A 230,686-nucleotide genomic window follows, 5' to 3' on the forward strand; every position below is an offset into this window, starting at 1 on the left:
TCCGGCGAACCTGGGTCAATTTTAACCCGGCGGTGACAGGAGAAAGTATCCTTATTTAGCGAAGTAGAGTTACATGAAACAGGTCAATTATAGTTATTAAATCACTACTTAAGGAGCATCAAATGACCCCATTTACCCAAAAAGTAATCCAAATCATCCAGCAAATCCCTCCAGGGAAGGTCATGACCTATGGCCAAGTCGCCGCGACAGCAGGCAGTCCACGGGGAGCGCGGCAAGTCGTCCGGATTCTTCATTCGCTGAGCAAAAAACATCAGCTGCCTTGGTACCGCATCATCAATGCAAAAGGCCAGATCAGCATCCAAGACGACGAGAGCGCCGCGCTTCAGAAGCTCTACCTGGAGAGTGAGGGAGTGGAGGTCGGTGATAACGGCTTCGTCTCATTGGAGCGATTTCAGTTTCACCCCCTTATAGAGGAAGTGGGTCCTGAAGCGTTTTAATACGGCCATGATTACAATCTATGTTCGTTTCGTCGTTGTTGCCTCCGCTTCCTCTTGCTCCGCTTGGTAGGCGCGAAGCCCCCGAATGAACATATCCAGGATCACATCATGCTGGGTCTTCTTTTTCACGTGGGAACGAATCTGCTCCAGCTCGGTTACCAGCTCGGAATCGAGAAACAGGTTGATTGTTTTCCCTTTTTCGCGGGGATGGATCTCATAGTGTCCGTCCATCTTTTTGACCGTACCTTGGATCTTGGCCTCTTTCCCCAATGCACGTTTATCGGGAATGTATAAACATGGTGCTTCCAGCTGAATATGAGTCAGCCCTTCACTGAACTGGATGGTGAGGGGCTGATTTCTTTTTTTGTGCAGATCGCGAATCTCCCGGCATACCATCTGATATTTCGCTGTATTCGGCAGGATTAGCACGACCACACTCATAGCGGGTGACCTTCCTGGCGCATCAAGTCCTCCTGCTTCACCGCCATCGTTTTTTGACTCCCTTCTAATTGAATCGTATAAAGAAAGCTGGCTTCCAAGCGATTGACTTCCACTACCATTCCCCGACAGGTTGGATCTTCGCGCAAACAGACAAGATCTAAGACTTCAAAGCGGGGGCGCAGTAAGCCTTTTTTTGCCAAAAAGGAGTAAACGGTGTCTTTCCGATACAAAAAACGCTTGTTCCCCTGCTTGTGTACCAAGGTTGGAAACCTCTCGCGTTCATTGAGTATTTCGCCCAGAAAGCCATGATCGGCCCAACGCTTGATCGTGGCGAGACTCGTCTGTCTCCCGCATGATTGGAAGATCAGGTCGATGATTTCCTGAGAGGATACATATTGGGAGCGCTCCTGCATTAATTGCAGGGCGGTTTCGCGTTCCTTTTCGAGTTCGATCAACGCAAGGGTGGCTTCTACGATTATCGCCCGCACTTGCGCGATTTTTTCATCAATCTCTTTCATGGCAGATCCCTCTTTGCCGACTTCTTGCTAAGAGCGTATGAAGGTATGAAATCAAACATGTGTCTTTTTGGCGGAATGATTTCAACATTTTCTACGGAATCCATGAAATCATATACATAAATGGGTGGCTGCTTTCATTGATTAATAGCAAAAGGATCAAGGAGGGTAGCGCCATGAGTGTGCACACGGATGAAAGAAGACACTTGTTTGAGGAAGCGACACCGCCCCTTAAGCCAAAAGAAGCGCTGGATGAAGCAAATCGCTGTCTTTACTGCTATGATGCCCCCTGTATCAAGGCTTGCCCCACCTCAATTGACATTCCTTCCTTTATTAAAAAAATCGCCACTGGAAACCTTTTTGGATCCGCGAGAACAATCATGGAAGCCAATCCGGTGGGGGCGAGCTGCGCGCGTGTCTGTCCGACAGAAGAGCTGTGTGAAGGTGCCTGTGTACTGAATCATGCCTCGAAGCCGATCATGATCGGGCTTTTGCAGCGTCATGCGACGGATTGGGCGATCCGGAATCAGGCTGCGTTGTTCCAGCCGGGTGAGAAAAACGGCAAAACAGTCGCGATTGTCGGAGCGGGACCGGCGGGCATCTCTGCTGCAAGGGAGCTGGCGAGGCTTGGCTATGACGTGACAGTCTACGAAGCCAAGGAGAAGGCAGGGGGACTCAACACATACGGCATCGTTTCCTTCCGCTTGCCGCAGGAGGTGTCCCTCTGGGAAGTCGAGCAGGTCGCCTCGCTTGGCGTGCGCTTTCTGACGAACACACGCGTGGGAGTAGATGTGCAGCCTGAAGAACTCCTGCAAAACTACGATGCCGTCCTGCTTGCCGTAGGCATGGGCAATGTGCCGCAGCTGGGCATCGAAGGCGAGGAGTTGGAAGGTGTTCTGGATGCCATCACTTTGGTGGAAGAGACGAAGAACGGACCGCTCCGCGAAGATTTCATCGGGAAAAAGGTAGCCGTTATTGGGGCGGGAAACACTGCGATTGACGCCGCTACCTGTTCCAAGCGTCTCGGGGCGGATCAAGTGCAGATCCTGTATCGACGGACGGAAAAGGAGATGACGGCATATCCGTTTGAATATGAATTCGCGAAACAGGATGGCGTGGAATTCCGCTGGCTGGTGGCACCCAAGCGGATCATCGGTACGGATGGCCGTGTGACGGGGATAGAACTGACGCGCATGAAGCTTGGCGAGGCGGATGAAAAAGGGCGCCGACGACCTGAACCGATTTCTGGTAGCGAATATGTCGTGGAAGTAGATTTTGTCGTCAAGGCGATCGGTCAGGAACGGCTGCTCCCGCTGATCGAATCGTTTGGAATCGGTCATTCGAAAGGCGTGATCTCGATCGATCCGACTACTTATCGCACCACTCATCCGCGAATTTACGCAGCGGGCGATGTTATCTTCGGAGGCGGTGGCGTAGATGCGATGGTGGTGGATGCGGCGAATCACGGGAAAAGAGCGGCGCATGCCATTCACGCGGCATTAGTAGAAAAAACCGCGCGGGAAAGTGACTGAAAATTACGAAAAACAAAATGAGCGGGGAGGGTAAGAATCATGGCTGACTTACGCATCAATCTGGCCGGCATCGAGTCACCGAATCCATTTTGGCTGGCATCGGCTCCACCCACCAACTCGGGCTATCAGGTGCAGCGGGCCTTCGATGCAGGATGGGGCGGCGCAGTCTGGAAGACACTCGGCGAGCCGATCATCAATGTCACCTCGCGCTTTGCGGCCTTGCATTACGGCGGACAGCGGGTGCTTGGCTTCAATAATATCGAGCTTATTACGGATCGACCGCTTGATGTCAATCTGAAGGAAATGGCGGAGACGAAAAAGCTGTTTCCCAAGCATACGTTGATCGCTTCGCTGATGGTCGAGCACAAGCGAGAGGCTTGGCATGAAATCGTCAAACAGGTGGAAGCAATCGGGGTGGACGGACTCGAGTTGAATTTTGGCTGTCCGCATGGGATGGCGGAGCGCGGGATGGGATCTGCCGTGGGACAGCATCCCGACCTGATCCGCCAGCAGGTGGAATGGGTCAAGGAGGTGGCGCAGACACCTGTGATCGTCAAGCTGACGCCAAACATTACGGATATACGCTTCACTGCAAGGGCGGCGTCCCAAGGAGGAGCAGATGCAATCAGCATGATCAATACGATCAACAGCCTGATCGGGGTGGATCTAGACCGTTGGCTGCCGATTCCCCATGTGGATGGAAAAGGCGCGCATGGCGGGTATTGCGGACCCGCCGTAAAGCCGATCGCACTCAACATGGTCGCCGAGTGTGCCCGCGATCCTTTGGTGGGCATCCCGATCTCCGGTATCGGAGGGATCTCTACTTGGCGCGACGCGGTCGAGTTTTTGCTGATGGGAGCCACAGGGGTCCAGGTATGTACAGCAGCGATGCACCATGGCTTCCGCATTGTGGAGGATATGATCGACGGGCTGAATCAGTACTTGGAGCAAAAAGGGATCGCGTCGGTCATGGACATCGTCGGCAAAGCCGTGCATACCTATTCCGATTGGGGCAATCTCAATCTGAATTACAAGGTGGTCGCCCGCATCCATGAAGAAACCTGTATCAACTGCAACAAATGCCATATCGCCTGTGAGGATACGTCCCATCAATGCATCGATATCATCAAGGATCAAGCAACTGGGAAAGAACGTCTGGTTGTACGCGAGGAGGACTGTGTCGGCTGCAATCTTTGCTCGATCGTCTGCCCGGTGGAGGGAACGATTGAGATGGTAGAGATTCCGACCGGTGAGCCACCGCTTACCTGGAACCAACGGCAGGCAGCGCTGGCATCCGGCGGAGCGACGGAGTAATGTTTGCGAATGGGCTTGCATAGCTTGTACTAGCGGGATGTCGGCAGTTTTCACTGTGAAGGACATCCGTAATCCGGGCGAGGTGAGGGAAGAGCATGAAAAAATGGATTCGCGGCGGTACCGTGGTGACGGCATCGGATACGTATCAAGCGGATGTGCTGATTGATGGGGAAACCATCGTTGCCATCGGTCAGGGCTTGGATGGGCAGGATGCGGAAGTCATTGACGCTTCTGGCTTGTACGTTTTTCCAGGGGGCATTGATCCGCATACCCATCTCGATATGCCATTTGGCGGTACGGTATCCTCCGATGATTTTGAGACGGGGACGAGAGCGGCTGCGTTCGGCGGTACGACGAGCATCATCGATTTCTGCCTGACGCAAAAAGGCAAGACCCTCCAGGAGGCGATTGCTACTTGGCATGAAAAAGCGCGGGGAAAAGCACTCATCGATTACGGTTTTCACCTTATGATCGGCGAAGCCAATGATCAAGTGCTGGAAGAGCTGGAATCGGTCGTGAAAAATGAAGGCATCACCTCTCTGAAAGTGTTCATGGCTTATAAAAATACGCTGCAAGCGGATGACGAAACCTTGTTCAAGACCTTGACCCGGGCCAAGGAACTGGGCGCGTTGGTGCAGGTTCACGCTGAAAACGGGGACGTGATCGACTACCTGACCCGACGTGCACTTGCCAATGGACAAACGGAGCCAATCTACCACGCGCTGACCAGACCACCCGAAGCGGAAGGGGAAGCGACAGGCCGTGCAGCGGCACTGACTGCTTTGGCAGGCTCCCAGCTGTATGTCGTCCATGTTTCCTGCGCGGATGCGGTGCGCCGTATTGCCGAGGCGCGGGAAAAAGGCTGGGATGTGTACGGGGAAACTTGTCCGCAATATTTGGTACTCGATATTACGGCACTGGAAAAGCCGGACTTTGAAGGAGCCAAATACGTATGGTCCCCGCCTTTGCGTGAAGCATGGAACCAGGATGTGCTCTGGCATGCGTTGAAGAGCGGCATCCTGCAAACGGTCGGCTCCGATCATTGTCCGTTCAATTTCGCAGGACAAAAGGAATTGGGGAGAGGAAACTTCACCAAAATTCCGAATGGCGGCCCGATCATAGAGGATCGCTTTGGCTTGCTGTACTCAGAGGGGGTACACAAGGGACGCATCAGCCTCAATCAATTTGTGGATGTGATCTCCACCAAAGTTGCCAAGCTTTTTGGCCTGTATCCGAGAAAAGGAACGATCGCGGTTGGCGCAGACGCGGATATCGTACTTTTTGACCCACAAGGGAAGCGAACCATATCGGCAGCTACGCATCATATGAAGGTGGATTACAACCCCTTTGAGGGAATGGAGCTGCACGGGGAAGTCGTGTCCGTCTTATCGCGAGGTGCCTTTGTCGTACGGGATAAACAGGATGTAGGACAGCCGGGCAGCGGGCAATTTTTACACCGACGCACATTTGCAAGACCATAAAACAGAAGGGGGTTGCACGGATGCCAAACAAAGTATCCATCGGGCTCATCCAAGCCATTCACGAGGTGCATGGGGATGAGCCGGTACAGGTGCATAAAGAAAAGGCAATCGAGAAACATGTACGTCTGGTAAGGGAAGCAGCAGAAAAAGGGGCAAAAATCATTTGTCTCCAAGAAATCTTCTATGGTCCTTATTTTTGCGCAGAGCAAAACACCAAATGGTATGAATCCGCCGAAGAGGTGCCGAATGGGCCGACAACTCAGCTGTTTCAGGAACTTGCCAAAGAGCTGGGTACGGTCATCATCTTACCTGTCTATGAAAAGGCAGGCATCGGCATTTACTACAATACGGCGGCCGTCATCGACGCAGATGGTACCTATCTCGGCAAATACCGGAAAAATCACATTCCGCACGTCGCGGCTGGCGGCAATGGCTGCGGTTTCTGGGAAAAATACTACTTCAAGCCGGGGAATCTGGGATATCCCGTGTTTGACACGGCATATGCCAAAGTAGGCGTGTACATTTGCTATGATCGCCATTTCCCTGAAGGAGCCCGTCTGCTCGGATTGAACGGTGCAGAGATCGTGTTCAACCCATCCGCCACGGTGGCGGGCTTGTCCGAATATTTATGGAAGCTGGAACAGCCTGCCCACGCGGTGGCAAACGGGTATTATCTGGCCGCCATCAATCGCGTCGGGGTGGAAGCTCCCTGGAACATGGGAGAATTTTACGGTCAATCGTACCTGGTCGATCCACGCGGTCGTTTCGTAGCGGTTGGCAGCAGAGATCAAGACGAAGTGATCGTGGCGGAAATGGACAAAAACCTGATACACGAAGTTCGTGATTTATGGCAGTTTTATCGGGATCGTCGTCCGGAAACTTACGAAGACATGGCCCGGCTGCTTCCATAAGCGTTTCTCGACAGTACAAGATTTTCATCCCACTCGGCGTTTCGCACCTCTTGCCGAGTGGGTATTTTCACGTTCTTGGCAAGCCCATTTGTTTACGAGCGAAAAGGGGAATCCAAAATGGCTGTGATCGTTTACCGAGGGGTGAAGTACGAAGAAGCGCTCCAAGTGATTGCGAGACAGAGCTATGAGCAGCAGGAAAGGCGAACATTTTTACAAGGGATCCGGGCGAAAGCGGTGTTTGGACAAGGAGTCTATCTGGTCAGCAATCCGCAGGTCGCGGCAGAATATGCATACTGCCACGCGGAAGCAGGATGGGATAAGGGCGCGATATTGAGGCAGACGCTAGACACGCAAGAGATGATGTTCCTCACTTCCGCTTATGGGGAAAATGAACTGCGGCAAGAGGCGCTTCTCTGGGAATATACGGATAGTGAGCTGCTTCGCATTCATTCGATCATGACTTCCCACGAGTGGCAAGCCTGGACAGGGGAACGGATTCGAGCCTATTTGCAGGATCGCGACTATCACGGAATTGTGTATCCATTATCTGAGGAATTGACTTATTATGTATCCTATCAACCGGAGATGCAGATTGCAGACATTTCTTTGTATGGCTACTTTGAACAAAAAGAGAGCGAGAAGGATTCAGAGAATATTCAGATTTAGACTTTTGGCATCATTACGAGAACGGCAGGATCGCGGCGGAGGCCACATACCCTGTTTCATCAGTTTGAATGGAATGAGGAACCTGGTGGAGCTGTGTGGACAACGGGAAGGTTATAAAGATCACTGGGTTAATCATGACTTCCTTATTGACAATTACTTAAAACGGAAGGGTTTCATTGAGGAGAAAGGATTCAGCTAACAACTTCGATAGATAAAACAGCGGTCGTCTAAGACTATATTTTCAGGTCTTAGGTAGCCGCTGTTTTATGTAATGTGGGCAGTCAAAAAGTTAATTTTCATAGGATGTAGTTTTTCTTTTCCGAGAACTGCGTAGGACAACAAATCCACTCTAGAATTTTATTTTCAACGAACAATATTATTTTCTTCATCAATTCAGCTTTCGCAATGGGTGCTTTCTCTCGTTCGTTCAAACATTCGGTAAAACAGACAGCGAAGATCCTAAAGACTGTCTATGATTCCGGCGCAGCTTTGCGGCCATCTCTTTTAACAGCAAAATCAACAATATTGCCATACAAATCCGCTTCAATATGGCAGCACCCCGTTAATTTTCGTCTTATTCGCTCACGCCCTCTCTGAATCCTCGATTTCGTAGCAGATAGTGAGATTCCCAGTCTCTCACTTACCTGTTTATGAGTGAGTCCTCCCAAATAAAGTGTCAGTGCATCCCGATAGGCTGCTGGCAGTCCCGGAATTGCTTCTTTCATACAAATAAGCACTTCTTGAGAGAAATCTGCTCCTGCAGAATCCCCCGATACACTCGTTTCCACATCATCCAGTAATACGGTTTTGCTCATCCTGGTCCGGTAATAATCCACAATACTGTTGCGCGCTATCTGAAAAATCCAGGGTTTGATTTTGGTTGGATCGGCTAAACGCGCAAGATTGGCATAGGCCTTAAGAAACACAATTTGTACGATATCGTCCACAGCGGTCGTACATTTTACTTTTTTTGCAACAAATCTTTTCACTTCGCTGTATAGGTCAACCCACCGCTCGTCATGCTGATTGTGCATGATGGATACTCCCTTCCCCAAAATTTTTGCGTCCTAATCAAAAAGGCACCGTCATATTAAGTGTAGTCAAACTGGTGAGGAGTGGGAAGACAATGAGGGCACTTTGAGAACGATGTCATGTTTACCGATGAAAGCATTCTATCAAATGAGAACCAACCGAACAGGAGGTAATGATGAAATGGAGTACACTTTTTTAGGAAGAACAGGCTTGAGAGTCAGCCGCCTTTGCCTGGGAACAATGAATTTTGGTGTGGATACGGATGAGCAAACGGCATTTCGGATCATGGATGAAGCTTTGGATGCCGGAATTACTTTTTTCGATACAGCGAATGTATATGGTTGGGGAGAGAATGCTGGGCTTACCGAGAGCATTATTGGCCGTTGGTTCGCACAAGGGGGACAGCGGAGGGAAAAGGTCGTCCTGGCAACGAAAGTGTATGAACCGCTATCCGACCCGCTCGATGGACCAAATGACACAAGAGGATTGTCGCTCCATAAAATAAGACGGCATCTCGAGGGATCGCTTCGGCGGCTGCAAACCGAGCATGTGGAATTGTACCAAATGCATCATATCGATAGGCGGACACCATGGGAGGAACTATGGGAGGCTTTCGAAATACAGGTTCGTACAGGAAAAGTGAGCTACATCGGTTCCAGCAACTTCGCAGGTTGGCATCTGGTAAAAGCGCAGTCAGCGGCCAAGGAACGACGTTTCATGGGTCTTGTCAGCGAACAGCACAAGTACAACCTGCTGGAAAGGCTTCCCGAGTTGGAAGTGCTGCCGGCTGCACAAGATTTGGGACTGGGTGTGATACCGTGGAGTCCGCTGGCCGGAGGACTTCTTGGAGGTCGCGCACTCTCCGCGGAAAAGGGAGCCCGGACGTCAGCGATTTCGGAACGAGCCGAACGGCATCGGGTGCAGCTTGAAAAATTTTCCGCACTTTGCAGGGAGATCGGAGAATCAGAAGCGAACGTCGCACTTGCCTGGACGCTTGCCAACCCCGCAGTAACGGCACCAATTATTGGACCGAGAACGGTAGAACAGCTGAGGGACACATTGCGTGCCGTGGAGCTTCAGCTGGGGAAGGAAGTAATGCGCGAGCTTGAAGCCATCTTTCCAGGGCCAGGCGGAGAGACCCCTGAGGCTTATGCCTGGTAGGTTGACGCGCTCACTCGTTGAATAAAAAGGTATTAGCAGCAGCTTTCCGACTCATTGGATTGATTCCATTGATCCATATTATTTTAGCGTGTGTATTTTTTGGAATAAAAAACGAATCCAATAAAAGTAAGAATGCAAAGGCTGAGGATTACTAGGATGTAAAGAAACAGACATCTTTTAATATTTTCCTTAAAACTGAACCATTTGCCTTCAGCTCTAAATGAATATTATTGAGAAAACGGAGAACGTTAGTTCAGCGCTCCAGGAGCAGTTTGCCACCGCGGCAGCTGCTCCTTCTGTCGTTAAGCTAAAGGGCAGGATACTAGAAAAAAAGTAGCCTCAATAGGCTACAGTTGAAAAGAAACCTGGTGTAATTATGAGTAGTACAAACTAAGCGATTCAATGAAGTTTTGAATCGTTCCGACTTTACCAAAAAAAACGAAGCGATAAAACCCGCTAGATCAAGGATCCTCCGAACGGACGGTTCCTTTTTCTATGAAGAATTCCGGGCTTTCTTTAAGCATTTCCATAAATTTCGCCAATGCGCTGGTTACCATGCAGTCTTTATGGCGAATTAGGTATGTCTGTATCAAGCCGAATTCTTGTGGAATGGCAAATGCTCGCAATTGTCCCGCTTCCACGAGCTTCTCGACGGCGGAACGGGGAACGAGCGACGCCCCCAGACCGGCCATGACTCCCCTGATGATTGCCTCCAAATGATTGAATTCCATGTACAGTACGGAGATAATTCCGTTTAGCTTCAGCCATGTCTCGAGCCTCTCCCGATGCAGACAACCTTTGGTATTCATCAAAAATGGCTGCCGATATACGTCGTCGATGATGTTGTTTCCAGGGCTTGCAATCAGCAGTAGTTCATCCTCTCGAACCAGCTCCTCCACGATATGGTCGTCATGAAGCGGCGACATGACGAACGCGCAATCGAGCTGATAATGAAGAACCTTCTCGGCAAGCGCAGCTGAGCTCTCCGTCAAAAGTGAAAGCTCTACGCGGGGATAAGCGACATGATACCGCGTCAGGAGCTCTGGAAGATGCAAGTACGAAACCGTATGATAAGCGCCGAGCGACAGCCTGCCCTCTGGCTCCGGAGTGTCATTCAGCGCTTTGTTTGCTTCGTCCAGCAAATGCAGGATGCGTTCCGAGTAATCCAGCAGCTTCTTGCCCGCGGGAGTCAGAACCATCCCTCGCTGTCGGTAGAATAGTTGCTTATTTAGCTCTGCCTCCAGCTGTTGCACCCGGGCCGTCACATTCGATTGGACGTAACCCAACACCTGCGCCGCCCGGGTAATGCTGCCTTCCTGAGCGACCGCACGGAAAATGCGCAGTTCATTGATTTCCATTCGTCCTCCGCCCTCCCGTCAGAAGATTCACTAAAAGCGAATCATAAATTCGTTTTTAATCATTTTACATGAAAATATTTCCTGTGTACATTTGAAAGCATACCGATTCCAAGTTTCAAGGAGGATGCTACATGACCGTTGCCCAGCTTAACAAATGGGGCGTTTTATCCGTCATCACACTCGTCTCGTTCATGTCCAACGTCGACGCTACGATCGTCGTCATCGGCTTGCCGGCGCTGATGGAGGATTTAGGCATCACATTCGAAACGGGCATATGGACAATCACGGCCTACTTCATCTCAAGCACCATATTTTTGCTTCCGGCAGGACGTTGGTCGGACATGCTCGGGACCAAGCGCATTTTTCTGTGGGGTCTGGCCGTGTTCACCGCCGCCACCATGCTTTGCGGATTGGCTAGCTCCGGCGCGACGATGATTGCTGCGCGGTTCGTACAGGGCGCAGGCGCGGCGATGACGATGGCGACCGGTACCCCGATTCTGATGCGCACATTCCCGCCGAATCAGTTCGGGCTTGCGTTAGGCGTCAACTCCACCTCCTGGGTAGTCGGCTCGCTTATCGGCCCGGTGCTCGGCGGGGCGTTGATCGGCGAATTCGGTTGGCGCTCGATTTTTTTCGTGGTCGTCCCATTTGGTATCGTCGGTCTGATCGCCGGATTTTTGATCCTTAAGGACACCAACTTCGCTGGGGAGCGCACAAAAACCGACTGGCCCGGCATCGCTACCTTCGGCTCGGGTTTGCTCGCCTTCCTAGTCGCACTATCCGAAGGGCAGGCGTGGGGGTGGGTGTCCGGACCGACGCTCGCACTGTTCGCTGCCGCCTTGATTTTAGGATTCACGTTCTTAAGGATCGAGCGACGCGTCCGGCACCCGTTGTTTCATCTGGGGTTGTTCAGCAATCGTCGCTATACGTTCGGACTAGGGCTCACGATAAGCTACTGCGTCGGCTATTTCTCGATCATCACACTCATGACCCTGTATTTGCAAGGCGCGCAAGGCTTAAGTCCGATGGAAGCGAGCCTGCTCCTGATCCCGTTATCGGCTCCCCAGCTCATCACGGCCCCTATCGGCGGCAAATTGGCCGACCGCTATGGACCAGTACGCATGATTTTGCTGGGGTCGTTCGCGTTGGGCATCGCATTCCTGATGCTCGGTCAGCTCGGCCCACAGCTATCTCACTGGGCCGTAATCGCTCCGCTGTTGATCGTCTCCACCGCCACCGGACTGTCCTGGCCTTCGCTCGCGAAAGCAGTGCTGTCGGTCGTGCCTCGAGAGCAGGCTGGGGCCGGATCCGGCATGTTCTGGACGGTGTTCAACATGAGCCGGGCATTAAGTCAGACACTGGTGCTAGCGATCGTCCAGCTCAGTTCCTCAGCCACTGTCGCCTCGCAGCTGTTTTCCGTTACGGAAACGGCCCCGGACGCAAAGGCTCAAAGCGCGATGGTTCATGCGACGGATATCGGTTTCCGTTTTTTTGCCGCCTTTTTCTTGATAGCCATCGTGATCGGATTCATTCTGCAGCTGTCGGCAGGGAAAACAAAAAGATAGGCCGATTGACCGTCCCACAAACGCCGAATCCTAATTGGGTTCATTCATTAGAGCAAGAGAACGTGATTTCCGGTCATGGATTGCTCCGCTTCATTTCCGTCGGCATCATGCCGGTTTTCTGCTGGAACGATTGGATAAAACACTCCGTACTAATGGATGGGCTCGAAGCACCTACTTAAAACGACCACCCTCCCAGCCGCAGTATTAATTTTCATCATCTTTTGTGCAGCAGCGCTGTATGGGGGGCTAACGGGCAGGATTGTTTCAAAGGTAAACAGTTTAAAATTGGGGATGTATTTCGGTTCACTACTGAAAATGCTCTGGTTTTGTCATACCGTACCTTAGGCTCGGCGAAAGTTGGAGTTCCTGATATTGGTTAATGGGCGTGGAAGCAAACGAAGGGGTTATTGAATTTGTGCCGGCCAAAACCACGTGAAAACATATTACGTCGTTTTGGTCGGTTTTTTTGAGCTGCGATAGCCGTCATATTTTTCGTTTTCGAGGTAGAAACAAAGCGATTATCGCACCAAATAAGATGCCTATTGCCGCTAGATAAATGGCTGTTCGATTACCTGCAGCCAATGCTTCACGCAGAGGTTCGCCCGTCATTCCCTGAATGCCAGAGTTGGCGATGGCAATCAAGATGGCAAGCCCGATGGCATTACCGATGTTTAATGTGGTCGAAGCTATTCCGGATGCTACGCCTTGATCTTCTGGGGCTACACCGTTTGATGCAGCGATCCACATGCCGGTCCATGTGATGCCCTGGCCGATGCCGGAAATAATGATCCCCGGAACGATCATGAGATAGCTGCTGTCGGTGTACGCCCCTAACGGAATCAGTATTGTTCCGACAATTCCGATACTCATGCCGATAAGCAGCGTGCTTCGTGCCTCCAAACGGGAAGCCAGCCGTTCGCCGAGCTGAGTGCCCGCGGCAATCGCTAATGATGGAATGATGAAGGCAAGCCCGGTTTGCAGAGCAGTGTATCCGTGCACGTTCTGAAATAAAGTAGTCAGGAAGTATGGCAGAGCACCGAACGTTCCCATGTATATGAATGTTAAGACCATGCTGGCAACCAAGCTGCGGTTACGGAAAAGATGTATCGACATTAAAGGAGCAGTACTGCGAACTTCGATAAGGGCAAAGATCGACAAGAGGATTAGGGAAAGCACTGCACTAATGATAATATTCTGGGAATCCCATCCAATTTCGGGTCCCTGTACAAGAACATATACCAGAAGCGTAGCTCCTGTGGTTACAGAGGCAGCGCCGGGTATATCAAAATGACGCTTTTGATTCCGCTGCTCGTCACGGGGGATAACGAACAGTGCAGCTAGTGCAACAATACCCGCTAATGGAACATTAACCAAAAAGACAGCTTCCCAGCCGAACGCATTGGTCAGAACCCCGCCCAAGATAGAGCCGATTGTCAGTCCGCTGGCGCCGGCGCCGCCCCATACGGCAAGAGCGCGGTTCCGACGCGGCCCTTCCTCAAACAACCGGTTGATCAGCGATAACGTGGCCGGAAATAGGAAAGCCGCTCCTATACCTTGAATGGCACGGGCGATAACGATGACGAGCGGATTCCAGGCCAAACCTCCCAATAGTGACGAAAGCGCGTAAAGGACCAACGCGAAAATAAACATTCGCTTTTGTCCGAGCAAATCAGCAGCACGCCCTCCAAGAAGCAGGAAGCCCCCGCAGAAAACAGTGTAGGCGCTGACCACCCATTGCAGCGACTGTTCCGAGAAGCCAAGGCCATGGCCGATCTCAGGCAGAGCTACGAAAACGATATTGATATCGAGCCCGTAGATAAGCTGGGCCAAAGCGAGCAAAGCCAGACTCCATCCCAAGGCTCGTTGCTTCATGGTAGCCATTTTCGGTGCTTCGCCGTTAAGCCGAGTTTGTTGATCGGTAGACATTAATCGATCACTCCTACATTTCAATTTTTTTTGAATTGTTTCGAGGTGATTATATTTCAAATAAAATTGAAATGTCAAGAATATGATGGTATAATTTTTCCATGAGACAAAATGATGAATTTTCAGTAGCTCAAGCGGCTAAAGTACTCAGCGATCCGATACGGCTAAAAATATTGATGCTTCTTAAAGAGGGAAGACAGGAGGTTTATCAGTCGCCAGTCTGTTCGGCTTATGCTCATGCCATCTGTCCGGAGGATCTGAAGCTCGGTTTGGGTGACATTTCGTCGTCGAAGCTGTCGTATCATTTGAAGGAATTGAAGGACGCAGGCTTCATTCAGGAGTGCAGGGAGGGGAAACGGATTTATTATCTCTTAAAGACTGACCGTTTCAAGAGCTTAATTGAATCGCTCCACGGGTTTTGCTAGACCTGAAGTAAAATAAGGCAGTACCTATTTGGATACCGCCCGTTATGTCAACTCACTTCTTGTAATTTCACACGATCATGTTGTCTGCTCTAAAAAAGCCATGCAGGGTATTCGATCGACAAGCGGCTGACCTTGTCCAGCCTAGTAATTAGTCTTTATCTAAAACGTTGCCGCTTGTCGTCAGATTTATAACGTATCTTCTCGCTGAACTAACGAGGAACGTTAGCTGGATCTTTACGAAACGGCAGCTAGCCATACGTCCATGATTATGGCTCAATTCATTATGACATTGGTGTTATGGAGGACTGTTATAATGAAAAATGCTGTATTTGAGAAAATCGAAGAAGTAATAGGTCAAGTGAAGGCTGTCGTGATATTGGACGAGCAAGGTTGCACATCAGAAGTAAGTCGTATTGTAACGGAAGAAAAATCCTACATACTTAAAAGCGCTGATAAGGAAAAGTATCGGTTGTGGTTGAAGGATGAGGCTCAAATATTAGAAATGCTCCAAGATGAATGGATACCGATCCCTAGGTACTATGGATTCTTTGATGAATTAGATAGCAGTCATTTACTTATGTCATTAGAGGATGGCATCACTTTAACTACTGCTCTTAAAAAAGGTACATCATTGGAAAAGAAACAGTTGCTTCGGAGCTTCGGTCGATTTCTAAATCGATTTCATGAAGGAAGTCCATTAAAACCACTTAAGCGCGTGGATAATTGGCTAGATCGCCAACTGGCAAAGGCGAAAAGCTATGTTGATAGTGGACAAAGCGAGGGTGATTTGACACTGTTGGAATCTCTAATACTGAATAGACCCTTACCTGTTAATGAAACAATGATTCACGGTGACTGCACAACAGATAATGTCCTTGTAATAGATGGAGAGATAAGTATGTTCATCGATGTTGCTGGTATGACAGTAGGAGACCCACGATATGATGAATCCTTGGCGATTAGGGGAATTATCAATGAGCCGGATTTATTAGAAGCCTTTTATGAGGGGTATACTCGTTATAGAGTAACAATGGAAGAGTTCAAGTATTTCGATGAAGGATTGTATGAGTTTTTTTAATCGGGCGTTACGCTCCCTCGAAGTGATTCAGTTTCCTCTCTCAATCTCATGAATTCGCAGGATTTTACCCTAATATAAGTGTGTTAGAAGTTGCAATGGAGGCGCTCGGTTTTGTTCAAACGCCAAAAATTTTCATTTTTCTGGGATTTGAGCGGGCAGTTAAGTGATAATGATCTGGGATATTGAAAACAAAGGCAGGTTTTTCCAAGTTGGAATAGTTTACTTTTAGAATCGAGGTCTGAAAATGAGGGTAAAACGAATTGTCGCCAATATTAATACGCAGAATGTTTCGGCAGCCAAAAGCTTTTACCAGGACGTGCTCGAACTTGATTTATTGATGGATCATGGTTGGATTGAAACATACGGCTTACCCGGGGAGGAGAACGTTCAAATAAGTTTCGCCTCACAGGGCGGCTCCAATACGCCTACGCCTGATCTATCGATTGAAGTTGATGATGTCGATGCGGTGTTTGAACGCATGAAGAGTGCTGGATATACGATAGAATATGGACTTGCTGATGAGCCTTGGGGAGTTCGGCGATTCTATGTCCGAGACCCATTTGGCAAGCTTATCAACATCCTTGCTCATGGACATTAGACCAGCGGTCAGGGCGTGCAGAAAAAAAGGAAAAAAGCAACAATCAAGTAAGCCCTGCCAAAAAAAATTTAAAAAAGCTGTGCCTCTTGCTTATTAAATAAACGACAACATAACAGACCTCAAAAATAAAATAGGCAGGCTGGTGCAGCAACAAAAAAGATTAATCTCCTATACGTGCTACCTATAAAGGGTGCGACAATCTATGATGCACTGTGATCGCGGAGTCAGACTAACGATTGGACTCTAGGCACCATGTTAAACAACCTTCTTCGCCGGCCTATAAAATCTGAAATGCCCACCTTTCTTAAGATGGGCGAGATCGGAGATCTTTTTATTCAAGAACCGGGCGTAGGAAACTTCTTTCATAACTGATAATGCATTTCGTTTGCTCAGCAAGGGTAAATGCTTTCTTGCACTCTTCATCTACAAGTATTTTCTTTCGGTAATCTTCATATTTAGCCAAACTTGGGAAGCTGAAAAGGGCATAGGCGATGTTATTGGCCCCTTCATGAGGTAGAAAATAACCATGATGGTGTCCGCCAAACTTATTGACGAGAGGAATCCACATTTTTGCATACTCTTCAAAAACATCAACCTGGTATGGATCGATGACATATTTCAAATAACAAGTAACCATTTTTCCACTCCCAACACTGCTATTTTGCTTAATCTTACCGTATTTCAGGGAATTAGTGGAGAAATGATTGTGGGAGATCGGAAATTAACAAAATGTGTAATAAAAAAAGACTGTTAAAAGTCTCTTGGATTTGAATCACATCTGATTTTTAAAGTCTTAAACCAACCTGTCATGAATGTTCGTGTATCTAAGACTGTTTTAGTAACATCGCCTTTTTGGACATCCATGTATAAGCAATAGCCTCTATCACATTTAGATTCGATTGGAATCAATTCAATGAATTCGTTATAAACGGTTACTGCTTCGATGGCTCTATCCATTTGTGGTTTTGTTACATCACTTACAATCATCAAAAACTGTCTCTTCAATACAACACCCCATAATTTTTACTTTTATTATATCACAGTAATGAAAACCAGGTGGGAATCAACAAGTTGGCAACTTATCGATCTTAGCTGAGATCAAATAGATTTGTGTCGGTGGAGTTAGCAAACTAGTTATTGAGGAAAATGAACAAAAAACTTGCGACACGAAACAACCCCAAGGAATAAAAGGAATAAAAGGAATGAAAGTGCTATAAAGTGTTACATTGCCAATCATGCGATTTCATCATGTTGATATATTATTCGACATGTTGGTGATCGGATGAATGAATAACGAAGGGTTTAATCCACACATGGCAGGTGTTCCGAGCGCGGTGTACAAAACGTTTCGTGCTTCGGTAATGTCACTCTTAGGGATAGCATCGCCTCACCAAAGTAAAAAAGAGCCGCAGCTTACACGGCACCAATGATTATATTCTTATGGACCACCTACACCTATTTCTGAAGCCCATACAGGACACCAACCTTTATTCAAGTCCGTTGTGTTATACAGAACTAAATTTCAAAGAACAAGAAGCAGTAAGGTTTTAGTTTGCAGGAAGGAAAATCCAACCTACCCATAGACAAGGATCCCTGGCATTCATATATACTTACTACAGATAGAGAGAGTGGGAAGGGGGCCGGTGAATTCATGTTAACGTTGAGACAGCAAAAAATATTGCAGCTGCTGATGCAAATGGATCGTCAAATCTCTGGGCAAGAGATGGCGAATCATTATGACATTACCCCACGCACCGTACGAACCGATATCCGTGAGCTGTCGGATACACTAAGCAAGCACGGTGCCCATATTCACGCTGATCGGAGAAAGGGATATTCGTTGCATCTCACCGATCCCCCTGCATTTCGCCATTTCTTACAGATCATCACCGCACATAACAGCGCTCGCCACGATATTCCCGATGATCCCAAACTCCGTGTCGGCTATTTAATGAAACGTCTCCTGCTCGCAGAATCCTATGTCAAATTGAAAACCCTTTCCGATGAGCTGTTTATCAGTGAATCTACGATCAAAAATGATTTAAAGGAAGTGCGGGCCGTACTCTCGAAATACGAGCTGCGACTGGAAAAGAGACCGAATTACGGATTGAAAATCGCAGGAGAAGAGCATAAGCTGCGTTACTGTATGGCCGAGTATGTATTTGCTCGGAACGAAGATCATTCCTCGATGTGGAATGAGGAGCAGTTGGCGATGATTCGCGGAACGATCCAGCAGCATGCCAAAGCGGCAGCAATCCCTTTGTCCGAAATCGGTTTGAATAATCTGGTGATCCATCTGGCCATTGCCTGCAAACGCATCTTGGACAAAAATGTAGTGTCCATGACCACGGAGGATTTACAGCATATCCGCAAGCAGGCTGAATATTCGGCAGCGGCGAACATCGTAGAGGCACTTCAACAGGGCCTGCAGCTGAACTTTCCGGAAGAGGAGATCGCCTATGTCACGATTCATTTGATGGGAAGCAAAAAGGTTGCCTACCAGCATGCCAATGGGGGCCAGCTGACGACGGTGATCGATCCGAATATCATGGAGCTGACCCAAAAACTGTTAGCCGATGTGGAAAACCAGCTGCATCTGGGCATCCAGCACGATCGAGAATTGATAATGGGACTGAGTCTGCATTTAAAACCAGCGCTGAATCGGTATCACTATGGAATGAATATTCGCAATCCGTTGCTGCCAGAGATCAAGCAGCGTTATCCGATCGCATTCGAAGCGGGTATTCTCATGGGGAAAAGCATGTACGATAGCTTGAATATTCAGATGGACGAAGATGAAATTGGTCATCTGGCCCTGCATGTAGGAGCCGCGATCGAGCGCGCGCAAACGAGAACCCATGCGAAACGATGCCTGATCGTATGCGCGACGGGAGTAGCAAGCGCTCAGCTCATTTACTATAAGCTTCAGGCGACCTTTGGCACTCGTTTGGAGATAGTAGGGACAACCAGTCTGCTCGAATTGCATGAATATCCACTGGAAGCACTAGATTTTATCATCAGCACGATCCCCATCCAGAATGCGCTGCCGGTTCCCGTTGTGGACGTGAATACGATTTTAGGGGATCAGGATATTAGCAAGATTCGGATGGTGTTGAACGAGGGGCGAGAGAAAACGCTCCAATTCATTCAACCGGAGCTGGCATTCTTTAAACAAGACTGCAGGTCACAGGAGGAAGTCATCGATTTTCTGGTGGAGAAGATACAGCCGCTGGGCATGATTCCGGATGATTTCAAAGAACTATTGTTGGAGAGAGAAGCCGTTTCGCCGACGAGCTTTGGCAACTTGGTCGCGATTCCGCATCCCATCCGCCCGGTAACCGACCACACCTTTTGGTCCATTTGCACGTTAAATAAGCCGATACTGTGGGGACACGATCGTGTACAGCTCATCTGTTTATTAAGTGTTCAGAGGAAAAAGAAGAATGAACTGCAAGCCCTGTACAACTTCCTAGTCAAGATGGTAGACGATGCAGCCTTGGTCAACCAATTGCTTCGATTAGAATCTTATGAAGAATTGACCCACGTATTGCAACATCACGGATGAAAAAGTGATTCAAGAAATAATCAAAAACAAAGAAACGAAGCTGCACGGCGATGGCTTACAGACATCGGACATAAGGCAGCTTTTTTGCTTTCTTCGGACAATTTTTTCCGCTTCAGAAGGAAAAAGGATGCGTGTAGTTGAAAGCGCTTTTCTCGTATCCTTGATTTATGAAAGCGGTCTCAAAGGGATGAAGAGAGGGTGGCGACTGCATGAACTTGTTTCGTGTTTTGCAAGGGAACCTGTTGCGAGGCGGGAAAAAACGAAGGGGGGAACATCCATGAGTGCAAAAGAGAAAGCGGTAGAGGTCCTTGGCAACGTTGCCAACAAGATCACCAATCAGAAGTATATCATGGCGATCAAAAAAGCGTTCGTCACACTGATGCCCGTGATTATCGCCGGTGCGTTCGCGACATTGGTATCCAACATGATCATGGGGACGGAAAGCGGCTTGGCGCATTTTGAAGCGTTTCGTTTTTTAGCTGACTACAAGCCGATCATGTCGGCCATCAGCTACGCGACATTGAACTTCCTCACCATAGGCGCGGTCTTTTTGATCGGGATCGAGCTGGGGAGAATCAATGGGGAAAAATCGCTGTTTCCCGGGTTGATGGCGCTAATTGCTTTTATTTCTGTGATTCCTACCACACTGGAGCTTGATGTGAATGGCACGGCGACGATGGTCAAAGATGTCTTGGCCAGGCAGTTCTCCGATCCAAAAAGCTTGTTTTTGGGAATGATCATGGCGATTCTCTCGGTGGAGATCTATTGCAAGCTCGGGAGAATTGACAGGCTGAAAATCAAGATGCCGGACAGCGTCCCTTCCAATGTAGTCAGTTCGTTCTCCTCTCTGATTCCAGCCATTATTACCGTATTACTCACCGCGACCTTGGGCTTTGTTTTCCACAATGTGACCGATTTGTATCTGCATGAAGCAGTGTATAAAATCATCCAGCAGCCGCTGGAAAGCGTGGTGCAGGGGCTGCCTGGCATCCTCACGTTGATGTTCGTCGCCCAAATTTTCTGGGTGATCGGCATCCATGGCAACCAGATGATCAAACCGATTCGCGAGCCGCTATTGCTGGGAGCCATTGCGGTGAACATGACGGCCTTTCAAGAAGGGAAAGAGGCTCCCAATATTATCACCATGCCTTTCTGGGATGTGTACATGACGATCGGCGGCTCCGGTTTGACACTCGGATTATTGATTGCGATCTTCATCGCCAGCAAACGTACCGATATGCGCAGCATTGCCAAGCTGTCGATTGGCCCCGGCATTTTTAATATCAATGAGCCCGTCATTTTTGGACTGCCGATCATGCTGAATCCGCTCATGGCCATTCCGTTCATTTTGACACCGCTTGTGACCGGGACGATTGGCTATATCGCTACGGCGACAGGCTTTGCCGGAAAAGCAGTGGTGATGGTCCCGTGGACGACGCCGGTCATCCTGAGCGCATGGTTATCGACGGCTGGCAGCTGGGGTGCGGTGATCACGCAAATCATATGCCTCGCCGTAGCCACCTTGATTTATCTACCCTTTGTCATGATCGCCAACAAAAAAGACATGGATCAACAAACGGAGCTGACACACAGCGCATAAACGATGGAGAGAAGGAGTATCTCGGATGGAAACCAATACGTTGAAAATTCCCGCTGATTTTATCATCGGGGCAGCTTCATCGGCATGGCAGACCGAGGGCTGGTCAGGCAAAAAAGAAAATCAAGATTCCTATATGGATCTATGGTATAAGAACAATAAGCATGTCTGGCACAACGGCTACGGGCCGGGGATTGCCACGGATTTTCGCAATCGCTACAAGGAAGATATCGCCCTGATGAAGGAAATCGGGCTTACCCATTTCCGGACCTCGATCAACTGGTCACGTTTTTTGACCGATTACGAGCGAGCCGTTGTCGATGACGAGTATGCCAGCTATGTAGACGATGTGATTAATGAATTGCTGAAAAATGGCGTAGAGCCGATGATATGTCTGGAGCATTACGAGCTGCCAGCTGCCTTGTTTGAGAAATATGGAGGCTGGGGTTCCAAGCAAGTAGTCGAATGGTTTGTTGCGTATGCCGAAAAGGTATTTGAACGTTATGCCGATCGAGTGAAGTTTTGGTTTACGTTTAACGAGCCGATCGTCGTGCAGACCCGGGTATATCTTGACGCGATCCGCTATCCGTTTGAGCAAAATACGAGAAAATGGATGCAGTGGAATTTTAACAAAGCGCTCGCCACGGCGAAAGTGGTGCAGCTGTTCAAGGAAAAAGGATATCGGGAACGCAACGGAGCCAAGATCGGGGTCATCGTAAATCCAGAAGTCACCTATCCGCGTTCATCCGCTCCCCATGATCAGGAAGCGGCCAGAATCTATGATTTGTTTTTCAATCGAGTCTTTCTGGATCCTGCCGTGAAAGGGGAGTACCCGCAAGAATTGCTTGAGCTGCTGGAAAAGCATGATATCGCTTTTGAATCGACTCCAGAGGAATTGCAGACAATCCAAGTCAACACGGTCGACTTTTTGGGAATCAATCTGTACTACCCCCATCGGGTCAAGGCTCGGAGTACCGCGTGGAATGAGCGCACCCCGTTTCATCCGTCGTACTATTACGAAATGTTTGATTTGCCCGGACGAAAAATGAATCCGTTCCGCGGCTGGGAGATTTATCCGCCGATCATGTACGATATGGCAATCCGCTTAAAGGAAGAGTACGGCAATATCGAATGGTTCATCGCTGAAAATGGCATGGGTGTGGAAAATGAGGCCACCTATAAAAACGAAGAACAGATCATACAGGATGATTACCGGATCGCTTTCATCACGGATCACTTGAAGGAGCTGTTAAAGGCGGTGGACGAAGGTGCCAACTGCAAAGGCTACATGCTCTGGGCCTTCACGGATAATGTCTCTCCGATGAATGCGTTTAAAAACCGCTATGGTCTTGTTGAAATCGACCTGGAGGACAATCGCAATCGTCATTTGAAAAAGTCAGCGTACTGGTACCGTGAACTCATCCGTACCAGAGAGCTGATTGTGAAGAACGAAGCCGCATGTAAATAGAAGGAGGGATACGGATGAAACGGATCATCTTGGCTTGCTCAGCAGGCATGTCGACATCGATTGTCGTGTCAAAAATGAAAGAGGAAGCAAAAAAACGCGGGGAAGCATACGAGATATACGCCATTCCTGGCGAAACCATCGAGGAGGAGCTGCAACTGTACGGCAATGACGTCGTAGCCATCCTGCTTGGCCCACAGGTACGGTTCATGAAGGCCGAAGCGGAAAGCCAGGCGAAGCCATACGGCATCCCGGTCGAAGTGATGGATACTCTCCTGTATGGCACCGCCAATGGAGCGAAGATTCTCGATCGCGCTCTGCAGATCGCCAAAAAATAGCGTGTAAAGGAGGAGGAGTGGATGGAGAGCTTGGAGCAAATGCAAGCAGCCGCTTTTGAAATTATTGCGTACGCAGGGGAGGCGCGCAGTGATTTTGTAGAAGCCATACGTGAAGCCAGACACGAAAACTTTGAGCATGCCTGGAAGCTGATTCAATCCGGCCAGGAAAAATACGCAAAAATCCATCTGGTACACGCTTCGCTGATACAGAGAGAAGCAGGCGGGGAACAATTGCCGTTTTCCTTGCTGCTCATGCACGCGGAAGATCAGATGCTCACCACAGAGACCATCAAAATCATGGCCATCGAAATGCTCGAAATGTATAAAAAGATGAGCACAATGGGAGCTGGCAGAGAAGCGTCGGTTTGAGTTAGTCAGGCATTATGGTAACGAATTGCAAAAGAAAAGGTGCTTGAGCCGTTTGATCGGCCAAGCACCTTTTCTTTTGTGAAAAGCGTCTCGATTTCTTTCGAATAGCTTAGGAAACGCTGCGGGCATTGCCAAATTGGGTAATTTGTTTGTATTCAGTCTCGCTGACAAGGCTGCTGTCGCTGCGCATCAGCCATGTGTAGGCAAACATCGACAGGAAAAGCCCAAATGTCCAGGCATTGTCCCACACAAAGGAGAGACCAGGGATAAAGCGGCAAATAATCGGGATAGCAATCCCGAAAAGCATCGCGTAAATCGCAGCATAGTTAAAGCCGCCTTTGTAGCTGTATCGTCCGTTTGTCTGATACAGCTCGGCCAGATGAATCCGCTTCTTCCTCACAAGCCAGTAATCGGCAATGGCGATACCATCCAGGGGGCCAAGAAGCGCCCCATACGTACCCAACCAGAGGAAAATATAGTTGCCAAAGTTATCCAGCAAATACCATGGCTGCATCAACAAAGAAAAGATTCCGGTGATAATCGCACCCATGCCAAAGGTAAGTTTGCGCGGGGAGAGGTTCTCCACCGCACGTGCGGGTGCCACGATATTTGCCGCGACGTTGGTCGTGAGTGTCGCCAGTATGATCCCCAGCGTGCCAATGAAAATGACGAACGGAGAAAACTTGGCAAGCAGGGCAGCGGGATCCCAGATGGCTTCCCCATAAATCACGACCGTAGCTGAAGCAACAGCTACCCCGATAAAGGAGAACAGCCCCATCGTGGTGGGGAGGGATGTTGTTTGGCCGATAATCTGTGCGCGCTGGCTTTTCGCATAGCGGCAGAAGTCTGGGATATTCAAGGCGAGCGTCGCCCAAAACGCAATGGCACCTGTCAAAGAAGGGAAGAAGATCTTAAAAAATTCTCCCGTCGAGCTGATGGTAGAAGGGGCGGACAGCATGGGCCCCCAGCCGCCTGCAGAGGTAACCGCCCAGACCAACAGGGCTAGCCCCATGACGACAAGCGTAGGTGCTGCCCAAAACTCCATTTTGCGAATCGCTTCCGGACCACGATAGGCAATCCATACGTTGAACGCCCAGAATACGAGGAACGCGATAGGCAGATGAGCCGGCACATGCTCCCACGGCGTGCTGGCCACCAGAAGCGTATCGATTGCGGCCCCGCCAAACCAGCAGTTGATCCCAAACCATCCAGCCCCGACGATCGCACGGGCCATCGATGGAATGTGGGTACCCTTTGAACCAAACCAGAGACGGGCATAAACGGGATACGGAATGCCGAATTTCGTGCCGGCATGGGAATTAAGTAAGATAGGAATAAGAACAATGAGATTCCCCAAAATAATCGTCCCGATCGCCTGCCACCAGTTCATTCCCAAAGAGATCAGTCCCGCGGCCATCGAAAAGGTTGGCAAACAGATGGACATCCCGATCCAGAGACTGGCAAAGTTGTAGGAAGTCCAGTGATGCTCGGCCAGGGTGGTCGGCCTCAGACCCTCATTGTATAAAGGGCTGTCTTTGATCAGTTTCTCGCCTTCCGGAGTAAGCGTGACAATGCCATCCACCTCGACTTGTGATTTCATAGCATGTTCCCTCCTTTTTCATGGATTGGCTAGCAGACAGCGTTGTACGGTGTTGTCTGTCAGCCAAGATGCTTAAGTATATTGGACAGAAAAAGGAGTAATGACAGAATGTTCTTGCAATATTTTCGCATACGAAAACCCCCGGAGAACGAAAATCGCTCCGGGGGTCAAGGTCATTTATTTATGAGGAAAATATTCGCGCCAGCGTTCCGATACCAGACGATCGATGTCTGGATGGGTCTCGACTTCATCTGGATAAAACGGCTTCATCCGCGCATCGATCAGCAGAGGTCCTTCGTAGCGAATCTTGTTGCGCACAATGGACGACTTGGCATACAGATCATGGGCTGGGTCGAACCGGGTAAAGACCGTCCAGAGGAAACTGCTTTGCGATTGCGCGATGGATGCATCATCGACCAGGCAGATCATCGGCCATTCCTGGAGATGTTCATTCACGTAAGAAACCAGCGTTTCCGCAAATTCGGGATGCTCTTCGTATGACGGACCGCTGATGACCAGACAACCGCCGCAATAGGCTTTTGCATCCTTGATGCCAGGAATCGTCCCGCCGCGATATTCACGAGGAAGTTCTCTGACAGGTTCGCCAATTCCGAGCATGATACCCTTGCTGCCGTGATTCAGCTTGCGTCCGGTATAGTCGAGCGTATCATTGGAAGTATCATTGACGATCAGCAAATCACGTTCAGGCTGGAAGCGAGCTAATACCGTCTCCAGCAGCTGCGAAAATTGCGACAGGTCGGTCGGCACATCGGTCAGCATCAGGAATTTCGTCAAGGTAAGCTGTCCCTCGCCCATGATCCGGAAAGCATGGGCCATCGCTTCCCGATAGTAGCTTTCCCGCACTACCGCGCCAGCAAGTGCATGGAATCCGGTTTCCCCATACGTCCACAGCGATTTCAAACCAGGCATGACGACAGGGAAGAGCGGGGACAGGAGGCTCTGCATGTAATCGCCGATATAAAAATCTTCCTGCCGTGGTTTTCCGACGACTGTCGCCGGATAGATCGCGTCTTTTCGGTGCCACATCTGCTTGATATGAAAAACAGGGAAATCGTGAGCCCAGGAATAATAGCCGAAATGGTCGCCAAAGGGACCTTCAGGGCGGCGTTCATGAGGAGGCACGATGCCGCCAAACACAAATTCAGCTTCAGCCACGATCTTATGCGGGTGATTCGCGACCTCTGTCATGGCCAGTTTATCGCCCATGAGCAGAGAAGCGAAGACGAGCTCTGGTACCATTTCCGGAAGCGGAGCAATGGCAGAGACGATCAGAGCCGGTGGGCCGCCGATCGTAAGTGTGACAGGCAGCGCCTGATTGCGCCGTTCTGCTTCATAATAATGGAACCCGCCGCCTTTTTGGATTTGCCAATGGATCCCGGTGGTTTGTTTATCGTACAGTTGAATCCGGTACATGCCCAGATTATGCTCTTTTGTATCCGGATGCTCGGTGTAGACCAGCGGTAATGTCACAAAAGGACCGCCATCCAGATGCCAGCTGGTCAGCGCAGGCAATTGGGTGATGTCCACATCCGTGGTAGAGATTTGGGTGACCGGGGCGCGTGAGCCAGGTACGGTTTTCGTTCCGGTACGCGCTACATTCAGTAACGGCTCGCGCATCTCCCACAGAGCGGAGAGCTTGGGTGGCATCAGCTTGTCCAAGCCATGCACCAGTTGACGAACAGTCTCCTCCGGCTTTGGACCAAACGCCATATTTACGCGTTCCACGGTCCCGAATAAATTGGTCACGACGGGAAAGGATTTCCCCTTCACATTGGTAAACAACAGGGCCGGGCCTTCTTCGGCAATCACGCGGCGGTGGATTTCCGCCAGCTCGAGGTGTGGATCGACCGGTGCTTCTATCACAGTAAGCTGTCCTTCACGACGCAGCTGCTCGATGAAGGAACGTAAATTAGTATGCATACGAAAAAGTCACCTCTGTCATACATTTCATCCCTTCTACTCTACACGAACACTCTCACTACTTCTAGTTTTTCTTTTCTTATGGGCATTCGATGAGCTAGTATGTAACTATTATGTATGCGCTTTATCGATGGAAGGGAGGGTCTGAGGGAATGAGGCATAAACGTTTGACACTGCAAAGCAGAATGATTCTGCTCTTAACCTTTCTCATAGTCGGGATTATTGGGGCCATTGGCATGATTTTTTATACCATCATAGCGAATTCGATTGAAGAACAGGTAGGAAAGAGGGCGCTCCAAGTCGCCAAAATCGTGGCAACCATGCCGCAGGTGAAGGGAGCCATGTATACGAACAATCCATCTGCGATCCTGCAGCCGATCGCGGAGACGGTACGCATACAAACGGAAGCCGAATATGTCGTGATCGGCGATAAAAACGGGATCCGATACGCTCATCCGGTGCCAAGCCGCATCGGGAAGTCCATGGTGGGGGGCGATAACGATCTCGCCCTTCTCCATGGGAAATCCTACGTCTCCAAGGCCGTCGGCAGTCTGGGGCCATCTCTGCGCGGGAAGGTTCCCATTTTTGACGATACGGGCAAAGTCATTGGAATCGTGTCTGTCGGGTTCCTGCTCGAGGACATCTCTTCAGCCATCGCGGAATACCGGGAAAAGGTCATCTTTGTCGTCATCGTGTCGGTTCTGTTCGGCATTCTCGGAGCCATTTGGTTGAGCAGACGGCTGAAACGCGCCATCTTTGGCTTGGAGCCGGAAGAAATCGGGGCGTTATTTGTGGAGCGCAATGCAATCCTGGAATCCGTCCGCGAGGGAATCATTGCGATCAACCGTCATGGGCGGATCACGATGGCGAATAAGGCCGCGACCAACATTTTGGGGCTGCCTTCAAAAGATGCCATTCTCAATCATCCGATTGTCGAGTGGATTCCGGATACGAAAATGGAGGAAGTGCTCAAGACAGGCGAACAGCAGCTGGATCGTGAATCGACCATCGCAGGAAAAGAAATCCTGGCCAACCGAGTCCCGATCAAAGTCGATGGACAAGTGATCGGGGTCGTGAGCAGCTTCCGGACCAAGTCCGAGCTGGATCGATTGACGGAAGAGCTGTCACAAGCAAAGCGGTATGGAGAAGCACTGCGAGCGCAAACGCATGAGTTTCACAACCTGCTTTATACCATCTCGGGCTTGCTGCAGCTGGGATCGATCCAGGAAGCGATTGAACTGATTACGACCGAGACATCGTCCCAGCAAGAATTTATCGGATTCCTGGCCAAGCAGATCCCGGATCCGCTGATTGGGGCTATGCTTATCGGGATGCATAACCGGGCAAGGGAACTGAAAATCGACTTTGCCGTGCAGTCAGACAGCCAATTGGGCCAATTACCCCTGGCGATTGACCGGCAGCAGATTCTCATCATAATGGGAAATCTCATACAGAATGCATTTGAAGCGGTCGGGGCCGCCAAATCGGAGGAAAAGCGGGTAGAGTGCTACTTGTCCGATCGGGGAGAAGACGTGCTGATCGAAGTAGAGGACTCCGGAAATGGCGTGCAGGAAGCGTTGAAGGAACAGATTTTTCAGTACGGATTTTCCACAAAATCGGGGGACGACCGGGGTATCGGTTTGGCAAAGGTAAAGACGATGGTCGAGGAAATGGGCGGATACATTCTTGTCGGGGAAAGTGAACTCGGAGGAGCTTTGTTTACCATTTCCATTCCAAAGGGAGGAAAAGGGACGAAATGAGAAAAATCGAGGTTTTTATCGTTGAGGATGATCTGCGGATTATCGATATCAACCGCAAGTTTTTGGAACGAATCGAAGGCTTCTCGGTCATTGCCACGGCTACAAATGGCGCAGAAGCGAAAGAGCTGCTCAGCGTCAGTCAGCCGGATCTCATCCTGCTTGACGTCTATTTGCCGGACATGCAGGGGATCGATCTGGTATGGCATATCCGCCAGCATTATCGGGATGTGGACATCGTCATGATCACCGCTGCCAAAGAAATCGAGATGGTCTATGAAGCGATGCGCGGCGGCGTGTATGACTATATCGTCAAACCGTTGATCTTCGAGAGATTCCGTGAACGCATGGAAAGCTATCGGTCATATTTTTGGCAAAAAGCAAAAACAGGCACCGTCGAGCAGGAAGAGATCGACCGCTTGATGGGACGGGGATTTCAGCCGGCGAAGCAAAAAGAAGCAGCTATGTATATGCCGAAGGGGATTGACCAATTAACGTTGGACAAGGTAACCGCAGCGTTGGATCAGTATGACGAACAGGGGATTACCGCCGAAGAATTAGGAAAAATGATTGGCGCCAGCAGAACGACAGCCCGGCGTTATCTGGAATATTTGGTGGAGATCGGTCACGTCCGCGCAGATTTGGTCTATGGCACAGTGGGACGGCCAGAGCGGAAATACAAAAGCTTGCCGAAAGTGTGACGAACATGTGAACTTTATGAACAAAATGTGCGAAATGTCACTAATAAGGCTTATGTGCAAAAACTATATTTCCTCAAAGCAACATGATACCTTTATCTCACAAAGATGAATGCGCTTTCAAAAAAGGGGGAAATCGAGATGAAAAAGAAAAGTTTGCTCATGGCCTTATCGACTTTCGTACTGCTTAGCCTGACTGCCTGTGGCGGCGGCGGCGGAAATGCTGGCGGCAGCCAATCGCAAACCGCAAGCACTTCCGGCGGCTCCACTTACCCGGAAAAACCATTGATCATGGTAGCTCCGTCCGGTGCAGGCGGCGGCTGGGATAAAACCGCACGCTCTGTCAGCAAAGTATTGATGGAAGCGAAGCTGGTGGATCAGACCATCACGGTAGAGAACAAACCCGGCGGCGGCGGTGTCGTTTTCCTTTCCGAATATGCGACCAAGGATAAGGGAAATGCCTACAAGCTGTTTGTAAGCTCTCCTCCGATTTTGATCAACAATAACAAAAAAGAAGGAAACAGCCCGTTTGGCTACCGTGAAGTAACGCCTTTGGCGCAATTGACGAAAGATTTCGGCGCTTTGGTTGTGAAAGCGGATTCACCCTATAAAGATCTGAAAGGTTTGCTGGATGCGATCAAAGCGGATCCAAGCTCCATTACCGTAGCGGGCGGTTCGGCGCCAGGTTCCATGGACCACTTGATCGCAGTGCTTCCTGCAGCGAAATATGGCATCGATCCGAAAAGCGTGAAGTACGTATCTTATGATGGCGGCGGCGAGGCGATCGCTGCACTGCTTGGCGGCAACGCAGACATGATTGCGACCGATGCTTCCAGCGTGGGCGAATACTTGAAAGCTGGAAAAGTCCGCGTACTGGGCGTGACTTCGGCAGAAAGACTTGGCGGCGATTTGAAAGATGTGCCAACAGTAAAAGAGCAAGGAATCGATGCAGATTTCACGATTTGGCGCGGTATCTTTGGTCCAGCAGATATGCCAGCTGATGCCAAAAAATATTGGGACGAAAAATTAAAAGCGCTTTCCGAGTCGGAAGCATGGAAAAAGGAACTGGCTGCGAATGCATGGGAAAGTGAATACAAAGACTCAGCTGCCTTCACCGCCTTCCTCGATGAACAAGACAAATTGGTGAAAGAGCTTCTGGCATCTCTCGGGATGGCCAAGTAAGGAACGAGGAGAGGGCTTCCCTCTCCTTCCTTGTTTCCAAACACTTCTATTGTAGGAGGGGAGAGAAAGATGAACAAGACGTTTGACCGTTATGCGAGTGTTGTCTTCGCAGCGATTGGCGCTTTTTTTGTAGTCAGCAGCAGAACCATCGCGGAAAGCGCGTATGGTAGTCAGGTGGGGCCGAATCTGTTTCCGCTCATTTTGGGGATCATCTTAATTCTTCTCAGCGCCAGATTGATGTTTGAGACGCGCAGTTATCAGCAAAAGGAAAAAGAGGAGGCCCCTCATAATCTCAAGCGTTTCTTGATCATGGTGTTTGCGACATTATTGTACGCCTTCTTCCTGGAGGATATCGGCTATATCATCAGCACTTCTATCTTCTTATTTGTAGGTTTTCAGGTGATGGGGAACAAAACATGGTGGAAATCGGCTCTCGTTGCCGTACTTTTCACGGGTGCGGTATACGGCCTGTACGTAGAAATTTTAGAGGGCTCGCTGCCAGGTTGGCCAACCTGGTTTGGCCTGTAAGGGAGGGTACAACATGTCAGCATTACAATATTTGAGCGATGGCTTTCTGTTAGCCCTCCAATGGCATAATCTCCTGTATGCGTTTATCGGTGTATTGATCGGTACGGCTGTAGGTGTCCTTCCGGGGATTGGACCAATGAGTGGAGTGGCCTTGTTGCTTCCTGTTACTTCTTCTTTGACGAGCGGGTCCTCCCCTGAGGAAGCGGCAGCGAGTGCCATCATCCTGTTGGCAGGTGTTTATTACGGTGCCATGTACGGTGGATCGACCACGTCCATTTTGTTGAATACACCGGGAGAATCCTCCTCGGTGGTAACCACGTTGGACGGTTATCAGATGGCGAAACAAGGACGGGCTGGGTCGGCCTTGTCCATCGCGGCGATCGGTTCTTTCTTTGCGGGTCTGGTCGCATTGATCGCGCTTGTCTTTTTGGCACAGCCTTTGGCGGAAGTTGCACTTTCCTTTGGGCCAGCCGAGTATTTTTCTCTGATGGTGTTAGGGCTGTGCGCCGTGAGTGGTCTTGGCGGCAAGTCTATGACAAAAGCACTCATTATGACCATCTTCGGTCTGCTGTTGGCCACGATCGGGATCGACAGTGTCTCTGGGGTCTCGCGGTTTACCTTTGACATCCCGGATTTGTACCAAGGACTTGAATTTTTAACGATAGCTGTAGGTCTTTTCGCACTGGGAGAAGTATTTAAGACGATCATGGAAGACAACGGGGGGGCACAGGATATCATCCGCGTGGGACGTGTCCTGCCGACGCGTCAAGATTTGAAGGACAGTGCGGCTCCAATCGCTCGCGGCTCCGTGCTTGGCTTCTTCATCGGGGTGCTTCCCGGTGCTGGGGCAACACTAGCATCTTTCTTTTCCTACATCATGGAGAAAAAGCTGAGCAAACATCCAGAACGTTTCGGAAAGGGCGCGATCGAAGGCGTTGCCGGTCCAGAGTCCGCAAATAACGGTGCTTCCGGCGGCGCGATGGTTCCGCTTTTGACGCTGGGGATCCCTGGCTCCGGTACGACCGCGATCCTGATGGGTGCCCTGCTGATGTACAACGTCCAACCAGGTCCGCTGCTCTTTTCCGATCACCCGCAAGTGGCTTGGGGCTTGATTGCCAGCATGTTTATCGGCAACGTGATGCTCTTGCTGTTGAACATGCCGCTGGTGAAAGTGTTTGCAAAAATTATTGATACGCCAAGCCAATACCTGCTGCCTATGATTATCGCCATCTCCGTGTTCGGCGTATACGCTGTTCAGGTAAGCACCTTCGATTTGATTCTGCTGTTGATCTGCGGGATTGCCGGTTATTACCTGGCGAAAAACGATTTTCCATTGGCACCGCTTGTACTGGGCCTCGTGCTCGGGCCGATGATCGAGAATAACATGAGACGGGCATTGACCACTTCGAATGGAGACTTCATGGTCTTTATCAATAAGCCGATCTCGGCGACGTTCCTCGTGATCGCGGTGCTCTGGCTGGTCATTCCGATGCTGTTAAAAATGCGCGGCAAAAAAGTAATCATTAATGAAGAAGGATAATGCTTGACAGGTTTCTGCCCACTCTTTATGATTTGGTAAATATTTGCCAAGTGAAGAGAGGGTGGAAACCATGTTGTCAGTGGAAGAGGTAATCTTGGAAGGAAAGATCGTACGCTTGATTCCGGTTGATCGCTCGCATGTCGAGGGGATCTGGGAGGCGGGCCGCTTTGAGGAAATTTGGCGGTTTACTTCGGATTTCATTCAGACAAAAGAGGACGCAATCCGCTATGTCGATAAGCTGTTGCAATTACGGGATGCAGGCAAGGATCTGCCTTTCACCATTATCACGAAAAAAGATAACAAAATCGTCGGCAATACACGCTTTTTGAACATTTCGCGAGATGATCAAGGCTTGGAAATTGGCGGCACATGGCTGACTCCGAGCGTCTGGAAAACAGCGGTCAATACGGAATGCAAATGGCTGCTTTTGCGTCATTGCTTTGAGCAGCTGGGCTGTTTGCGGGTGCAAATCAAGACGGATGCCCGCAATGAGAACTCGCAGCGTGCGATCGCGCGGATTGGTGCCCAAAAAGAAGGCGTTTTGCGCAAACACATGCACGTGCGGGATGGATATATCCGGGATACCGTCATGTTTAGCATTATTGATGAAGAGTGGCCAAGTGTTGACCGCAAGTTGAGGGAAATGCTCGACAACGCGTAATGGTTGAAAGTGAAAAGCCTGGATACACTACCTACTGGACAAGGAGGTGGGAGTATGGGCAAAAACAACAACAGCAAGGATATGGCCAAAAACCGCGGAAAAACAGTGGATAAGAATGACCAAAACACCAATATCCGCGACTATAACAGTGCGAATAACGATCGCTAGTTGATTCCAACGTGCGTTCGCGAAGAACCGTTGCTTATGGCAGCGGTTTTTTCGTATGGGCAACATCACGTAAAAGATGAAAACCATGATATAATAGCGAAAGCTCACCAGGGAATGGAGGACAAGATAAATGACAAAACCGACACAACCTTTACATAGTTCAACCGTTACGCTATCGACACAAGCCTTCCTCATCCTTTGCCGATTGTTTGACGGATGCTACGATGAGTTGAAGCAGCAAGCGGAATTACAAGCGGTCACAGAGGAAACGGCGCAGGTATTGCTGGCCAGTGTCGAACGGCTGCAAGCAGAAACGGTTCCACCCAAGCAAGTGGAACTTTCTGTCACGACGGCACAAAGCTTCTTTTTGCGCAAGCTGCTGCGTGAGATGTTTTCACGCTTGCCTCAAGAGGAGCAAGAAAGCAAAAATGGACAATGGCTGCAAGAAGGCCTGCAAGCCCTGGGAGGATAAGAATGATGGAGTTGAGGCAGACCCTCCATCTGGTCACAAGCGGCAAGCAATCGCTTGAACAAGTGGTTGAGATTGTCCGTGCCGCATTCAAAGGTGGCGCCGATTTTGTGCATATTCGGGAGAAGCAGCGGACAGCCCGTGAGATCCTCCAATGGGTAGAAACGCTTGCGGAATACATACCAAGGTCACGAATCATTGTCAATGACCGTGTAGATGTTGCCGTCGTGACACATAGCAAGGGAGTGCATCTGGCTTATCACAGCTTGCCGCCTGCGCAGGCAAAGCAGCTATTGCATAATGACCAATTGATGGGGTGTTCCATTCATTCCTTATCGGAAGCGAAAAGCTTGGCGCAAAGCGGTGCAGGCTACTTGCTGTACGGACACATCTACCCCAGCGCTTCAAAGCCGGGTTTGACGGCACGGGGTACTGATGAATTGTCCCGGATTGTCAAGCAGGTGGACATTCCCGTGATTGCGATCGGTGGGATTACACCGGAACGAACGGGTGAAGTGATGCGGACGGGCTGCGCAGGGATTGCCGTATTATCGGGGATAACGGGAGCTACGGATCCCGAAGAAGCTGCCAGAGCGTACCGCAGGGAACTCGATGCAAAGGGGAAGGAAAAATGAAACGTGGAGACAATTTAGCGGAACAGCTGCGTGTCTATTTTGTAGTCGGCAGCCAGGATTGTGATTTTTCTGCCGCAAAAACGGTTGAGATCGCGCGGGAAGCGCTGGCCGGAGGAGCAGGCGTCCTGCAGTTTCGCGATAAAAAAAGCAAGCTGAACGATCGTGAACGCGAGCAATTGGCGGGTGATCTGCAAGCATTATGCAAGGAGTATGGCGCCCTCTTTTTTATCAATGACGATGTGGAGATGGCCATTCGCCTGCAAGCAGACGGAATTCATGTCGGGCAGGAAGACATGGCATTGACACAGGTTCGTACGTTAGTGTCGACCGATATGCTGATCGGCGTGTCCGCCGGGACGGTAGCAGAAGCATTGCTTGCACGGGATCAAGGGGCTGATTATATTGGCGTTGGGGCCATGTTCGCCACCGCATCCAAAGCAGATGCGGGTGAGCCGATCGGTCCAGCTGGATTGAAAGAGATCAGAGCGGCGGTCGGTCCTACGCTTCCGATCGTCGGCATCGGCGGCATCACCATCGACAATGCTCCGTCGGTACTGGAAGCTGGAGCTGACGGTGTTGCCATCATTTCGGCGATCACCAAGGCGGAATCGCCACGGGAGGCTGCAGGGCGTTTTCAGGCGCTTTTCTAAGGAAATGAATACGTTAGCTCCTGCCAATTCGGGTGTTTGGAGTGTCCAGCCTTGCACCATACTAGAGACTGAGAGGAGGCAGCTGATGAAAAACCGCATCTTTCGGATTGGCTATGAACAAGTGAATAAACGTGAATTGTTGCAACGGTTGCAATTGTCCGATTGCTTGCTGGTTGAACATAAAAGGATTCCTCCGACAGATGGGGAACTCCCTCCCGAAGCGGAGCGCCATGCGATCCTGATCCGTTTCCAAGGCCGTCCGAGCGAATGGGTCACTTTTACGGGTACATATGAAATCTTGTCGCGAGAACCTATTCCCTGGATCGATTCGCCGCTCGAATACCATCAATTCGGGGAAGAGCTGATACCAGGGAATATCCGTCGGGAAAAAGCGCCGCAAGCGCGTATTCCGGCTCGGACCAAGCTGCAAATCGCTGCGATCCGTGGCCAAACCGTGTTTGTAACGGTTCCTGGACATCCTTCGAGAAGGTACGAAATGGCGCTTTCGCATGCCCGTTTTGCGAAAGATCATCCAACCGAACTGGAGCTGACGCTGCAGGTGTTTGCTTTTCCGCCGCGAGAAGATATTCTGGTGGATTGGCTGCTGAAGGAAGGGAGAAAAAGCGGGATTATTACAGGGGCTGACGGAGAACGCTTGGAACGATCCGCTTTCCAAGTGTGGGACAATTTGCGGCAAGAATTCAAAATCAGCGTCAGTGCTGCTCTCATTGCGATCAAGCAAGCGCTGATCGTCTTGGATCGAGCTGGCGTTGAAAGCGACTTTCCTTATCCGATCCAGGATATTTCCGACCTGTCCCCGTCGAATCAGGATGAACGCGACTCGTTTTATTCGTATCATACGGTGCGCTCCGCGATCGCTGCAGTGGGGGCATTGCTATCGACTGATCCACAAGATCCCCTCCAGGACCATTTGTTAATGAATGTGATGCTGGAAAGCCAGCTGAATCGAAAAAAGGAATAGATGAGTGGGAAGGCATCTGATCAAGGTCGGGTGCCTTTGCTGTAACCATGGAAATCGAAACAATTGTGCGCACATTTTCAGTATTTGGAAGCTATGATATGATGAAAAAGAAAGCGCTTCCATCAAAGGATATAGGGGGAATTGAGGCATGCATCATAACCAATCCGATGTGCCGTTGGTCACCGTTCCTGTTCACTTGAAGGAGTTCGTCGTCGAGCAGGATTATGAACGCTACACACCCATTGATCATGCCGTCTGGAGATATGTCATGCGTCAGAACAGCCATTTTTTAGGCACCAGAGCTCACGGTGCTTATCTGGAAGGACTGCGCACCTCGGGGATCAGTATCGATCGCATTCCCAATATTCGTGAAATGAATCAATCCTTGTCTTCGATCGGCTGGGGAGCGGTCACGGTAAATGGCTTTATTCCCGGAACGGCTTTTTTTGATTTTCAAGCGCACAATATCCTGCCAATCGCCTGCGATATCCGCCAGTATGAGCATATCGCTTACACGCCTGCCCCCGATATTATCCACGAAGCGGCGGGGCATGCGCCGATCATCAAGGATGAAACGTATCGCACCTACTTGCAAATCTTCGGTGAAATTGGGGCGAAAGCGCTGTCAACTTGGGAGGATTACGAAGTATACGAAGCAATCCGGCATTTATCGATTGTCAAAGAAGATCCGGATGCGACGGAAGAAGAAATCCGGTCAGCCGAAGAAACGTTGCAGCAAAAGCTCGCCTTGGCCACAGAAATTTCAGAAGCAACCCACTTGTCCAGGCTGTATTGGTGGACAGTGGAGTATGGCCTCATTGGCGATCTGGAGCAACCGCAAATTTATGGGGCGGGTCTTCTGTCATCGGTGGGAGAAAGCATGAATTGCTTGAAACCGGAGGTGAAGAAGCTGCCTTTTTCCTTGGAAGCTTGCATCCACACCGATTTTGACATCACAAAGCCGCAGCCTCAGCTTTTTGTCTGCCGAGATTTTATGGATCTGATCGAAGCGGTGAAAGCGTATGCGCAAACGATGGCCGTGAACCGCGGTGGCACGGAAAGCCTGCAGAAGGCGCTGCGGATGAAGCAGACTACGACCAGTGTTTACGGCTCCGGCCTGCAAGTCAGCGGAACGTTGGCGCAGATTCTGCTTGATGACGGCGGCAATGCGATTTATTTGAAAACAACGGGTCCTACGGCACTCGCGGTCGACAATCAGGAGCTGGAAGGACATGGCAAGGACTATCATCGGGACGGCTTTGGATCACCGATCGGACGTCTGGCAGTTGAGGAAACACCGCTTGAGGCCTTTACCGATGAACAGCTGGAGGAAGCGGGACTCGTGGTTGATCGATCTGCCCGTCTTGTGTTTGCAAGCGGGGTGACGGTGAAAGGAAACGTCCAATACATCCAACGAGTAAACGGACGTATCGTGCTGATCGGCTTTTCCGACTGTACGGTCACCTACCGTGATCAAGTGCTGTTTCAGCCGGAGTGGGGCATGTACGATATGGCTGTGGGTGAGAGCATTGTTTCCGTTTTTGCAGGCGCTGCTGACCGTCATCGCTTTGCGACCGGTACGCACAAGCCATCTGCGCATGTTGCCAAGCGGCCTACTTATACCAAACAGCAAATCGAACTGCAATCGCTCTACCAACGGGTGCGTAACCTGCGTGATCAGAATATTTCCGGACAGGAGCTCGTCCAACAAATCAATGAGATAGGTGCCCGCATTGACCAGCTGGCGCCGGAGGATTGGCTGTTGCGTTTGGAGCTTTTCGAATTGTTGCACACGCAGCAAGATGGGGAACAACGGGCAAGGTTGCTAAGCCAACTGCATGAGATTGCAGAGAAGTATCCTGAGACAGGTGACTTGATTCGTAATGGGCTTTCCCTTTTGCAGGAGTAATTGTTTCATCGCGAGAAGCGGCGTACTGAATTTCGATACGCCGCTTTTTCACGTACAGAAGAGAGGTCAAATGTTGTGACATATGCTACTATTTAGAGAAAGGTTCCTTTACTACCATTTAAAGGATGTTGTGAATGAAATATGAAGATGCAGAATCGAATCTTCCATTAAAAATCGTCGGATATTTTTTATTAGGAGCGTTCACTTTTCAGATAAACGAATTTGCAGTCCCTTTAGGTTTTTTGGTTTTTCGAATGTTTGTAAGACCTGCAAAAAATTCAAGAGTCAAACAGCGTGCGGTATACTTTGGATTCGCCATTTTTGTTCTGCAGTTGATGATTCCGGCAGTTATCGAGTACATATATGAATACCCACGCAAGGTAACAGCGACAAGTGCGGATGTGTATAAGCTAAGTTTCACACACGATTGGAGTGCGATTAAAGACAGCATGCAGATCGATCCAGACGCCCATCTTGAAGATTTTCGGTCGGAGTATCTAAAAAATGGCCAGTTGAGAAGACTCTCCTATAACTTAGTCAGCCATTCGGAAGACGGTTACATCCATTATCGCATCAGGTTTTCGCCCGAGAAGAAGGAGTACTCCATTCGACGAAACAAGGTGGGGGATCGATGGGCGCAATATGATCGAACTGTGAAGGCGGAGAGATTCTTCGAGGTGTTAGATCAAGCTCAGGTTCGAACGTTGTTGCAAAATCAAGCGTACGTAGAATACAGCCTGATCAGTGATGGAGAAATGACCTCTTATGGAATCAAAGAAACCAGTAAATTTTTGGTCAAAGACAAAGAAATCAGACAGATTTCGAATAACGAACTGCCGGTAACGGGATATTATATCGTTTCTTGTGGAAAAGACTACAAGTGGGTTTCCGGAATCGAAACGTCAGGGTGTGACGCTGTAGTGGATTTCTTATTTGAATGAATTGGTACTCCTTTAACTGCAATCCACGTACAATAGCAACCATTTAAAGTAGTAGGAAACAAAAAAAGGGCATCGGGTGTGCCCTTTTTGACAAACATTTCTCTTGGCGGGTGCGGTGTCAGGTCCCGCAATAGGTGCGGTAAGGCAGCCCAGATGGATCAGGAAGGGAACAATACGCGGCATGTTCAGGCAAATGCGCGAATGGTCTCGAAAGGACATCAAGCAAGCGCTCCATCACGCTGTAGTCTCCGTGTTCCACCGCTGCATCCAAGGCTTCTTCCACTCGGTAGTTGCGAGGGATGACGGCGGGATTGTTGCTGCGCATCAGCTCGTGAACGGATTCCTTTGATTCCGGCTGTCTTTCTAGTCTGGCTTGCCAATTCGTATGCCACTGGGCAAATTCATCGGTTCCAAACAGGGCGGTTTCCTCGGGCTTGCCAAACGTCAATGCGCGGAACGTATTGGTGTAATCCGCACGATATTTTTGCATCATCGTAAGCAGGTCTTTAATCAGAGACTCATCCTGTTCTTCTTCATTAACGATACCCAGTTTTGCCTTCATCCCTGTGATCCAGTGCCGGTACAGCATTTTGTTGAACTGCGCTAACGCATCCTCGGCCAATGCGACTGCCTGATCCTCATCATCATGGAGCAACGGCAGCAGGGCTTCCGCGAATCTTGTGAGATTCCACAATCCAATCACAGGCTGATTGCCATAGGCATAGCGGCCTTGAACATCAATGGAACTGAATACAGTTGCCGGATCATAGGTATCCATGAAAGCGCATGGGCCGTAGTCGATGGTCTCACCGCTGATCGCCATGTTGTCCGTGTTCATGACCCCGTGAATAAAGCCCACGAGCTGCCATTTGGCGATCAGTGAGGCTTGGCGCTTGATGACTTCCCGCAGCAGGGAAAGGTAGCGGCTGTCATCCGCGTCCACTTCTGGAAAATGCCGATGCAAGGTGTAGTCCGCAAGCGCACGCAGATCTTCGATAGTGCCCCATCTGGCGGCGAATTGAAAGGTACCGACACGCAAATGACTCGCTGCCACACGAGTCAGTACGGCACCTGGCAGGTCGGTCTCACGCATGATGGTCTCACCGGTTGTCACCACTGCAAGGCTGCGGGTGGTGGGAATTCCCAGAGCATGCATAGCTTCGCTGATGATGTATTCACGCAGCATCGGCCCCAGTGCCGCTCGACCGTCCCCTCGGCGCGAGTAGGGTGTTCTGCCTGAACCTTTCAGCTGAATATCCACTCGCTCACCGGCGGGAGTAATCTGTTCGCCAAGCAGCACTGCCCGGCCATCCCCCAGCATGGTAAAATGACCGAATTGATGCCCTGCATAGGCTTGGGCGAGAGGAAAAGCGCCTTCGGGAATTTGGTTGCCCGCGAGCACAGCCACGCCGTTTTCGTCTTGCAGCGTCTCGGGGTTCAAGCCCAGGGAGGCCGCCAAGGGAGCATTTACAATGCTCAGCTTTGGTGCCTGTACAGGGGTGGGATTTTGTTTGGAAAAAAAGAGCTCTGGCAGACGTGAATAACTATTGTCAAAGTTCCATCCGATTTTTTGTATTGTGCTGTTCTCGGTCATCGGTTCTCCTTTATCTTTGGCTTTTTCGGTTTTAGTTTTTTCTTTCCCTACATTCTAATACAACAAAGCGAAACATGAAAATAAATCCAGCATGATTGTCCTTCGGGAAGAGAAAGGGGCCCTATGAAAAACTTGATGCTATGGGAATACCTCTTATTCCCGCCGACATTATTGAACCAAAAGAAGCTTTGGCTTGAATTAGAAAAGAAGACAATCCTCATAACCGGTGCCAGTTCCGGAATTGGGGAACAGCTTGCTTATTTACTGGCAGAGCTGCCCGTTCATTTGATTCTGGTAGCGAGACGACGGGAAAAGCTTTTGGCCATGAAGCAAGAAATCGAAAGGAAAAACGCCAAAGTAAGTATATTCGGGGCTGACCTGCGAGAGGAGAATGATCTGAAGGTGTTAACGGACAGGCTTCATCAGCTTCCAAGCGGAGTGGACATAATTGTCTGCAATGCTGGTCACTCCATCAAACGCTCGATTACGGAATCCCTGGATCGCTATCATGATTTCACTCGCACAATGGCGATCAATTATTGTGCACCGGTCCAGTTGTTGCTTTCTATGATACCACTCCTTGAAAAAAAGCAAGGACACATCGTCAATGTCTCGACGGTCAATGCGCTGCTGCTCCCTGTCCCGCATTGGGCAGCTTATCAGGCATCAAAGGCTGCGTTTGACGCATGGTTTCGATCCGCCGCTCCTGAACTTAACAGGATGGGGATTTCCACCACCTCGATCTATTTCCCATTAGTGCGTACGCCGATGATTTTGCCGACCGCCGCTTATGCAAAATGGCCCGCCATGTCTCCGCAGCAGGCGGCAAAATGGATAGCCAAATCCATCTACACCAAACGGAAAACCTATCAGCCATGGTGGCTCGTTTTCGGGCAATTGGCCTCCATTCTGTTTCGAGGGGTTTGGGATCATGCACTGCCGTATATGATACGCAAAAAAGGGGATCTCCCATGAAGCTGTTTCGATTATTCCATGTTTTATGCCAGATTGGACTGTTTTCGCCTGTTGCCTGTTTTCGGTTGCTTTATTCGATTTGTACATACGGTATCAATCTCATGGCGCTGCTTGCATTTTCCGCAAAAATGTATAGGGACAATATCGGGCTGAAAGATGAGCGGGAAAGCTTGACCTACCATCAATTATTTGTACAATCCGAAAAGCTCGGTGTCCTTTTGGGCGAACAATTCCAACTGGGGAGCGGCAAAAAGGTGGGCGTCATCTGCAAAAATCATGCTTCCTTGGTGAAGGCCATTTTTGCGGTTTCATGGACGGGGGCCGATCTGTATCTCCTGAACGTAGACATGGGCCAGATACAACTGAATAACATCCTTGCACGCCATGCATTTGACCTCTTGATCCATGACGAGGAGCGAAGCGAAATGGTGCAGCACTCTTCCTTTTCGGGAGCCACTGTGTACAGTTATCACCATACATTACCGGCAATCAACAACTTCCTTTTCTCGTCAATGCGAGTGATACAGCGCAGGCGCATGACTTCCTCAGGCAGACTAGTGCTTCTCACGGGCGGCACCACAGGAAACGTAAAAGAAGCAGCTCATTATCCTTCGCTGTTCCATTATTTGGATCCTTTTTGCGCGTTTGTTACCCGATTGAACGTGTTACATAGACACACGGCCTACATCGCGACGCCAATTTATCACGGGTATGGAGTGGCGGTACTGCTCTTGTTTTGCGCGTTAGGCAAGAAAATCGTGATTCAGTCCGGATTTGACGCCCAAAAAGCATGCCGATTGATTCGAGAGCAACAGGTTGATGTCGTCACCGTTGTTCCTCTGATGCTGCAGCGGATGTTACAAACAAGCCCCTTCGATTTGAAATCGCTGAAATGCATAGCTTCAGGAGGCGCTGAAATAAATTCCAAATTGGTAAAAGAGACTGTGAACCAATTGGGAGGGGTGTTGTACAATCTGTATGGCACATCGGAAGCAGGATTGATTACCATCGCCACGCCGGACGATTTGAATTGCGCGCTGCATACAATCGGCAGAAAAATAAAGGGCGTTCGCTTACAAATCCTGGACGAAAATAAACAGGAAGTTGAATGCGGGAGGATCGGTCAGCTTTGCATAAAAAACAGGTGGTCATGGCGGAAACGGGCTGCAGACTGGATCGAAACGGGTGATTTGGGCTATCGAGATCGGCAAGGGTATTACTTTTTGTGCGGAAGGGCGGACAGCATGATCGTTTCGGGAGGCGAAAATGTGTACCCGTTCGAAGTGGAACAAATCTTGCTCACGCATCCACAAGTGGACGATGTGGGGGTGATTGGGGTTCCAGACGAGCATTATGGTCAACGGTTAAAAGCGTTTGTCGTCCTGGTTCCTGATACCGATACGACACGTGGAGAGCTTGTGCAATGGCTGCACGCTCAATTGGCACGTTATCAGATGCCGAAAGAAATCATCTTCGTCGACCGGCTGCCCTATACTTCCTTGGGGAAAAAGGATAAAAAGCTGCTTTCCCGAAGCGCTTACTCCAGTTCTTCTTTTTGGCGCAGATGATGTTGAAAATGCATGGTTACGAGATCATACCACTCTTGGGCATTCAACCACCCAAAGCCGTTATGCTTCGCTTTCCCGTTTGGATGTACCGTAGCCACCTTATCGGACCATTCCGCCATCATTTGCTGAACTTGTTTTAGTCCCGCGTCGAGTGACGCTATCGCTTCCGTATTGCTGGGAGTGTTTTCGGGCAGGGCAGGCAGTTTTATTTTAATGGGCGGAAAGGCTCCGAGTGAGAATACCAGCTCTCCGGCTTGTGTCTTACCGAGTGGTTGCTCCGTATCGCCTTTTGCACAAGCTTCCATTTTTTCGAGATATTCCAAAGACACGTCAATCAAGTGGCAGTACAGTTGACAGAGAGACCAGCTGTCATCGGCGGGTTTGTACCGCAGTTGTTCTTCTGTGTAGTGTTGTAAGTGATCCTTGAATGTTTGGATGATTTGCAGATCGGCCATGGGTTAAACACTCCTTTTGCTTCAATCTTGAAAATAGGCAACATGAACAGTAGGGTGAAATTTGATCATGATCAGTGGAAGGGATGATAGATCCATCATAACAAGCAATCATTCAACGGGTTTCTTCTCGATTGCGATCCAGGATAGTTTTATACAAGACGGATGCGGATGCCGAGAAGTTACCATAATAAATTTTATGTCAAATTCATTCGTTAATGGGAGTTTGTCTTTCTCGTGAACAAATGCAGTCAAGTGTTCGATTTCCTTGGTGCATGGAGAGTGCAAGCTTTTTATTTGCTGTGATTTTCGTTACAATTGAAGACGATTGTGATCGTTAGGAGGGTATTATGCAGACCAATGTTTCTCTCTTTTTAGCTTTTGGCGCAGGGCTGCTTTCGTTCATCTCTCCTTGTTGTTTGCCGCTTTATCCGTCTTTCCTCACTTATATTACGGGTGTATCCATGGATGAAGTGAAAAAAGGGAGAGCCGTTTTCCGCAAGCAAGCCTTGCTGCATACGCTCTTTTTTATTCTCGGCTTTTCGATCGTCTTTATCGCGCTGGGCTTCTCTACTTCCTGGCTGGGGAGTCTCTTTAATGATCAAAACGACTTAATCCAGCAAATTGGGGGTATCCTATTAGTAGTCTTCGGTTTGGTCATGCTCGGTGTGTTTAAGATGGACTGGATGATGCGCACGTGGAAAGTCGATTTGCGCTCGCGGCCGCTTGGGTATGCCGGTTCCGTACTGGTGGGGATTACATACGCTGCAGGATGGACACCCTGTGTGGGTCCGATTCTTTCAGGGATTCTCGTATTAGGTGTCTCGGATCCTAATTCGGCGCTCGCTTACACAATTGCTTATGCGATCGGCTTTGCGATTCCTTTCTTTGTCATGACGTTCTTCATCAGCAAAATTAAGGCGATCATGAAATACTCGGAACGCATGATGAAGGCGGGAGGGGCACTGATGATTCTCTTCGGCGTATTGCTCTATACCGATCGAATGACTGACATCACCCGGTACCTCATCAGCTTATTTGGAGGCTTTACCGGTTTTTAACTGGAGATGATTCGTTATGAGACGCCCTATATTGATCTTACTCGTGATTGTTTTTTTGACAGGTCTGACTGTCTATGAATGGGATCAGCAAACAGCCGCGGTAACAACCAGTGAACAGAAGCCCAAGATTGGCTTTCCAGCACCAGCGTTTTCTCTGACAGGACTTGATAAAAAGACGTATCAGGTCAACGGCCCCCGAGAGCGGCCAGTCCTCATTAACTTCTGGGCATCCTGGTGCGGACCATGCAAGCTGGAAGCGCCAGATTTGCAGAAGCTATCGCAGAAATACCAAGGAAAAGTTGATTTTTATGCGATCAATTCGACGAGCAATGACAATCTCGATGACGCTCTTGCCTTTGTTGAATCGTTCAAGCTCACGTTTCCGATACCGCTTGATCCCACAGGAGAGGTAACGGATCTATACCAGGTGAATGCTTTTCCTACGACGTATCTAATCGATCGGCAAGGTGTGATCCGGCAAAAAATAATCGGAACGATTGATCCTAAGGAGCTTGACGAAGAATTAACGGAGCTGTTAAGTAAATAAAATAAACGGACAAAATGAAAGAAAAAGACTGATGGAGTAAAGAGCCATCAGTTTTTTTATTGGCAAAGTAAGTGCCTTGGTGAAATCAAGGAATCAAGGAGTCTTCGTGAGATCCGGATCATAGTGTGTTTAACCCTATTAAACATATGGATGTCACTTGTGCGTACAACTAACAGGAGAAAAGCGATCAATCTGGTTAAGTACACTATAATGGATCTTGTCGACAAGTTTGGTATTGGGTTGAATCCACTATAGTGAACAACATGAAGCAAAGCAGTCATTAGGGCTGTACAGCAAAAAAAGAAGGAGGGTATAATACCGGATGGAAAAGATACGACTTCGTGCATGTGCTCTAATCATAAAAGACGGGGCGATTTTGCTGATCGAGTTTGCCAATGATCATGGCGATGGGGTGCATTATAACCTTCCTGCAGGTGGTCTTTAACCTGGGGAAACCTTCGTGGAAGCCGTGAAGAGGGAAGCGAGGGAAGAGGCATGCGTCGATATCGAAGTAGGCCCCGTCGCATTTGTTTATGAGTACCAACCGACGAAAAGCAACTACTTGTATGGGGATATCCACTCGGTAGGAATTACTTTCGCATGTACATTATTGGATGGATCGGAACCAAGGCTCCCGGAAAGGCCAGATCCGAAACAAACGGGTGTAAAATGGATACCTATCTCTGGATTGCCTACGATTCAATTGTACCCGGAAATCAATCAAGACATTGTGGATTACTATCTGGGGAACAACTATCGTAATGATGTGGAGGAACAAGAAATACAACGTGGTAAGCTGAGTCAAAAAAAGAGAAAAACATGATTGGGGATTTAAGAAGTGAATGTAGATGACTATTTACAGACCACATTTCCGAATGTGATCGTAAAACCAAGTCTTTTTCATCAATGGGACACAGGTATTCATTTTGCTTTGGCACAAGGATTAAATCCATTTAAGGATGACGGCAAGTTAAACGCGGATATGTTTGAACAAGTTTATCGTCAAGCTACAGCCATCTTTCACGATCTTTTCGGGAACGAAGACAATATCTATCTTGTCACAAATGTTTATCAGCGTAAGGGTTGTCAAAATCGGAAAAAAACAATGAAGCTGTATGATCGCTATCTGAAACGAAATGAGGTGAAGTATCATGTAAGGCAAGATATCTTGCAGTATGTATTCCATGATGAGGAGGAGGCCGATCAATTCTACACATCCCGCTTCTCGGTAAAGTGTCGGAAACCAGACATGAAATACACGCATATGATCAAAGCCGCTTGCAATGAGGATTTTCCACCCCTGAAGCCTAGACTGAATCAATCTTGCTGTTCCTATTATCCTGATCTCTTTTTCATTAACGCCACGAAAAATGTCATCTTTTTCATTTACGATGATCGTGGATGTGAAGTGATCGCAGCGGACAAAGAGGTCATCCGTCCATTATGCGAAAATATACCGATTTGATTGTTGCGTGTAAGAACGTATGAACCGATTTAGCAGAGAGCCTTCCGATTGGCCAGAGGGGATCATCATGGATGGATGGATGGCATGAAATCCTTGAATAGGAATTTTAACAAGTGAAGTATTTAAAGCTACAGCTATTGACAGTAAAAGATTGTTATAACTATAATGGTTACAACGGTGGTGATTCAATTGAAGCAAATAAGCACACGCTTTTCGATCGCTGTCCATATCCTTTCTTTGGTTGCCGTCATTCCGCATGAATGCACGGGCGATTTCATTGCGGGTAGCGTAAATACAAATCCCGTGATCATCCGAAGAATCATGGGAATGTTAAAAAAAGCAGGGCTCGTGGAGGTTCGTCCTGGAGTGGGAGGGGCTTCTCTACGAAAAAGACCCGAGGACATTACGCTGCTTGATGTTTACCGGGCCGTAAATGTGACGGACGAAAACCAATTATTCCGTTTCCACGAAGACCCGAATGTTCAATGCCCGGTTGGGCGGAACATTGAATTGGTCCTACGTTCCGAATTGATGGAGGCACAAGCCGCCATGGAACAAAGGTTGGCACAAACAACGTTAAGCCAACTCACTGCAAAGTTTCAATAATGAGAGCTCCTTACCAGAGCTTTTATTTTATAAAATAGTTGTAACCAAAAGTGTTATAACAATATGAATTACAACACAAATGATTGGGAGGAATAGGAAGATGAAAATGTTAGTGACAGGCGCGACTGGGAAATTGGGTTCCAAAATTGTTCAAACGCTGTTGAAAACTGTACCAGCAAGCAATCTGGCTGTCAGTGTCCGCAATCCTGAAAAAGCGGAAGAACTGCGTGCCCGGGGAGTGGAAGTTCGACAGGGTGATTTTGATCAACCTGATACATTGGATGCTGCCTTTGCCGGTATCGATCGGTTATTACTCATTTCCGCCGATGGTGACAATGATACGAGAATTCGCCAGCATACAAATGCGGTTGCAGCTGCAGAGCGCGCACAAGTTAAATTTATCGCCTATACCAGCTTGGCCAATGCAAAGGATAGCGAGCTCTTCCTTGCTCCCGTACACCGCGCCACTGAAGAAGCGATTCGCAAAACGGGGATTCCGTATTCTTTTTTGCGAAACAACTGGTACCTGGAAAATGAACTTTCAAGCATGCAAGGGGTAATGGCAGGAGCGCCATGGGTGACGTCTGCTGGATCCGGAAAAGTAGGCTGGGCACTGCAGCAGGATTACGCGGACGCCGCGGCAGCCGTATTGGCCGGAAACGGACACGACAATACGATCTATGAGCTTTCAGGTAAGCTGTTGACCCAAGAAGAACTGGCGTCTGCTCTTGGCAAGGTATTAGGCAAGGAAGTGTCTGTACAACAGGTGGATGACACCACATATGCAGAGATCATGAAAAGCGTGGGAGTACCCGACTTCGTGATCCCTATGCTCGTAGCTATCCAGCAAGACATTCGCAAAGGCACTCTGGAGATCGAAAGTAACGATTTCGAAAAGCTGCTCGGTCGCCCGGTAACGCCCATCCACGAAGCACTGGAACAAATCGTGAACGGTATCACAAATTAAATAATGGAACGTATTGGAACCGGCCTTTCGAAATGAAGGTCGGTTTTCGTATTTCCGGAGGTGGTTGGAGGCAGATGATGAAGCAGCGGTAAATGCAGTGCCCCGTAATTATGCGGTAATCACGGGGCATATACTTTTCGTCAAAGTCTTTGCGATGTTTTAATTTTTGGGAAGTAGTTGTTCGTTCGTGGCAGGGGATATTTTAGTGCTCTGAGAGTAGTTTCAATTGATTGACGATTTCTTGAGGTTCCATCCGATTCATGAAGTCTGGGTCGACGTAGGAGCTACGTACAATCCCGTCCTTGTCGATCAAGTACGTCGCTGGTACCGGAAGCACCCAGCGGTTGGTTTGATGGAACACGGTGAGATCGAATCCAAAAAAGTGTGTGAAGGTATGTTGGAGGTAATCAGGCAATGCAAACAAGAGGTTGTAGCGCTCAGCTACGAAGCCGTCCGGATCGCTCAGCACTTGGAAGGTCAAGCTTTCTTTTTCCTTTTGTGTTAACGAGTTGTCTGGACTTTGCGGACTCAGCGCAATCAGCTGCCCACCGTACTTTTGAATGTCCGCCAGTATTTGCTGGTAGGCTCTGAGTTGGATATTGCAGTACGGGCACCAGCTGCCACGATAAAAGGTCAATACCACCGGGCCTTTGGATAGCTCATCAAATAGGGTAACTTGCTCACCGAGAGGATTGGCCAATGTAAAATTGGGCGCTTGATCTCCTGGCTTCAAACCAAACGTCATTCCGGATTGCAGCTGCTCCTTGATATGGCGAAAAACCGTCTCCTGTGCCTCTGCGGGCACTCTCTCCATAAAACTCGCTTTTGCTTGCTCCAATTGTTCTTTCAGTGACATGCTATTCCTCTCCTTTTCGCATAAAAGATACCGGTCGGTCGCTTTTATGATAGCACAAGGACGCTTCTTTACGATAGCGAATTTTCATTTGTTATAATGAAAAGTATCTGAATCCAAGCGCAAATGAAGGAGAATTCACATGCTAAAGGGAGAGAACACCCGCAAGCGTATCATCGCGAAGTCCGCTGAGCTTTTTAACCAAAGGGGGTATGCCAGCTCCTCCTTGTCTGACATCACCGCGTTAACGGGCATCAAAAAGGGCGGAATTTATCGCCACTTTGCGAGCAAAGACGAAATTGCCGTCGAGGCTTATCAATATGCAGGCAGCATCGTAAATCAAAAAATGAAAGAAGTGCTGGAGCGGGAAGCGACGGCGATGGGGAAGCTGCTCGTCTTTTTGAAGGTGTATGCAAACGTGGTTGACAACCCGCCTTTTGTAGGGGGATGCCCGCTGCTGAACCTGGCTACCGAATCCGATGACGGCCATCCGCTTCTACGCGCGATCGCCCAAAAAGGGCTGGAACGAACATTGGACATCATGAAAGGGATCATCTCGGAGGGAATTCAATCCGGAGAATTCAAACCGGACCTGAATATTGATTCATTAGCCACCTTCACACTATCAGTCATGGAAGGCGGCATCATGATGAGCAAGCTGGAAGGTGACAACCGGCATGTGCGCATGAATATCGAGAGTTTTTCCGCGTACTTAAAAGAGATGTGCTTGCGCGAAGAGAATTAGGCTAGCACGTAACGATTTGCCTTTTTATACGTATTAGAAAGAAACGAGTCATATAACCTTGCCTCCGATACAATTTTGGTATTCGCCATATAATAACAGCGAGGTGATTGCGGTGAATAACTTTTCCTTTTATTATCTTGTGCCAGATCAGGTGGAAGGGTACGTACGCAGTAAACTACGCCAGTGGGGTGTTCCTCATCATGTCGTACCCGGTCTTGACGGTAACATGCGTTTCAGATTCCCGGATTTGCCTGTAAAAAAATACTCGCAGGTACGTGCGCTGTTCGGTCGTGATTTTGACGGAACGATTACAGGCATATAATCCTTCGATGCAAACACAGTAAGCAGCCACATTTCGAAACATGGCTGTAAATTGTGGTGAAAGATTCATGTTTACACCTACTTTTTCAAATAGAAAGGGACTGCTATATGCGGCCCCTTTATTTGTACTTACACATGTACCGCGTGACTGTGCTCAACATATTCCATTACCGTTGCATCGGGGTGTTGAATAAGCATGTTGAAGCCTGTGGGTACAGATGTAATATCTTGACGAAGCAAAGCCCCTTTTTCCAAAAGCCATGCTTTATAAGCGTGGATATCATCCACTAAGAGGGACAGAGAAATATCACGAACAGCGTCGAGCGTTTCATTCGTTCCGCTAATCAACAATAGTTGGCCTATCACTGCAATATCAAGTTGCTTCTCGGCATAATAAAACCTTGTTCCCACTTTGGTTTGTAAGAGTTCCTCGTGGTCACCTATAACATTATTCGCAACCATCAAGGTCATGTTTCTGTCCAAAGTGCTGTTAATGAGGGAACGACGTTTACGATCACATTGCCGCTCGTTGACAAGGAAACAGGAGCTGTGAAGGAAACGAACAATTTCCCGTTCCGGTATTGATTTCAGCAAAAGTAAGCGCTTGCAATTCCGGCTATTCACACCTCTCACCAGATGATAAAATGGAAAAAAAGCAGAGGTGATGATGATGGAACAGCAACTTTCCTTCATGGAGCGGTACAAACGCGATCATCAACATCCGGTGAATAAAGTAACCCACGCCTTTGGCATCCCGATGATTGTCATCTCGCTGCCGCTGTTCTTCTGGGATTGGAAGTGGGCACTCGGATTGTTCATTGTCGGCTGGATTTTGCAATTTATCGGTCATTATTTTGAAGGCAACCCGCCATCATTCTTGAAAAATCCTGTCTTTCTGTTGGTCGGACCGTGGTGGATCATAAAGCGCTTTTGGGGGTTCCTCACGGGAAAACCGCTACAATAAGACGGGCTGAAGAATAGTCATCCAACTAGGGACTCCTGTCGTGTCATCTCATATGATACATGGCAAACGTCAGATGGGAGGACGGTCGGATGGCAAAAGGGAAAAAGGTCAAGGCGAAAACTTCAGCGGCCACACAGCAGCCGCAAATGAAGATCGTAACCGCATCGACGTGCCAGGTGTGCAAGCAGCCTTGTCAGCGTGGCATGCGTTACTTGGAACGGATGAATCAGCCTGGTACGATTGGGTTTGGCGTCCCCTGCATTTTGACATTGGGGAAACCGTAAAAAAGGAGCGCAGACACTTTGCTGCGCTTCTTTTCTTTTCCAAGCATGGCTGAAGACTTGGCGTTGGCCGATTTTTCCACTATGATGAGGAAGAAAGGAGTTGAGATGGTGCGACCGCTCCCGATATCTGCAGAGACTGCACTCATGCTGTCAAAAAAACTGAATGTGCCGCTAGAACAAATTATGCATATGCCCCAGCATATCTTGTTGAAAAAAATGATGGAGCTGACTGAAAAGGAAGCAAATGAACAAGGAGGTCAAGATGATGGCGATCAATCTGGCGAATAAACTGGGCAAAGGTGTAAAACCGCAGGATTTCATGGCGAACATGACCAAAAACAAAGAAACGTTTCAGGATTGGTACGATCGTTTTTCCTGGGCAGACGAAGATGACAAGCAATTTTTCGCTTCGCTTGGCAATCGGGATGACTTGCGCTGCTTGATTCTTGCCGCCGATTGGTGCGGTGATGTCGTACGCAATGTGCCTGTTCTCATCAACGCGCTGGCGGAAGCGCAAATCCCGACGGAAATTTTGATCATGGAAGAAAATCTGGATGTCATGGACGAATTCCTCACTATGGGTGGTCGTTCCATTCCCGTAGCGATCTTTACGGATACAGGCGGACATGTGTTGGCAAAATGGGGACCACGTCCACAGCATGTGCAGGAAGTGATGGTTGCCTTCAAGCAGGCGAATCCGGATCGGGAAGCGGCTGATTATCAAGACAAGATCAAGGTGGCGCGTGAAGAGATGCTTCGCCGCTATGGTGAAACCACCGAATACCAGACCGTCATTGTAAAAGAATTGCGCGAAGTCTTGTCTGCTGTCTAAATACATACAAGCAGCGAGGGATCGGCCGCGGCCGGTCCTTTCTTTCAGTCGATCAGAATTGATATGATTCCCATCGACATTCGTACAACTAAGCTCCGCCAAAGACCTGGCGCAGCCAATCTTTTCAGACAAACACAGCGGAAAAGGGGTTGGAATCAATGGAAAAGGCAACGTTTGCAGGCGGTTGCTTTTGGTGCATGGTCAAGCCATTTGATGAGCAGCCGGGGATCATACAGGTCGTTTCCGGTTATACGGGCGGCCACGTAGAAAACCCTACGTATGAACAGGTGTGCTCGGAGGAGACCGGCCATTATGAAGCGGTCCAAATCACATTTGATCCGAGCATCTTTCCGTACACAAAGCTGCTGGACATTTTCTGGCAGCAAATTGACCCGACGGATGCGGGCGGGCAATTTCATGATCGCGGCGGATCGTATCGTACAGCGATCTTCACTCATACGGAGGAGCAGCGATCCCAAGCGGAAGCGTCCAAGCGCGTGCTGGAAGAAAGCGGTCGTTTTGACAAGCCGATCGCGACAGAAATCCTGCCGGCCGGTCCTTTCTATCCAGCGGAAGACTATCATCAGGATTATTACAAGAAAAACCCCGTACGCTATGAACTGTACCGGAAAGGCTCCGGCCGGGACGCTTTCATCAAAAAGCATTGGAGAGACGAGAAACGGTTGAATGAGCTGCGCCAGCGTCTGACACCTATGCAATATGAGGTCACCCAAAATGATGCGACGGAGCCGCCTTTCCGCAATGAGTATTGGGACAATCAGCGGGAAGGAATTTACGTGGACATTGTGTCGGGTGAGCCACTCTTCAGCTCCTTCGACAAATTTGACTCGCACTGCGGATGGCCTAGCTTTACACGTCCGCTGCATGAGCAAAGCGTCAAGGAATCCCTGGACATTTCCCATCAAATGATCCGCACAGAGGTGCGCAGCGCACAGGCGGATTCCCATCTGGGACATGTCTTTGACGATGGTCCGGGTCCATCGGGCTTGCGTTACTGCATTAATTCTGCGGCCCTTCGTTTCATCCCAAAAGAGGACCTGGAGAAAGAAGGATACGGTTCCTATCTGGAGCTTTTCCGTGATTAGTGGATAAAAAGCATATGTGTAATGACAGCAATCCCTCGGAAGGAGGGATTGCTTTTTTTTTGCTTAGAATTTTCAATAAAGTCTAAACTTACCTCGTTATTTGAAATCGTGTTAAACTTATTCACGCTTTTAACCGTTATATCAAATAGAAATAGGTAACAGGAGAGGATCATCCATGAGAAAAATCTTGACGTACTTGCTTCTTCTCTCCATGTGTGTGATGGCGGCCGCGTGCTCCAGTCAATCGGTCGAGGAAGAAGAAACACCTGCAGTAAAAATCGGTATGATGATGTCTGACGTTGGACTCGGCGACCAATCCTTCTCTGATGTAGGCTTTGCTGGATTGGAAAGGGCTCGCGATGAGATGGGCATCGTCTTTGACTATCGCGAAATCCAGGAAACAAAAACCTATGAGCAAGGGCTGGAGGAGCTGGTCAAGCAAGGCAACCAGCTTGTGATCGGCTTGGGGTTTGCGATGCAAGAAGCGTTGGAAACCGTTGCGAAAAAATATCCGGATCAGCAGTTTTTGATTATCGATGCCGTATCCGAGCTGCCGAACGTTCACTCGGTGACGTTCAAGGAAGAAGAAGGCTCCTTTCTGATCGGTGTGCTCGCCGGCATGAAAACAAAAACGAATAAAATCGGCTTCATCGGCGGGATGGATGTACCCGTGATCCGTAAGTTTGAAAAAGGCTTTGTGGAGGGCGTCAAGCAGGTAAATCCCCAGGCCGTGATCTTGTCTGTTTATGCCAATGATTTCGGCAATGATCAATTGGGGAAACAAATGGGCAAGCAGATGATCGATCAAGGCGTGGATATGATTTACCCTGCGGCTGGTTTTACCGGCGTGGGTGTTTTGTTGGAAGCCCAAAGCAGAGGGAAGTACGCATTTGGCGTAGACACGGATCAGTATTTCTTGGCGGAAAAAGCAGTGCTGTCCTCCATGCTGAAAAAGATTGACGTAGCTGTCTACGATGTCGCCAAGCAGCTGGTACAAAACGGGAAGCTGGCCCAAAAGGACATGGTGTTGGGAATCGCCGAAAATGGTGTCGGTGTCGCTCCTGTTCGAGTGCTGCCATTGACCTCGCAGGAAAAGGAAACATTCGAGAAGCTGCAAGAAAAGCTGAAAAGTGGTTCTATACAGATCAAACCATAAACATGCGCGAAAGGGGTGAACCTCATTGAAGCTGAAAAGTAAAATCCTGCTCATTTCCATTCTCCCGCTTCTGTTGTCCGTCTGTATCATCGGGGTAACGATCATGGAAATGAGATCCTTGAAATCCTCTACGGAAGAAATCGTTCAGCTGCTTGTCGATGTAGAAGCGTTGAATGGACATATCAACAGCACGCAAAAATCGCTCAGCGCGTATTCCCTGAATATGACAGGAAGCAACGCAAATGATGCGATGCAGGATTTGCATGCTACGAAAAAATCGTTCGAACGGGTGACTGGCTTCTTAGTGTTGGACGAGCAAAAGCAAATCCAAGAGCGAATTGTGAAAAAGCTCGATGAATTGCAAGCCCAGGCTGCGATGGCGATCGAGAAGATGAATGCGGCTGAGGCAAAACGGCAGTCACTTCGTACCAAGGGAATCATCAATGACGTGCACCAGTTAAAAAGCTCGGTGCATAAGCAGTATCAGCGTATGCAAGTCGAACTGGAAAACAAAATCAACGGGATCATCACGTTTTCGATCATCGCGGCTGTTGTTCTGGTCGCGGGCAGCAGTGCCTTTTCCCTCATTTTTACCAATCGGATTGTCACTCCGATCAGACGTATTACCGCGCAGTCCGAGCGGATCGCGAATGGGGATTTAACCTCTGAAGTGATTGAAGTGAAATCACGCGACGAAGTATTTGCATTGAATGCCTCCTTCGGCAAAATGACAGAAAATCTGCGTGACATCATCGATCACCTTAGCAACAGCTCTAGCCAGCTCGCAGCTTCTTCCGAGGAGCTTTTGGCCAGCGCAGAGGAAACAATGCGTGGCAGCGAACGAATTACGCAATCCATTCAGCAGGTACGCATAGGCGCAGAGCAGCAATCGCTGATGGCGGCAGAATCCACCCGCGCCGTAGAAGAAAGCGCGATCGGCATTACCCGCATTGCCGAAAATGCTTCAGTCGTCTCGGAATTGACCTACACGACTACCGAAAAAGCGAAACAAGGCGCTACGCTTGTCAATTCTACGCTTACTCAGATGGCGGAGATCGTCGATGCGGTGCAAACGACGAGCGGCATCGTAACGAATCTAGACCAACGTTCCAAGGAAATTAACGAGATCGTCAGCCTGATTACACAGATTGCCGATCAGACCAACCTGCTTGCTTTAAATGCCGCCATCGAAGCAGCGCGTGCGGGACAAGCCGGGCGAGGGTTTGCCATTGTAGCCGACGAAGTCCGAAAGCTGGCCGAGCAAACGAGAGCATCCGCGTCGCACATCTCCGAGATTATCCACGAAGTCCAGGCGGATACGGTCGCGACGGTAGAATCGATTCAGGCGGTAAAGGAAAAGGTGGACTTAGGTCTCCAGGGCGCAAATCACACAGCAGCCGCGTTCAAAGATATTTTGGTGTCCGTGGAACAGGTGGGCGATCAGATTCAGGACATCTCCGCGGTTTCCCAGCAAATCAGCGCGGGTTCGCAGCAGGTCGCTTCGAGTGTGAACGAAGTCGCCAATGTTGCCGATCATACCTCGAAAAATTCCGAGGACGTGGCGAAAGCATCCGAAGAACAGCTCGCTTCCATGGAGGATGTCAGCCAAGCTGCGGTTTCCCTTTCCCGTTTGGCGGAGGATCTGCAGCATACTGTGTCCCGGTTCAAAAGATAGCCTCATTTTCAAGGGGAAAAGGACGTCTGTATCCGTACAGGCGTCCTTTTTTGGTCATTCACCACCCCAAATGATCGCCCATATACTGATGCTAGCTGAAAATGGGGTGATGAGGTGAAAATCTGCTTCTCTTGCAATCTTGAAAAATATAAACCAAAGGGTAACGTCCTGCAATTTCTTACCATGCTCCAGGCGCTGGATCACAAGCTGGGCAAGCTTTCTTCACAGGAAAGGAAGAAAATGAAATTCGATTGCGTTCTTCCGTTCGAATGGAAAAATGGGACGGATAAATTTCATTTCAAACATATCAAGTTTTACCAGGCTACCAATTTGAATGAACGAATCGTTTCGCTGAATCAATTGAATGAGTATGATTTGATTTTTATCCGCGGCAGAAAACAGGCGATCCGGCTCCTCGAGAAGGATGCGAGCATTGGGAAAAAATTGTTGTTCCTGAACATCAACTACAACCTGAATGATCCGCGCATCATGAAGGAAGTCAATTACTTATGGAAAAACAGCCGGGTGATGTTTTTTCAATCCACTCCGCTGGCGGATCGCTTCAAAGCCTACATGCGGCATAAAAAGGTCGATTCCGACACCCTTGAGAAAAAAATAAAAGTGCTGCCTCAGTATGTGCAACCTTTAAGCAAAGAGGAGCGGGAGCAGATCAAGCAGGTGAGACCCTTGCATTTGTTAAAGGCCGGGGTAATCCGGCCGCGGTATGGATTACCGGTTGCGGTGCGAGCGATACAGCTGATCCGCAAAGAATATCCAAAAGCACGGCTCCATCTTTTGTATCCGTCCATCGTCAACAAATATAGACTCGAGAGTGAACCTTTCCTCAAGTCGCCGGGAGTGGTGAGTCATGGGGAAGCATCAGCGATTGATACGAAAAAAATGATTGTAAAAGCGGGGATCGGCCTTGCCCTCCTCTATGACAACACACCGGATAAAACGCCTTCTCATGCGTATTTGTCACGCGTACTGGAGTATGCTTCATTGGGAGCTCCTGTACTTACCACAAGAACACCAGGGAATGTGGATCTGTTCGGCCAGGAGTACCCCTTGTTTGTGGAGAATGAATACGATATCCTGAACTGCTACAAACGATTGCAAGACCCTGAATTTTATGAAAGCATGAGCACCTTTGTTTCCCAAGTTGGAAAAGCGTTTGTGGGGAAAAATGCCGTTGAAAAACTGTGGACTACCATGAAAGAAGTTCATCAAGAGAAGAAGAGCAAAGGGAGATAAACCGACCTTTGCTCTTTTTTTTCACCCATTTTCAGAAGAAAGTATTCCCCTTTTGGCAGGATGCGAATATGTTAGCTTTGCATTGCCAAAAGGAGGTAGAAATATCAAATCATAAAAGATTATAAATTTTACTCTTATAGCTTGTATGTGTTCTTAAACTGATTTCGACAAAATACATTAACGAATGTCACTAGCACGAGATGCTTGGAACAAGAAGAAAGAGAAGGTGGAAGGTTTGGTACGCGATTTGTTCCTTCGTATGGGTACAGAAAGAAACTATGAGGTTTTGCCAGAAGTATCCCTGCTCCGTGAAAACGAGGATACGTATTATGTCGGTTCGGCTGTGATGGCACACATGCATTTGTTTGAAGAGAGCAATCTCTCACGTGCGACCTACATCACGGCACAGCGAATCTTCTCCAGCAAAAGACTGCACGACATCGGGAAATATCCCTTGGCGACTTCCTTTGAAGTCATGCTGTCGATTTTCCGTTTTGGAGATGAGGATGGTCGGGACGCCTTGCAGTTCGCGCTAGATTTTATCTGTGAAGCGATCCATGGAGATCCGAAAAAAATGATCTACCTTGCCCCCTATGAGTTAGGCTTGCGGGATGATGTGCTGTCCCTCGGGATTCCGTCCCAGCACGTGATCAGCTGGAGCCAAAGCTTGGAGACCAATCTGGGAAGCGGACGTCCTACCGGCTATTACGTAAAAATGTTTTATCCATATCGTCATGGGATCATTCCGGTAGGTTCCATTGGCTTTATCGAGACAGACGGCAAGCTTTCCGTGGACAGCGCGTTTTTTTTGGAAAGACTTTCTTTCGTTCGAGAAAAGCTGCCCAGTTTCTATCAAGATCAGTATTTTTATCCGTTAACGAAAATCGTGAATCATCATGAATTTTTTGGCAAACTGACGTTTTGTGAGAAAAATTTATGGATCAATCATATACGTTCGATCGTCGCGCTCTTGGCAGATGGCGCCACTTTTACGACCAAAGGTGCAGGTCATGCCTTGAAAAAGATCATCCGACAGCTGGCAGGGACCATTCTCGGGCAAAAGCTGCCGGAAGCGCTGGGGCAAACCCTCGTGGAAGCCGCCGGTCAATGCTTATCCAGTCTCGGGTATCATCAGCCTCTTGATGCACAGCAGCTTGCTGGCTCTATCGTCTTGCAAATCGAGAGTGCCTCCAGGCAAATCATGCGGGAGAAGAATGCCTTTGTGAAAGCATTGCGGAAGAAAAAGGACAGCATGACGATGGAAGAATTGCTGCAATGGAATTCCGAAAGGGGACTCCAACTGGATTGGTTGGAGAGATTTGCTATGCAGGAAGAGGTTTTTTTGTCGTGGCCAAAAAAGGAAACAAATTACAAGTTTAGAAACGTATGCTATTCCTTTTCGGAGACAGATCGGATCAAGGACCCGGTTCAATTCATGATAGATGCAGAGGATAAGAGAATGAAGGGGGCATTGGTAAGGCATGGATAAGCATATTTTGGTGGTCGGCGGTTTTAGCTTATTGCATAAACGCTTAAAAAAATGGGGTGCGAGAATCACTCTGCTCCATTCAGCAAACGAGATAAAAGCCAATGATCAGGCAATCTACCATCGGGTAATCGGCATTCCGAAAGATACTGATCTGCAAGGATGGATCGATACGGCTGCTTTTTTCCATCAACGGGATCGCTTTGACGGGATCGCTTGCTTTCAAGAGATGGATCAGGAAAAAGCAGCATATATCGCGCAGGAGCTGGGGCTCTTTTATTTGGAGCCGTTGGTGATCCAGCGGTCTCGCAATAAGCAGGTGATGAGAGAGGTCTTGCGCGAACAAGGCGTAGACCGGACCATGAACGCGGTTGTATCCACCCCGGAGGAGATTACGAATTTCGCCGAAGCGCACGGCTATCCGATCATCATCAAACCGATCGATGGCTGGGGAAGCATGGGGGTATCGCGCATTCGAAATGCAGCGGAATGGGAGCAGGCGCTTGTATGGTATCAGTCTGCTGGATTTGGTTCCGGGCTGATCGTAGAAGAATACCTGGAAGGAAAAGAATTTAGCGTAGAAGCCTTTACAGAAAACGGCATTCACAAAATCATCTGCATGACGGAAAAATTCAAGGAAGAGCAGCATTTCGTCGAGATCGGTCATTGTCTCCCGTACAAAGGACTGGATCCAGTAACGGAAAAGCAAGTTCATCTATTTGTACAGCAGGCACTGACGGCTTTGGGGATCACACACGGTCCCTCCCATTCCGAGATCATGCTGACAGCTTCCGGTCCCAAAATGATCGAAACGCATACCCGACTGGGAGGCGATTATATTCCTGAGCTAATCAGCATGGTCAGCGGTGTGGATCTGCTCGATTTATGGGCGAGGCAAGCAATGGGAGAATCGATTCTGGAAGAGGTGCCGCAAAAGGCCGACATGGCCAAATCCGCAGCAATCTGGTATGGAACGCCTTCGATTACCGGCAAAGTGGAGCAGATTCGCGGAGAGGAAGAAGCCAAAGCATCGGCAGGGGTAGCACGGATAGAAATCCTCCAAAAGCCGGGTGATGTGATCAAGGGGATGAAAGACTCGTTTTCCCGTTCGGCATGCGTATTGGTGACCGGGGCTAGCAGGGGAGAAGCGCTGTCGCGTGCAAAGTCAGCGCTGGGAAAATTGGAGTTTGTCATCACCGATCATAGTGACAAAGGAGCTTTTGTATGCTCCAGCTTCTGAGACAACGACCATTCTTCCTTTATATGATCAGCCATATCCTTTCCAATGTCGGATTGGGCATCCACCTTTTTACGATGTCCTGGCTCGTGCTAGATTTGACAGAATCCGTTTCCTCCCTGGGTTGGCTGCTCTCTTTATCTACCTTGCCTGTCATTTTATTGTCTCCTTTTATGGGTGTGTTCATCGATAATGGGGATCGACGGTTGATCGTGACTACCATTCAGATCGCAAAAGGCGTTCTGTTACTGGTGATACCGCTGTTCTTTCTTTCCGGTGAGATCCCCATTGCGATGCTGTATGTGACTTCCTTTCTGATGGCCATCGCGGATCGGATCTATTTCCCGGCATCGAAGGGGTTCATGAGAGAAATGCTAGCGAAAGAAGCGCTGCTCTCTGCAAATTCGCTGGCTAGCGTTGCCATGCAGCTGGGGATGATGGGAGGCAGCATATTGGCTGGCTTTCTCCTTCATGTGTATGGAGGGCCCCATACCATCCTGATCAATTCGATTCTTGCTTTTGCTTCGGGGGTAAGTATCTTTTTCGCTCGCAAAGGAATCGTGCTGCCAAAAGCCAGGGTAGGGAAAAGCTATGAATCTTTTACCACGGAGCTTCGTGATGGGATCTGCTATGTGAAAGAGAACCCATCCATCTTGAAAATCGCCGGACTCGTTGCCCTGACTGAATTTACGATTCAATTCTATAATATCCTGAGTGTTCCGTTCGTTCGTAACGAGCTGCAGATGGGGCCAGACGTACTGGGCGTGCTGGAGACGTTTTTTGCGTGGGGTGCCATTCTGGGCGGGCTCACGTTAGCCAGAATGGTGAAGTGGTTTGGCAGAAAGCATTTTATGTCAATCGGGCTGCTGCTCATGGGCATCTTTTTCGCCGCGATCCCGTTCATTCAAGGAGTCTTTTCCGGAGCGATTCTCCTGCTGCTGTTCGGGACGTCGCTGCTGCAGGCGCGAACCTTGTACAGCACGATGATCCATGAACAGGTGGAGACGTACTATCAGGGAAGAGTAAACAGTCTGATTTATACGTTAACGTCCGTCATTGGCTTCGGCATGTATGCTTTTATTGGATATCTGGGTGAACTGGTTACAGCGAGCTTTTTGTTCCGCGTTATCGGGCTTGTCATCATCATCGGAGCGGGCGTTCTTTTTCTGATTTCCGATCGGCTGATGCCAGGGAATAAACAAGGGGCGAATGTAGTGACGGTGATCAAATAAAGGAAAGCGAGACGTATAAGGAAGTACAAAGGCTGCTGGCGCTATGGACGGCAGTTTTTGTGTTGCGCAGTGACCCGTGTGTCCGTGTATTTGTATTCTTATCGGTCCATTTGTTCGCAGGTCTTTATGGCGGATCCATCAAGGTTCTAGTGATTGCTTCGGCTTCCATGGCGGTTTGCGCGTGATGTTTGGCAGAATGATCGAACTGGTCGATGCGGTATGTTTTGCGGCGTTTCTGGTCCACCATATAGGCGGCTGCCAGCATGAGAACGACTGGGGAAAACAGAAAAAACCAGAACATTCGCTTCACCCCCGCGTATAAAGACATGAAAAGAGTACCCCTTATTCTTGATGACTGTTGTTTTTGGGCAAGAAGAGGTCAATGATGCTTACAAAGAATTCAAACACGAATACGATTACTTGCTCCATGGTCCATGTCCCCCCAAGGCATGTTGAAATCGATCCCATGTTTCGATCAAGAAAACGGTTCCTTTACCATTTGTTATACCTCAATCCATAGTGATTTTCCTCAGCCAAAGGACTGATTTTACCAACTACTTCCATATAATGATTCGCCTTTCATGTGCTTGCAGCAGGGGGGACAGACCTGGCCATTTATGATAAGTTTTCATTAGAAGCATGGCGAAGGAGAGAAACGCTTGAAAGAGTCTGATATGTATGACCCGATAAAAAGCTGGCTGGAGGAGCGTGGCTTCACGGTCTATCCCGAGGTGGAGTGTCGTCCGGCTGGTGGAAGAGCGGATATCGTGGTGACAAACGGTGCCGTTGTAGGGGTAGTAGAAATGAAGCAATCGTTGACGCTGGATTTGATCGATCAGGCCCTACGCTGGCGTGGGTACGCCAACTATATTTGGATCGCAATCCCGTACAAAAAAAACACGACGAAAAAGTTTGTCAACATGGTGTTACATGACTATGGCATTGGGGTCTTGACAGTCAGCAAGCACGGAAACGTATGGACAGACAAGCTCCCGAGGTTTGCCCGCAAAAAGCTTCCTCATCTGAAAGAAGCCCTTACCGAACACCATCTGGCTTCCGGGGTAAAAGGCGGGCATCATGGGGGCGGATATGTGACCCCGTATCGAATCACGATCAACAATGTGCGCCGTTTTTTGCAAAAAAAAGGGACGTGGTGTGACATGAAGACGATTCTCGATTATTGCGAGACGCATTATGCACAGCCCCGTTCGTCTCTGGGCAAAGCCCTGCAAACCTATGAAGCCGAATGGTGCGAGATGAAAAAGGAGAAGGGGACACTGTACTTCCGAAGTCGCCCGGTACCAAAAGAGGAGGCAGCCCCAGCGATCCAATTGACGGAAAAGCAGGCCAACCTGCTGCAAGCACTCACTGAAAATTGGCAACCGCCGACGCTGCTTGCGCGAAAGATGCCCAATGTGAATCCAGCGCGGATTGAATCATCTGGCTCCTTATACGTGAATCCGATTCTGAAAGCATTCATCAATAAGGGGTTGGTTGAAAAGAAGACGGAAGGACGCGCACAATACCGGCTGACGGAAATGGGGCAAGCCGTGCGAAAAGAAATGTATCCGGATTCATAAGGGAGAAAGCATTCCACAAAGGGAGAACAGAGATGCGTGTATGGACAAGACTTTCCCCCTTCCAGAAATTGATCTGGTTATTTCCTGTGCTCTTTTTCATTCATGACCTTGAGGAAATTGGGTCGCTTTTGGCGTAAGGGACAGCGGTTCGCTGAAAACAAAGGTATAGACGGAGTAGTCACCTCGAAATGGTGGCTTTTTTACATAGGTGTGTGTAAAGCCGATACGAACATAAGAGAAACGTCTCAGCTTTGAAAGCACGCAAGGAAGAAGCGTTTCTTAGGTTATATCAAGGTGCACCTTTGAAATTATCGTTCCAGTCATTCCGCCATTTAGGAAATGACTGCTGTGTAACTTCTTCCAAAGTTTTCCCGTCTAACGAGTATGGAATGCCCATTAACAACTCTTTTGTAACGGGAAGGGACGTTCCGCCAATAATGTGTCCGTCGCATACGTACAGAGAAATGCTCGTGCTTCCCAGTGAATTTGGAAATTGATCGAGCGGATGGCCCGTGACGGTCAGACGGTGAATGGAGATCGTTTTTCCGATATATGGCATTGGGTCCACATTCAATAGCCCCCATGTGGCCATATCAGGCAGTTTCGTCAGCATTTCTCGCTGTAGGAGGTACGTATGTACGGTTTTCTCATGGGAAACGACGTGGTAACCCTTTTCCGTTACATACCGGGTGAGCATTTTTTCCACTTCCGTAGCTCCGTTAGCGGGTACTTTCAAAAAGCTGTAGAACACAAACAAACAAATGGCTGCCAAGAGAATGCTCAAACTTTTATTCATAATTCCTCCCCCTCAGCTCTTTCCTTTTATGACGATTGGCAAGGAAAACTGTTACATAATCTGGAAAGGAAGATCCAGCATGAACAAGTCAAAGTATGCCGCACTCGTTACGGCATTCAGCATCACCTTGACAGGGGTACTCCCCTCCCTGCCGGCGACGACCCCAATTGCAGCGGCCGCTGCCGACCGTTATACCTACAAACTTCCAGCAAATCTGGAAAAGTATTTATATGTACACAGAGGCATGGTCAAGATCATCAATCCCCAGCAGGAGCAGGTGCTGAAAAAGAACCAGTGGAATGCGTACCTGTATGACATGGATCCGTATCGCAGCGAAAAGACGTACTACATGGATTCCTACAACTTCAATACATCACGAAAAGGATTTCTCCTTGCCCTGTATAATTGGATCGGGTTATTACCGCCTGTGTACCCACAAAATGTCGATCTAGAGGGGTTGAACAAGAAAATTGCAGCGGCGGAACCAAGTGACTACAACGGATCGGAGGAATGGAGGAAGCTGCTGCAGCAACGAGGGGAAATCCAATTGCAAGCACGGTTGCAAGCAATGGTTCAAGCCGGATATGTAAAACCGGAGGAAATCACGGAAGAGAAAGCGACCAAAAAATTTGTTGCCAATGTGCTGTATCGAATGTTCAAAGATGTACGCCCCTACAAGGGAAGCGTCAAGCTGAACGATACGCAAGATCTGGCTTTGCATTGGGCGGTGGAGCTGGGAGTGCCCGGCTTTGAGATAGACAGTCAGGGAAAAGTGTACCCGGAAAATCTATTGTCGCTGGACCCCGGACCGCAAGCACCCGGTGGCGAATTTGCCTATGAGCGGTGCATGGATTTCCTCACGCTCATTCTTCCGGGGAAAAAGACGGCGACTGGTTGGGAGTATTATCAGGTGCAGCTGCTTCCCGGGATGGTGCCAGTCCGGCCGCAAGACTTGATGCTCGTCAATGGAAAACCGCTGGAGTCGTGGCGGGTGCATGAAGGAGCCAGCTATTATGCAGCAAACAAAGCGATCGCCGGATATGCTGTCCCTCGTTTTGCCCAAATGCTCCAGAGGGTGCGTCAAGACACCATGAAGCCGCGCGTGTGGGACTGGCGGCGGGATCTGATCCAAAATCCGCTGTTTAGCAAGCAGATTGCCACCTATAAGCGAACCAAGAGCAGCAAGGATTTGAATGTGCTCTATCAAGCCGTGCGAAACCACTATCATCTCTATTTGCGACAGGATTCTGCAGACATCATCAAGCATGTGGTGCAAAACGTAAAATAGGCTGTAAAAAAAGAAGGGGCCGTCTGCAATCTCAGACGACCCAAAATGAACTTGAAAAAACAATTTGCTCCTTAAGCTTACCATAATTTTGCATAAATATCAATCTGGAGGAAATATTCAAAAAAGCCCGCATCACGCACATTTTTCTTTTATGACAGAAAACCTGTGTTATGATAATGGTTATCCAAACGCTCTGACACAGGAGTTGAAGAAGCAGCCATGAAAATTGCGATCTATCAAATTGCCCATCGTTTGGGGCTTCATCCCAAGGATGTGGCGAAGATGGTGTATGATGGCGACGTAACGGGAGAGGTACCTGGCGGGGATGCGCAGTCCAAGGACGCTTGGGTGGATCTGCTCTCCTTGCGCAATTACATAGATTGGTTGAAGGACCAGGGTAGAATTGAAGCGCTCCGCTATCAGAAATCGATCCGACATATTGACACACATATCAATCAGATCAAACGAAGATAGGGACAGAAAGAGAGGAATTGCATCATGGAAATCATTTATTGCTTGGTTCCGGCCTATTACTGGGATGGGTATAAGGAAAAGGCGGACTATTATCCGCGCGACTATGAGCAGGAAGGATTCATTCACGCGACAAAAGGAGATGACTTGCTGATCAAGGTGGCGAATCGGGTCTACCCTGAATTCGAGGAGGAGCTGCTGCTCTTGGTCATCGACGAGGCGAAGATCAAATCCGAAGTCAAATATGAAGAAGCCAAGGACGGAAAGCTATACCCGCATATCTACGGGCCATTGAATACCGATGCGATTGTGTCCATCAAACGAATGGTGAAATTGGACGGTAGCTGGCAGATCGGATCTGCCATTCGTTAGATTTTTCTTGAAGCTTGTCCCGTACATCTGTAAAATATGGTAAGGACAAAGCGCATATGATCATTTGGTGATGGCACATGCCATTGAAAAGGGAAAGTGGTGCAAATCCACTGCAGTCCCCGCTACTGTAAGTATGGACGGTACTCGCTAGAATGCCACTGGTGGTTCACGCTGGGAAGGCTTAGAGAAGACCGGATGAAATACAAGCCAGGAGACCTGCCAAATGAACAAACACTCTTTTGCGGGTAAAGACGGAAGAGGGACATGGTCGTTGAATGAACAATTCGGTTGATGCGCTCGCATACCGGTATACCTTCATCCTTCCCCTTTTCCCGATGCCGGAAAGGGGGTTTTTGATGTGCGCCTCACCTATATACCAACATAGAAGGGATGAGGAGAATGAACTTGACCGCACGTTCTGGTAAACGGGTGATGACCTGGGCATTGACGGTTAGCTTGTCGCTCACCGCGTTCTTGGGGAGCCAACCAGCATCAGCAGCATCGTCCAAGACATTGACCAGCAGAGTGTACACAGCATTAAAGGATTCGGTGAAATATTATTATCAGGATGACCAAGACTATTCATTCAAGACGTTTGATTGGGAATTGATTGGTCTTGTCAATGCTGGTGAAGATCTGACCGGCGCCAAATGGCAGGATAAAAATGAGCTGACTGCTTTTGACTATTGGGCGACAGCCATTAAAGAGGAAAAAGAACCTGGCCAACTCGCCAAATTAGCCATTGCGCTCATGAAAAACGGCTACGATCCGACCAATTTCAACGGGATAAACCTGCTGGAGAAAATTGCGGATAGCCAAGAGAGCGACGGACATATGGGCGATGATCAGTGGACGATTTTCAACCACGTACTCTCGATCGTAGCGCTGGAAATGTACGATTACGATTATGACCGTGAAGAAGCGGCAGAGTTTTTATTGGAACATTATGACGATTACTCGAAAGATTATTATACCGACGACGAAGCGTTCACACTCCACGCGCTGAGCTTCTTGGGAGATCTCGATGGTGTAGAAGAAGAACAAACCGAAATCATTGATTATTTAAAAGAAAAGCAAGAAAGTGACGGATCTTTTGCAGACAGTCCTGATTCCACCATTGAAGCGATTACAGCGTTAGTCGGTGCGGGTGAGAATGTGCTCGCTGAACCATGGAGCAAGAGTGTGGAGTACGTGCTGGACAAACAGCTTGATGACGGCAGCTTCCCAAGCGCATGGTCGGATGGGAAAACAAGCGAGATGACGACAGAAAAAGGACTCATCGCCCTTTCTGTTGCGAAAAAAGGAACAGCACTTTTCGATCGCTTGACTACGAAAGAGAAAAAAGAGCTGGATGTCTACTTGCCACAAGGTGATCATGCAGAAGGCGTGACGATTTACGACGGTCTCAGCAATTTGTTAAAAGGGAATGAAGCGACCGCTTCGAAAAATACGTACACCATCAAGAACAAACAGCTGTTCGTTCGTGCGGATGTTGCAGACCTAGCCGCACAAGACAAGGATGTCGCCGTATTGGTAAAAGTCATGAAAGGCAAAACACTGGTCGATACGGGCATTGTAGAAGCAACTTCATCTGATGTCACCAACCTGACCACCGGATTTACGTTGACAAAAGGCACCTATACCGTTGAAGTGAACTTCTGGGAAGGATTAGATGACAAGCCGACGGTTTTGAAAGATCCGATCATCTTTTCCGTTACCGTGAAATAAGTTGGGGATGCATATGTGTAAACGCATAGGACGTTGGCTTGCCGCCCTTTTGCTTGTGGCAATATGTTTTACATCAGCTCTCCCTGCAAGCCTTGCTGCGACGGATGCGGTGATTGAGGCGAAGCAAACCGATGAACTGGTCACCATCACCGGGCATACGGCGGAGGATGATCCGGTGCGGGTACCGCTCATCGTCTTTGATGAAGGCGGGCAAGCGATCTTTTTCACGGATGTGATCGGGGGAGGCAGCACCTTTCAGGTCGAGTTCGTTCCGCCGGAAACGGCCAGTGATGGCGACGCCACCGCGATTCTCTACTCGGGCATGTCTGTCAGTACGACTTTCAATCTGAAAGTAGACAATGAGCCTGTCCAGCAAAAGATCAGCATCACGTTTAGCATCACTGGTTACCAGGGCGACGAAATTGCCGAGAAGCAAAAATGGAGCGTGAAAAGAGGCGCTACCGTCCTGTCGATGCTCGAATATGTGGCTGATGAGTTGAATATCGACTACGAGATCGTGGATGAAGATGGAGACGGGGAAGATGTCTACATCAAAAGCATCGATGGGCTGGCCGAATTTGACAAGGGAGCGGGAAGTGGATGGATTTACCGCGTCAACGGAGAAGGGCCGCAAGCACCTGTCGATCGGTATGAGCTGGAAAATGGCGATACAGTCGAGCTGCTCTACACCTCCGACTATGGGAATTCAGAGATCGGGGACAAAACCGGAACACGAGCCACACGAGTCTCGCAAAGCGATTTGCTGAGCGTAGACAGTGCTTTTGGTCGGCTCGTGTACGCGGATACCAATGAAAAAATCGAGAAAGTGGTCCGAGACCTCCTATTTGATTTGGCCAATGAGAGTGTAGAAGAACAGAAACAGTATGTGGCTGATGTCGGCAGATTCTTGCAGGCGGCCTACGAACGGGCTGCTACGGTGTCGGTGAACACGGATGAAGGCGCCAGTCACATGGCATATGTCGAAATTGGCGAGCGTGACGTAAAAGAGCTGCTTGCTGAGCAAGTAGAATTTCGCCATGTGATGGAAGAAATTTTGGAATCATCCACCTTGTACAAACCGTTTCTCGCACAATTAAGACCTGCCTTCGCAGTGGCTTTGCCGGATCGTGGGGCAAGCGATTCCTATCAGGTGACGATCACCCAAGAGGCCTGGAATGCATTGAAGCAAGCGAATGTCCCAGCGACGATTACGCGCGGTGATTTTCGGATGGAGCTGTTGTCGGATGAACCACTGGGTGACACTCGTACATCCCTCTGGTTTTACAGTGACGAAGAACAGACCGCGATGGTTGAGAGCATTCAAAATCAGACTAACACGGGGCTTCATCCGCTCACACCGGCTTATCGGATTGTAAATGATTCTGCTAATCAATTGTCTTACCGATTGCAATTTCCTTTGACGGGTGTGCTGGAAGAAGGCGAGTGGCCGACGCTCTACACGAAGGAAAATGAACAAACAGCCTGGAGTCCGGCACCTTCGCTGGTCAAATGGGACACCAAACTGGCAAATGTGCGGACGGGTCAAGCGGGACAGATGATGATTGTGGCATCTCCGCCGATTTCCTTCCAGGATGTATTGGATGCTCCGCCGCAATTGGCGTGGGCCAAGGAACCGATTCATGCCTTGTCTTCGGTTGGCATCGTGGCAGGCGAGACACCTTTGCAGTACGGTTTGCAAAAGAAAGTCCGTACAGCGGAATTCACAGGTATGCTGTCACGCATGGTAGGCAAACCGATCTCTGCGGAGCAAAGGGCGGATCTTTCTGAGCTTAGCCGAATGGAGGCAGCTGTTTTCCTAGCCAAGGCTTCCGGCATGAAGGCGGACGATATGACCCTCACCTTTACGGATTTACAATCGCTGAACCCGGAAACGATGGAAGCCATTGCGCTGAGCACGAAAAAGGGTTGGCTCAACGGTAGAGCAGATGGCCGTTTTGATCCTCAAGCAAGGATCACCAAAGCGGAGGCTGCTGTGATCTTGTACCGATTCTGGCTTGAACTTCAGAAATAAGCGAAAGTAGGCGGATTTATTCTGCCTACTTTTCCCTTTTGAAGATGGAAGGAGGCATCAGCATGACGACAATGAAAAGATGGCTAACCGTATTTGCTGCTTTCCTGGTTATGTGGGCAACAGTTTCCTCACATACGTACGCTGCCTCTTCAGCCCAAATCAATCAGACAGTGGAGCGTACGATTCAATACCTGCAACAACGCTATACCGACAAAGGAATGGCGGCGATCGATGACTGGAGCCTGATCGGATTGGCTTTGACCGGCGAACAGATCCCTTCGAAAAAGTGGGGAGAGCGAGCGGCCTGGCAAGCGGAATGGAAGAAGCGGCTGAATGCGTTGGATGCGCGAAAAACGACGGATTATGCCCGCTTCATCCTTACGCTCATTGCGGCGGGAGAAGACCCTGCCCAGTTTTCCGGACGCAATTTGGCCGATGAGATTAAGAAAGCACAGTTAACCAATGGGAAATTTGCCGATCAGCTGAATGGACAGGGACAAGAGCTGATCAATGCCCATGTGTGGAGCATCATAGCGCTGTACACGGCAGGTGAACAGATTCCACGGGCAAAATTGGCAAAGTCCTGGCTGGTTTCCAAGCAGCTTCCTGACGGGGGATACCAATACGCGACGGGAGCCAAAACGGGCGGTGTCGACATGACAGCGATGACCTTGCTCGCCTTTCGCGCCTTGGGCATGAAAAAAGAAGAGGCACCCGTGCAAAAGGCCCTTGGCTTTCTGCGACGCTCCCAGGACAGTAATGGCGGGTATAAAGAAGGCGGCGTCAGCAACGCGGAATCTGCAGCGAATGTGATATCGGCGTTGGTGGCATGGGGAGAACCCCTCGATCATTGGAAAAAAGGCGCTGCCAATCCAGCGGATGCCTTGCTCTCTTTCCAGCATGCGACAGGTGGGTTTCGTCACACAAAAACGGGCATGAGCAATCAGATCGCGACCGCACAGTCCTTGCTCGCCTTGTCCGATCTCAAGAGAGGCGCGTCATACCTCACGTATTTGCGTGACCTTAGCGGGAAGCGGAAAACAGCACGATTGCAAGATCTTTCCCCTTCTCACTGGGCTTATGCCGAAATGAATTACATGGTGAAAGAAGGCTACCTGCAGGGGGTAACCTCCACCTATATTCAACCCGAAGCCCGCGTGACACGCGCGCAATTTGCTGCCTTGTTGCTGCGTGTGGTCGGAGAAGAAGCACAGGGCAAAGGGCAGGGAATGTTCCGCGATGTCGGTCGCACAGATTGGACCGCACCCGTCGTGGAAAAGGCTGCAGCACTCGGTCTCATGCAAGGAAGCGCCGGTCTGTTCCGACCGCATCAAGGAATCACCCAAGAAGAGATGGCCGTCATCGTCTCACGGGTCGCGAAAAAAATGAACTGGAATCGCTCATTTTCCGGTGCGGACACCACAGTAGACTATAAGCAGGTGAGCAGCTGGGCAAAAGCCGGCGTGCAAGATCTGCAAGCCCGTAAATTGTTGGGCGGAACCGCCACCAAAGCGTTCCATCCAAAAGAAGAAGTAACACGGGCGCAGGCAGCCGTGATCCTGTATCGTTTGGTACATACACGATAAGAGGTGACGTGACAATGAAACGGAAAGAATGGCTGCTGCTCATCGTTGCCTTGCTTGTCTTGACAGGGGCTGTGTTTGGCCTGATCACCTATCGGGGGCAGCAGGAATCCGCAAAGCAGTCCGAGCAAATGGCACAAGGTTCTCAACCCCAGGCAATGCCGGAAGGTCCTTATGCGCATTTGTGGATCACCCGTGATTTTGGTGCGCAAGTATTGCAGCAGCAGACCGTGCCTCTGCAAAACGAAGATACCGTCATGGATGTGCTGAAGCGAAATGGAAAAAACGTGGAGACGGCTTATGGCGGAGGTTTTGTGACTACCATCAACGGACTCGCCTCCGAGTATAAGCCAGGGGATGGCAATAGCAAGCAAATCGATTGGTTCTACTCGGTTAATGGTGTTTTAGCGGATATAGGTGCCGCTGAATATCCCGTAAATACAGGAGATATCATCTGGTGGGATTATCACGATTGGAGCTATGCGGTTTCTACTCCCGCACAGATCGGTGGCTATCCGCAGCTGTTCACGGCAGCGCCTGCTGATAGCGGGCAGGATCTGGTCATCATGGCGGCCCAAGGGTATGAGGACCAAGCCAATCAGCTCGCTGCAGCACTTTCCAAACAGATGAAAACACCGCCAACCGTAGCGGCTTGGGATGAGCAAAAGCTTCAGGAAGCACACGGATTTCTTCTGATCGGGGACAAATCCACACTCGGCACGTCCGCTTTTCTCCAATCGCTCTGGAAGGAAAAAGCGACGATGGGACTTTTCGCTGAGATGAATCAGGAAGGGATTCATCTGTACGACACCCGTGGGAAGATGACGAGAAGTGTTACGGAAGATGACGCCGGTTTGCTGCTGGCAACTGTTCATCCGCAGCATCGTCTCCCGATCGTGGTGGTCGCCGGCAATGGGACAAAAGGGGTCACGCTAGGTGTCGAAAAGCTGTTCACCCAACATGATGATCCCACAGTGCTGAAAGGATACTTTGGCGTGCTGCTGCAAGGAGACAAGACAATCAGACTGCCGGACCAGCCGGCGGGCGGAGAGCAGCAATGAATGCGGCGCTTATTCTCGTTGTAGCGCTCCTGATTGTTTTTGTCGTATTGTTTTTCCTATTTGAAAAAAGCAAAATCGATGAAAAGGCCATCGCGATTATCGCTACCTTAGGTGCTTTGGCTGCAGTGGGGAGAATTCTCTTTGCGGCTTTGCCCAATGTAAAGCCGACGACCTTTCTGGTCATGGCCAGCGGGTATGTATTCGGCATGCGCGCCGGATTTTTTGTCGGTGTCCTCGCCGCCTTTTTTTCCAATTTCTATTTGGGACAGGGGCCGTGGACGCTGTGGCAAATGATTGCCTGGGGGTTGTCGGGCGTGTTCGCGGCGTTACTGCGCAGAATGATGGAGAAAAACGACAGTGATCAACCGATGCTTGCGGGCAGGAAGAAGCGGTGGATCTTTATCGGCAGCTGCACTGTATGGGGGTTTTTCTACGGATGGATCATGAATCTTTGGCATTTTCTCGCGTATGGGACCTATATGACCTGGGGCGGATTTCTCGCGGTCTATGCCGCTAGCTTTAGCTTTGATCTGGCCCATGCGCTCGGCAACTTTGCCTTTGCCTCACTGTTTGCCACCATCACGGTGAAGACGCTGCAGCGCTATCATCGGAAGCTGCGTGTTTCGCGCTGGACACCGAAGGAGGAGTCTTCCTGATTGCACATAAGCCTTCGAGGTTGTTCCATATACATCCTGGTGTCGTCGTGCTTCATCTGTTGATGCATGGCGCCCTCGTTTTTTTGTGGGAAAATCCGTTGCTGCTCATCGGGCAGATCTTCTTTCTGCTCCTGTGGGCCCGCCAATTGAAGCTGCTTGATCCGTTCCCTGCCATTTTGCGGTACGGCTGGTGGATCAGCATTGCCTTTTTGTTGGTCAATCCGCTGATGGGCCAAAATGGCGTGACGTTTTTGTGGAAAGGTCCCATCATTCCGGTAATAGGCAGGATGGATCTGACACTGGAGGAGCTTGGATACGCCGTGATGGCGATGCTGCGCTTGATCTGCTTGCTGCTTCTGTCCGTCATGTACCAAAGGGGCGTGGATCATGACCGATTCATGCTGCTATTTACGAAGGTAGCACCGAAATTCGTGCTTACCTCCCTGCTGGCCATTCGTATGGTTCCGTTTCTGAGCAAAGAGCTGCAGCGGATACAGGAAATCAATCAGCTGCGTGGATTGCGCCCTGCCGCACAGTCGATCCGAGCAAAGCTGATCTATCAGATGAATGTATTTCGGCCTTTGCTGCTGTCGGCAATGGAGGGCTCCTGGCAGACGGCGGAAGCGTTATACGCCCGTGGTTTTGGCAGTGGGCCGAGGAGCATATACAAGCAGGAGCATATGAATGCACAGGAACGGGTCAGCCTTTTCCTACTGCTCCTTTTCTTTACATTTATCGTCGCCGCACGTGTAAACGGGTTCGGTGATTTTGCCTTTTACCCGAGGGTGACCTGGTCAGACCCGCTGGGGGATGGACTTTTTCTGCTGATCTTATCTGTACTATGGACATTATCCGCCTATGGTTTGACAAGGAGGTCGGAGCATTGACGATGTTTACCTGCCAACAATTGACCTATCAATATCCAGCTACCTCGCATCCGGCAATCCTTGACCTCTCTGTGACGATCCGATCTGGCGAATTTGTGCTGATCATCGGCAAGAGCGGCAGCGGGAAGTCGACATTTTTGCGGGCGCTAAACGGATTGGTGCCCCGCTTTTATGGCGGCAGTATCGCAGGAAACGTCAGCTTTTTCGATCGACCGTTGGAGCAGCTGACCCACCGCGAGCTAGCTGCGAACATCGGCTTTCTACAGCAGGATCCGGAACGGCAGCTGCTGCTTGAACAGGTCGAAAGGGAGCTGGCTTTTCATATGGAAAACCTGGAGATTCCACCGGAGCATATGCGCAGCCGCCTTGCGGAAGTCAGCCATTTGTTGGGGCTCGGCCCTTTGCTGTCCCAAAAAACCTCCCAGCTTAGCGGCGGGGAAAAGCAGAGAGTGGCCCTGGCCAGTGTGCTTGCTACCTATCCACAGGTGCTATTGCTGGATGAACCGACTTCCCAGCTGGATCCGATCCACGCGGAGGAGGTTCTGCAGACGCTTAGGCGGCTCAACGAAGAGTGGGGAATGACCATTCTGCTAAGTGAGCATCGGTTGGATCGCTGCTTTCATCTGGCGGATCGCTTGCTTTTGTTTGAACATGGGAAGATCACTTTTGACGGCACCCCACGGCGTTTTCTGGAAGCTGTTAAAGAGAATTTTGCTTGGCAGATGTATGTGCCGCCCATCTCGCGTCATTTTTTGGCGGAGGAGGATACAATCGGAATCCCCATTACGGTCAAGGAAGCGCGGCAAATGAAGCAATCCTCAGGAAATGAGCAATCCAGCTCCAAAGAAAAGGTACACGACATTCGACCAAGCATCTGGAAGCGTCTGGGCTTTTGGCGCTCCCAAAAAGGGGAGAATGATCGACAATCCCCTTTAATGGATGTTCGTGACGGATGTGCTGGCTACTCGGGGAGTCCGGATGTGCTGCGGCACATACAGTACGCGATCCACGGTGGTGATCGAATCGCGCTTTTCGGTGAAAATGGTGCGGGAAAAAGCACGCTGGCGAAAATGCTTGCGGGTGTCGTAACTCTTCGTAAAGGAGTGCTCCGCTGGCAGGGTGAGCCTCTTCATCAACCCAACACCGGTGGCGGCCGTATGAGAGTTGGGTATTTATCGCAAAATCCGAATGATTATTTTCTCCACGATACTGTTGGGGAAGAGCTTGCGGGGCTGGATCCTGCAGACAGGGAGGAACTGTTAGCGAATCTGGGACTGGCAGAGGTGCTGGATCGTCACCCGCACGATTTGAGCGGCGGGCAGAAGCAGCGTATGGCACTCGCTATCGTACTAGCGGGTCAACCCCAGCTCCTGCTGTTGGATGAGCCTACGCGCGGTTTGGATCAGGCGGAGAAGGAAAGGCTCGTGGAGCTGCTCCATTCGCTCCCGGTTGATGCTACCTTATTAATCACGCATGATGTGGAATTTGCCGCACGCTTTGCCAATCGGATAACGATTTTGTATCGCGGTCAAATTGTGGCGGATGGTCAACCGGATGAGGTATTTTCGCAATCCTTTTCGTACATGCCGCAAGTATACAAATGGAAGAGAAGAGCTGGCGTACCCGAAGCGAACAAATCTTCCCTGTGAACAACAGCTGATTCCCGGTGTATAATAGAGGATGGATAAGATTGGATAAGCCGTCGACCGGCAAATAGAGGAGAGGAATTGTACGATGCAGCAATGGCTCTTTTTTTTCATGAAATTTTTTATTGGGTATTCGCTGATTCGTTCGGTATCTCTGTGTCTAGGCGTTCTTTATTCCCAGCAATCTTTGACCGCTTGGGATGCCCTGCTCTATTTGGGAATCTTCAGCTATCTGTTGTTTTTTGTCTACGCCCAGATGGGCAAAACGGAATCCTGAGCGATACATAAACATGGTGAACCTGGCGCACACTGAAAAGGTATTCTGACATGATAAGGAGTGCGCACAAAATGGCAAAACCTGATGACCGTTCCGACAATGTGGACAAACTGCAGGACATGATCGCAGACACAATGGAAAATATCCGTGAGTCTCGCGATTACCTCAAAGCTCACGGAGATCAGATGTCTGCGGAGCAGAAAGCGGAAATGCAAGCGAAGAACGAGCGCCGCGAAGAAAGCATTGAAGGGTTCCGCTCTGAGATCAAGGACGAAGCTCATTCGTAGCCATTTGCTCGATATGGGAACACACCTGCCAATTACGGGGCAGGTTTTTTTTCGTCCGATATCAGCATCGTTTTGCGCCGATCCGGGAATATCCGTTTTCCTTTTGATGGGTTATGATGGAAAGTAGGACAGAAGGAAAGGATGGGATCACGATGAAATATCGGAAGCTGGGCAAAACGGGATTGGAAGTGTCTGTGATCGGTCTCGGTACATGGCAATTTGGCGGGGAATGGGGAAAGGACTTTACCCAACAGGAAGTCGATCAAATCCTGGGGCGTGGTCAGGAGCTGGGGATCAATCTGATTGATACCGCAGAATGCTACGGGGATCATCTATCGGAGAAACTGATTGGCAATGCGATTCGCGGAAAACGAAGCGAATGGATTCTGGCCACCAAATTCGGCCATCATTATCACGGGTTCCGGGATCGAACCGATGACTATGGGGCGGGAACTGTGCAAAAGCAGCTGGAGGACTCCTTGCGTGCTTTGCAAACCGATTATATCGACCTGTACCAGTTTCATTCGGGGCCAAACGAGGCGTTTGATCAAGACGATTTATGGACGATGCTGCAAAAACAGGTCGAAGCCGGAAAGATTCGGCATCTGGGCATCTCGATTGCGAAAAACGATAATCTTCATCAGACGGATGCGGCGACCCGCGTAGGGGCAGGTGCGATACAGGTCGTGTACAACCGGCTGGATCAAACCCCAGATGAGGGCGTTTTCCCATCCTGCCAGCGTCAAAATCTCGGAGTGCTGGCGAGAGTGCCATTGGCTAGCGGTTATTTGTCCGGAAAGTACAAGCCCGGCGCCGTGTTTGCCGAAAACGATGTACGGAATCGTCATGACCAGGCGCAGACTCTGGAAAAGCTGCAGCGGGTCGCCGAGATCCAGCAAACCGAAGTGCCTGAAGGTGTGAATATGGCGCAATGGGCATTGGCCTGGTGTCTGCAGCATCCTGCGGTGACATGCGTGATCCCAGGTTGCAAGGATGTCGCCCAAGTAGAAGCCAATGCAAAGGCTGCTGATCTCGAGATGGTCCGTGATAATCATCCTTACGCTTTGAACCGTCAATAGGTTCGCTTCTTTGCTTGAAACATGGTAAGCTAAGTGGTGATACACGATTTTTCATATAGAAAAGAGGAACAACAAATGAAACGACCAGAAGAGACGCGGGTAGTAGTCGGGATGTCCGGTGGCGTCGATTCTTCCGTGACCGCCTACCTCCTGAAAGAACAGGGGTATGATGTAGTCGGCATTTTTATGAAGAACTGGGATGACACCGACGAGTTTGGCCATTGCACGGCAGAGGAAGATTACCAGGATGTCAGACGCGTCTGCGACCAGATTGGCATTCCTTACTATACGGTTAATTTTGAAAAAGAATATATGGAGAAAGTCTTTCAATATTTTCTCGACGAATACAGCAAGGGGCGTACGCCGAACCCGGATGTGATGTGCAACCGGGAGATTAAGTTCGGGGAATTCCTCAACAAAGTGATGGACCTTGGCGCGGACTATATTGCGACCGGTCATTACGCACGCGTGGTTTTCGAGGATGGCGAATACAAGCTGCTGCGCGGGGTGGATCACAATAAGGACCAGACCTATTTCCTTAATCAGCTGAACCAGTCGCAGCTGTCCAAAACCATGTTCCCCATTGGTCACCTGCAAAAGCCAGAGGTGCGTGCGATCGCCGAGCGAATTGGTCTCGCCACAGCGAAGAAAAAAGATAGTACGGGCATCTGCTTCATCGGTGAACGCAACTTCCGCGATTTCCTGAAAAATTACTTGCCAGCCAAGCCTGGAAATATCGAAACGGTTGACGGCCAAGTGATTGGAACCCACGATGGACTGATGTATTACACGTTGGGACAACGGCAAGGTTTGGGGATCGGCGGCGGATATGGCAATGGTCAACCTTGGTTTGTCGTAGATAAGGAACTCGACCGCAACGTGCTGGTGGTAGCACAGGGGACTGACCATGAACGCCTGTACTCCACCTCGATGATCGCCACAGATGTAAGCTGGGTCAGCGATCAAAAACCTGCGAGTGAATTCCGCTGCACGGCAAAATTCCGCTATCGCCAGCCGGATCAAGGCGTGCTCGTCCGTTTGCTGGACAACAATTGTGCCGAAGTGATTTTCGATCAGCCGCAAAAAGCGGTAACCCCGGGTCAAGCGGTCGTCTTTTATGATGGGGAAGTATGCCTGGGCGGCGGCACGATTGACAAAGTCGCCACTCTAGTGGCAACAACGTAAAGATAAAAAAGGAAGAGGAATTTCAAGTGGATCCAAAAAAGAAATCAAAGATCCTGGTGCTTGCCACTGTAATCATCCCGATCCTGATTGGTCTTTTGGCCTACTATGGCTCGATCAACAGCAATCAGGCACAAGTGCAAGAAATCAAGGATGCGATTGCAAAAAAAGGCGGTACCGTTACACAATTAATTGTCGTCAATTATGAGGACAGTCCGTTCGAACGCAGCGGAAAAGGAAACACGATCTACAAAATCATCTACGAAAAAGAGGGCAAAACACTGACGGCTTGGTATCGCGCCCTCAATCAGTCCTCCATCATTCGGGAAGAGCCAGCATGGATCTTTGAATAACGGGAGTACACGGAGAAAAGCTGGAGGTGAGAGCTTATGACAGAGACCAAAGATTTGCGTGCGCTCGGGGGTGTGATTCACCGCTTTGAATCGAGTCTGCAAGGAGCGACGCTGACGATCCTCTCCCATGAAAAGCGGGATCTGATTGCCCAAGCCTTAGTGGAAGGGCTGGGGGAAGGGATTACTGTCCAGTCCAGCTCGGGGGAATATGCAAACCAATTGGCGGTACTTCGCGTCAATGGCAACAAATATACCTTTGCCGAGGACTATCGGGAAGCATTTATCAGTGAGATCAATTACTGCCCGTGCCGGATTGTGGCTGATGCGCACGGAGTACTCGTGTATCATCTGGATTACCCGGGCGTGATCTACGATGTATCGCGTATATTGGCGGAAAAGAAGATCAATATCTCGAAAATGAATGTATCGCGGGAGCAAAAAGGAAAGAACGCGCTATTGGTATCCTTGACAGATGAAGTCATCACTCCTGATGTGGTGCAAGAGCTGCAAGCTTTGCCGCAGGTTACGAAAGTTATTTCATTGAAATAAGCGTTAGTATCGAGCAGTGCTCAAGCTGTCCATTCGTTGGGCAGCTTGTTTTTTCGCGGTGCTTACATAGAGAAGGGAGCCGGTAAGCCATGCAGGAGTTGAATGAAAACGAAATCCGGAATCTGCAGCAGCAAAAAGCTACCGTGGCCCTCTTCCTCTACACTCCGCTTTGCGGGACGTGCAAGGTAGCGGAAAGAATGCTGCATATCAGCGAGCAGCTTTTACCCGATTTACGGCTGATCAAGCTGAATGTGAATAGGGCTCCTGCGTTTGCGCAGGAGCATCAAATCACGAGCGTTCCCTGTGTGCTTCGGATGGAAAAGGGTGTATTCACGGATCGGCTGTATGCATTGCGCTCCATTGAACATTTGCTGCAATTTCTAAGAGCCGGGTCGTAGACAGACACCCAATTTTCCCTCGGTGAATACAAGAGTAACAGAGACATAAACCGAGGAGGAGCATCATGCAGATTCATGTTGTCCGAGCTGGACAAAGCTTGTACGGAATATCACAAGCGTATAACGTATCTGTCAGTGATTTGATCCGTGCCAATGCATTGACGGAACCCGGAAGACTTGTCGTAGGGCAAGCACTCGTGATCCCCATTGTAGGACGGTATTATTTTGTGCAGCCAGGAGACACCCTGTTTTCCATCGGACGTAGAGTGGGTGTCAGTGCAGCCGAGTTAGCGCGGATTAACGGTCTTACGCCAGGGCAACAGCTAACGGCTGGACTCAGGCTCTATATTCCGCCAAGACCCAAACGGCGCGCAGAATTCAACGGATATGTGGAACCGCGGGGAACAACCGTATCGCCAGCCTTGCAGCAGGCGGCCCGTGAAGCGGCTCCGTATTTGACGTATCTGGCCCCTTTTAGCTTTCAAATCAACCGAGATGGGACGCTGAGACCGCCGATGCTGGATAATTTTCCGGCCATCGCGCGTCAAAACGGTGTCACAATGATGATGGTCGTGACCAACATAGAAGAAGACCAGTTCAGTACGGATTTGGCGCACCTCTTTTTGAGCAATGAAACGATTCAGGACCGGCTGCTCGATAACATCATGGAAACTGCAAGAAGACTGAATTTCCGAGACATTCATTTTGATATCGAGCGGGTTCGTCCAGCCGATCGGGAGCTTTACAATCAGTTCCTGCGACGAGCGGCAGCGCGGATTCATGCGGCTGGCTACCTGATCTCCACCGCATTGGCTCCCAAGACAAGCGCTGAGCAGCGCGGGGAATGGTATACCGCTCATGATTACCGAGCCCATGGGCAGATCGTGGATTTTGTCGTGATCATGACGTACGAATGGGGATACAGCGGGGGGCCCGCGATGCCGGTATCCCCGATCGGTCCGGTGCGCCGAGTGCTTGAGTACGCCATCACTGAGATGCCCGCGTCGAAAATCATGATGGGGCAAAACCTATACGGCTATGACTGGACACTGCCATTCCGCCCCGGGACGACCGCACGTGCGATTAGCCCGCAAACGGCCATAGACATCGCGAGAAGGGAAAATGAAGCGATCCAATATGACTATACCGCACAGGCACCGTTTTTCCATTATACCGACGATGCGGGAAGAAGGCATACGGTCTGGTTCGAGGATGCACGGTCTATCCAGGCGAAATTCAATCTGGTCAAGGAACTCGGCTTGCGTGGGGTAAGCTATTGGAAGCTCGGGCTGGCCTTCCCGCAAAACTGGCTGCTGATCGAGGACAATTTTAATGTTGTTAAGCGGTAATAGGAAGGTCAAAAGTCTCCCAAACTGTCGGGAGACTTTTTTGCTTTGCCTGTGGATGGTATGATTAGGGATAGTAAAAGTTGGGAGGATTCGTACCGATGGCCGAATGCAAACTGGACCACAGTCAGGAAGACGTGCAAAAAAAATTGGCAGAACAATCGAGCTTTCTGCCAAATGCGTTGGTTGAAGGATTAAAGGACACATTGAATACACAGCTCACCCAGGAAAAGCTCAATGAGCTTTTTCATCTGCTGAAAAAATATGATTTGGCAGCGCCAGAAGAACGTGCCAATCGGGATGAACAGCTTCGCCAGTTTATCCCGCGCTAAGCAGGAGGGGCTATTGCAGTGGCTTGCGCCCGGCAAATCCGTCCTGCTCTCCGTGATAATGCGTAATCTGTTCTTCCCCTTGCTTCCAGCACAACAGCACCTCTTCACCGTTGAGAAGAGCAGGGAAGTCAACAAGGCCGATATCGATGTCCTTGACTTGTATCCCCTTGTCGATCAGATTTTTTAATCGCATTCTTGCTTCTATATCCATAAAATCAAGCTGACATTCTAGGGTAAATACCTCATCCTTGAGAGCTGTATCCGTTTTGGCGACATATGCCAGTCGTTTCTTGACACTTTGCAATTCGTGATATTTTTGATAAAACTGTTTTTTCAGCTCTTGCAAGTAAGTCAATTCACTCTGGACCAGCGGTAGGAGTTGGTTTGCTTCCTCTAGCGAAAAATATTTCCTTTCCATTTCCTAACACCTCCTGTTTGACATTATACGGCAAATTAGGTGATGGGCGTGAGCAAAAAATATAGAGAAAGTGCAGGAACGATTGATGAAAGAGAGACTTTATTACCAAGATCCTTACTTAAAGCAATTTACGGCTGAAGTCTTGGAACGCGGCCATGAGGCGGATGGTACGCCGTACGTCATTCTTGACCAGACTGCTTTTTACCCGACCGGTGGCGGACAACCCTGCGACCTAGGTGTGATCAACGATATTGAGGTGATGGATGTGGAGGAAGTGGACGGTCAGATTCATCACCGCCTGCGTTCTTCCCTGTCCCCGGAGATAAGCCGTGTAGTGGGAACCATAGATTGGGACCGTCGCCTGGATCATATGCAGCAGCATACGGGACAACATTTGCTGACGGCTGCCTTTGAAGAGCTATTTCAAGCGGCTACAGTTAGCTTTCATCTTGGAAAAGAACGAGTCACCATCGATCTGGATATCCAGGAGCTGACAGAAGAGATGGTTCAGGAGGCGGTAGCGCTTGCCAACCGGGTGGCTTACGAGAATCGCCCGATCACCGCCTCATTTATGGAGCCGGAAGAGCTGTCGCGCCTTCCCCTTCGCAAACCGCCAACCGTCACCGACAATATCCGCATCGTCATCATCGAGGATTTTGATTATAACCCATGCGGAGGAACGCATCCGGCTCGTACAGGCGAAGCAGGACCGATTCAAGTCCTGGGATGGGAGCGAAGCAAAGGGCAGATTCGCGTTTCTTTCGTGTGTGGACTGCGTGTAGTCCGCGAGCTCGGTGTCAAGCAAGGCATCATCCAGCAGCTTACCCGTTTGACCAGCCAAACTGAAGCGGAACTGCCTGAATATGTATCACGGATGATTGCGGAGCGCAAGGAACTGGAAAAAAGCTTGCAAGAGCTGCAAAGCAAAATGCTCGAGGTGGAAGCCAAAGAGTGGATCGGCCAGGCTGAAACCATCAACGGACTGCAGCTACTGCTGATTCCGTTGAATGAACGTCCGATGGCGGACATGCAGAAGCTAGCCCAACACATCGTCGTACGCGTCCCGAATGTGGTCGTGATACTGGTTTCCCTTGGTGCCAAGACACAACTCGTATGCGCCCGCGGAGCAGAGGTGAGCTTGGCGATGAATGAGATGCTGAAGGAAGCGCTCCTCCTAATGGATGGCAAGGGAGGCGGTCAGCCTGCGATGGCGCAAGGCGGTGGGACTACCGATATGCCCATGGAAACGTTACTCGCTCGTATTCGTCAAATCGTGACGGTGAAGATGGAAAACAATCCCGCTTGAAAGGAGCAGAACAATCAATGAATCAAGCAGTATTTTCCCCCGGGGATCATGTCGTTGCATCATATAAAACAGGTGAATATATCGCGGAAGTGCTGGAGGTCACACCACCGAAGGCATTGCTGAAAATTCTCGCTGTCGCAAAGCATCCGGACCAAGGAGACCTTCATAATCCAATGCAGACGGACGTTCCACTCTTTCACCAACGACGCGCCCTTTCCTATCAGGAAAAAGTGATGGTGATGCTCACGCATATGAGAGCGTATCGGGGGCAGGTGCCGGAGTATCGGGCTTCTTTGGAGCAAGCTTTGGATCAGGAAGTACGTGCACTGAAGCAGTCGATCAAGTGGGCGGAGCGGGCTCTGCTCGAATATGCCCAATTGGAGAAAGATTATTTTCCTGAACGGAAAGGAAGCTAGCTAGGCTTAGGATAACCCAGCTGCGATGTTGAATTGAGCTGGTTGCTATTGGCCAGTTCATCCTTTTGTCTCCTTGCAGACAATCGTATTCCTGACTGCCATTTCCTTTTGGCTTTCGGAGCAAAATATGTATTTACAAAGCCTATCTGGCGTGTTAGTGTAAGAGGCGAAAGATTTATACATAGTACCAAACGGGAGTCGAGCATAGTCGGCTGAGATTGTAACGAACGCGTTACTAACCGTAGAACCTGAACTGGGTCATGCCAGCGGAGGAAGAGGTATTATCGGAAAGTCGTGAATGTCTGATTTCCCATGGGAAGTCCGGCGTTCCATACGATTGGACGAACGTACAACCATCCGATGGCGGGTGGTTTTTTTATGGGAACCAACCCGTCACACGTGATGGATGCGGCTTCTTTTCTTTGCTGGAGATTCTCCGGGGAAGGAAAGGAGCTTTTTTGCGTTTTTCAATGCTGGAAGGAGGAAGCCCATGCTGCTGCGCGTGAATGGGAAGGAGCTTCATACGAATGAGATTCATACCGTCCAAGAGCTGTTGGCCCATTATCAACTACAGCAAAAGATTGTCGTGGTCGAAAAAAATGGAGACATCGTTGATCGTACATTGTTTGCGTCGACGCCACTTGCTGATGGTGATCGAATTGAAATTGTTCATTTTGTAGGGGGAGGATGATCGTGATGGTAGATCGTTGGAAGATTGGAAATGTTGAGTTTGGCTCGCGATTGCTTTTAGGGACCGGAAAGTTTGCGGACCTGGATGTGCAAAGTCGCGCGGTGGAAGTGTCAGAGACAGAGATCTTGACGTTTGCTGTGCGCCGCTTAGACTTGGACAATCCACATGCGGAAAATTTTCTGGAGCGCTTGGACTTGAAGCGGTTTACGCTGCTGCCGAATACGGCTGGTGCTTACACTGCCGAAGAAGCGGTGCGGATCGCACGCCTTGCCCGCGCCTCCGGACTTTGCGACATGATCAAGGTGGAAGTCATCGGGGATCCGAAGACATTGCTCCCTGACCCGATCGGTACGCTGGAGGCATCCAAGCAGCTGGTGGAAGAAGGTTTCACCGTTCTTGCCTATACGAGTGATGACCCGATTCTGGCAAAACGTCTGCAAGAGGTAGGTGTCCATGCAGTGATGCCAGGGGCATCTCCGATAGGCTCTGGACAAGGCATCATCAATGAGCATTATCTGCGTTTCATCATCGAAGACGCGACAGTGCCTGTCATTATTGACGCAGGTATCGGCTCTCCGGCTGATGCAGCCCGTGCCATGGAGCTTGGCGCAGATGGTGTGCTGCTCAATACGGCGGTTGCTTTGGCGGAAGACCCAGTGAAAATGGCAGAAGCGATGAAGTGGGGAGTCATTGCAGGTCGTCTGGGTTATCTGGCTGGCCGCATTCCGAAAAAACGGTATGCCTCTGCCAGCAGCCCGACGGAAGGCATGATTGAATAAAGGAGCATCATGAAAGGATGAACACAGCAATGGGGCGTTTTACCGATCGTCTTTTTGAGCAGGCAGCACCCATTTGGGAACAATTTTACCGGCATCCTTTTGTTCAAGGATTGGGCGATGGTACGCTGCCTCCGGATACATTTGCATTTTACATGAAGCAGGATTACCTGTTTTTGATTGACTACGCGAAGTTGTTCGCGGTAGCCAGCACCAAGGCATACGATTTGCCGACAAGTGCAAAATTCGCTGCCTTGATGGAAGCGACGCTTCACGAGGAGATGGAGCTTCATCGGCAATATGCAGAGCGGTTTGGCATTACTGCTGCCGAGCTGGAGGAGACCGAGCCTTCCTTCGCGATGCTGGCATACACGAGCTACACCTTGAAAGTCGCGCATACCGGCTCTTTGGCTGAATTGGTGAGTGCCTTGCTCCCCTGCATGTGGAGCTATTGGGAGATTGGAAAAAGGCTGGCCAAGATGGATGGAGCTATTGCGCATCCTTTGTACGGCGACTGGGTGAAGACTTACAGTTCAGCAGAGTTTGGCGCATTGGCACAATGGCTGATCGAGATGATGGACCAGCTCGCCGAAGGAAAAAATGAGCAAGAGCTCGCTCGGATGGAGCAGCATTTCCTGATTACTTCCAAAATGGAGCTGCAGTTTTGGCATATGGCTTATCGGAAGGAACTTTGGCCGTGAGTCCGATGCTTCAGTTTTCACAAGTGAGTTTTTCCTATCAGCAGCGTTCCATCTTGAAAGATTTTTCCCTGCAAATCGATAAAGGAGAATTCGTCAGCGTCATTGGGCCGAGTGGTGTGGGGAAAAGCACCTTGTTCCATCTAGCCAACGGTTTGCTCCAGCCAGATGCAGGACAAATCATGCTGGGGGACAATGGAGAGTCCAACCTGCTAGGGAAAGTCGGGTACATGCCGCAAAAGGATTTGCTCCTGCCTTGGCGCACGGTATTGGAAAATGCGGCATTGCCTTTGGAGATAAAAGGGATGAAACAGGAAGCCGCTTATCGGCAGGTCAGGGAGCAGCTGCCGATCTTCGGGCTGGAAGGGTGGGCAGATGCTTACCCCGAGCAGCTTTCAGGGGGGATGCGGCAGCGGGTGTCTCTGCTTCGCGCAACTTTGACAGGCAGCCAGCTGCTGCTGTTGGACGAGCCTTTTAGTGCGTTGGATGGCATCACAAAGATGGAGATGCAGGAATGGCTGCTGTCTCTCTGGCGTCAGCTCGGGATTACGGTTCTGCTGATCACACACGACATTGAAGAAGCGATTCTGTTGGCAGACCGTGTTCTCGTACTGAAGGCCGCGCCAGTGCAAGAGGCGGTGGAAGTGCCGGTTTCCCTGGGCAGACCACGCGAAGGCAGGCTGCGCTACGATCCCGCGTTTCTAGCGATCAGAGAGCAGATTTGGGACATTCTCACCGATGCGATAAATGCCGCAGGAGAAAGGGGGCGGCGGGCGTGAACCCGAAAAATGCGAAAGGTACGGCACGCTGGTTCCTGAGCTCGATGGCGCTGTTCCTGATCATGTGGGAGGGAATCTGCAGAGGCTTTTCGATCCCTGCATTTATTTTGCCGCCGCCATCCGATGTGTTTCGCTCGCTGTGGGACATCCGTGAACAGCTTTTCGGCATTCATTTATGGGTAACGCTTCGGGAAGCGTTACTGGGTCTGCTGCTTGCGATCCTGTTCGGCATCGGCTTATCGATGGCGATGACTTTCAGCCGCATTGTGGAGCGGCTTGTCTATCCGTATCTGGTCATCTCCCAGACGATCCCGATCATTGCCTTATCGCCGATCTTCATTTTGTGGTTTGGCTATGATCTGTCCGGAAAAATAGCAGTAACTGTGCTGTTTACCTTTTTCCCGATTGTGGTCAGCTTGTACGATGGGCTCCGCCATACCGATCCCGATATGGTGAATCTGTTGCGTACGATGGGAGCCACGCAGAAGCAAATCTTCTGGAAGCTGCAGATTCCTTCAAGCCTCCCGCATTTTTTCAGCGGGTTGAAGGTCGCCGCGACGTATAGCGTGGCAGGGGCGACCATCGGTGAATGGCTGGGTTCCAGTGCCGGGCTCGGCTATTTTGCTCGGCGGGCATCGGGAAACTTCCAGGCACCGGCCTTGTTTGCATCCGTCGTGCTGCTGTCGCTGATGGGGATCCTGCTTTTCTGGTTGGTTAGCTTGCTGGAGAAGCGATACTTCAAGACAAACGATCATATACAAAAATAAAAGGAGTAGGAGACATCATGAAATCTTGGCAAAAACGTATCCAACTTACCATCACCAGCTTGGCACTGCTCGTCGGACTAAGCGCTTGCGGCAGTCAGCCGGAAGCGAATCCCCCATCAACCGGGGAAACGCCAGCAGCTGCAGCACCCGAGGAATTGACGATTGCACTGGACTGGTATCCAAATGCGGTTCACTCGTTCCTGTATGCGGCCGAGGAGCAAGGATACTTTAAAGAAGAAAATCTGAAAGTGAACCTGCAGATGCCCTCGGATACAGGTGATCCGTTAAAGATGGTGGCAGCAGGAAAGGTCGATATCGCCATCAGCTATCAGCCGCAGGTAATTCAGGCCCGTTCCGAAGGGATTCCGGTCGTATCGGTCGGAGCGCTTGTTCGTCATCCATTGAACATCATCATGGCCAGAGAGGACAGCGGGATCAAATCCCCCAAAGACTTGGCTGGAAAACAAATCGGTTATCCCTCCATCCCATTGGATGAATCCATCGTCCGCAATGTGGTGAAGGCGGATGGCGGCGATGACAGCGGACTGTCGTTTACCGATATCGGCTTTGATATTGTGCCTGCATTGACTGCGAAACGTGTAGATGCGGTAGTAGGCGGATACATCAATCATGAAAAGCTCATCTTGGAGAAAAATGGGGTCAACGTTGTCTCCTTTGAGCCTAGCCAGTATGGCGTTCCTGACTACTATGAATTAGTCCTGGCCACAAGTGATGATACGCTCGGCAAAAAGGAAAAAGCGATCGCAGCTTTCCTGCGGGCCATCACCAAAGGCCAGGCGTATGTAAAAGACAACAAGGAAGCGGCATTGAAGCTGCTTTTGGCCAAGCAAGCGCAAGAATTTCCGCTTGAGGATGATATCGAAACAAAGAGCCTGAATATTTTGCTCCCGCTTATGGATGCCGGCAGCGAACCATTTGGCGCTCAAAGCAAAGATTCTTGGCAAACGATGATTGACTGGATGACCAAAGAAAAATTAATCCAAGGGAATGTCTCCGCGGATCAAGTAATGAAAAATGTAGCTCGCTGATTGTACTCCGCAGCCGATCTGATTCATCCAGGTCGGCTTCTTTTTTAGAGCAGGTAAACACAGGAGGCAGAAACCATGAAAATGAACCTGGTCGACATCGTTGCATCCGTCGATGCTCGCAAACACGAATTGCTGGAGCTGGCCTCTGCATTGATTCGATTTCCTACGCCCAGTCCGCCCGCAATACCGAACAGGCGCAAACCTTTATTCAACACTTCTTGGAGAAACACGGATTCGTGACGGATCGTTGGGACGTGTACCCTCATGATCCCAATGTAGTGGGGATTCGAAAAGGAACGGATTCCGATGCGTATCAAAGCTTGCTGATCAACGGGCATATCGATGTTGCTCAGGTGGAAGAAGGGGAAGCCTGGATCTCTAACCCTTTTGAACCGATTCTCACCGAGGATAAGCTGATTGGCAGAGGGGCAGCTGACATGAAAGCCGGCTTGGCCTGTGCGCTCTTTGCGATTCAATTGTTGACAGAAGCCGGGATCCGTTTGCCGGGAGATCTCATTTTTCAATCTGTGATTGGGGAAGAAGTCGGTGAAGCCGGTACGCTGGAATGCTGTGAACGAGGGTATACGGCTGATTTCGCCATTGTCGTGGATACGAGCGATCTGCATATTCAAGGACAAGGCGGGGTGATCACGGGTTGGGTCACGATCAAAAGTCCAACGACTCACCATGATGCGACAAGACGCAATATGATTCACGCGGGCGGCGGATTACGCGGTGCGAGTGCGATCGAAAAGATGATGAAGCTGATCCAAGGACTGCAGGAATTGGAAAGAGAATGGGCGATTACTAAGCTGTATCCGGGGCTCCCACCCGGGTCGAATACGATCAATCCGGCGGTCATCGAAGGAGGAAGGCACCCAGCCTTTATCGCGGATGAGTGCCGTTTATGGATAACCGTTCATTTTTATCCGAATGAAACGCATGAGGCGGTCGTCAGGGAGATCGAGGAGCATCTCCTTGCAGTAGCACAAGGGGACGTCTGGCTTCGCGACCATCCGCCTCAGTTTACGTGGGGCGGACGTTCCATGATTGAAGACAGAGGAGAGATCTTTCCTGCTCTGGAAGTGGATCCATCCCATAGCGGTGTCCGTTTGCTGCAGGAAATGCATACAGGCGTGACCGGGGAATCCGCCATTGTGGATGTTTCTCCTACTGTGACAGATGGCGGTTGGCTCGGTCATTTTGGCATTCCCACCGTTATCTACGGACCTGGCCAGCTTCGTCATGCCCATGCAGTCAATGAGGAAGTCGAGATTGAACAGCTGCTGCGTTTTACGAAAGTCATGATTCACATGATCCATCAATGGTGTCATACGAAAAAAGAGAAGACAGGCTGAGTACTGTGCGCTGAAACAAATTTGTCGGTTTTCCATTTCCCTGCCTTCACGCTATAATACAAAGGTGTGGACAAGGAGAGATGGAACATGGCGATGTATAAACAAAAGAAACCTTATGTGATACACGAGGAGCCAGGGCTGCGTGAATATTGCGGATGCGGACTCAGTCAAGATCCCCCGTATTGCGATGGCTCGCATAATGGAAAAGTGTTTGGCAAACGTCCCTATCTTGTCAAGTATACGGAGGCCAAAACCGTTTCCATCTGTGGCTGCGGAAAATCGTCCAAGCTTCCTTTTTGCGATGGCAGTCACAAGGAGCTGCAAGGGAGTGATAGCAATGAGTGATGATCGAAAAAGCAATAAGCTCGTGATTGCCGCATTTCTGGCAACGATTTTGGCATGTGCGATCGCCATGGGTTTTTTTATCTACAGCAGTATACCCAAATAATCATAGAATGATATGGAGCGACCCCCTCTGACCCGTCAGAAGGGGGTTTTCGCGTTACCCGACCATTTTCCTATCACCGTCTATTTTCCTATTTTCCTAGATTGTCGTCTACTAGGTATGACTTTGTTAGAAAGGATCGTACACGGACAGAGCTGGTCCTCCATGGGCGCAGCTCTTTTTCTTTTGGGTGGCCAGACTTCTCTGTCCCTATGATAAGAGCCGTGTCCAACTAGCGACTCCTGACGTACCCTATGTAAGAATTGTGAATTGAATTGCAAAGAGGGGAGAAGATTGGGAGAAACCATTGTTGCAAGTGAAAATGTGAAAATCTCGGTCATTGTTCCCGCTCGCAATGAAGCCCGAACGATTGCCAGGGTTGTAAGGGAAGCTCGCAAAATCGCTGCGCAGACGGAAGTCATCGTTGTTTGCAACGGATCAACGGATCAGACTGCAGCGCTGGCAGCGAAAGCTGGGGCAAAAGTGATTCAGATATCGGTTTCATTGGGACACGATGTCGGCCGTGCAATCGGTGCAAGTTACGCCCAGGGTGAGATCCTCCTGTTCATCGATGGTGATTTCGTCATACGTGCACATACCTTGCGCCAATACACCAATCTGGTTGCGCAAGGCAATGATCTGGTCTTAAATGCGTACCCCGGTTTTCAAAAAGGATCACGGATTCATTCCACAGCAGTGGCCAAACGCTTTTTGAACAGCGTGCTGGGGTGCCCGCATCTGGAAGGAAGCTCCATGACGACAGTCCCGCATGCCATGAATCGAAAAGCGTTGACCGCGATAGGCATACAGATGCTTGCCGTTCCACCGAAAGCGCAAGCCTCTGCGATCATGCAAGGGCTGCGAGTCGCGCGGGCTGTGAGTATTAACACCGCACGGGTGAACCGGAAAAGACCAAGACGAAAAGAACGGGTAATGGATCTCGTACTGGGTGATCATCTTGAAGCGATTGGCCTGGTGATTGCCCAGCGAGGGAGCCGGGCGGGCAAGACTGACTTTTCCCGTCATCGGGAGCTGTTGGAGCAGGATACGAAAGATCATTTTCGTTGGGTATATCGGATGGAACAAAGGGAAGCAGTGTCCGTCGGAGGTGACTAGGGTTGGCGGCAAAAAAGAAGCGGAAACGCACGATGAAAAAACACAGGTTCAGACAAAGCTCCTCGAGTCGAGCAAAAAGGAAATTAAAAAAACGTCTGCGTCGTCAGCGCCCGGTAAGGCACTCTGCGGCAAGACGTAAAAAAGCAAGAAGCAGAGGCACCAGGAAGCCTAGACAGGGTATGAAAAGTAGCTCGACCTTGCCTGCAAGCATCCTGCAACGAAATAAACAACATCTTTCCGTCATTGTGTCTGTCTACAATGAACAACATTCAATCGGTCCCATCCTCGACCAAGTCCAACTCCTTCAACCCAAAGAAATCATCGTGGTGGAAAATGGATCGACCGATCGAACCCTGGAGATTTGTTTATCGAAGAAAGTCACCTGTTTCTCTTACCCGTTCCCGGTTGGTCATGATGTAGGCAGAGCCATTGGAGCGAAGGAAGCTACGGGAGACGTTCTTTTGTTTCTGGATGGGGATATCGTCTTTTCACCCAAGCAGCTACTGCCATTTGTGAGAGCTTGCTACCGTGGGGTCGACATTGCATTAAACAATGTAAATCCGCTTTATAAAAAAAGCTCCAAGCTTGATGCTGTCAGCATCGCCAAGCTGTTCTTGAATCGAGCGATTGGAAAGAAACATTTGAGATACGCTTCGCTCACCGCCATCCCACATGCAATGACCAGAAATGCCGTAGAGCAAATAGGAGCCCAGCATCTTGCTGTACCACCGAAAGCGCAATGTATTGCCGGATTGGCCGGACTGAAAATGAAAGCTGTGCATACTGTCAATGTGTTTACAACCAATAAAATTCGCCAGAGCAATGCAAACGAGAACAATGTGGTGCAGGATATGATCATCGGCGATCACGTGGAAGCCATTCAATGGTTTCAAGCTGTAAGTGGAGAAAGAGGTACATTTACAGATAACATTCGAAATCGACAAATGATCAATGGTGATCTTGTCTCGCAATCGTTATAAGCAGGTGTGTCTCCTGATTTCGCGTGAATCGTCTTTGGCCGTCAAAATCCTTACCTCTGATAAATTGTCTCGACTTTACTTTCTTGAAGAGGGTGTGAAAATGTCAAATCATCCTACCGTTGCCGTAATCGGCTTGGGTTTTGTCGGATTACCATTGGTACATCTGTTTCTTTCAGGTGGCTATCGGGTGATCGGGATTGATATCGATCCTGCCAAGGTCAACATGATCCAACAGAAAAAAAGCTATATATCTGACATGCAGGACAGTGATCTGGCAGCCATGATGGACAGTGGTCGATTGAGCGTGACAACGGAATATGCAGCTGTCAATCAAGCTGACGCCATCATTATATGCGTGCCTACTCCGTTGCGGAATAAAGAACCCGATCTTTCCTATATATTTCATGCAGTTCAACAAATGAAGCCACATGTAAAAGAAGGCCAGCTGCTAGTGTTGGAGAGCTCGACCTATCCAGGAACGACAGAGGATTATGTCAAACCGCTGATTGAAAGCGAAGGATTGAAGGTGGGAATCAACTTCTTTCTGGGATACTCACCCGAACGGATTGATCCGGGCAACAAGACCATGTCAATTGCCGAAATGCCGAAGATCATCAGCGGTACGACACCAGCATGTTTGGAACGTTTGAAAGAGCTGTATAATTCCGTATTTGTGAAGACAGTTCCGGTTTCTTCTCCGCGTGTTGCAGAATTTGTAAAAATGCTGGAGAACAGCCAACGTTTAATCAACATTTCCTTTATCAACGAAGTCAATCTGCTTGCCAATAAAATGGATGTGAATTTGTGGGAAGTCATCGAGGCGGCGAAAACAAAACCGGTCGGATTTACTCCCTATTATCCGAGTGCAGGAATTGGAGGCCATTGCATCCCGGTCGATCCGTTTTTTCTGGCTTGGATCGGCATGAGAGAAGGTGTACCGCTGACGATGATTCATCAGGCAGGGCTCATCAACGAAATGATGCCGCATTTCATCGTCAACAGAGCGACTCAAGTATTGACGGAAAAACAAATTCCTTTCCCGGAAGCAAAGATCGGTGTCATTGGTTTGACCTATAAAAAAGATGTGAATGACATCCGGGAGTCTGCTTCTTTGAAGGTGATCGAGCTGCTGCAGGATCGTCGCATGAATGTCAGTGTGTATGACCCTATTTTTCATGGCGAATTGCCATTTGAGGAAGTAAAGACCTTTCCTTTGGATCCGGAATCGCTTCAATCCTTTGATTTGACGATGATCCTGGTCGATCACTCCGGCATGGATTGGGAGTATGTGGCGCAGCATAGCCAGTGCATCATTGATACCCGAAATGTGATTCCGCGAATCCCCGGAAAGCAAGTGATTCATCTATAGGGGAGGGTGAGGTGAAAGTGAGAAGATTTACGATCTTTTTTCTGGATCACCGCTCCATATATCTGGACAGTTTGGGCGATACGCTTGCGCAAATGGGCCATCGGATTGTGTACCAAAGCTCATGGAATATGGCAGAGATTGAAGCGGGTATCGCGTACTTCAAACCTGATATACTCATCACGGTAGGCTGTGATATCCCGCTTCGCTCCCCTTCTTTGGACATTCTTCCCAACCTTTGCCGAAAATACAATCTTTACCATATATACTGGGCGACGGAAGATAAGATTCATCATCATTTGTGGTCGCTTCCGTTTATTAACCGGATCAAGCCAGATTGCGTATGGACCATCCATCCGGAATGCATGGCTTCTTATACAGCTAACGGGATTTTCACCCAATATCTCAATTTTGCCTGCAACCCGCGATTTTTCCACGAAAAACCGGCGCATGCGTATGAACCATACGACGTGACCATGATTGCCACTGCCCATCTTGATCAAGTGACGTACCGGTATGAAAGTCTGAAGCATTTGTTTATTCCCTTGGTGCAAAATAATCAGAACGTACACATCTGGGGCTGGGGATGGATAGAAAATCAGTTACTGATCCGCGCTCATTTTGGTGTTGATGTGCCAGTGGGTTGGGTACATGGCTACCTGCCCTATCGAGATACCGTGACGGTGTATCATCAAAGCAAAATCGCCTTAGGGATTCAAAATGCAAGAGACCAAGTGACCCAACGGACGTTTGAAATTTTGGGGGTTGGCGGCTTTATGCTGGCTAGCCGGACAGAAGCGCTCACCAGCCTGTTTACGGAGGGTGTTGAAATCGTCTATAGTGACAGCCCAGAAGAGACGCTGGAAAAAGTAACCTACTATTTGGCCCATCCGGAATTGCGCTATCAAATTGGTCAGGCGGCACGAAGAAAAATATTGGCTCAACATACCTATCAACATCGGTTGGCAGCGATATGGCCGCAAGTCGAACCGATGATCATAGCAAAACGGGGAGGTACGTAAAAGAATGATCCCTCTGGTTGACCTGGGAAGACAATTCGGATCACTGCGTCAGGAAATTCTTGACGCTATCGCTGGTGTAATCGATAGTGGCGCCTATATTTTAGGGCCCAAAGTAGCTGAACTGGAGAAAAAAATGGCCGAACGCTTGGGAGTAAGGCATGCCATTTCCGTTGCCAATGGCACGGATGCCCTGATCTTGGTGCTGCAAGCAAAAGGGATAGGATCCGGCGATGAAGTGATCACCACACCTTTTACCTTTTTTGCCTCAGCTGAATCCGTATCGAGATTAGGAGCCACTCCGGTATTTGTCGATATTGATCCAGAAAGCTACAATCTTGATCCTGAGCTGCTGGAAGCGAGCATTACCGAGAAAACGAAGGCGATCATCCCGGTGCATATTTTCGGCCAGCCCGCTGAGATGGAGCGGATAAATGAAATCGCACGGAAATACAATTTGCTGGTGATTGAGGATGCGTGTCAAGCATTTGGCGCCAGTTATCGCGGGAAACCGGTTGGAAACCTGGCAGATGCGGCCTGCTTCTCCTTTTTCCCAACCAAAAATTTGGGCACATTGGGGGATGGCGGCATCGTAGTGACCAATGATGATGAGATGGCAGCCACAATCCGCCTGTTGCGCCAACATGGAAGCACCAAGAAGTATTTTCATGAGGTGATCGGATATAACAGTCGTTTGGATGAGATCCATGCGGCCATCCTGTTGACTTGTCTGCCTTATATTGATGAATGGAATGAAACAAGAAGAACACTTGCAGCGCGTTACCGCGAAAAGCTGCAGCATCTGAGAGGCTTGCAGATCCAGCCGGAAAAGCCGGATCTGTTCCATATCTACCACTTATTCAGCATAGAGCTGGATCATCGGGATGCGGTCAAAGATGCACTGTCGAAGCAGGGTATCCAAAGTGCGGTGTATTACCCGCAGCCTCTCCATCTGCAAAAGGTGTTTACCACTCTGGGTGGAAAGCAGGGAGATTGCCCTGTAGCTGAGCGACTTTCCGAGCGGATTTTGGCCATTCCGATCAGTCCATTTTTACAGGAAGAAGAACAGGATCAAGTCATTGATGCTATCGAAAAAAGTCTGGAGGTGTAAGTCACGTGCGCTTCGGATTAATTGGCTGCGGTCGCATAGCCCAAAAGCATCTGTCGTCGCTTGCTGCGGTTGCAGACGCTGAACTGGTTGCATTAAGCGATGTTGTGCCGGAAAGCATGGATCGGGCGGAGCAGCACTTTCTCGCTCTAACGGGCAGATCCTTCGCCATGAAAAAATACGCGGATTATGGTTTGCTGCTGGCGGATCCCGAGGTTGAGGTGGCGATTATCGCTGCCTCCTCGGGACTCCATGCGACCATTGCCAAAGCGGCGCTTTATGCAGGAAAGCATATCGTCCTGGAAAAGCCGATGACCTTATCGTTGAAGGAAGCGGATGATATCATCAGCTTGGCTGCAGCGAGGAAGCGTACCGTACTGGTCTGCCATCAGCTACGATATCGTCCGATCATGCAAACGATCAAAAAATATGTGGAAAATCAAGCGCTGGGGCAAATCCACCTTGGTGTGGTATCCATGAGAATTCATCGTCCCGCTGAATACTACCAAGCAGCACCATGGCGAGGAAGCTGGCGGGAAGACGGTGGCATGCTGCTGAACCAAGGCATTCATATGGTTGATTTGCTCCAATGGTTTCTTGGCAATGTTACGACGGTCTATGGGGATATTCGAAAGGGCCCCATCGAAAAGGAAACAGAGGACGTGGCGCTCGGCTTGCTGACATTTTCTTCAGGTGCGAAGGGAATGATCGAGGCCAATACCGTTACCTATCCCTCCAATCTGGAATATTCGCTTTCGTTGTTTGGGGAGCATGGTACCGTCTCGATTGGCGGTCCGCAGATGGATCAGATTTACCGATGGGCGTACAAGGAACAGACAGAAAGCGAAGAACACATTGCCGCGTTGGCTCAACAAAAAAATGAGCATGTAACCATGTATCAAGATCTGATTGATTCAATCCAACAAGAGTCGAAGGAAGTACTGATCCACGGGAGGGAAGGACGCAAAGCACTGGAAACCATTTTTGCCCTGTATCAGTCAGCGGTAACCGGTCGTCCGGTCGTTCTTCCGCTGCCTCATTTTGAAACGGCCCAGCTTAGCGACATCATGAAAACGACAGGGTGGTTGACATGAATTTTGGCAATGTCCTCGTTACCGGTGGTGCCGGCTTTGTCGGATCCCAGCTAGTGCAGAAACTACTGCCCGTTTCCAACCGGATCACCATTATCGATGATCTGTCGACTGGGAATCGCCATGCAATACCAGAGAGTGAAAAAATCGTCTTTTATCACGATACCGTTACCAATGAACAATTATTGCAACAAGTCCTTCCAGACATTGACTATGTGTTCCACCTTTCCTGCCGCAATCTGGTGTTGTCCGCGGACAATCTGGAGGCCGACTTTCAGACCAATTTATACGCCGGATTTTTCCTGCTGCAGCAAGTGCAAAAACATTGCCCTTCCTTGAAGAAGATGGTGTATACCTCGACTGCTTCCGTTTATGGAAATGCCCCGATCATCCCCACCCCCGAATCCTATTATCAGATCACCATGCCATACTCGGCCAGCAAGTTTGCCGTTGAACATTATTGCCAGGTATACATCCATATGTACCAATTGCCGGTTACCATTCTCCGGCTGTCTAATTTGTATGGCCCCGGGCAGCTTGTCTCGAACCCTTACTGTGGTGTTGTGGCGAAATTTTTTGACGCTGCACAAAAGGGGCAGCCTTTGACAATCTATGGCTCGGGTCATCAGACACGGGATTTTACGTATATCAGCGACGGTGTCGAAGCGATTATGCTGGCGGGAAGCAGGACGGATACTGTCGGTAAGGTGTATAACGTTGGGACAGGAATAGAAACCAGCATTAGTGATCTGGCCAAGCTTGTCCTGCAGGTCGTACAGAAAGCGGATCATCCGATTCAGTACGAACCGGATCGAACAGTGGATCGGGTCTATCGGCGGGCACTGGATTCGCGATTATTACAAAATGACCTTGGTTGGCAGCCGCGCCATACGCTGGAAGAAGGACTAACGAATACCTTTTTGTGGTTGAAAAGGGGAGAAAGGCAATGAGGATTCTGCATGGAGTAATCGAAATTGCTGGTCAGATGGGTACGCTGAGCGGCGCCCTAAAACGAAGAGGCCATATCTCTGTAGGTTACAACACTTTTCATACGTACTTGGGTTACAAGGAGCATTTGATTAATACTACCGGTTGGGAAATCGAGAGAGTAAGCCATCACCTGATCAATTTTTTCGATATCTTCCACTTCCACTATGCCAGCTCACTCATGACCAATTATGCTGACCTTCCTCTTATCAAGTCAAAAGGGAAAAAGATGATCATGCATCATTGGGGAAATGATGTTCGTTTTCATGACCAGGCACGAGTGAACAATCCCTTTGTGTATACGGGGGATTCTCTTCCGAATGAGGTCATGCATCAGAAATTGGCCAGTATTTCCCCTTTTATTCGGGAAGCGATCGTTCAGGACCATGAAGTGTTACCGTATGTAGCTCCGTATTATGACAAAGTCCATGTACTGCCCATTGCGATTGAATTGGCTCCGTTTGTTCCGCAGTATCCATCTGTATACAAGACGCAGCCGTTGATCCTGCATGCGCCGACCAACCCTGCATTTAAAGGGACGGAGCATGTGGAAAGGGCTCTGATGCAGTTAAAAAACGAATTCGATTTTCAGTATCGTCGGATTGAAAATATGAATCATGCACAGGCGAGGCAGCTTTATCAGGAAGCAGATATCATCATCGACCAAATCCTTTGCGGGTCGTATGGTCTATTAAGCGTAGAAAGCATGGCTCTGGGAAAACCGGTTGTCGCTTATATTCGGGAAGATTTGGTTTCTCGATTCCCCCCTGAGCTGCCGATCGTCAATGCGAATCCGAATACCATTTATGAGCAAGTAAAGAGGCTCCTGCTGCAGCCTCATTTACGGTACCAGTTGGGCATACAGGGGCGCCAATATGTAGAAAAGTATCATGACAGTAACGTTGTCGCAGGGAAGCTGATCGAAATCTACCAAAATTTACAGCCATAAAGGAGGGGTGAGCGTGGTCTCTTTGGAAAAAAACATGTACTTTATCCCGAATCGGTGCGTTGTAAGGGGCAATGAGATGTTTGCTTCATTCAACATAGGTCCGATTCCCGCAGACAAGACAGTCTTAAGTATGGATTTGCATATACCGGTACCCATTTTCGGCATTTCCATTCCGGTCCTTGTTCAGGAGCTTGCCGGTGGGTGGGACGAAGCGCTAATGGCGACTGGATTTGTGCCTGCACGGGGACCGGTGATTGCTACTGTCTATACAACACCGATGCTCAATGAATGCAGTACTTCTCTATTAGCCTACGAATATAGGTGGCGTTTTTCCAGCCTGGATAATCATGGACTGGTTGTACAGATGCTTGATCCCTATGGATTGATCTTTCCCTACGATCAACCGCCTTACCTCATTGTGACAACTGATTAATTCCAAAAGGCTTCTACTGTGTGTAGAAGCTTTTTTCATGGGAACCAAAATCATGGTCTGCAAAGGCGATCGGTACGTATCAAGAAAGACTTGCCATTTTGTGTTTTCATCCAAGGACAGGTGTCCGAGCAATTCACTGCGATGAACATATTATAAGATTGGGTTTCATGAAGCTGACTGAGATTCAAGGGGCTAATGAAACTTAGATGTCAAAGTAAGGTGGTGAAAATGTGTCCTTTGAAAATCTGATTACAAATGGGAATTTTGAACAAGGTTTGCCTCCTTGGACGGGGGTCAATGCTACCGTGATCGGGAGTAACAGTCATTCAGGTTTCTTCAGTGCACTTTTGCAAGGAGGGGATGTCAACTCTTTCATCCTCCAATTCGTACCAATTACGCCAGGAGAATCATTTGACTTCCGTGTTGCACTCGCCAGACTAGGGGCGGCCCAGAGTCCACCAGTCTCCCTTTCCGTTCAGTATTTTGATGAATCGCTAACATTTATTCAGTATGGGGCGATAATCAACATACCGGCAGGTCGACTTCCTGACGTTAGTACATTTCAGACGTGGAACAAGATCCATGAAGTAACATTAAACGCACCTCTCAATGCAACCACAGCTCTGGTAGTTATTAATAAGCTTCCACTGGCCGGAAGTGCTGACCTTGTTGTAGATAGTGTGTCACTGCTTGCAACTACGGGAGCAGAAGGTCCGCGAGGTGCTACGGGCCCAACTGGTCCTACTGGAGCAACCGGAGCGACTGGAGCGACTGGAGCAACGGGAGCAACCGGAGCAACCGGAGCAACTGGAGCAACCGGAGCAACGGGAGCAACGGGAGCAACCGGGGCAACGGGAGCAACTGGGGCAACTGGAGCGACTGGAGCAACTGGGGCGACTGGGGCAACCGGAGCGACTGGAGCAACCGGAGCAACGGGAGCAACCGGAGCGACTGGCGCGACTGGAGCAACTGGAGCGACTGGAGCAACAGGGGCAACGGGAGCAACAGGAGCGACTGGCGCGACTGGCGCAACTGGCGCGACTGGAGCAACGGGAGCAACTGGCGCGACTGGAGCAACCGGAGCGACTGGAGCAACAGGGGCAACGGGAGCAACGGGAGCAACCGGAGCGACTGGCGCGACTGGCGCAACTGGCGCGACTGGAGCAACTGGAGCAACTGGAGCGACTGGGGCAACCGGAGCGACTGGCGCGACTGGAGCAACGGGAGCAACGGGAGCAACTGGGGCAACCGGAGCGACTGGCGCGACTGGCGCAACTGGCGCGACTGGAGCAACTGGAGCAACTGGAGCGACTGGAGCAACGGGAGCAACTGGCGCGACTGGGGCAACCGGAGCGACTGGCGCGACTGGAGCAACTGGAGCAACCGGAGCAACCGGGGCAACTGGCGCGACTGGCGCAACTGGCGCGACTGGAGCAACGGGAGCAACTGGCGCGACTGGGGCAACCGGAGCGACTGGCGCGACTGGCGCAACTGGCGCGACTGGAGCAACTGGAGCAACTGGAGCGACTGGGGCAACCGGAGCGACTGGCGCGACTGGAGCAACGGGAGCAACAGGGGCAACTGGCGCGACTGGCGCAACAGGGGCAACCGGCGCAACGGGAGCAACCGGGGCAACGGGAGCAACCGGAGCGACTGGCGCTACTGGAGCAACCGGCGCGACTGGAGCAACGGGAGCGACTGGAGCAACCGGGGCAACGGGAGCAACTGGAGCAACTGGAGCAACAGGGGCAACGGGAGCGACTGGAGCAACGGGAGCAACTGGAGCAACTGGCGCTACTGGAGCAACGGGAGCAACTGGCGCAACAGGGGCAACGGGAGCGACTGGAGCAACTGGCGCAACTGGAGCAACTGGCGCAACTGGAGCAACTGGAGCAACTGGCGCAACAGGGACAACGGGAGCGACTGGCGCAACAGGGGCAACTGGAGCAACCGGGGCAACGGGAGCAACCGGAGCGACTGGAGCAACGGGGGCAACTGGAGCAACCGGGGCAACGGGAGCAACCGGAGCGACTGGAGCAACCGGGGCAACTGGAGCGACTGGCGCGACTGGAGCGACTGGCGCGACTGGAGCAACTGGCGCGACTGGAGCAACGGGAGCAACGGGAGCGACTGGAGCAACTGGAGCAACCGGAGCGACTGGAGCAACTGGAGCAACCGGGGCAACCGGCGCGACTGGAGCAACGGGAACAACCGGAGCGACTGGAGCAACAGGGGCGACTGGAGCAACAGGGGCAACGGGAGCGACTGGAGCAACCGGAGCGACTGGGGCGACTGGAGCAACCGGAGCGACTGGAGCAACTGGAGCGACTGGAGCAACCGGGGCAACCGGAGCAACTGGAGCAACTGGGGCAACTGGGGCATCTGGGGCAACCGGAGCGACTGGAGCAACCGGGGCAACTGGAGCAACGGGAGCAACTGGAGCAACTGGAGCAACGGGAGCAACTGGAGCAACTGGAGCAACGGGAGCAACTGGAGCAACCGGGGCAACGGGAGCGACTGGAGCAACGGGAGCAACGGGAGCAACGGGAGCAACTGGGGCAACGGGAGCGACTGGAGCAACTGGAGCAACGGGAGCAACTGGAGCAACTGGAGCAACGGGAGCGACTGGAGCAACGGGAGCGACTGGGGCAACCGGAGCGACTGGAGCGACTGGAGCAACCGGGGAAACTGGAGCGACTGGAGCAACCGGGGCGACTGGAGCAACTGGAGCAACGGGAGCAACGGGAGCAACAGGGGCAACGGGAGCGACTGGAGCAACCGGGGCAACTGGAGCAACCGGCGCGACTGGAGCGACTGGCGCGACTGGAGCAACTGGCGCGACTGGAGCAACTGGCGCGACTGGCGCGACTGGAGCAACTGGCGCGACTGGAGCAACTGGCGCGACTGGCGCGACTGGAGCAACTGGCGCGACTGGAGCAACTGGCGCGACTGGCGCGACTGGAGCAACTGGCGCGACTGGAGCAACTGGCGCGACTGGCGCGACTGGAGCAACTGGCGCGACTGGAGCAACGGGAGCAACCGGAGCGACTGGAGCAACTGGCGCAACGGGAGCAACCGGAGCGACTGGAGCAACCGGGGCAACTGGGGCAACTGGCGCTACCGGAGCAACTGGCGCAACTGGAGCAACCGGGGCAACGGGAGCAACGGGAGCGACTGGAGCAACTGGAGCGACTGGAGCAACCGGGGCAACCGGAGCAACTGGAGCAACTGGCGCTACCGGAGCAACGGGAGCGACTGGAGCAACGGGAGCAACGGGAGCGACTGGAGCAACCGGGGCAACCGGAGCAACGGGAGCAACTGGCGCTACCGGAGCAACGGGAGCAACGGGAGCAATGGGAGCGACTGGAGCAACCGGGGCAACCGGAGCAACTGGAGCAACTGGCGCTACCGGAGCAACGGGAGCGACTGGAGCAACGGGAGCAACGGGAGCGACTGGAGCAACCGGGGCAACCGGAGCAACGGGAGCAACTGGTCCAACCGGCCCAACCGGTCCAACCGGCCCTTAAGGTCGAGCCGTTATCAGATCGTTTACAAAATTGGATGCCTTCTGAAAGAAGGCATCCATTGATACATAAAAAGCTTGACCGGTGGAAAATGTCTGTTTTCTCTCTTCCACCCATGATATACGTCGTGGCAATTGCTGGTGGACGACATAAAGTACAGTAGTTTGGTCAAATGGCGCAAGGGAAGTCGGTGTAGCACAGTCCACGATATTTGTGAAAGGAGGAATGGGGATGTCCGGACTTGACAATGGATCCGAACAAAGCTGGGCGAAAGAATTTTGGCAATTGATTCAGGCAAAACAAGAAGTAGAGGCTGCAGCGCTCCTAAACAAGTTAGGGCCAGCTGGTTTTACAATTCCTTCCTATTACATTGGCCGCGCCGCACTCTCTATATGCGACCGTAATCCAAATAACGCCTGGCTTTGGTTATGGCGCGGACTGGAGTCTTTCCCGCAGCATCCAGCCTTGGTTACCTGCATGAAGCTTTTGCAGCTCATGGGAGGGCATGAAACGGAAAGGTATACTGAATCTCTGAGCCTAGAGAATGAGGAGAATACGATTACGATCCGCAACTGGAAATCCGTACTTCAACATCTTCCCGGAGAGCAGAATATGCAAAAACCAAACGTCCGTGTTCTGCAAGGAACGATGGAAATCGCCAACCAGATGCATACGTTGGCAAAAGGTCTCGAGCTGGCGGGAGCCTACGCAAAAACGCTCAGTTATTATGATTTCTATTTGCGATACCCTGTAGATTATCATTGGGTCCTAAAAGAAGAGCCGGGCAGCCAGACGATTCATGAAAAGTTGCGACATTTAGCAACGGTCTTCCAGCATCAATATGATGTGTTTCATTTTCACTTTGGCACCAGCTTGACGCAGGATCAAACCGACTTGCCTTTGCTGAAAGAAGCAGGCAAGGTGATGGTCATGCATCATTGGGGAAGTGATGTGCGCCGACTCTCTGTATTGAAACAGACCAATCCGTATGCGGTGGCAAAGTCCAGCAACGAAGGAAGTATCCATCAGCGATTAAAACGCTTGTCTGCACATATTCGGCACTGCTTCGTTGCTGACAAAGAACTGTATTTGTATGTAAAAGACTACTATGAACACGTATACTTCATTCCACAAATGATCGATCTGACACTCTATCCTCTTATTCCACAGCCCGCAAAGAAAGCCAAGCCGCTCATCGTACATGCGCCGACCTCACCGTACGTAAAAGGAACGGAGCATATTCTGAAAGCCGTCCAATCCCTGCAAGGCACATATGACTTTGATTTCAAACTGATCCAAAGGATGTCCCATGAAGAGGCAAAAATGTGGTATTCACAGGCAGATCTTATCATCGATCAGCTCTGTCTGGGGAGTCATGGCCTTTTTGCCATTGAGAGTATGGCACTTGGCAAGCCGGTGATTTGTTGGATCAGCGACTATATGAAGGAGCATTATCCGGCAGAGCTGCCGTTGATTGCGGCAAATCCGGATACGATCCAGTCGACATTGGCACATTTGCTGCAAAACCAGGAGCTGCTGCCTGAGATCGGGAAGCAGGGGAGGATGTATGTAGAGAGGTATCACGATATGAAGACGAATAGCCAGACGGTGTTGGACATCTACCAACAAATCATGGCCAACCAATAAGGTATCTCGATATATCGGAACGAAGATAGGGAAAGGATGGATAACATGATTTCGATCAGTCTTTGCATGATCGTGAAAAATGAAGAAGAGGTCCTGGCAAGATGCCTGGATACGATTAAAGACATTGTAGATGAAATCAATATTGTGGATACGGGTTCCACCGACAAAACCGTAGAAATTGCGAAGCAGTATACCGATCGTGTCTTCTTCTTTCCGTGGACGGGTGATTTTGCGGCCGCGCGAAACAAATCGTTCGAGTTTGCAACGAAAGAGTACATTTTGTACCTGGACGCGGACGATGTCATTTTGGAGGCGGACAGAGTGAAATTACAGAATCTGAAGGAAACTCTTGATCCGTCTGTAGATTCGGTGTCGATGTACTATGATGCAGGCACCGATGAATTCGGAAATGTAACCCTCCGTTACAGACGCAATCGCTTGGTAAAACGCTCCCGGAACTACAAATGGAAGGGGGAAGCGCACGTTTATCTGGAGGTGTACGGCAACATTATCAATTCCGATATCTCAATCACTCATAAAAAGATTCGTCACTCTGTCGGCCGCAATCTCAATATCTACCAACAGAAGCTGGAACGTGGGGACGTATTTGGGCCGAGGGATTACTTCTACTATGGCAATGAGCTGAGAGAAAACGGACATTATGAAAAAGCGATTGAAAGCTATCAAAAGAACATCTCCATGCAAGAGGGCTGGGTGGACGATAAAATTCATGCATGTTTGTTCATGGGGGATTGCTACCGGTTTTTGGGCGACTCCGCGAACGAATTGAGTGCCGTGTTGAAATCTTTTGAATTTGGAAAGCCGAGAGTCGAGGCCCTTTGTCGGATCGGGTATCATTTTCATCGGAAAAGAGACTGGAAAACGGCGGCTTACTGGTACGAAATAGCCACCCAATACCCCGAGGATCCGGAGCAATGGAGCTTTAGTTATCCTGCTTACCGCACTTGGTACCCTCACCTGCAGCTATGTGTATGCTATTACAATTTGAATGATTTTGAAAAGGCGTATTATCACAACGAAGAGGCGCGCAAATACCGCCCCGAGGACGAGCGAATCCTGCACAATAAAAGGCTTCTCGAACCTAAAATCTAAGGAAGCTCTACTGTTGAAACGACATAGCTGATCGTACGGACCCTTGATCAAACCAAGAAAGGCGATGAAATAAGCTACGCATTTGAGGTGAATCCATGAATCCCTTAGAGCTGGAAGATCAACACATTTTTATAACAGGGGGAGCAGGCTTTATCGGGTCTGCACTGATCGGTAGACTGATCGAGCGCAACAAAGTGACCGTTTACGATAATTTTTCCCGAAATTCTCTTAAAGAAAAGGTATATGGAAATCATCCCAATCTGACTTTGATCCAGGGGGACGTGCTTGATTATGAACTGCTGCGTGCATCCATAAAAGGAGCGAATTTTGTCATCCATGCGGCTGGTATTGCCGGCATTGATACCGTCATCAAGCAGCCCGTAACGACAATGAAGGTCAATATCGTAGGTTCTGTAAACGTACTAGAAGCCGCGCGAAGCCTTGACCAATGCAAGAGGGTCGTCTTGTTTAGCACGAGTGAAGTATTTGGACAGCACGCTTTTCGCTCGGAAGAAACCAGCCCGACGGTGATGGGCGCGGTTGGTGAAGCCAGATGGACGTACGCTGTGAGTAAATTGGCTGAGGAGCACCTGGCTTATGCCTATTTTAAAGATTATGGGTTACCGACTGTTACCGTTCGCCCATTTAATATATACGGACCTGGACAGGTGGGGGAAGGTGCGGTTCGCACTTTTATCCTTCGCGCACTAAAAAATGAGGATATTTACATTCATGGTGATGGGACGCAAATCCGTGCCTGGTGCTACGTCGATGATATGGTAGATGGCGTGCTCCACTGCATGGGGGTTCCGGAAGCAGTTGGAGAATCATTTAATATCGGAAATGAACGAGCGGTCCTAACCATCTATGGCCTGGCCAACACCATTATTCGTGTACTGGATTCCAAAGCAAACATTATCTTTACCCCCCGTACTTCTGCAGACATTGAGCTCAGAATCCCACAGGTCAATAAAGCGAAAACATTGCTTGGCTTTGAAGCACAAGTGGATTTGGAGGAAGGAATTAAACGGACAGCACAATATTACAAGGAGTTTTGCCATGATTAGAATCTCCCAACCGATCATAAGTGAGGATGAAATCGATGCCTTGGCGGTGGTTCTCCGGAGTGGCATGCTCATCCAGGGCGAACGAGTGAAGCAATTCGAACATGCATTGCAAGCCTACACAGGCGCCAGCCATGTCATGGCGGTTTCCAGTGGGACGGCTGCTCTTCATATCGCGGTGATGGCTGCGGGAATTGGTGCAGGAGATGCCGTATTGGTTCCTGCTTTTACCTTCCCCGCGACTGCGAATGTCGTGGAATTGACAGGAGCACGCACCATCATGGTTGACGTGGAAAGCGGCTCTTACAATATGGATCCGATCAAGCTGGAAGAAACCATTGTAGGTTGGAGTGGGAAGGAAGCGCTGAAGGCCATCATCGTTGTCCATGAATTTGGTGCTCCGGCCAATATGACCGCCATCAACGATCTTGCCAAACGTCATGGTTTATTGGTGATTGAAGATGCCGCCTGCGCCTTAGGCACTCGCCACAAAGGAGAGCATGCGGGTACGTTTGGCGATTTTGGCTGTTTTTCCTGGCATCCGCGCAAAGCCATTACAACGGGAGAAGGCGGTGCAATCACCGTAAAGGACGAGGCATATGCCCGGACGGTTCAACTGCTCCGTAACCACGGCATCGATCGGAATCAGGATGGAAAAATCGATTTTCTTTTGCCGGGTCTTAATTATCGGTTAACCGAATTTCAAGCGGTTTTAGGGGAAAAACAGCTTCGGCATTTTGATGGATGGCTGAAACAGCGAGAATACTGGGTAGGGCAATATCGCAAGCTGTTAAGCCAGATTCCGGGGATCAACCTGCCGGAAAATCTGGAGGGACATACGTGGCAGACCTTCATGATTGTTCTGCCGGATCGAGCAGATCAAGCAAGTGTCATTAAGCGGATGAAATCTGCCAACATTGAGACGAATATCGGGGCCAATGCGCTTCATCTGTTAACCTACTATAAACAGAAATATGGCTTCCAGCCGGAGGATTTCCCTGTCGCAAAACGACTGTATGAAAAAGGATTGGCGATCCCCTTGCATCCGTTGCTGCGAGAAGAAGATATTCGTTTGATTACGGAAGCACTAAGGCAGGCGATTCAAGATGCAGGATAATGGCAATGTCATCATCATCGGGGCTGGTCCGTTAGGCATCGATGTCATCGAGACGATGGATTTGCTGAACCAATCCGCTTCGTCACCGATTTACCGATGCATCGGGTTTGTAGATGACGATTCGAACAAGTGGCTCTCCACTATCAAGGGAAGGCGTGTGCTTGGCCCGCTGCAGATGGTTACCCAATTTGCGGCATTTAGCTCCTTCGTCTTTTGTATTGGAAACCCAGACAGTTTTTACAAGCGGGAAGAAATTTGCCATCGTCTCAATCTTCCTCCTGAAAAGTTCATCAGCATCATCCATCCTTCTGCGTCCGTCTCCCATTCCGCAAAGCTCGGTCAAGGTGTCATTATCCTCCAGCATGTATACATTGGTTCGGATGTAGCGATTGGTAATCATGTGGTGATCAGCCCCAATACTACGATTCATCACGGTGTAAGTATCGCTGATTACAGTATGTTGGCTTCGGGCGTTCATGTAGCGGGTGACGCGAAAATCGGGAAAAGCGCATATATTGGAATGGGTTCTAGCATACGTGGGGGAGTACGCATAGGCGATTTTGCCTGTACTGGTCTTGGCAGCGCGGTGATACGGGATGTTCCTGAGAACCAGGTGTTTGTCGGGAATCCGGCAGCTTTTCTGAAGCATACCAGATCATGAAAAAGAGAGGGAAAGCTCATGCACAATGACCCGACCATACAATGGGGAAATAATGTAGTGGTGGGCGAGCACGTGGTCATTGAATCCAATGTTCAAATTGGAAACGAAGTGACAATCGGTTCCTTTGTGGTGATCAAGGAAGGAACCGTGATCGGGGATCATACATCAATCGGGGATCTTGTCGTATTGGGAAAAGCCCCATCTGCCAATAAAAAAATGGCGCGAAAGCCGGGGATTGCACTACCGCCCCTGGTGCTCGGCAGCGGTGTGAAAATTGGCAGCAATGTGGTGTTGTATCGAGGATCAATACTTGAGGACGATGTTTTGGTTGGTGATCTGGCAAGCATCCGGGAACAAGTGCATATCGGAGAAGCAAGCATCGTAGGGCGAAATGCAATTGTCGAACCGAAGACCACTGTCGGCAAACGGGTGACCATTCAAACAGGCTGCTATATCACCTCCGACATGATTATTGAGGACGAAGTCTTTTTTGGCCCATGTGTATCCACCTCCAATGACAAATACATGGGGATGGGCAACTATCCGCATCAAGGCCCGATCATTCGCAGAGGGGTGAAAATCGGCAATAATGCAACACTGCTGCCGGGCATTACGATTGGAGAGGAAGCCATTATTGGGGCGGGTGCCGTGATTACCAAGGATATCCCCGCAAAAGCAATCTACGTAGGCAATCCCGGTCGAGCGATATCGAGATAAACATGAGAAAAACCGTTTCCGCTGAAGGACTTTCTGTGGAAACGGTTTTCTTTACGTCAAGACGTTTCGTCAAGGACGCTTCATATACGTTTCGAGTTTTTTGCCAAATTGATCAAGGGACAATTGCTCCAACGAAGGATAGCCACTACCGCGCAAAGCGACCGATTTTCCATCGAGGAATGGATAGACTCCTTGCCATATGCCAACTGTCGTGTAGAGATTGGTCCCAGAGACTTTCTTTAGAAAAATGATGTAATCCCCTTCAGCCAATGGTCCAGGATACCGGTTGTTAAGCGGATCTTTTGGATCGGGAAGAGGCTCGATCCCGGTGCTCAACAGCTGAATCAGCTTGGGTGAGGCGCCTTTAAACGCTCGTTTCACATGGAGGGTTTGGACGAAATTGACCAATGCGCCGCTGGGAACTCGTTTTCCAGTGGGATAGGTCTGTTGCTCGGCACTATCTGCCCAGCCATAAACGATCAAGGTAGAACGTTCGATAAGATCCCGTTCATGCTGGGTTGGGGAAGTATCAACCTGAATCGATCCAATATCTACCCTTTCGGCGTAGGCGCATGTCACTGGCATAATCAACAGGAGAGAGGTTAGCATCAACTTCAGCCACATGGTGTTTCCTCCAGGAGTTTGTAGGATGGTTTCTTCAGAGCTAGTATCATCGAACAGAAGGGAATTTATTCCATTTCGTTGGGTCTTTTTATTCGGCACGCTAGCCTCATACCATGGACCAAGAGGAAGGGAGAGCATAAGTTAGTAGTAATGAGAAGGAGAGGGGTGAGTGGATTGTCCCGCAATTACATCGAAAATGGTGACTTTACAAGCGGATCTCTTGCCCCATGGCTACTTCAAGGGGCTGCCCTCACGCAAATCGAAGCGAGGCCGTGTAAGCAAGCCGCAGTCCTAAGCGGGGGCAAGACGAATGCGTATTTGGCTCAAAGCGTCGCGATTCCGTCAGCAACCGAATTCGAACTGGAGCTGAATCTGGCGCAGGCAAGACGACGTGCCTCCAATCAGACGCTGGTTTCCATTTCCATCGCTTATTACACCAAAGAATACTCGTTTCTTGAGTATGGTTTGATCATAAATCTGGCACCGGAGCGACTACCGGATGGGCAGAGGGAGTCGTGGCTGCATATAAAAGAACGGGTGAAGCCTTCTCCGCCAGCGGCGGCAAGGGCCATCCTCCTGATCAATAAGCTGCCAGGATCATCCTGTGAGGACATCTTTGTCAATCAGATTCGATTGCGGAAAATTTCGCCAGTGACCGAGCCCCGAGTGACTGCCTTTGTCGCCAATTCATTTTCAGATCATTTGTCCGTGATCGAAGTGGATAGCATGGATGTTGTCGACCATATTGACGTGGGATATGACCCGATGGGTGTAGTCGTTTCACCAGACGGCAGGCTCGTTTTTGTGTCCAACTTTAGTGGACATACCGTGTCCGTCATCGATACAGGAAGCCATCAGGTAGTAAATACGATTCAGGTTGGACAGGGGCCAAGTGAAATCGTGATCACCCCAAATGGCCGAATTGCCTATGTTGCCAATTTGCATTCATCGACAATCTCGGTTATGGATATGCAGATGTATCGTGTTCTTGAAACCGTTTCTCTTCATGCAGACAGCATGGTCATATCCCCGGATGGCCATCATTTGTATGTCGCGCAGCGTACACAGGATGCGTTGTTCGTCATGAATACGAGCACCCATGAAACAGTCGGGCAGATAGCGGTGAAAGCCCCTCATGGAATCGCCATTACTCCTGACGGCAACCGGTTGTATGTCACCAATTCAGGTGCGAATCAAACCGTTACAGTCATCGATCCGTCAACTTTTGGAATCATCGAGATGATTAAAGTGGGAAATACCCCAACTGGTATTATCATGAGTCCGGACGGAAGCCGGGCGTATGTGGCAGTATCCGGAGACGCTGCGATCGCTGTGCTCCAGCTTCCATCTCATACGCTGGAAGCTACGATCTCGATGGACTCTACCCCTGAAAAACTGGCTATTTCCCCGGATGGGAAGCAGCTTTTTATTACTGAGATGATTTCCAATCAGGTCAGCATCCTAGATACGGATTCCCTTCATGTGAAACGCACGATTACGCTTTGGCATGGACCTGATGGAATTGCTGTAGGGACCGTATATGGAGCGCGTTGATGCAGGAGATAAGAATGACGGAGGCACCATTTTCCATATCAAGTATGCGTCAGTACCATGCTTTTTATTTGAATGATCAAGTGAAAAAAGACAAGAAAAGCTGTCCCCAGGCATGAGCGGAAGGACAGCTTTTTTCTAATAAAGTCGTTTCGTATAACTTTCCTGAAGCAGATCTTGAATCTCTGTGACCGTTAATGAGGCACGCTTGGCATGATCCGCCAACATATGCGGGATCGACGGCAATTCTTCTTTTGCAAGCCATGTTTCAAAGTCCCAAATTCCAGATCGCTTGCAAGATTTCGCACAGTGGACATAGCATTCCTCCACTTCGACACCGATCCCAAGGAGAGGAACCCGTCCGTTTACGGCAAGCGGCTCCAGCAGCTTTTGGTCCCGGGTGATCACCGCTTTCCCATTGATGCGCAAGGTTTCTTCCAAGCCTGGAATGAGAAAAAGGAGTCCGATCCGCGGGTTGGACAGGATGTTTTGGATCGAATCCATCCGGCGATTGCCCGGGCGCTCAGGGATGAGCAGATGGTGTTCATCGAGGACATGGACAAAGCCCGGCGCATCACCGCGAGGCGAGGCATCGCAGGAGCCAGAGTCATTGGCTGTAGCCATAATGAGAAAAGGTGATTTTCCAATGAACGACCGACAATGTTCATCAATGGAAGGAATCACCTTCTGTTCTGCCAGTTTGCTGGGATGGCCGATCACTGACCGGAGTTCCGTCAATTCATCCATAGTTGTAATGCATTCACCAAATACAGGTTTCATGGATTTTCCTCCTTCAAACGGTTCTTTGCATAAGTGTAGCACAAGATTGGAAATATTTTTCACATCATTGTATCTTTCTGCCAGCATGATTCGTCATAGGTAACGACAGAACAAACGAGAGTCGGAGGGTGCCTTTGATGAACATGTATCGATCTATGCAAGTCGTCAGGATCATGCTCGCCTGCTTGTGCCTATTCAGCGGTTTGGAATTGTCCAAGCCGATGAAAGCGGAAGCCCAGGGACTGATCAAGATGGAGGTCCAAGCGGGGATTGGCGGCGATTATAAAGAAGCTGACTTGATCCCGATGCAGATCACCGTTAGCAATCAAGGAGAAGACGTATCGGGTGAGATTGTCATCGCTTCGCCTGATAATGATATATTGACGGCCAGCTATTTTCAGCCATTGGCCATCAGCAAAGGTACGACCAAAAAAGTGTCGATGCTGGTGCCAGGCAGAAACTTGAATACGAATGACGTTGTCCAGTTCATAAAAGATGGGAAAGAGTTGGCTCGGGCTACCATTACGGGACATCGATTTGATCCAGACAGCTTTTTTGTAGGTGTGCTGGCTGCCGATCCGGATACTGCCAACTTTCTCGGTACGTTGCCGCGAAATGCTTTTTCCAGACAAATCCGGATGGTTGCCTTGAATGAAGAGGTGATCCCGACCGAGTCTTTGTCACTTGGGATGTTGGATATGATCGTGATCAACAATTATGCGATGGATCGCATGCAACCAGAACAAATCCGGGCGATCAATGAGTGGGTGCACAGAGGAGGAATATTGGTCCTTGCAGGAGGCAGCCAGTATGACAAAGGAGCTGGTGTGTTTCAGGACATCTCGCCCGTACGTGTCGATGGAGCGGCCACAATCGCGGCCATATCCAGCTTTGCAAAAGGAGAACGCAAACCGATCGTGTTTACACAGCCTTTCACAGTCAGTCGCGGGCAGCTCGTGAATGGACAAGTGCTCTATCAGGAGTCAGGCCTTCCGCTTCTGGCCTATCAGGAAGTGCAGCAGGGGAAAGTCCTATATGTGGCTTATGACTTGATTGAGGAACCGGTGGCAAGCTGGTCAGGCAACAGTTCGCTTTGGAGTGAAGTCCTGCAAAAAGTGCACGGAAAGGCGGATCCGATGGAAACGGTGGATACCGCCCATCAATATTGGCCGTTACTCAATGCGGCTGAACGAATCCCCACCTTGACAGCGCCATCCGTCAGTTGGCTCGCCATCCTGTTTGGCATCTATGCGCTGGTCGCAGGGCCAATCTTGTTTATTGTGCTGCGAGATAAGAAAAAGCGACCGTTTATATGGGGGATCGTGCCGGCCCTGGCAATTGTCATGTGTGCAACGATCTACCTGTTTGGCATTGCACAGCGGGGGACGAACGTATTAATGCACAATGTAAGCTATGTGGAGCTCGATACCTCCGGGAGGGCGGAAGCGGTGACTTCCTCCGCGATGTTCGTGCCGACCGGCGGTGATTATGCGATTACCTCGCCGCAAAGCGAATTGCTCGTTCCTGTTCACCGGCGTTATCGCGGCAATGATGAAAAGCTGATGCAAAACACGTGGGTGAATACATCTGCGGCACAACGCGAGATTCGCTTTTTAGATGTGGAGCATTGGTCGATCCGCAGCCTCCTGACGCAAAAAGTGGTGCCGGATGCAGGCACATTGGGTTCAGATTTGATGTATCAGGACGGAAAATTGGTAGGCACCGTTACTAATCAGACGAAGTATTCGCTGCGTGATGTGAAAATCGCGAATGGTGGTTTGATTCAGGATCTGGGTACGCTGAAGCCCGGTCAAACGGTAAAAGTGAATGTTGGCAGTGATCCAAACAGGCGGTTGAATCGCGATTCGTATCTGTACATGAAAGCCCTGCTGCCCGAACAAGTCAAAAAACAGCAGGATCCGGAAAGCTCGCGCGAATACAGCGCATTGGAAATGCTGGAGCGAAAAAACAGGCTTACCCTGAATCAGCCGGTCCGAATCTTTGGCTGGACGGAAGAGCCGATCGTGCAGCTGGATGTCAAAGAGGAAGAGACGAAAACGTATGATCTTGCCTTGGTCACAACGGCATTGCAAGTCAAACCTTCTCCCAATGGCTATGTGCTATATCCGCAGGGTACCTTTACACCCGTCATGATCTCGAATTCAACATCAACAGAGGATGTAGGCAACGGTTTTATCATGGATGAAGGTGACATTCAGCTGGAACTGGATACGAGAAAAGACAAAAATCAGCCTTTTGCTGTAACCAAAATTCAAATCTACACGTGGTCAGACGACAATACGACCTTTAAAAAGCAAGTGTATAACTGGCAAACGAAGAAGTTTGATGAGTTTGAAAAAGCTTTTGTAAACAACACGATGACAGAGGATAAGGTAAAAACGTATCTGTCGCCTGAAGGAAAATTACGCCTCTCCTTCTCCCATCAATACCAAGAGAGAAGACATCTGGGCTATCCGGAGATCAGTGTGGAAGGAAGGTTGATGCAAAAATGATCCAGATCGATAATCTCCGCAAACGGTACGGAAAAATGGAAGCATTAAAGGGGCTCTCGCTGGAAATTGGGAAGGGGCAGGTGTTTGGCTTCGTCGGACCCAATGGGGCGGGCAAATCTACCACGATGCTGATCCTAGCTACCTTGCTGGAGCCTACGAGCGGCAAGGCATATGTAGGTGGGTTCGATGTGGTGAAGCAACCGCGTGAAGTGCGCAGGTTAATCGGCTACATGCCCGATTTCTTTGGCGTTTACGATAACGTGACGGCCGAAGAATATCTCGATTTTTACGCTTCGAACTATGATATCTCCCCACAGGAGCGAAAAGAGATTATTCCACAGCTGCTGGAGCTAGTCAGTCTGAGCCACAAACGGGATGCGTTTGTCGATTCATTGTCCCGCGGGATGAAACAGCGGCTAGGCTTGGCTCGCAGTCTGGTGCACAATCCAGATGTACTCATTTTGGACGAACCGGCTTCCGGCCTGGATCCACGCGCGCGAATCGAATTGCGGGAAATCCTGAAAGAGCTGCGCAATATGGGCAAAACCATCATTATTTCTTCTCATATTCTCCCGGAGTTGGCTGAGATGTGCGATGTGATCGGGATCATCGAGGGAGGGGAGCTGGTTGCCACAGGCAGCGTCGACGAAATCTACGCCAAGATGCAAGGCTACAAGGTCTTGAAGGTACGGATGCTGGATCAGTGGGAGGAAGCCACTGCTTTGCTAACCCGTCACGATAAGGTCGCCTCCGTCAAAAAAGACGGCAATGTCCTGTTGGCCGATTTTACCGGTACGGACCAGGAGCAAGCCGCGCTCCTGCAGCAGCTGGCAGCGGCAGGTCTCCCGATGGCTTCGTTTGCGGAAGGGGAAGGCAATCTGGAAGAAATATTCCTAGAAATCGTGAAAGGAGCAGGCTCATGAACGTCATACGCAAGCTTCGCAATCCGGTATTAATCAACGAGTGGAAGGTGCGGATGCGTTCCAATCGCGCTGCCTGGGTCACGACACTCTATTTGCTTGTCCTGGGGGGCATTGTCCTTACCTTCATTTTCTTGCGGATCAACTTTGAGAATCGCTACGATCCGGATATCTCAAGAGAAATCTTTATGTTTCTGTCCATTCTGCAATTCGGGATGATCTGCTTATTCACGCCCGGACTTACAGCTGGAGTGATTAGCGGGGAACGAGAGCGGCAAACATTGAGTGTATTATTGACCACCAATCTGACGGCGACAAAGCTCATTTTGGGGAAATGGCTCGCTTCGCTCAGCTTTATGATTTATCTGGTGATGGCTTCCCTCCCTCTCTACGGCATTGTGTTTCTTTATGGAGGGATATCGCCCATCCAGCTGGTGCAGGTGTTTGGGCTCTACCTGGTGACCATGCTAGGGCTTGGGAGCGTAGGCGTTTTATTTTCAACCTTGATGAAGCGGACGGGTGTATCGATCGTCCTGACCTATGCGTTTTTATTCGCTTACACCGCCGGCACTTTTTTTCTGTACGTCGTAGCTCAGGAAATGATCGATTATCAACGGAGAATGGCCAATCTTCATGCGATGCAGCCGAATCCCGTGTGGCCGGAGTGGCTGCTCAGTCTGAATCCGTTGGCAGTCGGCTTGCATGTGTTTGAAGAAGGGGTCTTTAACCGTTTTCACGATCTGAAAGCAGCAGGCAATCTGCCATTTTGGATGATCGATCCGTATTGGCTGTACATCTTGTTCTTCGTTCTTCTCACGATCGGTTCGCTGGAATTGTCGATCTATCTGATCAAACCGGTTCGCAAACGTTTGTGGAAAAGATAAGGGAGGCCCGCATGTTGCCACAACGACACGACCAGCTGCATGTGCTGTTGGAGACGATTCGCAAAAAGTTGTTTGTCCAGCAATGGCTGTGGATATGCGGGCGTTTTCTGCTCGCAGGAGGATGGGTTGCCGCATTTCTTTTATTGCTTGCACGATTTGCACCTGTGACACGATTTCGACTGGAAGTAACGCTTGTGATCCTGGTTCTCTCCCTGTTCGCCAGTCTTGTGTATGCATGGCGAAAAGCTCCTACATTGCGTACGGCAGCTTCCTTTGCCGACCAGCATGGATTGGAGCAGCGCGTATCGACCACCCTTGATCACTTGAACAACGACTCCCCGATTGCGCAGCTGCAGCGAGAGGACACACTTGACAGATTGCAGCGGGCTTTGCCCCATCTTTTAGCGGAAATCAAGATGACTGATCTGCCGCGTAAGCAATGGTGGGGGCTGCTCGGTACTGCGGTGGTATGTCTCACCCTTCTGCTGATCCCGAACCCGATGGATGAAAAGCTGCGGATAGAAGCCTTGCAAACCCAGGAAGCTGAGAAGCTGGAAGAAAAGCTGGAGCAGATGCAAGAAGACCTGAAAAGCAATCAGCAATTGACAGACGAACAGCGCGGGGAACTGAAAGAGCTGGTTCAACAATTGCAAAAAGAGTTGAAAAGCTTGGAAGCTGCGATGGATAAGGCACAGGCGTTAGAAAAGACAAACATGCTGCTCAAACAGCTGCAGGAAAAACAAAACCAATCCTTGCAAGCTCTGCAAGCCATACAGCAAATGCTGGCCAATCAGGTACAGACGCAAGCTTTGGGAAAAGCGTTGGAGCAAAAGGATGCCGCTTCTCTACAAACCGCTCTGCAGGAATGGCAAAAGCAACTGGAGGCACTCCCGCTTGAAAAGCAAAAGGAGCTGGCAGAGGAATGGAAGCGAACAGCGGAGTCCATAGCCAAACAAGCAGGCGTTGACGAACAAGACAACCAGCAAATGAACGAATTGGCAGGAAACCTGAAAAAAACTGCTGAAGCCTTGCAGAACGGTCAGCTCGGGGACAGCACTCAACAAATGGCGGCGGCAATGTCGCAAGCCATGCAGCAATTGCAGAACAACCAAGCCTATTCCGCCAGTCTGGAACAGGCGGTTGCGACCATCCAGCAATCCCAGATGATGATGGCCGCAGCAGCCGGACAGGCTACATCAGGAGCAACGGCGGCTTCCGGGGCAGCACAAGCGGGATCTACGCCATCTGGCGCGCTCAGCCCGGGAGGCGGAAGCCAGTCTGCGCCATCCGGCAACAACGCATCAATACCCGCAGGCGGATCGCAGGCTGGCGGTGGATCGACTGGCCAAGGTGCTGGAACGGGTACTGGTGTGGGTGCAGGCTCCGCAAACCAAGGAGGCGGAAACGGCAGTGGACAAGGCACAGGTGGAAGCGGTGGCAACGGGTCAGGCCCAGGAGGCAGAGGTGCTGGTCTGGGGAGCGGAAACCATGAACTCGTAGCGGTGCCTTCCGAACGCCTTCAGGGAACAGGGGGGCCTATGAAGACTGTTGGTGGACCTCTTGGCCAAGGGGCGAGTGAAATGAGGGACAGCAATCAGACCCAGGTCACCTCCGGAAGCGTCCGGCCGTATGCAGAAGTTTACAAGCAATATGAACAAATGAGTCGGCAAACCATCGAACGCAGCGACATCCCGGATGACTATAAAGAGATGGTCCGTGACTATTTCCAAGGGATCGAGCCTTGAGCCATAGAGAAAGGAAGCGATGAAGGTTGACAGAACAGCAACATCGGGAGGAAGTATTTCAAAGGATAGCACTCGTGCGGGAAGAGATTGCCAAGGCCATGGTAGGGCAGCGGGATGTCATCGAGCAGATGCTTTGGGCGGTATTCAGCGGTGGGCACGCGCTCTTGGAAGGGGTGCCCGGTCTCGGGAAAACACTGCTGGTGCGTACGCTGTCTCAAGCCTTTGAGCTTTCTTTCCAGCGCGTACAGTTTACGCCGGACTTGATGCCTGCCGATATTACGGGGACCAACATCCTTCGTGTAGATGAGACCGGGCAGCAGGCCTTTCAATTTCAGGCCGGACCGATTTTTGCCCATGTCGTGCTTGCGGATGAAATCAACAGGGCCACACCAAAGACGCAAAGCGCTTTGCTGGAAGCCATGCAGGAGCATACCGTCACTGTTGGCGGGGTGACGCGGCCACTGCCCCAGCCGTTTTTTGTGCTGGCTACGCAAAACCCGTTGGAGCAAGAGGGCACCTACCCCCTGCCAGAGGCGCAGATGGACCGTTTTCTTGTGAAAATTGATGTGCCATTCCCGACTGAAGAGGAGCTGCGCGAGATTGTGATGCGAACGACGGGAGCGCCGCCTCTGTCTGTGGAAAAAATCGCGACAGGTGAGCAGATCGCGCAGATTCAGCAAATGGCCAAAGAAACGCTCGTCTCGGAGGATACCTTATCTTTTGCAGTCAAACTGCTGATGGCAACCCACCCTTCCCATACTGCGGTAGATGCCGTGAAAAAGTATGTAAAGGCGGGTGCAGGTCCTCGTGGCGTACAGGCGATGATCGCTCTGGCGAAGGTTCGTGCCTTCATGGCTGGGCGCTATCACGTTTCTTACGAAGATATCGAAGCAGTCGCCATTCCGGCTTTGCGACACCGCGTATTTCTCAATTTTGAAGGAGAGGCCAATTGCATTCGTGCGGATGCGATTATCCACGAGCTTCTGCAAATGGTCAGGAATGGGATCTCATGATGGAACAGCCGGGCTATTTGTTGGAACCATCGTTCTTGCGCCAGCTGGATCGTTTGCAGATTACCAGCAGGCGAATGGCCAGCGGTGCGCGTGCGGGGAAACGAAGATCGCGGCATATGGGGAGCTCCATTGAATTTGCCGATTATCGTGCTTATGCACCGGGGGATGATCTTCGTCAGCTGGATTGGAATGCCTATGCACGCACTGGCAAATTGTTTGTCAAAAGGTTTATGGATGAGACGGACATGCATGTCTCTTTGTACATCGATTGCAGCAAGTCGATGGACTATGGAACGCCGACAAAACTTTCGGTGGCGGTGCGATTGGCGGCTGCTCTCGGCTATCTTTCCTTGCATCAGTTTGATTATGTCTCGGTATTCGCAATTGACGGAGAAGTGCGTTCCGCGCTTCGTTCTTTGCATGGGAAAGGAAAGGTGCAAAGCTTCTTTGACTTTCTCTCGCGGCTGCAGCCGGACGGACGGGGAGATTTGCAGCAAGCCTTGACTTCGGGCAGCGCCATCCATGGCAAGGCAGGCGTCTCTCTCGTGTTTTCCGATTTTTTGTTCGAACGCGGGGTGGAGGAGGGACTCTCCTATTTGCAAGCCGCCCATCAGGAGGTCATCCTCATTCACCTGCTGGCAGCGGAAGAACGAAACCCCAGCTATGAAGGGGAACTGCGCCTGATCGACAGCGAGACGGGGGATTACAGAGAGATCGCCATGTCGCCGCGCTTGGTTGACGAGTATCAGGTGTCCATGCAAGCGTATCAGAAGCAGCTTGCGAGCTATGCTTTTGGACGTGGCATGCATTATGTGACCGTCCATGCGGAAGATTCGCTCGAGACGATCCTATTTCGCGTTTTCCAACAAGCGGGAATCATTCGGTAAAGGGGGGATATGATGCAATGGCTGGCGCTGCAATATGTATGGGTTTCCTTGATCATTCCTGCCATTCTGGTCCTTTACCTATTGAAACGAAAATATGAGGAGCGGACCATTTCGAGCGTTCTGTTATGGCAGCAAGTCCTACAGATTCGGGAGGTCAGCCGCCCGTTTCAACGGTTGCGCAACCATCTGCTCTTGCTGCTGCAGTTGTTGATCGCGCTGCTCTTGCTGCTTGCGTTGATCAAGCCCGCCATCTCTGGCGAAGGCATGATCGCGGAGCATACGGTCGTCGTTATCGATACCTCCGGCAGCATGGGCGCAAAAGAAGGAAATGTGACCCGTTTCCAACTGGCGAAAAAGCAGGCAGCCTCACTCATTGAAAAGCTGGGAAATGGACAGACGATGACCCTGATAGAGGCCGGCAACGTACCGCGTGTCCTCCTTTCGCATAGCGGTGATCAGGATGCTCTTCTGGAGCAATTGAATTCGCTGTCTTTGCGCTATGGAACGACAGATACGCTGGCGGCTCTTTCACTTGCCAGAGCCATCGCCGCCTCGGTACCTGGCAGTGGCGTCATGTGGTTTGGCGATGGGGCTGCAGGAAAGCTTGAAGATCACGCACTGGCTGGCTTTACCCCGGATACGTTTCGTTTTATTCAGACGGGATCAAGCAAGGAAAATGTCTCGATCGGAGCATTTGTCACACAGCCGGGACAATCAGGCTGGATCGGACTGGTGCGGGTGGACAATCATGGCGCCCAAAAACGGCAAGGAACGCTCATGATTTATGACGTCAACCATCAGCTGCTAGCCGCAAAGCCATTTGAGGCGGGAGCCAATGAAAGCCAGTCGCTCACGGTTGCCAACCTGCCTGCGAGTCCTGCCTATGAGGTGGTTCTTGATCTGGCTGCGGATGGTCTCATGGCTGACAATCGTCAATGGAGCATACCGACTGCAAGTGGAACGGCGCGAGTCATTCTCGTATCGCCGGGAGGGAATCGCTTTCTTCACGAGGCGTTAAAACTGAGGCGCATTCAAGTGGAAATAATGACCCAATTACCTTCAAATATCACAAATACGCCAGATCTATGGATCTTTGACGGAGTCGTACCCGAACAGCTGCCACCAGGGAACGTGCTGCTCATCGGTCCGAACAAAGCGGCCAGCTGGTTGCCCTTTCAAGGAAAGACGAAAGAAATCAGGACGTTGAAAACGATGGATCAGACACATCCGGTGATGCGCTATGCAGATTTCCGGCAGCTGCATGTAAATGAAACAGCTCGCGTCGCTCCCATGAAGGATATGAAGAGTTTGCTGCAATCTGGTGAGGTTCCGCTCATTCTTGCGGGGAACATCGAAGGGAGACGAAGCGTGATTCTCGGCTTTGACCTGCACCAATCCGATTTGCCGTTGCGCACGGCATTTCCGATCTTGATGCAAAATGTCTTAACCTGGTTGACACCCGTTCAATCCGCTCCCTTCGAAGCGGGGCAGCCAGGCAGCGTTATGACGATCCCACTGACTCCAGGGGCAAAGGATCGATCAATCGTTCTGCCGGATGGAAACAAGGTCGAGCTGCAGGAAAGCGGTACAAGCTTTCTGTTTCAAGTGCCTGAACAGGTAGGACTTTACCGCTTGGAAGAACGGATGGATGGGAAAATCACGCAGCGACTATTTCAAGTGAGCATGCAGGAGGAAGAAAAGGATATCACGCCATCCAGATTACAGGTAGAGATTGGAGAAGAGGCCCCGACAAAATCAGCATCAGAGAATAGTGTTCGCGGTATCAACAGCTACCAGACGTTTACGGGGTGGCTGATCTTGATCGCCCTCGTCATCTTGTTTACGGAATGGAGGGTGTATCAACGTGGTTATTAATTTTATGCAGCCATATGCCTTGCTGTTGCTCGCGCCAGCCATTTGGATAATCGTGCGATGGTGGCGCAAGCAGCGGCGGATGATTCCTTCGCAGCGATGGCTCATCGGCAGTCTGCGAATGCTTCTCTTTCTTTTGCTGATTCTGGCAATGGCCGGTACTCATTTGCTCTTTCCCGTACAAGCAGAAACCGTGATTTTCGTCGTAGATAGGTCCGCCTCGATGAATCAGGATCAGCGTGCGATTTCCTTTCTACAGGAATCGATCAAGCAGAAAAGAGCGATCGATCAGTATGGTATTGTATCCTTTGGGCAAACAGCCGCCGTTGAACAGCCGATCACCACTAGCCCTGACATGACGGCATTGGGTGTCGAGGTGGGACCGCATGCGACCAACTTGGCGGATGGCATACGTCTGGCATCAGGCTTGATCCCGAGTATGTCCAGAGGGAAAATCGTGCTGCTTACGGATGGATTGGCTACCCATGGTGATGCGACCCAGGAGATCAAGCTGGCTCGTGAACGCGGTATCGCTTTTCAGGCGGTATCCTTACAGCAGCCTTCTGGAGAGGAGGTCGTCTTGTCCGCCATGGAAGTGCCGGATCGCTTGTATGCAGGCGAAGAATTTCAGCTGAAGGTCGCAGTGGAAAGTACGGTTTCGACCAAGGCCACCATCCGTTTGTATGAAGGAAACCGTGAGCTGGGGAGCAAGCAAATCACGGTTGAACAAGGGAGCAACCAGTTTTTGTTCCCGCAATCCGGCGTCAGAGAAGGATTTCACCGTTATCGGGTGGAGATCAGCACAGTCGAGGATACCATCAAGGTAAACAATCAGGCTTATGCTTTTACGCATGTGCAGGGAACACCGCGCGTCTTGATCGTGGAGGGTCACGCACATGCAGCGAAAAATCTGGTGAATGCCCTGCGTGCCGGTACGACTCAAGTGGATGTGATGGAACCCGCGCGTTTGCCAAAACAGATGGAAGACTATCGGCAGTATGCTTCGATTATTTTGGCCGATGTGGATGCGACGCAAATGGGTGTACATGATATGGAACGCATTCGCTCGGCGGTAGCTGACTTTGGCGTTGGCCTTGTCATGACAGGCGGATCCAGCGGCTTTGGCATGGGTGGCTGGTTTAAAACGCCGATCGAAGAAGCACTCCCGGTGCATATGGATTTGCGAGGAAAAGAAAAGCTTCCTTCCCTCGGCCTTGTGTTGGTCATCGATAAATCCGGCAGCATGAGTGCTGATCCCAGCGGCGGAAACAAAATGGAATTGGCCAAGGAAGCTGCCATTCGCGCGACTGAAATGCTGGGTGACAAGGATCATGTGGGGGTAGTTGCCTTCGATGGAGAACCGTGGGTCGTCGTACCGCCGCAGTCGGTGGCGAATCTGCCGCACATCCATCAGCAAATCGGATCGATTTTTCCAAATGGCGGGACGGATATTTTCCCGGCGCTTCAAGTCGCTTATGATCAGATCAAAAGCATGCAAACGCAACGGAAGCATGTCATCCTGCTCACGGATGGTCAATCGGGACGCGATGATGATTATCAAGGACTGCTGCAGATGATGACGGGAGAGAACATCACTGTGTCCACGGTCGCAGTCGGGGATGACGCGGATATCGGTTTGCTCGAGGAGATTGCCCAGGCAGGAAAAGGGCGATTTTATCAAGCGACAGATCCGGGGACGATCCCGCAAATCTTTTCAAAAGAAACCGCGTTGGCGAGTCGCGCTTTTATCGTCGAGAAGCCGCAGGTCCCGATGCAAACGGGCGCGGCCGATTGGCAGTCGCTCTCGCAGGGTCTCCCGCCCATTCATGCCTATGTGACGACGACGGCGAAACAAACGGCGGAAAAGGTGTTGCTTACCGCTGATCAAGACCCGCTCCTATCCCGATGGCAATATGGGCTCGGACGATCCGTTGCCTGGACATCGGATCTGGAAGGGAAATGGTCGGCTCATTGGGTGGTCTGGGGTGGCTTTAGCCGCTTCTGGAATGAAGTCGTAAGCTGGACATTTCCGCAAATTTCCCAAGGTCAATGGAAAACACAGATTCAAGTAGAGGGGAACAAAGGGATCGTAACAGTTACGTTGCCATCTGCTGCAGCTACCCCGCAAACGATGGAGGCGGTGGTGGTCAATGAGCAGATCCATCGAGAAGCCATCACCCTAAAGCCGATTGCTCCGGGAACCCTGCGTGGTGAGTTTGCCGCCGCCGAACCAGGCACGTATCTGCTTCAGGTAAATGAGAAAATTGGAGAAAAGATCACCGCCAGCCAAACTGCTGGATTAACCATCTCCTACTCGCCAGAATACGGGCTGCGTCGTAATGGTGATGCTCGCTTGCAGGAAATGATCCTAGCTGGAGATGGACAGCTAATAACTGAACCAGCACTCGTATTCGCCAATGATCTCCCGCAAAAGTGGGAAAGTCAGCCGATCGCTGATTTGCTGCTGTTACTGGCTGCACTGCTGTTGCCGTTCGATGTCGCAGCAAGGCGTCTTCCATGGCCAAAGCAATGGGGGAAGCGGTTAAAACAGGAAATTCACGCGGATAAACGAATAGACGAGAAGGCGTCTTCACCAGCTGCCAGCTTTTTTGGCGATCTGACAAGCAAAAAAGAAAAACGCTGGGAGCATCTGCATAAAGAGAGATCGGTCCAGACGATTGAGCCAAAAACACCGGAGCGACAAGCCGCGAATCGATCGAGACAACCAAGCGCAGAGGTTGCTCAGCCGAAAACAACCAATGCTGAATCTGGCAATGGGCAAGCACAAATATTCAACCGGCTGCTGGATGCGAAGAAACGAAAGAGCTAGGTTTCACTAGGGGAAAATGGCTGGCAATCGATGCATTCATAAAAAATGTGACAAATGTCACATTTTTTTGTTGTCATGAAAGCGCCTTCTTGCTAGTATAAGAATAGATGTGAACAATTCGTGACATAAAGAAACTTTTGCTAGATAAGGAATAGGATCGCCCTGTCACCTGTTTAGCCTAAGCTTTCGTAACGTTGTGGGTTGTTGGTAAAAAGCAGCGATCCTGTTGTATACCAACCACTGCATGCTTTCTCGTCATGTTTTTTGGTGACTGGAAAATGAGCAGTGGTTTTTTTGTGTGATCGTCAACACTTTCCACAAAAGGTGACAGGCGTTGCGCCAAAGGGAGTAGCGTCCTTATTCTATCAACTGGGAGGAGAACACATTGAGCAACCACAAAAACCGTTGGCTGATCGCCGCTTCGGCAGTGGGCATTCACATTTCCATCGGATCTGTCTATGCCTGGAGTGTCTTCACAAAGCCGATCACCGCACAGCTGGGCTGGAGTTTAAAAGAGGCCCAATTCACGTTTAGTATCGCGATTCTATTTCTGGGTCTGTCTGCTGCCTTTCTCGGACATTTTGTGGAGAAGCATGGCCCACGCAAAGCTGGCATTTTATCTACATTATTCTTTGGCATTGGGATTGCAGGATCCGGATTGGCGATACAGCTGGAGAGTCTGTGGCTTCTTTACTTTTTCTATGGTGTCTTGGGAGGGATTGGCCTCGGGGTAGGTTATATCACGCCGGTATCGACCTTGGTTAAATGGTTCCCAGACCGTCGCGGTTTGGCGACTGGCCTAGCGATCATGGGTTTCGGTTTTGCTTCGTTGATCAGCAGCCCGATCATGCAAGCATTGATTGTCAACGTGGGCATAGCAAATACATTTTACATATTGGGTGCAGCTTATTTCGTGATCATGCTGGCGTCCGCACAGTACCTGGAACCGCCAAAAGAGGGCTGGGTACCGGCAGGCATGAAACAAGGCGGAGCTGCTGTCGTGAAGAAAAGAGCGGATTTGTCTCAATTGACTGCGAATGAAGCGGTGAAAACCCGCCGATTCTACTGGCTCTGGCTCATGCTTTTTATTAACGTGACTTGCGGTATCGCGGTGATCTCTGTCGCGTCGCCAATGGCGCAAGAAATCGTTGGCATGACTGCAGTCCAGGCGGCTACGATGGTAGGGCTGATCGGTCTTTTCAACGGTGCGGGCCGTATTGCCTGGGCGTCGATCTCCGACTACATTGGTCGTCCGAATACGTACACTGCCTTTTTTATCATCCAGATCATTACCTTCTTCATGATGCCTAGCATTACTTCCGCGATTATTTTCCAGCTTGTCGTCTATTTGACCATGACTTGCTATGGCGGTGGCTTCGCTTCGATTCCGGCTTACATCGGCGACTTGTTTGGCACGAAACAGCTGGGGGCGATTCACGGTTACATCCTGACAGCCTGGTCTGCTGCAGGACTGGTGGGTCCGATCTTCGCAGCCTGGGTACGCGAGACGACCGGAAGCTATTTTGGTACGCTTTCTGTATTTGGCGGCATGTTTATTGTGGCTTTGATTATTTCCCTGGTCATTCGCCTCGATATTAAGAAATTAAGGTCACAGGCAGAGATGAAAGCAGCAAGCTGAACAGTTTGAATCTTGTATACATGGAACTTACCATTGAAGTGACGAGGGAAATGATGATAGAATTTACAAGATGATCTACCGATAAAGGATGACTTTCTTATGAATAAATATGAAGCTGAATTTGGTAATCTTGTAAAAGCATTTCGCAAACGCCATATGGGGAAAGGTCCCAGTCTAATTCGGACGACCTTCTGCAAATGCTGGGTGATTTGTGAAATGGAAGGCAATTTATCCCCTGTCGAGAAGTTTATTGCCGGCGCTGATGATGGGAAGCAAATGCTGCGGGCGGCAAGGACGGAAATGGTCAAAGAAATGTATCGCAAAAATCATCCTGTGGAGATGGAAGAGTTTCTAGGCGCAAAGTTTTTGGATCTCTTTGTCGATATTGATATTGAAAAGGACTTTGGCATCTCGATCTTTATTTTCGATCAGGACATTGAAAAAAAGTTTTCCGAACGTTAAAATAAGTGTGAGTTGGCACTAAGTAGCGTACCTGCTGTAGACTAACCACCGGATGCAATCTCTTTTTGATTCAAAAAGGGGCTCCGGTGGTTTTTTGTTAAATACAACCATACAAAAAAGGAAATGGTGAGTTTTCATGGGAAAAACAAAACATACTGGACCGATTCGTCTGCCCAAGACCCCCGATCCTTCCCTGTGGGTAAGTCCACTTCCATTCGGACTTGGGAAAACCAAGCCGCATCATATCATGGATACTTTGAAAGTAGCGTGGGACAACCGCGATAATTTGCCATATGCCTATCGGATTTTGACTCAGGGTGTCTGTGACGGCTGCGCGCTCGGTGTATCTGGTCTCTATGATCAAACGCTTGCCGGACCGCATCTGTGCACGACTAGGCTGAGTGTGCTGCGTCTGAATACCATGCCCGCGATCAAGCCGGAAGTCCTGCATGCCGATATTGACGAATTGCGCAAGTTGGACAGCACGCAGCTGCGCAAGTTGGGCCGGATTCCGTATCCATTGATCCGCAGAAAAGGCGAAAGAACTTTTACACGCATCAGCTGGGATGAAGCGCTGGATCAGGCGGCGGCGAAGTTCAAGCAAGTGTCTCCGAAACAGACCGCTTTTTACTTGACGGCTCGCGGCATCACCAATGAATCGTATTATGTGGCAGCAAAAGTGGCCCGCTTCCTGGGTACAAACAATATCGACAATGCCTCGAGGATTTGCCATTCTCCGTCCAAAACGGCTTTGAAGCGCTCGGTTGGGATTGGTGCCTCGTCATGTAATTACAAGGATTGGATCGGGACCGACGTACTGGTGTTCTGGGGCAGTATCGCGGCCAACAACCAGCCTGTATCGACCAAGTATATGTATGCTGCAAAACGGAAAGGAACCAAAATCATCTGTATCAACCCGTATCATGAGCCGTCGATGGACCAATATTGGATTCCGTCCATCGGTGAGTCGGCGCTCTTCGGTACCAAGCTGACAGACGATTTTTATCAGGTGAACATCGGCGGCGATATCGCCTTTATGAACGGTGTGATGAAACACTGGTTTGAGATGGAGAAAGCTCAACCGGGCAGCGCGATCAACCATGAATTCGTTCAAGCACATACAAACGGCATCGAGGCACTGCGTGAGCATGTGGAAAGCCTGGACTGGGAGATTCTCGAGAAGTCATCCGGAATTACCAAGGATCGCATGAAAGAGCTGGCGCTGCTGCTTGCCAACGCAAAATCAGCTGTTTTCGTATGGAGCATGGGCTTGACCCAACACCGTTTTGGTACGGACAACATTTCGCAAGTGGCCAATCTGGCTCTGCTGCGCGGATTCTTGGGTCGTGAGCACTGCGGTCTCATGCCGATTCGCGGTCACTCTGGTGTACAAGGCTCGGGTGAAATGGGTGCCGATCCATTCAGCCTTCCTGGTGGGGAATGGAATGAAAAAGACATTGCTCGGATTGAAAAGGTATGGGGATTCACTCTGCCTAGATGGCAGGGGGACATCGTAGGTGTGACTTTAGAAAATGCCGTTCTCCCGGAAGACCATGAACGCAAATTAAAGCTCTTCTACACATCGGGGGGCAACTTCCTGGAAACGATGCCGGATCCGGATTTCATCCATCAATGTCTGGAAGCGGTCGAGCTTCGCGTCCATCAAGATATCATCCTGAATACCTCCACGCTTGTCGATGCCAAGGAGACCGTGATCGTCCTGCCAGCAATGACCCGTTATGAGCAACCGGGCGGCGGTACGTCCACTTCGACAGAGCGGATGGTGTACTTCTCCGCGGAAATCGAAGGTCCTCGGATTGAAGAAGCCCGGGCAGAATGGCAAATCTACGTTGATCTGGCTTCCCGCATCGATCCTAAACGAAAATATCTCATCAGCTTCAAGGATGCGGATGCGATCCGACAAGAGATTGCCCAAGCTGCACCGAATTATGATGGCATCCAGCATCTGAAAAAGCGCGGGGATGTGTTCCAGTGGGGCGGCGCATGGCTATGTGAAGATGGTGTCTTCCCAACTCCTGATGGCAAAGGAAATCTGCTGCCGATTCAGCTGCCGGAGCTGCGCAAGCCAGAAGGTCATTTCTATGTAACCACGCGACGCGGCAAGCAGTTTAACTCGATGATTTACCACGAGAAGGATCCATTTAATGATGCGGATCGTTATGATGTGTTGATGAGTCCGGATGATGCAAAAATGCTCAACATCCGTGAAGGTGATGCTATTGTCGTGTATAATCGACATGGAGTCTTCCATGGGCGAGCCAAGCTGGAAAATGTGCGTTCTGGGAACATCCAGGTGTACTGGCCGGAAGGAAATGTGGTCTTGCCGAAGGGTGTGTATGAGCAATACGCAGGTATTCCTGAATACAATACAGCCGTGATCGTGGAGAAGGCCGAAACATATCATGCTCATAAAGATACGAAATATGTAGAGAAGCGTGTGGAAGAGCTGGAGACGGAACTGGCCTAATGAGGGATGAATCATGACGAATCCGATCACATACAAACGAAATATTCAAAAGTACGTGGGGAATACATGTTTTACCGAAGAAGATGAGATCGCAGCGGAGTATCCGCTGACCATTGTCGTGGATGGAGAGGAATTCGCGACAATGGTCTGCTCCCCATCGGATTTGGAGGAGCTGGTCATCGGCTTCCTTGCGTCAGAAGGGGTTATTCGTACCGCGGAGGAAATTGCCTCACTTTCCATTAGTGAGGCACGCGGTTTTGCCTACGTCACCCTGGCGCAGCAAAAGCCGTTGGCAATGGCACAGCACTCCAAGCGTTTTATCGGCTCTTGCTGCGGGAAAAGCAGACAATTTTATTTGCAAAATGACATGAGAACGGCGAAGACGGTGCAAAGCCGCGCGCAAGTAACGGTCGAACAATGCATGAACCTCATGAAATCATTGCAAGAAAGCTCGGTAGATTTTCAAACGACCGGGGGCGTACACAACGCCGCACTCTGCACCAACGAAGGGATGATCATTGCGCGAACCGATATTGGCAGACACAATGCATTGGATAAACTGTTCGGGTATTGCCTCCAGCATCGGCTGCCGTTGGGGGACAAGATCATCGCGTTTAGCGGCAGAATCTCTTCCGAGGTCCTGCTTAAGGCATCGAAGATTGGTGTGGGCATCTTGTTGTCCAAATCAGCGCCAACCGATCTTGCCTTAGCGCTGGCTGATGACCTGGGAATAACGGCCGTTGGCTTTATCCGGGGGAACAGCTTGAATGTGTACACCCATCATCACCGCGTCGTAGGAGAGTAACCTGGTTGCTTGCTGGGTGTGTGGAATGGATGAATGAATGATGAGAGTATGGCAATCTTTTTGACAACATCGATTATATATGTTATAGTGAATTAGCTGTTTGAATGTAATCCTCTTCCAATCATACCTTTTTAAGCTGAATCACACTGGCGCGGTCTTCGGAGCCGCAAGGATGGAAGAGAGGAAGGGCTTTCATTGTTTTAGATCAAAAAGAAGTGACATGACCTGTTCGTAATAAATGAGTGATGAAGAGTATAATTCACATGTTTGCTAAGGATTATCACTTCAGATATGAAAAGGTATTCCTTACAAATATGTGATTTTTCATTTTTAACGAATAGGAAATTGCATATTACCACATTTTTGGAGGTCTTTGTTGATGCAAACTGTAGGAACTGTAAAATGGTTTAATGCAGAAAAAGGATTTGGATTCATTCAAGTAGAAGGCGGAGACGATGTATTCGTACACTTCAGCGCAATCCAAGGAGAAGGTTTCAAATCTCTGGATGAAGGCCAACGCGTACAATTCAACGTTGTACAAGGAAACCGCGGTCCACAAGCTGAGAACGTAGTAAAACTGTAAGAACCGCTAAAGAAAACTGCCTTCATGGAAGGCAGTTTTTTTGTCGTTGGAAAGGAGCAGACCAAGACATGATCGAATTCAGAACTTATCAAGCCATTCCGGAAGATGCGATATGCAACGGTGTGATCCGGCTGCAAGAGAAGGTCTTTCAAAGCAAAGCACACAGCTTCTTTGCCGAATTGAAGAACAAGGATGACATGCTCATTCTTGTCGCCATGGACGGGTCAGAAATCGTCGGTTACAAGATTGGCTATCAGCGTAAACCGCGTCATTTTTACAGCTGGCTGGGCGGCGTTGATCCTGCTTATCGCAGGCACGGGATCGGCAGTACCTTAATGCAGATGCAGCATGAGTGGTGTCAGCAGCGCAATTACCTGACGATTCGCACACATACCAAAAACCAGTGGAGAGACATGATCATTTTAAATTTGCGCCACGGCTTTGATATCATCGGGACCTGGACAGACGACCATGGCGAACCCAAAATTATGCTGGAAAAAAGACTGGTTCCAGCAGAAAATGAGCGTGAATAAGAGAGGTGTCCGATGGTCTTTCAACAGGAAGGTTACCAAGTCCGGTTTGAGTGGGGATATGAAGGTGTTCGCACATTAGCGCCTGTGTCAGACATCGTGGTCATCATCGATGTTCTGTCCTTTACAACCTGTGTAGATGTTGTAGTCGGACGAGGCGGTATCGTGTTTCCGTATCGTCACCGAGATGATACGGCCATCGCATATGCTGATCATGTGAACGCCCTGCTGGCGGGAAAACGTGGGGAAGCCATTTCCTTATCACCTGCTTCGCTGCAAACGATCGAAAAAGGTTCGCGAATCGTTCTGCCTTCACCAAACGGTTCAACCTGCACCGTGCTTGCAAAAGACAGCGGCGCCACAGTCATTGCAGGGTGTTTGCGAAATGCGTCAGCCGTAGCTGGATATATCAGGGAACAAAAGGGAATCGTATCCATGATTGCCTGTGGTGAGCGTTGGGCAGACGGCAGCTTGCGGCCAGCCATCGAGGATATGCTTGCAGCAGGGGCGATCATTTCAGAGCTGCAGGAAATGAGCAAATCACCCGAAGCCTTGTTGGCAGAAGGGGCGTTTAACGCGGCAGGTGGCAATTTGTCAGGGCTGCTGGAGGGCTGCAGCTCCGGTCAGGAACTCATCACAAGCGGATATGGGGAAGATGTGAAGGTTGCTTCTACCATACATACAAGCAAAATGGTCCCGATACTATCACAAGATGGGGCATATCAGGGAGGAATGCCATCATGAATTTTCAAGGAAAAACAGCACTGATCACAGGAGCAGGCAAAGGGATTGGCAAAGCGATCGCCATCGCCTTGGCCAAAGAAGGAGTCAATCTCGGACTCGTCGCAAGGACGTCAGCTGATCTGGAGGCTATGGCAGCATCGATCACACAGGCATACGGAACAAACGTAAGCGTGGCAACCGCTGACGTCTCCAAACGCAGTGAAGTGGAAGCGGCTTATCAGAAGATCGAAGCGGATTTGGGCGCGATTGACATTTTGATCAACAATGCAGGGATTGCGACGTTTGGTGCGGTCACGGAGATGCCGCCTGAGGAATGGGAACGCATTATCCAGGTGAATCTCATGGGGACTTACTATATGACGTATATGGTATTGCCTGGCATGATCGCCCGTAAGAGCGGCAATATCGTTAACATTGCATCGACAGCGGGAGAAAGAGGCTTTGCCACAGGTTCAGCCTATTGCGCGTCAAAATTTGCGGTGCTTGGCTTCACGGAAGCTGTCTTGCAAGAAGTACGCAAGCACAACATACGGGTAACCGCGTTGACACCTAGCACGGTCAATACGGAGCTGGCTGCAAAAGCGGGGCTGAAGATCGGAGACGAGGATCGGATGCTGCAGCCGGAAGATGTGGCAGAGTTAGCATTGGCCACTTTGCAGCTGCCCGAACGTGTCTTTGTAAAAACAGCTGGAATCTGGACCACCAATCCACAATAATCAAATACATAAGGCATTTTACAACGAAAACCTGGTGAGCAAAACTCTCACCAGGTTTTTTCTAGGTTTCAGCAGTCCAATAATCTACGAGAAACTCCCGGAATTTCTGTGCTGCGAGGGAAAGATAACGGTTTTCATGCCAGACCAATTGGAAAGTACGCGAGCTCTCGGTATCGTCAATTTTAAGACGGTGGTACGGCAGATCTTCATCCCCTATACAATTCCCCACAAAAGCCACACCAAGTCCGGCTTGCACCAGATTGGCGATCGAGCCTGGTTCATCGACCTCGCATACCACATTCGGCATAAAACCTTCCCGGATGCAAATTTCTTCGTTCATTTTTCGGATTGGATGCCCTTCTTTGTAGCTGATAAATGGTTCATTTGCGAGCTCGTGCAAGAAAGTGGTTTCCTGATTTGCCAGTCTGTGTCCGAATGGTACCGCGATATACACGTTTTCTTGTAGAACAGGAACGGCGCAAATGCCTGGCTGTTCAACAGGGGTCATACTGAATCCAAAATCAATGTCTCCGTTTTCCGTCAGGAGCTTGCCCATTTCATCCAGAGAAACCTGGGTAATGCGAAAATTGATTTTGGGATACTGGGAAAGAAAGATACCTAACGGCTTCGTGAGGCGATTCAGGGTAGTTGTGGCCAGATGGATCGAGCCGGTCTCCAAGCCGGCCAGATCATTGACTTCTCTTCGCCCCTCTTCGAGCAAGCTCAAGGCCATTTCCGTTTTTCTCAGGAATGCTTTTCCATACGTATTGAGCTTGATTTGCCTGCCTTGACGGTCAAATAATGGTACACCCAGATCGTCTTCAAGGCGTGCGATCGTCTTGCTGAGCGCCGGCTGTGCGATGCGCAATTCATTCGCTGCTTTTGTCATGTGTTCCAACCTTGCCACGGTTCGGAAATAATGCAGCTGAAGCAATTCCATCATGGCTCACCTCGCCATTCATATACTCAGAGTTATCAATGATATAGAACAAGATGTATTTTTCATTATGATCATACAATTATAGAATAAAAGTGCGCAAAAGAAAATGAAGCTTCCCGGGAAGTAAGCCATGGAGAAAGTGGGTTTCGAGAAGTGGGAAAGGAAGAGCACCAACCAACAAGTGAAAAATTATTGCGAATACTGGCATTTACCTTGGCCATTACTCTGATGAGTGCAACGATGTTTAACCTTGTATTGCCCGAAATCACCATGGAGCTGCAATTGTCTCTTTCGCAGGCCAGCTGGATAACTTCTGGATTTTTGCTTGTTTATGCGATTGGCACGGTTATGTATGGAAAACTGGCAGATACTTTTCGACTGAAAAATCTGCTCACATTCGGGTTCACGATGTTTGCGGTCGGTTCCGTGATCGGTCTATTCGCCCATGTTTTTTGGCTGGTGCTTCTCGGAAGGATCCTTCAGGCAGTGGGTGCAGCGGTTGTTCCTGCAGCTGCATCGATCATCCCGATTCGCTATTTTTCACCGGAGAAACGAGGCAGAGCCATGGGAATCGCGATGACTGGCCTTGCGATCGGAAGCGCGATTGGACCGATTGTCGCTTCGCTGGTCGTGAGCATCCTGCATTGGCGCTGGCTGTTTTGCATGCCGCTTCTGATATTGCTGACCCTTCCGAGGAAGGGGGGGAAACTCGCAGATGTAAAAGGAAATGCGTATCTAATCGTCGTGGCTTCGGCTCTGTTAGGGAGTTGCTTTCTTCTCATGTCTTTGTTCACGGGGAATTCGCCTCTGTTGATCGTGCTGTTTTTAATCCTCGGCAATGTAGGGCAAACGTTTATGATGATCGGCTTATCGCATACCCTCTCGCGAACGCTTCCGCAAGATCAAACGGGTGTGGGAATGGGTTTCCTCTCGATGATGAACTTTATTGCTGGGGCCGTTTCCGCGGGAGTATATAGCCGGGTCGTTGATCAAGGAGCGCATACCCAATGGCTTCCTCTGCCTATGAACCCGGAGGCGTATGTATACAGCAATATCTATGTGGTGCTTCTGATGATCCACGTTAGCATCTTGTTCATTCATTATTTTCTGCGGCGAGAAAGGACGATGAAACATGCATACACAGCCAAATAAAATGAAAGCAGCCGGCTTCTATTCGTATGGAACCCCGGAAGTTCTCCAACTCATTGAATTGGACCTCCCGCAGCCTGGTGAGGGGGAAGTGCGAGTACGGGTAAAAGCTGCGGGTGTCCAGCCGGTTGATTGTGCGATTCGTACAGGATGGACGCCACCAGGGGTAAATATTACGTTTCCTCATGTGACGGGCGGAGAATTTGCAGGTGTCATCGATCAAATCGGAGAGGGTGTCACGAGCTTTGCGGTGGGCGATGAAGTGCTTGGCTTTCGAACGCAATTCACATACGCGGAATACTTGGTCGTTTCTGTTGATCAGATCGTCCGTAAGCCGGAAGCCATGCCTTGGGCGGTTGCTGGGGGACTTTCTGGAGCTGGACAGACCGCCCATACCGCACTCGAGGAATTGGGTGTCCGCAGGGGAGATACGCTCCTGATCAACGGTGCGGCTGGCGGTGTGGGGACAGTTGCCGTGCAAATCGCCCGCGAGTGGGGAGCCACAGTAATCGGTACGGCCAGTGAGGCGAATCATGACTATTTGCGGGCTTTAGGCGCCATCCCGGTGATGTATGGGGAAGGACTCTTGGATCGTCTCCGGGCCGTTGCGCCGCATGGTATCGATGTTGCCCTGGATGCTGCCAGTGCAGACGGGCTTCGTGTGGCTGCACAGCTTGTGCCGGATAAAAACCGGGTAGGGACGATTTTTGCCTACGAGCTCGCGGATGAGCTGGGTGTCCGGTGGATCCGCAGTAATCGATCCGCCGCACGACTTGCTAAGCTTGTAGCGCTATACAATGAAGGAAAGCTGCATATCCATATCCGAAAAACGTTTCCTCTCGAACAAGCTGCTGACGCGCATCGGGAAATTGAGACCGGACATGGTCGGGGCAAAATCGTCCTGCAAATGGATTAAAAAGCAAAACCGCCTCCAAAAAGGAGACGGCCGTGTCGGGTTCAGTGCGATGGGGTGCTAACGATCATCATTTGCGGCGCATCTACCTCCAAAAGAGCTAGATCAAACCTACTTGAGATCTTACAACCCTTCTGCGGTGAGACTTATAACATCCATGGCGCATCGCCTCCAAGAGTCGAAAAACCATTGATCAAGCTCACCGAACCCGACAATTGTAGAATAACCGATACCGGCAAATTCTATTCTTCGATGAGCAAAAGTGCATGGCTTTTTGATCTTGACTTCTCCTGATACATTTCCACATCCGCTTTTCTGATGATTTCCTCTACAGACAAATCCATCCCAGAGCGGTAGTGAAACAGGCCGTGGCTAAAGGAGATCTGATAAGGCCTTTGCTGTTGTACGCTTGTTTCAGCAAATGCTTCCCGTATGTTTTCGCAAATTGTCTGTACTTCTATAAGTTGTTTATGGAAAAACAAAATGATAAACTCATCCCCGCCATATCGGAAAAGCACGTCATCCTTCCCGATATGGCTCTGGATGAGATTGCCTGCCGTCTTGATCAAATGATCCCCTTCGGTATGACCATACGTATCGTTTACTGCCTTTAACTTGTTCACATCAATAAAACATACAATAAACTCTAATGGTTCAGTTTTCGCTCGATCGAGTGTCTCTTGCAAACATTCAATTCCACCTCTGCGATTCATGACACCCGTAAGCATATCCAATGAGGCGCGTCGGGTTAATTCCTCCTCCATTTTTTTCATTTCGGTAATATCGGTTAAACCCGTTAAAATACATTTCTCGTTTGCATAGTCAATCAATTCGAAATTGGCCAGTACCCAACGAGTATCATCAGGTGTGAGAGATTGCTCCATGATGAAATTTTTGATGGACTTGCTTTGACTGAGTTCAGCCAAGACGGATTGTTTCTCTTCTTTCGATTGAAAGATGTGCGGTTCATCTAGCGTAGGCTCTATTTTTAGCGTAGACTGAAAATACTCTCTGGCACTTTGATTCACTAGCAAAATTTTCCCATCCTGTGCGCTCGACAGAAGCAGGGGAAATGGATTCATATCAAAGAGCCTCAGCAGGTTTTCCTGATTTTCCGTTAGCTTTTTCTGATCCAGGAAACGATGCTGCCTGAGCGAATAGGAGCTGAATGAAATAAGCAAGGCACATCCTACAGCGATTGTCGTATTAATCTGACTGGACAAATTGGTGTAAAGATTCAAACGAATCATATTGAGACCAATCAGAAACACTGCATGGTTCAATAAAAGGATCATCAAGAACCGCTTCGGTGGAATGGGAAATACCGCCGCAACCGTAATGATGATGAGGATGTAGGCATCGATGTTGCCCGCTAATCGTTGGCTGTTGAGGGAACCGAGTGCTCCCATGAAAATATAGGAGAACAGATATACATCAATCAAGATAGCAGCATAGGGGGAACCAATAAAACTATGTGAAAGGCTTTTCATTTTGCGATAGAAAATGAAATAACAAACAGATAGCAGCAAACCTGCGAGGTGGACACCCACTAGTGAATAACGAAAGACGAGATCAGGTACATGTCGATAGAGAAAGAAATCGGCATAAAAATAATACAGATAAAGGAGCATAAGCGTAACGGAGCTCAACTTCAATCTGTAAAACAACAATTCGTGATTTTCTGCTTGAAAATCTTTTCGTTCCTCGAATGAATTTGACTGGTAAAATTTACGCAATAGTGAAAACAACCGTATCCTATCCTTTGTTAGGTATTATGGATTATTGTACCATAATAACATGAGGGAAACGGTTAATTTTGTATGACTTCATTAATAGGTCATTCGTACCAATTGTTGCTGCATTGTGGTAATCATGGTAATGGAAATTCGAAAGGAGATGGATGGAGTGGACAACGTTACCAAAGTGTTCATAGAGAAGCCAGCAAGTGACGTGTTTGAAGCATTTGTAGACCCGGCGAAGATCGGCAACTTTTGGTTTTCATCCAGTTCGGATAGATGGGAACAGGGAAAAACGATTACCTTGACATACGTGGAGTACAATGCTGAATTAGCAATTGAAATCCTGGAAGTAGAACCCAACGAAAAAATCGTATTCCGGTGGGGAGCGAATGGCGAAGGGCATATTGTCACGATTTTGCTGAGAAAAATGGGGAATTCAAATACCTTGATTGAGGTGACAGAAGCAGGTTTTCAGGAAAATGACGAGAATGTTGTCGTTCAGTTATTGGACAATAAAGAAGGCTGGGTATTTATGTTAACCTGCCTAAAAGCCTATCTTGAATTCGGCGTCACCCGCTTGCGTACTGGACTGGCCAAATGAGGGGTTAGAGAGCAAACCAAAACGATGAGACGATAAGGTCTCTGAATTGATGAGCAAATAACGATATATCGGCCGAAGTGACTCATTCTGATTCGAATGGTCATTTCGGCCATTTTTTATGGGGAAAAGGAGAAGCCAGGTGTCAGGTCAACCGTATAAGTCAATGCCGTTAGGAAAAAATACCTGTATTGATTGATGGAGGAGGTCACTCACTGGGTGAACAATCAGGTATTAGCCGCTCACGAATCGTTGGAAATCCATGAGGTGCTCAATTTCAAAACACTGTGTCTGGCAAAGTCAAAACTCATGCAAGGTCTGGTATTCGACCAAGAATTAAGAGCTTTGATGCAAAAAGATGTGCAGCAATCGACACAAGCCATCGCAGAACTTCAAGCTGTCTATGCAAAAGCACCTTTTCAAGCGCCAGTTCCGCAAAACCGTCCGACTCCGATTATCGAGTGAAGGGATGAAGCATATGAACCATGACTACTTAGATCCGATAAACTCCTTGCATGTGCCTGAGCTGGCAGATACGACGTTTGCCATGGATTTTCTCATTCGCGCCAAGGAAGGCGTCCGAAATCTCGCTTTCGCCTTGACGGAAACGGCTTCTCCGGACGCGCGTGCGGTGCTGCGCAATCAACTCCGGCAAGCGATTGCGATGCATCAGGAGATCACGGAGCTGATGCTCAGAAAAAAGTGGTTTCATCCTTATGAGTTACAAGAGCAGTATCAGTTGGACATGCTTTCTGCGAACAATACCGTACTCATTGGGCAAATGAATTTATTCCCGGATGATACCTCAAGAATAGGGATGTTTGATCGAACACCCGATGACGCGAATCATGGAGGAGCACTTACATGAAGGCTGTTACGTATCAAGGCATTAAAAATGTTGTGGTCAAAGACGTGCCGGACCCAAGGATCGAGAAGCCGGATGACATGATCGTCAAAATCACTTCTACCGCCATTTGCGGGTCAGACCTTCACCTGATTCATGGCATGATTCCCAATCTTCAGGAGGATTATGTGATCGGTCATGAACCGATGGGCATCGTGGAAGAGGTAGGGCCAGGGGTAACAAAGCTGAAAAAAGGGGATCGCGTCATTATCCCTTTTACGATTGCGTGCGGCGAATGTTTTTATTGCAAGAATCAGCTGGAGAGCCAGTGCGATCAATCCAACGAAAATGGCGAGATGGGTGCCTATTTTGGCTATTCAGGTTCGACGGGCGGATATGCAGGCGGTCAGGCGGAGTATCTGCGTGTCCCTTTCGCAAACTTTACGCATTTCAAAATACCGGAAAACTGCGAAGTACCGGATGAACAGCTGTGCCTGATATCGGACGCCATGTCCACCGCTTTTTGGACAGTGGATAACGCTGGCGTAAAGAGTGGCGATACCGTAATCGTGCTTGGCTGCGGTCCGGTTGGATTGCTCACACAGAAATTCTGCTGGTTAAAAGGCGCAAAGCGTGTCATCGCGGTAGACTATGTGGACTACCGTTTGCAGCACGCCAAAAAGACAAACCTCGTGGAAATTGTGAACTTTGAACAAGAGCCCAACATCGGCAACCACCTGAAAGAAATCACCAATGGGGGAGCCGATGTAGTGATTGATGCGGTGGGAATGGATGGCAAGATGAGTGATCTGGAGTTTCTTGCGAGTGGAATGAAGCTGCAGGGAGGCACAATCAGTGCACTGGTCATCGCGACGCAAGCCGTGCGCAAGGGGGGAACGATCCAGATCACGGGGGCATACGGGGGGAGATATCACGCGTTCCCGCTGGGCGACATCATGCAGCGCAATATTACCATTCGCTCCGGACAGGCCCCCGTCATTCATTACATGCCCCATATGTATGAGTTAGTCACATCCGGGAAAGTCGACCCAAGCGATGTGATCACGCATGTCCTGCCGCTTGACCAAGCCAAGCACGGGTATGAAGTTTTCGATACGAAGATGGACAACTGCATTAAAGTGGTACTGAAGCCATAAGCAAAAATGAAAAGAAGGGACGATGCGATATGGCGTATGCCCTGCATGAAACGCTGGAAGTGCATGAAATAGCAGCCTTCAAAGCATTATGCCTGACGAAATCAAAGACCATGCGCGCACTGGTAAGTGACCCGGAGCTAAAACAACTTATGGCCATGGACGCCGAAATCTCAACCCGTCAGATTCAAGAGCTTTCCGCAATTTTATCCAAGGCCAGTCATTAGGAGGAAGCGATGAATTCATTGGTGGAATATTTAACCGGGATGGATACGTTAACCGATCAGGTGGTCGCGATGGATTTGCTGATCTCAGCAAAAAGTGCGGTACGGAACTATGCGTTGGCCGTCACGGAAGCTGTCACCCCGGAGATCAAGGATACGCTCATCAAACATCTGGAAGAGGCGATCGACATGCATGAGCGAGTCATTTCGTACATGATGGAGCGCGGACTCTATAAGCCGTGGGAAGTAAGCGAACAGAGTCAAATGGATTTGCAAAACATGAATACGGCAGCAAATGCCCCACTGTTGTAAATCGATAGCATTACATTCGCGGCAGCCTGGGCAAGGGGAACTTGAGCGAGACGCGAAGGATGGTCGCCAAACCAAGATATCCAAACAGCGGGTAAAAGAACAACAGCAGCTGGGAATAGCCGATCAGGCAGAAGAGGAAACTGACCAGAAACAACACGAGGTACAAGGTGTGTTCCTGAACCGTAAAGATTTCTCGCAGTTGCTGAGTGATCCCGAAAATGTTGGAGATCAGCGTCGTGAAAATTTCTGCGTACAAGACGAGAACAAAAAACAGCTGAAGCATTTGGCTCCAGTCTTCTGTCAGATAGACCATGGGAACATCCAGCATCCTGACATCATCCCAGTGCGAGAGCATGGCGCCATGGGCAACAATCAGCATAAAGCCGAGACCCGCTCCACCCAAGATTGCTGCTCGTTTTAAAATGCTTACATCCCGTACATGGGAGCCAATGGGAACCAAGACGGATTGAGCCATCGCCAGATTGAACGAGACATACAGAATGGCTTTCCACACAAAGGAAAAATCATGAGGACGGTCTTCCGGTACCGGATTGCTCACGTCCCCAGTTGCCAGAATCAGAAAGGAAAAAAGCAGCATCATGGGAACGACGATGGAGTTAACCGCCAAAAGCTGATTTAACCCCTTCGACAGAACCAGCAGGGACAATACAATTGTCAGGATGACCCCCAGTAAATAGGGAACACCAAATTTTTCATCAAGTACAGAACCAGAGCCCGCCAGCATGACCGTCGTCACACCCAACAGCGTAATGAATACGAGCAGGTTCACCACTCTGCCAATGATCGGACCAAACATGGCGTTGTTAAACGATTCATAGGATCTTGCCCCGATTTTGTGCGCATAGAGCATCATTTTGTAACCCAGCCAAACGAATAAGCAGGTGGCCAGAAAGATCCCGATAGTGCCCCAATGTCCGTAGGAAGTAAAAAACGCAAGAATTTCCTGTCCGCTGGCAAAGCCTGCCCCTACGACCGTCCCGATGTAAGTAGCAGCGATTTGAATGCTTTTTCCCCATTTGCGCATTCTCGACAATCCTTTCCAAAACAAGCTGGTACATATGTATGAGACAACCCGCACAAAAAAGAACGGACGGCTCGAGAAAGCCGTCCATTTTTTTCCTTTTGAATGGAGTTTATATGAGTAACATAGCCACGACGGTGGTGACAAGAAGGCCGATCATGACGGGATACAGGTTGCGCCTCGCCAATTCAAAAGGGTCGACTCCGCAGATCGCGGCGGCGGGAATCAAGGCCCAGGGAATGAGCGTGCCGCCTCCCACCCATATGGCCGCTACCTGACCTAAAGCGGTAAGCGTATCGATCCCTGTACCAAGGGATGTAGCGAATAACTGGGCAACCGATCCTGCCAGCGTGATGCCGGAGAAACCGGATCCGTCCAAGCCGGTGATGACGCCTACAAGCGTGAGGGTAACGGCAGCAATCTCTTTATTCAAAGGAATGGTATGAGCCAAAGCGATGCCCAGATCATTTACAATCCCTTGTGAACCAGGAGGCAATACCTCCCCAAACACCTTCACAAAGCCACTGTCGCCCATATAAAAGAAAGCAGCGATGGGAATGACAGGCCCAAACACTTTAAACCCGAATTGAAACCCTTGAATCAAGTAATCCGTCACTTTTTCCAAGCCACCCGTTTGATGCGCGAAGAGACTGACGAGTATGAGGATCAGCAAAGAAGTGCCGCCGACGAGTGCCGTGGCATCCCCTCCCCGTAAATCAAAAGCAAACATGGCGATCACGTCTGCTGCAAACAGCAAGGGCACCAAGACTGCAAACGTTCGACGAATCAAGCGGGGAATTTCCACGTGAACAGATTGTTTTTCCGCTTCAATCCGCGCAATCCGCTCTTGCGACATTGCCAGGGTGCCTTTCCTAAGATCGCGGCGGAGCAGCCAAAACGCGCTGAGGGTCGTCACCAAGCCCATCACTGCAACAAGCGGGACACTGGCAGCGAGGACATCTCCCACGGGAATACCCGCTGCTTTTGCTGTTAAGGTCGGTGCTCCTTGGATAATATAATCACCAGATAGCGCAATTCCGTGTCCAAATAGGTTCATTGCCACAGCCACACCCAAGGCAGGCAAACCGACGCGAATGGCGACTGGGAGCATTACCGCGCCTACCAATGCGACAGCGGGAGAGGGCCAGAAAAACCAAGAGATGGTCATCATGACAATGCCAATGATCCAATACGCCATCGAAGCATTCCGGATCAGGAATGTCATGGGCCGAATCATCGTTTCGTTGATCCCTGTTTCCGTCAAGACATGACTCATCGCGACGATTATACAGATGACCAGAATGGTGGGCAAGAGCTCGGTGATTGCAAAAATAAAGCTGCCAAAAATGCCGCCGACCGATTGGGTGATCGAACCGGTAGCTGTCAATCCGAGTAGGGCAACCCCGACGATACAGACCAAACTCGTATCTCGACGAAAGAGCATCATGAGGATGATGAATAATACAAAAAGTACATAAACACCGTGCAGCAAGATGAGATCAACACCCATGCCTTCACCCTCCTTTTTACGTAAGCAGGACTAAAGCCCTTTGCCAGCAGAATATGCATGTGTCTGGGCTTAGGTGAAAGCGGATAGATACCCCATTAGAGCAAGAGGAAAAGTGGAGAAAGCTGGTATTCTCACAGCGATTATGTCACTATACATATGTATGAAATGTTGAGAGGAGGGGGGCGTCTTTGCGATAAGCAACACGCGAAACGCCGATTCAGCGATGAAGCTACAAACCATTCCACTGCAGCGAAAAATGGAGCAAGCGATTACCCTTCTGGAACGACGGTTTCTGGAACGAAACGAATTGATCCGCCTGCTTTTGCTGGGAATCATGAGCGGTGAAAATGTCTTATTGATCGGACCACCAGGGACTGCCAAATCACAGCTGGCCAGAGCGATCGGACAACTTTTTGGCACCGAGCATTGGTTTGATTACTTGCTGACCCGCTTCACGACTCCCGATGAGATATTCGGACCGGTCTCGTTGCAGCAGCTCAAGCAGGACCAGTATGTTCGAAAAACATCCGGCTACTTGCCGACCGCACAGTTTGCTTTTCTGGATGAGATTTTTAAAGCAAACAGCGCTATTTTGAACGCGCTGCTTTCCATATTGAATGAACGCATCTATTTTAATGGGAGGGAAAAGGAACCCGTCCCCCTGTTGTTCCTGATCGCCGCGTCCAATGAGCTGCCGGATGAACAGGATCAATTGGCAGCTTTGTATGATCGATTTTTGATCCGCTATGAGGTCGGGTATTTGAAACATGCTTCCAGCTACGAGGCGATGTTCAACCTGCCCAAGGAATCCTTGCCTGTTGTCTTTTCGCTGTATGATGCAAAAGATGTGCAACAAGCAGCCAAAGAAGTCGAGCTGCCTGAGAAGCTGGTCTATTTTTTATACCGATTAAAGCAAGACCTGGAAGAAAAGGAATACGAGATTTCCGACAGACGCTTGAGCAAGATCGCACATGTCTGGAAAACGTCTGCCGCGATGCATGGTCGCGAACAGGTTTCCATTTGGGATACCGTATTTACCCCGCATATGTTGTGGGATGTACCGGAGGATTTGCCTGTGCTGAAAGAAACGTTTGAGCAGCGCTTTATGGAAGCCCTAAAAGAGGACATCAACAGTGAATTGCCTCTGCGTAAGTACAATCAGATTGCACAGCGCTGGCTGGAGAAAGAATCCGACTTGCATGCTTTTCAATTCAAAAAAGAGATCGGTGCCAAGATGGGAAAGGAAGCTGCCGAAAATCTTCGCGTCTTGCTGGAGGAGGCACGTCTTGAGATCGAAGAAACCGCACGCGATCTGCGGGCTAGACTGCTGGCGTGGCTACAGAAGGAAAAGGACTTGGCCGCTTTTATCCGAGAAAAGAATTACTTGATCGCCGATGCCGAAAAGTATGCGGTCAAATATGCCCATCTGCGCATTGAGGGAGAGCGGACGCTGCAAGTGCTGCAAGGTTTGTATCGGACGATTTTTGACCGGGAAATACCGGGCTGCGAATACGACTACACCTTGTAGGTAGATAGGAGGAACGCTTGTGATCATCCGCTGCCAAAGGGTGGACCGTTATGTTTTTGATGCGTATTACCATTCATCGCGTGTGGCCCAGGAATGGGTGGCGGAAGCGAGAGCAAAGGCTTCCTGGTTCGATATCGAGCTTTTGGCTGATTTTTTCCTATGCTTTTATTTGCCGCATCCCGAGGTGGATCAGATGCAGGAAGCAACTCCTTTTCACCGCTGGATGATCCGCACCTTGCTGCGCCAATATTTTTATCGGTCGATTCATCCGCGGACGACCGGACAGGAAAGCGCCTCTTTCAAAACAGCCATCAAAGCGCTGATGTGGCTCACCCAGACCTTCAGCGAGGAAGTGAAAAAACGCGAAAAGGAGCAGTCAGCGCCTTTGCAGGGCATGCAGCGAAAGCAGGGCCAGCAAGGGGAAGAGCAAGCTTCTGTAATGGATCGGCTATCCGATAAGCAAATCAAGCAGCTTCAGCTGGTCGGCTATACCCTCCAGCAAGGAAAACGGATCGTGGAAGACAAGCAGGAGGCCAGTGATACGCGGCCGCTCGTCGAAGCCGAAATCCGTTCCTTGCGTGGCCGGATTGAAGAATTGCAGGAAGAGATGAAGACCAACTTTCAAAAAAGAAGCAAGCTTCAGCAAAAAGTGAAAAAGCTGGAGGAAGAACTCAGCCAGCGGGCAAAGCAGCAGGATCGACTGATCAGGCAGGAAAAGGAGGCCATTGCGGCCATTGAAGAAGAGCTGGGCCAATGGCTGGATCGCTCACTAAAAGAAACGCTTTCGGACGAGGAAGAAGACAGTCAATTTCTCCATGATCTGCTGCAGGCGAGTCAGCGCTTTGCCAACCGACGCTGGGGCAGCGAGCTGGGCAAGCTGCGGCGTCAAACCTTCGAGCACTACTTGAAATGGGTGGAAAAATTGAAACGCCATCCGGACCTGCTGGCCTATCTGGAGGAAGTCGGGCGAAACGTCCACCACTTCCGAATCAAGCGCAAAGAAATTCGCTCCCAGCAAATGCCGGAAGAATACTATGATCTGCGTCAATCCGGCGATATTTCGCACTTGCTTCCGAGCGAAGCGGTCCTGCTGGCTGATCCTGAGCTGGAGAACCTGTTTTTGCTCAACTGGATCGAACAAAAGCTGCTCACCTATGATACGGTTGGTTGGATCGAGCAGCCGCCTAAAGGCCCTGTGATTTGCATGCTGGATACGTCCCATTCGATGCGGGGCGGCAAGCTGCGACTCGCGCAAATCTTTGTCATGACTTTTGCAGCGCTCAGCCTATTGGAAAAACGCGACTTTTCGCTCCTGCTTTTTGGGACAAGGGGCGAGATCAAGGAGCAGCCGCTCTTTTGGCGAAAACCGGACTGGGCAGCTTTTTATAACGTAGCGCAGCTCGCGTTTGGGGGCGGCACTCATTTTGATGCGCCAATCAAGCGTTCGATAGAAATCATCGAAGAGCAGCATGCTTTCCGTGGGGCCGATCTGGTCATGGTCACGGACGGGATCGGCAGTATCTCACCACCTGTACAGCAAATGCTCGGTGAAGCGGGAAGAAAGAAGCAGGTGAAGCTTCATTCGCTCATTATTGGGTCCGCCCGACAGCATCTTGTGCAGAAGTATGACATCATGGGAGTGTCTCACTCGGTCCGTTTTGCAACATCATGGGAGACGAAAGAAGAAGAAAATACGGGATTGTTATTGGACGTTATTGAAAAGTAAGGCTTGGGATCCGTGTGAAGATCGGAATACCCAGGTCTTTTTTTGTATCCAGGATGATGCCTGTCCAATTTTGATCAGTTCGGGATGAATTCGCCCATCTAGTTTCCTGCAAAAAGAACAAAATCAGTCTATAAGAACTGGTAAAAAAGAACTAATCGAAAAAATAACGCAGAAAAATTCAATATCATTAAAAAATAAAGAAAAATAAACAGTTTGCTACCTTTGTACTATTTTGAATTTTCCTACAATTAGGCCTTGCAGCGTATCCATTTCCGCTTGCTTCCAATACTGGAGGCAATTATTTCTACCTTCGGACAGGGAGTGAAATCCTTCCTTCAGCATGTGCAGATGTCGAATGATGTCGGTAAGATAAAGGTGCAAGCAACATACAGAGGCAAACCTGCTGAAAAGCAGGGACGCAAAGCCACGGGTCTACGTTCGGAGAAGTACCTGAGTAGCCGAATACGACAGCCGGGTTGCCCTCCCACATTCGCTTGCAACTGATACCCATTTTAAGGAGGAAAAAGTATGGAAATCATGAAAAGACTGTTTGTGGAAGAAGAAGGACAAGGCATGGTGGAGTACGGATTGATCATCGGGCTGATCGCAATTGTGCTGATCGGCGCTTTGACCGCATTGAATGGTGGACTCACTACCATCTTTACTCGGATCACCACTGCATTGAATGGCACCAACAGCGGACAATCGGGAACAACCGGGCAATAACATACGCGAGGTGGACAAGCCTATGCACCCTTTAATGTCACGTTTTCTCCGGGATGAAGAAGGACAAGGGATGGTGGAATACGGTTTGATCGTCGGGTTGATCGCCCTCGTATGCATAGCAGGTCTCACCGCGATGAATGGTGGCCTGTCCGGAATCTTTACCCGATTGGCAACAACTTTAAATGGCACGAATTCAGGCGTATCTGGCACACCTACGAACTAATTCCCATTATTGTACCCTGATTGAGCGAAGAGTCCTACTCCGGCAAGGGGTAGGACTTTTTAGTCGATAACAAGTGATAAATTTCTCATCGATTAAAGAGCAACTAAGCTTGGCCAAATACAAGGCGATGCCAAGTTTTTCGAATCAAGAATTAACCAACGAACGGAGGAAGGTATCATGATCGCTCCGACCATTACAGGGAGCTTGCTCATCATGACGAGCGTCGCGATGTGGATGGACATTCGCTATCGCAAAATCCCCAATTGGCTTACTTTTACAGGAATCATCAGCGGGTTTGCCTACCATGGCCTCACCACGGGTCTATCCGGGCTGCAGCTTGCTGGCCTCGGATTCGCGCTGGGAGTTGCCATTCTCTTCATTCCCTTTGCAAAGGGCGGGATCGGTGCGGGTGATGTAAAATTGCTCGCCGCTCTGGGCACATGGATGGGGGCCGAGATGCTGCTGCCGGCTTGTCTGTGGATGGGCGTAATCGGAGCGGGTCTATCGTTATATGCCATTTGGAAACAACGGATATGGAAGCTTGCCTTGTATGGCTTAACAGTAAAAGGAGTTGCGACAGAGTGCAGAATCCCTTATGGCATTGCGATCGGACTGGGGATCTGGCTTGAAGTGGGTCGACTTTTCTGGCTCGGCGCAGGAGGAGGTCTGTGATGATCAGGGATGAACGCGGCTCGGCGATGGTCGAAATGGCGCTGGTACTGCCCATGCTGCTCATCCTGCTATGCGGGATGGTGGAGCTCGGGCGCATTTTCCACAGTTATATCGTGATCCAGCAGGCTGCGCGTGATGCCGTACGCTATGTGAGTATCGGAGAAAGTGATGCTAAGGTATCGAGTGTCATCCTGCAAAGCATTCCTTCCCTGGATGCGAAGCGAGTCACTTACTCGATTCAGCCAAAGGATGGTTACCGTAAGACAGGTGATGCTGTATCCGTCGAAATCACATACGCACATGCGATGCTCATCCCCTTTTTGAAAGGCCTTCTTCCCGATCCGTTTCCGTTACACGCGAAGTTAACCATGCGGATGGAATAGGAGGTATGCGCATGACTCGCTTTTTTAGAAAAGTGCGGGCAAACATCTCACAAGAGGCAGGGAACGTAAGCCTGATCGTAGCGGGAGGGATGGTTACTTTTTTGATGCTCGCAGCCCTCGTCGCAGATGTCGGCTATCTGTTTACCCGTCAGCAAAAATTGCAAAACGCACTCGATGCAGGAGCGCTAGGCGGCATCCAGCACATTCTCTTGGGCGAACAGGCTGCAAAGGCAACCGCCAGCTCCTATGTATCCGTTAATGAAGGGGTCGTGACCCAGATCACCGCTGACCGTTCTTCCCTTACCCTTCAAATCACAGGGGAAGAGAAAGTCCCACTCTGGTTTGCGAGAATCATGGGGATCAACGAATCAACGGTACAGGCCACGGCGAAAGCAAAGGCGGGAACCGTGACCGCCATGAAAGGGATCGTACCAATCGCAGTCCCCGATCAAACGTTTTGGTATGGCGCCCTTTATGAATTAACGGAAGAAGCGGGCGATGGAGACAAGGGCAACTATGGATTCCTTGATTTTTCAGGCGGCGGTGCCAATAAACTCGCCGATTATATCGAGAATGGCTACAACGGTCAACTCCGGGTGGGAGAAGAAGTAGATACGTTGACCGGGATCAACCATGGACCGGTTGAAAGAGCCATCGATTCGCGCCTCGAACAGGATGATCTCATACAATCCTGTCAATCTTATCGCACCGCCACGAGGAGCTGTGAACGCGTCGTCTTCCTGCCCGTCATTGATACTTTTGAGGTGGAAGGAAAAAAGCCAGTGACCGTGGTTGGCTTCGCTGCTTTCTACTTAGTCGGAACGACTAGAAAAGGCGGACACATGATTCTCGAAGGTCGATTTTTGCAAATGATGACCCCGGGTGAAATGGGGCAAGGGCCAAATTACGGCGTGTATACGTCAAAACTAACGCAATCATAGAGGTGAGTCCATGAAAAAGCGAGGCAGTCTTCTTATCATATCGATCTTGTGCGCATTGGCCACCACCTATTTAATCTACTTGACCCTGCAGCAAAAAGTGAAAGAGGAAAGCCCTGCCGATGCGACGCAAACGATCGTGGTGGCTGCGACCAAGATCCCCCCGTATACAAAAATAACCCCTTCCATGGTGAAAACGATGGAAGTCGCGAAGAATATGGTCCACACCGACATGGTAACGGACCCTAATCAAGCGATCGGCATGGTGAGCTTGGAAACCATGATTCCCGAACAAATGATCTTAACTCCGTTTCTCGCAAAACCGGAAGCCTCTAATCTATTCGCCATGCAGGTACCCGAAGGTCTGCGGGCGATGAGTGTATCTTATTCACAAGTCAAAGGAGCCGGCGGTCACATTTTCCCTGGAGACAGGGTCGACGTGCTGGTTGCTTACACCAAGGACGCATTGAAAAGTCCTGCCGACATCGTCAAAATTTCAGAGCAAAATCTGCTGGTGCTAGCCGTGGGACAAGATCGTGAAAAGCCGATTGAAGAAAGCGTGGACGAAGCGAAGCCTGGAGAACAGCCTCAGCAGCCGGTTGAAGGCGAACAGCAATCACGGTCCACGATCACGCTCGCGGTTACTCCTCAACAGGCCGAATCGCTCGGTTTTGCTGAATCGTTTGGCGAGGTCCGCTTGCTGCTGCGTGCTCCACAGGACAAAAAGCGGGTGCAAACACCTGGTGTCCAGACCCATACAGTACTTACCAGATAGGAGGTGCCTGAAATGCCTGCAATCCGAGTATTGATCGTGGATGATTCCTTGGAGACGAGAACCAATATGATCAAACTGCTCTCTTTTGAAGAGGAAATGGAAGTGGTGGGAGAAGCTGAAAATGGGGCGGATGCTTTGGAAAAAGTGCTGAAGCTGTATCCGGATGTCGTATTGATGGATGTCAATATGCCTGTCATGGATGGGTTGAAAGCGACAGAGAAAATCTCCCTGATCTCTCCAAAGACCGCGGTGATCATCATTTCGGTGCAAGAAGATCCGGACTATTTACGCAAAGCGATGATGGCCGGAGCAAAGGATTATTTGGTGAAGCCGGTGTCTACCGAGCAGCTGGTGGCGACGATTCAGGATGTTTATCAGCTGGAAGCGAAGCGCCGCTCCCGTATGGAAACCTCCTATCTGGAGGATCATTTTGTCAATCGGCCACGGGCACTCTGCCTGATCAGCGCCAAAGGTGGTATCGGCAAGACAACGCTCGCGGTGAATATCGCGACGGCTCTCGCTTTGCAGGGAAGGAAAACCGTGCTGCTCGATTTTGATTTGCAATATGGGGATACCGCCTTGCTCTTATCGGCAAAAGCAAGCGGCAAGAATCTGCATGATCTGGTGAAAGACGCATCCGAGATCGATAGCGATGTCTTGATGAACTATCTGGAAAAAATGGAGAGCGGGCTGTTCCTGCTGCGTGCCCCATTGAAGCCGGAGCATGGCGAAGCCGTCGCCACGAAGCACATCCATCAGATCCTGACGATTTGCAAGGAGATGTTTGAATGGATCATTGTCGATACCGCGCCACAGTTGAATGATACGTTTTTTGCCATTATCGACCAATGCGATGAGCATATGATGGTCAGTACACCCAATTTGGCCGTAGCGAAAAACAACAAGCATCTGCTCGATCTCATGCAATCCCTGTCCTATCCGCTGCAGGATTGGAGCTTTATGCTCAACCGCGCGCATGCACGGACTGGTTTGCGCATGAAAGATGTGGAAGATATTTTGGGACGGAAGATGGATTTTGAGGTAGGAAATGATTTTGCCTTTGTGGATCGTGCATCAAACGAAGGCATTCCCTTTGTGGTGAAAAATCCGAAGCATCGGTTGTCCAAACAAATCAGCCACGTGATCAGCAAATGGATGGAGGAAGATTCGCGCAGGCAAATCAAAGGACGGAAGAGATTTTTCCCGTTCTTGAAGATGTTGGGCTTCTCCAAGTAATCGATCGGTAAGGGGGCATAATGCATGTCATTGATGCGACGTCTGGAAAAACATCGTGGAAAAACAGATCAGCAAGAAACGGTACAGACTCCCGTACCTTCCACAGCCTCTTCAGCTCCTGCGACGGTGTATGAACCCATCCCTGATCCTTATGCGAGCTTGAAGACGAAGCTGCACAACCGCTTAGTATCGGAAGTGTTCAGCAAGAAAGGGGAAATCGATACCCTTTCGCTGGAGGCAGAAATCTCGTTGCTGTTAGCGGAAGAAGCAGTGCCTATGACTCGTACGGAAAAGCAGCGATTCATCGAGGGGATGATGGCAGAAATTCAAGGGTTTGGACCAATCGATCCGCTCTTGAAGGATCCTAGCATTTCGGAGGTCATGGTCAATTCGCCCCAACTCATTTACGTGGAGCGCAATGGGAAGTTGGAGCGCAGCCATGTGCAGTTTCGCGACAATGACCATGTGCTGCGGATCATTGATAAAATCGTAGCGCCGCTGGGGAGAAGGATCGATGAAAGCTCCCCGATGGTGGATGCCCGACTGCCAGATGGATCACGCGTGAATGCGATCATTCCACCGCTCGCATTGAAAGGTCCTTGCATCACCATCCGGAAATTTTCCAAGGATCCTTTTACGATTGACGACCTGGTCCGGTTTGGCACACTTACGGAGGAAATGGCGCTTTTCTTGCGTGCATGCGTGGAAGCACGGCTGAATGTCGTCGTCTCCGGGGGGACCGGTTCTGGGAAAACGACAACTTTGAACGTGCTCTCTTCTTTTATCCCTTCCGATGAGCGGATCGTTACGATTGAGGACGCTGCCGAACTGCAACTGAGACAGGATCATGTCATAACGCTGGAGACACGGGCTGCCAATCTGGAAGGCAAAGGGGCCATCACGATGCGCGATCTGGTCAAAAACTCGCTGCGGATGCGGCCAGACCGGATTGTGGTAGGTGAGGTTCGTTCGGGAGAAGCGCTGGATATGCTGCAGGCCATGAATACGGGTCACGATGGCTCGATCACGACAGGCCATGCCAATAGTCCGCGTGATATCCTGCGTCGTCTGGAAGTCATGGTATTGATGGCAGGAATGGACCTGCCTGTTCGAGCGATCCGCGAACAAATCGCTTCTGCCGTGGATCTCATCGTCCAACAGACGAGATTGAAGGATGGCTCTCGCCGCATCACCCACATTACGGAGGTGATGGGGATGGAAGGCGAGCAAATCACCCTCCAGGACATCTTCCTGTTTCAGGAGAAAGGGCGGAATGAGCAAGGCAGAGTCATTGGCAGACAGGTGCCAACCGGTATCGTCCCGTCCTTTATCGAAAAGCTGCAAGTCGCCGGCTTCAACATTCAGCATGACTGGTTTAATCCAAGGAGGGGCGGACTGTGATTCAGCTACTATGGGTGGGCTTGTTCCTTTCGGTGTCGTTATTTTTCAGCCTCCTGTTCTGGATCCTTTTCGCTGGTCGTGCCCGCGTGCGAGAACGAATCAAACGGCTCCGCCAAGGGGAAGGATGGATGGCATCGCCGATCGCAGGACCGGTATCCTCTACCTCTCGGAAAGAAAAGCATACAGGAAAAAAAGGGGCGCTTCCGGTACTGGCCAGTCGCTTTCAAGCCCTTTTTGAGCAGGAAGCGGGGAAAAGGCTGAATAAGCGTTTTCAAGAGCATTTGCAGCAAGCGGGCATGCAGATTACCGCAGAGGAAATGGTTGCCGTCATTCTGGTATGCTTCTTTGTTCCCTTTGTCGGTGGATTTTTGTCAGGGCGTTTTGTGATTGGTTTGTTCTGCGGGATCGCCTTTGCCTTTATCCCGATCCTCTATATCCGGATCCAGCAGAAACGCCGTCTGACCCGGTTTAATCGACAGTTGAATGAAATGCTGACGATTACTTCCAATTCCTTGAAGTCCGGTTATTCTTTCTTGCAATCTGTCCAGACCATTTCTACGGAGATGCCGGCACCGATCAGTGAAGAATTTCATCGGATGATTCGCGAGGTGAATATGGGGCTGCCCATGGAAGAATCCCTGCTACGTTTGTCACAGCGCGTGAAAAGCCAGGATTTCGAATTGATTACGACTGCCATTTTGATCCAGAGGCAAATCGGGGGGAATCTGTCCGAGATCTTGGATAACATCGGAGAAACGATTCGGGAGCGGGTGCGCATTCAAGGGGAAATCAAGGCATTAACGGCACAAGGCAGATTTTCGGCACTCATTTTTATGATCCTGCCGCCCGGTGTCACCCTGATGATCTATATGATGAATCCTGGATATATCGGGGTCCTCTTTCAGCATCCGCTTGGCCTCGCTATGATCGCTGCTGCAGTTATCGGTCAGGTTATCGGCTTTCTGGTCATCCGCAAGATCGTGGCAATTGATGTCTAACCATCATCGAAAAGTCAGGAGGTGTCATAGATGCTGCTTTTGCAATGGCTTCTATTTTTGCTGCTCTGGATGGGATTTTATCAAGGGAGCAGCATCCTGCTCGGCAGCAATCTTCACATTCGCTCCCGCGTGCATGGACTGCGCTCACATGCGAAAGGAGAGATCGGAGAGGAGAAAGACAATTCAACCTTCCATCAACGTGTGACGAGGCCGATCATTCTACAGATGGGGCGTAAGCTGTCCTCCATCGCTCCCATACGCTGGAAAACCATGCTACAAGTGCAACTGCGGCATGCCGGCTCTCCTTTTGGGTTGAGTGTAAATGAGTGGATTGTATGGAATTTGTTGATCTTCATCCTGTTCAGCGGATTGTCGATCTTGATTGTACCGTATTTGCCTGGTACTTCCACCTGGTTGGTCGCGCTTGGCTTGGCCGGATTGGGACTCGCCATCCCGCATGTGTATCTGAAACGGTTGATTGATCAGAGGCAGCTCTTTATCCGCAAGGGCTTGCCGGATTTGCTCGATTTGCTAACGGTCAGCGTCGAGGCAGGTCTTGGCTTTGACCAGGCGATGGGAAAAGTGGTCGAAAAAACGACCGGACCGTTAGCAGATGAATTCCGGTTGACACTGCAAGAGGTGCAGATGGGGAAAAGCCGTCGCGAAGCCCTGCGCGATCTGGGTCTGCGAACAGGAGTAGAAGGTGTCATCAATTTTACCAATGCCTTGATCCAAGCAGATAAGCTTGGGGTTAGCCTTGGCAATGTGCTGCGTGTCCAATCGGATGATATCCGGCGCAAACGGCGTCAGGAAGCGGAAGAGAAAGCGATGAAGGCACCAATCAAGCTGTTGTTTCCGCTCATCTTTTTTATTTTCCCTTCGTTATTCATTATTATCTTGGGACCTGCTGCCATCAATATTATCGATGTGCTCTTGAAATGACGGGAGGATATGGCATGGGGAAAAAGCCGGTTTCTATTTTTCATGAATCCTCACAAACCTTTCTGGCGATGCGTGTTACTTCGGCAATGACTTTTTGGAAGCGGCTGTTGGGATGGATGGGTAAGCGCACTGTCCGGGATGGGGAAGCTCTCCTGTTGTCACCGTGCAGCCGTATTCACACCTGTTTCATGAAAATCCCGATCGACGTCCTTTTTCTGGACAGGGATTCACGCGTAGTCGGGGTATTGGAGCGGGTAAAACCGTTTCAGTTTCCTCCCTCATTCCGGCGGGCGTGCATGGTGGTCGAGCTGCCGGAGGGAACGATCGCGAGAAAAGGTGTGCAAGTATTTGATCAGCTCCGGATTGTGGCCAGGAGGGAAGAAGGCCGGCAGGAGGACTCAAAACAGTCATGATGTGTTACATCTGCGCCTTGTTCATAGAAAAAGCAGGTCTTTCCGATTGGAAGCCTGCTTTTTTATCGTTCATTTATCCGACGCGGTTGAGCATGGTATTTCCGAATTCCAGCTCGGTAAATTTCGCTTTAACGCGATCCAAGTCATATTCCCATTTGGCTTCCTCCAAGGAGACGGAAACTGGAACATCGGTCAAAATGGTTGCCAGCTTTTTACTGAGATAGACCTGTTCCTGGTGCTCCTCAAGCTTTGCACGCATTTTCGGCGTACATGCATGCAGATTGGCATACAGTCCGTCAAGGCTGCCGTGCTCAATGACCAGCTTGTGTGCTGTTTTTTCGCCAATCCCCGGACAACCTGGAATGCAGTCAGATGTGTCGCCTTGCAGCGCTTTTACATCGATCACTTGCTCTGGAACGATACCGCGCAATGCTTGCAGAGACTCAGGCGTATAATGCTCATGCTTCCCGCCGTTTTTCAAAATCTTGACTGCGACGCGATCCGAGACGAGCTGAAGACTATCGTAGTCGCCGGTCGCAATTACGACCTGGTGCCCCTCCTGGCCAAAACGGGTGCTTAAGGTACCGAGAATGTCATCACCCTCATACCCGGCTAGTCCAATATTTGGTACGGAGAATGCGTCCGTCAGTTCCTTCACGAGGCTGAACTGAGGAATGAGCTCCATGGGGGGTTCGACACGATTTGCTTTATAGCCATCATACCACTGGCTGCGGATCAATGTTTCACGTGCTGCGACATCCCAGCCAACGATCAGATGGGTAGGGCGAACCAGCTGTGCATAATCCAGCATCATTTTGGTGAAACCATAAACTGCATTGGTATACGTACCCGTGCTCGTCTGCCTGATCCCGCCTGTCCAGGAAGAAGCATAGAACGCACGAAACAAAAAGCTCATGCCATCAATCAACAAAATTTTATGTGTGTGGGACACGAATCTTTTTCTCCCTTCTTTGTAGCTACCTGCCTATTATAGCACAACGGTCAACACTACCAGATTTTACATCCGTGGTTGCCAGTATGGAATGTTCCAGATGAGGGATGATAGTATCAACAACAACTTAATCGCTCCACCTCGCAAACGATAACAGCAACATTTCTATCGCCTCCACGGTCTCACTGGAGAGAAGCCACATGGCTGACGGTTCAAACCCGTCCCTGGAGAAAAACCAAATGCTTAAGGAGGCATCACACATGGCTAACCAAGGCGGAAACAGCAACAACCTGTTGGTACCTCAAGCAAACCAAGCTCTGGATCAATTGAAGTATGAGATCGCTGCAGAATTCGGTGTAAACCTGGGCGCAGATACCACTTCCCGTCAAAACGGTTCTGTTGGTGGAGAGATCACCAAGCGTCTGGTGAGCTTCGCAGAGCAACAACTCGCTCGCTAACAATTTCATAGTTGGATGGAGAGGGTACCTGTTACGGGTACCCTTTCACATTTTACGGACCATCATAGCCAAAAACTGCTGGACCGCTGCAGGCTGCCATTTCTTTTTCCGGTAGATCGCTTGCGTAAAGAACGATTCCTGTGGCTCATTGCGAAACGGCACCGTTACCAGCTTCCCATGTGCGACCTCCGCTTCAACGGCGATTCGCGGGAGCAAGGAAATCCCCAATCCGTACACCACACAATGCTTGATGGCCTCCAGATTGGCAAATTGATAAGCCAGCGTGACGTGCGTGCCAGTAGCTTTTAGCTGTCTCAGAAGCATCGCTCGATAGGTACAGCCATCTTCGGTCGTGATCAAGGTTTCACCGTCCAGATCCCGTGGACCAACAACTTCCTGATTCTGAAGAGGGTGACCCGGAGGCATAATGATATGGAGCGCCTCTTCGCGCAGAGATATGGTTTCTAACTCCTGTTCGGTACAAAGTGTATCCAATAAAAATGCAAGATCCAGGTTGCCTGCTTTTACTTCTTCGATCAGCTTGGGTTCGTTTCCGGTATGCAGCATGATATGAATTCCCGGATGGGTCTGTCTGAATTGCTGGAGAAATGGCGGCAGGTAATAGGCAGCCAAAGATTCGATCGTTCCGATATGCATGGTGCCCGTATCCTGGGCAGCGATCACTTCTTTGGATTCTGCATAGAGGGCAAGCAAACGATTGGCATAAGACAAGAGGGTCTCGCCAGCAAAGGTCAGCCGTATGCCGCGTCCGTGCCGTTCAAACAATACAGTCTGATATGATTGTTCCAATTTTTGAATTTGCGAGGTAATGCTTGACTGCGCATAGCCCAATTCATCCGCAGCCTTGCTGTAGCTTCCCAGCCTGGCTACTTCACGAAAGGTATGGAGGTAAACCAGATCCACGCCGAATCGCCACCTATCGAAAAAAGTGATTGTACATATAGAATAGTATAGATATTTTCAAACAATCAAGGATGTTATGCTTCTTTCATACGAATATTCCATTTTGAGGAGGCATGTAAAATGACACAACCGACTTCCCGTTTTTCACTTGTCACTGAAATTCCTGCGGCGGCTCCCGAGCAAGCGTATGCACATTTCGCAAACAAACTTGCTTATGAAACAGACCCTGCAGATGTGATGCTAGACTTGCAAAGAGGACAACGAAGCTTTGTCATCATTGATTCCCGCAGCGAAAAAGCTTTTCAGGAGTGCCATATTCCCGGTGCCGTGCATTTGCCGACGCGACAAATCAATGAAGAGAGTACACGCCATCTATCGAAAGAGCAGCTGTTCGTGGTGTACTGCTGGGGACCCGCATGCAATGGAGCCACCCGGGCATGCGCGAAATTAAGCAAGCTTGGATTCCGTGTGAAGGAAATGATCGGCGGAATTGAATACTGGCGAAAAGAAGGTGGCCCCGTCGAAGGGACAATGGGTACAGAAGCACCCTTATACGGTTAACGCAAATCGATCTTAGAAAAAACTTGGCTACGCCAAGTCATTGGCGGAGCTTAGTTGCTCTTATGTCGATGAGAATTTTATATATTCTTATCGACCAAGATAAACACCCGCTGCCGGGTGNTATTCTTATCGACCAAGATAAACACCCGCTGCCGGGTGTTTTTTTATTTTTGCAGGGGCGCCTTTTCTTTGCCATAGAGGTCAAACACACAAACACTTCCAAGGACTAGTCATATGGTAGTAATGTGACCGAACACAAAGGGGGTGGGTGCATGTCTTGTCGCGGCTGCGATGATTTCATCCTTGTACTTGTGTTATTTATCCTCCTTGTGATAGTGGGGGCTTCATGTAATCGATGATAATCTTGGGGCTATGAGAGGGTGAGATCACGTGAAGAAGAAAGACGTTAAAAAATTATTAAAAGAAAACCCTGAATTTGAGTCTTGGTTGAAGAAGGATGACAGTCGCATTTCGGCAATCAAAGCAAATCCATCCTCGGCAAGAGAGTTGTATCAGCGTTGGAACACTTCCAAAAAAACGTTTGATTTTCGCACGATCACTGAAAAAACCGCCCGTGCGAGAGACATGCTCGGCAATGTGCAATCGATCATGGAGCTTGTGAACGAATACGCGAAAAAGGAAGGCAGGAGTTAGGGGTCTGCATATGCGGCAGGCCCTCCTTCTTTTTACTTAGGAAATGATTAGTGAATTTTGGTATACTGGGGGGAGGGAGGGAAGGATGAATGTGGAAATCAATGAAGATTGCATCGCTTCTTTTCACGATTACCATGGCGATTGGAACGTGTGCATATGGACAAGCCGCACCAGCCGCCGCTGCGGTTGCGGTCAAACAAACGACTTTACGCGTACAACCTGCGATTACATACCCGGGTGATGTTCTTTTTGTTCGCAGCAATCAGGCTACGGCTGTGACCCTTTTTGGAAATACATACAACATGCGTGCCACCAATGGCGAATATGTGCGCTTCATTCCGATTCCAATCGGGACAAAAGCAGGCGACTATACCTTGCAGTCCGCAGATAAAAAAATGAAAGCGACCCTGACCATTGCTGCGAAATCATTTGCTACGGATTCGATAACCGTCAGCAAGCAGATGGCGAGCATGCAGCAAAATACCGCACGCATCAATGCTGAACAAGTGAAAATCAACAAGGCTCGCTCCGTCTCTGCGGCAACCCCGTATTTTACATCGGCGTTCCAGATGCCTGTTCAAGGTACTTTGACGACCCCATATGGATACCAGCGGATCGTCAATGGCAAGCCCTCCAGTCGTCACTTGGCGATTGATATCGCGAATAAGGAGGGTACGCCTGTCTATGCCAGCAATGCGGGCAAAGTCGTCTTGGCAGAGTCGCTATATCTGACAGGCAACACGGTCATGATCGATCACGGTCTGAGCCTGTTCTCATCCTATGGGCATATGTCCAAGCTGGATGTGAAAGCAGGTCAATTGGTGAAAAAAGGACAACTGATCGGAAGGGTAGGGACCACGGGCTTTTCAACCGGACCACATCTGCATTATGCCATGCTGATCGGCAATACCTTTATCAATCCCAATCCGTTTTTTACTGCTTCCCCGTACCAGTGGAAGTAAGCAAGTCGCATTTTGCAACGGAGGTTTATCAACGTGAATCACACACAAGTCCCGAAAAAAGTCCTCAATCAGCTTGTTCATTTTCTAGCTCCGTATGAACAAGCGGTGGAGGAATTGAAACTAAAATTAAAAGGAATCAAATACGGCTTCCAAAAGAGCGGCCGCTATTCTCCCATCGAATTCGTCGTGGGGCGTGTCAAAAAAGTGGACAGCCTGCTGAAGAAAGCTGCTGAAAAGCAAATCGATTTTCATCAAGATACCTGGCAGGAAGCGATCAACCAAGAGATCACCGACATTGCTGGATTGCGTGTGGTATGCCGCTATATCGATGACGTCATCGAGGTCATGCAGCTCCTTTCCGAGCGGGAGGATATCGTCATACACGATGTAAAGGATTATATCGCTTCGCCGAAGGAATCGGGATATCGCAGTATCCACATGATCGTTTCCTATACGGTATATCTTGGCAGCATGAAGAAGAACTTGTTTTGCGAGATCCAGGTACGTACGCTTGGGATGAATTTTTGGGCAACCAATGAACACGAGCTGCGATACAAATACGCGGGAAATATTCCTGCGAACGTGCTGTCGCAATTGAATGAAGCTTCGCAGATCACCCACCAGCTGGACGTGTTAATGAATAGCCTGCGTCAGGAAATCTTGACGCCATCCGCGTTGGATACAGGTCTGGAAGAAAAGCTCGAGGAGATCTTTTCGCTTTATGTGAAACAAGATTATGAATCTGCTGCTCGGCTCTATCGGGAGCATGTGAGTGGATTTGAAGAAGCCTTCCGGGATAATCCGAAATTCAAAATGATCACCGACTTGTTAGGAAAACGCTTTGGCGGATAATGGAAGTTGCTTGCCACTCTTCATCTTGGTAAAGTGGAGTTTGGCACTTTGATATAAGAGAAAGGATCTTAACGAACATGCGACATCTTTTGCTGTGCACCATGTTATTCACGTATGTCTTGTTCCATTCTTTCGTGAGTGAGGTTAAAGCGGAGGATCTCCCCCAAGTCAATGGGGAGTCAGCGATCTTGATTGACGCAAAAACGGGCACCATTATCTATGAGAAAAATGCAAACACACCCATGTATCCTGCGAGCATTACCAAAATTGCGACAGGAATCTATGCCATTGAAAATGGGAATCCCGATGATGTCGTGACGGTATCCAAGAATGCGCGGTATGTGGAAGGAACGCGGGTCTATCTGGGCGAGGGAGAACAGGTCCCTCTCCGCAAACTGGAATACGGTCTCTTGATGCATTCGGGAAATGATGCGGCTATTGCCATCGCTGAGCATATGGAAGGCAGTGAAGCAAAGTTTGCGGAAAAACTCAACCAATACCTGGCGGAAACAGTCGGTGTAGAAAAGACTCACTTTACCAATCCACACGGCTTGCACGATGAAAACCACTACACCACCGCCTCCGATATGGCGAAAATCGCACGCTATGCGATGAAAAATGAAACATTCCGCACCATCGTCGGCACGCTCCGGCTGCCGTGGGATGGGAAGGAGTGGAAGTCGGAGCTGAACAACCACAACAAGCTGCTGCGTGATTATGAGGGCGCAACGGGGATCAAGAACGGCTTTACCGATCAAGCGATGCATACGCTCGTCGGCTCAGCCAAACGCGGGGATACCGAATTCATTGCCGTGACGATGAAGACGTCCACCAGCGCGCTCGCCTATAAGGATGTTCGGACGCTGCTGGATTACGGCTTCGCACACTATGAGACCAAGATGGTTACCAAGCATGGAACCATCTATAAAGACCAGGGAAGCAAGCAGGAATATGTGGTGGACGAGGACCTTTATGTCACAGCTCCACTAGGCGCATCCATTGAGACAAATGTCACGCAAAGCGGTCAGTTGATCGTAGCCGCTGGAAACAAGCAGTATGAATTTATGCTGACACCCAAGTTCAAGCCCGCACCTCGCATACCGGTGGATGCGGAGGCGAATAAAGCGCCTATCGCCTCAGCAAAGGCACCTTATTACGCGTTATTTGCCGCATGGCTATTATTAAACGCCACATTGGTTCTATACGTAGTGACGCGTCGTACCAGACGCCAGCGTAGGGCATCTGCCAAAAACATATATCGTCGGATGGGACAACCCTAATACCAGCAGGCATTGCGATGCCTGCTTTTCTTTTTGCATGGAATAGACGAATCCAACAAAAACTGTAAAGGAGAAAGCCAGGGAACGGAGGGGTATCAGTGTCGATCGATATCATTTGCACGATCGGACCTGCCAGCAGCAATGCAGATACGATTCAACAATTGATTCGCGAGGGCATGACAATCGCCCGCATAAATCTGTCTCACGCCACACAGAAAGATCATCAACAGACGATACAGCTCGTCCGCGATACGGCCAAAAAACTGGGGAAAAAGGTAGCCATCCTGGCAGATTTGCAAGGGCCCAAAATACGTCTGGGCGAAATCGTAGGGGGAGAAGTGGAGCTTCAGGCTGGAAAGGAATTTATCTTGCACACCACCCCTGGGATCGGCAATGAGCAAGGAGCAAGCGTGGATTATGAAGGGATTGTATCAGACGTAAAACCCGGTTCACGCATTTTGTTGAATGACGGTGCGGTTGAGCTGGTGGTGAAAGGATGCGGAAGAGATTTTGTCGATACCCGCATTGTCACATCAGGAACAATCGGCAGTCACAAAGGAGTCAATTTGCCGGGAACACACGTGCGGTTACCCGCATTGACCGAAAAAGACAAGGATGACTTGCGCTTTCTCATGCTGGAAAAAGTCGATGCGATCGGTTGTTCATTTGTGCGGGAGGCGAGCGACGTCGATCAAATACGTCAATTTGCCGGTGTAAGTCCCGGACATGGTCCGAAGTTTATCGCCAAAATCGAAACGATCGCGGCTTTGAAAAATTTTACGGGAATCCTGCAATCCGCGGATGGGATCATGGTAGCCAGAGGAGATATGGGCGTGGAAGTACCCTATACATGGATCCCGTTCCTGCAAAAGGCGATCGTATACGAATGTAACAGATGGGGGAAATACGTAATAACCGCCACGCAAATGCTTCAATCCATGGTCGAATATCCGATGCCCACGCGTGCTGAGGTCACGGATATTTTTCAAGCGGTATTGGATGGAAGCAAAGCGGTGATGCTGTCAGCGGAAAGCGCATCCGGACAGTTTCCAGTGGAGAGCGTGCAGACGATGAATGCGGTGAGTACCTTTGCCGAGTTAATCAGAGGGGAACAACCATTCAATTTTGAAGATGTGTTAGCGCTGCTAGCAGGAAAAATACCTGTTCTCAGTCGATAAGGAAAGAAAAAAGAGCGTCCAGTGAGAGGTGGGCGCTCTTTATCGTGAGGCTGTAATTTTTGTTTGCTCGAGAAATTTTGCCAGTCGGGATAGCGTATCTTCATATTTTTTCTGTGGGGAAGTGAGTTGGTTATTTGTATAGACTTTCCAGGATTTTGTATTCATTTTGTAACCTCCTAATATTTGGTATCTGTCTATATAATAATACGACATATGTTTGTTGTAAATATGTTTTTTAGTAAATTTAAAAATATTTTTATTTTAAGTGATAATTCAGCGGAGTAAAGTTATTCAGATGGATGTGAAGCGAGGTGGTACAATATGGATATAGATCGAAGCCAAGCTGCGGGAGGAAGTATTCATGAATGTATCCATTCAGTTTTGGGGTACTAGCGATGCTCAGGGTGTACCACGTATGCTGTGTAACTGCCACGTCTGTTCGTCAGAAGAGAAAAGTAATGTGCGTACGCGACCGAGCATGTTAGTCGAATACGGAGACGATCAAATCCTTATCGATCTTTCTCCAGATTTTCGCCAGCAGTTTTTTGCCTTTGCCAATAAACGTGTACCGGATACAGTCCTGTTTACTCATGCTCACCATGATCACATAGGAGGATTAGGGGATTTTGCGGATTTAGCTTCATGGAATCAGAAAAAAGTGAATATGGTTAGCCCTGAAGACATAATAGAGACAATATTGACGCGTTATCCCTATCTAGCCAGACGAAATGGCCTTCATTTTCAAAAGGAGGACACATGGCAAATTGGCAACCTGCGTATTGGCTTTCATCGCGTGAATCACGGGGCAAATGGGTATTCTTACGGAATCAGGTTTGAAACGGATACCCTTCGATTTGCGTACGTCTCAGATGCCATCAATCTAACGGATGCCGAGTGGTTGCCATTTTTTGAGCTGGACTGTTTGATTCTGGGCACTTCTTATTGGCGCGAAGACGCACCTATGTCGCGGCGTTCCGTGTACAGCGTCGAAGAAGTTCTTCCGATTTTGGAGAAATTGAAGCCATCAGTCGTATATTTGACCCATCTTTCACACGATATCGATCACGAGCAAAAGGAGAGCTTATTGCCAAAACATGTTCGCTTTGCCTATGACGGGCTGCTAATAGCTCTGCAAAGCATAGAAAGTTTGTAGATATTTTGAAATCGCATCCAGTTTTCAACATATTGATAGTTTTTCGTATACAATTGCAAGTATGTATATGGATTACAGACAAGGAGGATGTTCATGGCGGGAAGCAACAATAAAGCGTTAACCGTTTTTCGATCCATCGGCATGCTGGAAGGTTTATCTTTCTTAGTACTCTTAGGCATTGCGATGCCGCTTAAATACTTTGCGGACATGCCAAAAGCTGTAACGATCGTTGGCGCATTGCACGGTTTGTTCTTTGTCATGTATGTGTTGGCCATCGTTTACGCAACGATCGCGCTTCGTTGGAGATTTTTACGAGTTGCCGGAGCTTTTATTGCAGCGTTTTTACCGTTTGGGCCATTTGTATTTGATGCACAACTGCGCAAAGCCGGGAATCATTGAACGAAGAAATGAAGATATAAAAATAAAGGAAGGAAAAACGTCTTGTTTGCGGATTATAGCGAGCGATTGTTTTTCCTTTTTATTTGCCTGGGGTTTATTGTGAGTGGGTGGTCTTCTTTGTGGTTTTACTGATAAATTTAATGAGTCCGATAATATATATTATGTAAACTAATTTAACAAAAAAAGACTCATAGATCGACCCAGCAATCCAACGACTTCCGATTTGTTAGTTACATAACGTTTATAGAATACATGGGGAATTACAATTGACTGGTCATTTTATGTAGCGCTTCAATTACCTTTCATAAGATTTTACAATATCATAATCTGAAAAAGTTTTATTTAAATTGAAACAAGAATGATAATAGATCTGCTAGCAATAAGAATGTTTTACTATATATTAAATCTAATAAAAGGTTTTTACATCAAACCAAGAGATAATCTGCCAAGAGGCTCCCTTTTTATCGTGTACATGCTTTTGAAATTTTCAGTTCATGAAATGTCGATTTTATGAACTCGTTTTTTACAACATTACGTAATTGGTATTTTCAGTTTGATTTCATTCCCCTAATATTTTTTATCATTTTGAATTAGAAATTTTGAACCTCATTTGGCCCCTTTTTATCTTTCCTCCTCTTAATTAGAATTGATTAAAACAAGATTTCCGGATTGCTCCTCCACCCTACAATGGATTTTCGAAGTTGGTCGAGCTACATATTTTCCATTTATTAACAAAAAGACCTGATATTGACGCTGATCGGGTCATAATAGCCTTTCGTCTGTTATTACTTTTATCATGTTCATATTATCCCAGGAATCAGCTAGCCAAGCGCTATGTCTTGCTGGGAATCGACTGATCGGACGATGGCATCAGCTACTTCAATTCCGTGTATGGCATCCGAAAATGAGATTCGGCCCGCTTTGCGACTATACAGGAGACATCGTGTCACGTAATCAAGCTATCCTCGGCTAGTACCCGATTGATTTCTCCAGTTGAAGAGACAACCGAGTACCCTTTAGCTCTATCTCACCACCAGGTATATCTACCTTTTGATTCGTTCTTTTCTTTATTAGTTCACTTAACGCGGTATCCACTTTAGCCGTTTGAGAAAAAGATTGTGCGAGCTGTCGCAGAGATTGTATCGAAGCTGGCGTTTTGATATCTGTTTGTACAAACAATATGATCCTTTGATCTACATGTTCAAGGTGTCCTCTTACACCATCTTCGCTTTGAAACATCAACCGACCCTCTTGGTAGTCAAAATCATAATCTGCAGATTCAATGGTCTGCTGAAAATCCAAAGGGGTCGCTTGTAAAAAGATTGGAACCTCTTCATTTCCCCCAAAAAGTAACGTTCCAACTAAAAGTGCCTTTCCACTTCCAATGGATGTATACACCCATTTTCGTAAAGCGCGTTTTACTTTTCCCAATATGCTGAATGAAACTATAATAATGAGTACAGATGCCACAATAAGGCATATTGTAACGGGTTCCCATTTTAACGAGAATAAGTCTGCCATCTCTTCCGCCTCTTTCATCTATGCTTCCACTGTATCGGATGTGCAGGTAAGTCGAATAACTCCGGAAATCAAGTAAAATCTGCTCTTGCAAATCGAGCTTGTTTATGCGGGTGGCTTTGACCCCCACAAGCTTATCGAAGCATTCGCGATCCCGGATCGCGTGTAAACTAGGCTGCTCAAGACGATCTTTCATCGAGATGCGTTGCGTAATACATTAGACCTCGTTTGAAATACTGAAGTTTCTCATCATTTGTGGTCTCCAGTAAATTTGTCAAAACGATTTCCATCGCTTCCTTGTAACGCTCCGTGTTGTACAGAGCCATCGCGTGCAAGACCTGGATTGCTCGGTTATGCGGAAACTCTTTTACCCCTCGCCGCAGTATCTCCTCCGCTTGCTCGTAGTTCCCCAAATAGCGGTAAGTGCTTCCAAGACCGAGCAAGCATCTCTCTAAGTTCGGTCCCGAAAGCCCTAGTTCAAGGGCACGTATATAATACGGCACGGCCTCAGCTCCTAAACCGGAATTATCATGAGCCACTCCGGTCTGAAAGAGAATCTCAGCGTCATCGGGGGATGCGGCCGCCAACTCTAAAAGAAGCGTTCTGGCTTCCTTTAGTATCGCTTGGTCTTGCATGGCCCGCCCTTTTTCCCGCAGGCGTATAGCTTCTTCTAAACGATCTCTCGTCATCATTTTCCCTCCCGTTTTACTTCAACCGATTATGCTTCCCCGATGTTCACATAATCATTGTTAAGTATCTTTTTAAACCGGAATGTGTAACCATGTTTGCCATCAATTGTTTCATCGGTGAAACTTATCCCTTGATTATACCCACTAGTCCAATCTCATGACGAAAATGATAGAGTATTGAAATAGACCTGAAAGTTAAAAATTGGTATAATCAAAGTGTGCAGTTGATCGGCTATATGGACGGTTGGCAATCATCTCCGAAAGGAGGTGATGCCAGTGATCGAAGTAAAAGATGTATTCACAATCCTTATTGGATTTGGAACATTCTTACTTGCTTTGCTCACCTACTTAAAGCAAAAGTAGACCGTCCTGTCGAAGGGTAGCGGTCTACTTTTGATCGCATCAACTTCACGAGCCAACCGTCTTTAAAGCGGCAGACTGTGCAGAGAGTCGAGGATGTCCTACCATCTTCGGCTCTTTCTTATTCTATTCTTAGATTACCACAATATGTATTTCACATTCAAGATGACCGTTTACGCGTCGTCTATTTGGCCACCGGTTTCCACTTCTAAACCCGTTTCTTCTTTCACTTCATGAATAGCGGCTTTTTGAAGTGTTTCTCCTTGTAGATCCAACAGGACCTCCCATTCATGTGTATCGAACATGATCCTCCCCCCGATTAGTCAGATTTTTTTCATTTATACGCCTCCATCATACAAGTACATAAAATCCCAATGTCTCATGTTAAGCGTGAGATATTGGGATTTCATTTTTTCTATTTCGCTATTGAATTTGTATGGTCAAAAACAACTTTTCCATCAACTATGCTTACCAGTACCTTTGTATCCGGGATATCATTTACGGGTATGTCAAAAAGGTTTCGTTCCAAGACGACAATATCAGCGAGTTTCCCTACTTCCAATGTTCCCAATTCATGCTCTCTGAATGAACCGTAGGCAGAACCGGCAGTATATGCTCGTAGTGCATCGGCCAACGCAATGCGCTCATGAGGATGCCAGACGGTCTTGCCGCTGCTGTCGATTCTCGTGACCGCCCGATAGATTTGCAGAAGCGGGTTCAGGACATCAATGGGGAAGTCCGTTCCGAAAGCCAGCTTTGCTCCTGCCTTTTGAAGAGTATGGATGGAAAACACGTGTTTTTCTCGTTGTGCACCGATCCGGTCGGTGTACACACCTCTTTCGGACATCGCCAAGTGATCGGGCTGCATCGAAGCCGTAACCCCAAGTTCTTGGAAGCGATGGATATCATCCGGGTGAATGACTTCCACATGCTCGACGGAATGGCGTGAATCGCGCTTACCGTTCACCTTTTGTGCTTCCTCATAGGTATCTAGTGCGAGTCGAATCGCTCCATCCCCGATCGCATGAAAGCGAATGCTGAAGCCTTCATGATCCGCCTCGATGGCCCATTTTTTGATCGTCTCTGGAGGATATGTTGTATCGCCACGAGTTATTTGCATTTTTACCTTCACGGTTACATCAAAAGGACGAATGAAATGGAGGATGTTTTTATGACAACGTTATATAGTGATAAGGTCACCATTGGATTGATTCAATTGGCATGCGGGGAGGTTGTCGCGGCGAATGTAAATCGTACCATTGAGAAGATCCAAGAAGTTGCCAGCAAGGGTGCGCAAATTATCTGTTTGCAGGAATTATTCGATTCCCTATACTTTCCTCAGACGGTTTCGGTAAAAAACTATGAGCTTTCTGCATCGGTAAAAATTGCCAGACACCGCAAACCATGAGCGAACTTGCGAAACGATTAGAGGTTGTCCTGATAGTCCCCTTTTACGAAAAAGCGGGACGAGGGATATATTTTAACAGTGCTGCCGTTTTTGACGCAGACGGAAAACACTTAGGTACAACCCGCAAAAATCATATTGCCGACGGCCCACAATATCATGAAAAGTATTATTTTGTCCCTGGCAATACCGGTTACCCCGTTTATGAAACCCGCTTTGGCAAAATCGGAATCGGAATATGTTGGGATGAGTGGTTCCCGGAAGTAGCCAGAATTTTAGCATTGCAAGGGGCCGAAATTCTATTTTATCCGTCAGCGATTGGTTCTGAGCCCGACCATCCCAACCTTTCTACCCGCCGGATCTGGGAGAAGGCCATTTCGACGCATGGAATTTCAAATGGTGTGTTCATTGCAGCGGTAAACCGTGTCGGTCAGGAAAATCACATGACCTTTTACGGCGGAAGCTTTGTCAGTAATCCGATGGGGGAAATTTTGCAGTCACTCGATGAGGAGGAAGGGATCTTGCTTCAGGAAATTAACAAAAGAGAGATCGATGACGCCCGTAATCTCCTGCAATTTCTACGGGATCGCCGCCCTGACACCTATGGTTTGATTCTTCGGCAGGAAGCTGTTCATATCGTAAAGTAATTGCTGTTATTGTTGTAGCCTGATAATAAAGTGGATTAAATGGTCGCAAAAAATGTAGTAAACCCGGTCTGAGAAACAGGCCGGGTCAGAAATAAAGTTTTTTAAAACAGTTGAAATGACGTCTCCGTTAGCTGAAAAAGCTGGTCTGGAGCTTTAGACTGAAGATATACCAAGTTCCTCTATCAATCTTTTAAATGTGGAAAAGGCTGGTTTAGGCGAATAATCATCCCGCATAATACCGAATTGATGAAACAAATCCGGTTTCGAGCTATCCGCATCACGCAATCCGAACAGCTCATAATGCGTGATTAAGAATTGCTTGCGTAATCGGTAAACCGTACGTATTACTGTTTCAAGAACAGCCGACTGTTGATCATACGTTCTTTCCATATGAATAAACGGGTTCTGACCTGTAGGCCAACCGTTTTCGGTCACCCGGATCGGAACATGGTCGGGGATCCCAGCGACAGTTAGATTCTTCCTCAAGTTTCGGATTATCCGTTCCACGGAAGCAGAAATTTCGTTTAATGCTAGCGGCTCCTCGAATACGTCCACATAAAAGTTATGGCCAACAAAATCGAGGGAGTTAATAAATGTCTTATCCCTATGATCAGCGAGTCCTTCCCAGAAACCTGGAACCGACGCTGGACTTTCAGGCACAGACCCGAACCCAATTTTCACTTGTAAGCCACATGAAAGTGCCTCCTGTTTGGCTGCTATCACACCTTCAATCAAAGCTTGACGTGTGTAAGGCTTAGAGCCTTCCATAAACGATAAATTCGGTTCATTTGTAATTTGGAGGGATGTCAGATATGGGCCGTAGTCTCTGACGATTTTGCGAATAAACGCAACCCATTCGTCAAGTACAATGTCTGCCGTCTGAATCCATCCAATAACCAAATCACCTAACAATCCAGAATGAAGAAGTCGATCGGCAAAAGAGAGCAGCCCGGACTCAGCATCAGGCTTTGAAAAAACAAGATAGTTCCGTGGAGATAACGTACTCGAATTTCCTCGCAGTTGACGAAGGGCATCCTCGATCTTTTCGTAGTCATCTTTAGGACCGACTGCAATTCCTGTCGGCGTACCCGCTACGCTAAGTGGGTAAATCCCGAAAGTTAAGCCATCCGAAGTCATTTTGTTCCCATCCCTTTTCATTACGAAGAGTTGTTTTATAGAACCGTATCGCTTAAGTGAAATATTTCCACTATATATTAAACGACTTTATTATAAATTCAACTACTTTAATATCAGACAACAATTGTACTTGATCACGGGTTATGTACTTACATTGTTTCGTAGTGCTAAGTGGCACTTCATGTGGAGGAAAGGTCAAAAAGAGAATAAGGTTCCACTGTTAAGTGAAGTGTCTCCACCGAAAAAGACCTCCTACGTATGCGAATGCAACTTTGGGGGTCTTTTTGTATTGGATATCAAGCAGTCCAACCCAAATGGATGTTGATTAGTCCGTCCAATTTGCGAACGTTCCTGATATCATTCCAATTTCGTTAGGCATTGTACACTTTTGCCAGTCGAATACGCTATAAACCTTCCACCTCAATCAATTTGTTAACAAGACGCACTGATTGCTCCAAACGTTGCTGATAGTCACCCGAAATGGTAATGTATTTGACCCCGAATTCGTTCAAAAGACCTTTGAGCAGCGCATTGTTCTTTTCACGCACTTGCTGGTCACCGAATGAGCGCGTACCGTCGTTCACCCATTTCACATCGGGTTCAAGGAATAGCCATAGGTCATACTGCTGTGTACGTGCTACTTCATCCAGTACAGAGTGCCGCTTATTGAGGTAAAGAATGGAGTAATACTGTGTGACGATTGCCTCAGTATCGATAAAGACGACCTTATTTGCTTTTGATCCTTGCACTTTTTCATGATATTTATGCTCAAAAGCAATCTCCGGGTAATCTTCGGGCAACGTAATATCCTCACAGTTTCCAAGCCTCTCGTAAAAAGTACGTCCCCATTCTTCCACATAAGTCGTATTGTAGAGGTTGGCAAGGTTACGAACCAAGGTAGATTTCCCGCAGCTCTCCGTACCTACTACAACCACTTTTTTCACGAAGTAGGGTTTTACGATTTCAGGCAGCATATTCCAGTGCTTCATGACTCCTTCGGTACGCAGCATCGTTCCTGAGATCGGATAGGCGATTCGATTCGCATCAATCACAATATGCTGCGCATTCGGATAAAGATTACGGAAAATGTCTGTGTAGGCGTGCTCGGAGCTGAACACGGTATCTATCGGTTTTCCAATTGCGGCGATAATCCCCTCTGCTCCCCGTTCCCAATCAGAAAGTTGTCCTGTTTGTTGTTCGTAAACCGCATGGACATGTACATGTGGCAAATCCTTTGTGAGCTGTGACCACCATCGCAGTCGGACACGATAAGGGATATGTGGTATTTTTCCACTTGCGCACAGTTTCCTCTCGTGTTCTTCATCATACGAGACGATCACATGCAACTCCTCCACCATGGTGGATGCACGTATCATCGCATAAACGTGCCCCATATGTGGACAAGGAAGGAATTTTCCGCCGTACATGCCTACTTTGCCTACTGTCATGAATAGAAAGCCTCCTGATTTTTGCTCAGTTTGGTCCAGTTATAATAGCCGTATATCGAGTTGACGAGAAAGGCTGACCACATGACCACCATATTAATATCATTGCCCCCCTGTGTAACCAATGTTACGACCCACAGTGAAATGGAAAGCACGTTTACGGCGATCCAAAGTGCCCACTGTTCCGCATATCGTTTCAGCATAAGTATCTGTGCGATGACCGATAACACAACGGCTGCTGAGTCCAGCCGTACTGCCTGACCGCCGATCACATGCAGCAGTTCTGCATACAGGATACTCGCTACGATCGCGATGAGAATGAGGTAAATCCAGCCCTTTTTCGTAAGGCGCTTAACGGCTACATCTTCCCCTTTCACACTGTGCTTTGTTCGGTGTTTGGACCACATGTATATCCCGACGAACTGAGCAGGCAAGTAAAAGAGCGCATTGAGCATCGCCTCACCGTATAAGGAGTACCCGTATGAAATATAGGCATACGTCGCCGTCTGTACAATGCCAAAGTAATAGTTCGAAATCTTCCCCTTTGCCACCAGCACTACACACATCATCCCTGTTAGGGAAGAGATCAGTCCCAATAGGGAATCTTCAAATGCAAAGAACAGATAAATGTTTACCGCTGTAAATAACACAAGCCAAACTTTTTCAAATATTGTCCAGTCTCGAAACAGTTGATTCGCATTTCCCATATTTTTTCCCCCTCTTTTTTCAATCAAATGCGAGAACAAAAAAACGAAAGCCACGAAAATGGGTGTTAAAACAAAGTGAACAGGATTCGCCAGGTCAAAAATTGAATATGGAATATTTACAATTTCATTGTACTGGAAAATGTTACAACAAAGAAGCGACTTAATACAATCCGTAGAACATATCCAAATTGAAAAAGACACAAACTGGTTACGTTCGTACGAAACAGAACGAAAACATGTTTGTGTCACCGCATCAATGTCTCTCATGAAACCGGCAGCTACTCCTGCAAGCCCTGCATTACCACAGACTTACAGGTCAACCCATCACTATTCGAGAACGTCATCGGCCATATCAAACCATTTAACGGAACCGATCCTATTTCCCGGCTTTCTTTCTTCGGCTGGTAATATCCAGCCATACGGCAAATACGAGGATGGTTCCTTTCGCGACATATTGCCAGAACGATTCAAGCCCCATCAAGGACATCCCGTTATCCAGAGAAGTCATGACCAAGGCACCGATGATGGCGCCCACGATGGTCCCTGATCCACCTATCAGGGAGGTCCCCCCGATGACGCATGCGGCAATGGCATCCAGCTCATACATCTGCCCCGCCGTAATCGTCGCCGACGACAGTCGGGATGTCAGCACCAAGGCGGCAATGGAGGCGAGCAGACCGCTTAGCACAAAAACCATCATGGTCTTCCAGCGAATGTTGATCCCGGAAAGACGAGCGGCATCCACATTCCCGCCAATCGCATAAACATGGCGTCCAAATCTCGTCTTCTTCGCCAAAAAAGTAAACAAAATCGCTAATAGGATGACAAAGATAATGGGGAAAGGTATTCCTTTATAGCTGTTCATTACTAACACGAAAACGATAATCAGGAGACTGAAAAACACAAGCTTGCCAATGTCGAGCGAAAATGAAGGGATTTCAAACCCATATTTCTGGCGGGATTTTCGATTTGTCCACATCGAATAAATCAGAAAAGCAATCGCTATGGCGGCCATAATCAGGCCAAAGCCTTTTGCGAAATAGGCATTTCCGAGCAACGCAAAGGACGGATCCGAAATAGAGATCGTTGTGGATTTTGTGATCCCCATCAACGCTCCCCGAAACGCCATCATCCCGCCCAAGGTTACAATAAACGCTGGAATTGCCTGATACGCGACCAACCAACCCTGCAGCATTCCCAACAGCAGTCCGACGATTAATGTACCCAGGATCACGGCCGAGGTAGGCATGCCCATCCAATTGCTCATGATGGCAGCTACACCACCTGTCAACCCGACGAGGGAACCTACCGATAAGTCGATATGGCCTGAGACAATGACCAAGACCATGCCGATGGCAAGAATCGCTGTCACTGACATTTGGGTGAACAGGTTGGATAAATTTCTGGCCGTCAAAAACGTGTCGTTCAGCATACCAAACAGAAGCCAAATCAAAATGACGGCGGCCACCATCGTATAGGCACGCACGTCCATTTTCCCCAGAAGATGCTTAAGCGCGTTTCCCTTGGAGATGGTGTTTTCATTCGTCTCTATCTTCGCCTGCATCTCTATATCCCCCCTGTAGCTGCGAGCATAATGTTTTCCTGTGTGGCTTCACGCCACTCGATTTCCTTGACGAACGTCCCATCTCTCATCACCAGGATGCGGTCACTCATTCCCAGCACTTCCGGGAGTTCGGAGGAAATCATGATGATCGCAACCCCTCGCTCCACCAGCTTGTTCATCAAATGATAGATCTCGTACTTGGCTCCGACATCAATCCCCCTGGTCGGTTCATCCAGGATGAGAATTTTCGGGTCAGCCATCAGCCATTTTCCTAAGACGACCTTCTGCTGATTCCCGCCGGAAAGTGTTCCCACCGTCGTTTCCAAGGAAGGCGTTTTCGTCCGTAAATCATCGACATATTTCTGCCCCCATTTGATTTCTTCATTTGTATGGATGGTGCCCCATTTGGTGACCTTCTCCAGAGCCGCCATCGTGGTATTCGTCTTAATATCCATCCCTAATACCAATCCAAGCCGCTTGCGGTCTTCTGTGACGAGTGCCAAACCGGCTTGGATTGCCTCTTGGACGGAACGGATCTGGACCGGTTTTCCGTCAATCAGGACCTCCCCTTCCGCCTTGCCCTCATAAGCCCCAAAAAGGCTCATGGCCAGTTCGGTTCGTCCTGCCCCCATCAGACCTGCAATCCCCAGGATTTCGCCTTTTCTCAGCGTAAGGTTGATATCCTTGATCACCCGCTTGCCGGGAATGTCTTTATGCGATACGGAATAATTCCTGACCTCCAGCACCGTTTCCAGCGGGGTATGCTTCACACGCGGGTAGCGTTCTGTCAGTTCTCGACCTACCATCAGCGAGACAACCTTATCGTCATCCGCTTCCTTGCTGTCCAATGTCGCGATGGTGCGGCCATCGCGGAGGATGGTAATACTGTCTGCAAGCCGAAACACTTCGGGCATCTTATGGGAAATGTAGATGCATGAAACGCCATTATTTCTCAATTGATGGAGGAGGCCCATGAGGATTTCTACCTCACTTTCCGTGAGGGCTGCTGTCGGTTCATCCAAGATAAGAATTTTTGTGTTCTTGGATAATGCTTTGGCGATCTCAACCAGCTGCTGCTGGCCGATTCCAAGGGTACCAATCTTCGTCTCGGGACTGACCTTCAACCCTACCTTTTTCAGCCACCCGGCCGCTTGATGGTAGAGTTCATCCCATTGGATCACTCCCCGTTTGATAGGTTCGGCGCCAAGGAAAATGTTCTCACCCACCGTCATCTCTTTGACCAAAGCCAGTTCTTGGTGAATGATGGCAATGCCGGCCTTCTCGGCATCCATAATTTGATGAAATTCCTTTTTCTCACCATCGATCTGGATTTCACCCTGATAGGTACCTGCTGGATACAGGCCGCTGAGCACTTTCATTAACGTCGATTTCCCGGCGCCATTTTCTCCGCACAACGCATGGATTTCGCCCTTTTTTACTTTGAAACTCACGCGATCCAGAGCTTTTACTCCAGGAAATTCCTTTGTAATCTCGATCATTTCCAGCGCGTACATACCCTCAACTCCCCTCTAAATGATGGAATATAGGACAGCCCTGGACCGTCCTATACTCATCATGGTCAGCCTTATTTCTTTGGCCATTGATCCTGCGGAACATTTTTATAGACGTCTTCAAGCTTATGGAATCCATCCTTGATCACCGTATCCGCAAGATTATCTTTCGTGACAGCGATTGGATCCAGCAAAATGGAAGGCACATCGATCTTGCCATTATTGACTTTCTTGTCTGCCTGAACGGTTTCTCCTCTTGCCAAAGCAACCGCCATCTCAGCTGCTTTTGATGCGATGGCCGTAATCGGTTTGTAGACCGTCATGGTTTGTGTACCTTCTGCAATGCGCTGTACTGCAGCAAGGTCTGCATCCTGACCGGAAACGGGAATCTTCCCTGCCAACCCTTGGGCAGTGAGGGCCTGGATCGCACCGCCAGCAGTCCCATCGTTTGCTGCTACGACCGCTTGAACATCATTGTTGTTGGCAGTCAGGGCGTTTTCCATATTCTTCAAAGCCTCTTCCGGCTTCCAGTCTTTGGAGAACTGATCATAGACGATCTTGATGTCGCCCTTGTCCACCAGAGGCTTTAGTACGTTCATTGCGCCTTCTTTAAACATATGGGCATTGTTATCTGTGTCGGCTCCGCCGATATACACGTAATTTCCTTTTGGCGCTTTTTCTACGATCGCCTGTGCCTGCATTTCTCCAACCCGGACGTTGTCAAAGGAGAGATAGTAATCGACATCGGAGTTCTTGATGAGACGGTCATAGGAGATCACTTTGATCCCTTCTTTATGTGCCTTTTCCACGATAGGTGCAGTCGCTTCCGCATTATGCGGAATCACAACCAACACATCCACGCCCTGGGAGATTAATTGTTCCGCTTGGCTCAGCTGCGTAGCATCGTTTCCATCGGCTGCGAGGGCTTTCACTTCTCCGCCGAGCTCGGCTACCTTGGCGATGAAAATATCGCGGTCTTTTTGCCAGCGTTCTTCCTTGAGCGTGTCCATGGACATGCCAATCACGATTTTGTCATCTTTCTTTTCGGGACTTTGCCCTTCCTGTTGTTGCCCAGATCCTTGTGCCGCCGGCTGGTCACCGGTAGAGACGACTCCGCAGCCGGTAATAGAGACCGTTAATGCCATCACTGCAGCACCGAGACCAAGCTTTTTACCCCATTTGATCATGCTGGTTCCCCCTTTTTTTTTGAAATGATTGCGCTTACATAATCATCCTAGCATCCAGTATTGCGTTTCCCTATCAAAACGACCTTCACTTGTTTGCGCAAGATCCGCATTGGTTTAACCTCGCTCTGGGGAAAAGTGTTCATGATTTCCAAAATCTAGCACTGATTTGTTTCCGCAACAAAAAAGTCCTTGTCTTTGACAAGGACTATAGCCGTTTTTGGCGGTATTCCGTTGGCGTCAAACCTGTGACCTTCTTGAAAACGCGGCTAAAGTAATTCGGATCCTTATACCCTACCTCAAAGCAAATTTCCTTCAGGCTCAGCTCGAGATTCGCGATGAGCCTTTTGGCTCGTTCGATGCGCAAGCGGGTCAAATAATCGATAAACGTCTCTCCGCTATGCAGCTTGAACATTTTGCTGAAATAAAAAGGGCTTAAATTCACATGTTCGGCCGCCTGCTCCATCGTGATGTCTTCCTGGAAATGCTCGTGAATGAAGGAAAGCACCCGTTCAATGACTTTGGTCTGTCCCCGCCCTTGGACTTGATGGAGAATGCCCACATTCATGGCTTCCACGGCTTGCTCCACATGGCTCAATGGATCGGCATGCATAGCGTAACCGCTATTTTTCAATGCCTCCCGATAGGATCGTCGCAGCCCGTCGATCCCCTCCTGCAGCGATCCGATACCGGTCTGAACCTTCAGCCCGTATTTTTGTGCTATCCATGTCTGAAGGTTTTTCGACCATTGCAAAGCTTTTTCATGGCATGTTTCCTGTGAAAGATCTGCTGGAAAAGGAAGAAAGATGGAGCAATGCCCCTGAAGCACGGGGCTTATGGCGCAAGCAAGCTGTGGCTTCAGGAAATGCTTCAAATCTTCCAGGAATGTCCGTGGCTCCCAGCCTGGAAGCGTCCCTCCTTTTTGCTGCTGCGGAAAGCTTAGTACAATGGCGCAGCCTCTTTCCCATTTATAGTCCAGCAGACCTGCCAGATGCTGCATGTCAATATCCTGTGCGTAACCGAGCATGATCATAACGGTCAACTCGCTTTCAGCCAAAGGAAGCAATTGTGAAAGTTTCTCTCGCAGCTCGAGTTCTGAACTCCGTTTGTTCTTTTCCCGCCCGAGCTCATGCAGCATTTTATGTAAAATATCCTTGATTTCCTGCTTTTTCGCCGGCTTCAGGATGTACTCCTTGACTCCCAGGGCCACTGCTTCCTTGGCGTAGGCAAAATGATCATAGGCGGTTACCAGGATGATACGGGTATGAGGATCGCGGCTTACAATCTCGCGGATCGCATCGAGCCCTTGGATTCCCGGCATCTTAATGTCCATGAAGATGATATCGGGCCGGATTTCTTCTGCCAGCTGAATGGCTTTTCTCCCGTTTGCTGCATGAAAAATCCGGAACGTATCCGGCAGCATGTGATTAACCATCATTTCCAAGCCCTCTCGCTCGAGCGCTTCATCATCTGCAATCAATAACCGGTACAAAACAAGACCTCCTTTTCGTGAGCGGATTCAATGCGCCATGCCCCCTTCCCATTAAGCCGTATTGGTTTTTTGAGGGAGTCTGAAGATGACCGTCGTGCCTTGATTTCTTTCGCTCTTGATATCGATCTGCTCTTCCCCGTCAAAAAACAGATGAAGCCGTTTAAAGACATTGAGGGTTCCCAATCCTGTTGAATGTCCTTTGCTTGGACGAGAAAGCTGATCTGTGTCCGAATCCAACAGTTTCTGGCGCATTTCTTCCGTCATTCCTGTCCCATTATCGGAAATTTCGACCTTGACAAAAGGCTCTTCGTATTCAATTTTCAGCCTCAATACAGCTCCTTCTTCAATCTCATCAATCCCATGGACAAACGCGTTTTCGAGAATCGGCTGCAGGGTAAGACAAGGAATCGATTGATTGAGGGCCCTTTCATCAATTTCGGTAATCATCTCCACACGATCCCGAAAGCGGGCTTTTTGGATGGCAAAATACTCCTGGGCATGCTCCACCTCATCCCGCAATGTAACGGGCTGATCCAGCTTCTGCAGGTTGTAGCGAAGCAGTTTGGATACCGAAATCGTCAACTCGCTGGTTTGCTCAGCCCCTTCAATATAGGCAAGCTTCGCAATCCCATTGAGTGTGTTAAACAGAAAATGCGGATTGATCTGGCTTTGCAGCGATTTCAGTTCAAATTCCTTGACTAGCCGATCCTTCTCCAAGCTTTCCATATTTTGCAGCATGAGCTGCTGAAGATTGTCCAGCATCTGGTTAAAACTCCGGCAAAGAATGCCGATCTCATCCCCGCTTTGGATTTCCGGTGCTTTCGTCTGCAAATCTCCTTTGGAAATGCGCTTTGCGACCGTTACGAGCCGGCGGATTGGGTTTGTGATGCTGCGCGAGATCCAGATCGCGAAGACAATGCTGAGCAGCGTCGTCGTAAAGAAGAGCCAGACGCCCAAGAGATTCATGCGTGCCGTCGTTTTCATGATCTCTTGATAAATGGGCTGGTAATAGCTCAATTCCATGTCTACCAGCGTCTGCCCGTGCTCGCGAATGAAGCGTGCTGACTTTTCCGCTTCGTAGTAGCTGAGGGCATTGCTGTGAAAGCCCTTTTGATTGACGCTGGCGATCGTTTGCTGGACTTGCCCTAGAAACGTATCGATCATGTTGTTCAGATTCTTGATTTGCAGATGATTGGTTTCATTTGTTTCCTGATTCATCAGCTCCTGCTTTAGCGTGCGCAAAGCTTCCATATGGCCGATAAATTCCGGGTAGCTGTCCATGTCCAGGCGGATCAGATAACGGTTCAGGTATCGGAGATTTTCTTCCGTTTCATACGAGATCTGCTTATAGAGGAGGATGCGGTCCATCATGAGGTTGTAGCTTTCCTGCACCCGTTTGCTGCTGTCAAAAATAAAAAAGGAAACCAGGTTCATCAGGATGACGAGTAACGGAATGAATATGAATAATTTGGTTCGGATGTTCACGTGAATTCACTCCAATGTCACATTGCTCTTGTCCATGACCGCGATTTGCGTGTAGTGTTCCTTCGGCAAAGACTTATGGTGAAGATAATCATTCAGCAAGCGAACGGAGTCATAGCCCATCAAATACGGCTTTTGTGACACAGTGGCCACGATCTCTCCTTTTTGAATGGCTTCCAGCATTTCCGGTAAGTTATCAAAGCCGAAGATCTTGACCTCATTTCGCCCCAGGCTTTTCTTTGCCTGCAGGATGCCAATCCCGTCCAGCGCACTTGTACCGACCATGATGTTCATATCCGGGTGCTTTTGCAGCATGTCTACCGCTTGCTGAATCGCTTCAATGCGGGAGATGTTCGATGACTTCACGGACAGAATGGTCATATCCGGATAATGATCCACGATCGATTGGAAGCCTTGCAGCCGTAGAATCTGATTTTCCGCGGTATCGCTCCCGATGATGACCCCGATTTTCCCTTTGCCCCCTGTCGCTTTCACCACCGCGTATCCCAATTGTTTGCCCGCTTCAAAATTATCGGTTCCCACATACGTTAAGCGCTTGCTATTAGGAGCATCCGTATCGATCGTTAATACGGGGATTCCTTTTTCGATAGCTCGGTTGATGACTGGACTGAACTTCGAATCATTCAGCCCCTGCACGATAATCCCATCGACTTTTGCCGCGATGGCTTTTTCCAGCATTTTGATCTGCTCCTCCATGCTGAAGCGCACAGGTCCGTTAAACTCGATTTCCATGCCATACTGTCGGGCCGCTTCCAGCGCTCCCTTCTCTACCATTTGCCAATAGGGGTGGCTTTGCTCCTGCTCAATCAGCACGAGATGATAGGGTTGTTTGGAGGATGGGGCCTTTCCTCGCAATTCTGTAGCGACGTCCAGAATCTTTTGAGCGTCGATGGCAAAGCAGATAAATAAATAGAAAAAGACGCCGAATAATAGAATGACGGCCAACAGCCAATTTTTATCTTGCATACGATCCCCACCTTGATCCTATACTACAGCGAAAATGAAAGCGTAAACAATATCAAATTTTCTAATAACTGGATTCGATTGCTCTATCCGTCCTGGCATTTTTTCGCCGTTTACGATCTCCATAGCAAATCCTTTCATGAAACCACTTTTTGTTAATCGGTGCCGCAAAGTAAGGAATGATGATTGATGGAGAGGAAGTATGGATCCATATATAGTATTTTGACCATAAAAAAATCATGCGAAATAACAAAGGGCGTGCACCTTCGTGCCGCCCCTGGGATCAGACAAAGCTTTTGCGATCAGACAGATTCACTATTCTGCCTTGCCGACAAAAACAGATTTATCTTTGCCTTTTTCGTATTTATAGATAAAGACATCCGCAAATGTGTTATCGCCTTTTTCATCAAAGGTTACCTTCGTGAATTGCCCCTGGAAGTCTTTTGTCTGATGAACCGCTTCCAGAACTTGCTCACGAGTTGGCTTCTTCCCGCCATTCGCTTTAATGGCTTCCTCCACTCCATGCAGGAGAACATTCATCGCATCATAACCATAGACGGAAAACGCTTCAAGAGGTTTATTCGTTGCCTTTTTGTATTCCTCTCCCCACTTCTTGCCTTCTTCGGTTTGTGTCACGTCACCTGCTACGGAAGTAAAGATGATGCCATCGGCAGCATCACCGGCAATCTTGATCATATCCGAGTTGTCAAATCCGTCTCCGCCCATGAAATAGCCTTTATACCCTTTTTCCCGAGCTTGCTTGATGATAATGCCGCCTTCCGGATACATTCCGCCGAAGAAAATCAAGTCCGGATTTTTCGAAATGATCTGGGTGAGGACTGCGGAATAATCCTTTTCACCCGCTGTGATCCCTTCATATCCGAGCACTGCCACTCCGTCTTTTTCGAACTGCATTTTTACCTGATCAGCCAGACCTTGACCGTATGCGGTTTTATCATGAACGACAAAAACTTGTTTGACTTGTAATGCGTTTTTCGCATACATCGCTGCTTTCGGACCTTGCGAGTCGTCACGAGCGCAAATCCGGTGGACTGTCTTCTTGCCTTCTTCCGTCAATTTTACGCCAGTATTCGCCGGTGATACCATCACAAGATTGCCTTCTTCATACTTGACAGAGGACGGGATGGCCACTCCTGTGTTCAAGTGACCGACTACACCGAGCACATCCGGATTGGAGATAATCATCTCCGCATTTGAAACCCCGATTTTCGGATCCGCTTGGTCATCCTGAGGGAGCAATTGCAGATCGAAGCCCATTTGTTTAAATGCTTCTTTTTTCAGGTTGAGCGCATACTCGGCACCGCTTTTGATCGAATCACCTTGGGCGGATTGGCTGCCGGAAAGAGGAGTCTGTGTGGCAATGATGATTTTACCTCCTTGTCCAGCACCACCGCTTCCTCCGCTTGTGGAGCCTTGCGTACCGGATGCAGCTCCCCCGCTTGCATTGCCTCCCGCACTGTTGGAGCCGCCACATCCTGTGAGTGCGATGCTTGCTACCAACGCTGCTGACAGAAAACTGAGTTGAACCCTTTTCTTCATTCGACTGAAACCCCCTTGTTCATCATCTTTTTTGTATAGCCTTTGATCACCCCGCTTCCAATTGATGAGAGTAAGAGTGAAATGTGTTGGAAGTGTAAAAAGGTGAAAGATAGGCCGGATAGTTTATAATTTTATGATAAATCTAAAAATTTACAAGACATAAATTATTTTTTGCGAACTTACGCCCTTTCTTTCCATTATTCGACAAAATTCCACAGGCTTAAGGTATCAATACACACAAAAAGGGCACATCGATTGCGCCCTTCTTGAAGTTTTCTCGCTTGAATCCATTCCTTCATCCCGCAGGTACTTTCCGTTCCGGTGCCGTATACGTCTTCTCCTCTGCGATCTGTTCACGCTTGTAGTGCTCGTAGGGGTGATAGGGTGGGGCAAAAACAAGACGATGTACGAATTCGTGTTCCCGATACCCATAAAATGGTACGATGGGAGCTTTTGTCTCAAGTGCCAGTGTCGCTGCCCCCTGCGGTAGCCGTGTCAAATAGAAACAGCGGAAGTCATAGACATAAAAATAGGTCCAGACATCCGCTGATTTTCAAAGGATTACATGCATCGCAATATGAGGAGCGATTTTTTCACTTTCAGGTAGGAGTATCGTCCATATATTTGCAACGTGGGAGACAGAATTAACCGATGGAGAATCGCACTGTCCTTCCTCGTGTTCATATGTATGACGGCAAACTGGCTGGCCATGGACTACCTAGGTGATAAAATGGCCCTTAATACCTCCCAAAATACCAACGACTGATTTCATGCCCGACCTGCCGGAAAGCGTATCAGCCTACTCTTGTAACCATTTCTGATAATCTTCCGGTGTATCAATATCAATGTGAATCCCGGGGTCTTGTACGGGAAGCAGATGATGATAATCCGCCAGCTTGATGATTCGTTTGCCACCTTCATCACCTGTCAGCATCCCAAATAACGAAAGCAGCGCTCGTGAAAAAAACACCGGATGACCGGGTATGTCCGCATAGCTAGGTTGAACAACAAAACTGCCTATCTCCGTCGACAGCTCTTTCACCGTGTACTCATAAATCCGTTGAATGGTGTCTGGTTGAAGAAGCGGCTGATCCGCCAAAAACACGAACATGCCATCCGTATCTTTGGATATCTCCGCTGCGCATTGCATGGCGGCACTCTGTCCCACCTCGGCACGCTCGTTGATAAGCCAGTCAAAGCGGGAATCTTCAATGATGATAGCATTCATGATGTCGTGTCGAGAATGTCCCACTACCGCGATAATCTTGGTAAACGGCAGTGGCAGCAGCTTACGGATGACATGCTCCAGAAGAGTCGTTCCTTGATAAGGCAGCAGCTGCTTCGGTCGTCCCATTCGCCGGGACATTCCGGATGCAAGGATAACCGCTGCCACAGATCGTTTATTCAATCTTCATCATCTCCGAAATCCACATTGGCGTGAGGAGGGTTTCCTACAACACTCGGTTCAAAAACTCCCTCGTGCGCTCCTCTTTCGGATTGTTAAAAATCTCCTGTGGAGGAGCCATCTCGACGATGCGCCCTTGATTCATAAAAGCGACCCAGTCGGCCACTTCCTTGGCAAAGCCCATCTCATGCGTCACGATCATCATCGTCATCCCTTCCTTGGCCAACTGCTTGATCGTTTCCAATACTTCTCCCACCAGCTCCGGATCAAGCGCTGATGTCGGTTCGTCGAACAGCATGATGTCTGGCTTCATTGCCAGCGAACGGGCGATTGCTACGCGCTGCTTCTGGCCCCCTGACAAGCTGGAGGGATAGACATCGGCTTTTTCCGCAAGCCCGACTTTATCCAGAAGATGTAACGCCTCTTGTTTCGCAGCTTCCTTGCTTACCTTCTTGACGACCAACGGCGCCTCGATCACGTTTTCCAGCACCGTTTTGTGAGGGAAAAGATTGAAGTGCTGAAAGACCATGCCTACTTTTTGCCGTACTTGGGTAAGGTCGTCTTTTTTCGGATCGATGCTCTTCCCTTCGATGATGATATTTCCGCCGTTTTTCATTTCCAAAAAGTTAATGCAACGGATCAAGGTGCTCTTGCCTGAACCGCTGGCGCCGATCAGCACAAATACCTCGCCCTTCCTTACAGTCAGGTTGATGTCTTTCAGAACCTCGAGATCGCCGAAGCTCTTTTTCAAATTTTGCAAACGGATCATTTCCTGTTTTTCGCTCATCGCTTACCCTCCTACGAGTCCCCTTTGGCCATATGTTGCTCCATCCTGTTGACGAAATAAGTAAAGACCATGACGATTAGGAGATAATAGAAAGCCACGATCAGAAAATACGTCATTTCATCGAAGGTTTCTGCAGACAAGCGGCGCGCAAGTGAAAACAGTTCGTCCATGGCGATAAAGGCCGCTAATGAGGATTCTTTCAACGAGAGGATGAACTGATTACCAAGCGGCGGAATGGAGCGTTTCAGAGCCTGCGGCATGATGATTCGCCGCATCGTCTGTGCCGAAGACATCCCGAGCGAAAGTCCGGCTTCCATCTGCCCCTTGTCGATCGACTGAATCGCGCCCCGGAATATTTCCGCGATATAGGCTCCGCTGTGGATGGCAAGCGCCAATGTCGCTGACCAGAACTGGCCCAGATCGATCACTTTGTAAAATCCGAAGTAGAGAACGAAAATCTGGACGATCAGAGGTGTTCCCCGGATCAGGGTGATGTAAATATTGGCGAGCAACTGACCGCCGGGAATCCTGGACACTTTCAAAAGGGCGACCAGCAATCCGATGACGGTGCCCACGATGACAGAGGCAATCGTCAATTCAAATGTCAAAAGCAGCGGCTTCATGAAAAAGGGAAGGGTGCGGATAAATTCCTGGATGAGATGTGCAATGCCGGGCACTTGAAACCACCTCTCGCATGTGGAATGGGCCTACCAACCTCTCCGCTTACAAAGGGTTGGCAGGCTAGTCGAATGTGTATGTATCCTACTCTTTTTTGCTAATGTCGCGATTGAAGTATTTTTGGCTTAGCTTCAGGTAGGTTCCGTCTTCTTTCATTTGCTTCAGAACTTCGTTGATCTTGTTCAGCAATTCCGTGTTTCCTTTGCGTACTGCGATCCCGTGCTGGACTTCGGTCAGTGCCGCTCCGCTTTTCTTGATTTTTAGGCCTTGCTGGATCGCGATTTCACCCACGACGCTGTCTGTAATGACCACATCATGCTTGCCTTGCTCCAATGCCCGCAGCGCAGTCACATCGCTGTCATAAGTTTTGATGTTGTCTGTGTACTCGCGGGCCATCTTTTCATGGGTGGTTCCCAGTGCGACGGCGACTTCTTTCCCCTTGAGCTCTTCCAGCTTCGTAATGGTTCCGTCGGGACGTGTAAAGAGCTGACCGCCCGAGAGGTAATACGGGTCTGCGAAGTCAATCTGCTGCTTGCGTTCTTCTGTGATGGCGTGGCTGGCGATTGCCGCGTCGTAACGTCCTTCCTTTACACCGGCAATGATGCCGGAGAACGGAGAGGTAACAGGTTTTGGCTCCATCCCCAGACGTTTGGCGATTTCATTGCCGATTTCGATGTCAAAGCCGGTCAATTGTCCGTCTTTGAAATAGCTAAACGGCTGATACTCCCCCGAAGCGGCAAACGTGAACACACCGGCTTCCTTGGTCATGCTCGACGCACTATTGCCTGCCGATGCACTCGTTTGTCCTCCGGTTTGGCCGGTAGAGGCGGATTGCCCACAGCCGGCTACAAGCAGTGATAGGGAAAGCACAATGCCTGCAATCATACTCGTCTTTTTCTTCATGTTTTCAACCCCCTGAGAATGTTTGATTGGTTTTGCCGCTAATCAACCGTTTGCAGCTGTTCCGAGATGTACAGCGGTGCACCCGTATTGCCGATCACTTCTTCCAGCGTGTACGGATACATCACTTCTGTCAGGAGAAGTCCCTCCTCAGTGACCTCCATCACCGCCATCTCCGTGATGATCAGATCGATGCAGTTTTTCGCGGTGAGCGGGAGCGTGCATTCCTTGACGATCTTGGGTTCTCCTGCCTCGGTGACATGGCTCATCAGCACGATGACCCGCTTGGCATACAGCGCCAGCTCCGCTCCGCCGCCGATGCCGTAGACTCGCTTTCCGGGGACGACCCAGTTGGCCAGATGACCTTTACGGCTTACCTGCAGTCCGCCAATCATGGCCACATCCAGCTTTCCGCGCCGGATCATGCCATAAGCAATGGTGCTGTCAAAAAACGAGGCGCCGGGAACAAGCGTGGCCGGCGAACCACCTGCACTGCTTAGATAAGGGTGTTCGTGACCTTTCGAAGGTGTAGGGCCGATACCAAGGATGCCATTTACCGAGTGAAACATCACGTTCCAGTCATTCGGGACGAAATCAGTTACCAGTTCGGGTATACCGATTCCGAGATTGACTGCCATGCCGGGTCGGATTTCTCTGGCTGCCCGACGTGCAATCATATTACGCTGGTCCATTTTCAATCCCATTCACGCTTCACCCCATCGCTTTTCACGATGTAATCCACATAGATGCCCGGCGTCACAATCCGCTCTGGATCGATGTCCCCTGCCGGAACGATCTCCTCCACCTCCGCTATGGTGATGTCGGCAGCCATGGCCACCAGCGGATTCAGGTTCCTCGCCCCTTTGTCATAAATCAGATTGCCGAATGTGTCCGCCACTCTGGCGTAAATAATGCCAACATCCGCCGTAATGGCCGGCTCGATCCAATAGGTGCGTCCCGCAATGTTCACCTGCTGCTTTCCGACTCCATGGCCTTCTCCCAGGTCGCCATCGACCAGTATGCCTGCGATGCCGACGCCGCCTGCGCGAATTTTTTCCGCTAAAACCCCTTGCGAATAAAATCTCACATCGAGTCTTCCCTCCATCATCTGGCGTCCTGCCTCGGGATTGGAGCCAATATGGCTGGTCTGCAGTCGTTTAACCCTGCCGTGACTGATCAACCGCCCTGCCCCCAGATCGGGATAACCGGCGTCGTTGCCGGTAAGTGTCAGCTCCTGTACGCGTTTTTGCAGGATACCTTCAATCAGGGAAGGTGGAGTGCCAATGCCCCCGAATCCCCCGTACATGAGGTGCGTCCCGTCCGACACCGCTTCCAATGCTTGTTCCACTGTTACGATTTTGGATAAATGGCTGTTCAAAATGGATCACTCTTTTTAGCGTTATTACGCCTAAATGACATAGCAAGTACCGTGCCAACTAAAAAATGCTTACATCATGTGATTTATTGACGGGATCCATTCCCTACCGATTCGATGTCGATTCACTTTTCACTCGGAGTTCCGCAAAAGGTGCGTGTTCGAGTTGAATCGATTTCGAATCATATGTAGTCAAAACCGATTCAAATTGTTAAAATTATGGGAATATTATGAGTAAATACATTGTTTTGAGGGGATGAAAACGATGGAGAAAGATGCGGAAATCCTGTCCCTGTTTAAAATGAGCCAGGTTATTGACATTTTTAATGTGCTGGCGGATGGTATTTACATCTCTGACGCCCAGGGAAACACCTTATGGCTGAACAAGGCAAGCGAAAATCTTTGCGGCGTGCCAAAAGCGGAACTCATCGGGCGTAACGTGGCGGATTTGGAGGAAATGGGAATATTCAAGCCGTCCGTCACACGATTGGTCATGGAAAAAGGAAAACCGACCACGACGATCCAATTGGTCAACAACAAGGGAAAATTCCTGGTGACCGGCCATATTATCCCGGATGATCTGGGAAAGCCCGAGCTGATCGTTGCACATTCCCGGGATATCACAGAAGCCGCACGCGCCAGTTCTCAGCTGGAAGAGACGGTGGCGCTGCTCAGGCGTTACAGTGAAGAGATCCAGCTGATGAAGCGGGAAGCGAACCAAAACTTGTCCACGATGCTGATTGGAAGCAGCCGTGCCTATCTCTCGCTTCTGGAGTTGATCAAAAAAGTGTCGGTTGTCGACACTACGGTGTTGATCACGGGAGAAACCGGTGTCGGCAAAAGCGTCATCGCGGAACATATCCATCAATTGAGTGAACGAGCCAGTTCGCCATTCGTCCATGTCAACTGCAGCGCGATCCCCGAAACGCTGATCGAATCAGAGCTGTTCGGCTATCAGAAGGGAGCGTTTACTGGTGCCAGCCATACGGGAAAAATCGGATTAGTCAAAATGGCGGACAAAGGTACGCTGTTTCTGGACGAGATCAGTGAACTCCCCTACCATCTCCAGTCGAAGCTGCTCCTGCTCTTGCAGAATAAAACGTTCATGCCGATCGGCGGCACCAAAACGTATACAGCTGATGTACGGATCATCGCGGCCACCAACGCTAATTTGCTAGATTTGGTCAGAATCGGCAAATTCAGACACGACCTGTATTACCGTCTGAACATCCTCCCTGTGAACGTGCCTCCGCTGCGCGAACGAAAGGAAGACATTTTTCCGCTGCTGCACCACTACCTGCAAAAATTCAACACAAAGCATAATCAGCAGCGCCGTTTTTCCACTGAAGTCCTGGATGTGCTGCACCATTATGAATGGCCAGGCAACGTACGGGAGCTTGAGAACTTGATCGAGCGGATCGTCATTACAGCCAGGGAGGACGAGATTCACGTCTCCGATCTGCCGGAAGAGCTGCGCACCATCGGCGGACTGGAGGAAAGCCTTTTTTCCCTGGGAGGCAATCTCTCCCTCACCGAGCGGATAGAAAAAATCGAAGCGGAACTGATCGTCCAAGCGTTGAAGCTGCACAAAACCAGCCGTAAAACCGCTTCCGCACTGGGCATTACCCAAGCGCTTCTGATGCGGCGGGTCAAAAAATACGGGATACAGCTGGAAGGCAAGGAGTCAGTGATATGAAAGCTCGCTTTCATCACAAACTCCGCAATCCTTCCAAAATATCAAGTGTTCTAAGAAAAGTAAGATTTAGACTGATCTCGCACAGTTTTTGGAGCTGCTCTGCCGGTAGGAAAGCTTTCTTACGTAGCAAACGCGTGATGTACGTTTTATAACCAAGCCTTTTGTAAGAGTTGCACACCAAGCTGGATTTCATCACACGATAAATTGCTGAAACCAAGCTTAATGATTGGTTGTTCGCTTTTGTTCTTCATAAAGTAGACTGACGTAGGATAGACTTTAACCCCGTGATTGGATGCTTGTTGAATGAGCCATTCTTCTGAATGATCCGAATGTACTTTGACTAATACGTACAAGCCGGACTGCTCGCCGATGATCGATATATTTCGCTTGAAATGGTTCCTTAATTCCGATACCAAGCATTGCATTTTTCGTTTGTAAACAAGACGCATGCGTTTAATATGGCGATTCCATTCCCCTTCTTCCATAAATTTCGCCATGGCGAATTGGCTAAGGAGGGATGTGGTGCTCTCAAAATGGGCGAATTGATTTTTATAACGGTTGATAAGTGGCTGTGGCAGCACCATATAACTTAAACGAATCCCCGGAAGAAAGCACTTTGAGAAATTTCCGAGATAGATCACTCTCGTTGAATCGATGGAAGCGAGTGCGGGAAATGGTTGTTGGGTGTAGCGAAATTCACTATCATAATCGTCTTCGATAATATATCCTTGCCGCTTGTTTGCCCAATGGATCAGTGCATGCCTTTGTTGAATCGGCATGCTTACCCCGTATGGACTGTGATGGGACGGCGCCACGTAAATTAATCGTGATTTCATCTGTTCCAAGTGTGAAAAATCAGCACCTGTCTCATATACAGGTAACGTTTCAAGCGCAAAACCATTTAATTGAAAAGCTTCCCTAGCGCCATCATAACCGGGATCCTCCACAATCATGCCGGAAAAATCATGCTTCAGAACATGACCGAGATACACAAGCATTTGTTGGGTACTGCTTCCGATAATGATTGCATGTGGATCTGTTCTCACCCCACGTGACTGGAGTAGATAGGCTGCGATTTGTTCGCGAAGACGCAATTCGCCAAAGGGTTCCCCGTATCGAAAGCTGTCCTTTACCGTTAATACTTGATTCGAGATCCTCCTCCACGTTTTTAAAGGAAAATGCGCTTGATCGACGACTCCAGCGCGGAAATCGATGCGAACAGGCGGTGCCAGCTCTGTTTGGTTGTGCATAGAAGAGCTGCGAGCCTCTTGAAACAAAAGGGGTTCTAACTCATTTACAAAATAACCTTTTCGCCCTTCCCCGCGAATATAGCCTTCCGCAACGAGCTGCTCATAAGCCATTAATGTGGTATTGCGGCTTACTTGAAGAGATTGTGCAAGATGACGAATGGAGGGCAATGGCTCATCCGCCTTTATGTCGCCATGTTCGATCAATGATTTGAATTGCTCGTAAATTTGCTTGTATTTCGGGGAGCTATCCGTAAAAGCAAAAATAGTGTTGATCATTTTCCATCCCTCTGACATGCAAATTTTTTCGTTATTGTACCTTTTAAGATGTCAGATGGAATTATAACATATCGTGTAAAGGATATTTGTAGTATGTCAAAAATAGGATCGAGGAGATGTCATATGTATATCCCGGAGCATTTTACGATGCAAGAAGTAACGGCTGCCTACAAAGTCATTCAGGAGAACAGTTTTGCCACATTGTTTTCCATTCATCAAGGAATGCCCTTCGCTACTCATTTACCTCTAATGCTGAATAAGGAGAAAACCTATTTGTACGGTCATTTTGCCCGTCCGAACCCGCAGTGGAAGGATATTCAAGATCAGACGGTCTTAACCGTTTTCCATGGGCCTCATTGTTATATCTCTCCCTCTTGGTATGAGACCGATCAAGCAGTGCCAACGTGGAATTATGTGACCGTTCATGTTTACGGAAAAGTTGAGCTGACCCATGACGAACAAGAGTTAATGAGTTCCTTGAACGATCTGGTATTGAAGTATGAAGCTCCTGACAGTCCTTACCGATTGCAGGATGTAGATCCTGAATATCTCTCTGGTATGAGCAAAGGCGTTCAAGGTTTCAAAATAAAAATCGATCGGCTGGAAGGGAAAGCAAAGCTAAGCCAAAACCATACCTCACACAGACGAGAGCTCGTTATCAAACAGTTGGAACAGATACCATTTCCAAACGAGCAACAAATTGCCTCCTTGATGAAAGCGAACCTACCTGCTGACTTATAACCTTGCATTTCACCAAACAAGGAGGAGACCGTCATCTACAAAAATACGACAAGGAGTTGCATCATATGGAGTTTTCAACAATTTGGCTATTTGTAATTGCTGTTGCTACATTGCTCATCATTCCTGGACCAGCTGTGTTCTATATTATGGCAAGAAGCATAGATCAAGGGAAGAAAGCCGGCCTGGTATCCGTTCTTGGTGTATCGCTTGGCGGTTCTGTTCACGTTTTGGCTGGAGCAATTGGTGTGTCTGCGATCCTCATGACATCAGCGACAGCCTTCAGCATCGTTAAATACTTGGGCGCTGCTTATCTAATCTATTTGGGATGCAGGACTTTGTTTTCTACATCTGATAGCACGACTTCAACTATTCCAAAAGCTCCTCGCAAAAAATTGTTAAAAATATTTTACGAGTCAGCGCTCGTAGAAGTAATGAATCCGAAGACAGCTCTCTTTTTTCTAGCTTTCTTTCCGCAATTCATATCACCTTCTGCGGGATCCGTCACTGTACAATTTTTGCTTTTGGGAATCATATTTATTATCCTGGCTTTTATTAGCGATGGACTGTATGCAGTTCTTGCAGCAAGCATTAGAAAGCGGCTGAAAGTGGGTTCAACATTACAGAACCGGATCACTGGTTATTTCTATATTATTCTAGGGGTATTCTCCGCCTTTGCGAGCCCCTCCAAAACATAACCGCGATTCTACCAAGGCAATAAATAAAATGAAATGGAGAGATTATGTTATGCCTAGATTTATCATTGAAGATGATTTTTGGTCGTTATTCCCCCATGCAAAAATAGGCACCGTCATTTGCCAAGGGATTGATAATTCAATAAGGGACGTTGAAATCTACGAGAAGCTGCTGCAGGAGGCTGAGAAAGAAGCACATCAATTCCTGCGTCTGGAGGAATTCAGCAGTAATCCGGTCATATCCGTTTGGCGAGAAGCTTTTCAGAAATTCAAGACAAAGAAAGGTGCAAGATGTTCCATTGAAGCTTTATTGAAAAGAGTAAAAAATGGCAATCATATCGGAACAATTAACCCGCTTGTTGACATTTATAATTCCATCTCATTGCGTTATGGGCTTCCGTGTGGAGGAGAAGATGTCGACACGTTTGCCGGGGATATTCGGCTGACACTGGCAAATGGGAACGAACCGTTTATCCCACTTGGAAGTGATGAAAATGCCCCGCCCTATGAAGGTGAAATTGTTTATAAAGATGATGACGGTGCCATATGCAGATGCTGGAATTGGCGTGAAGCTCAGCGGACGATGCTCACGGAACATACGAAAAATGCTTTCCTTTGTATTGAATCAATCGATGAAACAAGAAGCGATGAGTTTCATAAGGCGCTTACAGCTTTGTCAGAGCTGGTGTCACATCATCTTGGTGGAACTGTGAAGATTGATGTGTTGGACATCAATCATCGGAAAATCACTATTTTTGGGTAAGGTCAAGATCCGTTTTATAATATGGTCCTGACAGTCGATATGGAAAGATGCGTTTTCGTCCATAGTAAATGCTTGTCAGGACTCTGATTAACTCTCGCTGCGGCGAGTTTTTTTATTTCCGCTTGTCGCCCTCACCAGATTAGAGGAGTAATACTCCCCGGAAATCCCGGAGCATCACTCTTTACGACATCTTGTTCACCTCCATTCCCGATAAAAATAAGAGTCAAATAACTTCTCATGTGTCTGGATATCCTATCTACTGCCAATAAATGGATGCGAGGTGGCGGGTGTGGTTTTTTCCAGTTTTGTTTTTCTGTTCGGCTTTCTCCCCTTACTGCTTCTTCTTTATTTTCTCGCAAAACGACGAGTAAAAAACAGCGTACTGTTGGTCTTCTCCGTGCTCTTTTATGCCTGGGGAGAACCGCTATGGGTAGCCGTCCTTTTGCTAAGTGTATGCGGCGGCTGGATCGGCGGAACGCAGTTGGAACGTTATCGGGACAGACCCGCAAGCAAGCTTGTGCTGGCCTTCGCCGTTGCTTTTCAGATCTTGCTCCTTTTTTACTTCAAATATATCGGGTTTCTATTAGATACGCTGCGTTCAATTACCTCCATCGATATTCAGGTTGAAACACCAGGTTTACCCATCGGTATTTCTTTTTTTACGTTTCAAGTGATTTCCTACCTGATTGATGTTTATCGTAAAGAAGCGCCCGCCCTTTCTTCTTTTTCCAAGCTGCTGCTCTATATCTCCCTGTTTCCACAGCTGGTGGCAGGCCCGATCGTCCGCTACGCGGATGTGCAAGATCAACTCACACATCGTCGGGTGACCCTGGAAGGGTTTAGTCAAGGCGTTATCCGCTTTTCCATCGGTCTTGGAAAAAAAGTAGTGCTCGCCAATTCCTTGTCAGATGGTGTGACCCTGTTTCTGGATGGGGATTTGCATGATTTATCAGTCATGGGCGCTTGGTTCGGGATCATCCTCTTTGCACTCCAAATTTATTTTGATTTCTCGGGCTACTCCGATATGGCGATTGGTCTGGGATACATGTATGGCTTTCGGTTTCGGGAAAATTTTGATTATCCCTATATCTCTCGCAGTGCGACCGAGTTCTGGCGGAGATGGAACATGTCGGTAGGACAGTTTTTCAGAGATTATGTTTACATACCGCTTGGCGGCAACCGTGTGCGGCCGATGTTCAATCTGTTCGTAGTTTGGTTTTTGACGGGACTATGGCATGGAGCGAGTTGGAATTATGTGCTGTGGGGGCTTTATTTCGGGGTGTTCATTGCCTTGGAAAAACGATTCCTGCATCGTTTGCTTTCCACACTTCCGGCAGTCGTCTCCCACCTATATTTTCTCGTTGTAGTACTCGTTGGATGGGTATTGTTTTATTTCGAATCTCTCTCCCGCGGCCTCATGTATTTACGCATCATGTTTGGGATGGCCGCTGTACCATTGACCGATATGCAGCTGCTTATTCATTTCCGCAATCACCTGTTTTTGCTGACGGTTGCCTGCATCGCCGCTTCACCTTTACCGCGGCTCTTTCACGGCAAAACGTCGGACTATCTACGCCTGCGGCCCGCGGGTGCGCTATATGTCAATCTCCTGATTCCTACGTTGTGCCTTGGCGTACTGACAATCTCTACCCTGTTGCTTGTTGGTAAAACCTACACTCCGTTCTTCTATTTTCGCTTTTAATGGAGGGAATGCGCGTATATGCGTATCGCACAGATTGTGCAAATCGTTTTCTTTATCTTGTTTTTGTGCGCCGGCATCGTCATGAATACTGTACATGGCGATCATGAATCCATTTCCGAAACGGAGAACCGCGCGCTTGCCGCCCTGCCCCGCTGGTCAAGTGAGGCGTTTTGGTCCGGAGCATTCTTGCGTGGTTTGGAAAACTATTTGGCAGACCATGTAGCGTACCGCGATTCGTTGGTGAGAGTGAGCAACCTATTATCTTCATGGAGAGGCCTGCCCGGCCGGGGTGATGCCTTCATTGTCGCTTCACAGGCGGACAATACGGCGGACTCGGTCGGCCGTCCAGCGGAGAAGCAGATGGGGCCGCAGCCGACGACTTCCCTTTCGCCTACCACTTCTCCCTCGACAGCTGCGCAAACGGCTGTGGCCAAGCCGGTACAGAAGCAAAAGTCAGGAGAAACAGAACCTGGGCGAGTGATCGGGAAGGTATTGATTGTGGGCAATCGTGCGATGTACTTGTATTCCTATGTTCCCGCCGCAGGAATGGCATTTGCGGATACCGTGAACGCATTTCGCGCTGAGCTCACCCAGCGCTACGGACAACAGGTACACCTTTCTGTGCTGCTTGCGCCATCCGCTGTTGAATTTGTGGAAAATCCTCAACTAAAAAGCTTGTCCTCTTCACAAGAACAAGCGATCATGTCCGTCTATGAGCAAATCGATGAAGCGGTGACGAAGGTAAATGCGACCCCTTACTTACGTGAACACGCCGCTGAAGAGTTATTCTTTCGCACGGATCACCATTGGACCGCTACCGGCGCCTATTATGCTTACCAAGCTTTTATGGAGGCGCGCGGAATCCCTCCTGTTCCGCTCACTCAATACAAAACGCAGAAAGTAAACGGGTTTCTCGGTTCGCTCTATGCCTCCACCCTGAACAAAAAGCTGGAGGCCCATCCGGACACGATATTGTTGTATCAACCGTTCATCGCACATCAATACCAAGTGTATTACAGCGGTCCCTTAAAGATGAAGCTTCTCGACATGAATCATGCGAACCGGAAAAACAAGTATCGCATCTTTTTGAGCGGAGACAGGCCCTGGGGGAAAATTGCCACCCAGGTAAATAATAATCGGAGGATCGCAGTGATTAAAGACTCTTATGGGAATGCGTTTATCCCGTTCCTTCTCCCGCATTTCCAGGAGATTTACATCATTGATCCCAGGCAATTTGACAAGCCGTTGTACTCGTTTATCGAAGATCATCAAATCAATGAGGTACTTATCCTCGCGAATACAACCATCACTACCTATAGCGGCTTTACCGACTTGATCCGAAAACGGATGCAGGCTGCGCCCGAGGAAAAATAGTAGCGAAAAATCTCGTCAGGCTCGTACGCTTCAGTTAAGCAGACATCGATTTACGAATCACTCCCGTTTTTCGGAAATCCCTGCTGAGGAGAAAGTGGCCATTTCCCGCACCATGCGGACTGCTGCTTCCAAGATCGGAAAGGCTACCGCGGCACCGCTCCCTTCACCCAGTCGCAGCTGCAAATCGAGGATCGGCTCGGCTGCCAACTCAGCCAGTACACGGGCATGGCCCGGCTCCTGTGATTGATGACCAAACAGCAGGTAGTCTCTTACCTGCGGCTCAATCCGGACAGCAAGCAGAGCCGCCACCGAAGAGATGAAGCCGTCTGCGAGAACCGGGATGCGCCGGGATGCGGCTCCGATCACTGCGCCCGCCATCGCGCCGATTTCGAGTCCCCCTACTTTTGCCAGCACATCAATCGCATCAGCGGCGTTGGGGCGACGTGCTTCCAGCGCTTGTTTCACGACTTTCTTTTTATGGGCAAAGGCGTCTTCTGCCACCCCGGTTCCTCTGCCTACGATTTCTTCTGGATCTGCTCCGGTGAAAGCAGCGAGGATCGCACTGCTGCTCGTCGTGTTTCCAATCCCCATCTCTCCGATGATGAGCAGGCGGGCGCCTTCTCCGATGATGGTTTCTGCGCTTTCGATTCCTACAGCCAGGCAGCGCTCAGCTTCAGCTCGCGTCATCGCATCCTCGCGCAGCATGTTTCCGGTTCCTGGACGCACTTTTTTCCTCCAGATATCTGGAGCCTCGGGATCGCTGATCACACCTACATCCACCACACGCAGTAAGCCGCCAATGTGCCGCGCGAACACATTGATGGCCGCTCCTCCGCTTGCAAAGTTCATGACCATCTGGGCGGTCACTTCCTGGGGAAATGCGGAAACCCCCTCTTCCACCACGCCATGATCGCCGGCAAACACCAGTATGCCAGGGGGAGAGATCTGCGGAAACGGCTCACCGGTCATGCCCGCTAACCGGATGGCCAGCTCCTCCAATCTTCCCAAACTGCCCGGCGGCTTGGTCAGCTGATCGATGTGGCGGCGAGCTTTCTCTGCCGCTTCCGTATCCAAGGCGGGTATTCCCCTCGCAACTGCGCTGTATTCACTCATTGTTTACGCTCCTTCCACCGTGTGTTGACGTTGAAAAGCTTCCATTTGCTCCTCGATGACATCCAGTTTTACATGTGCCCGGACTTGCTCGGCAAGCATATCGAACCCTGCCTCGCGCATGCGGATAAACGAAGGACGATCCGTGAGAGGTGCCAATCCTTTCGCTGCACGCAGCTCATTGAGTAAGTGCGTGCGAAACCCATCGTTATGGAAAATCCCGTGAAAATAAGTGCCGAGCAAGCGGCCACCTGCCGCATAGACTCCCTCTGACCGATCGGCCAACGTGATGAATGGCGCGGTCATTGCTGTGGCGACTGATTCGCCCATATGGATTTCATAGCCTTCCACTTCAAAATAGTTGTCTGCATAATAAGCATGGCCACGGGAAAGTACGGTAGTTTTGTTGCGCTGTAACGTTGTTCTTACAGGCAAGAGACCCATGCCTGCCACCTCACGTTGCGGCGATTCCACGCCATGCGGATCGGCAATGCTCTCACCCAGCATTTGATAGCCGCCGCAAATGCCGACCACATGTGTCCGCCGTTTCCGGTGAAGATGCAGGATCTCCCCTTCCAGCCCTGTCTGGCGCAGGAAGAGCAAGTCCTCGATCGTATTCTTGCTTCCGGGGAGAATGATCAGATCAGGGGTTCCGAGCTCGTCCTGTCGATTCACAAAGCGCACGCGGCAGTCCGGCTCGACGAAAAAGGGATCAGCATCCGTGAAATTGGAGATGTATGGGTAACGGATGACAACGATGTCCAGCACAGCCGCATCCGGAGTTCGCCCCTTGTATTTATGCAAAATCAGAGAGTCTTCTGCGTCGATCATCAGCTCTGGCAAAAACGGAATGACGCCCAGCACCGGCTTGCCCGTATATTGCTCGAACCAGTCCAAGCCCGGTTGCAGCAAGCCCAGATCACCGCGGAACCGATTGATGATCACACCGATGACCCTCTCCCGATCCTGCGGTTCCAATAACTGCAGGGTACCGACCAGACTGGCAAAGACCCCGCCTCGTTCGATATCCGCTACAAGGATGACGGGAGCGTTCGCCATACGGGCGACACGCATGTTGACCAATTCCCGATCATTCAGATTGATCTCGGCAGGGCTGCCTGCCCCTTCGATTACGATGCGCTCGTATGCGCGGGCCAGCCGATCGTAAGCGTCTTGAATCACCCGCAAGCCGATGGGAAAGAACTCCATGCGGTAAGCTGTCGCCTTCATGTTGCTGTAGGGCTCTCCGTGAACCACGATTTGCGATTCCTGTTCGCGGGTCGGCTTGATCAGGATGGGATTCATGTCGGTCGTCGCCGGGATGCGTGCCGCTTCCGCCTGTACACCCTGGGCGCGGCCAATTTCTTTTCCGTCGATGGTCACATACGAGTTGAGCGCCATATTTTGCGATTTGAAAGGAGCGGTCTTATAGCCCATTTGCGAAAAAATGCGGCAAAAGGCGGTGGCGATCACACTTTTCCCCGCATCCGAGCCCGTTCCTTGTATCATGAGCGGCAGTGCCTTACGCATGGCATCTGACCTCCTTGCAGCGATCCAGCCAGCGGTGTACCATTCCTGGATTGGATGCAAAATGAAGATGGGTATAACCTGCGACGAGGTTGCCTGAGAGATAGCCCTCCGCTTTTACCCCACGCAGGCCTTTCGTTTCATAGGCGGGAGTGAACGTCTCTTTTGCCTGAAAGGTAGAGTAGTGAAACTCATGTCCTCGAGCCTCTTCCCCCTCATCCAGCAGAAAGTTGCCTTCGTATCCTCTCACTTCCCGATAGCCGAGCGCAGCCAACTTATTCTGCATGGTGACGGTGCCGGGGATGAGACCGACCATGGGATAAGCTTCGCCTGTGGTCGTTACCAATTGCTCGGTCAGATACATAAAGCCGCCGCATTCGGCCAGCGTCGGAAGGCCGGAGCGGATCGCCTCCCGGATGGATACTTTCACCGGCTCATTTGCAGCCAATTGTGCGGCAAACTCCTCCGGAAAACCCCCGCCAATATAAAGGCCATCGGCATCCGCCGGGACCGTTTCACCAGCCAGCGGAGAGAAAAACAGGCACTCGGCCCCGTGGGCTTCCAGCAGCTCAATATTCTCGGGATAATAGAAGTGAAAGGCAGCATCTCGAGCAATGGCGATACGCACGCGTGGTGCTGCCGGCTGCGGAGCAAACAGTTTTTCCTCTATCGGAAGCGGCTCTGCCTGCGCAAGCTCGAGCAGCTGCTCCAGATCGGTATTTTTTCCGATCGCTTCGGCAAGGCGGTCAAACAGCGGTTGAAGCTCTCCTCTCTCGACAGATGGCACGAGACCCAGATGCCGCTCCGGAATCTCAATCTCGGCCACCCGCTCTAAATAGCCGATGACAGGAATCCCGCATTCCTGCTCAACCGCTTCCTTGACGATCCGATAATGACCGACGCTCCCCACTTTATTGGCGAACACCCCGACGATGCGAACAGCCGGGTTAAACAATTGAAAGCCTCTGACGATGGCGGCAGCGCTGCGGGCCATGCTCTGGCAGTTCAGTACGAGCAGCACGGGAGAATCAGTCAAGATGCTAATCTCAGCCGTACTTCCCTTGTCGCTGGTCGCTTCCTTGCCATCGTAAAAGCCCATGACGCCCTCGATGATCGCGATATCGGCTCCCCGACTCCCCCGTTGGTAGATTTCCTTGACCGTTTCATGGGAGAGCATCCAGCTATCCAGATTGCGTGATGCCCGGCCTGTTACTGCCGTATGGTAGGTAGGGTCGATATAGTCCGGGCCGCATTTGAAGCCTTGCACAGCAAGACCCCGTTGCTTCAAGGCAGCCATCAGGCCAATGGTGACGGTGGTTTTACCCGAGCCGCTGCCCGTGCCTGCGACGACGATTCTGCGATGGGTCATTTCATCTCCTCCTCTCTATTAAGGGTGTGTCAGGATGCCGACCGACAGCGTCACATTGCCTGCCTTCTTTTTCGTCACAACCAGCTGTTCTGCTCCCGTATATCGTTTTACCGCTGGTTCGCTCACCCCATATGCGCCCGTGAATTTGTATACAGTGTCAGATGGCTCCTCGATAGGAACCTGATTCAGCTCGTCCGGTGTGTAATGAATGAAATCCCAACCGTATTTGTCGCAGATCGCTAGAAGTCCTTCCTCGTCCTTTTTGAGATCGATCGTACAGACGGCCTTGACACTGAGGATGGAGAAACGGCATTCTTCCAGCGTATTTAGAATGACCGCTTCGATCTCTTCTACGGATGTGCCGCGGTTGCAACCGATGCCAAGCGCAATGACCTTGGGACGGTAAAGCACTCCATTTTGCAAAATCGCTTCCTCTTCCGGAGAGAGCAAACGGTGGGTAATGACTAGCGCCGCCTGAGGCTCATCCTGGAGAGCTGCCGCAATGCCATCATACAGCCGGATGTTGGGCGGCATCGGAGTATCGTGCATCCACCAGTCTCGTTCCCCCGACTCCTGTACAACTGCTACCCGCTCTTCGTTGACTACGGAAGCGCTGACTGGCGTCAACTTCTCTGCCGACTCCCACTGCCAGCCGAATCGACGGCCAAACAGATCGACCGGGATCGTCTTCTGGACATCGGATGCGGTGGTGATGATCGCCCGTGCTCCGATCATGGCGGCCACTTCCCGTGTCAGCTCATTGGCCCCGCCCAAATGGCCGGAGAGGACGCTGATCGCATGCTCTCCCTTGTCGTCAATGACGACAATGCCGGGGTCTGTTTTTTTATCCTGCAAAAGCGGGGCGATCATGCGTACCACGGCACCAAGTGATATGATCAGGATAATGCCTTTGTACGCAGGCCACAGCGCTGGCAGCAGCAGACGAACGCTCCCGGTAAACAGCTGGATCCCCCGTTCTTCCTCGTCTCCCGCTGCGAATTTGGACATGTAAAAGAGATCTGCTTGGGGAAATTGTCGCTGCATGCGTCTGGCCAATTCCACTCCGTGTTTGGTGATGGCGACCAGGCAGTAATCCCCGTGCTGCCGGATTGACGGGAGCATGCCTTCCTGCAAAACGATCGTCATGGGGACTTCACACCTTTGCGATAGCCGTGGGTAAAAGTCTTGTCGTACAGCTTGGAGCGATACTCCGTCTTCTCATGGATATGCGGATCAAGCGCCCAGCCCGCGAGAATCATGGCGTGAGAACGGATGCCCAGCTTGCCCATTTCTTCGTCAAGATGCTGCAGGGTCGTACGGACGATCTGCTGATCCGGCCAGCTTGCCCTCTGCACGACGGCTACGGGAGTATCTAAGCTCCAGCCAGCTTCGGTCAGCTCACGCACCACTTTTTTCGTCAGCGTCGCACTCAGGAAGAGCGCAAGCGTGCAGTGGTGGGAGGCCAGATCACGCAGTTTTTCGCGCTCCGGCACAGGTGTCCTGCCTTCTGCGCGGGTCAGGATCAAGGTCTGGGTCAAGTCCGGGACGGTCAGCTCCGCACCGACGGCTGCTGCGGCTGCAAACACGGAGCTCACCCCCGGAATAATCTCGGTTTCAATGCCTGCTTCTTTGAGCAGGACCATTTGCTCCATGATCGCTCCGTATACGGAAGGGTCGCCCGTGTGCAGGCGGATGACCTTTTTCCCGGCATCGATGCGTTCGATCAGAAGACCGACCATTTCTTCCAAAGCCATCCCCGAGCTCTGCAGAACTTCGGCATCCGGCTTGGCACGGGCCACCAGCTCTTCGTTAACCAGTGAATCCGTATACAGGATGACATCCGCTTCCTGCAGTAGCTTCAAGCCCTTCACCGTGATCAGGTCGGGATCTCCCGGCCCTGCACCGACGATATACAGCTTCCTCATTTTCTCACCACCATCAGTGTAAGATAGCCGAGCTCCGCCCCTGCCAGCTGACGCACGTCAGTCCAGACCACTTCCTCCGTGGAGGTTACTTTGGTCGCGACGGCCGCCTTGTGCAGCAGATCCATCTCTTCCAGCAGCTCCAGCACCATATCCAGTACTTTTGCTACCTTCAAGAAAACTACACAATCATGCTGGACCAGCGCTGTACGCATGGCTTCCCTGTCTTCCGTCGCCGGGATGATGCCAATCTGCTCGTCGCCGTCTGCAAGCGGCAGTCCCAATCTTGACGCCGCCCCGAGGAAAGAGGAGACACCGGGAATCGACCTGATCGGCACCTCGGGATGGGTCTCTTGCATGATCCGCATCATGTGGATGAAAGTGCTGTAAAAGAGCGGGTCCCCCTCAGTGACAAACGCGACGTCCTTGCCCTGCCGCAGCTGCTCCCACACCTGTGCCGTGGCACGCGCCCACTCCTGTTCCAGGACTTCCTGGTCTTTGGTCATGGGAAAAACAAGTCCAAGCATCTCTTTTTCTGCCGGGTTGACATACAGCTCTGCAATCTGATGGGCGTAGCTTTTGCTGCCCATCCGTTTTTTCGGGTAGGCAATGACAGGGGATTCCTTTAATAGGCGAAAAGCCTTGACCGTGATCAGCTCCGGATCGCCCGGGCCCACGCCAATGCCGTATAATGTGCCGATGTTGCTCACTGTGCGTCCTCCTTTTTGTGATAAGCCGTAATGATGTAGGTCGGATTCAACCCTTCAAAGCGCGTCATATGTAAAATGGGCTTGCTGCGGGCAAGATGGGCGAGTGTCACCTCTGTTTGCATGCCCAGATCCGCAAATGTCTGCATGGCATCATGCAGAGTCTCGATGGTAGCCGCGTTGACGACAATTCTGCCGTCCGGCTTCAGGCGTTCGCTGCAGATCTGGAGCAGTTCCTGCAGCTCCCCGCCGCTGCCGCCGATAAAGACCGCATCCGGATCGGGGAATTGCTCCAACCCATCTGGGGCCTTGCCATGCACCAGATGGAGATCGGTGCGGAACTTCGCAGCGTTTTCCCTGCAGTTGGCCAGATCGTCCGCATTCTTCTCGATGGCATATACGGCTCCTTCCCGGGCGATGCGGGCTGCCTCAATGGCAACGGAGCCTGTGCAGGTCCCGATGTCCCAGACGATGCTTTTGGCATGAAGCCGCAGCTGTGCGATACTGAGGACACGGACTTCTTTTTTTGTTATGAGCCCCTTGTCCGGCTTGCGCTGGGCAAATGCCTCATCCTCGATGCCAAGCGGCCATGCCGGCCCTGGGTTATTACGGCGCAAGATCACGACATTGAGGTCGGAGAACCCCTGATCGGCCATTTCATCCAGCGCATACCAGCCAGATCTCTCTTCGGTGCTTCCGAGATTCTCCCCGACAAAAGCCCGGTATTCCGTCATCCCGAATGAGAGCAGATAACGGGCGATGGCGGCAGGTGTATTTTCGCTGTCTGTCAGCAGGGCGATTTTCTCCTTGCCATCGATGCGCTGGGCCAAGCCCTTCATGCTGCGGCCGTGGACGCTTGTCACGTAGGCATCGTGCCAGGACTCTCCCATTTTGGCAAAGGCCAGCTGGATGGAGCTCAGATATGGATAGATTTCCACAGGTAGTTTCTTGTTCAGCACACTGCCAATCCCGTAAAACAGCGGATCGCCGGATGCGAGAATGACCGTGGGTCGTGTTTCACCCTGCAGTCGTTCGATCAGCGATGCCAGGCCGCCTTTTATGGCGATCTTTTCCCCAGGATATTCGGGAAAAAAGTCCAGATGTCGCTCTCCGCCTACCAGTACCTCGCTTTCCTTGATCCATTGAAGGTACTGGGGCAGAAGGCTCTTTTGTCCGTCATCCCCGATGCCGATCACTTTCATTGTTCTCTCCACTCCATGTCGTCCTCCCCAACAACGATCCTTTTAACGTAATGAGAATCGTCTCGATAGTCATGCCGCCTTTCACTTCCCGCAGCCCCTCCCGGCAGCATGCTTCACACAGTTTTTCAAAAAAGAGAGGGTGTTGCATCATCAGATCGCCGACATAGGACGCGGTCGTGGCTTCCCTCAGCTGGGCGAGGAGCTCCTCCGATGCTCCCGATTCCTCTGCCACTCGTGTCAGAAAGCCGAAATCGACCGGCGCGCTCTTGGAATGCACCATCATGACTCCTTGCGCGACTTTGGAAAACTTGCCCATCATACCGACGAGCGTCACTTTTTCAATTCCCTTGCGTTTACACATCTGCAAGGTAAAGCCGACAAAATCGCCCATCTCGATGAACGCCTCCTCCGGCAGCTCCGGATAGACCTCCATCCCGTATTTCTCGCTGCGCCCGCCTGTGGATAACACCAAATGCCGGCAGCCCGTCTCGTATGCGACATTGATCGCGTGCACGATGCTTGCCTTCCAGGCGGAGGTCGAGAACGGCACCACTATGCCACGCGTTCCGAGGATCGAGATGCCGCCTACGATACCAAGCCGGCTGTTGAGTGTCTTTTTCGCGATCTCTTCACCGTCCGGGACAGAGATGATCACTTTGACGCCACGATTCGCCCCGTGGTCCGCCAACACGGCTTCCACCGTCTCTGTGATCATTTTCCGCGGGACCGGATTAATGGCCGCCTCTCCGATGGGTACGGGCAGGCCGGGCTTGGTGACGCGACCGACGCCGATGCCCCCGTCCAGCACAAAACCTGGCGTATCGAGCCAGGAAACTGTGCTTTGAATCAATGCACCATGCGTGGCATCCGGATCGTCCCCGCCATCCTTGATCACCTCAGCGACAGCCATATCCCGGGTAAACTCGCATTTGACGATCGTAAAAGTCACCTCTTGTCCAATCGGCAGCATGATGGTCGCCTCTTCCACGGTCTCCTGATGGATCAAGGCGAGCAGCGCCGCTTTGGTGGCTGCCGTCGCATTGGCTCCTGTCGTGTAGCCATATCGCAGCGGTTTTTCTTCCTTGGCTTCCATCTTGGCTTCCATGAGCTTACATCCTTTCCGCCATGATAGAGATCGCGTTGACCGCCGCTACCGTGACGGGGCTGCCTCCTTTTCGCCCAATATTCGTGATGAATGGCACATCCAGCTTGGCCAGCTCCTCCTTGGATTCAGCCGCAGAGACAAAGCCCACGGGCATGCCGACGATCAAGCCTGGCTTCGCTTCGCCTTCCTTCACCAGCCGGATGAGTTCCAAGAGAGCCGTCGGCGCATTCCCTATGGCGAAAATGCCACCTTCCGCTTCTTTGATCGCTTTGCGGATCGAGATGATGGCCCGGGTGGTGTTGAGGCGTTTCGCCTCTTGCATCACATCGGGATCAGAAATGTACACTTTGACTTCTCCACCGAATTTTTCAATGCGGTTCTTGCTGATGCCCGCCTGTATCATCTGCACATCGGCGACGACAAGCTTGCCGCTGCGGATCGCGCGTATCCCCGCCTGAATCGCATCGGGGTGGAATAGCAGGCTGCGCCCCAGCTCAAAATCGGCGGAAGCATGGATGACGCGCTGCACCACCGGGAACTGCTCTGGCGTGAAAGGATGCTCCCCGAGCTCCTCCGTGATGATCTGAAAGCTCAAGTCCTCAATCTCCTGAGGTTGGACCGTGAGCGGTTTAAACGCTGTGTGAAATTCCATTTGTCGTGCCTCCTCCTACTGGTTTTTTCATCGTCCGCGCGAGCTCGTCCAGCACGCCTGCGAAATCGGAAAACACGGTGCCATAGGCGATGGGTGGGCGGGCGATAATGATGGTCTCGATCCCCATCTCCAGCGCGGCTTCCACTTTCTCGTCAAACGCTCCCGCCTTGCCGCTTTCCTTTGTAATCATCAGAGTGACATTGTAGTGGGCATAGAGCGCCTTGTTCAGTTCTTTCGAAAAGGGACCTTGCATGGCAACGATGTTTTTCTGCTCAATCCCTAGCTCCTGGCACTTTTCCATGTTGTCTACACGGGGCAGCATGCGGGCGACCAGCGTCGTGTCCGGCAAGCCGTGCAGTTTTTCTGTGAAAATCTGCAGGGTTTTACTCCCCGTGGTAAGCATAATGACACCGCGCCGCTCTGCTGCCAGCTCGGCTGCTTCTGCATAGTCACGGGCGATCGTCACTCTATCGTGCTGGGGATAGCTGGCATTCTCCCGTTCAAAGCGAATATAGGGCACTCCTGCAGCTTTTGCGGCCGCCATTGCGTTTTTGGAGGCTTCCTCCGCAAACGGGTGGCTCGCATCGACTACGGTATGAATGCCGAGCTTCTGGATCAAGTCGGTCGTTTCGGAGTCTGTGAGACGACCTGTACGCACAGGCAGCCCTGCTTCCTGCATGCTTTTGGCCGCATTCTCCGTGACGACCGAGGTAAGCAGCTTATAGCCTTCCTGTTGGATGCGCAGCGCCAAGTCTCTGGCGTCGCTGGTACCGGCAAAAACCAGGATCATCCGGCATACTTCCTTTCTTTACTTGCGTATGAGTGTGATGGGGTGGTGATGATGGTCGTGTTCATGATCGTCATCGTCATGATGATGGTGATCATGTTCGTGGTGATGGTCATGACCGTGATGATGCTGATGATCGTGGCTGTGCCCATGTTCGTGATGGTGATCATGCTCGTGATGGTGATCATGATCGTGATGGTGATGATGATGATGCCCGATATGCTCCATCGCTGCCAATCGGTACTGGCACGTATCACAATTCATCCGGACCCGCCCTTGGAACGCTTCTTCGACCCTGTCCTTGAATACTTCCTTCAGCAGCGGATGGAAGCCAAAATATTCAGCGAGTGTAAATTGCTTATCCGGCTCGCGCTTGGTCCACTCTTCCAAATATTCGGCCATTCGTTTCATCAAGACACCGGTGAAAAGAAAGTATGGCAGCACCACCACATGGCGTGCGCCAAGCTTCAAGCAACGTTCCATGCCTTCGTCAAACAACGGGAAGGTAACCCCCATGAATCCGGTCTCCACGATCTTTACACCGGTACGCTCTGTAAACAGTCGAGCCATCTTGTAGAGATCACTGTTGGCATCGGGATCGCTGCTGCCCCGGCCTACGATCAGGACAGCCATTTCCTCCGGCTTGCTTCCTGCCGGCACTCCCACTTCCTCCAAGCGCGCCTCCAGTATCGACAGCACTTCTTCGTGAATACCTACTGGACGACCATAGATGAACTCCACCAGCGGATATTTCTCCCGGACTTCGTCGATCGCAGCTGGAATATGGATTTTGGCATGTCCCGCAGAGAAGAGCATGATGGGGATGACGACAATACGGGTCGCTCCTTTTTGCACACATGTGTCCAGCCCTCTATACATGTCCGGTTGCACAAACTCGAGAAAGCATGTTTCCACGAGCGGCACTGCCAGCTCATTTGCGATTCCCGCAACGAACTGCCTGACCTCCTCATTCCCCGCAGGGTCTTTGCTGCCATGTCCGACAAACAATACTGCATCCATTTTCATTGCCTCCCTTTATTCGCCGCACACGGCATTTTCGATGGTCACCGTCGCCACTTCACGATAGGCAAACCCTTCCACGACCCCGACACGTTTGAAAAATTTATGGAACCGCTCATCCGGGAATCCGGTGCTCCGGTACTGCTCGATGATGCGAGTCAGCACAGGCAAAAGTTCATCAGGCTTGATCCCTTCCGCCACCGGGACGCCTGCATGTGCGCTCCGTCCGACGGTTTTTGCACCGAGGAACAGATCAAAGCCGCCTTTGCGGTAGACGATGCCGATATCTTCTTTTACCGCTCCGTAGCAAGCCATCCCGCAGCCGTTGAAACCGATCCTCAGCTCCTTCGGCAGGGACTGTCCACCCAGACGCGCATGCAGCTCTTCCGCGTACGGGATCGCATCTTTTTTCTCGCCATTGCAAAAATCGCATGCTTTTACCTGCAGCACGTCTCCTACTGGCATCAGAAGCAATCCAGCTTCCTCTAAGCGTCGGGTAATGTTGGCCGGTTCCGCATTCGGGATGCGGAGGATGATCTGGTGGTGGGGGGTATACTCGATTTCTCCCCGCTCTCCGGCTATCTCCGCGAGCAAGATCATCTGCTGCGGGGTAAACTTTTTGTTGACAATGCCAGGGCTGACGGCGCATTCAAAGATCGTCTCCTGACGAAATAATGGCTGTTGGCAGGAAGTTTCGTTTGATGGAGAGTCGTACGTTTCCACCTGCAATCCGAGTGAACGCTGCAGCGTAGACAACGCTTCCTGTGCCAATTGTGCCGGGGAGCGGTCAGCAACGGTGTGGGCTGCTGGGGACGTCCGAATTGTCTCAATTGCCTGATTTGCTCTAGCTGTATGTACCCCACTCTCCATCTGTTGCTCCGAATCGATCCCTGTACTTCCAACCACTCTTACATGTTCGTCCATTCTTGCTTGACTTTCTGTGCCTCGCCCTTGATCAACCGCAGGCTTTAAGGTTGCTTCGAGCGCCCACGGTTCATTTTCGCTTCGCAGCCGCTCATACGGCTTTAGCGGTTGGTTGTCAGAGGTCAGTGTGTATTTGCGTTGATACCCGCGCGGTGTGATGATCTTGCCGTCATAGACAAAGGTTGAGGCATTGCCGATGATTACCGTAGTCAGCATGCCGATGTCATGGTCCAGCATCCGATCAAGCGTCGTGATCTCCACATGCTGGCGATCACGGTAAGCACTCTTTACGATACCCACAGGTGTGTCTGGGGAACGGTGCTTCAGGATGATCCGCTGCGCCTCGACGATCTGTCGGGTTCGCCGTCCGCTTTTCGGATTGTACAGCGCGATGACAAAGTCGGCACCGGCCGCCGCATCGATGCGCTTGGCGATCAGCTCCCACGGCGTCAAATGGTCGCTAAGACTGATGGTGCAAGCATCATGCATGATGGGGGCACCCAGCAAAGCGGCGCTGGAATTGATCGCGGAAATGCCGGGGATGACCTCAACCTCTACCCCGTCTGCTTCCCTCCAGCCCTTTTCTACCAAGACTTCATAGATCAGCCCGGCCATGCCATATACGCCCGCATCCCCGCTGGAAATAACGGCCACTTTTTTTCCCTGTTCCGCTTGACGCACTGCTTCCCTGGCGCGGCTCACTTCCTCCGTCATGCCGGTGCTGACGATTTCCTGATGGGTCAGCAGTCCTTGGATCAGCTCTACATAAGTGGTGTATCCGATGATGATGTCGCTTTCTTCAATGGCATCCCGCGCACGCTTTGTGATATGCTCAGCGCTGCCGGGACCAAAGCCGATTACGAGCAGCTTGCCTGCCATGTCGCTCACTCCTCTTTTCAGTTACATGCTTTGAATGATCATGAAGCCGAGTACCAAGCTGTAGCCGCCAGTTAGCGTACCAAGCAGCAGCTGGACTCTTCTTTTTAATGCGGCTTTCATAAAACCCCAAGAGGCCGCAAACGTGACGAGCACAGTGGCGATGAGCAGCCCGACGGTAAAGAGCAATATCTGTATGCTGGCAAATAAGAAATTGTCCATCCCTACGCTGCTTCCAATCAGCATCACCTGGGTCGGAGTCTCCGCCCCGATGCCATGCAAGATGCCGATGCAAAAAGCGCTCAGGATCCCCATTTTCTGAATCTGCGTCCGGTTGGTTTTGATGCGGAACATCCGGGCTACCATCTGAATGATGAGCTCCCAGCGGCTCTGATACTCATAGGCTTCTCTCTGCTGAAAGATACTCCACAAAATGAAGCCCCCCAGCACCAAGAGACTCAACCCGACCAGAAATTCCATCGTATGCAGAATCGAATCCGGCAGCTTGGTGCCGATCATCACCGCCAGCATGCCGATCACCAGCACGATGGCTCCATGGCCCAGCGCATACATGATCCCCATCTGCAGCTGCCGTTTGCGCTGCTTTTCTGCGCCCACCATATCGGCGATTGCAGCTACGTGATCGGAATCCATCCCGTGCCGAAAACCGATCAGTATGGCAAAAAACGTAAAAGACAAAATCTCAAGTACCATCGAATCCCCTCCTATTTTCAAAAAAGTCATACTGATTTGTTAATCGCAAGCGTCCGCATCCAAGCTTCATGAAAAACGTCTCGATGTATTTCACAAAAAAAGAGCATTCCTACCTCATCAAAAGGGTAGAAATGCCCCATGACGGATTGCGCATCCGTGGCACTTCAACACCCCCTATCCGCGTAGGTTGATTGTGTTTCACAAAAACAGGCAGGTCTCCTGGCTTAGGGCGTCTCTATTCGTGCCTTCCCGGAAAGCTGGTTTCCAGTGGCATGTGGCGAACAGATAGCTCATGGTTGATGAGCACCCATCACAGTGGCGGGACCGCGCCGGCTTTACACCGGACTTCCCTTTTAAGTCGAGCCGCGCTTTTTCGTAATGAAGCACGCTCCACACCTGTTTTCTCATTTATTCAATTATCCAAATCTCTCAGATCATAAGCTCCATATAGGCTGCATTGGGAAGAATCCCCACTTCCTTACCATACGCCTGTCCCAGGCATTTGATGATACTGCCGTGGGTGACGAGCAAAATATCTTTCTGCGGGTAGGACGCCGCAAGAAATTCCGCTGCTGCCACTACCCGGTCGCGCACCGCTGCAAGGGCTTCAATGTCCAACTGTCCATCCTGGATTTCCTCTACATCAGCAATGCCGTAGCGTTCCCGGATTTCTTGCCAAGTTAAGCCCTCCAGTCTGCCAAACGCGCGTTCTCGAATGGATGGCATCACTTGTACGGGTACCTGGAAGAACTCACCTGCGATGAAAGCTGACTGCGCGGCGCGAAGCAGCGGACTGGTGAAGATTCGCGCGAGCCGTACGTCTTCTTTGGCCGATGCAAGTGTCCTGCATACTTGCCTGATTTGCTCCCTTCCATCGGCGAGAAGCGGGATATCCTGCAGCCCTTGGATCCGTCTTTCCCGATTCCACTGGGTCTCACCATGCCTTATGACAAACAGACGCATAGGCTGTTCCTCCTACTTCCCGATCTGGTTGAGCAGCACGCCCACCGCAAAGAGAAGCAGGCAGAGGACACTCACTTTTTTCATCACATCAACGGTTCGTCGAATATCTTCCGGATTGATCGCGCGTGTCGGTTCCCCCATTCGGGCCCGATGGGAGGCGATGCCCTGGTAATAGTTTGTGCCTCCCAACTGAATGCCGAGCGCACCCGCGATGCCTGCTTCCGGTATTCCGCTGTTAGGGCTGGGATGCAGCCGTGCATCTCGCAGGATCGTGCGCCAGCATCCCTTCCAATCGATTTTACTGAACATGCTGACTGCAACCAGCATTACGCCCGTCAAGCGCGCCGGTATGTAATTCAGTACATCGTCGAAACGGGCAGACGCCCATCCCAGATGGAGATATCGTTCATTTTTGTAGCCGACCATGGAATCGAGCGTATTGGCCGCCCGATAGACAAACGCAAGCGGCGCTCCGCCGATAGCTGCATAAAACAGCGGGGAGATGATCGCATCCACAATGTTCTCTGCGACTGTCTCTACTGCTCCTCGGCAAATCTCAGGCTGATCGAGCCGTTCCGTGTCACGTCCGACCACCATGGACAGGGAGCGTCTGGCCTCCGCCAGATCACCGCGCTGTAAGTGACGATAAATCTCCATTCCCGCATCCGCCAGCCCCTTGGTAGCGATGGTCGTGGAGATAAGAACTACTTCCAGCCCCGCAGCCAGCCAAGGGTGAATTCGAGCGGCTGCAAGCAAGATCAGCCAGACCAAAAGTCCGCTGCCGCCCGCAATGCAGATGGGAAACAATAAGCCCGCCGCTTTTAGCGCTCGCTCTCTAGAAACGCATCTTCGTACCGCCTTTTCCAGCTGCTTGATGCTTTCACCCATCAAGACTACGGGGTGAGGAAGCCAGCGGGGGTCTCCGATAATGCGATCCAGCAGATAGGCGGCGAAAAGGATCAAGGTCTTTATCATCTCACACCTCTCTTTGCGTACGTACCGCTTCCAGAACGGCTTCGTAGGTTAATCGCCCAATCGTCTGTCCGATCGTCGTAGCGGTTCCGGCGAACTGGTGAACGCCCGCAAAGTGCGCCGCTTGACTCGCGGCCAGGACGATCGCATCGCTCGTGGTGCCGGTGATCACCTCACCGTTCGGGTCGCGGATATCGGCGTCCTGCAGCGCCGCGCATTTGGCCTCGGTCGCCGTCATAACAGCATTGATCATCGCAGCGGGCGTGAGTCTAGCATCGAGCATGATCATCACGTTGATCGTGCCAGCTTGATAGGCGGAAAATGCTTTTCTCCTGCGTCCTGCCCTGGCCCCATTTCCCGTTCCCGCCGTTGCGCAGACGAGCAGGCGGAACTGATCCCCTTCCTCCTCATGGACACCGGCATGTGTCAACCGGGCAGCGGTCAAAAGTCCGACTGTTTCATCCGAATCGTACCCCCAATGAGCGATCTGGTTCGCCAGCTGGAGTGCCGGATCGCTGCATTGGTAATCTAAAGGAACCGAACCGTTGATATACGTGCGGGCATGCTGCATTCCACCACGCCACAGTGCGCTGCTTACGGTCTGCATCAGCTCTGTGCTTTGGATCACGAGGTGGTCTTCCCGCAGTCGTAGCTTCAGATCTGGCCATACCTGCGAATCAAAACAAGTCATGCTGCGAAACGGTTGTGCCATGCTTTGATCTCCTTATAACTGTGTACTCTCGATAAACCAATGGCTCCCGTCCCAGTGGGCAACAAGGGCATCTCCGTGAGAGATTGCCTGCACCTCCCAGAACCGTCGCGGATCACCGTGAATCCATTTGCTTTGGAACCAGCGGATAACCCCGCCGTGGCTTACCAACAAAACCGTGTCATGTGGCGCACAGGTAGCTAAGATTCCTTGCAGCGAACGATCGATGCGGTCTCCGAAAGCTTTCAGGGTTTCGCCAGCCGGCGGGGCGACAGCAAACGGGTCCGAATACCATTTGACGGCATGCTCCCGATCCTCTTCCATGATCTCCGCATAGGTTTTGCCCTCCCAACGGCCAAACGATAGCTCCCGCAAAGCTGGACATGCGATTGGCTGAAGTCCGTGGCGCTCCGAAATGGCTGTAGCCGTCTGGATGCACCGCTGCAAATCACTGGTGTACACAGCCGTGATCGGCCACTCTGACAGCCGCTGAGCCAGATACCTCGCCTGCGCTACTCCCGTGCTGTTGAGCGGCGGGTCTGCCTGTCCGAGATAACGGCGCATACGATTCTCCTCGGTCTCCCCGTGACGCACCCAGATCCATTTCATGACAGCCACCTGCCTACGGCCAGCAGTCCCAGGAGGCAAACCGCCTCAGTCGACTCGATCAATGCCCCATAGACGTCACCCGTCAATCCACCTAGCTTGCGGTAGACTTTGAAGGCAAACACGACCGCAAAACATGCAGCGATTCCGATCGCCACGAGTAACTGCCAGCTGCCTAGAAACCAACCAACCGACAGCATGAAGACACAGCCGAAGCCCAAGCTCCAAACGTTCAACGCTTCACGCATCCCAAGCGCGATCCCGTCTCGCGCCAGATAAGGAAAAGAGCGCATCATGACCATTACCAGTGTACGGGCTACCAATGGAACGGCGATGATCCTGATGTTCCCCGGCAGGGTAAAGAAATCGGCAAGCGTGACTCCTTTCAGCAAGAAGAGGGAGATAGCTGCGATTACCCCCATCGCTCCGACACGGCTGTCTTTCATGATGGTCAGCATCTGCTCGCGAGACCGATTGCTCCCCAGTCCGTCCGCCAGATCCATCCAGCCGTCCAAATGCAGTCCGCCGGTGATGTAAACCCAGAACAGAAGCGTCAGAACCGCACTCACCTGAGGCGAAAATGTGCTCATCGCCGCAGCATGAACTCCCCACAGCAACAAACCGATTAACGCTCCGACAACGGGGTAGTATCGGACGCTTCGCTGCCAGTCTTCTGTCGAATAATTCAGATTCGGAACGGGAATGCGTGTCAGAAAGGAAACCGCCTGCAGCATCGCCTTCATCCTTTGAGCCTCCAAGGGATGCCAGCCATCACCGCATACACTTCGTCCGCATGGCGAGCCATCTGTTGATTGGCTTCCCCCAGCACATCAGCGAACCATCTGCCGAGCGGTGTTAGGGCCACGCCTCCCAATCCAACTTCATTTGTCACGATTACCATGGTCCCATGGAATGTTCTCGCGTTTTCCAGCAGTTGCCCGATCTCATGGTGAAGCTGCCTAGAAATCTCTTCATCCCGCAGCTTCTCCTCAGGCAGTTCCATCAATTTGCGGCTGATCCAGCCTGACAGGCAGTCCAAAAGCACCCCCTGATTATCGCCGGCTATCTGCATTATTTCCGCAAGGCTGTCCTTTATCTCCAGCAATCCCCAATGTGCGGGCCGACGTAGTCGATGCTCCCGGATCCGGTTGGCCGACTCATCATCCCATGCTTGCCCGGTCGCCACGTACAACACGGATTCTGTTTCAGCGGCAACCAATTCCTCGGCAAACCGGCTTTTCCCTGACCGCACGCCGCCGGTAACCAAGATTAGTTTCAAGAATCATCGCTCCTTTCCGTTTCCGATACGATCCTGTCATAAAGCGCGCTTCACCCTCGCGATCTCGCACAGCTCAGCTACCAGTCGCTGATTTTGCTCCCGAGTACGCACTGCGATCCGGAAGTGATGCTCCGTAAGGCCTGGATATTGTGAGCAATCACGGATCAAGATTCCCTTTTTTCCCAAAAGCTGCTGCAGCTCTACTGCGGGTAGATTGGCTGGACTTCGCACTAGCAAAAAGTTGGCTTCTCCGTCCCATACCTGCCACTCCAGCTTGCTGCGGATTTGATCCTGTAACCAGACTCGTTCCACGGCTATCCATTGCCGTGTATTCCCTGCAAATTCCGCTTCCTGCAGACATACTTCTCCCGCAAGCAAGGCGAGCTGATTGACGCTCCAAGTCACTTGCTTGTTTTTCATGCGCTCCACCATGGCAGGATGCGCGATGCTATACCCGAGGCGCAGCCCGGGGATCGCAAACATTTTCGTCAGCGAGCGAATCAGAATCACCTGTGGAAAACGCTGCAATTCCGCAAGCAACGAAAACTGCTTCTCCTCCGGGACAAAATCAAGAAATGCCTCATCTGCAACCAAAACGGTCCCTGTCTCATTCGTCCAAGCGGCCATTTGCAGCCATTGCTCCCGCTCGTACAGCATCCCGGTCGGATTATTGGGAGAGCCGACAAATATCATATCCGCCTCTACGAAAAGCCTGTGCAGCTGCTCCATCTCCGGCTGATACCCGCTCTCTTCCTTTCCATAAATCGCTATGACTTTTGCTCCAAATTGACTGGCCAGCTTCGCATACTCGGAGAAGCAAGGGTATACCACGCCAACCTTTTTTGGCTGCAGCGCCAGGATCGCCAGTGCCATGCATTCAGCCGCCCCATTGCCAGGAAGCAGCCAGTCAGCCTCTACATTCAGCTTTTCTGCCAGCGACTTCCGGAAAACCCGGTGCCCTGGATCCGGGTAATGAACGATCTCCGTCAGAGCAGTCTGCAGCGTTTCCAAAAGCCGAGGCGGAGGACCTAGCGGATTGATATTGGCGCTGAAGTCCACCATTTCCTGAGGCGCACGACCGAAAAGTTCCGCTGCGGTGACCAAATCGCCGCCATGGCCGTATCGCTCAATCCCTGATGTCATCAGTACTCGACCCCCAGCACAGCGGGCACGCCTTCGTCATAGTAGTGCTTCACGGCCTTCATCTCTGTCACCAGATCCGCCTCGTCAATCAATTCCGGCTTGGCACTCCTGCCGGTGATCACCAGATGCATCCCATGAGGGCGGTTGCGGATCAGCTCCAGCACCTCCTCTACCGGCAGCACATCTGCGATGGGAAAGCGGTCAATCGCCAGCGCATTGTTCAGCTCGTCCAGGATCACTACATCGTATCCACCGTTCCTTACTTTCTCTTTGGTGAACTGCCAAGCTTGCTGGAGAGCTTGTCGATGCTCCTCAGGAGTCTTGGTCCATGTAAATCCTACGCCTGTCTGGTGGATCTCGATTCCCAGTTGATCAAACACGATTTTTTCCCCATATGTCCGCTCTGGGGATTTGATGAATTGAATGACGATCACTCGTTTTCCTCGGCCTTTAGCCCGTATAGCCAGTCCAAGAGCCGCTGTGGTTTTCCCTTTTCCATCACCGGTATATACCAAGACGAGTCCGCGTTTCTTGTCCGGTTTTTGCATCCATTTGTCCCCTCTTTTCGCACCTCTGCGGTTCACGGATCAATGTGTACTTGCAAACAAAAAAACGCCTTGTTTTCCAAATTTCGGGTAGGAAAACAAAGCGTGAAAGGCACGACGGTCCTCACGTTTTCCTTTGACCCGAAGGAAAAACAGTGTTACACAAAATAGGCAGGTCTCCAGGCTTGAGGATCTTCGTGATTCCTTCTCCTTCCCGTCGCAACTTGCGACAGTGGATGGCAATAACCGTGAAGGACTACTCCCCTCTTACTGTGGCGGGACCGCGTTGGATTTGCACCAATCTTCCCTTTTAACCTCACCTGCAATGGTTCGTCAAGTGAGGACCTATCTGCGAAGCTATGAAATTTTGGTAAACATTGTATCCATTTTATTGTAGCAAGAGATATAGAATATTCAAGTTATATTTTGAAAGCTGCCCAATTACAAGTAACGGTAAGAGGAAAACGAGTTTATGCCATTTTCTCGGGAACGCTTCTTTTTTAGAAACTCGTATCATATCACTCGGAAAAAACTGGTTAAAATATTTTACAACCAATACATGAATATCTTTTCGATACCACTTGGATAACTCGTGTTCATCAAACAATTGTGGCATACCTAATCTCTCTGAACGTTTCCCCATCAAACCATCTCCGATCATGAGTGTATCGATCCAAATATGTTCCACAATTCCTTCTAATAATTTGGGGAAATCCGGGGTAAATGGCAAAACGGGAGAAATCGATGCTTGGGTTGTAATGCCTGCTTCATGAACTGTTTTCAATGCCTTGATCCTCAAAGCAATGCCAGGCGCATATGGAGCAAATATCCGCTTTATGTCTTCTCGGTCTGTTTCGACCGTCATCGATACCAGAACACCACATTTTTCTTGCAATTTCTGCAACAAGTCAATATCCCTCGTAATGAGTGGGCTTCGCGTTTGGATTTGCAGAAAATCAGGTGGATTCTCAACCATTTCCTGCAGGATTCCTCTAGTAAGGTTTGCGTTGCGTTCAATAGGCTGGTAAGGGTCTGTTGCCGACGACATAAATATATTGACAGGTTTGTTTTTTCGCCGAAGCTTTACGATTTCGTTTCGGTAATTTTCTGCTGCATTCGTTTTTACGTCCAGCCATTCTCCCCAGGGGACGTCTTTGAATGTTTGGATGGGCATCTCTCTTACGTAACAGTACTTGCAGGAAAATGCACATCCACTATAAGGATTTAATGAATGTGTAAAGCCAATATCTAAATAACCCTTCGCTTCCGTCAGGATGTGCTTGGAAAGAATATGGTTTACTTCCATTTTCATAGCGATTTCCTTTTCACCTCCTGATGAGTTTGACCAACTTACTAGACAACCACATTTCAAACATTACCACCATTCCATGTAACCGGGGATTTCCAAGAACCCCATTCCCTTCGCCGAATGACTCTGAATCAAGTTCTTTTAAGTCAAATGAATATCATAATGAGTTGTTTTCGTCAAAGAAAATAAGCGCTCGGACAAAGTCGAAGCGCTTCTCGGTTTTTTGGCGTTCAAAGGTCATGGCGATATTCTGTCCGCCGTCATTGAATCGTATCCAGAATTGGCTTTCAGATACGTTTAGTCCACGCTGCTGCCTGACCAGATATCCTTCACATAGCGACCATTCGCTTGAAGGCTATCTAACCAAATGATAGAGCGCTACATGAAATGTTTTCCAACAAATACCAGGTTTTCGGAGCGATACCTCCACAGGTGTGACCTTGTTAATTCAAGAAAAAAATAAAGCTGACCCAACAAAGGGCCAGCTTAAGATCTGCACAAGCTTCTTCGTTTTTCTCAGTTTGATTCATGATTGACCTGCGTCATGCAGCTGATAGGCATCCAGTTTTTTATAGAGCGTAGAAAAACCGATTTGCAGCTTCTCCGCAATCATGCGTTTCGCTTCCAGCGTATTACCATATCGGGAAATCATGTCGCGCAGGATGTTTCGCTCATATTCGCGGAGCTGATCCTTCAATGGTTCATCCGCGCTCCTCTTCATTTCGCTCTGATGCGATGCAGCTGTATGCAGCATACGCGGTGGAACGCTTTGCATTGTGACGTAGGAGGACGTTTCCATGTTAATAACATACTCGATTGCGTTTTCCAGTTCCCGAATATTGCCTGGCCAAGGATATCGTAAAAACAATTCCTTTACCTCCGGGGTAAAATCGAGCAAATCACACTTGTACAGCTCGCGGTATTTGATCAGGAAATAATCCATTAACACCGGAATATCCTCCCGCCTGTCACGGAGCGGAGGCATATGTATCGGAATCACATTTAATCGAAAATACAGATCCTCACGAAATTCTTTGTTTTGGACCATCTCCTCCAGGTTTTTATTGGTGGCGGAGATCAGTCGGATATCCACGGGAATCAGCTTGTTTCCTCCTACCCGTTCCACTTGCTTGCTTTGCAGGACATGGAGAAGCTTCACCTGCAGATGCAGGGGCAAATCCCCGATCTCATCCAAAAAAATGGTGCCGCCGTCCGCCAATTCAAATTTTCCAGCTTTCCCTTCCTTCTTGGCGCCCGTAAAGGCTCCGCCTACATAGCCGAAAAGTTCGCTTTCGAGCAAAGCCTCCGGTATGGCTCCGCAGTTCACGATAATAAACGGGCCATTGCGACGGTTGCTCGCGGAATGAATCGCGGCAGCCAGCATCCCTTTACCCGTACCGCTCTCGCCCGTGATCAGGATATTGGAGTAGCCTCGCGCCACTTGTTCCGCCTGCTTCTTGACGACCATGAGGGCACGGCTCTTGCCCCGAATTTCCGAAAGATACAAGTCTTTTGGTTCACTCGTCAGGGAGTAGGCCAATCTGCGCATATCGGACATGCGGCGGAAAGAAGCCACCACTCCGACAACGCGGTTGAACATTTCGATCGGACGCGCAGTCACGATCATATGCATGACATGACCGTCTCGTTCGTAATTTTCCTCCTGCTCCAGATACCCCTTGCCGCTCGTCAAGACCTCCAGCATCGGCGTATTCGGCCATACCGATTCCAGCGAAGTGCCGATCAAATCCTCCTTCTTCATTTGAATCAGTTGTTCCGCAGTGTGATTACAAGTAGTGATCCGGCCCTTTTCATCGATCGCCAGGATTCCTTCATGAATGGATTCAATGAGCACCTCCAGCTGGTGGGTGGTTTTCTTCCAATTCTCCAATGCTTCCAATTCCGCGATTTTACTGGACAACAGCTCGGACATCCGCTGTAAAAAGTTGAGCAGGGAAACCTTGTTGGCGATGAGCGAGCGATGCTGTGTTTCGTTGAAGGCGATCAAGCCGATGACGCCGATGACATGGCCGTTATGGTGGATGGGGGTACAGACTTCTCCCCACTCCTCTGTTTGGCCGGTCAAAAAAGAGGGGTCGTAGGAAGGGTCCTGGCGGGCATTCTCCACAATATACGAACAATTATGGCGGATCACCCTGCCGTACAAATACCCGGCTTCAATCTCTCCGCCCTCTTCCTTGGTGTTGATTCGTTCCTTGTATTTTCCCGTACCAGCGATGATCGTCATTTCCTCATCGACAATCTCGGCTTCGAACTGGATTGCCGAGGAGATTGCTTCTGCTACCTGCTGTGCTGTCTGCTGAATTTTTTTCAATAAACTCACAGAACCACCTCAACCTTTGCAAATAAACAGAAAATTCTTTCATCAATTGTACAACATGTACACAAGAAAGGATATGAAAGAAAAAACAGGGGATGCCATTTTCGCATCTCCTGTTTGTATACCAGTTAATGACGGAACCAGCCGCTTGGCTTTACTTGTAGGTTGATATTGATCTGCTTCACTTCCGTATAGGCCTCATAACCGTATGTGCCGAGTTCGCGGCCGATCCCGCTCTGCTTATAACCGCCCCAGGGAGCTTCGTTAAACGTAGGGTGATACGTATTGATCCACGTAATGCCCGCCCGAAGCTTGCGGATGACTCTTTGCGCCTTGGCCCCGTCATTGGTGAAGACAGCGCCCGCCAAGCCGTATTTCGTCCCATTTGCCAAGCGGATCGCTTCGGCTTCTGTATGAAATTTTTGCACGACGAGTACGGGCCCAAAAATCTCTTCTTGCACGATGCGCAAATCCGAAGAATCCGCCTCAAAGATGGTAGGCTCCACAAAGTAGCCTTTGTCCAGACCATCCCGCAGCAATCGCTTGCCACCACATAGAAGCCGCGCCCCTTCCTCGATCCCTCCTTGTATGTAGGACAGGACGCGATTCATATGGGCTTCCGAGATCAATGGACCCATCTCCGTATCCGGATGAAAGCCATCGCCCACCACGATTTTTTGCGCTCGATCCACCAGGCGTACCAGAAATCGATCATAGATGGCCGCTTCCAGCAAAAGGCGGGAACCAGCCGAGCATACCTCTCCCTGATTGGCGAAGATGGCAAATAAGGCATAGTCGACGGCCGTCTCGAAATCTGCATCGGCAAACACGATGTTGGGCGATTTGCCCCCAAGCTCGAGCGATAGCTTTTTCACTGTATCTGCCGCATTTTTCATGATCGCGATGCCTGTTTCGGTTCCCCCTGTGAAGGCTACTTTATCGACCCATTCGTGTCTCGAAATTTCATCGCCCACTACATGTCCCGGTCCGGTCACGAGATTGGCTACGCCTGCAGGGAAACCTGCCGCCTCCAGACATTCAAACAGCATGATCGTGGACAGAGGGGTGAGATCAGCTGGCTTTAATACCAATGTGTTTCCGGCTGCCAACGCTGGCGCTACTTTTTGCACATTCATCACAAGCGGGTAATTCCAGCAAGTAATCGCCCCGACCACCCCGATCGGCTCTCGCACAACAAACGCTTGAATCTCGTCGGGGACATCATAGGTCTGCCCCTGCGGTTTGGTACACAAGCCGGCATAGTAACGCAGCTGGTTGACCGCATCCTGCACGTCGTAGGCAGATTCCCGCAAAGGCTTGCCATTGTTCCTCGTATCGACTTCGGCGAATTCATCCGCGCGCTGTTCAATCAGGTCTGCTGCCTTGTTGAGCAGCTCCGCCCGTGTGCGTGCCGGTGTATCCGCCCATCCGGATTCATCAAAAGCCCGGCGCGCCGCTGAGATGGCCAGACGGGCATCTTCTCTCGTCCCCTTTGTGACGCGCGCGATGATCTCTCCATTTGCCGGATTGATGACCGGAAAAGATTCCCCAGAGACGGACTCAACCCATTGGCCGTCAATATACATCTTTTTTACTTGGTTGGACATCGGGATTCCCCCTATTTATTCAGCTGCAGCTGCTTGGAAAGCTGGCTGATCCCTTCCTCGATGCATGCCAGCACATAATCGATTTGCTCATAGGAAATAATCGCTGGCGGCTCCAGACGGATGACCGTCGCATTATTCAGCGTACCTGCCACGAGGATCTTCTTGCTGAACAGCTGTTTTGCCAATGCATATCCCAGACTGTTATTGGCAAATTCCATGGCAATCAGCAATCCTTTCCCCCGAGCGTTGACAAGCACATCAGGGTAACGCGCCTGGATTTCCTTTAGATGCTTGAGGATATAAGCTCCTTTGTCATGTGCTTGCTGCGGAATATTGTCCTCCAGGATGGTATGGATACCGGCAATCGCAGCTGCGCAGCACAACGGGTTGCCGCCAAACGTAGAAGAACCGAGCAAAAACGGATTTTCCTCCATTTTCGCCCACCATTTCTTCTTTGCGACCATGGCGGCAATCGGCATGACGCCACCTCCGAACGCTTTGCCAAGCGTCATAATATCCGGCACAACGTCCCAATGATCCACACCGAACAGCTTTCCTGTGCGTCCCATCCCTGTCTGCACCTCGTCTACGATCAACAGACATTCGTATTGGTCGCAGATTTGGCGCAGACGTGACAGGAAATCGTCGGGTGGAATATTGACGCCGCCTTCCCCCTGGATTGGCTCGACGATCACTCCTGCCACGGTTTCTCCCGTAGCGATCAGCATGCGGATGGCTTGCTCCACGGCATCCGCATCGCCATAGGGCACATGCTGAAAGCCGGGTACGAGAGGAGTATACGGTTCCCGAAAGGTCGATTTGCCGGAAGCAGACAGCGAACCCATCGTCTTCCCATGAAAGCCTTTTTCCATCGAAATGAAGCACTTTTTGCCAGTGGACAAACGGGCGAGCTTGAGCGCCATCTCATTCGCTTCCGTCCCGCAATTGACGAGATAGCAATGCTGGAGATCTCCGGGGGTAATATAGGCTACCAGCTTCGAAAGATACCCACGCAGCGGATCGACCATCTCTTGGCTGTGCAGGGCGTATCGCTTGATTTGTGCCTGCACCGCTCCCACTACTTTCGGATGGCGGTGGCCCAGCAAGTAAACGCCGTAGCCACCTAAGCAATCGATGTACTCATCACCCATCGTATCGCGGAAAACAGCCGCTTCGCCCTCCCACTCCACGACAGAGAAATCCGTTGACACGGATTTCCTGTGCAAAAGAATCGCCTTGGTCACATGATTCGTAAAGTTATCGATGGAATCCGAGACAATTTGCTTTTTCTGCTCGAGTGTCAGTGCCTCACTCTGGATAAAGCCTAAGACCTCCTCTGCCAGCTGCATGGATTCTTCACGTGTTTTGCGTTCCATCCGGATCATCCTCCTAATGAAATAGCTTTCATGGTTTGTAAACTGCAAGGATGATGCCAAACGGAATTATCAGGGCACATGCGGATTTTGTGGCGAATTTTTCTCGATTTTGAGAAAAAAGAGGCTGGATACCTTGCTTTCATCTCATATCCTCCTAGAAATCGTGATCTTCTGCGGTTATCCATTCTCACTAAAGAGAAAACGGCATCCGCAATTTGTAGCTGAAAGAAAAATGAAGCGATCCACGCGTACTGTTGATTGGAATTCCACACAAAAAAACAGACTGTACGAGATGCATACAGCCTGCCTTGCTCGCCGCCCCTTTTAGCCGATACTGCTTGGTTTTTCGTCAAGTTCAATCAGTTGCGACTTTTTCAAACGATAGATACGGTACAGAAGATAACCGACACCGATGGCTGCCCAGCAAGCCCCCAGGGCAAATGAACTCGATTCCAGATTCAGCCACAATATACCGACCGCGACCGCACCAGCTAATGGGGTTGCGAAATATTTCAGAAAACCGGCCACTGACTTGTACTCCCGTTGACGCACGACATAATGTGCGATCACCGATAAATTGACGAAGGTAAAGGCGATAAGCGCACCAAAGTTTAGCAGAGAGACCGCTGTCACCAGATCCAGAAACAGAGCGGTCAGCGAAACCACTCCGACAAAAATCACATTATAAACAGGCGTTCCCCGCTTTGGATGGACGTAACCAAATAGGCGCGCAGGAAGAAGTTTGTCTCGGCCCATTACATACAGCAAGCGCGAAACACTGGCATGCGAAGTCAAACCAGAGGCAAAATTGGCCATGAACACCGTGGCAACGAATAGTGACTGAAACAGCGTTCCCCCGACATAAAGGGCGATCTCAGAGCCAGCAGCCTCCACATCCTGAAATCTGGATACGTCGGGGAAAAACGATTGAATAAAATAAGAAACGAAGATAAACAATCCACCACCGATCAAGGCTACCAATAGAATTCCCCGCGGGATGTTCTTTGTCGGGTCTGGTGTCTCCTCGGACAGTGTCGTGACCGCGTCAAATCCGAGAAAGGAGAAGCAAAGGATCGTCGCACCTGCAATGAGTGTGCTAATTGCCATATCAGAAGACACAAACGGCTGAGCGGAAACGATGTGGGCCGTCCCTTCGCCCATCAGTAAGCCACGGACAATGAGCACGATAAAGATCCCCAGCACCAAAAACTGAAATGTGACGAGAAACGAGTTGAAATTGGCCATGATGTTGACGCCCCAGGCATTAATCAAGGTCGAAAGCAGGACAACCGCTATAATCAGCGACCAAGCAGGAATATCAGGAAAAATGGAGGTAACGTACATGCTGATCAGGAGCGCATTCACCATGGGCATGAACAAATAATCCAACAAGGCAGACCAGCCAACGAGAAAGCCCAAATGGGGATGAATCGTATGTTTGGTGTATGTGTACGCCGATCCAGCAGATGGATAGACCTTTACCATATGACCGTAGCTGATGGCCGTAAATAGCATCCCAATCAAAGCCAGCACATAAGCAGTGGGTACATGCCCGGCAGTCATCTCGGATACGATGCCGAACGTATCAAAGACAACCATCGGTGTCATGTAGCCGATTCCGATCATGACAATGTGCCAAAGCTTTAACGTTCGCTTCAGTTCCCCTACAGTTTCCATAATATCCCCCATTTCGTTGCGCTTGTGAGTTGCGAAAAATAAGAATAATCAGATAATTATAACCCTTACTTTTCTTTATAATCCCCCTGCTTTCCCCCTTCCCTTTTGCCCTCCTTTTTTCAAGTATTGTGCCAAAACTTTTTTAAGCCTAAATGCTACGCGTTCCTCAATTTTTATCAAGCATCTATGGTAACGGATCTGTATGTGTAGATGCATTTTTATCTAAAAATTGAGAAATGATTCTCTGTAATGAGAATGTCTTGCCTGCCAGCATGATCGTACAACCTTCCATGTAACTCGTCCTTGATTATGTACCACTCTCTTAGTAAAATGAGAATATATGTTCGGTATTCTGTTTCAGATAGTCATTATTGATTTGTGTTTATTGAAGGATGGTGATCTTCCCTTGTCGGTTACGAAAAACAGAGATGCCCTGCTTTTGCAGCAAAGAACGCCTTTATTCCCCTGGTATGTAGAAAAATACATTGAACATAAAAAGTCCAAGAGGAGCGCTCCCTCCACCTTGGTTGGTTATTTACGTGACTTTGAATACTTTTTCCGTTGGCTCATGACAGAAGGTCTCACACAGGCAAAAGCGATCAAGGACATCTCCCTGGAGGAATTAAACGATTTGAAGAAGGAATCAATCGAAAGCTATATCGTTTATTTGCAAGAATCCCACCTGGATGAACGTGCGATTTTACTCGATAAACCTACCAAAAGCGCGAAAAAGGAATATAGCGATCGAACGATAAGCAGGAAGATTTCCAGCTTAAAATCGCTATTTTACTATTTATCCGCCCTGTCCGAGGATGAAAACGGTGAATCGTATTTGCAGCGCAATGTGATGGCGAAAATTGAAACCAATATCGAGGAAATTACCCCATTGGCTCGGGCGCATTCCATTCGGGCAAAGATCTTGATCGATGAGCAAATCCATCGCTTTGTCCATTTCGTTCACGAAGGCTATCTTGCCCATTGCGATACCAAAAAGAAGCAGCAGCATCACTTGCTTAACAGGGATCGGGATACGGCCATTGTGGCACTCATCTTGTCGGGTGGGTTCCGTGTCTCGGAAATTATTAATCTGAACCTTTCTGATATCGTATTAGAAAAAAACCAATTGAAGATGGTCCGTAAAGGCAAGAAGGAAGACGCCCCCTTTTTCAGTGACTGGGGCAAAGCATACTTGATTACATACCTGGAGCATCGCCAAAAATATAAACCTTCCGAAGCGGAAGACGCCGTTTTTCTTGCCCTCTCCCCCACAAAGCCTTTTGGGCATCGCATCGAGCTGCGGACGGTGCAAAAGTTTGTGAAGAAATACGGCAAGGCATTCGGCATGCCTGACCTCTCTGTCCATAAACTTCGACATAGTTTTGCGACCCAATTTCTCCGTCTCAATCCGGATCCGCATCAACTGCAAGCGCAATTGGGCCATTCCAAAATTGACACGACGATGCAATATGCGCATGTGTTGGATGACAAGCTAAGCGAAGCGATTAACCGGACGACCTGACAGCACAAAAAAACAGAGTCTCTCATCCCTGGATAAAGGAAAAGAGTCTCTGTTTTTTGGTGAATCAATGTACCATTTCTCGTGAATTTTTACTTTTAACCTACTTCGCTACTTCGGATTCATCGAACCGCAACCAGTAGCTTTTCACATACGTTTCCCCATTAAAAAAGTCTTTTTCCAACGCCCGCGTAAAACCCAAACGCTCATACAACTTTACTGCTGCTGCCATCATGTCAGTAGTGTGTAGATGCACAGAGGCTGCGCCTTTTTCCCTCAAGCGCTTGACGCACTCGTGAATCAACCGCTCTGCAATCCCATTCCCTCTTGCTGAAGGTGACACGGCTAAATACCGGATGATGGGAGTATGAATGTCCAGCTCTGGCCGGTTATAGGCCACTTCCGATGAATCGAACAGCTGTACGCTGCCAACGATTTCTTGTCGCCAGCAAGCTACTAGAAACGCCATGGCATGGCTTCCTTCTACTGATTGTAGAATCTCTTGCTTGTATTGCTTCCATTTTTCAACGCTCAGATGCTGTTCGTATTGTGCGTATGATTCGATCAGGTGTTTTCTGATTTGCTTTCGATCCTGGGTCCACGCATCGCGGATGGTAATATCGCTTATATAGAGGACACGCATCCGATACCAGTCCTTCCTCTCGGCAAGTTAAAAGGCGGGCAAGACAGCGACACCGTATTTGTCCTCAATGAACTTCTTGACCTCTGGCGAAGTGAGCGCTTCATCCAGCTTTTTGATTTCTTCGCGGTGTTCATCTCCTTTGCGGACGACGATGACATTGGCGTAAGGAGAGTTCGCATCTTCTCGAAACAACGCGCTTTTCGGATCGATTTTCGCATCCAACACGATATTCGTATTAATAATGGCGCCGTCAAGATCGGGCAACGCTCTTGGCAATGTAGCGGCCTCCGTTTCCACGAATTCCAGTTTTTTCGGATTTTCCACGATATCCTTCGGGGTCGCTTCGTATGTAGTCAAACCGTCTTTCAGCTTGATCAGCCCTTGTTCTTGCAGCAAAACTAGTGCGCGGTATTCGTTGGAAGGATTATTGGGAATGCCGATTTTCGCCCCTTCTTTGATGTCATCCTTGGATTTCAGCTTTTCGGAATAAAAACCGATTGGTTCTACATGGACCTTGGTCGTGACGGAGAAGTCATAGTCTTTTTCTTTTTTCACCGAATCCAGATACGGGACATGCTGGAAGAAATTCGCGTCAATCTGGCTGTCCTTTAACGCTGGATTGAGCTGCCCCTCGTCATCCAGGACGACCACTTCCAAGTCCACGCCTTGCTCCTTCAGCTTCGGCTTGATGAACTCCAAAATTTCTGCATGGGGTACGGGTGCAGCTCCTACTTTTAACGTTTTCGTCGGTTCAGCGGCTTGATTCTGACTCGCCGACGCAGTAGGAGCATTTACGGCTGTTCCTTGGACATTTTGACTGGTTGAACCATTAGAACCGCAACCCGCTAACGCTGCACTGAAAACGACAAGAATAGATAAAAGGACGCCAATCCTGTTCTTTGCCATAAGTTCCACTCCCTTTTTGAATGCTGTTTCTTTGTCATGCGCTATTCAAATTTGTATCGCTTTTTTACAATCGATTTGGCAATCGAATCACCGGACCACTGAAAAATCTGGACCAGAAGGATGATGAGAATCACGGTGGAGATCAGGACGTCTTCCCGAAAGCGTTGATAGCCAAAGCGAATCGCCAGACTCCCCAGACCACCGGCTCCGATGGCACCAGCTACCGCGCTGAATTCCATGATCCCGATGATTCCGATCGTAATGCCGCGAACAAGTGCCGGCAATGCTTCAGGGATCAGCACCCGGAAAATGATCGTGAATGGCGTCGCCCCTACGGAGATCGCCGCTTCGATCTTCCCGGCACTTACTTCCTTGAGGGAATTTTCGATGATCCGGCTTAAGAACGGTGCCGCTCCGATTGAGAGTGAGACAATGGCTGCAGTCGGTCCCAATGTCGTCCCAACGATCAGACGAGATAAAGGCAAGAGCAGCACGATCAGGATGATCAAAGGAAGAGAGCGTACGCCATTGATGATCGTGCCGATTGCTTTGTTTACTGCTGGCGCTGGGTAAATGCCACCCTTTTCCGTTACGACTAACGTGACCCCCAAGATGATTCCCATGACAAGTGCGAACAGGGAAGACCAAAACACCATGTATAGCGTTTCGAGGAGACCCTTCCAGAGCAAATCGATCAGATCGTCGTTCATATCCCCGCTCCGGCTCCTTCCCATACATTTCGTTTCTCCCGATAATGGTCAATGATATGGACAAAGCGTTTGGCAGTATCACTTTGCGGATACAGGAAAAATTTGTCCACCGATCCGGTTTCCACGATCCTGCCTTTTTCTAGCACAGCCATGTTGTTGCATACATGCTGGAGAACATCCAACTCGTGTGTGATGAGTACAATGGTCAGCTTGAGCTGGCGATTGATCTCCTTCAACAGCTCCAGGATCGAGTAGGTCGTCTGTGGATCGAGTGCGGATGTCGCTTCGTCGCTTAGCAGCAGATCAGGCTGATTCACCAGCGCCCTGGCAATGCCGACTCGCTGCTTTTGCCCTCCGCTCAACTGGAAGGGATATACATCCTCTTTGTCGCTCAGCTGTACGAGATCTAACATCGCCCTGACTTGTTCGCGGATGAACGCTTTCCGATATCCGGCCACTTCCAAAGGGAAAGCCACGTTTTGGTACACCGTTTTTGCATCGAGCAGATTGAACTGCTGAAAGATCATGCCAATTTTCTGGCGTGCCTGCCGAAGCTCTTTCTCCTCCAATTCCGTGATGACTTTTCCTGCGATCCGTATGGTGCCTGAATCTGGCTCTTCCAACCGATTGAGGCAGCGGATCAGCGTCGATTTCCCTGCACCGGAAAATCCGATAATTCCAAAGATATCTCCTTTTGAGATGTGCAGATTGATGTCTTGCAACACAGGAATGGAGCCGGCTGCGGTTTTGTATGATTTGTTGAGATGCTGTATGTGGATCATCCGCTCGCCCTTCCCTCAAGTGCGCGTATGGCTAATTCGGCAAAGTAATGGGCGCTGATGAGAAGAGCGCGTTCATCTACAGTAAATCCGGGATGATGCCATTCCTCCCTGCCAGAAGTCCCTATGAACACGAAGGAGCCGGGTATTTTTTCTTGATAGAAGGCAAAATCTTCTCCTGCAAGAGACGGTTCGGGTACAACGACTTGCAAACCGACCTTTTTGGCCGTCTCGATAGAAAGCTCTGTCAGCTCCGGATCGTTTTGGACGGAAGGCGGCCCTTTGAACCACCTGAGACTGACTCTGGCATTATAGGCTTCGGCCACGCCTTCAATGATGGTCTGCAGCCGTTTGGGTATGAATGACCGGACTTCTTCATGAAACGTGCGCACGGTCCCTTCGAGCACCACTTTGTGCGGAATCACATTCCAGGTAGTCCCGCCATGGAAGGTCGTCACACTGACGACCGCTTGCTCCAAGGGGCTGATGTTTCTGCTGACAATGGATTGCAAAGCCGTTACCATTTGCGAGGCAGCGACAATCGGGTCAATGCCTGTATGGGGAATCGCCGCATGTGTGCCCAATCCCTCGACGATGATTTCGAAGCCGTCCACACTCGCCATCAACGCTCCCGGTTTAATCCCAATCGTTCCCACTTCCAAGTCAGGCTTGTTATGCAACCCGAAGATGGCTTGCACACCCTCGAGTGCACCGTGGTCGATCAGAAGCGATGCCCCCGTTCCTTTTTCTTCTGCTGGCTGAAACAGGAACCGCACCGTTCCTGGCAGCGTGTCTTCCTGCTGCTTCAAGAGAAAAGCAGCTCCAAGAATGACGGAGGTATGAAAATCATGGCCGCACGCATGCATATTCCCGAAGATTCTGGATGCATACGGCAGACCGGTTTCTTCGTGAATGGGCAATGCATCGATATCCGCACGCAAGGCGATGATCGGTCCGCCATGTTTGCCACCGACCTCTGCGACCACGCCGGTTGGTAAGGAAAGATTTACGATGCGTATACCCGCTTCTTCCAGCCAACCGCGAATCGCTTTTGTTGTTTCAAACTCTTCATTTGCCACCTCCGGGTATTGATGCAAGTGCCTGCGAATGGTAATCAGCCTTGTCTCCAATTCGATTGCTGCCGCCTCCTGTGTTCGAATCCCCACTGCATTCTCTCCTTTCCTCAGATTATCCCTGGGTCAATTGGGTCCATGGCAGGCTTTGTCTCGCAAAACGATTTTCTGGCTTGCGAAGCCCCAAATGATCGCGCAGAGTGTCCCCTTCGTAGTCCTTGCGATACAAGCCTCTGTCCTGTAGGATTGGAATTACTTTGTCGACGAATGCTTCCAGCCCTTGCGGAAGAATCGGGGCGATGAACATAAATCCGTCCGCCGCTCCTTCTGTAAACCATTTCTCCAGCACATTCGCGATCTGGACTGGTGTGCCGATCAACTCCCGGTTGGCTCCCCCTTCCAACAATGTGTACAGTTCGCGCAACGTGGGGTTCTTTTTTCTGATCAGCTCCGTCATCCACTCAAAGTGGCTTTGTATGCCGTTGTCTTTGGGAAAATCAACTTCAGCCGCCGGAGTGTCCAGGGTGTACTTGCGAAAATCAACTTTGCCCAGATAACCGGATAAAAAGCGCAAGCCTTGCTCGGGAAGCAAAAGATCCTGTAATTGCCGGTGG

Annotated in this window: 227 protein-coding genes, 3 pseudogenes and 5 riboswitches (1 of these 235 cut by a window edge); of the genes and pseudogenes, 153 read left to right on the top strand and 77 right to left on the bottom strand. The window is 49.8% G+C overall.

The features are described 5' to 3' along the window. The first annotated feature begins 122 nt into the window (after positions 1–122). Positions 123–458, top strand: a complete 336-nt coding sequence (locus EIZ37_RS06860) for an MGMT family protein (protein ID WP_134683849.1) — start codon at positions 123–125, stop codon at positions 456–458. Between the two features lie 18 nt (positions 459–476). Here the strand turns inward: EIZ37_RS06860 and EIZ37_RS06865 are convergent, their stop codons facing one another. Both EIZ37_RS06865 and EIZ37_RS06870 read right to left on the bottom strand, forming a co-directional pair. Then, on the bottom strand, positions 477–899 hold the full coding sequence (locus EIZ37_RS06865; protein WP_134683850.1) for a hypothetical protein: 423 nt from the start codon (positions 897–899) through the stop codon (positions 477–479). Next, positions 896–1,417, bottom strand: a complete 522-nt coding sequence (locus EIZ37_RS06870) for a hypothetical protein (RefSeq protein WP_134683851.1) — start codon at positions 1,415–1,417, stop codon at positions 896–898. Before EIZ37_RS06870 ends, EIZ37_RS06865 begins: the two co-directional genes overlap by 4 nt. Positions 1,418–1,590: 173 nt before the next feature. Between EIZ37_RS06870 and EIZ37_RS06875 the strand changes: the two genes are divergently transcribed. The 5 genes from EIZ37_RS06875 (at position 1,591) to EIZ37_RS06895 (ending at position 7,318) form a co-directional block, all read left to right on the top strand. Next, positions 1,591–2,946: an NAD(P)-dependent oxidoreductase gene (locus EIZ37_RS06875; protein ID WP_134683852.1), complete on the top strand. Its 1,356-nt coding sequence runs from the start codon at positions 1,591–1,593 to the stop codon at positions 2,944–2,946. 39 nt (positions 2,947–2,985) lie between these two features. Next, positions 2,986–4,260, top strand: coding sequence for an NAD-dependent dihydropyrimidine dehydrogenase subunit PreA (gene preA / locus EIZ37_RS06880; protein ID WP_134683853.1), 1,275 nt, complete (start codon positions 2,986–2,988; stop codon positions 4,258–4,260). A 95-nt stretch (positions 4,261–4,355) separates the two neighbouring features. Continuing rightward, on the top strand, positions 4,356–5,741 hold the full coding sequence (hydA, locus tag EIZ37_RS06885) for a dihydropyrimidinase (RefSeq protein WP_134683854.1): 1,386 nt from the start codon (positions 4,356–4,358) through the stop codon (positions 5,739–5,741). A gap of 20 nt (positions 5,742–5,761) precedes the next feature. Beyond that, a complete protein-coding gene (locus tag EIZ37_RS06890) occupies positions 5,762–6,652 on the top strand; it encodes a nitrilase-related carbon-nitrogen hydrolase (RefSeq protein ID WP_134683855.1) in 891 nt (296 codons plus the stop codon). A 117-nt stretch (positions 6,653–6,769) separates the two neighbouring features. Further along, positions 6,770–7,318: a hypothetical protein gene (locus EIZ37_RS06895; RefSeq protein WP_134683856.1), complete on the top strand. Its 549-nt coding sequence runs from the start codon at positions 6,770–6,772 to the stop codon at positions 7,316–7,318. A gap of 470 nt (positions 7,319–7,788) precedes the next feature. Here EIZ37_RS06895 and sigZ read toward each other — a convergent pair whose 3' ends face one another. Further along, a complete protein-coding gene (gene sigZ / locus EIZ37_RS06900; protein ID WP_134683857.1) occupies positions 7,789–8,352 on the bottom strand; it encodes an RNA polymerase sigma factor SigZ in 564 nt (187 codons plus the stop codon). Between the two features lie 178 nt (positions 8,353–8,530). Here sigZ and EIZ37_RS06905 point away from each other — a divergent pair, with 178 nt between their 5' ends. Then, on the top strand, positions 8,531–9,511 hold the full coding sequence (locus tag EIZ37_RS06905; protein ID WP_134683858.1) for an aldo/keto reductase: 981 nt from the start codon (positions 8,531–8,533) through the stop codon (positions 9,509–9,511). Between the two features lie 461 nt (positions 9,512–9,972). On the opposite strand, the gene EIZ37_RS06910 is transcribed toward EIZ37_RS06905, so the two are convergent. Further along, positions 9,973–10,869: a LysR family transcriptional regulator gene (locus tag EIZ37_RS06910; protein ID WP_134683859.1), complete on the bottom strand. Its 897-nt coding sequence runs from the start codon at positions 10,867–10,869 to the stop codon at positions 9,973–9,975. 131 nt (positions 10,870–11,000) lie between these two features. Here EIZ37_RS06910 and EIZ37_RS06915 point away from each other — a divergent pair, with 131 nt between their 5' ends. Continuing rightward, positions 11,001–12,434: an MFS transporter gene (locus EIZ37_RS06915; RefSeq protein WP_134683860.1), complete on the top strand. Its 1,434-nt coding sequence runs from the start codon at positions 11,001–11,003 to the stop codon at positions 12,432–12,434. A 483-nt stretch (positions 12,435–12,917) separates the two neighbouring features. Here the strand turns inward: EIZ37_RS06915 and EIZ37_RS06920 are convergent, their stop codons facing one another. Then, positions 12,918–14,360, bottom strand: coding sequence for an MFS transporter (locus tag EIZ37_RS06920; protein WP_205683805.1), 1,443 nt, complete (start codon positions 14,358–14,360; stop codon positions 12,918–12,920). A gap of 738 nt (positions 14,361–15,098) precedes the next feature. On the opposite strand from EIZ37_RS06920, the gene EIZ37_RS06930 reads away from it, so the two are divergent. Together EIZ37_RS06930 and EIZ37_RS06935 are read left to right on the top strand one after the other, a co-directional pair. After that, the gene (locus tag EIZ37_RS06930; RefSeq protein ID WP_134683862.1) at positions 15,099–15,863 is read left to right on the top strand and encodes a phosphotransferase family protein; all 765 of its coding nucleotides are present in this window, start codon (positions 15,099–15,101) and stop codon (positions 15,861–15,863) included. 244 nt (positions 15,864–16,107) lie between these two features. Further along, positions 16,108–16,461, top strand: coding sequence for a VOC family protein (locus EIZ37_RS06935; protein ID WP_134683863.1), 354 nt, complete (start codon positions 16,108–16,110; stop codon positions 16,459–16,461). Between the two features lie 331 nt (positions 16,462–16,792). On the opposite strand, the gene EIZ37_RS06940 is transcribed toward EIZ37_RS06935, so the two are convergent. Beyond that, entirely contained in the window at positions 16,793–17,098 is a 306-nt protein-coding gene (locus EIZ37_RS06940) for an NIPSNAP family protein (RefSeq protein ID WP_134683864.1), read from the bottom strand. A 113-nt stretch (positions 17,099–17,211) separates the two neighbouring features. Beyond that, positions 17,212–17,448: a hypothetical protein gene (locus EIZ37_RS06945; RefSeq protein WP_134683865.1), complete on the bottom strand. Its 237-nt coding sequence runs from the start codon at positions 17,446–17,448 to the stop codon at positions 17,212–17,214. A 664-nt stretch (positions 17,449–18,112) separates the two neighbouring features. Here EIZ37_RS06945 and EIZ37_RS06950 point away from each other — a divergent pair. From EIZ37_RS06950 to EIZ37_RS06970, 5 genes are all read left to right on the top strand, one after another. Continuing rightward, entirely contained in the window at positions 18,113–20,026 is a 1,914-nt protein-coding gene (locus EIZ37_RS06950; RefSeq protein WP_134683866.1) for a BglG family transcription antiterminator, read from the top strand. Between the two features lie 277 nt (positions 20,027–20,303). Next, the gene (locus EIZ37_RS06955) at positions 20,304–21,626 is read left to right on the top strand and encodes a PTS sugar transporter subunit IIC (RefSeq protein WP_134683867.1); all 1,323 of its coding nucleotides are present in this window, start codon (positions 20,304–20,306) and stop codon (positions 21,624–21,626) included. 25 nt (positions 21,627–21,651) lie between these two features. Further along, positions 21,652–23,091: a glycoside hydrolase family 1 protein gene (locus tag EIZ37_RS06960; RefSeq protein ID WP_134683868.1), complete on the top strand. Its 1,440-nt coding sequence runs from the start codon at positions 21,652–21,654 to the stop codon at positions 23,089–23,091. Between the two features lie 14 nt (positions 23,092–23,105). Beyond that, positions 23,106–23,426: a PTS sugar transporter subunit IIB gene (locus tag EIZ37_RS06965; RefSeq protein ID WP_134683869.1), complete on the top strand. Its 321-nt coding sequence runs from the start codon at positions 23,106–23,108 to the stop codon at positions 23,424–23,426. Positions 23,427–23,447: 21 nt separating this feature from the next. Beyond that, positions 23,448–23,795: a PTS lactose/cellobiose transporter subunit IIA gene (locus EIZ37_RS06970; RefSeq protein ID WP_134683870.1), complete on the top strand. Its 348-nt coding sequence runs from the start codon at positions 23,448–23,450 to the stop codon at positions 23,793–23,795. Positions 23,796–23,904: 109 nt separating this feature from the next. On the opposite strand, the gene EIZ37_RS06975 is transcribed toward EIZ37_RS06970, so the two are convergent. Together EIZ37_RS06975 and EIZ37_RS06980 are read right to left on the bottom strand one after the other, a co-directional pair. Continuing rightward, positions 23,905–25,395 (bottom strand): NCS1 family nucleobase:cation symporter-1, encoded by a 1,491-nt coding sequence (locus EIZ37_RS06975; RefSeq protein ID WP_134683871.1) that lies wholly within the window; start codon positions 25,393–25,395, stop codon positions 23,905–23,907. A 177-nt stretch (positions 25,396–25,572) separates the two neighbouring features. Further along, positions 25,573–27,336, bottom strand: a complete 1,764-nt coding sequence (locus tag EIZ37_RS06980; protein WP_134683872.1) for a UbiD family decarboxylase — start codon at positions 27,334–27,336, stop codon at positions 25,573–25,575. 152 nt (positions 27,337–27,488) lie between these two features. On the opposite strand from EIZ37_RS06980, the gene EIZ37_RS06985 reads away from it, so the two are divergent. The 12 genes from EIZ37_RS06985 (at position 27,489) to EIZ37_RS07040 (ending at position 39,456) form a co-directional block, all read left to right on the top strand. Continuing rightward, positions 27,489–29,096 (top strand): ATP-binding protein, encoded by a 1,608-nt coding sequence (locus EIZ37_RS06985; protein ID WP_134683873.1) that lies wholly within the window; start codon positions 27,489–27,491, stop codon positions 29,094–29,096. Continuing rightward, a complete protein-coding gene (locus EIZ37_RS06990; protein WP_134683874.1) occupies positions 29,093–29,794 on the top strand; it encodes a response regulator in 702 nt (233 codons plus the stop codon). Before EIZ37_RS06985 ends, EIZ37_RS06990 begins: the two co-directional genes overlap by 4 nt. Positions 29,795–29,932: 138 nt before the next feature. Beyond that, a complete protein-coding gene (locus EIZ37_RS06995) occupies positions 29,933–30,973 on the top strand; it encodes a tripartite tricarboxylate transporter substrate binding protein (RefSeq protein WP_134683875.1) in 1,041 nt (346 codons plus the stop codon). Between the two features lie 69 nt (positions 30,974–31,042). Beyond that, a complete protein-coding gene (locus EIZ37_RS07000) occupies positions 31,043–31,501 on the top strand; it encodes a tripartite tricarboxylate transporter TctB family protein (RefSeq protein ID WP_134683876.1) in 459 nt (152 codons plus the stop codon). Between the two features lie 13 nt (positions 31,502–31,514). Beyond that, positions 31,515–33,041 carry a tripartite tricarboxylate transporter permease gene (locus EIZ37_RS07005; RefSeq protein ID WP_134683877.1) on the top strand — a complete coding sequence of 509 codons (1,527 nt, stop codon included), beginning with the start codon at positions 31,515–31,517 and terminating at the stop codon, positions 33,039–33,041. A gap of 70 nt (positions 33,042–33,111) precedes the next feature. After that, entirely contained in the window at positions 33,112–33,702 is a 591-nt protein-coding gene (locus EIZ37_RS07010; protein WP_134683878.1) for a GNAT family N-acetyltransferase, read from the top strand. A gap of 298 nt (positions 33,703–34,000) precedes the next feature. Next, complete coding sequence (locus EIZ37_RS07015) at positions 34,001–34,342, top strand: hypothetical protein (protein WP_134683879.1); 342 nt, start codon at positions 34,001–34,003, stop codon at positions 34,340–34,342. Positions 34,343–34,344: 2 nt separating this feature from the next. Continuing rightward, complete coding sequence (thiE, locus tag EIZ37_RS07020; protein WP_134683880.1) at positions 34,345–34,974, top strand: thiamine phosphate synthase; 630 nt, start codon at positions 34,345–34,347, stop codon at positions 34,972–34,974. Beyond that, positions 34,971–35,624, top strand: a complete 654-nt coding sequence (gene thiE, locus EIZ37_RS07025) for a thiamine phosphate synthase (protein WP_134683881.1) — start codon at positions 34,971–34,973, stop codon at positions 35,622–35,624. Before thiE (EIZ37_RS07020) ends, thiE (EIZ37_RS07025) begins: the two co-directional genes overlap by 4 nt. An 85-nt stretch (positions 35,625–35,709) precedes the next feature. Then, the gene (locus tag EIZ37_RS07030) at positions 35,710–36,606 is read left to right on the top strand and encodes a hypothetical protein (protein ID WP_134683882.1); all 897 of its coding nucleotides are present in this window, start codon (positions 35,710–35,712) and stop codon (positions 36,604–36,606) included. A 148-nt stretch (positions 36,607–36,754) separates the two neighbouring features. Further along, positions 36,755–38,515: an aromatic amino acid hydroxylase gene (locus EIZ37_RS07035; protein WP_134683883.1), complete on the top strand. Its 1,761-nt coding sequence runs from the start codon at positions 36,755–36,757 to the stop codon at positions 38,513–38,515. Between the two features lie 134 nt (positions 38,516–38,649). Next, positions 38,650–39,456 (top strand): hypothetical protein, encoded by an 807-nt coding sequence (locus tag EIZ37_RS07040; RefSeq protein WP_134683884.1) that lies wholly within the window; start codon positions 38,650–38,652, stop codon positions 39,454–39,456. A gap of 118 nt (positions 39,457–39,574) precedes the next feature. Here EIZ37_RS07040 and EIZ37_RS07045 read toward each other — a convergent pair whose 3' ends face one another. Next, positions 39,575–41,050: a protein adenylyltransferase SelO gene (locus tag EIZ37_RS07045; protein ID WP_134683885.1), complete on the bottom strand. Its 1,476-nt coding sequence runs from the start codon at positions 41,048–41,050 to the stop codon at positions 39,575–39,577. 123 nt (positions 41,051–41,173) lie between these two features. Here EIZ37_RS07045 and EIZ37_RS07050 point away from each other — a divergent pair, with 123 nt between their 5' ends. Both EIZ37_RS07050 and EIZ37_RS07055 read left to right on the top strand, forming a co-directional pair. After that, a complete protein-coding gene (locus EIZ37_RS07050) occupies positions 41,174–42,025 on the top strand; it encodes an SDR family NAD(P)-dependent oxidoreductase (RefSeq protein ID WP_134683886.1) in 852 nt (283 codons plus the stop codon). Beyond that, on the top strand, positions 42,022–43,593 hold the full coding sequence (locus EIZ37_RS07055) for an AMP-binding protein (protein WP_205683806.1): 1,572 nt from the start codon (positions 42,022–42,024) through the stop codon (positions 43,591–43,593). Before EIZ37_RS07050 ends, EIZ37_RS07055 begins: the two co-directional genes overlap by 4 nt. On the opposite strand, the gene EIZ37_RS07060 is transcribed toward EIZ37_RS07055, so the two are convergent. Beyond that, positions 43,563–44,048, bottom strand: coding sequence for a DinB family protein (locus tag EIZ37_RS07060; RefSeq protein ID WP_134683887.1), 486 nt, complete (start codon positions 44,046–44,048; stop codon positions 43,563–43,565). The genes EIZ37_RS07055 and EIZ37_RS07060 overlap by 31 nt on opposite strands. Positions 44,049–44,395: 347 nt before the next feature. Between EIZ37_RS07060 and EIZ37_RS07065 the strand changes: the two genes are divergently transcribed. The 7 genes and pseudogenes from EIZ37_RS07065 to EIZ37_RS07090 all read left to right on the top strand — a co-directional run bounded on the left by EIZ37_RS07065 (position 44,396) and on the right by EIZ37_RS07090 (position 48,691). Further along, positions 44,396–45,106 carry a cytochrome c biogenesis CcdA family protein gene (locus EIZ37_RS07065; RefSeq protein ID WP_134683888.1) on the top strand — a complete coding sequence of 237 codons (711 nt, stop codon included), beginning with the start codon at positions 44,396–44,398 and terminating at the stop codon, positions 45,104–45,106. A 16-nt stretch (positions 45,107–45,122) separates the two neighbouring features. Continuing rightward, positions 45,123–45,653 (top strand): TlpA family protein disulfide reductase, encoded by a 531-nt coding sequence (locus EIZ37_RS07070; protein ID WP_134683889.1) that lies wholly within the window; start codon positions 45,123–45,125, stop codon positions 45,651–45,653. Positions 45,654–45,975: 322 nt separating this feature from the next. After that, positions 45,976–46,098: an NUDIX hydrolase gene (locus EIZ37_RS26620; protein ID WP_328591348.1), complete on the top strand. Its 123-nt coding sequence runs from the start codon at positions 45,976–45,978 to the stop codon at positions 46,096–46,098. 12 nt (positions 46,099–46,110) lie between these two features. Then, positions 46,111–46,476: pseudogene (locus EIZ37_RS07075) on the top strand (NUDIX domain-containing protein); the annotation flags it as partial. Positions 46,477–46,491: 15 nt separating this feature from the next. Continuing rightward, positions 46,492–47,118 carry a DUF3885 domain-containing protein gene (locus tag EIZ37_RS07080; protein ID WP_134683890.1) on the top strand — a complete coding sequence of 209 codons (627 nt, stop codon included), beginning with the start codon at positions 46,492–46,494 and terminating at the stop codon, positions 47,116–47,118. 189 nt (positions 47,119–47,307) lie between these two features. Continuing rightward, positions 47,308–47,724, top strand: a complete 417-nt coding sequence (locus EIZ37_RS07085) for an Rrf2 family transcriptional regulator (RefSeq protein WP_134683891.1) — start codon at positions 47,308–47,310, stop codon at positions 47,722–47,724. A 100-nt stretch (positions 47,725–47,824) separates the two neighbouring features. Then, positions 47,825–48,691: an SDR family oxidoreductase gene (locus tag EIZ37_RS07090; RefSeq protein ID WP_134683892.1), complete on the top strand. Its 867-nt coding sequence runs from the start codon at positions 47,825–47,827 to the stop codon at positions 48,689–48,691. 202 nt (positions 48,692–48,893) lie between these two features. On the opposite strand, the gene EIZ37_RS07095 is transcribed toward EIZ37_RS07090, so the two are convergent. Next, on the bottom strand, positions 48,894–49,547 hold the full coding sequence (locus tag EIZ37_RS07095; RefSeq protein ID WP_134683893.1) for a peroxiredoxin-like family protein: 654 nt from the start codon (positions 49,545–49,547) through the stop codon (positions 48,894–48,896). Positions 49,548–49,686: 139 nt separating this feature from the next. Between EIZ37_RS07095 and EIZ37_RS07100 the strand changes: the two genes are divergently transcribed. Continuing rightward, a complete protein-coding gene (locus EIZ37_RS07100; RefSeq protein WP_134683894.1) occupies positions 49,687–50,289 on the top strand; it encodes a TetR/AcrR family transcriptional regulator in 603 nt (200 codons plus the stop codon). A 450-nt stretch (positions 50,290–50,739) separates the two neighbouring features. On the opposite strand, the gene EIZ37_RS07110 is transcribed toward EIZ37_RS07100, so the two are convergent. Next, positions 50,740–51,234, bottom strand: a complete 495-nt coding sequence (locus EIZ37_RS07110; protein WP_134683896.1) for a hypothetical protein — start codon at positions 51,232–51,234, stop codon at positions 50,740–50,742. A 46-nt stretch (positions 51,235–51,280) separates the two neighbouring features. Between EIZ37_RS07110 and EIZ37_RS07115 the strand changes: the two genes are divergently transcribed. The 11 genes from EIZ37_RS07115 (at position 51,281) to EIZ37_RS07165 (ending at position 61,836) form a co-directional block, all read left to right on the top strand. Beyond that, positions 51,281–51,574 carry an Mpo1-like protein gene (locus tag EIZ37_RS07115; protein WP_134683897.1) on the top strand — a complete coding sequence of 98 codons (294 nt, stop codon included), beginning with the start codon at positions 51,281–51,283 and terminating at the stop codon, positions 51,572–51,574. Between the two features lie 89 nt (positions 51,575–51,663). Further along, positions 51,664–51,858 carry a hypothetical protein gene (locus tag EIZ37_RS07120; RefSeq protein WP_134683898.1) on the top strand — a complete coding sequence of 65 codons (195 nt, stop codon included), beginning with the start codon at positions 51,664–51,666 and terminating at the stop codon, positions 51,856–51,858. Between the two features lie 18 nt (positions 51,859–51,876). Then, positions 51,877–52,146: a YycC family protein gene (locus tag EIZ37_RS07125; protein WP_407921122.1), complete on the top strand. Its 270-nt coding sequence runs from the start codon at positions 51,877–51,879 to the stop codon at positions 52,144–52,146. Then, positions 52,124–52,690, top strand: coding sequence for a thioredoxin family protein (locus EIZ37_RS07130; protein WP_134684104.1), 567 nt, complete (start codon positions 52,124–52,126; stop codon positions 52,688–52,690). The genes EIZ37_RS07125 and EIZ37_RS07130 overlap by 23 nt, the downstream gene beginning before the upstream one ends. Positions 52,691–52,848: 158 nt before the next feature. Continuing rightward, positions 52,849–53,796 (top strand): peptide-methionine (S)-S-oxide reductase MsrA, encoded by a 948-nt coding sequence (gene msrA / locus EIZ37_RS07135; RefSeq protein WP_134683899.1) that lies wholly within the window; start codon positions 52,849–52,851, stop codon positions 53,794–53,796. Positions 53,797–53,971: 175 nt separating this feature from the next. Further along, positions 53,972–54,952: a BMP family lipoprotein gene (locus EIZ37_RS07140; RefSeq protein WP_134683900.1), complete on the top strand. Its 981-nt coding sequence runs from the start codon at positions 53,972–53,974 to the stop codon at positions 54,950–54,952. A gap of 25 nt (positions 54,953–54,977) precedes the next feature. Continuing rightward, positions 54,978–56,627 carry a methyl-accepting chemotaxis protein gene (locus tag EIZ37_RS07145; RefSeq protein ID WP_134683901.1) on the top strand — a complete coding sequence of 550 codons (1,650 nt, stop codon included), beginning with the start codon at positions 54,978–54,980 and terminating at the stop codon, positions 56,625–56,627. Between the two features lie 240 nt (positions 56,628–56,867). After that, entirely contained in the window at positions 56,868–57,881 is a 1,014-nt protein-coding gene (locus EIZ37_RS07150) for a glycosyltransferase family protein (protein ID WP_134683902.1), read from the top strand. A gap of 226 nt (positions 57,882–58,107) precedes the next feature. Further along, positions 58,108–59,370 carry an alanine--tRNA ligase gene (locus EIZ37_RS07155; RefSeq protein ID WP_167568701.1) on the top strand — a complete coding sequence of 421 codons (1,263 nt, stop codon included), beginning with the start codon at positions 58,108–58,110 and terminating at the stop codon, positions 59,368–59,370. Next, a complete protein-coding gene (locus EIZ37_RS07160) occupies positions 59,363–60,607 on the top strand; it encodes an ATP-grasp domain-containing protein (protein WP_134683904.1) in 1,245 nt (414 codons plus the stop codon). The genes EIZ37_RS07155 and EIZ37_RS07160 overlap by 8 nt, the downstream gene beginning before the upstream one ends. After that, complete coding sequence (locus tag EIZ37_RS07165) at positions 60,592–61,836, top strand: MFS transporter (protein ID WP_134683905.1); 1,245 nt, start codon at positions 60,592–60,594, stop codon at positions 61,834–61,836. The genes EIZ37_RS07160 and EIZ37_RS07165 overlap by 16 nt, the downstream gene beginning before the upstream one ends. 124 nt (positions 61,837–61,960) lie before the next feature. Here the strand turns inward: EIZ37_RS07165 and EIZ37_RS07170 are convergent, their stop codons facing one another. After that, positions 61,961–62,164, bottom strand: a complete 204-nt coding sequence (locus EIZ37_RS07170; protein WP_134683906.1) for a hypothetical protein — start codon at positions 62,162–62,164, stop codon at positions 61,961–61,963. 331 nt (positions 62,165–62,495) lie between these two features. On the opposite strand from EIZ37_RS07170, the gene EIZ37_RS07175 reads away from it, so the two are divergent. Continuing rightward, on the top strand, positions 62,496–63,416 hold the full coding sequence (locus tag EIZ37_RS07175; RefSeq protein ID WP_134683907.1) for a hypothetical protein: 921 nt from the start codon (positions 62,496–62,498) through the stop codon (positions 63,414–63,416). Between the two features lie 289 nt (positions 63,417–63,705). Here EIZ37_RS07175 and EIZ37_RS07180 read toward each other — a convergent pair whose 3' ends face one another. Beyond that, positions 63,706–64,212 (bottom strand): hypothetical protein, encoded by a 507-nt coding sequence (locus tag EIZ37_RS07180; protein WP_134683908.1) that lies wholly within the window; start codon positions 64,210–64,212, stop codon positions 63,706–63,708. Positions 64,213–64,291: 79 nt separating this feature from the next. Here EIZ37_RS07180 and EIZ37_RS07185 point away from each other — a divergent pair, with 79 nt between their 5' ends. The 19 genes from EIZ37_RS07185 (at position 64,292) to EIZ37_RS07275 (ending at position 81,739) form a co-directional block, all read left to right on the top strand. Further along, a complete protein-coding gene (locus EIZ37_RS07185; protein ID WP_134683909.1) occupies positions 64,292–65,500 on the top strand; it encodes a hypothetical protein in 1,209 nt (402 codons plus the stop codon). Positions 65,501–65,719: 219 nt separating this feature from the next. Beyond that, positions 65,720–65,974 (top strand): hypothetical protein, encoded by a 255-nt coding sequence (locus tag EIZ37_RS07190; RefSeq protein ID WP_134683910.1) that lies wholly within the window; start codon positions 65,720–65,722, stop codon positions 65,972–65,974. A 24-nt stretch (positions 65,975–65,998) separates the two neighbouring features. Next, positions 65,999–66,343 (top strand): DUF952 domain-containing protein, encoded by a 345-nt coding sequence (locus tag EIZ37_RS07195; protein WP_134683911.1) that lies wholly within the window; start codon positions 65,999–66,001, stop codon positions 66,341–66,343. 48 nt (positions 66,344–66,391) lie between these two features. After that, positions 66,392–66,581: riboswitch (cobalamin riboswitch) on the top strand. Positions 66,582–66,748: 167 nt separating this feature from the next. After that, the gene (locus tag EIZ37_RS07200; RefSeq protein ID WP_167568703.1) at positions 66,749–68,071 is read left to right on the top strand and encodes a prenyltransferase/squalene oxidase repeat-containing protein; all 1,323 of its coding nucleotides are present in this window, start codon (positions 66,749–66,751) and stop codon (positions 68,069–68,071) included. 13 nt (positions 68,072–68,084) lie between these two features. Further along, complete coding sequence (locus tag EIZ37_RS07205) at positions 68,085–70,103, top strand: DUF4430 domain-containing protein (protein ID WP_167568705.1); 2,019 nt, start codon at positions 68,085–68,087, stop codon at positions 70,101–70,103. A 62-nt stretch (positions 70,104–70,165) separates the two neighbouring features. Then, positions 70,166–71,689: an S-layer homology domain-containing protein gene (locus EIZ37_RS07210; RefSeq protein ID WP_167568707.1), complete on the top strand. Its 1,524-nt coding sequence runs from the start codon at positions 70,166–70,168 to the stop codon at positions 71,687–71,689. 14 nt (positions 71,690–71,703) lie between these two features. Beyond that, the gene (locus EIZ37_RS07215) at positions 71,704–72,747 is read left to right on the top strand and encodes a DUF4430 domain-containing protein (protein ID WP_134683915.1); all 1,044 of its coding nucleotides are present in this window, start codon (positions 71,704–71,706) and stop codon (positions 72,745–72,747) included. Beyond that, positions 72,744–73,403 (top strand): ECF transporter S component, encoded by a 660-nt coding sequence (locus EIZ37_RS07220; protein WP_134683916.1) that lies wholly within the window; start codon positions 72,744–72,746, stop codon positions 73,401–73,403. The genes EIZ37_RS07215 and EIZ37_RS07220 overlap by 4 nt, the downstream gene beginning before the upstream one ends. 20 nt (positions 73,404–73,423) lie before the next feature. Continuing rightward, the gene (locus EIZ37_RS07225) at positions 73,424–74,290 is read left to right on the top strand and encodes an energy-coupling factor transporter transmembrane component T (RefSeq protein ID WP_268898738.1); all 867 of its coding nucleotides are present in this window, start codon (positions 73,424–73,426) and stop codon (positions 74,288–74,290) included. 2 nt (positions 74,291–74,292) lie between these two features. Beyond that, the gene (locus EIZ37_RS07230) at positions 74,293–75,939 is read left to right on the top strand and encodes an ABC transporter ATP-binding protein (protein ID WP_235827920.1); all 1,647 of its coding nucleotides are present in this window, start codon (positions 74,293–74,295) and stop codon (positions 75,937–75,939) included. Positions 75,940–76,024: 85 nt separating this feature from the next. Further along, positions 76,025–76,213: a hypothetical protein gene (locus EIZ37_RS07235; RefSeq protein ID WP_134683919.1), complete on the top strand. Its 189-nt coding sequence runs from the start codon at positions 76,025–76,027 to the stop codon at positions 76,211–76,213. A gap of 71 nt (positions 76,214–76,284) precedes the next feature. Then, positions 76,285–76,500, top strand: coding sequence for a small acid-soluble spore protein Tlp (tlp, locus tag EIZ37_RS07240; RefSeq protein ID WP_134683920.1), 216 nt, complete (start codon positions 76,285–76,287; stop codon positions 76,498–76,500). A 152-nt stretch (positions 76,501–76,652) separates the two neighbouring features. Continuing rightward, positions 76,653–77,579, top strand: a complete 927-nt coding sequence (locus EIZ37_RS07245; protein ID WP_134683921.1) for an aldo/keto reductase — start codon at positions 76,653–76,655, stop codon at positions 77,577–77,579. Between the two features lie 75 nt (positions 77,580–77,654). Then, complete coding sequence (gene mnmA, locus EIZ37_RS07250) at positions 77,655–78,764, top strand: tRNA 2-thiouridine(34) synthase MnmA (RefSeq protein WP_134683922.1); 1,110 nt, start codon at positions 77,655–77,657, stop codon at positions 78,762–78,764. 26 nt (positions 78,765–78,790) lie between these two features. Continuing rightward, positions 78,791–79,114, top strand: coding sequence for a hypothetical protein (locus EIZ37_RS07255; RefSeq protein ID WP_134683923.1), 324 nt, complete (start codon positions 78,791–78,793; stop codon positions 79,112–79,114). Positions 79,115–79,150: 36 nt separating this feature from the next. Next, positions 79,151–79,663, top strand: coding sequence for an ACT domain-containing protein (locus tag EIZ37_RS07260; protein ID WP_134683924.1), 513 nt, complete (start codon positions 79,151–79,153; stop codon positions 79,661–79,663). Between the two features lie 89 nt (positions 79,664–79,752). Continuing rightward, the gene (locus tag EIZ37_RS07265) at positions 79,753–80,061 is read left to right on the top strand and encodes a thioredoxin family protein (protein ID WP_134683925.1); all 309 of its coding nucleotides are present in this window, start codon (positions 79,753–79,755) and stop codon (positions 80,059–80,061) included. 65 nt (positions 80,062–80,126) lie between these two features. Next, positions 80,127–81,410: a glycosyl hydrolase family 18 protein gene (locus tag EIZ37_RS07270; RefSeq protein ID WP_134683926.1), complete on the top strand. Its 1,284-nt coding sequence runs from the start codon at positions 80,127–80,129 to the stop codon at positions 81,408–81,410. 98 nt (positions 81,411–81,508) lie between these two features. After that, positions 81,509–81,739 carry a 50S ribosomal protein L7ae gene (locus EIZ37_RS07275; RefSeq protein WP_134683927.1) on the top strand — a complete coding sequence of 77 codons (231 nt, stop codon included), beginning with the start codon at positions 81,509–81,511 and terminating at the stop codon, positions 81,737–81,739. A gap of 10 nt (positions 81,740–81,749) precedes the next feature. On the opposite strand, the gene EIZ37_RS07280 is transcribed toward EIZ37_RS07275, so the two are convergent. After that, a complete protein-coding gene (locus EIZ37_RS07280; RefSeq protein ID WP_134683928.1) occupies positions 81,750–82,157 on the bottom strand; it encodes a DUF2203 domain-containing protein in 408 nt (135 codons plus the stop codon). 85 nt (positions 82,158–82,242) lie between these two features. Between EIZ37_RS07280 and EIZ37_RS07285 the strand changes: the two genes are divergently transcribed. The 27 genes and pseudogenes from EIZ37_RS07285 to EIZ37_RS07410 all read left to right on the top strand — a co-directional run bounded on the left by EIZ37_RS07285 (position 82,243) and on the right by EIZ37_RS07410 (position 109,334). After that, positions 82,243–83,463 (top strand): alanyl-tRNA editing protein, encoded by a 1,221-nt coding sequence (locus EIZ37_RS07285; RefSeq protein ID WP_134683929.1) that lies wholly within the window; start codon positions 82,243–82,245, stop codon positions 83,461–83,463. A gap of 17 nt (positions 83,464–83,480) precedes the next feature. After that, a complete protein-coding gene (kapB, locus tag EIZ37_RS07290; RefSeq protein WP_134683930.1) occupies positions 83,481–83,879 on the top strand; it encodes a sporulation phosphorelay system protein KapB in 399 nt (132 codons plus the stop codon). Positions 83,880–84,060: 181 nt separating this feature from the next. Next, positions 84,061–84,171, top strand: a riboswitch (TPP riboswitch). Between the two features lie 198 nt (positions 84,172–84,369). Next, positions 84,370–84,570, top strand: coding sequence for a sulfur carrier protein ThiS (thiS, locus tag EIZ37_RS07295; protein WP_134683931.1), 201 nt, complete (start codon positions 84,370–84,372; stop codon positions 84,568–84,570). A gap of 5 nt (positions 84,571–84,575) precedes the next feature. Next, the gene (locus tag EIZ37_RS07300) at positions 84,576–85,349 is read left to right on the top strand and encodes a thiazole synthase (protein ID WP_134684105.1); all 774 of its coding nucleotides are present in this window, start codon (positions 84,576–84,578) and stop codon (positions 85,347–85,349) included. 29 nt (positions 85,350–85,378) lie between these two features. Beyond that, positions 85,379–86,047 carry a thiaminase II gene (gene tenA / locus EIZ37_RS07305; RefSeq protein ID WP_134684106.1) on the top strand — a complete coding sequence of 223 codons (669 nt, stop codon included), beginning with the start codon at positions 85,379–85,381 and terminating at the stop codon, positions 86,045–86,047. Continuing rightward, positions 86,044–86,823 (top strand): ABC transporter ATP-binding protein, encoded by a 780-nt coding sequence (locus EIZ37_RS07310; RefSeq protein WP_134683932.1) that lies wholly within the window; start codon positions 86,044–86,046, stop codon positions 86,821–86,823. The genes tenA and EIZ37_RS07310 overlap by 4 nt, the downstream gene beginning before the upstream one ends. A 44-nt stretch (positions 86,824–86,867) precedes the next feature. Next, entirely contained in the window at positions 86,868–87,590 is a 723-nt protein-coding gene (locus EIZ37_RS07315; RefSeq protein ID WP_134684107.1) for an ABC transporter permease, read from the top strand. Between the two features lie 17 nt (positions 87,591–87,607). Continuing rightward, complete coding sequence (locus tag EIZ37_RS07320) at positions 87,608–88,639, top strand: ABC transporter substrate-binding protein (protein ID WP_134683933.1); 1,032 nt, start codon at positions 87,608–87,610, stop codon at positions 88,637–88,639. Between the two features lie 75 nt (positions 88,640–88,714). Beyond that, a pseudogene (locus tag EIZ37_RS07325) lies at positions 88,715–89,997 on the top strand (acetylornithine deacetylase). Positions 89,998–90,084: 87 nt separating this feature from the next. Further along, positions 90,085–90,342: a CDGSH iron-sulfur domain-containing protein gene (locus EIZ37_RS07330; protein ID WP_134683934.1), complete on the top strand. Its 258-nt coding sequence runs from the start codon at positions 90,085–90,087 to the stop codon at positions 90,340–90,342. A gap of 394 nt (positions 90,343–90,736) precedes the next feature. Continuing rightward, entirely contained in the window at positions 90,737–91,558 is an 822-nt protein-coding gene (locus tag EIZ37_RS07335; protein WP_235827908.1) for a glycosyltransferase family 2 protein, read from the top strand. A gap of 2 nt (positions 91,559–91,560) precedes the next feature. Next, positions 91,561–92,538 carry a glycosyltransferase family 2 protein gene (locus EIZ37_RS07340; protein ID WP_134683936.1) on the top strand — a complete coding sequence of 326 codons (978 nt, stop codon included), beginning with the start codon at positions 91,561–91,563 and terminating at the stop codon, positions 92,536–92,538. 100 nt (positions 92,539–92,638) lie between these two features. Then, complete coding sequence (locus EIZ37_RS07345; RefSeq protein ID WP_167568711.1) at positions 92,639–93,907, top strand: nucleotide sugar dehydrogenase; 1,269 nt, start codon at positions 92,639–92,641, stop codon at positions 93,905–93,907. Positions 93,908–93,918: 11 nt separating this feature from the next. Beyond that, positions 93,919–94,926, top strand: coding sequence for a CgeB family protein (locus EIZ37_RS07350; RefSeq protein ID WP_134683938.1), 1,008 nt, complete (start codon positions 93,919–93,921; stop codon positions 94,924–94,926). A 4-nt stretch (positions 94,927–94,930) separates the two neighbouring features. Then, positions 94,931–96,034 (top strand): DegT/DnrJ/EryC1/StrS family aminotransferase, encoded by a 1,104-nt coding sequence (locus EIZ37_RS07355; RefSeq protein WP_134683939.1) that lies wholly within the window; start codon positions 94,931–94,933, stop codon positions 96,032–96,034. A 5-nt stretch (positions 96,035–96,039) separates the two neighbouring features. After that, the gene (locus EIZ37_RS07360) at positions 96,040–97,125 is read left to right on the top strand and encodes a Gfo/Idh/MocA family protein (RefSeq protein WP_134683940.1); all 1,086 of its coding nucleotides are present in this window, start codon (positions 96,040–96,042) and stop codon (positions 97,123–97,125) included. Continuing rightward, positions 97,122–98,072, top strand: coding sequence for an NAD-dependent epimerase/dehydratase family protein (locus EIZ37_RS07365; RefSeq protein WP_134683941.1), 951 nt, complete (start codon positions 97,122–97,124; stop codon positions 98,070–98,072). Before EIZ37_RS07360 ends, EIZ37_RS07365 begins: the two co-directional genes overlap by 4 nt. After that, positions 98,069–99,058: a glycosyltransferase family 4 protein gene (locus EIZ37_RS07370; protein WP_134683942.1), complete on the top strand. Its 990-nt coding sequence runs from the start codon at positions 98,069–98,071 to the stop codon at positions 99,056–99,058. Before EIZ37_RS07365 ends, EIZ37_RS07370 begins: the two co-directional genes overlap by 4 nt. A 13-nt stretch (positions 99,059–99,071) precedes the next feature. Next, complete coding sequence (locus EIZ37_RS07375; RefSeq protein ID WP_134683943.1) at positions 99,072–99,491, top strand: hypothetical protein; 420 nt, start codon at positions 99,072–99,074, stop codon at positions 99,489–99,491. 230 nt (positions 99,492–99,721) lie between these two features. Continuing rightward, positions 99,722–100,174 (top strand): annotated as a pseudogene (locus tag EIZ37_RS26700) (NTTRR-F1 domain); the annotation flags it as partial. Positions 100,175–100,211: 37 nt separating this feature from the next. Then, complete coding sequence (locus EIZ37_RS07380; protein ID WP_407921123.1) at positions 100,212–103,178, top strand: hypothetical protein; 2,967 nt, start codon at positions 100,212–100,214, stop codon at positions 103,176–103,178. A 68-nt stretch (positions 103,179–103,246) separates the two neighbouring features. Further along, positions 103,247–104,662 (top strand): glycosyltransferase family protein, encoded by a 1,416-nt coding sequence (locus tag EIZ37_RS07385; RefSeq protein WP_205683807.1) that lies wholly within the window; start codon positions 103,247–103,249, stop codon positions 104,660–104,662. Between the two features lie 45 nt (positions 104,663–104,707). Continuing rightward, complete coding sequence (locus tag EIZ37_RS07390; RefSeq protein WP_134683944.1) at positions 104,708–105,775, top strand: glycosyltransferase; 1,068 nt, start codon at positions 104,708–104,710, stop codon at positions 105,773–105,775. 95 nt (positions 105,776–105,870) lie between these two features. Further along, positions 105,871–106,842: an NAD-dependent epimerase/dehydratase family protein gene (locus EIZ37_RS07395; RefSeq protein ID WP_134683945.1), complete on the top strand. Its 972-nt coding sequence runs from the start codon at positions 105,871–105,873 to the stop codon at positions 106,840–106,842. Further along, complete coding sequence (locus EIZ37_RS07400; RefSeq protein ID WP_134683946.1) at positions 106,835–107,956, top strand: DegT/DnrJ/EryC1/StrS family aminotransferase; 1,122 nt, start codon at positions 106,835–106,837, stop codon at positions 107,954–107,956. The genes EIZ37_RS07395 and EIZ37_RS07400 overlap by 8 nt, the downstream gene beginning before the upstream one ends. Beyond that, positions 107,946–108,617, top strand: coding sequence for a NeuD/PglB/VioB family sugar acetyltransferase (locus EIZ37_RS07405; protein ID WP_134683947.1), 672 nt, complete (start codon positions 107,946–107,948; stop codon positions 108,615–108,617). The genes EIZ37_RS07400 and EIZ37_RS07405 overlap by 11 nt, the downstream gene beginning before the upstream one ends. Positions 108,618–108,635: 18 nt before the next feature. Next, complete coding sequence (locus EIZ37_RS07410; RefSeq protein ID WP_134683948.1) at positions 108,636–109,334, top strand: N-acetyltransferase; 699 nt, start codon at positions 108,636–108,638, stop codon at positions 109,332–109,334. Positions 109,335–109,403: 69 nt separating this feature from the next. Here EIZ37_RS07410 and EIZ37_RS07415 read toward each other — a convergent pair whose 3' ends face one another. Next, entirely contained in the window at positions 109,404–109,958 is a 555-nt protein-coding gene (locus tag EIZ37_RS07415) for a hypothetical protein (RefSeq protein WP_134683949.1), read from the bottom strand. Positions 109,959–110,123: 165 nt separating this feature from the next. Here EIZ37_RS07415 and EIZ37_RS07420 point away from each other — a divergent pair, with 165 nt between their 5' ends. Further along, on the top strand, positions 110,124–111,512 hold the full coding sequence (locus EIZ37_RS07420) for an NTTRR-F1 domain (RefSeq protein ID WP_167568713.1): 1,389 nt from the start codon (positions 110,124–110,126) through the stop codon (positions 111,510–111,512). 135 nt (positions 111,513–111,647) lie between these two features. Here EIZ37_RS07420 and EIZ37_RS07425 read toward each other — a convergent pair whose 3' ends face one another. Next, positions 111,648–112,289: a pyridoxamine 5'-phosphate oxidase family protein gene (locus EIZ37_RS07425; RefSeq protein ID WP_134683951.1), complete on the bottom strand. Its 642-nt coding sequence runs from the start codon at positions 112,287–112,289 to the stop codon at positions 111,648–111,650. A 137-nt stretch (positions 112,290–112,426) separates the two neighbouring features. Here EIZ37_RS07425 and EIZ37_RS07430 point away from each other — a divergent pair, with 137 nt between their 5' ends. From EIZ37_RS07430 to EIZ37_RS07505, 16 genes are all read left to right on the top strand, one after another. Next, entirely contained in the window at positions 112,427–114,802 is a 2,376-nt protein-coding gene (locus EIZ37_RS07430; protein ID WP_134683952.1) for a DUF7408 domain-containing protein, read from the top strand. Continuing rightward, positions 114,799–115,725 carry an ABC transporter ATP-binding protein gene (locus tag EIZ37_RS07435; protein ID WP_134683953.1) on the top strand — a complete coding sequence of 309 codons (927 nt, stop codon included), beginning with the start codon at positions 114,799–114,801 and terminating at the stop codon, positions 115,723–115,725. Before EIZ37_RS07430 ends, EIZ37_RS07435 begins: the two co-directional genes overlap by 4 nt. Beyond that, positions 115,722–116,606: an ABC transporter permease gene (locus EIZ37_RS07440; protein ID WP_134683954.1), complete on the top strand. Its 885-nt coding sequence runs from the start codon at positions 115,722–115,724 to the stop codon at positions 116,604–116,606. The genes EIZ37_RS07435 and EIZ37_RS07440 overlap by 4 nt, the downstream gene beginning before the upstream one ends. Positions 116,607–116,617: 11 nt before the next feature. Beyond that, the gene (locus EIZ37_RS07445; RefSeq protein WP_134683955.1) at positions 116,618–118,351 is read left to right on the top strand and encodes a coiled-coil domain-containing protein; all 1,734 of its coding nucleotides are present in this window, start codon (positions 116,618–116,620) and stop codon (positions 118,349–118,351) included. A gap of 26 nt (positions 118,352–118,377) precedes the next feature. Beyond that, entirely contained in the window at positions 118,378–119,364 is a 987-nt protein-coding gene (locus tag EIZ37_RS07450; protein ID WP_134683956.1) for an AAA family ATPase, read from the top strand. After that, positions 119,361–120,251, top strand: coding sequence for a DUF58 domain-containing protein (locus EIZ37_RS07455; protein ID WP_235827909.1), 891 nt, complete (start codon positions 119,361–119,363; stop codon positions 120,249–120,251). Before EIZ37_RS07450 ends, EIZ37_RS07455 begins: the two co-directional genes overlap by 4 nt. A 9-nt stretch (positions 120,252–120,260) precedes the next feature. Then, positions 120,261–122,126 (top strand): vWA domain-containing protein, encoded by a 1,866-nt coding sequence (locus EIZ37_RS07460; RefSeq protein ID WP_235827910.1) that lies wholly within the window; start codon positions 120,261–120,263, stop codon positions 122,124–122,126. Continuing rightward, on the top strand, positions 122,116–124,953 hold the full coding sequence (locus tag EIZ37_RS07465) for a VWA domain-containing protein (protein WP_134683957.1): 2,838 nt from the start codon (positions 122,116–122,118) through the stop codon (positions 124,951–124,953). Before EIZ37_RS07460 ends, EIZ37_RS07465 begins: the two co-directional genes overlap by 11 nt. Before the next feature lie 385 nt (positions 124,954–125,338). After that, complete coding sequence (locus tag EIZ37_RS07470; protein ID WP_134683958.1) at positions 125,339–126,592, top strand: L-lactate MFS transporter; 1,254 nt, start codon at positions 125,339–125,341, stop codon at positions 126,590–126,592. A gap of 99 nt (positions 126,593–126,691) precedes the next feature. Beyond that, complete coding sequence (locus EIZ37_RS07475; RefSeq protein WP_134683959.1) at positions 126,692–127,054, top strand: DUF2294 domain-containing protein; 363 nt, start codon at positions 126,692–126,694, stop codon at positions 127,052–127,054. A 136-nt stretch (positions 127,055–127,190) separates the two neighbouring features. Next, positions 127,191–129,542 carry an FdhF/YdeP family oxidoreductase gene (locus tag EIZ37_RS07480; protein WP_134683960.1) on the top strand — a complete coding sequence of 784 codons (2,352 nt, stop codon included), beginning with the start codon at positions 127,191–127,193 and terminating at the stop codon, positions 129,540–129,542. A 13-nt stretch (positions 129,543–129,555) separates the two neighbouring features. Continuing rightward, positions 129,556–130,347 carry a formate dehydrogenase accessory sulfurtransferase FdhD gene (gene fdhD, locus EIZ37_RS07485; RefSeq protein WP_134683961.1) on the top strand — a complete coding sequence of 264 codons (792 nt, stop codon included), beginning with the start codon at positions 129,556–129,558 and terminating at the stop codon, positions 130,345–130,347. 379 nt (positions 130,348–130,726) lie between these two features. After that, positions 130,727–130,930, top strand: coding sequence for a cold-shock protein (locus EIZ37_RS07490; RefSeq protein WP_134683962.1), 204 nt, complete (start codon positions 130,727–130,729; stop codon positions 130,928–130,930). Positions 130,931–130,998: 68 nt separating this feature from the next. After that, on the top strand, positions 130,999–131,463 hold the full coding sequence (locus EIZ37_RS07495) for a GNAT family N-acetyltransferase (RefSeq protein ID WP_235827911.1): 465 nt from the start codon (positions 130,999–131,001) through the stop codon (positions 131,461–131,463). 12 nt (positions 131,464–131,475) lie between these two features. After that, complete coding sequence (locus EIZ37_RS07500; RefSeq protein ID WP_134683963.1) at positions 131,476–132,204, top strand: 2-phosphosulfolactate phosphatase; 729 nt, start codon at positions 131,476–131,478, stop codon at positions 132,202–132,204. Beyond that, entirely contained in the window at positions 132,201–132,920 is a 720-nt protein-coding gene (locus EIZ37_RS07505) for a 3-ketoacyl-ACP reductase (protein WP_134683964.1), read from the top strand. Before EIZ37_RS07500 ends, EIZ37_RS07505 begins: the two co-directional genes overlap by 4 nt. 61 nt (positions 132,921–132,981) lie before the next feature. On the opposite strand, the gene EIZ37_RS07510 is transcribed toward EIZ37_RS07505, so the two are convergent. Next, on the bottom strand, positions 132,982–133,860 hold the full coding sequence (locus EIZ37_RS07510) for a LysR family transcriptional regulator (RefSeq protein ID WP_134684112.1): 879 nt from the start codon (positions 133,858–133,860) through the stop codon (positions 132,982–132,984). 153 nt (positions 133,861–134,013) lie between these two features. Here EIZ37_RS07510 and EIZ37_RS07515 point away from each other — a divergent pair, with 153 nt between their 5' ends. Next, positions 134,014–135,012, top strand: coding sequence for an MFS transporter (locus tag EIZ37_RS07515; protein ID WP_268898739.1), 999 nt, complete (start codon positions 134,014–134,016; stop codon positions 135,010–135,012). Between the two features lies 1 nt (position 135,013). Continuing rightward, on the top strand, positions 135,014–135,925 hold the full coding sequence (locus tag EIZ37_RS07520; RefSeq protein WP_134684114.1) for an NADP-dependent oxidoreductase: 912 nt from the start codon (positions 135,014–135,016) through the stop codon (positions 135,923–135,925). A 239-nt stretch (positions 135,926–136,164) separates the two neighbouring features. Here EIZ37_RS07520 and EIZ37_RS07525 read toward each other — a convergent pair whose 3' ends face one another. Further along, entirely contained in the window at positions 136,165–137,670 is a 1,506-nt protein-coding gene (locus EIZ37_RS07525; protein ID WP_134683965.1) for a sensor domain-containing diguanylate cyclase, read from the bottom strand. 157 nt (positions 137,671–137,827) lie between these two features. Here EIZ37_RS07525 and EIZ37_RS07530 point away from each other — a divergent pair, with 157 nt between their 5' ends. The 6 genes from EIZ37_RS07530 (at position 137,828) to EIZ37_RS07555 (ending at position 140,793) form a co-directional block, all read left to right on the top strand. Then, on the top strand, positions 137,828–138,262 hold the full coding sequence (locus tag EIZ37_RS07530) for an SRPBCC family protein (protein ID WP_235827912.1): 435 nt from the start codon (positions 137,828–137,830) through the stop codon (positions 138,260–138,262). A gap of 216 nt (positions 138,263–138,478) precedes the next feature. After that, positions 138,479–138,724, top strand: a complete 246-nt coding sequence (locus EIZ37_RS07535; RefSeq protein WP_134683966.1) for a spore gernimation protein GerQ — start codon at positions 138,479–138,481, stop codon at positions 138,722–138,724. A gap of 13 nt (positions 138,725–138,737) precedes the next feature. Further along, the gene (locus EIZ37_RS07540; RefSeq protein ID WP_134683967.1) at positions 138,738–139,127 is read left to right on the top strand and encodes a spore coat protein; all 390 of its coding nucleotides are present in this window, start codon (positions 138,738–138,740) and stop codon (positions 139,125–139,127) included. Continuing rightward, the gene (locus tag EIZ37_RS07545; RefSeq protein WP_134683968.1) at positions 139,124–140,260 is read left to right on the top strand and encodes a zinc-dependent alcohol dehydrogenase; all 1,137 of its coding nucleotides are present in this window, start codon (positions 139,124–139,126) and stop codon (positions 140,258–140,260) included. The genes EIZ37_RS07540 and EIZ37_RS07545 overlap by 4 nt, the downstream gene beginning before the upstream one ends. Positions 140,261–140,289: 29 nt before the next feature. Continuing rightward, the gene (locus tag EIZ37_RS07550) at positions 140,290–140,484 is read left to right on the top strand and encodes a hypothetical protein (RefSeq protein ID WP_134683969.1); all 195 of its coding nucleotides are present in this window, start codon (positions 140,290–140,292) and stop codon (positions 140,482–140,484) included. Between the two features lie 9 nt (positions 140,485–140,493). After that, positions 140,494–140,793 carry a spore coat protein gene (locus EIZ37_RS07555; protein WP_134683970.1) on the top strand — a complete coding sequence of 100 codons (300 nt, stop codon included), beginning with the start codon at positions 140,494–140,496 and terminating at the stop codon, positions 140,791–140,793. 10 nt (positions 140,794–140,803) lie between these two features. Here the strand turns inward: EIZ37_RS07555 and EIZ37_RS07560 are convergent, their stop codons facing one another. Together EIZ37_RS07560 and EIZ37_RS07565 are read right to left on the bottom strand one after the other, a co-directional pair. Beyond that, complete coding sequence (locus tag EIZ37_RS07560) at positions 140,804–141,838, bottom strand: YkvI family membrane protein (protein ID WP_134683971.1); 1,035 nt, start codon at positions 141,836–141,838, stop codon at positions 140,804–140,806. A 109-nt stretch (positions 141,839–141,947) separates the two neighbouring features. Further along, a complete protein-coding gene (locus EIZ37_RS07565; RefSeq protein WP_134683972.1) occupies positions 141,948–143,345 on the bottom strand; it encodes a hypothetical protein in 1,398 nt (465 codons plus the stop codon). A gap of 223 nt (positions 143,346–143,568) precedes the next feature. On the opposite strand from EIZ37_RS07565, the gene EIZ37_RS07570 reads away from it, so the two are divergent. From EIZ37_RS07570 to EIZ37_RS07630, 13 genes are all read left to right on the top strand, one after another. Beyond that, positions 143,569–144,873 (top strand): AAA family ATPase, encoded by a 1,305-nt coding sequence (locus tag EIZ37_RS07570; protein ID WP_134683973.1) that lies wholly within the window; start codon positions 143,569–143,571, stop codon positions 144,871–144,873. A 19-nt stretch (positions 144,874–144,892) separates the two neighbouring features. Beyond that, a complete protein-coding gene (locus tag EIZ37_RS07575) occupies positions 144,893–146,599 on the top strand; it encodes a vWA domain-containing protein (protein ID WP_134683974.1) in 1,707 nt (568 codons plus the stop codon). Between the two features lie 383 nt (positions 146,600–146,982). After that, a riboswitch (cyclic di-GMP riboswitch) is annotated at positions 146,983–147,083 on the top strand. Positions 147,084–147,127: 44 nt separating this feature from the next. Further along, positions 147,128–147,325 (top strand): Flp family type IVb pilin, encoded by a 198-nt coding sequence (locus tag EIZ37_RS07580; RefSeq protein ID WP_134683975.1) that lies wholly within the window; start codon positions 147,128–147,130, stop codon positions 147,323–147,325. Positions 147,326–147,347: 22 nt separating this feature from the next. Next, complete coding sequence (locus tag EIZ37_RS07585; RefSeq protein ID WP_134683976.1) at positions 147,348–147,548, top strand: Flp family type IVb pilin; 201 nt, start codon at positions 147,348–147,350, stop codon at positions 147,546–147,548. Between the two features lie 177 nt (positions 147,549–147,725). Next, a complete protein-coding gene (locus tag EIZ37_RS07590; protein WP_134683977.1) occupies positions 147,726–148,220 on the top strand; it encodes an A24 family peptidase in 495 nt (164 codons plus the stop codon). After that, on the top strand, positions 148,220–148,603 hold the full coding sequence (locus EIZ37_RS07595; RefSeq protein ID WP_134683978.1) for a TadE/TadG family type IV pilus assembly protein: 384 nt from the start codon (positions 148,220–148,222) through the stop codon (positions 148,601–148,603). The genes EIZ37_RS07590 and EIZ37_RS07595 overlap by 1 nt, the downstream gene beginning before the upstream one ends. A gap of 11 nt (positions 148,604–148,614) precedes the next feature. Next, the gene (locus EIZ37_RS07600; RefSeq protein ID WP_167568715.1) at positions 148,615–149,544 is read left to right on the top strand and encodes a Tad domain-containing protein; all 930 of its coding nucleotides are present in this window, start codon (positions 148,615–148,617) and stop codon (positions 149,542–149,544) included. A gap of 10 nt (positions 149,545–149,554) precedes the next feature. Further along, complete coding sequence (cpaB, locus tag EIZ37_RS07605; RefSeq protein WP_134683980.1) at positions 149,555–150,316, top strand: Flp pilus assembly protein CpaB; 762 nt, start codon at positions 149,555–149,557, stop codon at positions 150,314–150,316. A 12-nt stretch (positions 150,317–150,328) separates the two neighbouring features. Continuing rightward, positions 150,329–151,552, top strand: coding sequence for an AAA family ATPase (locus EIZ37_RS07610; protein ID WP_134683981.1), 1,224 nt, complete (start codon positions 150,329–150,331; stop codon positions 151,550–151,552). 24 nt (positions 151,553–151,576) lie between these two features. Continuing rightward, positions 151,577–152,953, top strand: coding sequence for a CpaF family protein (locus EIZ37_RS07615; protein WP_134683982.1), 1,377 nt, complete (start codon positions 151,577–151,579; stop codon positions 152,951–152,953). Continuing rightward, positions 152,950–153,951 carry a type II secretion system F family protein gene (locus EIZ37_RS07620; RefSeq protein WP_134683983.1) on the top strand — a complete coding sequence of 334 codons (1,002 nt, stop codon included), beginning with the start codon at positions 152,950–152,952 and terminating at the stop codon, positions 153,949–153,951. Before EIZ37_RS07615 ends, EIZ37_RS07620 begins: the two co-directional genes overlap by 4 nt. Positions 153,952–153,981: 30 nt before the next feature. After that, a complete protein-coding gene (locus EIZ37_RS07625) occupies positions 153,982–154,893 on the top strand; it encodes a type II secretion system F family protein (protein ID WP_134683984.1) in 912 nt (303 codons plus the stop codon). A gap of 14 nt (positions 154,894–154,907) precedes the next feature. Then, positions 154,908–155,306: a DUF192 domain-containing protein gene (locus tag EIZ37_RS07630; RefSeq protein ID WP_167568717.1), complete on the top strand. Its 399-nt coding sequence runs from the start codon at positions 154,908–154,910 to the stop codon at positions 155,304–155,306. 73 nt (positions 155,307–155,379) lie between these two features. On the opposite strand, the gene EIZ37_RS07635 is transcribed toward EIZ37_RS07630, so the two are convergent. Next, positions 155,380–156,258, bottom strand: a complete 879-nt coding sequence (locus EIZ37_RS07635; RefSeq protein WP_134683986.1) for a 5'-3' exonuclease — start codon at positions 156,256–156,258, stop codon at positions 155,380–155,382. 260 nt (positions 156,259–156,518) lie between these two features. Between EIZ37_RS07635 and EIZ37_RS07640 the strand changes: the two genes are divergently transcribed. Then, positions 156,519–156,716: an alpha/beta-type small acid-soluble spore protein gene (locus EIZ37_RS07640; RefSeq protein WP_134683987.1), complete on the top strand. Its 198-nt coding sequence runs from the start codon at positions 156,519–156,521 to the stop codon at positions 156,714–156,716. 45 nt (positions 156,717–156,761) lie between these two features. Here the strand turns inward: EIZ37_RS07640 and EIZ37_RS07645 are convergent, their stop codons facing one another. After that, positions 156,762–157,640, bottom strand: coding sequence for a LysR family transcriptional regulator (locus EIZ37_RS07645; RefSeq protein WP_134683988.1), 879 nt, complete (start codon positions 157,638–157,640; stop codon positions 156,762–156,764). A gap of 120 nt (positions 157,641–157,760) precedes the next feature. Here EIZ37_RS07645 and EIZ37_RS07650 point away from each other — a divergent pair, with 120 nt between their 5' ends. The 9 genes from EIZ37_RS07650 (at position 157,761) to EIZ37_RS07690 (ending at position 164,679) form a co-directional block, all read left to right on the top strand. After that, on the top strand, positions 157,761–158,201 hold the full coding sequence (locus EIZ37_RS07650; RefSeq protein WP_134683989.1) for a rhodanese-like domain-containing protein: 441 nt from the start codon (positions 157,761–157,763) through the stop codon (positions 158,199–158,201). A 272-nt stretch (positions 158,202–158,473) separates the two neighbouring features. Beyond that, a complete protein-coding gene (locus EIZ37_RS07655; protein WP_134684116.1) occupies positions 158,474–158,560 on the top strand; it encodes a YjcZ family sporulation protein in 87 nt (28 codons plus the stop codon). 31 nt (positions 158,561–158,591) lie between these two features. Continuing rightward, positions 158,592–158,855, top strand: coding sequence for a hypothetical protein (locus tag EIZ37_RS07660; RefSeq protein WP_134683990.1), 264 nt, complete (start codon positions 158,592–158,594; stop codon positions 158,853–158,855). Between the two features lie 89 nt (positions 158,856–158,944). Continuing rightward, on the top strand, positions 158,945–159,817 hold the full coding sequence (locus tag EIZ37_RS07665; RefSeq protein ID WP_134683991.1) for a M23 family metallopeptidase: 873 nt from the start codon (positions 158,945–158,947) through the stop codon (positions 159,815–159,817). Between the two features lie 33 nt (positions 159,818–159,850). Then, positions 159,851–160,669 (top strand): GTP pyrophosphokinase, encoded by an 819-nt coding sequence (locus EIZ37_RS07670; protein WP_134683992.1) that lies wholly within the window; start codon positions 159,851–159,853, stop codon positions 160,667–160,669. A 101-nt stretch (positions 160,670–160,770) separates the two neighbouring features. Beyond that, positions 160,771–161,949, top strand: a complete 1,179-nt coding sequence (locus tag EIZ37_RS07675; protein WP_407921125.1) for a D-alanyl-D-alanine carboxypeptidase family protein — start codon at positions 160,771–160,773, stop codon at positions 161,947–161,949. Between the two features lie 98 nt (positions 161,950–162,047). After that, positions 162,048–163,127 carry a pyruvate kinase gene (pyk, locus tag EIZ37_RS07680; RefSeq protein ID WP_134683994.1) on the top strand — a complete coding sequence of 360 codons (1,080 nt, stop codon included), beginning with the start codon at positions 162,048–162,050 and terminating at the stop codon, positions 163,125–163,127. A gap of 361 nt (positions 163,128–163,488) precedes the next feature. Beyond that, the gene (locus tag EIZ37_RS07685; RefSeq protein ID WP_134683995.1) at positions 163,489–164,280 is read left to right on the top strand and encodes an MBL fold metallo-hydrolase; all 792 of its coding nucleotides are present in this window, start codon (positions 163,489–163,491) and stop codon (positions 164,278–164,280) included. Between the two features lie 93 nt (positions 164,281–164,373). After that, a complete protein-coding gene (locus EIZ37_RS07690; RefSeq protein ID WP_134683996.1) occupies positions 164,374–164,679 on the top strand; it encodes a DUF3817 domain-containing protein in 306 nt (101 codons plus the stop codon). Between the two features lie 969 nt (positions 164,680–165,648). Here EIZ37_RS07690 and EIZ37_RS07695 read toward each other — a convergent pair. Together EIZ37_RS07695 and EIZ37_RS07700 are read right to left on the bottom strand one after the other, a co-directional pair. Beyond that, entirely contained in the window at positions 165,649–166,218 is a 570-nt protein-coding gene (locus tag EIZ37_RS07695; protein WP_134683997.1) for a hypothetical protein, read from the bottom strand. A gap of 158 nt (positions 166,219–166,376) precedes the next feature. Continuing rightward, entirely contained in the window at positions 166,377–166,886 is a 510-nt protein-coding gene (locus tag EIZ37_RS07700; protein ID WP_134683998.1) for a tetratricopeptide repeat protein, read from the bottom strand. Positions 166,887–167,156: 270 nt separating this feature from the next. Between EIZ37_RS07700 and EIZ37_RS26340 the strand changes: the two genes are divergently transcribed. Next, positions 167,157–167,249: a putative holin-like toxin gene (locus EIZ37_RS26340; protein ID WP_235827913.1), complete on the top strand. Its 93-nt coding sequence runs from the start codon at positions 167,157–167,159 to the stop codon at positions 167,247–167,249. A gap of 170 nt (positions 167,250–167,419) precedes the next feature. Here the strand turns inward: EIZ37_RS26340 and EIZ37_RS26530 are convergent, their stop codons facing one another. Next, a complete protein-coding gene (locus EIZ37_RS26530) occupies positions 167,420–167,551 on the bottom strand; it encodes an NUDIX domain-containing protein (RefSeq protein ID WP_268898740.1) in 132 nt (43 codons plus the stop codon). 110 nt (positions 167,552–167,661) lie between these two features. Beyond that, a complete protein-coding gene (locus tag EIZ37_RS07705; RefSeq protein WP_235827914.1) occupies positions 167,662–168,366 on the bottom strand; it encodes an amidohydrolase in 705 nt (234 codons plus the stop codon). A 51-nt stretch (positions 168,367–168,417) separates the two neighbouring features. Between EIZ37_RS07705 and EIZ37_RS26345 the strand changes: the two genes are divergently transcribed. Both EIZ37_RS26345 and EIZ37_RS07710 read left to right on the top strand, forming a co-directional pair. After that, positions 168,418–168,654 carry a nitrilase-related carbon-nitrogen hydrolase gene (locus EIZ37_RS26345; protein WP_235827915.1) on the top strand — a complete coding sequence of 79 codons (237 nt, stop codon included), beginning with the start codon at positions 168,418–168,420 and terminating at the stop codon, positions 168,652–168,654. Next, positions 168,651–169,298: a nitrilase-related carbon-nitrogen hydrolase gene (locus EIZ37_RS07710; protein ID WP_235827916.1), complete on the top strand. Its 648-nt coding sequence runs from the start codon at positions 168,651–168,653 to the stop codon at positions 169,296–169,298. The genes EIZ37_RS26345 and EIZ37_RS07710 overlap by 4 nt, the downstream gene beginning before the upstream one ends. Positions 169,299–169,451: 153 nt before the next feature. Here the strand turns inward: EIZ37_RS07710 and EIZ37_RS07715 are convergent, their stop codons facing one another. From EIZ37_RS07715 to EIZ37_RS07790, 16 genes are all read right to left on the bottom strand, one after another. Further along, positions 169,452–170,435, bottom strand: coding sequence for a hypothetical protein (locus tag EIZ37_RS07715; RefSeq protein ID WP_134683999.1), 984 nt, complete (start codon positions 170,433–170,435; stop codon positions 169,452–169,454). Positions 170,436–170,839: 404 nt separating this feature from the next. Beyond that, positions 170,840–171,883 carry a multifunctional transcriptional regulator/nicotinamide-nucleotide adenylyltransferase/ribosylnicotinamide kinase NadR gene (gene nadR / locus EIZ37_RS07720; protein ID WP_134684000.1) on the bottom strand — a complete coding sequence of 348 codons (1,044 nt, stop codon included), beginning with the start codon at positions 171,881–171,883 and terminating at the stop codon, positions 170,840–170,842. Further along, a complete protein-coding gene (gene pnuC / locus EIZ37_RS07725) occupies positions 171,880–172,587 on the bottom strand; it encodes a nicotinamide riboside transporter PnuC (protein ID WP_134684001.1) in 708 nt (235 codons plus the stop codon). The genes nadR and pnuC overlap by 4 nt, the downstream gene beginning before the upstream one ends. A 376-nt stretch (positions 172,588–172,963) precedes the next feature. Next, positions 172,964–174,157, bottom strand: coding sequence for a sugar ABC transporter permease (locus EIZ37_RS07730; RefSeq protein ID WP_407921126.1), 1,194 nt, complete (start codon positions 174,155–174,157; stop codon positions 172,964–172,966). After that, entirely contained in the window at positions 174,154–175,665 is a 1,512-nt protein-coding gene (locus tag EIZ37_RS07735) for a xylose ABC transporter ATP-binding protein (protein ID WP_134684003.1), read from the bottom strand. Before EIZ37_RS07735 ends, EIZ37_RS07730 begins: the two co-directional genes overlap by 4 nt. 71 nt (positions 175,666–175,736) lie before the next feature. Continuing rightward, a complete protein-coding gene (gene xylF, locus EIZ37_RS07740; RefSeq protein WP_167568719.1) occupies positions 175,737–176,849 on the bottom strand; it encodes a D-xylose ABC transporter substrate-binding protein in 1,113 nt (370 codons plus the stop codon). 205 nt (positions 176,850–177,054) lie between these two features. Continuing rightward, positions 177,055–178,338, bottom strand: coding sequence for a response regulator (locus EIZ37_RS07745; protein WP_134684004.1), 1,284 nt, complete (start codon positions 178,336–178,338; stop codon positions 177,055–177,057). 51 nt (positions 178,339–178,389) lie between these two features. After that, positions 178,390–179,823: a sensor histidine kinase gene (locus EIZ37_RS07750; RefSeq protein ID WP_134684005.1), complete on the bottom strand. Its 1,434-nt coding sequence runs from the start codon at positions 179,821–179,823 to the stop codon at positions 178,390–178,392. A gap of 6 nt (positions 179,824–179,829) precedes the next feature. Next, on the bottom strand, positions 179,830–180,807 hold the full coding sequence (locus tag EIZ37_RS07755; protein WP_134684006.1) for a sugar-binding protein: 978 nt from the start codon (positions 180,805–180,807) through the stop codon (positions 179,830–179,832). A gap of 312 nt (positions 180,808–181,119) precedes the next feature. Beyond that, positions 181,120–182,364, bottom strand: a complete 1,245-nt coding sequence (locus tag EIZ37_RS07760; protein WP_134684007.1) for a branched-chain amino acid ABC transporter substrate-binding protein — start codon at positions 182,362–182,364, stop codon at positions 181,120–181,122. 799 nt (positions 182,365–183,163) lie between these two features. Continuing rightward, complete coding sequence (locus EIZ37_RS07765) at positions 183,164–183,772, bottom strand: nucleotidyltransferase family protein (RefSeq protein ID WP_134684008.1); 609 nt, start codon at positions 183,770–183,772, stop codon at positions 183,164–183,166. Positions 183,773–183,815: 43 nt separating this feature from the next. Then, positions 183,816–184,556, bottom strand: coding sequence for an amino acid ABC transporter ATP-binding protein (locus EIZ37_RS07770; protein WP_134684009.1), 741 nt, complete (start codon positions 184,554–184,556; stop codon positions 183,816–183,818). Between the two features lie 11 nt (positions 184,557–184,567). Next, positions 184,568–185,233, bottom strand: coding sequence for an amino acid ABC transporter permease (locus tag EIZ37_RS07775; RefSeq protein WP_134684010.1), 666 nt, complete (start codon positions 185,231–185,233; stop codon positions 184,568–184,570). Positions 185,234–185,318: 85 nt separating this feature from the next. Further along, positions 185,319–186,137 carry an ABC transporter substrate-binding protein gene (locus tag EIZ37_RS07780; protein WP_134684011.1) on the bottom strand — a complete coding sequence of 273 codons (819 nt, stop codon included), beginning with the start codon at positions 186,135–186,137 and terminating at the stop codon, positions 185,319–185,321. A gap of 38 nt (positions 186,138–186,175) precedes the next feature. Next, positions 186,176–186,838 (bottom strand): 3-oxoacid CoA-transferase subunit B, encoded by a 663-nt coding sequence (locus EIZ37_RS07785; protein WP_134684012.1) that lies wholly within the window; start codon positions 186,836–186,838, stop codon positions 186,176–186,178. Further along, on the bottom strand, positions 186,829–187,512 hold the full coding sequence (locus tag EIZ37_RS07790) for a CoA transferase subunit A (RefSeq protein WP_134684013.1): 684 nt from the start codon (positions 187,510–187,512) through the stop codon (positions 186,829–186,831). The genes EIZ37_RS07785 and EIZ37_RS07790 overlap by 10 nt, the downstream gene beginning before the upstream one ends. Positions 187,513–187,774: 262 nt before the next feature. Between EIZ37_RS07790 and EIZ37_RS07795 the strand changes: the two genes are divergently transcribed. Beyond that, complete coding sequence (locus EIZ37_RS07795; RefSeq protein ID WP_134684014.1) at positions 187,775–189,205, top strand: sigma-54 interaction domain-containing protein; 1,431 nt, start codon at positions 187,775–187,777, stop codon at positions 189,203–189,205. Between the two features lie 146 nt (positions 189,206–189,351). On the opposite strand, the gene pdxR is transcribed toward EIZ37_RS07795, so the two are convergent. Continuing rightward, complete coding sequence (gene pdxR / locus EIZ37_RS07800) at positions 189,352–190,731, bottom strand: MocR-like pyridoxine biosynthesis transcription factor PdxR (RefSeq protein ID WP_134684015.1); 1,380 nt, start codon at positions 190,729–190,731, stop codon at positions 189,352–189,354. A gap of 123 nt (positions 190,732–190,854) precedes the next feature. On the opposite strand from pdxR, the gene EIZ37_RS07805 reads away from it, so the two are divergent. The 5 genes from EIZ37_RS07805 to EIZ37_RS07825 all read left to right on the top strand — a co-directional run bounded on the left by EIZ37_RS07805 (position 190,855) and on the right by EIZ37_RS07825 (position 196,003). After that, entirely contained in the window at positions 190,855–191,472 is a 618-nt protein-coding gene (locus tag EIZ37_RS07805; protein ID WP_134684016.1) for an FMN-binding negative transcriptional regulator, read from the top strand. 65 nt (positions 191,473–191,537) lie between these two features. Next, positions 191,538–192,167, top strand: coding sequence for a LysE family translocator (locus EIZ37_RS07810; protein ID WP_134684017.1), 630 nt, complete (start codon positions 191,538–191,540; stop codon positions 192,165–192,167). A 49-nt stretch (positions 192,168–192,216) separates the two neighbouring features. Next, on the top strand, positions 192,217–192,927 hold the full coding sequence (locus EIZ37_RS07815; protein WP_134684018.1) for a B3/B4 domain-containing protein: 711 nt from the start codon (positions 192,217–192,219) through the stop codon (positions 192,925–192,927). 289 nt (positions 192,928–193,216) lie between these two features. Further along, positions 193,217–194,629 (top strand): MBOAT family O-acyltransferase, encoded by a 1,413-nt coding sequence (locus EIZ37_RS07820; RefSeq protein ID WP_134684019.1) that lies wholly within the window; start codon positions 193,217–193,219, stop codon positions 194,627–194,629. An 18-nt stretch (positions 194,630–194,647) separates the two neighbouring features. Next, positions 194,648–196,003 (top strand): DHHW family protein, encoded by a 1,356-nt coding sequence (locus EIZ37_RS07825; protein WP_134684020.1) that lies wholly within the window; start codon positions 194,648–194,650, stop codon positions 196,001–196,003. 57 nt (positions 196,004–196,060) lie between these two features. Here EIZ37_RS07825 and cobT read toward each other — a convergent pair whose 3' ends face one another. The 26 genes from cobT to EIZ37_RS07955 all read right to left on the bottom strand — a co-directional run bounded on the left by cobT (position 196,061) and on the right by EIZ37_RS07955 (position 224,445). Next, positions 196,061–197,116 (bottom strand): nicotinate-nucleotide--dimethylbenzimidazole phosphoribosyltransferase, encoded by a 1,056-nt coding sequence (gene cobT, locus EIZ37_RS07830; protein WP_134684021.1) that lies wholly within the window; start codon positions 197,114–197,116, stop codon positions 196,061–196,063. Positions 197,117–197,119: 3 nt separating this feature from the next. Then, entirely contained in the window at positions 197,120–198,643 is a 1,524-nt protein-coding gene (locus EIZ37_RS07835; protein ID WP_134684022.1) for a cobyric acid synthase, read from the bottom strand. Then, positions 198,636–200,009: a cobyrinate a,c-diamide synthase gene (locus EIZ37_RS07840; RefSeq protein WP_134684023.1), complete on the bottom strand. Its 1,374-nt coding sequence runs from the start codon at positions 200,007–200,009 to the stop codon at positions 198,636–198,638. The genes EIZ37_RS07835 and EIZ37_RS07840 overlap by 8 nt, the downstream gene beginning before the upstream one ends. Before the next feature lie 18 nt (positions 200,010–200,027). Continuing rightward, entirely contained in the window at positions 200,028–201,155 is a 1,128-nt protein-coding gene (locus EIZ37_RS07845) for a cobalt-precorrin 5A hydrolase (protein ID WP_134684024.1), read from the bottom strand. After that, positions 201,152–201,934 carry a precorrin-4 C(11)-methyltransferase gene (gene cobM, locus EIZ37_RS07850; protein WP_134684025.1) on the bottom strand — a complete coding sequence of 261 codons (783 nt, stop codon included), beginning with the start codon at positions 201,932–201,934 and terminating at the stop codon, positions 201,152–201,154. The genes EIZ37_RS07845 and cobM overlap by 4 nt, the downstream gene beginning before the upstream one ends. Further along, the gene (gene cobI / locus EIZ37_RS07855) at positions 201,931–202,641 is read right to left on the bottom strand and encodes a precorrin-2 C(20)-methyltransferase (protein ID WP_134684026.1); all 711 of its coding nucleotides are present in this window, start codon (positions 202,639–202,641) and stop codon (positions 201,931–201,933) included. The genes cobM and cobI overlap by 4 nt, the downstream gene beginning before the upstream one ends. After that, positions 202,638–203,852 carry a precorrin-6y C5,15-methyltransferase (decarboxylating) subunit CbiE gene (cbiE, locus tag EIZ37_RS07860; RefSeq protein ID WP_134684027.1) on the bottom strand — a complete coding sequence of 405 codons (1,215 nt, stop codon included), beginning with the start codon at positions 203,850–203,852 and terminating at the stop codon, positions 202,638–202,640. The genes cobI and cbiE overlap by 4 nt, the downstream gene beginning before the upstream one ends. Continuing rightward, entirely contained in the window at positions 203,815–204,945 is a 1,131-nt protein-coding gene (locus EIZ37_RS07865; protein ID WP_235827917.1) for a cobalt-precorrin-5B (C(1))-methyltransferase, read from the bottom strand. Before EIZ37_RS07865 ends, cbiE begins: the two co-directional genes overlap by 38 nt. A gap of 4 nt (positions 204,946–204,949) precedes the next feature. Then, entirely contained in the window at positions 204,950–205,597 is a 648-nt protein-coding gene (locus EIZ37_RS07870) for a precorrin-8X methylmutase (RefSeq protein ID WP_134684028.1), read from the bottom strand. After that, positions 205,575–206,387: a precorrin-6A reductase gene (cobK, locus tag EIZ37_RS07875; protein WP_134684029.1), complete on the bottom strand. Its 813-nt coding sequence runs from the start codon at positions 206,385–206,387 to the stop codon at positions 205,575–205,577. Before cobK ends, EIZ37_RS07870 begins: the two co-directional genes overlap by 23 nt. Positions 206,388–206,405: 18 nt before the next feature. Further along, positions 206,406–207,404, bottom strand: coding sequence for a sirohydrochlorin chelatase (locus EIZ37_RS07880; RefSeq protein WP_134684030.1), 999 nt, complete (start codon positions 207,402–207,404; stop codon positions 206,406–206,408). A 15-nt stretch (positions 207,405–207,419) separates the two neighbouring features. Further along, a complete protein-coding gene (gene cobJ / locus EIZ37_RS07885) occupies positions 207,420–209,207 on the bottom strand; it encodes a precorrin-3B C(17)-methyltransferase (protein WP_134684031.1) in 1,788 nt (595 codons plus the stop codon). A gap of 21 nt (positions 209,208–209,228) precedes the next feature. Continuing rightward, positions 209,229–209,918: a HoxN/HupN/NixA family nickel/cobalt transporter gene (locus EIZ37_RS07890; protein WP_167568721.1), complete on the bottom strand. Its 690-nt coding sequence runs from the start codon at positions 209,916–209,918 to the stop codon at positions 209,229–209,231. 192 nt (positions 209,919–210,110) lie between these two features. Continuing rightward, positions 210,111–210,333, bottom strand: a riboswitch (cobalamin riboswitch). A 14-nt stretch (positions 210,334–210,347) separates the two neighbouring features. Next, entirely contained in the window at positions 210,348–210,881 is a 534-nt protein-coding gene (locus tag EIZ37_RS07895) for a histidine phosphatase family protein (RefSeq protein WP_134684033.1), read from the bottom strand. A gap of 12 nt (positions 210,882–210,893) precedes the next feature. Further along, positions 210,894–211,856 (bottom strand): adenosylcobinamide-phosphate synthase CbiB, encoded by a 963-nt coding sequence (cbiB, locus tag EIZ37_RS07900; RefSeq protein WP_134684034.1) that lies wholly within the window; start codon positions 211,854–211,856, stop codon positions 210,894–210,896. A gap of 1 nt (position 211,857) precedes the next feature. Further along, complete coding sequence (locus EIZ37_RS07905; RefSeq protein ID WP_134684035.1) at positions 211,858–212,565, bottom strand: adenosylcobinamide amidohydrolase; 708 nt, start codon at positions 212,563–212,565, stop codon at positions 211,858–211,860. Positions 212,566–212,577: 12 nt separating this feature from the next. Continuing rightward, the gene (locus tag EIZ37_RS07910; RefSeq protein WP_134684036.1) at positions 212,578–213,171 is read right to left on the bottom strand and encodes a histidine phosphatase family protein; all 594 of its coding nucleotides are present in this window, start codon (positions 213,169–213,171) and stop codon (positions 212,578–212,580) included. Beyond that, a complete protein-coding gene (gene cobS, locus EIZ37_RS07915) occupies positions 213,168–213,911 on the bottom strand; it encodes an adenosylcobinamide-GDP ribazoletransferase (protein ID WP_134684037.1) in 744 nt (247 codons plus the stop codon). The genes EIZ37_RS07910 and cobS overlap by 4 nt, the downstream gene beginning before the upstream one ends. After that, positions 213,908–214,447, bottom strand: coding sequence for a bifunctional adenosylcobinamide kinase/adenosylcobinamide-phosphate guanylyltransferase (cobU, locus tag EIZ37_RS07920; protein ID WP_134684038.1), 540 nt, complete (start codon positions 214,445–214,447; stop codon positions 213,908–213,910). Before cobU ends, cobS begins: the two co-directional genes overlap by 4 nt. A gap of 36 nt (positions 214,448–214,483) precedes the next feature. Beyond that, entirely contained in the window at positions 214,484–215,590 is a 1,107-nt protein-coding gene (cobD, locus tag EIZ37_RS07925) for a threonine-phosphate decarboxylase CobD (RefSeq protein ID WP_134684039.1), read from the bottom strand. Further along, complete coding sequence (gene cobO, locus EIZ37_RS07930) at positions 215,590–216,138, bottom strand: cob(I)yrinic acid a,c-diamide adenosyltransferase (RefSeq protein WP_134684040.1); 549 nt, start codon at positions 216,136–216,138, stop codon at positions 215,590–215,592. The genes cobD and cobO overlap by 1 nt, the downstream gene beginning before the upstream one ends. Positions 216,139–216,288: 150 nt before the next feature. Beyond that, positions 216,289–216,499: riboswitch (cobalamin riboswitch) on the bottom strand. 24 nt (positions 216,500–216,523) lie between these two features. Continuing rightward, complete coding sequence (locus tag EIZ37_RS07935) at positions 216,524–217,441, bottom strand: SPL family radical SAM protein (protein ID WP_134684119.1); 918 nt, start codon at positions 217,439–217,441, stop codon at positions 216,524–216,526. Positions 217,442–217,970: 529 nt separating this feature from the next. Then, complete coding sequence (locus EIZ37_RS07940) at positions 217,971–219,788, bottom strand: sigma 54-interacting transcriptional regulator (protein ID WP_134684041.1); 1,818 nt, start codon at positions 219,786–219,788, stop codon at positions 217,971–217,973. Between the two features lie 125 nt (positions 219,789–219,913). Continuing rightward, a complete protein-coding gene (locus tag EIZ37_RS07945; RefSeq protein WP_134684042.1) occupies positions 219,914–221,392 on the bottom strand; it encodes an aldehyde dehydrogenase family protein in 1,479 nt (492 codons plus the stop codon). An 11-nt stretch (positions 221,393–221,403) separates the two neighbouring features. Further along, positions 221,404–222,768: a putrescine aminotransferase gene (locus EIZ37_RS07950; RefSeq protein WP_134684043.1), complete on the bottom strand. Its 1,365-nt coding sequence runs from the start codon at positions 222,766–222,768 to the stop codon at positions 221,404–221,406. A gap of 324 nt (positions 222,769–223,092) precedes the next feature. Beyond that, positions 223,093–224,445, bottom strand: coding sequence for an APC family permease (locus tag EIZ37_RS07955; protein WP_134684044.1), 1,353 nt, complete (start codon positions 224,443–224,445; stop codon positions 223,093–223,095). A gap of 406 nt (positions 224,446–224,851) precedes the next feature. Here EIZ37_RS07955 and xerS point away from each other — a divergent pair, with 406 nt between their 5' ends. Beyond that, positions 224,852–225,964, top strand: a complete 1,113-nt coding sequence (gene xerS, locus EIZ37_RS07960) for a tyrosine recombinase XerS (protein WP_134684045.1) — start codon at positions 224,852–224,854, stop codon at positions 225,962–225,964. Between the two features lie 100 nt (positions 225,965–226,064). On the opposite strand, the gene EIZ37_RS07965 is transcribed toward xerS, so the two are convergent. The 6 genes in view from EIZ37_RS07965 to EIZ37_RS07990 are tightly spaced (at most 41 nt apart) and all read right to left on the bottom strand, a layout consistent with a single transcriptional unit that may run on beyond the window. Continuing rightward, positions 226,065–226,604, bottom strand: coding sequence for a GNAT family N-acetyltransferase (locus EIZ37_RS07965; RefSeq protein WP_134684046.1), 540 nt, complete (start codon positions 226,602–226,604; stop codon positions 226,065–226,067). Positions 226,605–226,631: 27 nt separating this feature from the next. Further along, positions 226,632–227,510 carry a MetQ/NlpA family ABC transporter substrate-binding protein gene (locus tag EIZ37_RS07970; protein WP_134684047.1) on the bottom strand — a complete coding sequence of 293 codons (879 nt, stop codon included), beginning with the start codon at positions 227,508–227,510 and terminating at the stop codon, positions 226,632–226,634. Positions 227,511–227,551: 41 nt separating this feature from the next. After that, positions 227,552–228,220 (bottom strand): methionine ABC transporter permease, encoded by a 669-nt coding sequence (locus tag EIZ37_RS07975; RefSeq protein ID WP_134684120.1) that lies wholly within the window; start codon positions 228,218–228,220, stop codon positions 227,552–227,554. Then, the gene (locus EIZ37_RS07980; RefSeq protein WP_134684048.1) at positions 228,217–229,002 is read right to left on the bottom strand and encodes a methionine ABC transporter ATP-binding protein; all 786 of its coding nucleotides are present in this window, start codon (positions 229,000–229,002) and stop codon (positions 228,217–228,219) included. The genes EIZ37_RS07975 and EIZ37_RS07980 overlap by 4 nt, the downstream gene beginning before the upstream one ends. Further along, entirely contained in the window at positions 228,999–230,159 is a 1,161-nt protein-coding gene (locus tag EIZ37_RS07985) for a M20 peptidase aminoacylase family protein (protein WP_134684121.1), read from the bottom strand. Before EIZ37_RS07985 ends, EIZ37_RS07980 begins: the two co-directional genes overlap by 4 nt. Before the next feature lie 28 nt (positions 230,160–230,187). Continuing rightward, positions 230,188–230,686: the final stretch of an LLM class flavin-dependent oxidoreductase gene (locus tag EIZ37_RS07990; RefSeq protein WP_134684049.1), read on the bottom strand. 857 nt of this gene lie beyond the right edge of the window; 499 of the gene's 1,356 nt are visible here — the last part of the coding sequence; its start codon lies off the right edge, out of view; it ends in the stop codon at positions 230,188–230,190.

Source organism: Brevibacillus migulae, from assembly GCF_004521915.1.
Classification (GTDB): Bacteria; Bacillota; Bacilli; order Brevibacillales; family Brevibacillaceae; genus Brevibacillus_F; species Brevibacillus_F migulae.

Bases quoted from the DNA above. Each gene is read 5' to 3' on its own strand.
- EIZ37_RS07825 (WP_134684020.1), top strand. From the start codon at position 194,648: ATGCGTATCGCACAGATTGTGCAAATCGTTTTCTTTATCTTGTTTTTG.
- EIZ37_RS07065 (WP_134683888.1), top strand. From the start codon at position 44,396: ATGCAGACCAATGTTTCTCTCTTTTTAGCTTTTGGCGCAGGGCTGCTT.
- thiE (WP_134683881.1), top strand. From the start codon at position 34,971: ATGAAACGTGGAGACAATTTAGCGGAACAGCTGCGTGTCTATTTTGTA.
- EIZ37_RS07700 (WP_134683998.1), bottom strand. From the start codon at position 166,886: ATGACGAGAGATCGTTTAGAAGAAGCTATACGCCTGCGGGAAAAAGGG.
- EIZ37_RS07560 (WP_134683971.1), bottom strand. From the start codon at position 141,838: ATGCGCAAATGGGGAAAAAGCATTCAAATCGCTGCTACTTACATCGGG.
- EIZ37_RS07195 (WP_134683911.1), top strand. From the start codon at position 65,999: ATGGAAATCATTTATTGCTTGGTTCCGGCCTATTACTGGGATGGGTAT.
- EIZ37_RS07275 (WP_134683927.1), top strand. From the start codon at position 81,509: ATGGCCGAATGCAAACTGGACCACAGTCAGGAAGACGTGCAAAAAAAA.
- EIZ37_RS07910 (WP_134684036.1), bottom strand. From the start codon at position 213,171: ATGAAATGGATCTGGGTGCGTCACGGGGAGACCGAGGAGAATCGTATG.
- EIZ37_RS07130 (WP_134684104.1), top strand. From the start codon at position 52,124: ATGGCGATCAATCTGGCGAATAAACTGGGCAAAGGTGTAAAACCGCAG.
- EIZ37_RS07705 (WP_235827914.1), bottom strand. From the start codon at position 168,366: ATGCAAATAACTCGTGGCGATACAACATATCCTCCAGAGACGATCAAA.
- EIZ37_RS07630 (WP_167568717.1), top strand. From the start codon at position 154,908: ATGGGGAAAAAGCCGGTTTCTATTTTTCATGAATCCTCACAAACCTTT.
- pdxR (WP_134684015.1), bottom strand. From the start codon at position 190,731: ATGATCAACACTATTTTTGCTTTTACGGATAGCTCCCCGAAATACAAG.
- EIZ37_RS07180 (WP_134683908.1), bottom strand. From the start codon at position 64,212: ATGAATAAAAGTTTGAGCATTCTCTTGGCAGCCATTTGTTTGTTTGTG.
- EIZ37_RS07440 (WP_134683954.1), top strand. From the start codon at position 115,722: ATGAACGTCATACGCAAGCTTCGCAATCCGGTATTAATCAACGAGTGG.
- EIZ37_RS07300 (WP_134684105.1), top strand. From the start codon at position 84,576: ATGGTAGATCGTTGGAAGATTGGAAATGTTGAGTTTGGCTCGCGATTG.
- EIZ37_RS06920 (WP_205683805.1), bottom strand. From the start codon at position 14,360: ATGTCTACCGATCAACAAACTCGGCTTAACGGCGAAGCACCGAAAATG.
- EIZ37_RS07755 (WP_134684006.1), bottom strand. From the start codon at position 180,807: ATGCAAGATAAAAATTGGCTGTTGGCCGTCATTCTATTATTCGGCGTC.
- EIZ37_RS07410 (WP_134683948.1), top strand. From the start codon at position 108,636: ATGCACAATGACCCGACCATACAATGGGGAAATAATGTAGTGGTGGGC.
- EIZ37_RS07425 (WP_134683951.1), bottom strand. From the start codon at position 112,289: ATGAAACCTGTATTTGGTGAATGCATTACAACTATGGATGAATTGACG.
- EIZ37_RS06990 (WP_134683874.1), top strand. From the start codon at position 29,093: ATGAGAAAAATCGAGGTTTTTATCGTTGAGGATGATCTGCGGATTATC.
- tenA (WP_134684106.1), top strand. From the start codon at position 85,379: ATGGGGCGTTTTACCGATCGTCTTTTTGAGCAGGCAGCACCCATTTGG.
- mnmA (WP_134683922.1), top strand. From the start codon at position 77,655: ATGAAACGACCAGAAGAGACGCGGGTAGTAGTCGGGATGTCCGGTGGC.
- tlp (WP_134683920.1), top strand. From the start codon at position 76,285: ATGGCAAAACCTGATGACCGTTCCGACAATGTGGACAAACTGCAGGAC.
- EIZ37_RS07285 (WP_134683929.1), top strand. From the start codon at position 82,243: ATGAAAGAGAGACTTTATTACCAAGATCCTTACTTAAAGCAATTTACG.
- EIZ37_RS06965 (WP_134683869.1), top strand. From the start codon at position 23,106: ATGAAACGGATCATCTTGGCTTGCTCAGCAGGCATGTCGACATCGATT.
- EIZ37_RS26345 (WP_235827915.1), top strand. From the start codon at position 168,418: ATGACAACGTTATATAGTGATAAGGTCACCATTGGATTGATTCAATTG.
- cobK (WP_134684029.1), bottom strand. From the start codon at position 206,387: ATGATCCTGGTTTTTGCCGGTACCAGCGACGCCAGAGACTTGGCGCTG.
- EIZ37_RS07840 (WP_134684023.1), bottom strand. From the start codon at position 200,009: ATGACCCATCGCAGAATCGTCGTCGCAGGCACGGGCAGCGGCTCGGGT.
- hydA (WP_134683854.1), top strand. From the start codon at position 4,356: ATGAAAAAATGGATTCGCGGCGGTACCGTGGTGACGGCATCGGATACG.
- EIZ37_RS07665 (WP_134683991.1), top strand. From the start codon at position 158,945: ATGTGGAAATCAATGAAGATTGCATCGCTTCTTTTCACGATTACCATG.
- EIZ37_RS07365 (WP_134683941.1), top strand. From the start codon at position 97,122: ATGAATTTTGGCAATGTCCTCGTTACCGGTGGTGCCGGCTTTGTCGGA.
- msrA (WP_134683899.1), top strand. From the start codon at position 52,849: ATGGAAAAGGCAACGTTTGCAGGCGGTTGCTTTTGGTGCATGGTCAAG.
- EIZ37_RS07865 (WP_235827917.1), bottom strand. From the start codon at position 204,945: ATGGAAGCCAAGATGGAAGCCAAGGAAGAAAAACCGCTGCGATATGGC.
- EIZ37_RS07280 (WP_134683928.1), bottom strand. From the start codon at position 82,157: ATGGAAAGGAAATATTTTTCGCTAGAGGAAGCAAACCAACTCCTACCG.
- EIZ37_RS07550 (WP_134683969.1), top strand. From the start codon at position 140,290: ATGGCGTATGCCCTGCATGAAACGCTGGAAGTGCATGAAATAGCAGCC.
- EIZ37_RS07580 (WP_134683975.1), top strand. From the start codon at position 147,128: ATGGAAATCATGAAAAGACTGTTTGTGGAAGAAGAAGGACAAGGCATG.
- EIZ37_RS07245 (WP_134683921.1), top strand. From the start codon at position 76,653: ATGAAATATCGGAAGCTGGGCAAAACGGGATTGGAAGTGTCTGTGATC.
- EIZ37_RS07695 (WP_134683997.1), bottom strand. From the start codon at position 166,218: ATGAAAGAGGCGGAAGAGATGGCAGACTTATTCTCGTTAAAATGGGAA.
- cobD (WP_134684039.1), bottom strand. From the start codon at position 215,590: ATGACATCAGGGATTGAGCGATACGGCCATGGCGGCGATTTGGTCACC.
- EIZ37_RS07805 (WP_134684016.1), top strand. From the start codon at position 190,855: ATGTATATCCCGGAGCATTTTACGATGCAAGAAGTAACGGCTGCCTAC.
- EIZ37_RS07035 (WP_134683883.1), top strand. From the start codon at position 36,755: ATGCATCATAACCAATCCGATGTGCCGTTGGTCACCGTTCCTGTTCAC.
- EIZ37_RS07780 (WP_134684011.1), bottom strand. From the start codon at position 186,137: ATGAAGAAAAAGACGAGTATGATTGCAGGCATTGTGCTTTCCCTATCA.
- EIZ37_RS07030 (WP_134683882.1), top strand. From the start codon at position 35,710: ATGAAAAACCGCATCTTTCGGATTGGCTATGAACAAGTGAATAAACGT.
- EIZ37_RS07965 (WP_134684046.1), bottom strand. From the start codon at position 226,604: ATGCGTGTCCTCTATATAAGCGATATTACCATCCGCGATGCGTGGACC.
- EIZ37_RS07095 (WP_134683893.1), bottom strand. From the start codon at position 49,547: ATGTCACTGAAAGAACAATTGGAGCAAGCAAAAGCGAGTTTTATGGAG.
- EIZ37_RS07015 (WP_134683879.1), top strand. From the start codon at position 34,001: ATGACAAAACCGACACAACCTTTACATAGTTCAACCGTTACGCTATCG.
- EIZ37_RS06945 (WP_134683865.1), bottom strand. From the start codon at position 17,448: ATGATTGTAAGTGATGTAACAAAACCACAAATGGATAGAGCCATCGAA.
- EIZ37_RS07625 (WP_134683984.1), top strand. From the start codon at position 153,982: ATGCTGCTTTTGCAATGGCTTCTATTTTTGCTGCTCTGGATGGGATTT.
- cbiB (WP_134684034.1), bottom strand. From the start codon at position 211,856: ATGATAAAGACCTTGATCCTTTTCGCCGCCTATCTGCTGGATCGCATT.
- EIZ37_RS07445 (WP_134683955.1), top strand. From the start codon at position 116,618: ATGTTGCCACAACGACACGACCAGCTGCATGTGCTGTTGGAGACGATT.
- EIZ37_RS26620 (WP_328591348.1), top strand. From the start codon at position 45,976: ATGGAAAAGATACGACTTCGTGCATGTGCTCTAATCATAAAAGACGGG.
- EIZ37_RS06940 (WP_134683864.1), bottom strand. From the start codon at position 17,098: ATGGTTACTTGTTATTTGAAATATGTCATCGATCCATACCAGGTTGAT.
- EIZ37_RS07475 (WP_134683959.1), top strand. From the start codon at position 126,692: ATGAATAAATATGAAGCTGAATTTGGTAATCTTGTAAAAGCATTTCGC.
- EIZ37_RS07650 (WP_134683989.1), top strand. From the start codon at position 157,761: ATGACACAACCGACTTCCCGTTTTTCACTTGTCACTGAAATTCCTGCG.
- EIZ37_RS06865 (WP_134683850.1), bottom strand. From the start codon at position 899: ATGAGTGTGGTCGTGCTAATCCTGCCGAATACAGCGAAATATCAGATG.
- EIZ37_RS07955 (WP_134684044.1), bottom strand. From the start codon at position 224,445: ATGGAAACTGTAGGGGAACTGAAGCGAACGTTAAAGCTTTGGCACATT.
- EIZ37_RS07480 (WP_134683960.1), top strand. From the start codon at position 127,191: ATGGGAAAAACAAAACATACTGGACCGATTCGTCTGCCCAAGACCCCC.
- EIZ37_RS06890 (WP_134683855.1), top strand. From the start codon at position 5,762: ATGCCAAACAAAGTATCCATCGGGCTCATCCAAGCCATTCACGAGGTG.
- EIZ37_RS07270 (WP_134683926.1), top strand. From the start codon at position 80,127: ATGCAGATTCATGTTGTCCGAGCTGGACAAAGCTTGTACGGAATATCA.
- EIZ37_RS07070 (WP_134683889.1), top strand. From the start codon at position 45,123: ATGAGACGCCCTATATTGATCTTACTCGTGATTGTTTTTTTGACAGGT.
- EIZ37_RS07265 (WP_134683925.1), top strand. From the start codon at position 79,753: ATGCAGGAGTTGAATGAAAACGAAATCCGGAATCTGCAGCAGCAAAAA.
- EIZ37_RS06930 (WP_134683862.1), top strand. From the start codon at position 15,099: ATGAAAAATGCTGTATTTGAGAAAATCGAAGAAGTAATAGGTCAAGTG.
- cobS (WP_134684037.1), bottom strand. From the start codon at position 213,911: ATGAAGGCGATGCTGCAGGCGGTTTCCTTTCTGACACGCATTCCCGTT.
- EIZ37_RS07600 (WP_167568715.1), top strand. From the start codon at position 148,615: ATGACTCGCTTTTTTAGAAAAGTGCGGGCAAACATCTCACAAGAGGCA.
- EIZ37_RS07160 (WP_134683904.1), top strand. From the start codon at position 59,363: ATGGATAAGCATATTTTGGTGGTCGGCGGTTTTAGCTTATTGCATAAA.
- EIZ37_RS07835 (WP_134684022.1), bottom strand. From the start codon at position 198,643: ATGCGTAAGGCACTGCCGCTCATGATACAAGGAACGGGCTCGGATGCG.
- EIZ37_RS07770 (WP_134684009.1), bottom strand. From the start codon at position 184,556: ATGAGCGAAAAACAGGAAATGATCCGTTTGCAAAATTTGAAAAAGAGC.
- EIZ37_RS06875 (WP_134683852.1), top strand. From the start codon at position 1,591: ATGAGTGTGCACACGGATGAAAGAAGACACTTGTTTGAGGAAGCGACA.
- pnuC (WP_134684001.1), bottom strand. From the start codon at position 172,587: ATGGGAAATGCGAATCAACTGTTTCGAGACTGGACAATATTTGAAAAA.
- EIZ37_RS06955 (WP_134683867.1), top strand. From the start codon at position 20,304: ATGAGTGCAAAAGAGAAAGCGGTAGAGGTCCTTGGCAACGTTGCCAAC.
- EIZ37_RS07595 (WP_134683978.1), top strand. From the start codon at position 148,220: ATGATCAGGGATGAACGCGGCTCGGCGATGGTCGAAATGGCGCTGGTA.
- EIZ37_RS06895 (WP_134683856.1), top strand. From the start codon at position 6,770: ATGGCTGTGATCGTTTACCGAGGGGTGAAGTACGAAGAAGCGCTCCAA.
- EIZ37_RS07385 (WP_205683807.1), top strand. From the start codon at position 103,247: ATGTCCGGACTTGACAATGGATCCGAACAAAGCTGGGCGAAAGAATTT.
- EIZ37_RS07150 (WP_134683902.1), top strand. From the start codon at position 56,868: ATGAAATTCGATTGCGTTCTTCCGTTCGAATGGAAAAATGGGACGGAT.
- EIZ37_RS06870 (WP_134683851.1), bottom strand. From the start codon at position 1,417: ATGAAAGAGATTGATGAAAAAATCGCGCAAGTGCGGGCGATAATCGTA.
- sigZ (WP_134683857.1), bottom strand. From the start codon at position 8,352: ATGCACAATCAGCATGACGAGCGGTGGGTTGACCTATACAGCGAAGTG.
- EIZ37_RS06915 (WP_134683860.1), top strand. From the start codon at position 11,001: ATGACCGTTGCCCAGCTTAACAAATGGGGCGTTTTATCCGTCATCACA.
- EIZ37_RS07120 (WP_134683898.1), top strand. From the start codon at position 51,664: ATGGCAAAAGGGAAAAAGGTCAAGGCGAAAACTTCAGCGGCCACACAG.
- EIZ37_RS07795 (WP_134684014.1), top strand. From the start codon at position 187,775: ATGGAGAAAGATGCGGAAATCCTGTCCCTGTTTAAAATGAGCCAGGTT.
- EIZ37_RS07005 (WP_134683877.1), top strand. From the start codon at position 31,515: ATGTCAGCATTACAATATTTGAGCGATGGCTTTCTGTTAGCCCTCCAA.
- EIZ37_RS06905 (WP_134683858.1), top strand. From the start codon at position 8,531: ATGGAGTACACTTTTTTAGGAAGAACAGGCTTGAGAGTCAGCCGCCTT.
- EIZ37_RS07055 (WP_205683806.1), top strand. From the start codon at position 42,022: ATGAAGCTGTTTCGATTATTCCATGTTTTATGCCAGATTGGACTGTTT.
- EIZ37_RS07400 (WP_134683946.1), top strand. From the start codon at position 106,835: ATGATTAGAATCTCCCAACCGATCATAAGTGAGGATGAAATCGATGCC.
- EIZ37_RS07230 (WP_235827920.1), top strand. From the start codon at position 74,293: ATGTTTACCTGCCAACAATTGACCTATCAATATCCAGCTACCTCGCAT.
- EIZ37_RS07615 (WP_134683982.1), top strand. From the start codon at position 151,577: ATGTCATTGATGCGACGTCTGGAAAAACATCGTGGAAAAACAGATCAG.
- EIZ37_RS06910 (WP_134683859.1), bottom strand. From the start codon at position 10,869: ATGGAAATCAATGAACTGCGCATTTTCCGTGCGGTCGCTCAGGAAGGC.
- EIZ37_RS06950 (WP_134683866.1), top strand. From the start codon at position 18,113: ATGTTAACGTTGAGACAGCAAAAAATATTGCAGCTGCTGATGCAAATG.
- EIZ37_RS07590 (WP_134683977.1), top strand. From the start codon at position 147,726: ATGATCGCTCCGACCATTACAGGGAGCTTGCTCATCATGACGAGCGTC.
- EIZ37_RS07710 (WP_235827916.1), top strand. From the start codon at position 168,651: ATGAGCGAACTTGCGAAACGATTAGAGGTTGTCCTGATAGTCCCCTTT.
- nadR (WP_134684000.1), bottom strand. From the start codon at position 171,883: ATGACAGTAGGCAAAGTAGGCATGTACGGCGGAAAATTCCTTCCTTGT.
- EIZ37_RS07970 (WP_134684047.1), bottom strand. From the start codon at position 227,510: ATGGCAAAGAACAGGATTGGCGTCCTTTTATCTATTCTTGTCGTTTTC.
- EIZ37_RS07500 (WP_134683963.1), top strand. From the start codon at position 131,476: ATGGTCTTTCAACAGGAAGGTTACCAAGTCCGGTTTGAGTGGGGATAT.
- EIZ37_RS07570 (WP_134683973.1), top strand. From the start codon at position 143,569: ATGAAGCTACAAACCATTCCACTGCAGCGAAAAATGGAGCAAGCGATT.
- EIZ37_RS07655 (WP_134684116.1), top strand. From the start codon at position 158,474: ATGTCTTGTCGCGGCTGCGATGATTTCATCCTTGTACTTGTGTTATTT.
- EIZ37_RS07315 (WP_134684107.1), top strand. From the start codon at position 86,868: ATGGCGCTGTTCCTGATCATGTGGGAGGGAATCTGCAGAGGCTTTTCG.
- EIZ37_RS07585 (WP_134683976.1), top strand. From the start codon at position 147,348: ATGCACCCTTTAATGTCACGTTTTCTCCGGGATGAAGAAGGACAAGGG.
- EIZ37_RS26530 (WP_268898740.1), bottom strand. From the start codon at position 167,551: ATGTTCGATACACATGAATGGGAGGTCCTGTTGGATCTACAAGGAGAA.
- EIZ37_RS07100 (WP_134683894.1), top strand. From the start codon at position 49,687: ATGCTAAAGGGAGAGAACACCCGCAAGCGTATCATCGCGAAGTCCGCT.
- EIZ37_RS07890 (WP_167568721.1), bottom strand. From the start codon at position 209,918: ATGGTACTTGAGATTTTGTCTTTTACGTTTTTTGCCATACTGATCGGT.
- cpaB (WP_134683980.1), top strand. From the start codon at position 149,555: ATGAAAAAGCGAGGCAGTCTTCTTATCATATCGATCTTGTGCGCATTG.
- EIZ37_RS07610 (WP_134683981.1), top strand. From the start codon at position 150,329: ATGCCTGCAATCCGAGTATTGATCGTGGATGATTCCTTGGAGACGAGA.
- EIZ37_RS07405 (WP_134683947.1), top strand. From the start codon at position 107,946: ATGCAGGATAATGGCAATGTCATCATCATCGGGGCTGGTCCGTTAGGC.
- EIZ37_RS07090 (WP_134683892.1), top strand. From the start codon at position 47,825: ATGAAAATGTTAGTGACAGGCGCGACTGGGAAATTGGGTTCCAAAATT.
- xylF (WP_167568719.1), bottom strand. From the start codon at position 176,849: ATGATCAAATGGGGTAAAAAGCTTGGTCTCGGTGCTGCAGTGATGGCA.
- EIZ37_RS07510 (WP_134684112.1), bottom strand. From the start codon at position 133,860: ATGGAATTGCTTCAGCTGCATTATTTCCGAACCGTGGCAAGGTTGGAA.
- EIZ37_RS07880 (WP_134684030.1), bottom strand. From the start codon at position 207,404: ATGGATGCAGTATTGTTTGTCGGACATGGCAGCAAAGACCCTGCGGGG.
- EIZ37_RS07370 (WP_134683942.1), top strand. From the start codon at position 98,069: ATGAGGATTCTGCATGGAGTAATCGAAATTGCTGGTCAGATGGGTACG.
- EIZ37_RS07905 (WP_134684035.1), bottom strand. From the start codon at position 212,565: ATGGCACAACCGTTTCGCAGCATGACTTGTTTTGATTCGCAGGTATGG.
- EIZ37_RS07675 (WP_407921125.1), top strand. From the start codon at position 160,771: ATGTTATTCACGTATGTCTTGTTCCATTCTTTCGTGAGTGAGGTTAAA.
- EIZ37_RS07045 (WP_134683885.1), bottom strand. From the start codon at position 41,050: ATGACCGAGAACAGCACAATACAAAAAATCGGATGGAACTTTGACAAT.
- EIZ37_RS07980 (WP_134684048.1), bottom strand. From the start codon at position 229,002: ATGATCCACATACAGCATCTCAACAAATCATACAAAACCGCAGCCGGC.
- cobT (WP_134684021.1), bottom strand. From the start codon at position 197,116: ATGAGTGAATACAGCGCAGTTGCGAGGGGAATACCCGCCTTGGATACG.
- EIZ37_RS07215 (WP_134683915.1), top strand. From the start codon at position 71,704: ATGAAACGGAAAGAATGGCTGCTGCTCATCGTTGCCTTGCTTGTCTTG.
- EIZ37_RS07555 (WP_134683970.1), top strand. From the start codon at position 140,494: ATGAATTCATTGGTGGAATATTTAACCGGGATGGATACGTTAACCGAT.
- EIZ37_RS07430 (WP_134683952.1), top strand. From the start codon at position 112,427: ATGAACATGTATCGATCTATGCAAGTCGTCAGGATCATGCTCGCCTGC.
- EIZ37_RS07040 (WP_134683884.1), top strand. From the start codon at position 38,650: ATGAAATATGAAGATGCAGAATCGAATCTTCCATTAAAAATCGTCGGA.
- EIZ37_RS07520 (WP_134684114.1), top strand. From the start codon at position 135,014: ATGAAAGCAGCCGGCTTCTATTCGTATGGAACCCCGGAAGTTCTCCAA.
- EIZ37_RS07455 (WP_235827909.1), top strand. From the start codon at position 119,361: ATGATGGAACAGCCGGGCTATTTGTTGGAACCATCGTTCTTGCGCCAG.
- EIZ37_RS07220 (WP_134683916.1), top strand. From the start codon at position 72,744: ATGAATGCGGCGCTTATTCTCGTTGTAGCGCTCCTGATTGTTTTTGTC.
- EIZ37_RS06935 (WP_134683863.1), top strand. From the start codon at position 16,108: ATGAGGGTAAAACGAATTGTCGCCAATATTAATACGCAGAATGTTTCG.
- cobO (WP_134684040.1), bottom strand. From the start codon at position 216,138: ATGCAAAAACCGGACAAGAAACGCGGACTCGTCTTGGTATATACCGGT.
- EIZ37_RS07545 (WP_134683968.1), top strand. From the start codon at position 139,124: ATGAAGGCTGTTACGTATCAAGGCATTAAAAATGTTGTGGTCAAAGAC.
- EIZ37_RS07210 (WP_167568707.1), top strand. From the start codon at position 70,166: ATGACGACAATGAAAAGATGGCTAACCGTATTTGCTGCTTTCCTGGTT.
- EIZ37_RS06970 (WP_134683870.1), top strand. From the start codon at position 23,448: ATGGAGAGCTTGGAGCAAATGCAAGCAGCCGCTTTTGAAATTATTGCG.
- EIZ37_RS07815 (WP_134684018.1), top strand. From the start codon at position 192,217: ATGCCTAGATTTATCATTGAAGATGATTTTTGGTCGTTATTCCCCCAT.
- EIZ37_RS06960 (WP_134683868.1), top strand. From the start codon at position 21,652: ATGGAAACCAATACGTTGAAAATTCCCGCTGATTTTATCATCGGGGCA.
- EIZ37_RS07760 (WP_134684007.1), bottom strand. From the start codon at position 182,364: ATGAAGAAAAGGGTTCAACTCAGTTTTCTGTCAGCAGCGTTGGTAGCA.
- EIZ37_RS07540 (WP_134683967.1), top strand. From the start codon at position 138,738: ATGAACCATGACTACTTAGATCCGATAAACTCCTTGCATGTGCCTGAG.
- EIZ37_RS07140 (WP_134683900.1), top strand. From the start codon at position 53,972: ATGAGAAAAATCTTGACGTACTTGCTTCTTCTCTCCATGTGTGTGATG.
- EIZ37_RS07785 (WP_134684012.1), bottom strand. From the start codon at position 186,838: ATGGGATTGAAAATGGACCAGCGTAATATGATTGCACGTCGGGCAGCC.
- EIZ37_RS07565 (WP_134683972.1), bottom strand. From the start codon at position 143,345: ATGGGTGTTGATCTCATCTTGCTGCACGGTGTTTATGTACTTTTTGTA.
- EIZ37_RS07235 (WP_134683919.1), top strand. From the start codon at position 76,025: ATGCAGCAATGGCTCTTTTTTTTCATGAAATTTTTTATTGGGTATTCG.
- EIZ37_RS07355 (WP_134683939.1), top strand. From the start codon at position 94,931: ATGATCCCTCTGGTTGACCTGGGAAGACAATTCGGATCACTGCGTCAG.
- preA (WP_134683853.1), top strand. From the start codon at position 2,986: ATGGCTGACTTACGCATCAATCTGGCCGGCATCGAGTCACCGAATCCA.
- kapB (WP_134683930.1), top strand. From the start codon at position 83,481: ATGAATCAAGCAGTATTTTCCCCCGGGGATCATGTCGTTGCATCATAT.
- EIZ37_RS07115 (WP_134683897.1), top strand. From the start codon at position 51,281: ATGGAACAGCAACTTTCCTTCATGGAGCGGTACAAACGCGATCATCAA.
- EIZ37_RS07490 (WP_134683962.1), top strand. From the start codon at position 130,727: ATGCAAACTGTAGGAACTGTAAAATGGTTTAATGCAGAAAAAGGATTT.
- EIZ37_RS26340 (WP_235827913.1), top strand. From the start codon at position 167,157: ATGCCAGTGATCGAAGTAAAAGATGTATTCACAATCCTTATTGGATTT.
- EIZ37_RS07810 (WP_134684017.1), top strand. From the start codon at position 191,538: ATGGAGTTTTCAACAATTTGGCTATTTGTAATTGCTGTTGCTACATTG.
- EIZ37_RS07010 (WP_134683878.1), top strand. From the start codon at position 33,112: ATGTTGTCAGTGGAAGAGGTAATCTTGGAAGGAAAGATCGTACGCTTG.
- EIZ37_RS07345 (WP_167568711.1), top strand. From the start codon at position 92,639: ATGTCAAATCATCCTACCGTTGCCGTAATCGGCTTGGGTTTTGTCGGA.
- EIZ37_RS07950 (WP_134684043.1), bottom strand. From the start codon at position 222,768: ATGGAACGCAAAACACGTGAAGAATCCATGCAGCTGGCAGAGGAGGTC.
- EIZ37_RS07395 (WP_134683945.1), top strand. From the start codon at position 105,871: ATGAATCCCTTAGAGCTGGAAGATCAACACATTTTTATAACAGGGGGA.
- EIZ37_RS07205 (WP_167568705.1), top strand. From the start codon at position 68,085: ATGTGTAAACGCATAGGACGTTGGCTTGCCGCCCTTTTGCTTGTGGCA.
- EIZ37_RS07935 (WP_134684119.1), bottom strand. From the start codon at position 217,441: ATGGAAGTAAACCATATTCTTTCCAAGCACATCCTGACGGAAGCGAAG.
- EIZ37_RS07945 (WP_134684042.1), bottom strand. From the start codon at position 221,392: ATGTCCAACCAAGTAAAAAAGATGTATATTGACGGCCAATGGGTTGAG.
- EIZ37_RS07690 (WP_134683996.1), top strand. From the start codon at position 164,374: ATGGCGGGAAGCAACAATAAAGCGTTAACCGTTTTTCGATCCATCGGC.
- EIZ37_RS07870 (WP_134684028.1), bottom strand. From the start codon at position 205,597: ATGGAATTTCACACAGCGTTTAAACCGCTCACGGTCCAACCTCAGGAG.
- EIZ37_RS06860 (WP_134683849.1), top strand. From the start codon at position 123: ATGACCCCATTTACCCAAAAAGTAATCCAAATCATCCAGCAAATCCCT.
- EIZ37_RS06995 (WP_134683875.1), top strand. From the start codon at position 29,933: ATGAAAAAGAAAAGTTTGCTCATGGCCTTATCGACTTTCGTACTGCTT.
- EIZ37_RS07505 (WP_134683964.1), top strand. From the start codon at position 132,201: ATGAATTTTCAAGGAAAAACAGCACTGATCACAGGAGCAGGCAAAGGG.
- EIZ37_RS07975 (WP_134684120.1), bottom strand. From the start codon at position 228,220: ATGAACGACGATCTGATCGATTTGCTCTGGAAGGGTCTCCTCGAAACG.
- cobJ (WP_134684031.1), bottom strand. From the start codon at position 209,207: ATGGCAGGCAAGCTGCTCGTAATCGGCTTTGGTCCCGGCAGCGCTGAG.
- EIZ37_RS07060 (WP_134683887.1), bottom strand. From the start codon at position 44,048: ATGGCCGATCTGCAAATCATCCAAACATTCAAGGATCACTTACAACAC.
- EIZ37_RS07260 (WP_134683924.1), top strand. From the start codon at position 79,151: ATGACAGAGACCAAAGATTTGCGTGCGCTCGGGGGTGTGATTCACCGC.
- EIZ37_RS07185 (WP_134683909.1), top strand. From the start codon at position 64,292: ATGAACAAGTCAAAGTATGCCGCACTCGTTACGGCATTCAGCATCACC.
- EIZ37_RS07495 (WP_235827911.1), top strand. From the start codon at position 130,999: ATGATCGAATTCAGAACTTATCAAGCCATTCCGGAAGATGCGATATGC.
- EIZ37_RS07050 (WP_134683886.1), top strand. From the start codon at position 41,174: ATGAAAAACTTGATGCTATGGGAATACCTCTTATTCCCGCCGACATTA.
- fdhD (WP_134683961.1), top strand. From the start codon at position 129,556: ATGACGAATCCGATCACATACAAACGAAATATTCAAAAGTACGTGGGG.
- EIZ37_RS07715 (WP_134683999.1), bottom strand. From the start codon at position 170,435: ATGACTTCGGATGGCTTAACTTTCGGGATTTACCCACTTAGCGTAGCG.
- EIZ37_RS06985 (WP_134683873.1), top strand. From the start codon at position 27,489: ATGAGGCATAAACGTTTGACACTGCAAAGCAGAATGATTCTGCTCTTA.
- EIZ37_RS07845 (WP_134684024.1), bottom strand. From the start codon at position 201,155: ATGACGATCGTTTTGCAGGAAGGCATGCTCCCGTCAATCCGGCAGCAC.
- EIZ37_RS07390 (WP_134683944.1), top strand. From the start codon at position 104,708: ATGATTTCGATCAGTCTTTGCATGATCGTGAAAAATGAAGAAGAGGTC.
- EIZ37_RS06980 (WP_134683872.1), bottom strand. From the start codon at position 27,336: ATGCATACTAATTTACGTTCCTTCATCGAGCAGCTGCGTCGTGAAGGA.
- EIZ37_RS07415 (WP_134683949.1), bottom strand. From the start codon at position 109,958: ATGTGGCTGAAGTTGATGCTAACCTCTCTCCTGTTGATTATGCCAGTG.
- thiE (WP_134683880.1), top strand. From the start codon at position 34,345: ATGATGGAGTTGAGGCAGACCCTCCATCTGGTCACAAGCGGCAAGCAA.
- thiS (WP_134683931.1), top strand. From the start codon at position 84,370: ATGCTGCTGCGCGTGAATGGGAAGGAGCTTCATACGAATGAGATTCAT.
- EIZ37_RS07895 (WP_134684033.1), bottom strand. From the start codon at position 210,881: ATGCGTCTGTTTGTCATAAGGCATGGTGAGACCCAGTGGAATCGGGAA.
- EIZ37_RS06975 (WP_134683871.1), bottom strand. From the start codon at position 25,395: ATGAAATCACAAGTCGAGGTGGATGGCATTGTCACGCTTACTCCGGAA.
- EIZ37_RS07165 (WP_134683905.1), top strand. From the start codon at position 60,592: ATGCTCCAGCTTCTGAGACAACGACCATTCTTCCTTTATATGATCAGC.
- EIZ37_RS07190 (WP_134683910.1), top strand. From the start codon at position 65,720: ATGAAAATTGCGATCTATCAAATTGCCCATCGTTTGGGGCTTCATCCC.
- EIZ37_RS07435 (WP_134683953.1), top strand. From the start codon at position 114,799: ATGATCCAGATCGATAATCTCCGCAAACGGTACGGAAAAATGGAAGCA.
- EIZ37_RS07170 (WP_134683906.1), bottom strand. From the start codon at position 62,164: ATGTCTTTATACGCGGGGGTGAAGCGAATGTTCTGGTTTTTTCTGTTT.
- EIZ37_RS07640 (WP_134683987.1), top strand. From the start codon at position 156,519: ATGGCTAACCAAGGCGGAAACAGCAACAACCTGTTGGTACCTCAAGCA.
- EIZ37_RS07000 (WP_134683876.1), top strand. From the start codon at position 31,043: ATGAACAAGACGTTTGACCGTTATGCGAGTGTTGTCTTCGCAGCGATT.
- cobM (WP_134684025.1), bottom strand. From the start codon at position 201,934: ATGAGGAAGCTGTATATCGTCGGTGCAGGGCCGGGAGATCCCGACCTG.
- EIZ37_RS07460 (WP_235827910.1), top strand. From the start codon at position 120,261: ATGATGCAATGGCTGGCGCTGCAATATGTATGGGTTTCCTTGATCATT.
- EIZ37_RS07320 (WP_134683933.1), top strand. From the start codon at position 87,608: ATGAAATCTTGGCAAAAACGTATCCAACTTACCATCACCAGCTTGGCA.
- EIZ37_RS07685 (WP_134683995.1), top strand. From the start codon at position 163,489: ATGAATGTATCCATTCAGTTTTGGGGTACTAGCGATGCTCAGGGTGTA.
- EIZ37_RS07330 (WP_134683934.1), top strand. From the start codon at position 90,085: ATGGCGATGTATAAACAAAAGAAACCTTATGTGATACACGAGGAGCCA.
- EIZ37_RS07735 (WP_134684003.1), bottom strand. From the start codon at position 175,665: ATGTACGCGCTGGAAATGATCGAGATTACAAAGGAATTTCCTGGAGTA.